The organism is Marinobacterium zhoushanense (assembly GCF_014641945.1).
In the GTDB taxonomy this organism is placed as follows: Bacteria; Pseudomonadota; Gammaproteobacteria; order Pseudomonadales; family Balneatricaceae; genus Marinobacterium_D; species Marinobacterium_D zhoushanense.
Map to the genome: position 1 here is coordinate 1 of NZ_BMIJ01000008.1, position 230,686 is coordinate 230,686.

Below are 230,686 nucleotides of genomic sequence, written 5' to 3' on the forward strand. Positions count from 1 at the left end.
TTCCGGATGATCAAACGTCAGCGGCGCGCCCGAGAGCAGGAAGGTCAGCAGCGGCAGGCCGAGGATCAGGCCGGCCACGACCCAGGGGGTCGGGAAGATCTGGCCGGTGGCGTCCTGGCGCTTATGCGCCCAGCGGGTGACGAACCAGCTGGCGACGATACCCACCGCCAGCGCCGCCCAGATCAGGTGGAAGCCGGGTTCGGCCACCGGGGCCGGCATCGACAGGCCGCGGATGTTGAGGAAACTGCCGAGAAACTCGATGCTCTGGCGCGGTTGCGGCAGCGCGCGCAGCACGGCGAAGTACCAGAAGAAGATCTGCAGCAGCAGCGGGATGTTACGGAAGATCTCGATATACAGCGCCGACAGCTTGGCGATCAGCCAGTTGTCGGACAGCCGGGCGACACCGAGGATGAAACCGAGGATGGTCGCGGCGATGATGCCGAGCACGGAGACCAGTATGGTGTTGAGCAGGCCGACGAAGAAGGTGCGACCGTAGCTGGAGGCCTCGGTGTACTCGATCAGTGACAGCGGAATACCGAAGCCCGCTTCCTGCGACAGGAAGGAGAAACCGGTGGTGATACCGCGCTGTTCCAGGTTGTTCAGGGTGTTGTCGATGATGAACCAGGCGAAGGCGCCGAGGGTCAGCACGAGCAGGATCTGGAACACCAGTGCGCGTTTGGCCGGGTCGTTCCAGGGTTTGACCTCCGTCGACGTCAACTCAGGTGCTGGAACCTGAGCGGGAGGTGCACTCTTGATAATGTCAGTGGACATCCGATCACTCTCCGGGCCCGTGGGGGCCAGTTGTGGACAGCACGGAGCGCTCCGAAGAGCGCTCCGATCTACACAGTTTTAGAGCTGATCAGCGAACCGGCGGGGCGTACATGATGCCGCCGTTGTTCCACAGATTGTTCAGACCGCGGGTGATCTTCTGCGGGGAGTCCTTGCCGACGTTACGGTCGAAGGCTTCGCCGTAGTTGCCCACCTGCTTGACGATCTGGTAACCCCAGTCCTCAGCAATACCCAGGCCCTTGGCCAGCCCCTCTTCACCGCCGAGCAGGCGCTTGATGTTGGGGTTGTCGCTGGATTTCATCTCGTCCACGTTGGCCATGGTGATGCCCAGCTCTTCAGCGTTAATCATCGCGTTCAGCGACCACTTGACGACGTTGAACCACTGGTCGTCGCCCTGGCGTACCACCGGACCGAGCGGCTCCTTGGAGATCACCTCAGGCAGTGCGACGACGGAATCGGGGTCGGCCATGCGGGTGCGCAGGCCAAAGGCCTGGGACAGGTCGGTGGTGAAAGCATCACAGCGGCCAGTATCGAACGCAGTTGCGGCCTCTTCGTTGGTATCGAACACGACCGTTTTGTTCTCCAGGCCGTGGGTACGGAAGTAGTCCGCCATGTTCAGCTCGGTGGTGGTACCGGACTGTACGCAGATGGTGGCACCGTCCAGCTCCTTGACGCTGGTCAGGCCCAGATCCTTCTTCACCAGGAAGCCCTGGCCGTCATAGTAGTTGACGCCGGCAAAGTTGATACCGAGCTGACTGTCGCGGGTCAGGGTCCAGGTGGTGACACGGGAGAGCACGTCGATCTCGCCGGAGGCCAGCGCGGTAAAGCGCTCCTTGGCGTTGAGCGGAATGAATTTGACCTTGCTGGCATCGCCCAGCGCGGCCGCGGCTACGGCACGGCAGACATCCACGTCCAGGCCCTGCCAGTTACCCTTCTCGTCAGGCACGGAGAAGCCGGGAACACCCGAGGTCACACCACATTTGACGAAGTCTTTTGACTTCACGCTATCCAGCGTTTCAGCCGACACTGCACCGGATAGCGCCACGGAAATGACGGCCGCAGCGGTAAGAGCTTTTTTATTCACGTTGTAATTCTCCTTAGTACTGACTTTGCACGCTCACACTCTTCGCCCCTCAGCTTGGAGAGGTCAACGAGACTCAATAGAGCAAGCTCAATGCCAATACTTCAGAAGAATTACACCTTATTGATTTTAAATAGGTTTTTATTAAAGTCGCGAAAAGCCAACCTTCTTGAAGGGGTATAACCTAATGCACACCACCACCCCTAAAAAGACTTTTTTCCTTTTTATTTCAATTAGTTAAACAAAAATCCAGCATGTTATAACCATCCACCAGGTTATAGGGGTTCAAGACAGGATCAGCGTTCAACTCTGCAGGCGCTTGAGCCGCTTGCTCAATGCCGGCTGGGATACGCCCAGCAAGCGCGAGGCGATCGACTGATTACCCTCGGCGCGGCGCATCGCTTCCTGCACCAGCAGATCGGTAACCTCATGCAGATTGGGCAGGGGTTCATCGGCCACGAATACGGCACGCTCTTCTGCGATTGTCTCGCCCCCCTCTTCGAGGTGGCTATCGATGGCGCGCTTGAATACGTCCATCGACAGCATGCGCGAACGGTGCACGCTCATGGCGTCATACACCATGGCCCTCAGTTCACGCACATTGCCGGGAAAGCTGTAATTGGAGAGCAGCACCGGAAGCTCGCGCGGCATCGTCGGTTTGGACTTGCCCAGCTCATCGGCCGCTTCGGCGAGGAAGTGTTCGAGCAGCAGTTGAATATCCTGCTTGCGCTGACGTAACGGCGGAATGCGGACCAGATGGGTACGCAGGCGATAGTAGAGGTCCTTGCGGAACTCACCCGAGGCCTGCTTCCTGGCCAGATCCTGATGGGTCGCCACCAGCACCCGCGCCTGAATCCGTTTCGGACGATCGCTGCCCAGCGGATAGTATTCCCCCTCCTGCAGCAGCCGCAGCAGCTTGACCTGCGACGCCATACTCAGGTCACCGATCTCATCAAGAAACAGGGTGCCGCCGGCAGCCCGTTCGATCATCCCGGCACGCTCCTGATTGGCACCGGTAAACGCCCCCCGCTCATGCCCAAACAGGGTGTCGGCAAACATGTTGTCATCAAGCCCGGCGACGTTGACACAGACCAGCGGTCCCGTGCGATCGCTGAGGGTATGGGCGGCGCGGGCGATCAACTCCTTGCCGGTTCCGCTTTCGCCGCAGATCAGGATCGGCTGGCGACTTACCGCCACCGACTCCAGATACTGGAATACCGAGCGCATCCCCTTGTCACCGGTGACGATATGGGCAAACGCCTCGGGCCGTTCCAGCGTGTCGTACAGAAAGCGCTTGCGCAGCTCCTGATTCTCCCGCCGCAGCTCCTGCAGACGGATGGCACGTCGGACCCCGGCGATCAGCCGATCCGGCTCATCGGTTTTGACGAAGTAATCGAATGCACCAAGCTTGATGCAGTTGACCGCGGTCTCGACCTGGTTCAATCCGCTGATCACGATTACCCCCACCTCGGGATGCTCCTCGACGATCTGTGCCAGCAATTTTTCTCCGGACAGATGCGGCATGGTCAGATCCAGGGTCACCAGACCGATATTCTCACGCTCCAGAATCGACATCACCTCGCGGCTGTCCTGGCAGCGCTGAATATTGGTGATGCCGGCATTGCGCTCCAGCGCGATGCTCAAGCTGCGCAAAAAGGAGGCTTCATCGTCCACCAGTAACAGACCGAAGGAGGGGTATACGCCGTTCACCATCAAATTGTCCTGCACTCTCTTATCGTTTTCACTCTGGCTTGCCGCCTAGCTATCAGCCTTGGAGGAAACTGCACCGTTCCCTGCGTGCGCCTTGCTGTCCACCGGCAGAATCATGCGCACCGTGGTGCCCTCGCCTGGTTTGGAGTCAAACACCAGCCGCCCCCGATGTTCACTGACGATACCCGCCGACACCGAGAGTCCCAGCCCGGTGCCGCCGCTCTCCCGCTTGGTGGTGAAAAACGGGTCGGTCAACTGGTTGATCGCATCCGCCTCAATGCCCTGTCCCTGGTCGCGCACCTCCAGGATCACTCTTTGCGTCCCCGCCTCATCGGCATCGTAATAGGTGCGCAGAAAGATCCCCTCGGTGGGCGAACGCAATGCCTGGCAGGCGTTGAGGATCAGATTGATCACCACCTGTTCGATACGCTGGGTGTTGCCCCGGATTGGCGGAAGACCAACTCCCAGGCTCACCTCGAATTGGCAGGTGGCTTTGCGGATCGAGTTATCCACCAGTCGAATCGCCGTATCGACGACGGTATTCAGATCCACAACCTCGCTCAAGTCGGCACTGCCCTGGCGGGCGAAGTCTTTCAGATCGCCGACAATACGCTTGATCCTGCGCGCACCGTCGAGCATCTCATCCATCATCAGCGGTATCTCGTCACGCATCCGCGAATAGGCCAGCCCACCGAGATTGAAATCACCGTGCTCGCGGTAGTGGTTTTCCAGAATGTCGCGGCTATCCAAATAGGCATCACGCAAAACCGGCAGGTTCAGCAACAGCAGGCTGCTCGGGTTGTTGATCTCATGTGCGACCCCCGACACCAGCACCCCGAGCGAGGTCATCTTGTCCGCCTGAATCAGTTGCCGCTGGTGCCGACGCAGATCCTCCGAGCGGCTCTCCACCTCACGCCTGAGCATCCGGTTCCACATCACAATACCGCCCAGAATCAGCAGCAGCGCAACCGATACGCTGGCGCCTATCTGGCCCACCTTTTTCCACGGAAAGCTACCCATATCCTCCAGCGGACCGAGCCACTTGTCATAGATCTGCTGGTGGCGCCCAGTGTTTTTCAGGATGGCGAGCCCTTCGCTGAAGGTGGCCAGCGTATTGGAGTTACCCTTTTTGACCGCATAGCCGTAACGGTTGGCGAAGGGCTTGGCCACCGGCAGGATATTGGTGAGGCCCAACTGACGGCTGAGATAGAGCGAAGGCAGGTTGGCCACCAGGGCGTAATCACCCTGGCCTGAAGCCAGCAGGCGCAAGGCATCGGCGTGGGTATCGACGGTGATCAGATCAGCCCCGACGTTATGCTCGAGCAGGTAGTCGTGCATGATATCGAGATTCTGGACGATCACCTCCTTGCCCTGCAACTCGTCGAGTTCCACCGCCGGCGCGCCTTTGCGGGCAAAAAACGATTGGTGAACGATGGCGTGGGGCGGCGCAAAATCGAACGCCTTGGCACGCTCCTCGGAGTAGGACATCCCCTGCAGGATATCCACCTCGCCCGACTCCAGCTTGCGCCGCATCTCCGCCCACTCGCCAAACTCGAAGCGCACATCGACCCCCATCACCTCGGCAATGGCACGGGTCAGTTCCACGTTGTAACCGGCCGGCTCGCCGTTATCGTCGAGAAACTCGTAAGGGGGATGGTAGTGATCGCCGCCGACGACGATATATTGCCGGGTAATGCCAGCAGTCTCACCACGCGCGGCGAGCACGGGCATGGAGAACAGGCCAAGACAGAACAGGGCCAGGATCGCCTTACATATCGTATTTAAAGTGCGCACGAACAGCATCGCTAGGTTAGTGACGGCTAGGTTAGTGACAGAAAGTTTACTGGAGCACTTGGCACCCATTGCGCTAATAAACGGCCCATTATCCCCGTTTTTTACTCAATATGCTAAACCGTATGTAAGGTGTTCCGAGGGCCTGACAGCCCGCAACTAACACACTGAACGCAGTCAGTTAACTACATTGACAATAGTTAACATGTTATTTATATTTTAGTTAATATATTAATTATATTCGCGTCCGAGGTCTCGCTTCGAACGCCGGCGGAGATTCCCATGTTACAAGCAAGCTACCCCTACTACCTGGCCAACGAAGCGGAAGCCCCCAACCAGGATCTTGCGGTCTACGACAAGTATTCCGGCGAAGTCGCAACCCGCGTCGCGTTGGCCGATGCCGACGCCATCGACCGCGCCATCGCCGCCGCCGATGCGGCCGCCGAGCCGATGCGCAAACTCCCGGCGCACAAACGCCAGTCGATCCTGAACCACTGTGTCACCCGTTTTCAGGAGCGTTTCGAAGAGCTGGCCCAGGCGCTGTGCATCGAGGCCGGCAAGCCGATCAAGGATGCCCGCGGTGAGGTCACCCGGTTGATCGACACCTTCCGTATTGCCGCCGAGGAAGCGGTGCGTATCGGCGGTGAGGTGATCCCGATGGATATCAGCCCCCGCGCCGAAGGCTACACCGGCATGTGGAAGCGGGTGCCGATCGGCCCCTGCTCCTTCATCTCGCCGTTCAACTTCCCGCTCAACCTGGCCGCGCACAAGGTAGCCCCGGCGATCGCCGCCGGCTGCCCGTTCGTACTGAAACCGGCCAGCCTGACGCCGATCGGCGCGCTGATCATCGGCGAGGTGCTGGCCGAAACCGACCTGCCCAAGGGCGCCTTCTCCATCTTGCCCTGCCGTCGCGACGGCGCCGATCTGTTCACCACCGACGAGCGCCTGAAGCTGCTCAGCTTCACCGGCTCGCCCGAGGTGGGCTGGGATCTGAAGGCCCGCGCCGGCAAGAAACCGGTGGTGCTGGAGCTGGGCGGCAACGCGGCCTGTATCGTCGACGAGGGTAGCGACATCGACGACGCGGTGGCGCGCATCGTGTTCGGCGCCTACTACCAGTCGGGCCAGAGCTGCATCAGCGTGCAGCGGATCATGGTGCATGAGAGCCTGTACGATGCCGTGCGCGACAAGCTGACCGCCGCGGTCAAGAATCTGAAGAGCGGCGATCCGAAAGATGAAGAGACCTTTATCGGCCCGATGATCTCCGAGAAGGAAGCCTCCCGCCTGCACGGCTGGGTTGAGGATGCGGTGGCGAAGGGCGCTAACCTGCTCTGCGGCGGCCAGCGTAACGGCGCCATGCTGCAGGCAACGCTGCTGGAGAACGTACCGGCCGACACCGACGTGAACTGCCAAGAGGCGTTCGGCCCGGTGGCGATCCTGTCCCGGTTCAGCGATTTCAACGCGGCACTGAAGGAGGTCAACAACTCCGACTTCGGCCTGCAGGCCGGTATCTTTACCCGCGACATCTACAAGATCCAGAAGGCCTGGGACGAGCTCGAGGTCGGCGGCGTGGTGATCGGCGATGTGCCCTCCTGGCGCGTGGACCATATGCCCTATGGCGGCGTGAAGGACAGTGGCCTGGGTCGTGAGGGTGTGCGCTACGCCATCGAAGACATGACCGAGCTGCGTCTGCTGGTGATCCGCGACCCGAACTGAAGCCGAGAGCGATAATGGCCGCCAGTCCAAGCGTTCGTACCCCGTCGGTCGCACTGCTCACGTTGATCGCCATGGCCAGTCCCTTGGCGCTCAACCTGTTCGTGCCGGCGATGCCGGATGTGGCGCGCGAGCTGCACACCGATGTCAGCGTGATCCAGCTGAGCTTTACCGCCTATCTGTTCACGCTGGCGTTCGGCCAGCTGCTGTCCGGACCGCTGGCCGATCATTACGGTCGCCGGCCGATACTGCTGATCGGCCTGGCCCTGCATACCGCAGGCAGCCTGTTGGCCGCCTTTGCCGGTGATGTCAGCCATCTGATCGCCGGCCGCGTGCTGCAGGCGCTCGGCGGCAGTGCCGCAATGGTGCTGGCACGCACCATCATCCTGGATATCTACGGCCGCGAAGGTGCTGCCGGCCGGATGGGCTATATCGTCATGGCGATCGCCATCGCCCAATCGATAGCTCCAACCCTGGGCGGCTACCTCAACCTCTGGGTGGGGTGGAGCGCGATCTTCTATGTATCGCTCGCCACCGGCGCCGCTGCCTGGCTGATCGCCCTGCTGCAGATGCCGGAAACCTGCCGGGAAAAGAGCGATAGCCTGCGGCTGAAGCCGGTAATACAACGCTACGCCGGTGTGTTCCAGTCCGCCGGTTACATCGGCTACGCGCTGTCGACGACCTTTATCGCGGCGGCGTTCTACATGTTCGTCGGCACTGCGCCCTACATCGTCGACAGCCTGGGCGGCAACTCCGCGCTGTTCGGTACCTGGTTCCTGGCGGTGTCGTTCGCGTTCATGGCCGGCAGCTTCCTCTCCACCCGGCTGGCAAAACGCGCCAGCGTGGATCAGATGGTACTGGCGGGCAACGCTCTGTCGCTACTCGGTGCGCTGCTGCTGGTCGGTTTCGCCCTGGCGGCGACGCTGAGTTATGCCTCGCTGTTCCTGCCGATGGCGCTGGTGACCCTGGGTCGCGGACTGAGCCAACCCAACGCCCAGTCCGCCGCGATCAGTTGTTCACCGACCTCCGCGGCCACGGCGTCTGGACTGATGGGGTTCATACAGCTGCTGACCGGCGCAACGATCGCCCAGTTGATGCCGCTGCTACTCGGCCAGGGGGTCCTGCCGATCATGGTTTGCATCGCGCTGGCACCGGTCTCGGCTCTGGCCGCGCACTACTACGCAATGAAGAAAAACCGCAGCCTGGCCCTGTCATCCTGAACACAGGAACAGGTATCGGGCAACCAGACTTGTAGAGAATAAGAGGTATAGAACATGGGTAAACTGGCCCTCGTCGCGAAGATCACCCACGTCCCCTCCATGTACCTGTCCGAGCTGGACGGGCCGCGGAAAGGGTTCCGTCAGGCAGCCATCGATGGCCATATCGAGATCGGCAAGCGCTGCCGCGAGCTCGGCGTCGACACCATCGTCGTGTTCGATACCCACTGGCTGGTCAACGCCGGGTACCACATCAACTGCGCGCCGCACTGGGCCGGCAACTACACCAGCAACGAGCTGCCCCACTTCATCTCCAACATGGCGTTCGAGTACGACGGCAACCCGGAGCTGGGCCGCATACTGGCAGCCGAGTGCAACGCACAGGGTGTGGACACCCTGGCCCATGACGCCACCACGCTGGACCCGGAGTACGGCACCCTGGTACCCATGCGCTATATGAACGAAGACCGCCACTTCAAGGTGATCTCGGTGTCGGCCATGTGCACCGTGCACTACCTGAACGATTCCGCCCGCCTGGGCTGGGCCATGCGCGAGGCGATCGAGAAGCACTACGACGGCACCGTAGCGTTCTTCGCCAGCGGCTCCCTGTCCCACCGTTTCGCCCAGAACGGCCTGGCACCGGAGTTCGCCACCAGGGTCTGGAGCCCGTTCTTGGAAACTCTGGACCATGAAGTCGTGGAGATGTGGAAGCGCGGCGACTGGCAAACCTTCTGCGAGATGCTGCCGGAGTATGCGGTCAAGGGCCACGGCGAGGGCTTCATGCACGATACCGCAATGATGCTCGGCGCCCTGGGCTGGTCCGACTACGAGGGCCAGGCGGAGGTGCTGACCCCCTACTTCGGCAGCTCCGGCACAGGCCAGATCAACTGCGTGTTCCCGGTCACGCCGCAGGACGGCAGCGCCGTGCCCGGTCCCCAGGCCTCGGTCGAGAGCGGTTTCGCACCGGGCGCCAGTCGGCTCTGATCCGCGTTAACCCTATTATGGGAGACGCACCTGTACGCGTCTCCTCAACAGTTGCATATGGTGTTTTGGCCCGCTCACGCGGGCCTCTTTTTCAGTACCACACTCTGTCATCAGGATACCCCTATGGCCGTTATTGAACGCCCTCACCGACTGATCGTACTACTTGCCGCACTGCAGGCGTTCGGCCCGCTGTCGATCGATATGTACCTGCCGGGTCTGCCGCAGATCGCACAGGAGATGGGCAGCAGCGAAGCCAGCGTGCAGATGACGATCAGCGCCTTTCTGATCGGTCTGTTCATCGGCATGCTGTTTTACGGCCCACTGTCGGACAAATTCGGCCGCCGCGGCTTGCTGCTGGGTGGGATAAGCCTGTACACCCTTGCCAGCCTGGGCTGCGTCTTCGCCACCAGCATCGAACACCTGGTGGCCCTGCGTTTTGCCCAGGCGCTCGGCGGTGCCGCGGCATCGGTGCTCGGGCGCACCATCGTGCGTGATCTGTTCCCGGTCGAGGAGTCTGCGCGGGTGTTGTCGCTGATGCATCTGGTCACGATGATCGCCACGCTGATGGCACCACTGTTCGGCGGTTATATGCTGCTGCTCTCGGGCTGGCGCGCCCTGTTTATCGTACTGATGATCTTTGCCGCAACGACCCTGCTGTTCGTTGCCTGGAAAATACCGGAAACCCACCGCGGCGAATCCAGGAACTCAAGCGTTCTGGCGGTATTCGCCGCCTACTTCCGTATCGCCCGCCATCACCATGCCATCGGTTATATCCTGTGCATGTCGCTGACCTTTGCCGGCATGTTCGCCTTTATAACCGCGTCGCCGTTCGTCTATATCAACTACTTTGGCATCGAGCCCACCCACTACGCCTGGCTGTTCAGTCTCAATATCGGCGGCGTCATTCTGTTCGTGACCCTCAATGCACGTTTCGTCAAACGCGTGGGTACCCAGCCACTGCTGCTGGCGGGGGCCAGTCTGGCGGCAGGTTCCGGCGTCCTGTTGCTACTCTGCGGGCTGACCTCGGTTGGCGGGCTGGTACCGGTGGTGGTCGGCGTATTTGGCTTCGTCGGCGTCACCGGCCTTCTCGGGGCCAACTGCATGGCCAGCCTGCTCGCGCGCTACCCACAGCAGGCCGGGGCCGCCGCCGGACTGGCGGTCTCGGCCCAGTTTGGACTCGGCGCCCTGGCCAGTTCGCTGGCCGGCAGCCTGCATGACGGTACGCCGCTGCCGATGACACTGATCATGGGAGTCTGTGGCGTCGGTTCCCTGGCAGCACTGATGCTGACCAGGCAACGGAACTAAGCGAATACTTATGGATCTCGGCCAAGATTACGGCAGCACACGGGAAGCGCACTGCGTCTTGGCCGGATCCAAAATTCAAATCACTGCTTCAGGGTGGGTAGTCGCTGTTCCGCCCGACGACGAAGCCCTTCGAGCTGCCCCACCAATGAGCCCTCTTTCAACAACGGATGCGGCTCCCCCGGCTTGCGGTTCTGAATAGACTCGACCTGCTCGGTCAAACCAGACGCAAATGAGTGGGTAGGGATGTGCACTCGAACGGGGTTGTCCGTCGACTCCACCATAGCGTCGATACGATTCCCGCTGGCAATATAACTTTCAAGTTGCTTCGTATCATTAACCCCGTTCAGACCTAAACCACCAATGGTGATGGCACGTACCTCCCGATCCCCATCCTTGACGTTGTACACATAGGATGCAGTGCCCCAGGTGTGTCCGGGCGTCTCGTAGACCCTGAACTCGGTATCGCCTACCGTGAAGATGTCACCATCTTTCGCGACCAGATCGTGCTCATCCAGGACCGCTTTTATCTCCTCCATAAAGGGGCTCTTTTTCGAGTTTTCCAGCGCTTCATCCCAACCGGCCTGTGTCATAACGAACGGCGCGTTGGTCAAGGCCTTCAGTCTGTCTGCCCTACCTACATGATCGAAATGGCCGTGCGTCATCAGTACCAGTTTCAGGTCGGCCGGTTCAACACCGACCTTCTTCATATTGCTGATCAAAAGATCGAAGAAGGGACCATATGTTGTATCAATTAATACCGGCCCGTCGCTGGTCTTGATGATCCAGGTATTGACCCAATAGATTCCCACGTTGTAGACGTTATCGAATACTTTAAAAGGTTCTATCCGCTGCGCCTCAACGCTGTTTAACCACTTACCGAAAGCCGGCGGCATCTTGCCGGTTTTTGCAAACTCTCCAAAATTCTGCAGTATGACCGGCGAGGGACACCCCTCTATTGTGTCGGCTGAAGATGGTATACCCCCAGGCACAACCTCACCGGCAGTGGCGGCATTGCCGACGGCATGAACAAAAACACTAAGAGACAACATCAGCGACGGTAAAAGCAGTTTTTTCTTATACATCATTTACCTCCAATAAACGCAAAAAGACCGCCTCGCATATCGGATACGAGGCAACAATAACTCACTGATCAGGAAATGAAGGGGGCCAAACCTCCCGAAGCACAAGGGCTCATGTGAACGCAAATCAGAACTGGATATGCAAACCAATTGCCAGATTATCCGTAAGCGTCGGATCCCCCCCCACGGGTTAGAATAGAGTGCCGAGTCTGTTCCTGGTTCTCCGGGGAGCAAAATGCGAGATACACAAGTCCTTGAGCGGAAGAGATCAGCGGTAGAGTCTGTTCCTTAAGTGAAAAACTGATCGAGTTTGGGGCCTCTGGCAACGACGAGCCAAGCATCTGCAACCTATCGCCCTGGAGGCCCCAGATCTCGGCCCAAGCACCTAATTCATTGCATACTCCAGTCAGTACCGGACCAGCAATACGGCGTAACGCACGGATGAGTTCCGTGGCACCCGGCGTGCCAAGGATATCTTTTACGAACTGATACGTTCCTTGTTCATCTGACCTGATCACCCAACCGGACTCGACCAGGGTACGCAAGACCCGCAGCAACGTTGCCTTGTTGATCTCTGTAGTGCGATGGAGTTCGGAGAGCGTCACCACGCCCCGTTTATGTATCTCCTCGAGTACCGATACACCCTGAGCAAGCGATTCAATGGATTTGGTCATATCCTGCCTCCTACTGATGTTACAGGTCAGGAATAGAGATCGTTGTATTGGGAAAAATTGAGGGGACGGGTGTACAGGTCATATACACCCGCCAGAATGGTCATTTACTGCCCGGAAACAAGCTCTCTGTACTTATTCAACGCCGCACGAGCATCGATACCACGATCCGCGACGGATTCTATCCACGCCTCATCCATGCCTTTGATCGCGTCATTGAACTGGGCGACAAGAGGATCATCGGCGGTCAGGCGGACGATCGTTTTGCCCGAGTCCTGCGCTTCCTTGTAACCAGCCAAGTCCGCTGCCCCCCAGGCCTGCCCTGCCAGCTGAGACAATTTGGCACCGGATACGCTCATGATCGCGTCCTGATCCTCCTTGCTCAGGCCGTCAAACACATCGGGATTCATGAAGATGGTAAACGCCGTGGTATACATTCCCTTGGGAAACATCGTCACGTGGCTTGTTACTTCGCTCAAGCGCAGGAACTTCTGCTCCTGGATCGGCAGGAATACACCTTCGACGATCCCCTGCTGCATCATCTCGTATACCTTGGTCGCCGGTGCCGCCACCGGCGTCACGTGCAAGCGCTCGGCCAGTTCGTTAACTACCCCGCCGCCGACGCGAATCTTGCGGTCCTTCAGATCGTCCAGGGAGTTGACCGGGAACTGGGTATGCAACTGACCGGGACCATGCACGAACATCCCCAGCACCTTCAGGCCGGCAAACTCATCCGCCGGCTCGAAGTACTCCTTGTAGACCGTCCACAGCGCCACGGAGCCCAGCTCGGCATCGCCGGCTTCACCGGGGATCTCGGCAACACCCGGCAGCTTGAAGCGGCCGGGCAGGTAGCCGTTGACGCTGAAGCTGACGTCGGTCACGCCATCCTCGACCAGATTGAACAGGGTTTTCGGATGGCCCGAGCCCTGCTCGATCTCCACCTTCACCCGCCCTTCGGTCGCCTCTTCGACCCATTTGGCCCAGGTCGGCCAGACGACTTGATTCTGGGGATTGGTCGGCGGCAACCAGGTGGTTACACGCAGTGTCGTTGCCGCCATCGCGGACGTGCACAGCAAGGTACCGGCCAAAGCACAGGCCCACTTCGATGCAGTTTTTATTGTTTTCATATGTCCTCTATTTTCTTATGGCTTGTTCTGTTCGGTTTTTATGTTCGGATTATCTATGTCGGTGTCGCACTACGAGCGAGCAGCCGGATCAAGCCGTAAAGCGTGGAGATATTCGGCACCTCCTGGCCCAGCTTTCCCGCCAGCTCATACACCGTCCCGACCAGGGCTTCATACTCCAGCGCCCGCCCGGCTTCGACATCCTGCAGCATGGAGGTTTTAAACGCGCCCAACTTGCGCGTGGTCGCATTACGCTGCTCCGGCGTCTGATCGACACCACAGCCGATCGCCCTGCCGATCCCGGCGGCCTCCTGCATCACATTGCAGCAAAAGCGGTTGACCAGCGGGTCATCCAGCATGCTGTCGGTGGTCGCCCGGGTCAGCGCGGAGACCGGGTTCATGGTCATATTGCCCCAGAGCTTGTACCAGATATCGCGCTGGATGCCGGCAGACAACTCGACCTCGAAGCCACCTGCCTCAAGCAGTTCGGCAACGGCACGGGTCACCGTGCTGATCTCACCGCAGGGTTCACCGATGATCAGCCGGTTGCCGCTGTTCAATCGCACCATACCCGGCGATTCGATGGCGGCCGACAGGTGCACCACACAACCGAGCACCTGCCGGCTCGGCAGATGGCGCCTGAGATCACCCTGCGGATCGACACACCGGAGCACGGTATCGGACGGTGCATCAGGCAGACCATCGAGGAACCACCAGGGCACACCGTTCATCGCCAGCAGCACCCGGGTGTTGGCATCCATCAACGGCCCGAACTGCTTCAGCACCGCATTCAGTGCCGGTTGCTTGACCGCAACCACGATCAGATCCTGCACGCCGAGCTGATCCGCTCCGGCCACGGCATGCACCGGATGGAAGCCGGTCTTGCCCCCTTCGACGATCCCTACTCCCTGACGCTGCAGCGCCTCAAGCGTATCGCCCCGGGCAACAACCGAAACCGATGCCCCCGTGCGACTGAGCCGTGCGGCGATCAAGCCGCCGATCGCCCCCGCGCCATAGACACATACCCTCATCACCACTGCCGCCTCGTTTCAACGTCTGAACGACGGATCCTGCCGTTCGACGAGCCGCTTCATTGCCGCAAACACGTCTTCCCCGGCGCCAAATTTGGGATCGAAGTTCAACGAGTCTGCGGTACACTTCTTCAATATCGCCTCCGGGATTTCACGCACCGGCCCCATCGCCATCGACGCCACCTGCACCTCGCAGGCCCGCGTGACCAGCCACATCAGCGCCAGCGCCTGGGACAGGTTGGCGCCGATCACTACCGGTCCGTGGTTGCGCAACAGCAGCACCTGTTTATCGCCCGCACTGTCGAGAATCCGCTGCCCCTCATCCATATGCACCGTGATCCCTTCGAACTCGTGGTAAGCAACCTTGTCGTAGAGCTGCGCGGCGTAGAAGTTGCTGTAGGAGAGGCCCTCCTCGAGGCAGCACACCGCCAACGTCGGTGTGCTATGCACGTGCATCACGCAGTGCCCGTTAGGCACCCTGGCATGGATAGCGCTATGGAAAGTAAACCCGGCCGGATTGATCGGCCAGTCTGAGTGGCCGATGATGTTGCCGTCGATGTCGATCTTGACCAGATTGGAGGCGGTAATCTCGCTGTAGTGCAGCCCGAACGGGTTGATCAGGAAATGCCCCGGTTCGCCGGGTACACGCAGGGAGATATGGTTGTAGATCGATTCGTCCCACTTCAGATAGGCGAAAATCCGGTACATCGCCGCCAGATCGACCCGTGCATTCCACTCCGCTTCGCTGAATCTCGACGGACGTTCAAAGTAACGGTCAAAGGTTTCCATCATCTTCCTCGTTTGGTGTCGTTGCAGGTTAGTTAATATATTAACTACATACCGGCACCACAAAAACCAAAATGAATATTGCTCCCTTCAATATATTTCCTATACCCTCAGGGGATGAACACCAAACAGCTGATCTACTTCCTCAAAACCGCTGAACTGTGCAGCATTGCCGCCGCCGCCCGTGAACTCGAGGTGGCGCAGCCGAGCATCAGCCTGCAGTTGGACAATCTGGAGCATGAACTCGGTACCCGCCTGTTCGAGCGCGATTATCGCGGTGTAACGCTGACGGAGAGCGGGCAGCTGTTCCGCACCCATGCCGAGTCCATACTGCGTCAGGTCGAACAGGCCAAGCTGGATATCCGCCAGTCCGAAGAGGAACCCAGCGGCCGCCTGGTTATCGGTATGACGCAACCGATCGGCAATGTGGTCTCGGTACCGCTACTCACACAGGTCGAGCAGCGCTACCCCAAGATCCAGCTCGACCTGTTCGCGGGTCTCTCCTACAGCCTGTCGCAGCAGTTGCTGGCCGGCGAGATCGATCTGGCGATCTCCTCACCGGATGGCAGCGACATGTCGCGCCTGAGGCGAGAGAAGCTGTTCCGCGAGCTGCTCTATCTGGCGATGGGTACGGATCCCAAACCGGCCTCGCAACTGCCGCTGCGATCGCGCAAGCGCCTGCGGTTTGCGGAGCTGGCCGATCATGAGGTGATCGTCACCGGCCGCCAGGATTCCCTCGGCTACCTGCTGCACCAGTACGAGCTGCAGACCGGGGTCAGCATCCGCCACAAACCCGCGTTTGGCCAGTTGATGACCACGCTACGCTACGTTGCCGACGGTTACGGCATGTTGCTCAGCCCCTCCTCCTCGTTCTACCACCTCGAAGAAGCCGGACAGATTCACGCACTGGAGATTACCGATCCGCCGCTCTGGCGTGACGTGTACATCACCACGGCGGCCGAGCGACCGAAAACTGCCTTGATGAGGGCCGTTATCCCACTGATCCACGAGGTGACCCGGCAGGAGTACCTGGCCGGGCATTGGCGTGGACAATTAACAACCGACGAAGCTTAAAGCCGCTGATTGCCCTGGGCCAATGTGCCATGTCAGGCGCTCTTGATTTGATTAATATATTAAGTAAACTATGTTGCACTGTAACCGATCGATACCCGCTGTTACCGCCTGCGTCTTCCGCCCGATTCAACACAACCGCGCCCGGTGCGGCAGCGCTCGTTTAGGGCGCGGATGCGAATAGAGGTGTCTTACACCCGACCACTACGGAACCGACCCATGCAGCTCATACGAACACTTAACGATACGGCCGACCTGACCACCAGACTCTCCGGTGTGCTCATTTTTGCCGCCATGCTGCTGGCACTGGCCGATACCTTTCAACTGATCGAAGCCACCCATCTCGCCACCGTGCTGGCCTGGGGCTTCGTGCTGGTCGAGTTACGCAATCTGACCGGGAAACAGCGGCGACTGATCCTGATGCTCAGCGCTGCCGGCGTGCTGTTTTCCTGCTGGGCCTGGTTCAAGGGTGGTCAGGTCGCCGCCCTGGATATCCTCAGCGAGCATATCAAGCTGGCGATGCTGCTCGCCGCGGTCAACTTCATCCGCCTGGTGTCCCGACTCGAGCCGGCGCCGGATCACAAGGGTGTGCGCAGCTTTCTGACCACCCTAGGCGGCATGCACTTTTTTTCCTCGGTGGCCAACTTCTCATCGGTGCTGATGGTCGGCGAGCAGCTCTACCGCAACGAACGCCTCTCCGCACTGTCACAGGTAATTCTGGCCAGGGGCTTCAGCCTGGCAGTGCTCTGGTCACCCTTCCTGAGCATCCTGCCGATGGTGCTGGACAAGGTGCCGGGCAGCGATATTTACGCGGTGTATCCGTTCACCATTGCGCTGGCGATCGTCGGACTACTGCTGACACTGGTTGAATCCCGCTATCGGCGGCCGGAGGAACTGAATAGTTATGCGGGTTATCCGATCAAACGCTCAACCCTGCTGCTACCGGCGATGCTGATATCCACCGTGTTGCTGACCGCCTGGCTCGCGCCCGACCTACCCACCATCGGCGTGGTCGCGCTACTGGCACTGCTGGTCCCGTTCTCGATCCTGGTGTTGAAGAGCGGCATGACCTCAGCCAGCCGCAGCGCCGCCAAGCATGTGGTGGAGAGACTGCCGGACGCGCGTGTTGAAATCGCCTTGTTTCTGACCGCAGGCCTGCTGGCGGCGGGGGTCAAGGCCTGCATCGCGCTGGGCCTGGTTGACTTGCCATTCCAGGAAACCAATGCCCATATCGCCAGCTTCGTGCTGGTGTCGATCGTACTCTTAGCCTACCTGGGTATTCATCAGTTCGCCCTGGTGGCGATCTTTATGGGCTTTTTTGCCGAAATCACCACCACTCCGACACTGATGGCGATCGCCTACATCCTGGGCACCTCGCTCTCCATGTCCGGTAGTATCTTCAGCGGACTGAACTTCATCCTGCAGGCACGTTTCCGCTGCAGCATCCGTGAGATACTCGCCAACAACAGTCTGTATACGCTGTTGATGCTGACTGCCTCGGTTGCACTGATCTATCTGCTGGCGGCATTCGGCATCCACTGATCCCCGTTAGCGACCGGGTGTGCAGACGCTGTACACCCGGCCCAACGCCTCAGATCGCCTCGCAAGACAGGCGTTTTAGCGCTTTAAAAATCGGCGGAAGAAGGCAAAACAGAAAAGTACAATAACTAACGAGAAACTTACATTTTTTATTTTAGCTTTTACGTCAATACTTCTCCTATCCCACGGGAGTTAATTTGTTCCCTTTCAGCTGACTGGCAGAGCCGGTCCGACAACGATAAGAGAGAATATTGCGATGAAAGCAGCCAACCCGATGTTGGAAAAACTTCAAGCCATTCTGCCCGAGATCCGTGCCAACGCGCGCAAGGCAGAAGAGCTGCGTATGGTGCCTCAGGAAAACATCGACATGCTGCACGGCATCCAGCTGAACCGTGCGTTCCTGCCCAAAGCCTACGGTGGTTTTGAGATCTCCCTGCCCGAATTTACCGACTGTATCGCCGCCTTGGCCGGCGCCTGCTGTTCAACCGCCTGGGCTTACAGCCTGCTCTGCACCCACAACCACCAGATGGCGATGTTCAGTAAGCAGGCACAGGACGAGTTCTGGGGCGACAACCCGGATGCCGTTGCCTCCAGCTCCATCGCACCATTTGGCAAATATGAAGAGACCGAAGGTGGCATCATCTTCACCGGCGACATGAAGTGGAGCTCCGGTGTCGACCACGCCGACTGGATCATCGTCGGTCTGAACCGCCTGGTAAACGACGAGAAGGTTTACAGCTTCGCGGTGATTCCGAAGAGCGAATTCACCATCATCGACGACTGGTTCTCGGTCGCCATGCAGGGCTCCGGCACCAAGACCGCACGTATCGAAGGCGTGTTCGTACCCGAACACCGCATCCAGGCCGCCAAGGATATGATGGAGGGCCGCCATGTAGGCCGTCCGCTCTATCCGGACTCCAAGATCTTCCACACCCCGTATCGCCCCTACTTCGCCTGCGGATTTGCGGCGATGAGCCTGGGCGTGGCTGAGCGCATGATCGAGGTGTATAAGGATCTGACCAAGAACCGCGTCCGCGCCTACACCGGCGCCAAGGTCGAGGGTTCTGTTCCGCCGATGCTGCGTATCGCCGAGTCCTACCAGCAGGTCAGCGCGGCCCGCGCCTACCTGGAGAAAACCTGGCAGGAGCACAAGGAGTACGGTGAGCGTCACGAGTACCCGGACCGCTACACTCTGGCCCACTGGCGTACCAACCAGGCCTATGCGATCAAGATGTGTGTCGAAGCGGTCAACCGTCTGTGGTCCGTGATGGGCGCCTCCAACTGGTATGAGGACCGTGAAGGCCAGCGCTTGTGGCGCGAGTCCAACATGACCGCGGCTCACGCCTACACCGATTACGACGTCTGTGCCCAGATCATCGGTCGCGAACTGCTGGGTCTGGAGCCGGATCCGACCTTGCTCTAAGTCCCCTGTCTGCCGGGGTCACGACGCCCGTCGTGCCCCCTCGGCGACGGGCCTGTCCCATACTTCCGGGGACAGAAGCCGAGTCGTCCCCATGCGAAACTGACCAGCACCAAGCCTATTACAACAGATGTGACGTATCTGCCCGGCCCCGTCACCATCGTACCCAACACTCAGGAGTCGCCATCATGTCTACTCAGGTTACCGAATTCGATGCCAAGGCGTTTCGCCGCGCCCTCGGCAACTTTGCCACCGGCATCACCGTGATCACCGCGACCACGCCGAGCGGCGAAAAGACCGGCGTTACCGCCAACAGCTTCAACTCGGTCTCCCTCGATCCGCCGCTGATCCTGTGGAGCATCGACAAGCGCTCTGGCAGCTGCAAGATCTTCGAGGAAGCGACTCACTTTGCGGTCAATATCCTCGCCGCCGACCAGATCAACGTCTCCAACCACTTTGCCCGTCCGAGCGAGGACAAATTCGCCGGTATCGACTTTACCACCGGACTCGGTGGCGCACCGATCCTGCCGGACTGCTCCGCCGTGTTCCAGTGTGAAAAATACGAGACCGTCGAGGGCGGAGACCACTGGATCCTGATCGGCAAGGTTGTCGGCTTCGACGATATCGGCCGCTCGCCGCTGCTCTACCATCAGGGCACCTACTCGGTGGCACTGCCGCACTCGCGCTTCCCGGAGAAGCAGGGTGAAGACAACAGCACGATCAAGGCGCTGGAAGGCCGCTTGGGCAACAACCTGTACTACCTGATGACCCAGGCGGTGCGCGCCTATCAGAAGGATTACCAACCGCTGCAACTGTCCACCGGCCTGCGCACCAGTGAGGCGCGCATGCTGATGGTGCTGGAACAGGATCGCAAGCTGTCGATCGACGACCTGCTGAAAGAGGTCAACATGCCGCGCAGCGAAATCGAAGCCGCCGCCGAGATCCTGCAGCGCAAGGAGCTGGTCGGCGTAACCGAGGATCGCTACCAGATCACCGCGCGCGGCATCGAACAGGCGGATACGCTGTGGAACATCGCCGCCGAAGAGCAGGAGAAGATGTTCAGCCAGTTCAGCGACGAAGAGCTCGCCGCGTTCCGTAAGGTAGTGACAACCCTGGCCACGCGCTGATTAGCACAAGCCGAACGAGAATAAGAGGTATAGGTAATGGGTAAACTGGCCCTCGTTGCAAAGATCACCCACGTCCCCTCCATGTACCTGTCCGAGCTGGACGGGCCGCGGAAAGGGTTCCGTCAGGCAGCCATCGATGGCCATATCGAGATCGGCAAGCGCTGCCGCGAGCTCGGCGTTGATACCATCGTTGTGTTCGATACCCACTGGCTGGTCAACGCCGGGTACCACATCAACTGCGCGCCGCACTGGGCCGGCAACTACACCAGCAACGAGCTGCCCCACTTCATCTCCAACATGGCGTTCGAGTACGACGGCAACCCGGAGCTGGGCCGCATACTGGCAGCCGAGTGCAACGCACAGGGTGTGGACACCCTGGCCCATGACGCCACCACGCTGGACCCGGAGTACGGCACCCTGGTACCCATGCGCTATATGAACGAAGACCGCCACTTCAAGGTGATCTCGGTGTCGGCCATGTGCACCGTGCACTACCTCAACGATTCCGCCCGCCTGGGCTGGGCCATGCGCGAGGCGATCGAGAAGCACTACGACGGCACCGTAGCGTTCTTCGCCAGCGGCTCCCTGTCCCACCGCTTCGCCCAGAACGGCCTGGCACCGGAGTTCGCCACCAGGGTCTGGAGCCCGTTCTTGGAAACTCTGGACCATGAAGTCGTGGAGATGTGGAAGCGCGGCGACTGGAAAACCTTCTGCGAGATGCTGCCGGAGTACGCGGTCAAGGGCCACGGTGAGGGCTTCATGCACGACACCGCGATGATGCTCGGCGCCCTGGGCTGGTCCGACTACGAGGGCCAGGCGGAGGTGCTGACCCCCTACTTCGGCAGCTCCGGCACCGGCCAGATCAACTGCGTGTTCCCGGTCACGCCGCAGGACGGCAGCGCCGTACCCGGCCCCCAGGCCTCGGTCGAAGCAGGCTTCGCGCCGGGCGCCAGCCGAATCTAATCCCCTGGCTGGATCGCCTTGCATCCAGCCGCCTTCGTTGTGTGTTGTTTGGCTCCTTTGACGGCCCGCTCTGCGGGCCGTTTTTTTACGTCTATCAGCACAGTATGATGGTGCCCAGAGTAAAAAACAGAATTGGGTTAGGACGGGTGACATGAATCTAGCTGAGCCGGGACAGGCGACGATCAGGATCAAGAATCTACGCTTGCGCACCTTCATCGGCATCAACGATGAGGAAAAACAGAAGCAACAGGACGTGATCATCAATGTATTGATGCGCTATCGCGTCGACCCCGCCATAGAGCACAACGATATCGACCACGCCCTGAACTACCGCACCATCAACAAGGCGATCATCAACCACGTCGAGAACGGCCACTTCCTGCTGCTGGAGAAGATGGTCAGCGAGGTGCTCGAGATCGTCATGCGCGATCCCAAGGTGTGTCACGCCCAGGTCGAGATCGACAAGCCGCATGCATTGCGCTTTGCCGACTCGGTGTCCATCACCCTGTGCGACCAGCGCGACTGACACGGAGCCCTCTGGTGTTGGTCGAAACCGAGATCAAACTGCGTATTCCCCCGCAGATGGCCGAGCGGATCACCGCCCATCCGCTGGTCAATGCACGTCTGAATGGCGACTGGACTCGCATCGAACTGTTCAACCAGTATTACGACACCGAAGATCTGGCGCTGGATCGAGCCGCGCTGGCACTGCGCCTGCGTCGCGACGGTGACCAGGTGATCCAGACCCTGAAGGGGCGCGGCGAAAGCATCGCCGGTCTGTCGGTGCGCAACGAATGGGACTGGTATCTGCAGCAGGAAACACTGTCACTGCACCTGCTGCAGACACCCGAGCTGCCAGAGGTCCTGCGACACATCGATCTCGACCGGCTGCAGCCGCTGTTCAGAACCGACTTCACCCGCACCAAGGCGGCCCTGTGCTGGCAATACCAGAGCGAAGAGGTAGAGATAGAGCTGGCGTTGGATCGCGGTGAGGTGGTTGCGGGCAACACGCGCGCACCGTTAGTGGAGCTGGAGCTGGAGCTGCGTCGCGGCCCCCAGCAGGCACTGCTCGATTTCGCCCTGGGGCTGGCGGAAAACCTGCCGCTGCAGCCCTGGGACAGCGCCAAGGCTGAGCGCGGCTACCGGTTGATCGACCCGAGTCGGATACCGAGCCTGCCGCCACTGCGCGGCTGGTCCCTGAGCCAACCGGCCGGGCAGCTGATGCTGGCACTCGCCGAACGTCTGGCAGCCCGCGCGGTGTGCTCAAGCGAGAGGCTCTACCTGGACGACAGCTCGTCGACTCAGGGTCTGCTGCAGACACTGGCACAACTGTCGGCGCTGATCGGGCTGCAGTCCAACCTCGGGTTGTTCTCGAGCAAACAGAAAACCGTTGTAGAAAATCTCAGGCACGAGCTGGAGTCCCTTCAACCAGAGGATGTCAGCGCATTTCGTACGGTGCTGGAGGCCGATCCCAACTGGGGCTGGATGATACTGAGCCTGGCCCGGCTTCAACTGCAGCCAGTAGCGCAGAGCGTTGATGGCCGCACCTGGCTGGCAGCCACCCAACCACGCAATCAGGCGCAATCCGCACTGATAGAGACGATTAGCGAGGGCGCCGATGACTGATACAAACACTGCACCCTGGGTGCTGATCACCGGCGGCGCTCAGCGTCTGGGGCTGCACTGTGCCCAACGCCTGGTCGAGGATGGCCACCGGGTGATCGTCACCTGCCGTTCGCTCAGAGCGGAGTGGAATGACACCCCGCTGGAGGGGATAGAGGTGGTGTTGGCGGACTTCTCCACAGCGGCCGGCGTCCAGGCACTGATCGATCAGCTCAACGCACGCCAGATCAGGCTACGCGCACTTATCCACAACGCCTCGGTGTGGATGGCCGACGATGACAGCGGCGACGCGTTTCAGCAGATGTTCGCCGTGCATATGCAGGCGCCCTATATGCTCAACCAGGCGGCGCGTGCCTGGTTCGAACCGGGCCAGCCGGCGGATATCATCCATATGACCGACTACGTGGCACAGCGCGGCGCGCGCCATATGGCCTATGCTGCGACCAAGTCGGGGCTGGAGAACCTGACCCTCTCCTTCGCCAGCCAACTGGCACCGCAGATCAAGGTCAACAGCATCGCGCCATCGCTGATCATGTTCAACGAGGGTGACGATGAGGCCTACCGCGCCAAGGCGCTGGCCAAATCCGCACTGGCGATAGAGCCAGGACCGGAGGTGGTATACCAGGCGGTGCGCTACCTGCTAGACAACCCCTATGTGACCGGCACCTGCCTGGAGCTGAACGGCGGGCGCAACCTGCGCTGACGCCCGTCCATCCCAAGGTTCAGGCTACCTCTACGTAACCCATCAACCCGGTCTTCATATGGTCGACCACGTGACAGTGGTACATCCAGCGCCCCGGGTTATCGGCCACAAATGCAACCCGCATGCGCTCGTTCTTGCCCAGCAACGCGGTGTCGCTCTGGTAGGGCTGGATCTCCCGCTTGTCGGAATCAAGGATGGTGAAGGTGTGTCCGTGCAGGTGGATCGGGTGGTGGTACTGGGTGGCATTGTCCAGGCTGAAGATATAGGTTTTGCCCCGCTCCAGACGCGCCAGCGGCTCCGGAATATGCCCCTCGCTCATCCCCTGCCAGGCCACCCGGTTGATGGTCCAGAACACCGGGTGCATCTCGCCGTTTTTGTTGACCGGGTTGATCGACGCATCCCACTCGAAGGCGAAATTCAGCGTCTCGGCGTTATCCAGATCCGGCTGTGGAATCGGGTTCATCGGCAGCCGCGGCAAGCTGCTCGCCTGGCGCTTACCCGCTACGCTGCGCACCTGCATCAGCGGTTTATCCCGGTGCATAAAGCGGATCGTCTCGCCCTCTTCCGGCGCCAGAAGCCCCAGATCCAGGCGCATGCCGGGCCCGACCAGATGACCGGACAGCGGGCGTGGTTCGGCCAGCGCGTTGCCATCGATCGCCAGGATCTGCACGGCTGGATCCGAACAGGTCAGCTCGTAGGTCAGGGTGTTATCCACATTGGCAAAGCGCAGCCGCACGGCACCACCGGCTGGCACATCGTAGGTCGGATACTGGCGGCCGTTGATTGTCATCAACCGCCCGGGCGTGCCCATACGGGCCGCTTCGCGGGGCTTGGACAGCGCGGTAAAGGCGCCGTCATCCTTGACGTGCCAGTTCTTCATCGCCAGCGCGAGATCCACATCGAACCCCGGATCCTCCACCTCGTCGACTATCAATACGCCGACCAGCCCCCTGCCCAGCTGCTCGATACTGTTCATGTGCGGGTGGTACCAGAAGGTGCCGGCGTCCGGCGGCGTGAATTCGTAAACAAAGAGCTCTCCAGGTTGAATCGGTTTCTGACAGAGAAATGGCACGCCATCCATGTCGTTGCGGATACGCAGCCCATGCCAGTGGATGGTGGTGGGCTCCTGTAGGCGATTGGTCACGCCGATACGCACGCTTTGGTGCTGGCGAGCGCGGATCACCGGCGCCGGAAAACCGCCGTTAAAGCACCAGGCCGGCGTGGTGGTGCCCTCGATCAGACTGATATCGTTCGGCTCCACGAGCAGGTGGTAGTCCAGGTCCGGCGTCTGGCTGTCAGCCAGTACCAGGCGCGGAAGCTGACCGGCGGCAGCCAGTGTCAGCCCGGTTTGCAGGAAACGTCGTCGAGTCAGGATAGTCATTCGGTACCAGGTTAAGGCAGCTGTTCATTTGCTATCGATAATAATTATTATTTGTATCTTTACAATGGTTAAGGCTTGATCTCAGGCATGGAACCTCGCGGTTAACCGAACAGGTCCATCTTCAATACGTCTGCATGCTTCCACCGATCAATAGACAAAGCGACCATGCAGGGGTATCTGCCAAGAACGGCGAGGAAACTTCAAAACGTGTTAAGCGCTGGCCGCGTGCCGCGATCTGTGTGATGCTGCCCCTCCAGCCGTACCGCAAGCAGTTACAGGTCCGAGAGATGATCGACATTCAAAACGTCCGTGTTTTTCAGCAGCAAACCCAGGTCTTCGATGGCTTTACGCTCAGGATCGAAGCGGGCGAGCGGGTCGCCATACTCGGCCCCAACGGCGCCGGAAAAAGCACCCTGCTCAAGCTGATCAGCCGTGAACTCTACCCGGTGGAGCGTGAGGGCAGCCACGTCAAACTCTACGGTAACGAACGGGTCAATCTGTGGCAGCTGCGCAGCCGCATCGGCTTCGTCTCCCACGACCTGCAGGAGGATTACACCCCCTACACCACCGCGCTGGATGTGATCGTCTCCGGCTTCTTCGGGTCTGTGGGTAGCCACGACCACCTGCAGCCAAGTGCGGAGCAGGTGGAAAAGGCCAGGGCGTTAATGGCACGCCTGGATATGACCAACTACAGCGGCACCATGTTCCAGCGTCTCTCCACCGGGCAGAAACGGCGCCTGCTGCTCGCCCGTGCCCTGGTCCACGAGCCCGAAGCGCTGATTCTGGATGAACCCTCCAACGGCCTGGATATGGGCGCCAGCCTGAAGATGCTGACCCTGCTGCGCGGTTTTTGCGGCCAGGGCCGCTCGATGCTGATTGCCACCCACCATGTGGACGAGATCATTCCCGAGATCGAGCGGGTGGTGTTGATCAAGGAGGGACGAGTGGTCGCGGACGGCCCGAAGGCGGAGATCCTGACCACCGAGCATCTGTGCTCGCTGTACCAGACCGAGCTGAGCCTCAGCACTCAGGACGGCTGGTACCGCTGCTGGCACGGATAGAGCTTTTGCAGATTTCAGCTGGTCAGAGCGGGTCTGTGTGAGAGCCGGAAAGGTAAAACGCGGCGCCCTGATGGATATCTATTTCCGAGTCGGCGCTGCACAGCCGGAATTGTTTGTACCGCTCTCTTCCCACTCCTCTGGGTCGATAGCGCCAGCGTTGTCACAGTCGTTCCACGCGGTTACCACGTAGCAGACCTCTGCGCTGGGCTTCAGCCCGGTGTCGGTATAGTGAGCGAGTAGACTGGTATCGATGAACTGGGTTTTACCGGCCAGATAATAGTAAACACCCTGGCCGTCCGCCGGCGCCGGCTCGAACAGCGTCGTGTCGGTGCCGTTGATCTCATCCCGCAGGCAGCTGACATAGTCACGCAAAGTGCCCTGGTAGTACAGCGAGACCTGGACAAGGGCCGCGTTCTGCACAATGTTCAGCTCCACCTCGTCGTAACCGCCGCTGCACTCATAGTGCCGTATAGAACCAAACTCAACAATTAAACAAAAACGAACGATTCGTTCACCTATGGAAACAAAAAACGGGAGCCGAGGCTCCCGTAACACACTTCTCAGACCCGCCTCTCCCAATCTAAATTTTGAACGCTCCGACCACCGAACCGAGCTCACTGGCTTGTGACTGCAACTGAATGAACTCTTCGCGCATCTCCCGTACCTCCGATGAAGCCCGATCCGATACGTTGCTGATCGAACTCATATGCTGATTGATGTCGTTGGCCACGGCCGACTGCTGTTCAGTGGCAGCCGCCACCTGCTCGGCCATGAGCCGAATATTGGCGATCGATTCGACCACCTGGGACAGCGCGGCTCCCGCAGTATCCGCTTGCTTCACCGCCACCTGTGACTCCTCATAACCCTGCTTGATCGCCACATTGGCAGCAGACGCATTCGCCTGCAGCTTTTCAATGATCTGCTGAATATTGGCGGTCGAATCGTTCGTTTGCTGGGCCAGACTGCGCACCTCATCGGCGACGACGGCGAATCCGCGCCCCGCTTCCCCTGCCCTGGCCGCTTCGATGGCGGCATTCAGTGCCAACAGGTTGGTCTGTTCGGAAATCTGCCGGATCACCTCGAGCACTGCTCCTATCGCCTGGCTATCCTCGTTCAAGCGACCGACAACCTCTGTCACTCCGGCTATATGCTCGGCCAGGGTGCGCATCCTGGCAATCACATTATCCACCTCCCGGCGCCCCGACTGGGCGACGCCATCCACATGGGTAGCGGACTCAGAGGTAGAGGATACGTTGTGCGCGACCTCCTCCAGGCTTTTCGCCATCTCATGAACCGCCGCCACGACGGTATCGATCTCGCGTTTCTGTTCATAGACTTCGCTGGCCATTACCTCGGCTCTCGCTGCGGTCTGTTCCGTAGCGCTGGATACCTGGCGGCTTGCGGTGGAGGTTTTGTGCACCAGCTGCTGAATCAACTGAACGAAGGCGTTGAAGTTTTCCGCCAAGTGCCCGATCTCATCCCGCCGCGCCATCTGGATTCTGGCGGTGAGGTCGCCGTCACCATTGGCGATCTCATTCATTCGATGAGAGATGAAATTAAGCGGGGCGATTATGCGCGCCAGTAACAAGGTTCCAACGGCCAACATCAACGCCGCGAGAATCAGACCACCGACCAGCATCATGTTACGGGCGCCAGCGGCGACCTCTGCCGAAGAGTTGTCTACCTGAACCCGAATCGCCTGCGCCGTTTCCGACAACAGGTCCAGCTGTTGCAGTACACCGCCCATCGCCTGCGCCAGCACACCCTCGAGATCAATCAGTGCCGCCCGGTCGATCAACTGACGGCTCTTGGTTTCATACAGTGCTTGTTCATCGCCCACCAGAGTCGCCAGCGTCAGTTGGTACTGATCGGTCAAGGCTACCGCCTTCTGCTGCAGATCCTCGTCCTCATGCAACAGCGCACCCAGGCGCTCCAGATTACTCGACAGGGATTCGCTCAGCGGTATCAAGCGCTCCGCTTTCAATGCTTCCAGTTCAGTGGGGTCGTTCACCAGCATGATCTGACGCGAGAGTGCCGTCAGCTTGACCATGTCCAAACGTACCAGCTCACTGACGGTCAAGGCTTTTGGCAGATTACCGAACACGATCTCGCGGAAACCGGTGCGCAGGCTGTCCAGCCCCTCGCTACCAGCATCCCGCAACCCTCTGACTTCGCGTTCGAACTGGCGGCTGCGACGGGTCACCAGGAAGCCGAGATCCTTGGCCAGGGCTTCAATCTGTTCGACGCTGGCTCCTGTCTGCATATCGATCTCGCCAATCAGCTCCGGCATACGCCGCTCCAGCTGAAGAATCGCCAGCGACTGCTCATAGAGCAAACCGCCGAGACGGCGAAACCCTTCGAACCTCTCGGCCAGTGTATCCAGGTCACCACTCAGTGCCGCCTTCCGGGCACTGGCCAGATCAAGTTGGCTGATGATCTCCTTGTCGGCGGCCAGCGCCTGTTCGAACAGGGAGACGTCGGCCTCACTGCCGATCTTTTGCAATTGCTCCGCTGAGGACGCCGACAGTATTCGGCTGTTGTGCGCCAGCACACTGCCCACGGACTGGCTGATATTGCGCCCCTGAGTTTCGAATAGCGCACTCAAACTGAGTTCCCGTTGGTTACTGCTCAGTGTGCCGATCGCCTTCAACGCGATAGCACCAAACAGCACCAACGACAGAATGTTGATGATCAGGCCCGCGATCAGGGACTGCTTTATCGTTATATTCAACTTCATCGCCAACACGCACTCCTTTCCATAACGCGCCTCCCCGTGGAGCAGCGCCTCATCTGGTTATAGCCCCAGACTGGTGCACCATCCAGTTCGGGAGGCGAACCACATCGGTGCATAATCTTCTAACATTAAACGATAGGGCAGTAAAATTTATCGAATAAATAGAAAAATTGAGGACATCACAACATAACTCAAGCGATAAGCAGGCACAATTCGGACCAGTTTGCACATCAACAGTCAAAATAGAGGAAGAGGGCCGGGAGGTGGGCCTGTGATCGCCTGGAAGTAAATGGAGGCCGCTCGGCATCAGTCAAAACGGAACTGGCTGGGCCAGTCTCGATGGTTGAACACCTGACCTTCACGACGCACCTTCGCCAGGGTGTCAAGGTCCAGCTCGGCCACGACCCAGCCCGCCACATCGGTACTGCCCTGCGCCAATACGCCATTATCGGGATAGCCGTAATCCACCGGAGTATAGATCGCCGCCCGTCCGGTATTGATATCCACCGCCTCGGACCAGTCAGCGCGGCCGATGGTGGGTGACTGGGCTACGAAGCACTGATTCTCCAGGGCACGTGCGCGACAGCCGATACGTACTCGGTTATAACCGGCCTCAGTGTCGGTACAACTGGGTACCAGAATCAGCTCGGCACCCTGCTCCACCTGGGCGCGGGCGATGATCGGGAATTCGCTGTCATAACAGATACTGACCCCCACCTTACCGAACTCGGTGTCCAGCACCCGAATCTCGTTACCGGCGCTGATCAGCCACTGCTCCGACTCGAAACGGGTCATCTGCAACTTGTCCTGGTAATCGCGCGAGCCATCCGGGCGAAACAGCCAGGCGCGATTCAGGTAACGGCCATCGTCCTGGCGCACCGGAAAGGTGCCAGCCAGGATATGCAGTTGATGGCGGCGTGCCTGTTCGCTGAACAGTTCGATGAATGGCTCATGCAGGCTTTGCAGCGCCTCCAGCTGGTCCGACAGTGAGCGGTACACCTCGGGCTCAAACAGCGATGCCAGCTCCATGCTGAAATACTCGGGAAAGAGCAGGAAATTGGCACCGGCCCCCAGCGCGGCATCAACCATCTCCTGGATCTTGGCACGGTAGTTATCCCAATTGCCGATAAACTCGATCGGGTACTGGGCCGCAGCCAGGGTCAGGGTTCTGCTCATAAAAGCGCCTTCATAAACTCTTCAGATAAAACTGCATGGGTTTGTCGCTTGCCTCAGCCTGGTCGATATCTTTCCAGTTGAAACGGGTGACCAGGTCCGGACGCGGGGAGTAGCCGAAATGGCGCCATACAGGATCGAGCGACTGGTAATCCGCCGGGCGTAACGGATGATCCTCGGGACGCTGTACCGCACAGAAGACGCAGCTGCGCATACCCAGTCCTGACGCGTGGCTCTCGCGTTCACGGAAGAAGCTGCTGTAGACACCGCTGCCGCGGTATTCTGGCAGCAGAACCGACTCGGCACAGTAGAAGATCGCGGCGGTATCGATTCCAGCCTGCTCGAACGGGCGACGGAACTCGGCGGTTTCGGCGCTCAGCGCAAGTCCGGTGGATGCGCCGACCACCCGATCGCCATCGAGCGCAAGCACGCAGACAGCGGTATCGGTCTCGACGTAGGTGCGCAGATAGTTCGCCTCGTATTCGAGAGTACCGTCATATAGATAGGGGAAATCGCGAAACACCCGGATGCGCAGACCGGCCACATGCTCGAGCCAGGGCTCGAGCTCGGCGCCGCGCAGGGTCAGTATGCTGATCTCGTTCATGCGCGAAGTTTAGCCAACCTGCGCAATCCAGTCATTGAGGTTGTAGTAGTTGCTGATGCGGGCGATCTGCCCGTTACGCACCTCAAAAAAAGCCCCCGCTGGCAGGCGGTAGGTCTGCCCTTTGGCTGGCGGCAACCCCTCATCGTCGGCGATATATTCGCCGTGCACGACGAACTCGGCGGCGGCCCGGCTACCGTCGGCACTGCTCATGATGACGATCTCCGCCAACTGCTCACGATAGCAACGGTTCATCTTGTCCATGAACCTGGCAAAGGCCTCAACGCCTACTTGACGCTCGCCCTGGTTGATATCATGCACCACATCCTTGGCCAGCAGGCTCAGGAAGCTCTCCATATCGCCCTGGTTGAAGGTGCGGTAATACTCGAAAATCAGCGCTTCGGTAGCGGCTCTGCTCATGGTCGATCTCCAGCAGGCAGACTTTTGAATGAAACGATGATAGTGCACCAAGTCGAAAGGGCGTACGTACCTGTGTGCGACACACTCTAGCCGGATGACTCCTCAGATAACGCCGCATTAGCTGCCGGTATCTGCCCCTCTTCTGGCCAGAGCAGGCGCTGCGCACGCCCCCCATCCCGGAAACCGAAACAGGTGTTCTGCACCATCGTTTTCTCTTTGTCCGAGCGATTGAAACCCTCGGTATTCTGCAGATGGTAGCCACGGATGGTCTGTATTGCGGCGGTTGCCAGCACCGGCAAGAGTTCGGTCAAGTGAGTACAGCCAGTCACTCTGCCGATCGCCTTTTTGGCCTCCTCCATCCAGCCGGAACGGATCGTCAAGCCGATCAGCGCCGCATACTGCTGGGCTGCCATCGGACAGTCCTGATAGGGTGAATCTGCGATGGCAGCACGCGCATCGACGATTTTCAGCCGGTCATCGACCGTTAGCGTCAGCGTCATGTTATGCAGATATCCACCGACAGGAATTCTGCCCCGGTCGGGCAGGTCGATGTCATAGCCTTTAGTATCGACCAGAGCCCCCTCGACCTCCCACAAGCCATCGTCACGGAGGTAGCCCTGAACCTCGATACTGCGCTTGTGTAGTGGCGTACGTTTCACCGGCGTCACTGCATCGTTCATTCACAACCTCCTCTCAATATGCATACCTTACAACTGTTTAATACCTAACAGTCAAATCAAATACAATGACCTTCAGAACTGACAACAGCGCCAATAGGCCGCGAGATTGCGACCGCAGAGCCTCAGGTTGCGCTCGGCATCGGCCAGCGCCTCCTCCAGCGCCGATACCCCCGGCAGGATCGGGAACACGGCCCGGATCCCCTGCTCGGCAAGCTGGTCCAGCAGCGCCAGTTCGGTCGGCACCGATCCGCCTACGGCTATACAGGGCACTCGGTATTGCATCGCCCGGCGCGCCACCCCCACCGGGGTTTTGCCGCGTGCTGTCTGGCCATCGATCCGCCCCTCGCCGGTGATCAGCAGATCCGCGCCCTGCAGGTGACTTTCGATATCAACCGCATCGAGAATAATCTCAATGCCCGGTTTCAGCTCTGCATTGAGGAAAGCCAGAAAGGCCGAGCCCAAGCCACCGGCGGCACCCGCCCCCGCCGTCTTGTCGACCGACCGGCCCAGGCAGCGCTGGATCTGCTCGTCATAATTGCGCAGGGCCTCGTCCATCCGGCCGACCAGCGCCTCATCGGCGCCCTTCTGCGGCCCGAAGATGGCGGACGCCCCCTCCGGCCCGGTCAGCGGGTTATCCACATCGCAAGCAACCTCGAACCGGACGTCGGCCAGTCGCCCGTCCATGGCGCTGATATCGATCTGCGCCAGTTGCGCCAACCCTGCTGCGCCCGGGTTTATCGGCTCACCTTTGGCGTCGAGCAATTTCACACCCAACGCCTGCAACATACCGGCACCGCCATCGTTGGTCGCACTACCACCGAGACCGACGATGATATGTCGCGCTCCGCTATTCAGCGCGGCCAGAATCAGCTCGCCGGTGCCCCAGGTTGTGGCATGCCAGGGGTCGCGCGCATCGCGGGAAACCAGGTCCAGGCCGGAAGCCGCCGCGCACTCGATCACCGCCCGGGCTCCATCGATACGGCCCCAAAATGCCTCTACCGGCTGTCCCAGCGGGCCCGTGGCCCTGCAGCGCACCATTTCACCGCCGGTAGCCGCCACCAGCGCCTGGGTGGTGCCCTCGCCGCCATCCGCCAGCGGCAGTTCGACCAGCTCGGCATCCGGCATCAGGCTGCGCCAGCCGTCGGCCAGGGCCCGTGCCACCGCCTCTGCGCTGAGACTCTCTTTGAATGAATCCGGCGCGATCACTACTTTCATCGATCTCCCCCTGTGCAACCTGCCTGTGCAACCGACCTCTCCAACAGACCTCACCCGCAGAGGGTTGGCCTATGCAGAAGATGGCCTGCATAATCGGTTCCACCCTACCCTGTATTGATCCGACGAACCATAACAAGAGACCTGACAACTCCATGATCCAGCTAGCCGCCAACCTATCGCTTCTGTTTACCGAGCATCCCTTTCTCGAGCGCTTTGTCGCCGCCGCTGAGGCAGGCTTTCATGCGGTGGAGACCCAGTTCCCCTACGCCTGGCCCGCTGAACATCAGGCACGAGAGTTACAGCGGCTGGGCTTGCAACAGGTGTTGATCAACCTGCCTGCCGGTGACTGGGACAAGGGCGAGCGCGGTATCGCCTGCCACCCGGACCGGGTCGAGGAGTTCAGAGCCGGCGTCGAGCGGGCGATCGAGTACGCCCAGATACTGGGCTGCACGCGGATCAACTGTCTGGCAGGCATTCAACCGCAGAATGTCAGTGACAAGCAGGCGGAAGGGGTCATGATCTCCAACCTGGCCTATGCGGCGGGCCAGCTGGAAACGGCGGGTATCGAGCTGGTCATCGAGGCGATCAACACCCACGACATACCCGGCTTTTTCCTCAACTCTACCGCCCAGGCAGCAGCGCTTATCGACCGGGTTGGCGCCAGCAATTTAGGTATTCAGTACGATATCTACCATATGCAGATGATGGGGGAGGATACCGCTGCTGTGCTGCACAGCCACCGGGATCTGATCAAACATATCCAGATCGCCGATGCGCCCGGCCGGCACGAACCGGGCAGCGGGCAGATCGACTATGCGGGGCTGTTCGCGCTGATCGAGCGGATCGGCTACCAGGGCTGGGTCAGTTGCGAATACCTGCCGGCCCGGGACACGCTCAGTGGTCTGGAGTGGCTGCAGCGGTTCGGCCTGAAACTCTGACCGAACCGCCCTTGCTCAGGCTTGCTTGTTGCGGGCGGACCAGAACTGCTGGGCCAGTTCACCGAAACTGGTCGCAATCGACAGCATGTTGCGGCTGGTCACCGAGCTCTGCTCCACCGCACTCAGGTTCTGCTCCGACATATCACGGATATTGAAAACGCTGCGGTTGATCTCGTCCGCCACCGCACTCTGCTGCTCCACGGCCGCGGCGATCTGCGCGCTCATATCGCTGATCAGCTGAATCGATCCCAGCACCCGGTCCAGCGACGCGACGGTTTCACTGCTCTGCTCGACGCAAAGATCCGCCCGTCGGCGCCCCTCGGCCATCGCATCCACGGCTCGGGCCGAGCCACTCTGCAACCGCTCGATCATGCTGCGGATCTCCTCGGTGGAGGTCTGGGTTCGGGTCGCCAACGAACGCACCTCGTCGGCCACTACCGCAAAGCCTCGCCCGGCTTCGCCGGCTCGGGCCGCTTCGATGGCGGCGTTGAGTGCCAGCAGGTTGGTCTGCTCGGCGATCTCCCGGATCACATCAAGAATGGAGGAGATGCTACGGCTGCTCGCCTCCACATCGTGTATCACCTCAGCCGCACGGGAGATCTCCTCTTTCAAAGCGCCGATCGACAGCACGCTGGCATCGACCACAGCCTTGCCGCTGGACACCTCACGCAGGCTGTTTCCGGCCGCCTCGGAGCTGCTCTGCGCGCTGGCGGAGACCTCCTGAATGCTGGAGCTCATCTGATCCACCGCCGCCGCGACGCGGTCGGTCTCGGAGAACTGCTGGCGCACACCATCCTGAGACTGCTCCACCGCCGCGCTCAGCCCGGATGCCCCCAGCGTCAGAGAACCGGAGGAATCCGAGATACGGCCGATCAGACCGGCGGTTTCCGATTCCAGCATCTTCATCGATAACCGTAACTGGCCCAGTTCATCCATGCGCCCGGTATAGACATACTGCGCCACCGGATCCTGTACCACCCTCTGCGCCTGAGCGACCAAAGCCCGAAACGGCTTGAGCGCCAACAGGGTTGCCGCGGTGGAGGTCAGCGCGATCGCGGCGAAGATGGCCAGCAGTTGTAACTCGGCGCCCATGACAAAGGCAGCAAGGGCTCCAAGCAGCAACGGCAGTAGCATGCACAAGACCAGTCGCGAACCGAAGGAGAGACCCATACCGCGCAGACAGGCCGGTACCTTTCCCGCATTCAGCTTGGTGTAAAGCGTTTCCGCCCTGTTCACCACCTCGCGCTCCGGCTTGCGGCGCACCGACTGGTACTCCTCGATGCGGCCATTGCGTTCGATCGGGGTAACGTAGGCGTCAACCCAGTAGTGGTTGCCGTTCTTGCAACGGTTTTTAACCACTCCCATCCATGAATTCCCACCCTTTACCCGAGTCCAAAGATCCTTGAATGCGGCCGGCGGCATGTCGGGGTGGCGAACCATGTTGTGATTACTGCCGAGCAGCTCTTCCTGAGCAAATCCGCTGATCCTGACAAAGTCTTCGTTGACGTAGGTGATGGATCCCCGGAGATCCGTCGTCGAGAGAATGTTTGAAGACGCGGAGTAATCTTCCTCTATTTGGGTAACGGGTAGATTCGTTTTCACGGTGAAGAACCTGCTACTGCTTCAGATCACTGAGGTTGTCGGAAAGACGACAAAAATCGCCCTACTCTTTACCTGGCAATTGCAACAACAGGGCCAGACTATCGTCTAATTGATTGAAACCCCATCAGTTTCAAAAGGTTGTCTACAAAACATGACACTTATCATGTATTACTTTCATTGTGTCGGGAAAAAATGTGCATCTTTTTCGCTCAGCCTACCCTTCATGTTGCACCAAACAGTCTCAAATCTAATGGGGGATCTTTTCGGATCTGGCTCAGTGAGCAAGATGGGATTGAATAACCTGCCAGTAGTGCAGTTTTTGCTCATAAGCCATCGCAGCATGAGCTGGACTGGTAGAAGGAAGACGCAAGATCTGAATACGCCCGTGTAACACGGAGATCAACTCGGGCCATTGCCGATACAGCAGCTTGTGCGCTGTTGCACCGTTGCAGCCGATCAGGCTCAGCTGTGGCAGGCGCTGGATCAATTCCGCCAGATCGTTCGGTTCGATGGAGTCCGTATCGATGCTGCTATCCAGACTGCCCGGGCGGTGACAGCGTCCGATCACATCCCAAAGTGCCACGCCGGACGCCTTGAGCGCCGTGATACGCGCCGCGTAGGGCAGCTCCACCGAGAAGCCGCACAACTGCGCCATGATCGGCCAGAACGCGTTGCGAGGATGGGCATAATACTGCTGTGCGCTCAACGACGCTGTGCCGGGCATGGAGCCGAGAATCAACACTCGGGCATCTTCCCGCCACTGCGGCATGAATGAAACCGCCTCCGACATCAACAACTCCTAATATTCCGGTGTAGCACGGCGCGCTGTGACGCCGGGCGGGATAGGCTATCATATTGCCCTTTCGATCTGGGTTCAGTGGTATAGCATGGCGACATACGCAGTAGGTGATATTCAGGGTTGTTACGACGAGTTCATCACCCTGCTCGACAAGATCGGCTTCAATGACGACGACCAACTGTGGATCGCCGGTGATCTGGTCAATCGCGGCCCCAAATCTCTGGAGGTCCTGCGCTTCGTCAAACGGCTGGGATCGCGTGCACGCTGCGTCCTTGGCAACCATGATCTGCATCTGCTGGCGATCCACCACGGTACCGCCAGCGGTAAGCGCAAGGACACGCTGACCCCGGTACTGGAAGCAGAGGATCGCGACGAGCTGATGCACTGGCTGCAGCAACAACCCTTGCTGGTGGATGACAAAGAGCTGGGCTACGTCATGACCCATGCCGGCATCCCTCCGCACTGGTCGCTGAAACTGGCCAAAAGCCTGGCCCATGAGGTGGAACAGGTACTGCGCAGTACGCTGGCCAACGAATATTTCCGCCATATGTACGGCAACCAGCCCGATACCTGGCAGGAGAAACTCAAGGGTTGGGATCGACTGCGCCTGATCACCAACTACTTCACCCGGATGCGTTTTCTTACGCCTTCGGGCAAACTGGAGTTCAGTGCCAATGGCGGACTCGACACCCAACCCGAGGGCTACTTCCCCTGGTATGAACTGCCGCGGGCGAGAACGCTCAAGCGCACCCAGCTGTTCGGTCACTGGGCCGCGCTGGGTAGCACCGGCCGGGAGGATGTTATCGCACTGGACACCGGCTGTGTCTGGGGCAACCAGCTGACCGCCGTGCGCCTGGAAGATGGCCAGCTGTTCAGTTGCGACTGCGTCGGTCACCTCGACTTCAATCACTAACGCTAAAACCGATAGGACGCCCAACATGGATCAATACCAATGCATATCTACCCAGGAGGCTGCCGATCTGATCGATCAGGGCGCTGCCATCGTCGACATCCGCGATGCGCAGAGCTTTTTCGGTCTGCACATCAAGGATGCGCTGAACCTCAGCAATGACAACCTGCACGACTTTATGGCCGAGGCCGACATGGACAAGCCACTGATCGTCTGCTGCTACCACGGCATCAGCAGCCAGTCCGCAGCTGGTTTTCTGGTTCAGCAGGGATTCGATAAGGTGTATAGCCTGGATGGCGGTTTCGAAGCCTGGCGGGCAGCCTTCCCCGACCGCTGCGAGCGCTGAGGCCAGGCTGGTGGAGATCTACCTGGTGGGCGGCGCCGTGCGTGACCGGCTGCTCGGCCTCGGCGTCAAAGACCGGGACTGGGTGGTGGTTGGCGCGACACCCGAGCAGATGTTGGACGCCGGTTTCAAGCAGGTGGGCAAGGATTTCCCTGTCTTTCTGCACCCCGACAGCGGCGAGGAGTACGCCCTGGCGCGTACCGAGCGCAAATCGGGCAAGGGCTACACCGGCTTCGACTTCTACGCCAACCCCGAGGTCACGCTGGAAGAGGATCTGTGCCGGCGCGACCTGACCATAAATGCCATCGCCGAAGACAGCGAGGGCAACCTGGTCGACCCTTATGGCGGTCAGCAGGATCTGCAGCAGAGACTCCTGCGCCACGTCTCCCCCGCGTTCAGCGAGGACCCCTTGCGCGTGCTGCGCGTGGCCCGCTTCGCGGCTCGCTTTGCCAGCCTGGGCTTTCATATAGCACCCGAGACCCTGGAGTTGATGCGCGAGTTAAGCGCCGGTGATGAGTTGTCCCACCTGACGGCCGAGCGGGTCTGGCAGGAGTTCGAGCGCGCACTGGCAACCCAATCCCCCATCACTTTCATCGAAGTGCTTAACGCGGTTGGCGCATGTGAGCAACTGCTGGCCGAACTCTGTGAACTGGACACCACCGATGCCAAACAGCGCTCAGCAGCCCTGGCCGCCAGATCCAGCACAGCCGAACAGCAGTTCGCCCTGCTACTGGCGATCGCGACGCAGAATGAAGGCGACAAGCGTGCCATCGACAGCATCGAAGCGCTGTGTCGACGGCTAAAGTCACCCAATCGCTATCGCGACCTGGCGCTGCAATTGCGCCGTTGGCATAACGCCCTCGCCGGTTTCGAGTCTCTAACTGCCATCGACCAGCTGCAGCTGATCAAGCAACTGGACCTGTTACGCCGTCCTGAACGACTGGCACAGCTACGCCCCTGTGTCGAAGCCTTGCACCTGGATTTGGAAATTACGGCGCCTACACTGGAGCCCCTGCTGGAGCGTCTGCGGACACTCTCGCCACAGGAGCTGATGGCGGAAGGGTTCAGCGGCAAGGCGCTGGGCGAGGAGCTGGAAAGACGCCAACTGGCGATCTGCGCTGGGCTGGCAGCTGGGAATCAGTCGCCCGACGCCTGATCAGGGCCGGCGGTGTCCGGCATCGAGATCGGCCGTCCATCCCACTCAAATGCGATCGGCCAGAGCTTCTGCTCTGAGCGGTAGGCCCGCCAAAGCTCGGCAAAACTGACCTGCTCCTCCGGGTGCAACCACTCCGGCACCATCTCGGCCAGCGGTCGTAGCACGAACGCGTTTTTCAGGATCTCGGCGCGGGGGATCTGGATGCCGTTGAAGAAGCCCACACTGTCGCCGAAGCAGAGAATATCGATATCCAGCGGCTGCTCGCAGCGGCGCTGACCGCGCTCACGGCCGACGCTATCCTCCAGCGACTTGAGCCAGGCAGACAGTGCCGCCAATGGCAGCGGGCTGTCCAGTGCGACCACCAGATTGAAATAGTTGTCGGCGCGCACACCCACCGCTTCGCTCTCGAACACCCGAGACACCTGCAACGGCCCAAAGTGCTCCTGCAGCGCGTCCAGCGCGGCGCAGATATTGGCGTAGCGGTTGAGATTGGAGCCCAGGCCCAGCAGTACCGCGGTCATCAGGCGAGCGAACCTCGCTCGATACGCACACCGACGGTACGGGCCGCAGGGACCGCGCCGGGCTTGTTCACTTCAAGACAGAGCCAGGGCACGGAGAACTCGCTCATCACCAGCGCTGCCAGCTGCTCGGCCAGAGTCTCGATCAGCAGGCAGTGGTTTGTCTGCACATGCTCAATCACCCGGTCGGACACGCTTTTGTAGTTCAGCGCCGCATCGATATTCTCGCTGCGCGCCGCTTCCGATATATCCCAGGCCATCTCGAGATCGATCACCAGAAGCTGGGGCGTCACGCGCTCCCAGTCGTAGATACCAATGATCGTTTCCACCTCTAAGCCACGTATGTACACTCTATCCATTGGACTAACCTGGAGATCTGTGAGGAATGCCGGGAACCCTGACATCTATTGGTGCGCTGATGATCGGGCTGGCCTATCTGCTCGGTTCCATCCCGACCGCTGTGTTGGTGTGCAACTCTATGGGCATAGCAGACCCTCGTCAACAAGGCTCCGGCAACCCTGGCGCAACCAACGTGCTGCGCATCGGGAATAGAACCGCGGCAGCGCTTACCCTCGCCGGGGATATCGGCAAGGGTGCCGCAGCCGTCTCCCTCGCCCATTTCGCCGGGCTCGCCGGATCCGCCCTTGGGCTCTGTGCACTGGCCGCAGTACTGGGGCATCTTTACCCGCTTCAGGGCGTGGCCCAGGGCGGCAAAGGGGTATCCACTACGCTTGGCGTCAGTCTGGTGCTGAGTCCGCTACTTGCACTGTGCCAAGCCCTGAGCTGGATCTGCCTGTTCGCGCTGACCCGCATCTCCTCCGTGGCATCCCTGGTCACCGCCCTGCTGACCCCGGTCTATGCCTGGCTGCTGATACCTGAACTGCTCGGCATCCTGACGCTGATCACACTGCTGCTGGTGGCGCGTCATGCACGCAACATCCGTAACCTTCTGCACCACGACGAGCCCAGGCTGTAGAGAGCAGCTCAAATCGCCGGCAGGGTGTCCATCGGCCAGCGCGGACGCGCCAGGATCGTCAGGTCGCTTTGCTGGCCCGCCAACAGCCGCTGACAACCGGCAAAGGCGATCATTGCGCCGTTGTCGGTACAGAACCTGGGCCGGGCATAGAACAGTTTCGCCCGCTCCTTCTGCATCACCGCCGCCAACTTTTCGCGCAGTCGCGCATTGGCACTGACACCGCCGGCGATCACCAGTTGACGATAAGAGGTCTGCTGGATGGCACGACGACACTTGATCGCCAGTGTATCCACCACCGCCTCTTCAAAGGCCGCGGCAATATCTGCCAGCGTCTGCGGATCGATATTGCCCTGCGCGTCGCGCTGGTCGCTGACCGTATTCAGGGTGAAGGTCTTGAGCCCGGAAAAGCTGAAGTCGAGGCCGGGACGGTCGGTCATCGGCCGCGGGAAGGTGAAGCGACTGCGGTCACCCTTCTGTGCCAGCTTGGCGATCAGTGGACCACCGGGGTAATCCAGCCCCAGCATCTTGGCGGCCTTGTCGAACGCCTCGCCGGCGGCATCGTCCAGCGATTCACCGAGCAGACTGTAACGGCCTATGCCTTCCACTTTAACCAGCTGCGTGTGACCGCCGGACACCAACAGTGCAACAAATGGGAAGGCTGGCGGCGTCTCCTCAAGCATCGGCGCCAGCAGGTGTCCCTCCATATGGTGCACCGCGATCGCCGGTATGCCCAGGGACAGCGCCAGCGCCCGCCCGGTGGATGCGCCCACCATCAACGCGCCGATAAGACCGGGTCCCGCGGTATAGGCGATGGCATCGATATCGGATAGCGCCAACCCGGCATCTGCCATCACTTCACGGATCAGCGGGATCAGTTTGCGCACATGGTCGCGTGATGCCAGCTCCGGCACCACGCCGCCATACTCGGCATGCATCTCGACCTGCGAGTAGAGCGCATCGGCCAATAGCCCCTGTTCACTGTCGTACAGCGCTACGCCGGTTTCATCGCAGGAGGTCTCTATACCCAGTACACGCATCTTTTCTGGCCTTTCGTGGTCTCAACTTTACAGAGGTGCGGATTATCCCATCTCTTTACTTCCGCAGCCAGCCTGACTAAAATTTGCGGCCTTATTCTCTAGGCTAAGCTTAACAGGCGAGCTGAAAGGATAAATAACCGAAACCCAAACCCAAGGTGAGAGATCAATGCCTGCAGTTAAAGTTAAAGATAACGAGCCGTTTGACGTAGCTCTGCGTCGCTTCAAGCGTTCCTGCGAAAAAGCCGGTATCCTGGCTGAAGTCCGTCGTCGTGAGTGCTACGAAAAGCCCACTACCCAGCGTAAGCGTGCAGCTGCTGCAGCTGTTAAGCGTCACGCCAAGAAAGTTCAGCGCGAAAACGCTCGCCGCGTACGCCTGTACTGATCATCTGCTTCAGTAATAGCTGAAGCAGATTAGCATTACTTGTAATCGATACCCGACGTTAGAACGGCAGGATAGGCATGTCTGACCTCAAAACGCAGATTACCGAACAGATGAAGGACGCCATGCGCGCCAAAGATAAGGCCCGCCTGGGCACTATCCGTCTGATCCTGGCCGATATCAAACGCATCGAAGTGGATGAGCGTATTGAGCTCGACGATGCACGGGTACTGCAGGTGCTGGACAAGATGGTCAAGCAGCGCCGCGATTCGATTGCCCAGTATCTGGCGGCTGAGCGCCCAGAACTGGCGGACAAGGAGCAGCAGGAGCTGGAGGTGATTAAAACTTTCCTGCCGCAGCCTCTCAGTGATGAAGAGATCAACGCAATTCTCGATGACGCCATCGCCACCACTGGCGCCAGTTCCATGGCCGACATGGGCAAGGTGATGGGCGTAGTCAAACCCAAGATTCAGGGTCGCGCCGATATGGGCGTGGTCTCTAAACTGGTAAAAGCGAAGCTCTGACGCTAAGCTCTCGCTGCCAGTCGACAGCGAGGTTCTATGGCCGGGCGAATCCCACAGCACTTCATCGATGACCTGCTCGCGCGCGTCAATATCGTTGACGTGGTCGACAGCCGCATCAAGCTCAAGCGTGCCGGCAAGAACTACTCCGCGCTCTGCCCTTTCCACAAGGAAAAATCCCCCTCCTTTTCGGTCAGCCCCGACAAGCAGTTCTACTACTGTTTCGGCTGCGGCGCCGGCGGCAACGCACTTGGCTTTGTCATGGAACATGACCGGCTCAGTTTTCCCGAAGCGGTTGATGAGCTGGCCCGATTGGTGGGGATGGAAGTACCGCGCGAAAACGACCGCCCGGCAGACCTGGCGCGCGAAAAGCAGATCAAAAACCAGTTTTCAGTGCTGGAGCAGGCCAACCAGTTCTACCAGCAGCAACTGCGCAGCAACGAACAGCGCCAGCGCGCCGTGGATTACCTGAAGAAGCGCGGCCTGACCGGGCAGATCGCCGCCCGCTTCCAGATCGGGTATGCGCCGCCGGGCTGGGATAATCTGCTCAATCACCTCAACTCACTGGACGAGGCCGAAGTCCAGCTGGAAAGATCGGGCCTGGCGATCCACAACGAAGAGCGCAACCGCTACTACGACCGCTTCCGTGACCGTATCATGTTCCCGATCCTCGACATGCGCGGGCGCACCATTGGCTTCGGCGGCCGCGTGCTCGGCGATGACAAACCCAAATACCTGAACTCCCCGGAGACCGACACCTTCCACAAGGGACGCGAGCTCTACGGCCTGTACGAGGCACGCCAGCACACCCCATCACTGGATCGACTGCTGATCGTCGAGGGCTATATGGATGTGGTCAGCCTGGCCCAGCACGGCATCACCTGGTCGGTGGCCACTCTCGGCACCGCGACCACCGCGTCCCACCTGGAGCGGCTGTTCAAGCTGGTACCGGAGGTGATCTTCTGCTTCGATGGCGACAACGCCGGCCGCAATGCGGCGAAACGCGCGCTGGATACCACGCTACCGGTGATCAAAGACGGGCAACAGGCGCGCTTCCTGTTTCTGCCCGAGGGCGAGGACCCGGACACGCTGGTACGCCAGGAGGGTGAAGCGGCGTTCTCCCAGCGGGTCAAAGAAGCCCTGCCGCTGAGCGAGTTCTTCTTCAAGGCCCTGTCGGAAGGTGCCGACCTGGCGAGCATGGATGGCCGCGCCCGCTTCAGCAACCAGGCGCTGCCGCTGATCCAATCGATGCAGCCCAGCCTTCTGCAGCAGATGATGATGGACCGGATCTGCGAGATCACCGGCCTGTCGCTCGAGCAGCTCAACAGCGTGATCGATCTGCACCGCGCCACCGAACCGCCCCCTCTCACATCGGCCGCACCCAGCCAACGCCCGCGTGCTGCACGTGACGAGATGCCGCCAGCGGAGGAGTATGACTACGGCTACGATTACGAGCCGGCCTACCCAGCCTACGCAGACGAGCAACCCGAGCAGAGTTATCCACAACCACGCCAATCCAAGCCCAAGAGCGGTAAAAAGTTGAAGATCAACCTGGTCAGCAGCGCTATCTCCATACTGCTGCACCGACCGGAGCTGGCCTCGACCCAGCCTGAAGCCACTCTGCTCAAGGGGCTGCGTGAGCCCAATATCGAGCTGCTGACCGACCTGCTGGACTACCTGCAACGCACGCCGGACGCGTCGCTGGGCACACTGGTGGTCGACTGGCAGCAGGATTCTGACCGCCAGGCGCAACTGATGCTGCTTAACGAAATCGCCCACCTGGACCCGGTACTGGGCGACGTGGACGCCGGCAAGCTACTCGGCGAGACCATGCAACGTCTGCTCAGCCGCCACTCGGAAGCCCGCATCGACGAGCTGATGAAGAAAAAGCAACAGTGCCCGCTAACGACAGAAGAGATGCAGCAACTGAATACACTGCTGATCAACTCGGCCAATCGCTAGAGCCGTTCGCGACGACCAAAATCCCGGCGACGACACCAAACAGGAAGAGCAGCTGCAATCTGGTGAAACTGTTCTATTATTCACCTATCAATATGAACAACTTCTACAGATCAACTGGCCACAGTCGGGCAAAAACGCTATAATGTCGCGCTTGATTCTACACTGCCACCAGTCATCTCTCAGCATTCACTCTTCACAGGGGTTCTATGTCGGATAACTCCCAACAGCAGCAGTCACGTTTAAAAGAACTGATCGCCCGCGGCAAGGAGCAGGGATACCTCACCTACGCTGAGGTGAACGATCACCTGCCTGAAGATATCGCCGATCCGGATCAGGTCGAAGACATTATCCGAATGATCAACGACATGGGTATCTCCGTGTCGGAAGAAGCACCTGACGCAGAAACCCTGCTGATGACCGATGGCGACTCCAGCGAAGAGACGGACGACGACGCCGTCGCCGCACTGGCCGCTGTTGAGTCCGATGCCGGCCGCACGACCGACCCGGTGCGCATGTACATGCGCGAAATGGGTACCGTCGAGCTGCTGACGCGCGAAGGCGAGATCGATATTGCCAAGCGGATCGAAGAGGGTATCCGCGAAGTGATGATGGCCCTGGCACAGTTCCCGGGCAGCGTGGACACCATTCTCGATGCGTACGCCACCGTACTGCAGGAGGAGGGTCGCCTCAGCGACATCTTCAGCGGTTATATCGATCCAGACTCCGAAGCGCCGGCAGAGGAGAGCGACGCACCTATCGACCTCGATGAAGACGACGACTCGGATGAAGACGAGGACGAGGATGAAGACGAGGACGAAAATGGCGACAGCAGTGACTCCGATAGCGACGAGAAGGATCGTGGCCCGGACCCGGAAGAAGCCCGTGTTCGCTTCGGCCTGCTGCGTGAGGCATTCGAACAGCTAAGCGCCACGCTTCTTCAGGGCGGTGATCGGAAAGCCGTATCCGACGCTCAGGAGACGCTTGGCCTGGCCTTCTCTCCGATCAAGCTGTCACCGCGCTACTACGAACTGCTGGTCGAGCGCGTACGCGACTACATCGACCGTATTCGCCAGCAGGAGCGCACTATCATGCGCATCTGCACCCAGCGCGCCCACATGCCGCGCAAGGACTTCATCCAGAAGTTCCCCGGCAATGAAACCAACGCCGGCTGGTTCGATGACCTGGTCGCTTCCGGCGCCGGATATGCACCCTACATCGAAGACAACCTCGGCGATCTCAAGCGTGCCCAGCGCCGCCTGATCCAGATCGAAGAGGAAGTGGGCATCTCGCTGTCCGACATCAAAGAGGTCAACCGTCGCATGTCGATCGGTGAGGCCCGTGCACGTCGCGCCAAGAAAGAGATGGTCGAGGCCAACCTGCGTCTGGTTATCTCCATCGCCAAGAAATACACCAACCGCGGCCTGCAGTTCCTGGATCTGATTCAGGAGGGCAACATCGGTCTGATGAAGGCGGTGGACAAGTTTGAATACCGTCGTGGCTACAAGTTCTCAACGTATGCCACCTGGTGGATTCGTCAGGCGATTACCCGCTCCATCGCCGACCAGGCGCGCACCATCCGTATTCCGGTGCATATGATCGAGACGATCAACAAGCTCAACCGTATCTCCCGCCAGATGCTGCAGGAGATGGGCCGCGAACCGCTGCCGGAAGAGCTGGCCGAGCGCATGGATATGCCGGAAGACAAGATCCGCAAAGTATTGAAGATCGCCAAGGAACCGATCTCGATGGAAACCCCGATCGGCGACGACGAAGACTCGAGCCTGGGCGATTTTATCGAGGACACCACCCTCTCCTCGCCGATCGACACCGCTACCGGTGAAGGTCTGCGTGAGGCGACCAAAGAGGTACTGGCCGGCCTTACCGCTCGTGAAGCCAAGGTTCTGCGCATGCGCTTCGGTATCGACATGAACACCGACCACACACTGGAAGAGGTCGGTAAGCAGTTTGACGTGACCCGTGAGCGTATCCGTCAGATCGAAGCCAAGGCCCTGCGCAAGCTGCGTCACCCGAGCCGCTCGGATCATCTGCGCAGCTTCCTCGACGAGTAAGACGAGTAAAAAACAGAATAGGAAGCCGGGTAAAAGCCTTCCAATTCAAACTATTGCGCCAATGTTACCGCCCCGGTATCATTGGCGCTCCTCTTAGGGCCTATAGCTCAGTTGGTCAGAGCAGCGGACTCATAATCCGTTGGTCGCAGGTTCAAGTCCTGCTGGGCCCACCACTCTTTTCAACAAAACCTTTTGCGGCTTCCTGCATCGCTCATAGACCATATCCAATGCCTTCACAACTAAGGCTGCATCGGCCCTAGAGGAAAGCGCTGTTTGTATGCATGGGGACCAGGTTGCCTGCCCGCCACTGCCCGTAGCTATAGAAACAAGAACGATTGATACCGAAAGCTGCGCAGACCAGTTCAAAGAATTAAGAAGAACAGCTCATGTGCGACACGCCACCAAGATTGCAGTACTCCTGCGGCTTCAATCGATAGTATTTATCTTCCACCGCCTTCGACTGCTCAGCGTAAGGCTGGGTCATCACTACCTGTAGCTCTCTTATTGAATCGTAATCCCCCTTGGCCGCACGCTGATAAGCGGGTGCAAGCAACCACTCTCGCAAACAGTATTTAGGATTAACAGATTTCATTTGCTTGGAAACATCGTCGATCAATCGGACCTGATCGTTATTTGCATCGCTTCGGTTGAGCATGAGCGATTTCCATTTAACCAGCCACTCGGACCAACGCTTGTCCATTTCTTCATCCGGATCTCTGTAGAAGCTTTTTTTAAGTGGTTTTATGTCATCAGGAACCGATGAGAGTTCGCGGAAGAAGATCGTGTAGTCGACGGGCGTTTGCACCATGAGTTGCGCGAGTTCACCGAACAACGATGCGTCAAACCGATCAAGTCCAAGCTTTGCGGACCACATCGCTTCCAGTTCCTTTTGCATGACTGCCACAAAACCACTGCGAATGTCGTCCAGCTGTTGCGATGCCTCCTTATCTGAAGCCAAAAGCGGCTGCAACGCCGCACAAAACATTGCGAAATTACGCTCCGCTGCCGCAGGCTGATTCCAGAATGCGAAGTGTCGCCCACCGCCGGTCCATGGTTGGAAATATGGGTCAAATGCGTCACAGAACCCGAACGGACCATAATCCAGCGTGAAGCCGCCGGCAGCGCAATTATCACTGTTGAAATTGCCCTGGCAGTAGCCGACACGGATCCAATTCGCCACCAGCGAAGTCAAGCGACCACGAAACTCACGTGCGAGTAAAACGGCTTTCTCGGCTATGCCGAGTTGGCTGTCGATGGCTTCGGCATACTCACGATCGATTAAATGCAAAACGATCTGTTCGAGTTCCTTCAGCGCCGAGGGGTGTTCCCTTTTACGGGCACGGCGCCCAAAGAGCTCGATCTGGCCAACCCGGAGAAACGACGATGCAACGCGGGTCGAGATCGCAACGGGTTCCTCCACGAGCCTGTCGGGATCTAGTGATGTAGAACCCTCAGAGTACCAGGGACGCTGGACCTTCTCTGTTTTCGATACGTATAAACTCAATGAGCGTGTCGTCGGCACACCCAGTGCGTACATGTACTCCTGAGCCAGGAACTCCCGGACGCTCGACCGCAAAACCGCGCGACCATCCGCGCCGCGGCAATAGGGCGTGCGACCGCCGCCTTTGAGCTGCATTTCCCAGCGTCGGTCATTGATGACGGCCTCAAGAACGGAAATGGCACGACCATCGCCATAGCCGTTACCCGTCTGAAACGGGCACTGCTGATAGTATTCCGTGCCATAGATGGAAAGCGCATAGCCGGTCGCCCAACCCACCTTGCGCAGTGGCGCCGGGACCTGCGAAAGGTCTCCGCTAAACATCCGTACGAAACCCTCTGATTCCGCCATGCTGTCAGCAAGACCTAGTTCGTGGAAGAGATCTTTACTGTGTGCAACGTACTCAGGATCATCGATCGGCGTGGGTTGAACGGGAACATAGTGCCCGCTAAAGACTTGTCGTGGTGCTTGATCAACACCATCGTCTGTCGCCTCAGGATCACAGGTTAGAGTATCCATAAGCGAGTAGCTGGCTCTTGTGGCGAGGTCGTCTAACGTCGAGACAGTTGAGGAGGTTTTATCGACCTGTCTGTTTTTCACCGGATGAGTAGGATCTAGTAACATGTTTTTACAATACCTTAAAAAACATATGACCAGAACAAACTACGCCAGTTCGGGTGGATTACCGGGTAATGAGGCTGCCGAACAACTGTAGTGGTTCAATGATCCCATTCACAGCAGATAGACAGACCTCTAGAGAAATACTCCAGGCGTAAGCTCGATCTCATAGGGGTAGCTCAGAGGGAAGCAGGCGTTAGATAACGCCGTTACACCACTTGCGCTGAGCCAGCAGCGCCGGATCGACAGCGGCGCAAAGCTCGTTGTACAGACCGGCGCGCTTGGCGAGATCCTGCAGCGGGCGGGCACGTGAAAGCGAGTAGCGCAGGGTGCGCTCAAGCGATTCCCAGGTTGCGGCTTTCTGCTCAGAGCTCAGCTGCGGCCAGGCGATCATACCGATCTCGGCCAGTTGTGCCTGCACGTTCATGCGCCAGGGACCGAGCTCGGAAGCTTGCGCCAGCGCCCGGTCGAACTCATCGTCGAATTGAAGCAAGCGCAGCTTAATAAACGCCAGCTGCATCCAGGTATGGGGCCACAGCGGCCGCGCCTTTACCGACGCCCGATATCCCTCCAGCGCCCGCTGGCGACTTGCCTCGGCAGTTTCGGCACCGAACGGCTGTGCGATATATCGCCACTCGTAGACACGTCCCAAGCGATCCCAATAGTCGCCGTTTGTCCCCGGAACCAGGCTCACGGCACGCTCGGCAGCGCTCCTGGCTGCTTGCCAGGCAGGTTCTGAGGGCTGCTCCCGCTTGTCGCTCCAGTGACTCACGAACATCTCGGCCTGAGAGGAGGAAACTCCCGACAGAAACGAGGCCAGCGACAGATAGAGCATCGGCAGGCACAGCAGAAGCAACAGGACGCAGACAGGTTTGCGCCAAGGCAGTTCCACAGCAGAGCGACTCGATGACATCAGCTGAAATGTCCCTGTGCGATGGACCAGGGGTTGCGGGTCACCAGCTCGGCGGCCTTTTTATCGCCAATCAGCGCTGCAGCGGCCTGAACGCCCTCTCGCAATCTTGGTGGACGGTGCTCGGTGTTGTGGGCATCGGTGGCCAGTATGGTAACCCTGCCATCGACCAACAGCTGATACGCCAACTGCTGGGCGGACTCGCCGAAGCCACCGGCAACCGACGCCGCCGTCACCTGCAGCAGACAACCCTGGGCGATAAACGGCTTCAGTTTGGAGGGGGTTTTCATTGCCGCCTTGTTTCGCTCCGGGTGTGCAATCATCGGCAGCACCTTGCGATCGATCAGCCACTGGGTCAGACGCTCGGCACCGAACGGGATCTCGCCATGGGGAAACTCCAGCAGCAATACCTTGCTCCCCTGCCACTCACCGAGGAAAGGTACCGCCTGGCGGGCGATACCCTCCATCAGCTCAAGCCCGAAACGCACTTCGGCGGCGGCGGACACCTTTAGCGCAATCCCCTGCTCCTGCAGCCCCTTGCGGAACTGCTCCAGAGCGGGGTCGATGGTGGCCGGCGAGTTTTCGTAGCGGCCGGGGTGGATGTGGGGTGTGCAGACCAGATGCGTAATGCCGTCGTCGACGGCAATACGCGCCAGTTCAAGCGCCTTGCTCAGGTCTTCCGCGCCGTCGTCGATGCCGGGCAGAAGATGGTTGTGCAGGTCTACCATCCCCATCCTGGTTACGCCTCCTTGGCCGAATCGCTGTAGCCGTAGTAGTCGTAGTAACCGCCGTAGCTGTAGCCGTGCTTCTTGGCTTTTTTGATATCGACCTGGTTCAGCACCACACCGGTCACCGGCGCGTTGTTCTGCAGCAGCTGGCCGACGCCGCGTTTCGCCAGCGGTATGGCAGTCGACTCGGACTTGATCACATAGATCAGTGCGTTGGCATAGGTGGACAATACCAGCGCGTCACTGACCGCCTGGGTCGGCGGCGAGTCGATGATAATGCGGTCGTAGCGGCTCTCCAGCACCTGAAGCGCCTTGGCAAAGCGCTGGGAGGATAGCAACTCAAGCGGGTTGGGCGGCACCGTACCGGCAGAGATGATATCCAGGTTGCCTTCCACCGACTTGATGCACTCTTCGAGCTTGGCGGTACCGGCTACCAGGTTGGCCAGCCCCGGCGTGCCCACCGGGAATTCGAAGTTCTTGGCGACGGTGGGGCGGCGCATATCGGCATCGATCAGCAACACCCTCTCCATCTGCGCCATTGCGAAGGCCAGGTTGGCCGACACTGAGCTCTTGCCCTCGCCCGGAATCGACGAGGTCACCACCAGTACCTTGTGCGGATTGTCCAGACCGGACAGCACGACACCGGTACGGATGGTACGGATCGACTCGGTGAACGCCTTGTCGCCATCGTTCAGCACCATGCGCGCCACATCGTTACGCTGCCTGCCCTTGAGCAGGGGCAGGATACCGAGCACCGGCAGGTTGAGCTTGTTCTCGACATCCTCGGTGCTCTTGAAGGTGTTGTTGAGGAAGTCGAGCAGCAGCGCCATGCCAACACCGGCCATCATCGCCAGCAGCCCGGCGATGGCAACGATCAGCGACTTCTTCGGCTTGACCGGGATCTCAGGCACCACGGCACGATCAACGATACGGGCGTTGACCGACTCGAAGTCGGAGGTGGCCGAGGTCTCCTTCAACCGGGTCATAAAGGTATCGTACAGCGAGCGGTTGGCCTCCACCTCGCGCTGCAGTTCGCGCAGCTTGAACTCCTTGCGCTTGATATCCTGGATCTGCTCCTTGTTCTGGTTGAACGAGCTCTGCAGCGAGCGTTCATTGGCCGTGGCCAGCTGGTATTCACGCTCGATGGACGCCACCACCTGCTCTACCTGCGAGCGCAGGTTCGCACTGGAGGCGTTCAGTTCGGTATTGGCCGAGATCATCTTCGGATGTTTGGGGCCATAGCGGCGGGATAGCTCCTGCACCCTGGAGCGGGCGCGTCCCTCCTCCGCCTTGAACTGCTGCACCAGCGGGTTGCTCAGCACGGCGGGCACGGTCGCCAAACGCTCCCAGCCACCGTTTTTCATTGAGGCGACCTGACGATACTGGCTTTCCGCCTCGGCGCGACTGCGACGGGCGTCGATCAGGCGATCACCGGTCTGCGACAGCTCGCCGCCGGCAACCGTGGTCACCCCTTCAAGATCAACCAGGTTTTCCGCCTCTCGGAACGCCTGCAAATTGCGCTCGGACTCCTGCAGTTTGGTTTTCAGCGACGACAAGCGCTCGTTCATCCAGTTGGTCGCCGTCTGGGTCATGTCCAGCTTGGCTTCCAGCTGGCTTTCAATATAGGCGTTGGCCAGGGCATTGGCTGCCTGTGCGGCCAACCGGGCATCGGCCATCTCGATCTCGACCTTGACCAGCTGGGTCTTTATTACCGGGGAAATCGTGGTGCGCTCGATGAAAGCCAGCACCACCTGGTCGAAGATCTGCGCCTCGGTCAACTCCTCCGAGGCCTCGAAATCCAGCGGCGTGGCGATCGGCAGCCACTTGCGGATATCGAAGGATTTGAGCATCCCCCGAATATCGATCAGCGGTTCTGGCTGCTGACGGGGATCCAGCTCGGGGTGAGTGGTCAGGTTCAACTCGCGCACCACGCGCTCGGCCAACTGACGTGATTTCAACAACTCAAACTGGGTCTGCAAATACTCGTTGCTGCCGCCCTCGAGTCCGTAGATATCCTCGATCGATACCGCCTTGGCCGCCTTCTGCTCGATCAGTAGCGTCGAGACACCCTTGTAGATCGGCGTGATGCTCAGCACCACCAGCGCCGCCAGCATCACCACCACCAGCGTCAGCGTGATGATGCTCCACTTACGGCGCCAGATGGTCTGCCACAGCTGCAGCAGGTCGATCTCATCATCGGCTATACGTTGAGCCAGTGACGCGCGTTCCTGTTGATTGAAACCTGTTTCCATAATCAGAAGAAGCTCTGCTCAATTGTGATGATGTCGCCCGGCAAGACTCGGGTATCCAGATCCGCATTGAAAGTGCGCTTATCACTGCCCTGCTCACGAATGATCGACATCTTGCTTTTCGACGCGCGCTCGGTAAAACCACCGGCCAGGGCCACCGCCTTGCGTAGCGTCAGGCCCGGCTTGAACGGATAACCTCCCGGCTCCTTGACCTCACCGTTAACGAAGAAATCGCGGTATTCCAGGATACTCACCGATACCTTCGGGTCGATCAGGTAGTCACCTTTCAGCCCCTTGATAATGCGCTGCTCAACCTCGGCAGCCGTCAGCCCCAATGCTCGAACCTCACCCAGGAAGGGGTAGGAGAAGGTGCCCGCATCGGTCATGCGGATCTGCTCGAAGCTGAGATCCTCTTCACCGAACACGTTGATGCTGATCACATCGCCGGAGCCCAGACGATACTGGGCATCGCCGGCCGCCCAGCCGGTTACGGAGCAGAGAACAAGAGAGAGAAGGAGTAGAAATCGCGTCACAGCACGCTGAATCATTGTAGCTTTGCCTCAAACATCTTTACGGCAAAAAGGGGGGACATGCCCCCCCCTTTCCATCGGCAACCGATATGGCTGCGATTAGAGTCCCATGGTCAGAGTAACCTGATACTGGTTGCGGTCGTAAGACTCGCCTGACACGTTGGAATCCACATCCTTATACTGGTAGCCAACACCGACGCTCATCCAGCGACGCAGCTCATAGGTCAGCCCAGCACCAATGCGGTTGGTGTCGTCTTCACGATCGTTCTCATAGTCTTCATTGATGAAGGCATAGTTGAGATCGGAGGAGACAAAGGAGGACCACTGATGGTTCCAGTTCACGCTGGTGCTGGTAGTGTCGATATAGTTCTCGGCACCTTCGGAGCCCTCCGCCACATAGCGATTGGTTTCCAGCGTGAAAGCGGAGTAGGTGCGCGGTTCCCAGGTGACACCCACTTCCCACATGGTCTTGTCAGCATCGTCCTTGGAGGCATCATCAAACTCCTTGGTACCCCAACCAAACTTGGCGGTACCACTGGTCTTGGCGGTCGCTTCCCAGGTCACACCCAGAAGGTAGGCCATGGCGTCGCTGTCCAGGGTCGAGCTGTTCAGGACATAGTCGTAGTCGCTGTAGCGCACTTCGGCCAGGGCACGGGTCTTTGGTGCCACACGGTAGTAGGCGGTCGCCGACAGACTGGTGGTATCGCGCTCCTGGTCGTCGTTCACCCCACCTTCGTTGTCATAGCGCTTCCATTCATGGTTGGCGCCGAAATCAAGCTGCATGGTGGCGGACTTGGCGCCGTAACCGTACACACCGCCGATATTGTAGGTGTGGTACTTGTCGTTAACACCCTCTGTTTCAGTATCGGCTGTCTGCTCAACCCGGTCATAGCCTGCATTCAGATCCAGACGGCTGCGGGAGCTGAACTCCATGTGCGCATCCAGATCCAGATGATGGTCAACATTGTCATCATTACGAAAAGAGTGGTAGGTCTCACTGTTCAACGCATAGGTCAGCGAGTACAGGTTCACCCGATCCTTGGCCGCCAGCACGAAGGTCGGGCTGATGCTGGTGATCCAGGAGGAGTCTTCATCGGTACCGACTTCACGGAAGTTGTCGTCGTAACGCTCGGAAACTTCGAGAGTCGGTGTAAACTGAACGCCTCCCAGATCGATCGACGCCGCTTCGATGGCCAGTACATTGCCGCTGGCGGCCAACAGTACGGCGACGCTCAGGGTGTTCAGTGCAAAATTCTTACGCATGGCGGAAAGCCCTTTCTCTACAGTTCCATTCAGGTCGCAGGCGCTCCCCTTTGTCGGGAGCGCAATCGATAACGATGATCAAGTGGCCGGGCTGGCACTGGATCCATTACCACCATTACCCGCAGGCGTATTCGTCGTGGTCACGGTAGTGGTATCGCCATTTGATGAATCGCCGCCGTCATTGGAAACTGTCGCGACGGCAGTATCTACGCTCGAGTTGATGGTCGTCGCCACCTCGGCGGACACAACCTGCGATACTGCGGCCTTTATCGCCGCGGCCTGCTGAGGCGCCTTTTGCGCAGCCGCCACCGCAATGTCGCTAGCCAGTGATGCAGGCGCTACCTTGATCGCAGCGGCCACCAGCTGACCGGCCAGTTCGGGGTTAGCCTCGACAGCCGCTTCAACCAGCGCTACGGCATTCTGAGGATCGGCTTTGATCGCCGCTTCCAGGTCGGTAACGGCTTTAGGGGCTGATGCGCCATTGGTGGACGTAGTAGTGGTTGTTTCATTATCATCGCTAGCAGCCGCGACTGCAGCTCCAACGGCAGCAGCTGCAGCAACGCCTGCCGCGACCGCGCCTACGCCGATCCCTGCACCTGCAGCAGCACCGGCAGCTCCTGCTCCTGCGCCAGCTCCACCCGCTCCTGCACCAGCACCAGCACCGCCTGCTCCTGCACCAGCACCAGCACCGCCTGCTCCTGCACCAGCACCGCCTGCACCTGCACCTGCACCGCCGCCAGTCTGAATTGCGGCGCCGCCTCCGCTAGCGCCTGCGTCTTGCGCCAGCACTGGGCCGGAAGCCATAGCCAATGAGAGTGAGATTGCGGTAATTGTCCTGCGCATTGTTCGTTCCCCTGAAGTTTGATGTCCGGTATACCGGGCCACCTTCAGCCCGATTGTCCCTAATTGTCCTTTTTGCGGTGCAACGCCAGCACCATAAAACGTATAATCCGCTGATTTTATGGGCTTGTTGATTAAATGGCCAGCCAACTAGCCAATTTTTATGCCGCCTGCGCGTCATCTTGTTCTCCGCGAACCAGGCGGGCTAACTATAAAGGTCGGCCCCGGCAGCCAAACGTTTAACCCAGAATAAAAACCAGGGAGCAGTTAATTACATGAGCCAGGCACGCTCTTCACTTGAATCAGCCCTGATCTTTTTCACCCTGGCGCTGCTGGTCTGGCTTCCGTTACCGATCGGCAGCAACAGCGACTGGGCGAAGGCACTGTTCTGCGTCATCATCACCCTGCTCACCGGCCTCTGGGCAGCAATGCAGTTGAACAAATCCACCACACACAACCGCGCGCTGAAGCCTGCAATCCCCCTGTTTGTTCTGCTGCTGGCTACCCAAGCCTGGGTCGCGCTGCAGTGGGGGCTCGGCATTACAACCGACGCCGGCACCACCCTGCAGAACCTGATGCTGGGGCTTGGCTACAGCTTTCTGTTTATCCTGGTGGTCGGCCTGTTCCATACCCGCAAGCGGCTGACCCTGCTGATCAGCGTGCTGGTAGTCAGCGGCACCCTACAGGCGTTCCATGGCACCCTGATGACGCTGTCCGGCCTGGAATGGCTGCTGTTCGAGCCCAAACAGCACTACCACGGCGTGGCCACCGGTACCTACGTGAACCGCAACCACCTGGCCGGCTATCTGGTGATGACACTGGGCCTGGGGATTGGACTGCTGATGGCACTGCGCGACGGCGCGCCCTTGCGTTGGCGCAACCTACTGGAGATGCTGATGGGCCCGAAGGCCCGGCTGCGTCTGGCCCTGGTGATCATGGTTATCGCCCTGGTGATGACACGCTCACGCATGGGCAACACGGCCTTTTTCGCCTCGCTTCTGGTCATCGGCGGCCTGTTCGTGCTGCTGAACAAGGAGCACCGTGTACGCAACAGCCTGATCCTGGCCAGCCTGGTGCTGATCGACGTGCTGGTGATCAGCCAGTTCTTCGGCCTCGACCGCCTGAAGGATCGACTGATCAACACCCGGGTGGAGAACGTGGTCGAAGAGGGTCAAATCGTCGCAGGCAAAAACGAGCTCAGGCTCGACGTGTTCCAATACGCCTGGCAGCAGTTCACCGACCGACCGATCACCGGTTTCGGTGCCGGCAGTTTCGATGCAAGTTTCCAGTCATACCCCGGCCCGGATATCCCGCTGTACTTCGACTACGCCCATAACGACTATCTGCAGTTCGCCATCGAGTACGGCGTGATCGGCTGGCTCATCCTTGGCTTGTTTGTCATCGGCGCGTTACGCCAGGCGCTGAAGGCACTCTGGAATCGGGAGTCCTGGTATCGCAGCGGAGTAGGATTTGGCGCCTCAATGGCCATGCTGGGGATACTGATCCACTCGGCCACCGATTTTAACCTGCAGATTCCGGCCAATGCAGCGACTTTCGTCACGGCAGCAGCCATTGCGGTGCTGGCCGGTCACCACCGCAAGGCCCGCGCTCGCGATAGTTAACGGCGCGTGTATAGCCACCACGCCGCCCCGCCCAGGAGCACACCGCTTAGGTTAGCCAGGGCATCGAGCGCACTGAATGTCCTGTAGGGCTGTACCAGGTGCTGTAATAGCTCCAGGCCGGGAGCGGTTAACAGCAGTACACCCCACAGCAGCCCTGTGGGCAGCACCCGAAAGGCGATATGGGCACAGATCGCCAATACCGCGAACGCCATCAGGTGCAGCCATTTATCGGATTGGTAGAACAGGTCCGGTGGCGACTGCGGCCGCAACAGGCCATACAGTAACGCCGCCAGCGCGGACCAGAAAGGCAGTTGCCGGTAGAGATATGGCTTACCAGCGATCAGTTGCTTCATTCGGCCCTCCCCTTCCCAGCTTTAACAACACAACCACCTCTGGCACGGCCTGTCCCCTTACCATCAAAAAGCCCAAATAAAAGGAATCAATCCTACCGACAGGCTACCAACCACCAGACTCATCGGTATGCCGATCTTAAGGTAATCCCCAAACCGATACCGTCCGGGGCCATACACCATCAGGTTGGTCTGGTAGCCCAGTGGCGAGATAAAGCTGGCGGACGCGGCGAACATCACCGCGATCACAAACGGCATGAAGCTCACACCCAGCTGCTCGGATACGGCGATGGCAATGGGGAACATCAACACCGCCGCCGCGTTATTGGTGATCAGCTCGGTAAAGGTAGCGGTCAGCAGATAGATCATGGCCAACGCCAACCAGGGCGAGAGTGCGTCACTGAACACCAGCGCTCCGGCAATGGATGAGGCCGCACCGGTCAGCGTCATCGCATTCCCGAGGGCAAAGGACGCGGCGATCACCACCAATACCGGCAAATCGATATAACGGCGTGCCTTCCCCGCCGTCACACAGCGACTGCCGATCATGGCACCGGCGGCCAGGAATGCCGACTCCATGATCGGCAATAGCCCGACAGCACTGGCCACAACCATCGCCAGCAATATCGCCAGGGCTAAGGGCGCCTTACCAAAATCGGGGGGAGTCGAGTCGTTCAGCGCACTGACCAACAGGAAGTCGCGGCGGAAGCGGTACTGCTCGACAAACTGATGACTGGCTTCCAGCAACAGCGTATCGCCGACCTTCAACCGTATATCGCCGAGCTTGCCGGGAATCCGGTTTCCCTCACGGGACACCGACAGGATCACCGCGTTGAACCGGGTACGGAAACGCGACTCGCGCACGCTGCTGTTCAGCGCGGGGAACTCCGGCCCCAGTACCACCTCAACGATACAGCGCTGGTGATTGGCCACATCCATCTTATGAATGCTGCCATTGGCAGGCTTCAATCCCTGTATGCGTCGCAACTCGCTAGCACACTCCGGCGCGCCGATAAAATAGAGCTTATCGCCAGCATTCAACGTGCGGTCCGGTTCCGCCGCTGTGATCAATCGCCCCTGACGGTCAATCTCCGCCAGGTAGCCGTAGCTCAGACTGCGCAGCCCTGCCTGGGCAATCGTTTTACCGACAAGAGGACCGGTTGATTCGACCTCAACCTCAACACCATATTCACGCACCTGCTCCAACTGCTCCTCCACACCACCTCTTGCGGGCAACAGGCTGTCGGCAAACAGGAACATAAAGCACAACCCCACCAGCAGCAGCGGTACCCCCAGCCATGCCAACTCAAACAAGCCAAGGTGCACACCGGTTTCGGCTTGCAGCAAGCCATCAACAACCAGGTTGGTACTGGTACCGATCAGCGTGCAGGTACCGCCCAGAATGGTGGCAAAACTGAGTGGAAGCAGCAGTTTCGATGCCGGTATACGCAACCGTTGTGCCCACTCCTGAATAGCGGGGATAAACATCGCCACCACGGTGGTGTTGTTCATAAAGGCGCTGAGAACACCGGTTGGCAGCAGCATTCGCCCGAGCGCACCGCGCACCGACTGTGGCTGGCCCAGCAAGCGAGATGCGACCCACTGCACTGCGCCGGTTTCCTTCAGTCCGGCGGCGACCACATAGAGGGTCGCGATCGTGATCACGCCACTGTTGGAAAAGCCGACCAACGCTTCTGCCGGCGTCAAAATGCCGCTAATGGCCAGAAACGCCAGTGCGGCCATCAGGATCAGGTCAGCCGGTATGCTGGTGAGCGCCAGCGCAATGAGCACTGAACCTACGGTACAGAGGGTCAGGATGGCGTCAATTTCCACAGGCACGAGGCTCCGCGTACTCAGGTCCTGCCATATTTATCTTCAAGGCGCACGATATCATCCTCTCCCAGATAGGAGCCGGATTGCACCTCGATAAGCTCCAGCGGAATGACGCCGGGATTCTCCAGCGCGTGCACCTGACCGACCGGGATATAGGTAGACTGGTTTTCCGTCACCAGGTAGGTTTTATCGCCATTGGTCACCTTGGCGGTACCGCTGACCACGATCCAATGTTCGGCACGGTGGTGATGTTTCTGCACCGACAGCTTCGCGCCGGGTTTTACGGTGATGCGCTTGACCTGGTAGCGCTGCCCGTTGTCGATGGAGTCGTAGACACCCCAAGGACGGTACACCTCACGGTGGTTCAGGTGTTCGCTGCGCCCTTCAGCCTTGAGCCGTTCGACCACCTTCTTCACATCCTGTACCCGGTCCCTGTGCGCGACCAGCACCGCATCCTTGGTCTCAACGATAACCAGGTCATCGACACCCACTGTGGCCACCAGGCGGCTATCGGCATGGATGTAACTGTTGCGTGAGGAGTGGTTCAGAACATCGCCTTTCACCACATTGCCATCCACATCCTTGTCGCTGACATCCCACAGCGCCGACCAGGCGCCGATATCACTCCAGCCAGCATCCAGCGGCACCACCACCGCATCATCCGTCTGCTCCATCACGGCATAATCAATGGAGTCATCCGGGCAGGCGGCGAAGGCTTCGGCATCCACACGGGTAAAGGTCATATCCTGACTGGCATTAACCAGTGATGCGCGACAGGCATCGAGAATGTCAGAGCGGTAGCGGCCCAGCTCCTCTAGGTAACGGCTGGCTTTGAACATGAACATGCCGCTGTTCCACAGGTAGCGACCGCTTTCCAGGTACTCCTGTGCGGTTGTTTCATCCGGTTTTTCGACGAAGCGACTGACCGCAAAACCGCCGTCCGACAGCGCATCACCCTGCTCGATATAGCCGTAGCCGGTTTCCGCATGGGTGGGCACTATGCCAAAGGTGACCAGCTTGCCCGCCCGAGCCTGGGGCAGCGCCACCTCAATACTGCGGTGAAAGGCGTCAACATCGCGGATCAGATGGTCGGCAGCCAGCACCAGCAGTACTGGATCATCCGCGTTCTCCACCGCCTGCAGTGCGGCCAGCGCGATAGCAGGAGCGGTATTACGTCCAACCGGCTCCAGCAGGATATTGGCCTGCTCCATCCCCATCTGCCGTAATTGCTCGGCCGCCAGAAAGCGGTGCTGTTCGTTACAGATAAGGCTAGGTAGCGCAGTTTCCAAACCGGAAAGCCGATCCAGCGTTGCCTGCAGCATGGTGAGAGTTGCATCCGCCAAGGGCAAGAACTGCTTGGGATTCAGTTGGCGCGATAGCGGCCAAAGACGAGAGCCGTTGCCACCAGCCATAATGACGGGGTAAAGCATAAAATTGATTCCTGTAAAGTTTTATCAGAGAGCCGCTAAATAGGCGCGGCTGTTCTCATGTACACGTGTATCTTCATGCATTTCATCTGGATGCCACCAACGATAGGTGCTGTGTTGCTGGTGTGGAGGCTCCAGATCTTTACCGGCATCCAGCTTCAGGTGGTAACCGAGCACCACATAATGGGTCGAAGGTGAGTCCGCATCGTCCCCAAACACGCTGTCTTGATAAAAATGTTCATACACTCCCAACAGGCGGGCCTCTTCTCGCTCAGATGCGAGACCCAATTCGATTTGGGTGAGTCGTCTGAACGCGTCATCCAGCATCTCGCTCTTGAGAATGCGGCCCCCAGGTACGAACCAAAAGCCTTGAGCCGGTCGGTTTGTCCTCTGCCCCAGGAGGATATAACCATCAGCACGCTCGACTATCAAATCGATCGAAACCAAAGGAGTAACGGAGACAACTGTTTTAAAGGTTTCCGTGTCGATCCACATATTCAGTTTGTCCAGAACAGGGTTGTGGACTGAACACTGCAACAAAACGACTGAGCAGTACATCCTTGTCGAGATAATCGCGAGCGTAATCGGCAGCAATTGTGTTTGGCCGGAGCTTGGACAGCGAGTGTTCGATACCAGACACCAAAGCATCAACCGACTCGGGCTCAATACGCTGGGCTATCCCCGGATATTTTTCGCAAAGAATTCCCAAAGTTGTGTCCGGATCTGCCGTGATTACGGCATTGCCCCCAACGGCCAATATGTTGGTCAGTTTGGACGGGAGTACAGCATCCGCCGCACCTCGCTTCTGCACTACCAAGTGGCAATCCGCCGATGCTAGCAAGGATGGCAGGAGTTCGTATGGCTGAAGCGGTGCAAAGGTTAAGTTCTCCAACCCAAAGTCACTCGCCTGGTCCATCAGGCGTCGCTTTGCAGCACCATCGCCCACCATAAGGAAGTGCAGGTCATCCCGTTTATGTAGTCTATGAGCCGCCTCGATGACTGATTCAAGCCCCTGTTTCTCCCCCATGTTTCCCGAATACAACACCACTCGCTTCGTCGGGTCGACACCCAAGTTTCTCAGCAGCGGGGCATCTTTCTCCACACCGCAAAACCGGGACACCTCCGACCAATTGGGGAAGAACAGCAGTTTACTCTCCTCGACCCCTTTCTGGCGGGCGCGCTTGAGCATCCCCTCCGAAATGGTGGAAACCCGATCAAACCGGTTCAGCAGCCAGCGCTCGACAGCGAAGGCGATTCCTTTCAAACGGCCGCCTTTCGCCAGTGCCAATCCGAAGAGCGCATCAACCTCGTAGTCCTGAATATGGACCACGCGTTGTGCTCCGGCGAGCTTCCCTAACAGCAAGGTTGGCAATGAGCAGAACAGCGTCGGTACTACTTGAATCACCAGATCCGGCTTCCACCACCACTGGCCCAATACAGGGAACAGGGAACTGAAAGCAAAACTAGCCAAGTGCAGCACACGTTTAAATGAGGAGGGTCTGGACGGCACGTAGAGTGGGCAACGCGTTACGCGAACGCCCTCTTCCATCAACGTTTGATAATGCCAGGTCGAATATCCAGGGCCAACTTTCCATTCTGGATAATAAGGAGGTGCGGTCACTACCTGCACCTCGTGCCCCTGCTGCACCAGCCAGCGCGCCATCTCACCAGAATATTTCCCAATACCCGTAAGTTCCGGGCTGTAGTTGATGCCGTACAGCAGAATCTTCATCAACCCAACCGCGCATCATCAACATGGGTTTTGAACCACTCGTAAGTACTGCGCAAACCGGACTCCAGGCCAATCGACGCTTTCCAGCCAAGCGAAGCAAGGCGCGACACGTCCATGAGCTTGCGGGGAGTACCATCCGGCTTAGTGGTGTCGAAACGTAGCGTACCTTTAAAGTCCGTCACTTTCGCCAATGTTTCAGCTAACTCACGGATAGTACAATCGACGCCTGTACCCACATTAATATGAGATAGCATCGGTTGGGTATTGGTCTGATAGACAGCGTCATCCAACTCCATCACATGTACGGAGGCTGCCGCCATATCGTCCACATGCAGGAACTCGCGCATCGGGGTGCCTGTACCCCAGATGACAACCTCATCCTGCCCAGCTAATACCGCTTCATGGAAACGACGCATCATGGCGGGGATTACATGACTGTTTTCCCGGTGAAAGTTATCGTTGGGACCATACAGGTTGGTCGGCATCACACTGCGATAATCCCTGCCATATTGGCGGTTATAACTTTCACACAGCTTGATACCGGCGATCTTGGCGATGGCATAGGGTTCATTGGTGGGTTCCAACACTCCCGTCAGTAACGCGTCTTCCCGCATCGGCTGTTCAGCGTGTTTGGGGTAGATACATGAAGACCCCAAAAACAGCAGCTTCTGCACACCACTCATATGAGCGGCGTGTACTATGTTGGCCTCTATCATCAGGTTTTCATAGATGAACTGTGCCGGGTAGACGTTATTCGCTTGAATGCCCCCGACTTTCGCGGCGGCTAGGTAAACTTGATCTATCTCGTTGGCTCGGAAGTAATGCTGGACGGCTTCCTGATCTAACAGATCAAGTTCTTCCCGAGCAGCCGTCAGGATACGGCTATAACCTTTGGCCTCGAGCTGGCGGACAATGGCCGAACCGACCATCCCTCTATGTCCGGCCACAAAAACAGTACGTTGCATGAATGTGCGCCCTGCTTATCTCAATTCTCAACCGAAACCGGTACATCATGCCCATGCTGCTTTAGCAACGCATGACGCTTAGCTATTTTAAGGTCCTCCCGAACCATCTCGGCGCACATCTCCTGCACAGTGATTTCGGGAACCCAGCCCAACTTGTCCTTTGCGTTGGATGGGTCGCCGAGCAGTGTTTCTACCTCGGCTGGTCTGAAATAACGTGGATCAACACGAACGATAACATCGCCATCATTGAGCGCAGGGGCGCGATCCCCTTCTATTGCGTCAACAACCGCGACCTCATCAACACCCTCGCCCTCAAACCTCAAACTGATACCGAGCTCCGCCGCCGACCAGGTTATAAATTCACGCACCGAGTACTGGACGCCAGTCGCGATAACAAAGTCTTCCGGCTGCTCCTGCTGTAACATCAACCACTGCATGCGAACGTAGTCTTTCGCATGTCCCCAGTCGCGCAAGGCATCCATATTGCCCATATAGAGACACGCCTCCAATCCCTGGGCAATATTGGCCAAACCACGTGTTATTTTCCGTGTGACAAATGTCTCTCCACGTCTTGGCGACTCGTGGTTAAAAAGTATGCCGTTGCACGCATACATACCGTAAGCTTCGCGATAGTTTACGGTAATCCAATAGGCATACAGCTTAGCCACTGCGTAAGGTGATCGTGGGTAAAATGGAGTTGTTTCCTTTTGCGGGATCTCCTGTACTAAGCCATAAAGTTCAGAAGTCGATGCCTGATAAAAGCGGGTTTTCTTTTCCAGGCCCAACAACCTGATCGCCTCCAACAAACGCAATGTACCCATAGCATCAACGTCGGCGGTGTACTCAGGCGACTCGAAGCTCACTGCTACATGGGACTGGGCTCCAAGGTTGTAAACCTCATCGGGTTGCACCTCTTGAAGGATACGGGTCAGGTTTGACGAATCGGTTAGATCACCATAGTGAAGTATGAAATGTTGGTTATGAACGTGGGGGTCCTGATAAATATGATCTACACGCTGAGTGTTAAATAATGATGCACGACGCTTGATGCCGTGGACTTCATAGCCTTTTTCCAACAAGAGTTCGGCCAGGTACGATCCGTCTTGCCCCGTGATACCTGTGATGAGGGCGCGCTTTTGCATTTTTGGATTCCTTGGTTCGAAGTGTGGAAGTTTATTTCAAGCTTTATCAAGAGTAGGCATTATATTTAATCTCTGCTCAACAAAGTTGATATACAGCCATAAAAAATCACGATCAATTGTAAAGCCATACAATTTGATAAATATGATGCATCCAGATTAATATTTTTTGCCCATTACAGAGTGTTCAAGTCTTACAGCCCTAAAATAGCTCGCTTCATTTTTCAGTTTCTTCTAAGCAAAGCCCAGTAATCCTCTCAAGCAATTTAATACGCTCTGAGTTGGTTTCAACAGTTGAAAAGGCACTTTCAATCTCCATAATTTTTGCACCAACTAGAAACCGGTACCAGTAGCCTTGAAGGAAGTGATAAATAAGTCCGGATCGACCATCAAGAAAACCCAACTGAAAAACATAGCGCCATATGAAATAGAGTAATGCGCTTATCGTAAAAGGTAACTTATTATATACGTTTTCTTTCAGCCACCGTTTTGCGGCGGCCTGAAATGACGTACTTTCACGGGATAGTGAATTATCACGTATAAAAAGTCTGTAGCGCTGATTAAGAACATCCACTGCTTCGCGCGTTGCGTACTTGTTGTGTTTATTTGTAAAGAAAGTTATATCATTAAGATTACAGTCTGAAAACCCACCTTTTAAAGTGATCGTCTTACCACCCCACACTACCATATGCTCATCCATCCAACGGTCTTCAATACGACCCTGGCCATTACGCCAGATTCGTAATAATACTAGCGGGTAGCGACCTCCATAGCGCACCCAACGCCCCATAAATATATGTTTTCGTCTAAGATTTATACCAACTACGTTACTGGGGAGGCTTGGTAGTTTATTATTAATTTCCTCCTGCAAATCAGGTTCTATTATCTCATCAGCATCTAACCTCATCACCCAGTCAGCTTTGATTTGAGCATTATCCAGCCCCCACTGAAATTGTTTCGCATGATTGATAAAGTTGTTTTGTAGAACTTTAGCCCCTGCAGCTTCGGCAAGTTCAGCGGTTCTATCAGATGAAAATGAATCAATTACAAAAATCTGATCAGCAATACTTTTTACTGACGCTATAGAACGCTGTATATGTATTTCTTCATTATACGTCAGGATTATAACCGCAAGACTCATATCGATATTCCTTTATGTACTTCTCGATTTCCAATCTTCCTTGCAGGGTGTCCAGCATACACTGTCCAGGGCTCAGTGATACTCTTAGTGAGCAGAGATCGAGCGCCAACTACTACACCTTCAGCCACTTCTACACCTAATAGTACAAACGCTTCCGTACAGATCCACGCATGTGCACCAATCACTATTGGTTTGGCGTAAAGTTGAAAATTAGGGCTATTATAGTCATGAGAACCACCGCATAGGTGTGCTCCCTGAGAAATCACGGCGTATTCCCCTACTATGACCATATCCATATTATATATAGTTACGCCATCACCGATGCCGACATAATCCCCAACCTGAAGCATCCACGGCGCCCACACCTTAACCCCTGAGTATATATGAGCTTCTTTACCCACCTTCGCACCGAAAGCCTTCAACAATAGTGATCGCCATAGATGAGCACTCCTGGGACTCGGCCGAAACAGCAAGAACCAGACTATATTCCATATTTGCCGTCGTATTCTATTGCTTAATGAAAAAGAAGGACAAGTTTTAGAATTCTGACCGTGAATTATCATTTATATTCGTTTACTTTATTTACAATCGATTTTACTACAGCATCAATTCTGAAGTTTTTAATAAAGCAAGAATGTGCATTTATTCTCATATCATTTTTCCTATCAGAAGAAGTCGAAAGCCATTCACGGAGTAATTTCTCGGTTCCCTCCACGGTGTCATCTTCCACAAAGCCAGCGCCGCTGCATTCCACCTCGCGCCATATATTGACTTTATTACTTATAAGAACAGGAGTGCCAACTGCAAGCGCTTCAGCCACGACCACACCAAAGTTCTCATGATGTGACGGTATACAGACCACGTCCGCCAAACGAAAAGCGGCCCATTTTTCGTCACCCGAAAGAGTGCCAGAAAACGTTACACACTGACTAATACCTAGTCTTCTAGATAAGCTTTTAAGTTTTTCAACATAATTTTCTTGCCCACCCCCAGCTATAAACAAATGCATTTTACTATTATCAACAAGCTTAGAAAAAGCAACAATTAGATTATCGACTCCTTTTACCGGATGCAGCCTGCCCATAAACAATATGACCTGCTTATTTTCTATAACAGGGAAACGACAACGTAATATCTCACTACCAAACCCATCAATATTTTTTGATAACGAAGTTCCATACCCTGTAACAACCCCATCAAGACCATATGGGAAAAAAGAATTACGGGCAAGTTTCTTTTCTTCTTCACACGTAAAAAAAAGCAATGATGCTTTTCTCAAGTGCCAATATTCAGCAGTTACCCAATACAGAGATTTCTTTAAATGCTTTAACTTATAGTTTATTTTAAACCAAGGACCTAACATTCCATGCACAAATACAAAATAGGGCACATCTTCCTTAACACAAGACAAATATACAGCTCTCAAATGATACTGCCATATTCCTTCCACTATAACAGCGTCGAACCGATTGACGTTATCAGCGAGCCATTTTTTCATTTTTGGGCAGTAACAATAAGATAACACAGACGGCCCCACTGCATGTATTTCAGGTAAACTGTCGTCATCTAACCAAACGCTTTCAGGATGATCACAACATAAAATCTCAACCTCTATAAATATCTTTTTATACTCTGCAACTATTTGCTTCAGACCTTCAACAGGCCCGCCACCGCTTGGATTCAATGAGGATATAACATGCAATAGCCGCATTAACATTCTGTCCTAGCTGTATTTTTTGAGCGAAAAATCATACCAAGTATCAATGTGACCACTAATAGCTGAACACAATACTTAAAATATATGCCAAGATCATTTCTTACTGCCAAAACAAATGCAGAATAGTAGAGTGGTGTACCAGATAAAAGCAACGAAACTTTAATATTGTTCATTACCTTTCCAGTCAACCTCCCATATATACACCCAAAAGAAAACATAAAAAAAGCACCCAACCAACCGAAATTTATATATAATTCACCAAGCATAGAAAAGCCGCCGCCGTATACACCTCCAAATTGAGCAACACTTCTATACAAGTCCAGATTAACATAATCAATCCCGAAGTAATCACGAATAGGAGAGGGTATGATTAAGCTTAAATTTGGTATAAATGTAACTCCCCAAGCGAAGTCTTCAGTACGTAAAAATGATGCTGCCAGTATATTATTAAATATTACTGAATATTCAAAAGAAAAAAGACCAACCATCAGCTCAAAAAAGCTATAGCGCTCTAAATCTAGGCGAGACATCACCATAATATTTGGTATCATCAAAATTATAAATACATAAACAAAATATCTAAATCTAAATCTGTCACCATACCATCTAAAATACGCAAAGGCAAAACAGACGAGTATTTCAAAAATAATTGATCTTGCCTGAATAAACCAAGATGCGGCTAAATAAAGAAGGATAGAAAATATAAAAAAATAATTTTTCTTATATCGTAATAGAACACTAGGTTTAACATTTAGAATGATAAAACAAACCATAACTAAGGGAATCATTCTAAGCTCGTATAGAAAGCTAAAAGATTTTCTTATTTGCGTGATTGATCCATAGCTTCCATCACTAACCAATATAATATAAATAGTCAAAATGGCATGACTCATCAAAAGAGCTGTAGAGATAGCTCTAATCCGTTTTATAACTCCTGCATCATAAGGTTCATAAACAAAGTCATTCCGAATATTATTCCTGCGAAAAAAAATAAATCCTAAGAAAAACGCGAACACACATAAGAGGACATAGACAAGTGACCTCACTGCTATTTCATTTGTAAATGGGTACACGTTGGAGAAGTAAAAAAAATCAACCCTATCAGTTCCCAATATTAGCTTTCTGACTAAGAACTGAATGTGTATCATAAAAAATATAAAAACAACAAAGTAAAGCGGCATAGTATAAACCGTTTATGAACATTTTTTAAATGTGGATCTAGATTATAAAGACAAGCGAAAAACATCAATCCAATATTTTTTTTTCGATATCTAATACTATATCCATTCTAATAGCATTAATTACTTCCCAGACATTAGAGAAGTCGATATCGCACTGTAGTTTCTCTATCACTGGCATAGACGAGTTTTCTCTATCAACTATACGACTTTCTAAACTCAAATCCTTTAAGAGGCTGGATATTCTCACCATCCCGTGAGGTGCCTTAGGTACCAGAAACCTCTTCCGAAAAATCAACGAAAAAGCAACCCCATGGAAAGAGTTCGTGATAACGAATTTAGAATTATAAAATAACTTTAGAAATTCCTCAGGCCCCAAATCATTATACTTTTCACCTTTCAAAAAAGGAATAAATGCTTCCTGCGTTATAACTTTTACATTCATCCCCAATAAAGTCGATGTATTATTTACAACCTTATCAAAGTAATCATCTTTTTGAAGCCTATAAACTAATATATAGTTAGACTCATTAAATTTTAAATCGAATTCATTTTTCCAGAATGATTCACCTACCATCAGGGTCGGATCTAAAACCCTGCTAACAGGAGTATTTAATATTTTTCCTAACTCAGCAGTTCTATCTTTTTCTCTAATACCTATATATTTATAACCAGTTAAAACATTAGCTATGTAAGCAATATCGACAGTGTTAAAACTATAATCACCAAAACTACTAGCAAATGCAATTTTTTTATTAGATTTAACAAAATCTAGAAAGTAATTTTTATCAAAAAATCTTTTATATCCCGCAATTTTGGGATTCCAAATCTGGTCACTACCCGAAATAAAGCAACTTTCTTCCGAGCCACCTTCAGAAATAGCTTCATCAATACTGATCATATTCATATATGTTTTAACAAAACATTCGAACTTGTTAATTAATCTCTTCCTAGGATTATATCTCACGAGATCTTTTATAGAGCTTGCTACACCTTTTACCCCTAGGGGATACCTTATGACTCGCATGGAGTTTTTAGTGAGAAAAGTCTCGTAATTCAACACATAAGCTCGTCCATATGCCTCAAAGAAACGCTGAGTGGCGTAGGCTTGAAATACTGCTCCATAGTTACTTGATCTATGTATCGTAATGATATAAAAATTCAAAACTATCGCTCCACAACTTTCACTATATCATCGATACTTTTTCGATCTGACCGGCAAACACTAACTTCATCCGCTATATAACCAACAGCAATAATCATAATCACTCTATTTGAACTATCGACCTCTATAATTTTTTTAATCTTAAGATCGTTCTTATATTCCTGACTCCAATTTAAACAACATGTCCCTAACCCCTTTGCATGAAGGGCATATATGAGAGACATACAGAACATACCGCCATCTATCCAATATTGGTATCTCTCACATGCTGTAGTATAAGCTGACGAATTCATAGAAATAACTAATATATTAGGAATTTTGTGTCCAAATCCTCGATTGCCAAATTGAATATCAAGTATTTTATTCTTCGTATGTTCATCAGACACCAAATGTACTAGCCATGGTTGACGGTTACACGAGGACGGAGTTTTTATAGCGAGGCTAATTGCTTCTAGTAGTAGATCTTTCGGTACGTGTTGAGGTAAAAAGTCTCGTATGCTAAAACGAGTAAGGAAAAAATCCTCTGGTTTTTCAAACATACCCTGTTGAATATAATCACGTTTTATTTTTTTTATCCCACCCTTTTCATCGTCATATAAAAGCCAATCTAAATCTTGGCTTCTTATAAAATCGGACTCTTTATTTTCCGAGAGCACAAGATATTTTAATAAAACATTACCCCCAATTTTATCCATCACGCCGAGTCCGTATTTAGAATTTTTTAGACACAGCAACTTATATAACTTAAGTGCAACGCCGCCTCCCGCATACTTATCATGCGGAGAAAACGTCATACTTTTTTCTAATGCGTGATACGTTTTTATAATTTCATATGTTATTTTTTCAGATTTGCGAAATATCGAACTAGAATTTTGGCAATAAATTGAATAATCATATAAAAAATTCACGAACCCAGAAATCAAATCTCTCACAGGTCTAATTATATTCTTTGTTAAATCTAACAAATCATACTCCTAAGATAGCCTTTCTCTTAATAATTCTTAGCTCAATGCTTTTTCTATCTAAGTAATCATAAAGAAAGTAAGAAAAGAAGAAAGATACAATTGAAGAAAATACTGCCCCTCTCAATTCATAAAAAGGTATGAGGAAATAATTTAGTATAAAGTTAATTAATAAGCCGATAGCAACTCTATACATCAACCTTTTTTCCATTCCCTCCGCAACAAGATACTTAGTAGTAATAGAGCCTAATGATACGAACAATGCGGAAATAAGTAGCATCAATAATACACTGTGGACCTCGTTAAAATCCTCTCCATACAGAAACAAAATAAATTCATCACCAAAATAAAAGAATATTAATATAGCTATTATCGTCATATAAAAAACTGTTCTTGTCAAAAATACCATATTCATAAAATATGATTCATTTTCGAACTTTTTATAGTTTAGAATAATAGGATAAAAAACTGTAGTTATAATAAAAGGAATCGTTGTCCAAGCTTCGAACAACCTCGAAGCTGCACTGTAAATCCCCAGAGATTCCATACCTAAAAAATTTTTTATCATTAATTGATCTAATCTAATACATCCCATCATTGATATCGCGGTTAATAAAAGAGGTAGTGTCGTTTTCGCAGTATCTTTTATCCACTTACTATCATATTTAGCCTTTACGATCGGAGCTATTAGACACCGACCATTCCATAACAGTATTCCTGCATATATAATAGACTCGAACAGTATTACGAAAAGCAACGCTAAAATTGAGCTGGTTGAGTAGTAAACCACTATCTTAAGAAAAGACCCCACGTAGAAACTAACAATTCTAGCAACAGCACTTTTTTTTCCTTCAATCGCAGATTGAAAATAATAGTCAAATATAAAGAAGGGGCTAAAAAAAACTGGGAGCAATACGATTATGTTATAACTGAAAATATTTGGGTCACTCTCCATTAAATAGAGATAAATTAACGCCAAGAAAAAAACGACAAGTGACATTATCGAAAGATAGCATAACCCACTTTTAAGTATTTCAGTATAAAAGTCTGACTTAGCAATCAACTCCTTTACCATGTAATTTTCAAATCCAGCGCGGCTAATCAAAACAGCAAAACCGCCTATCGCCAAACAATAATTGTATATACCAAAATTCTCTACTCCCATTAGACGGGCCAATGTTACATGAACAACAATACCTAAAATCAAACGAAGAAACTGATCTCCTCCCCCCCATAGAACATGGCTTAATATTTTTTTATTTTTCAGCATATCAGTTTAGGATTATAAAATTTATCCATACATCACAAGAAAAGCATTTTTTGTAGGAATATCAATACAACTCAAATCAAGTAGGCAACCCGAAAACATCCATAACTTTATTTAGTATTTTTTCCACTACCTGCGTAATTGAATTTTCGCCAGCATTAACAATTATCTCAGCCTCTTTCGGACTCTCGTAAGGACTATCTAATCCCGTAAAATTCTTAATTTCACCTCTCCGAGCTTTTTTGTATAGACCTTTCGGATCACGCTGCTCACATACTTCTAACGGCGCTTCGACATAGACCTCAATGAAATCCCCGTCATCGAACAGCGCCCGCGCAGCTTCTCTATCGGCTCTAAACGGCGATATAAAAGCCGTGATAACAATGAGTCCCGCTTCAGTCATCAACTTTGCCAGTTCACCAACCCTGCGGATATTTTCCGTTCTATCCGCTTCCGACATCCCCAGGTCTTTACACAATCCGTGGCGTACGTTGTCACCATCCAGCAGCATGGTGTGGTAACCCTTTTCTACCAATGCTTTTTCCAACGCATTGGCGAGAGTAGATTTCCCAGAACCGGATAGGCCAGTAAACCAGATACAACGGGGATGCTGTTTTTTCTGCTTCGCACGTAGTTCCGGTGTTACCGAGGTGTGGTTCCATACCACCTGGGCCTGGCTATCATTGGCTCGGAATTCGTATTGAGATCCATTAGGCTCATGCTTACGATCCGATGCCCATACTCCAGATACCGTTGCGCATACCATGAACCAGGGGTTCAACAGGGTATCGGAGCGAGTGTTGTAGCGCATGGGCTCGAGGCTGGGGAACGCCAGTACCAAACCGCCAGCAGCTTCTACTACCGCTTGGGCAGCTGCGGTATCCCACTCAGAGGTTGGCCCGAGTCTTGGGTAGAGATCCGCCTCGCCTTCCGCCACCAGGCAGAGCTTGAGTGAACTCCCCATGGAGACGATTTCGGCGTTTGGAAGAGTATCTATGAATTCACGGAACTCATCGCTCTGGTGCGATCGACTTCCAACGACCTGCCAGGTCGCTCCCGCTGAAGGTGGGGTTTTTACCTTGATAGGTTGGGTGAATCCGCCTTCCGTTTTGAAGGCACCTTGGCCAAGCTCGCCGTAATAGGTGACCCCTTTAGCGGGTACATGTACAACGCCGAGTACGGGCTTATGGTTATCGATCAGCGCAATATTGACGGTAAATTCACCGTTCTTTTTGATGAACTCCTTAGTGCCATCCAGAGGATCGATCAGCCAGTAGCAACTCCAGCTCATACGGTCATCAATATCGCTCTTAGATGACTCCTCCGAGAGTATGGGTATTTCGGGGGTGAGCTTTTTTAGCCCTTCTATGATGCAGTGATGCGACGCCAGATCCGCCTCGGTCAAAGGGCTACTGTCGGATTTGTCGTAAACAGCAAAATCCTGCGCGTAGATTGCCATGATTTTTTCACCCGCTTGGCGGGCGATCTCGATGATGGCTTGTAGATCGGGCATTACTTCCAGCACTCCGAACAGGGTATTAAAAATGTGTAAATATTTGCGTTCCGCTATCGCATATTTGTGCTAACGCGGCTTTCAACGATTCTTTGGCGCCAAGGTTACCATGTACAAGGCGTATCTCCTGTGGCCTGTACCTCATCCCTTTGACGAAATTCACCAAGCCCCTCTGATCCGCATGAGCGGAGTAGCCGCCGATAGTCTGGATATCGGCGCGGATGTTGATACGCTCGCCATCCAACCAGACATAACCGCCTTTAGGACCATACTGCTGGATCTCACGCCCCGGCGTGCCCTCTGCCTGATAGCCGACGAACAATACCGCGTGTTTTGGGTCATCGAGCATCGCCTTCAGGTAGTTGACGATGCGCCCTGCATTGCACATGCCGCTGCCCGCTATGACGATGGCGGGACGGCCCGATGTGGCAAGATGACCCACCATCTGCTCATGCTGACTGTGGCTCTCCACGGTCAGCAGACTATCGAAACTGAGCGGTTTATGTCCTTGCGCCAACCGGCAATGCGCTTCCGCATCCCAGTAGAGTTTCAGCTCGCGATAGGCCTGGGTAAAACGGGCGGCCAGCGGTGAGTCGAGCACCACGGGCACCTCGGTCATGCCGAAATCTGACTGCAGCGCTTCCAGCTCGTAGAGAATCTCCTGGGTGCGGCCGATGCTGAACGCCGGTATCAGCAAGGTGCCGCCGTTGCGCTGCGCGCGCTCTATAGCGGCGCGCAGGCGCTGGACCCGCGTGCGTCGATCCTCATGCAAACGGTCACCGTAGGTGCTCTCCAACACGAGGACATCGGCGCGATAGGGCGCGCGTGGCGATGGCAGCAGCGGTGCATAGGACGCCCCGAGGTCGCCTGAGAACACTACCCGCCGGCGCTGCCCGTTGGCTCGGTTAAGCAGATCGCACTCGACATAGGCTGAACCGAGTATATGGCCAGCCCGCTGCAGCTTGATCCTCACCCGGTGCCGTTCATCATCGATCAGTGTGAACCAGGTTTTGTATGGCAGTGCGATCGTGCGCGCGCTCAGCTTCGATATGTAACGTTCTACTACTTGCTTGTTGCGGCTGATACCGAGCTTGAAGGCATCCTCCAGCACCAGCGGCAGCAATTTGGCCGAGGGTTCTGAGCAGATAATTGGCCCCTTGAACCCGGCCGCCAGCAGCCAGGGGATACGCCCAACATGATCGATATGCACATGGGTGGCGATCAACGCGCGGATGCCGTCGGTGCTGAACGGGATCGCCTGGGGATCACCATTTTCATGTTTCGTGCCCGACACCTCAGCGCCCTGGAACAGGCCGCAGTCGATCAGCAGGCTTTGTCGTTCGTCTATATGGAGCTGGTGGCATGAGCCGGTGACGCCATCCTTTGCGCCGTGGTGCTCGATAGATCTGTAAGGCATATCCTTTGCCCTTATTAAGTCGTTGCTTAGATCAGTAAATATCTCTGGATATCAGCGTAAACGGGGTCTTCAACAGAATCTTGATGTCCAGCCACAGCGACCAGGTATTGATGTACTGCAGATCCAGTTCGACGCGCCGCTGCATCTTATCCAGTGTCTCGGTTTCTCCGCGGCAGCCGCTGACCTGCGCCAGGCCGGTAATGCCCGGTTTAATACGATGACGTGCCATGTAAGCGTTAATCTTGTCCGAATAATAATCGTTATGCGCCACGGCGTGCGGGCGCGGGCCAACCAGCGACATCTCGCCCATCAACACATTAAACAGTTGCGGCAGTTCATCAATCGAAGTACGACGGATAAAGCGCCCTACGGCGGTGATACGGGGATCCTGGCGGGTAGCCTGTTTGACCTGCTGATCATCATGCAGACGCATGGAGCGGAACTTGAGGACATGGAACACCTTGCCATAGCCATGCCGCGGCTGCCTGAACAGCACGGGGCCTGGCGAAGAAAGCTTGACCGCCAGGGCCGTCATCACCAGCAGCGGGCTGATCAAAATGATGCCGACAAGTGCCAAGCCTCTATCCATCACACCTTTCAGGAAAGCCCCGGTCGGGTAGGCGGTCAACGGGCTCTCGTTTAGGTGGATGGCCGGTATGCCGTCGAGATCCGATACCGAGTGGTTCAGCATCACCATACTGGCCAGGTCCGGTATCCAGACCACGTCCACATTGGTATCGAGCAGATCGATATACAGCCCCTCGATCTGCTCCATTAGAGCCGCAGGCAGTGCGATATAGAGGCGCCGCAGGTCATGCTCCTCAATCAACTGACGCAGATGCGCCGACTGCCCGATAACGGGATAGAGATTGTCATCGGCTACCGGTTGGTCATCCGCCTCGATCAGACCGATCAGCGGCTCACCACGCTTGATGTTTAACGTCTCGGCCAACTGCAGTGCGAGATCTCCAGTACCCAGAATCGCGGCCCGGCGTCGGGCTCTTAGTTTACTATGGTACTGTCTGGAGGCTCTGTGCAGGGGAAGGAAGGCCGCAGCCTGAACGATGAACCCCAGCGTCAACCACTGCAGCAGCACTTCACGGGAATAGAGTTCGCTGGTTTTGGTGACGAAAGCCAACACCGCGAGCAGGCCCAGTAACAGCAGCCATCCGATCAGCAGGTGACGTAAACCGGCAAGATAACCCAGGCGTTTATCGTAAACCTGGGTGAGGTTATAGACGGGAACAGAACCCAATAGGGTGAGCGCCGCGAGGGTACGATAGTGAGGTGCAACGTCCCCGGTTTTGAGGATTGTCAAAAGGATGAGGAGAGTGATCAGCAACAGGTTTGCTACCGATAACTGAACCCAAAAAGTCAGCCCGCGTACCCGCGTTGACGTACTGTTTCCCAGCTTCATTTGGTTAACTGCATTCCGTTATCTAACCAAGTTGGTTGGCGACTTTGGATAATTACCGACGATCAAACACGCTACCGCCCTGAGGTTACAATTGGCCAATCCTCAACGCCCGAGATTCTCTATGTGCATAACGTAATTGCACGGAGCAAAAACAGCCCATGATGTTACACCATGCTATGCGCAGGAACAGCGCCGTTGGGAGTGAAGAATCTGTTTTTTCGGCCTAGATAGCGGGAGATCAATACTCAGCACCCGTATCCGTTCGGGTTTTGAGATTGCCAACGCCAGGCATCGGCCATCATCTGTTGCAAGCCACGCCGGGCGCTCCAATTGAGTTCGGTACGTGCCTTGGTTGGATCGGCATAGCAGGAGGCAATATCACCCGGCCGCCTGGCAACCAGCTGATAGGGTACTGGTCGTTGGGAGGCGTCTTCAAACGCCTTGACCATCTGCAGCACTGAGTAGCCTTGGCCCGTACCCAGGTTCCAGATATGGGCGCCCGGTCTATCCTGCAGGTACTCAAGAGCCGCCAGATGCCCAACCGCCAGATCTACAACATGGATGTAGTCCCGAACCCCCGTACCGTCGGAAGTCGGGTAGTCATCACCAAAGACCGAGAGCCGTTCGAGTTTGCCTATGGCCACCTGAGCGATATAGGGCAGCAGGTTATTGGGAATATCGTTAGGATCCTCCCCTATGAGCCCGCTTTCGTGTGCGCCAACGGGGTTGAAGTAACGCAGTATCGCTACTTGCCAACGCGGATCGGAGCGGACGGCGTCTTCCAGCATCTGCTCGACCATCAACTTGCTTCGCCCATAGGGGTTGGTGGGCAGACCGAGTGGACACTCTTCACTAATGGGAATCTGCTGCGGATCACCATATACGGTCGCCGAGGAGCTGAAAACCAGGGAGAAAATACCGGCCGCCTGCATTGCCTGTGTCAGCACCAAGGACCCGTATAGGTTGTTGTCGTAATATTTGAGTGGCTGATCGACACTCTCGCCGACGGCCTTCAACCCGGCAAAATGCAGTACCGCGTCGATTGTGTGCGCTTCAAACAGCATATCCAGTAACTGGCGATCGCGGATATCGCCCTGAACGAACTCAAGTGCACGCCCAGTGATGCTCTGGACTCGTGATAGAGACTCCCGACTGGAATTGCACAAATTATCCAGCACCAATACGTCATAACCGGCTTCGAGTAACTCTACGCACGTATGGGAGCCAATATAGCCGGCGCCGCCGGTTACAAGAATTTTCTTATTCATAGGTCATCCGGGAGATCCATGCTCCCACTAATTAAGCTGTCTCAGCGAGCACCAAACCCTGTGAGAATGGTTCGAATCGTTCTGAATATGATCAGGATATCCAGCCATAGGGAGAAGTGTTTGATGTAGTAAAAATCGTGTTCGATCTTCACACGGGTGTCATCGGCGTTAGCGGCATAGCCGTGAACGACTTGCGCCCACCCGGTAATACCGGGTTTAACGACATGTCGATAGGTATAAAAAGGGATCTCTTTCTCGAATCGCTCGACAAAGGTTTTCTGTTCTGGACGGGGACCGATCAGACTCATCTCTCCCTTCAAAACATTGATGAACTGGGGAAGCTCATCGATTCGTGTCTTCCGAATTACGCGCCCTACCCGCGTAACCCGCATATCGTTGGCAGCCGCAAACTGAGCGCCGTCTTTTTCGGAGTCTTTGCACATACTGCGTAACTTATACACCTTGAAGGCTCGGCTACCCTGCCCTATCCGTTCCTGGATGAAAAACATCGGCCCCGGACTCTCCAGCTTGATGATCACCCCTGTGATTAACATGACAGGAAGCCATACCGGCACAGTAAGAAGCACCAAGGCGATATCCATAACCCGCTTGCAAAAGTCATACACAGGAGAGGGCAGAAGCGCGCCAAACTCATTCTCCGATAGATGATTGACCCTCACTCGCCCACTAAGCGACTCCTGGACCTGTCGTGTGTTGTAAACAGGAATCCTCGCTAATACACATCGCGCCAAAAAGCGCTCCCATTCGGGCGGCAAATCATCTGAATGCAGATCGGCCACCACTGCGTCATAACGTCGTCCTTCGAGGGCTGGCGTATCCAAAAGATTAAGTACTGCTTCATCACCTGCCGTTAGATCCAACGTACGGCCAAAAGGAACCAACGCAAGCTTGGGCGTACGATAACGCCGACTGAGATAGAAACCGACAAAGCACCAAAGGTTGGTCAGTGCAAACGAGGCCAGGAGAACAGAGCGAGCGTACCCCTCTCTGGTCATAAAAAGCACTGCGACGACGAGAAGGTAGGATATGGCGACCGAAGGCAGGATGTAAGATAGCGTGTGCGCTCCCGGGTAGTTTTTGAACCTGCGCAGAATCAGAAACACACCGAAGAAAGCAAATCCACAGGCCACAAATGTGTTGAAGTGAACCTCGCTCGTTCTGATGAGCTCATATGAAGCTGTACCCCAACGGATGAACGCGGGCGGTACTGTAGCAACGACTAATCCCGCAACCAGGTAAAACAGTTCGCTAAAGATCAGCCGCTCGTACCAGCGGGAATGACGACGATTAAAAGTATCCTTCACAAAGTCTCCAAAACGCTACATCAACACCAATTACTGCATCCTTGGTTCAGCACCCAACTCAGTGAAGAACACCTAATCGCCGTGCTAAATGGGGAAACTTCTGCCGTAACACTCCCCGTACCGCGTAATGCGAAAAATAGTAAGAGCTCTCAACTAGGTTAAGTTGTTCAACATCACGATAGAGTTTCCACGTGTAACTTGCTGCGCTCGCTTTGTTGGCCGAGATGGAGTCTGTGCGAACACGGTACTGAGCAAGTACTTGGTCTATTCCGTACGCATACTCAGTCCTTTTTAGTAACTGAAGCCATAGGCCGAAATCCTGTCGCTTACTGATCAGTGGGAAGTAGACCTTACCCAATTGCTGTGTATCGTACATAGCAGTGAGACAACCGATCAAACAGGTTTTGAGTAGTTGCCGGTAGTGAACTTTATCGGGCACGCCAACATTGCCTAACATTTGACCTTTTTCGGATACTCTTTCATAAGCGGAAAAGGTGAATGGATAGCCATTATCCACCATAAACGCCACTTGAGTCTCAAGCTTATGAGGCAACCAGATATCATCGCTATCCAGAAAGGCAATGTAGCGCCCAGACGCGAGCTCCACTCCTTTATTACGCGCAACTGCGGCACCCGAGTTCTCTTTTAACTGCACCCCTTTAATACGAGAATCACAAGCCTCTAATGCTTTTACTAGCTCGTAAGTAGAGTCACTTGAACAATCATCTATTACTATGAGCTCAAAATTATTGTAGGATTGATCTAGAACAGATTTGATAGCTTCTTTAATATATTTCTCGACATTAAAGGCAGGCATAATGACAGTAACTAGCTCACTCATGAAACCAGCCCTTCAAGAAACCGATAAAGCCATTTTGTTTTCTATAATCAAATCGTTCAGCGTACTGCACCAAATACTCTTTATCAAATTTCGTATCAAACAATTCTTTCAGTTTTTCGAGAATATGTTGAACACTGCCATCGCAGTGTAGGCCCGTGACCCCATCTACAACTGCTTCGGTAATTCCACCAGTATTTCCAGATAGCACAGGCAATCCAAAATAATTTGCTTCCAAATAAACGATACCGAAACCTTCAATTGACCCAGCCTCTGAATCAAATAGAGACGGCAATATAAAATAGTCTGAACCATTTAATATTGAATTTTTAGTCGTGTCATCGACGAAACCGTGCAAATATACATTCTTATCTAATCCGTTAGACTTGACCAATTTCATAATAGAGTGAAAACAGGGCCCTTCACCTATGATATCGTAAGAGAAATTTACACCGTCCTTCTTCAAAAGTGCTAAAGCTCTAATAACGTTTTCTACATTTTTTCTAGGGACCAATCGAGATACAGTAACCAACTTCAAATCACCTCGATTAATATCTTGATAACCTCGTCCCTCAAACTCACCAAAAGGATATTGAATGAAATCCACTTTATGTCCTGACAAATCCTCAAATATTGCTGCTATCGCCTTACTATTTGCCACAAATTTAAATCTTTTATTCTTGGCGATATACTTAATAATCTTTACAGAAAGCCAGCCAAGATTTAACAGTTCGTTACCATGAAGTACTACCAAAAACTTTGATTTTTTTAATACTACAAATGGAACTACAAAGAACAGCATTTTCCATGTGGCGAGAATATAATATTCCGATAAAAGAAGTCCTTTAAGGCCCCTAATTAGACTCTCCCTGAATGCATAATGGCAAACATCAAACCTGCTCTGACTCAGCGCGACTTCCATATAGTGCATCCAGGCTTGGATACCCCCTTTCTGCTTATTAATTTGAGGAGTAACAATACATATAGTTGACAAAGCCACACCATTTAACCGATATGATTGGGATAATATCTATAGAAAAATAACGGAAAGCATATAGAAAGAGTTAAAAACTATAGCCAAATAAATCAATATCGTCTTTAAATGATTCTTCAACTAACAGCTTAGTTTTTTCATTATAAAAGTCCCTATAGTTTTTCTCACCCGAAGAGTTACGCCAAGGTAAATCAGCAACAATCCCTACCTCAGAACAAATTTTTTTAAAGTCAACTGCCAAATTCTCATACTTCCCAACAAAATTTAATGCGACTCTGCCCGTTCGACTACATATAAAATCTTTTTGGAGCCGGACGTTACCTGAACACCGCCATTGCAGATACTGTTCGAATCCCCCAAGGCCTTTAATAAATTCATGCTGATAGTGATATTTATCTTTCAACATAAATTTGTAAAGCGACACTTGCCAATCCCATGGGTTACGGACAAAAGCGAAAGAGAAATATTTTTTAAATTCGTCTTCCCCAAGCTTATCGATAAGTTCAATAGCGGATATATGGCTATGAAAAGGCTGTGGCACGTCGACAAAAGGCAATGCCACTTTTTTATTGATTCTATTTATAAATTGCATGCACTGCCCTGCCGCATAGGGCATTAGCGCTTCAGTTATACTTGTCCCAGCATTCTTATAAACATGAACAAATAAAAATTTATATTTTTCAGACTTTAGCATGCGAACGACCGATTAAAGATCTAAACAACTTAGATAGGATTTTACGAACCAAAAAAAATGGTAACTTTGAGAAGAAATTTAATTTATAACCAACATTATTATAAAACTTCGTTACAACTTTAAACTCTTCCAATTTGAAAATCGCACTATTTCGGAGTTGACTTGATATACCGTCTGTACGATAGAACACTATAGGCTTATTGTGATATGAGAAATCGTACACCCTTTGCGCTCTAAAGAAAAAATCGAAATCCATGCGAATCTTGTAATTTAAATCATATTTACCAATATTCTGAAAAACATCTGACCTGACAAATGTCGCCTGATGACTTACCCTTGCTTTTTTAATGGCAGAATACACGTCATTGCGTTTTTTAGAAAAATCCTCATAAACAGGTGCGATCTTGCCGGTATCGGTTTTATACTGAAAGCAGACTACTTCTGTGTCAAGATAAGGAATGATACTTTCAATCTCATATCTGGAAAGCAAAATATCTCCACAATTCAACATCTGAATATAATCCCCTGATGCGAGACTTATCCCTTTATTGAATGCATCTGATACACCACCATCTTTTTCACTTATCCATAAATCTATATGGTCTTCATATGACTTTATTATATTTATAGTGTTATCAGTAGAAGCACCGTCCACGACAATATATTCGATATACTCATACGACTGCTCTATTACGCTACTAATAGTTTCAGCAATATTTTTTTCGCCGTTATATACTATTGTAATTATACTAATAACAGGCTTTCCACCACTACACTGTTTTAACTTGCGTGTATCCCCCGTCCTTTCAACCATTCGTTACTATTTCCAAAATAATTAAAATACTACGAATAACACACTGATAAGCCATTAAATATAACCAATATTATAATCTAGTTTAAGCTAAACTTGTCCGCATTAAGAATCGATAATTAAGAATATGATAGATAAAACAACAAACAAAAATTATGAATTAAGCAACGACTGATACAAAGCACAATATTTTTCACCAACAACCGCATAGTCAAATTGATTAACTACTTTTTCACGTGCATTTTTACTTAATTGAGTATGATTGCTGTTATGCAGAACCCATTCAATGCCTTTAGCTAAATCAATAGCCTCAAACGGCTTAGCCAAATAACCATTAATCTTATGATCAACTATATCTTTTAGTCCTGTCGTATCGAACGCAACCACAGGTGTTCCACATGACATGGCCTCTGAAGCAGTCTGTCCAAAGGCCTCTTGAAGACTGGGGACCACCATAGCGTCAGCAGCACTGTATGCGATACACAAGCTTAAATCATCGTATAGTCTTCCAAGATAATGTACTCCTTTTAGATCACCGTCTTGTATACGAGGAGGACTACTGCCAAAAATAACCAACTCAACATCATTTACGTTTAAAGCAGCTAACGCTTCTACTAACTTTGAGTATCCTTTTCTTGCATCGCTTTCAGCACCCATAGCACCAAACAAAACAATTTTTTTGTCTGGCGACAAATCTAACAATCGTCGCGCAACATTTCGGTCGACTGGACGATATATGTTAGTATTAATAGGATTAGGTATTGATATTGCCTGCCTATTGGCGAATAGAAAACTTTCCTTAGCCTCTCTTTCTAGCCACTGACTAACGCCGACTAATGTCAAGGATGGAATCCGTGAGAAACTCTTCTCTTTCCTTCTCATCACCCATGACGAAAGATCTTTCTTATCGCCCTTTTTTAATAAAGGACACCCATTACAGCCATGTTTAAATTTTTCACACCCTTCACTATAATGGCACCCTCCGGTAAATGCCCACATATCATGGAGCGTCCATACAACCGGCACTGATATTTTAGCCAGTTCATCAACCGAAACCATTCCATCACATAACCAATGAAGATGTACTATATCTGGCTTGACCTCATTAATTTTTTTTACAACATCTGAAAAAGGTAGCCAGGCCGGAGAAAACAATACTCGACTTCTGTCCGAGTATCTAACTAAAGGCAACGAATCAAAAGCAGGGCGCAGCTTATTAAATAAACGCACTATTTTTGATTTGCTCACTAAAACTAAATCGTCATCTCCACTTTTACTTTGAACAAGTATCTTTGAGTCTACATTTTCATTTAACAAAGCCTCATGTAGCCGATATGCTGCTCTAGCTGCTCCACCATATATATCGTAAGTACTAACATGTAATACTTTCATTATATAAAATTTTTACCTGTCAAAATTCGACTTATCTTATTAACTATTCGATAAAATATATTTTTACGTCTACTCTTATAGTATTTTTTAACAGCTAGAACGAAGTCTTCATCCTCGCGGAAGCAAAAGTCCCAATTAATTTTATAAGTACTATTCAAAATAGGATTTTTTGCTTTAATTATAGAGTCAGTGCTATTCCCACAATTTACCCCGCTACCGTCACGACCAATGTTATCAACATAGGATATTGCCGGATTTAAACACAGTCCATCTGCTTCGAAGATCGTCGCATACCAAAAAACGGCCCAAGTATTAATCTTTCCTAATTTATTATCAATGATCTGAGGCCAAAAAGCACTCGTACCCTCCAAATCAAAATCGTATTTTTGCTGATCAGACCAATCACTAATAATTCTTTCAGGATCTTTTCTGAAAGCATCCCATCGATTTTTCCACGTAGCCCACCCCCAGCAATTCATAACCCGCCAAAAATAGACATCTTTTTCTTTATTTAGAGCTACAGGATAGTTCCACCCACTTATATGCCAAACCTCTTGACTATATAAATAAGTATCCAACGCAGAATTCATAAATTTCAAAAAGTAAGGGCTTGTTACTATATCGTCCTCTAATACAATCACCTTACCATATTTATCTATAACCTCTGTCACGCCATCGATTATAGATTTTGCCAACCCCAAATTAATTTCTCGTTCAATAATCTTAATACTATTAAATCCATCAATAGACTTTATATAATTACGAACTTCAATTACTTTACCAGTATCCTTTTCATACTTAGCAGCATCACTAAAAATATAAAGATCACTTTGCTGTGCAAGCTCATTATTGGCAAGAGCGCTAATTGTACTTTTTGTGTGATCAATTCGATTGTAAACGAATAGAACAATTGGAGCCAGACTCATCTAAACACTTCAACATATTTGAAAGAATTAACAAGGTTAAATAGCTAGACATAGAATACTGATGTGAATTATTTTTCCACATTTCCTAATATAGTCTGCCACACATTTTTCACGGCACTATCACCAAATAACTCATTAGCTCGATTTCGAATCGCTTCCCTGCTTGCAAGCTGGCTACTAATATTTTTTGAAACTGACTCAACTAACTCACCTATTGTCTTATATGTGGTAAGTCCATCGAAACCTATCTCTGTCGAAAGCCATAATAAGAACGGAGTTTCGATCGCTATAACAGGTACTCCAAGAGATGCAGCATAAAAAAAACTTCCACTTACTATCATCTCTTTATCTACTTGAGCTAATATTAGCCCAGACGATTTCGATACCAATTCCTGAGCTTCAATTTTATCCAAAAAGCGATTTACAATCTCAACATTTTTACCTTTAGCTAAATCTTGGAGCTCATTCAAATAACCTATTTCATCACAACGCCCTGCTATGACCAACTTCTTGCAACTATTCCAATTACGGATTACATCGCTAATATTTTTATATCGAGCAATACTTCCGAACATAACAAAATAGTCAGCCATTCCCTTACTACTTAATATTCCATCTCCTGAAGTTACACTTATTTCATACAAAGGGTGTGGTATATACTTATAGCCTTGTCTTAATAGGTGCCCCGAATGTGTAACCTTTAGGCTCGCTAAATCAGCCAGAAAAGACGTCAATCTGGTTGCAAGTTTTGCTCTCCACCCATACATGTGATGGGGATATATATTGTGACGCACATAAACAACTCGCCGGGCCATTATGCGATACAACAATACATATAAGAAACATTTGGCGAATCCTGTCAACGAAAACTCACCATTATTTCCTCTTAAAGCATTTTCGTGCCAGTTTATTATTATCGAATCGTATTCCTTGCGAAATACATATCGAAATGGGTTTTCCAAAAATTCGCACTTCTTACATATTGGAACAACATCATAAATTTCACTCAACATATTTATATTGAGCTCACAATATTCATTATTATTTAGTTTGTAAGGTATATAGGCTATCTTTTTCATATGAAATCAAAGTAATTACATACTAAAAAAAGAGATATTTTCGCCGACGGCTTTTTATTAAAGCAAAGAATTACTTGTCCCATAAATCATATGGAAACGATTCCAATAACTTTTTACCATCCCAATCAATTGATGGCTCGCCACCCATTTCTAACGCAGAGCCAACAGACCTCGCAGCATTAAATCCGCCACGTCCAGAACCTAAATAATAATCTTCATATTTAAAGTCATCTTCATTTTGACTCTTAATCAATCTGGCAGGTATACCAAAAGCTTCAGCAATAATAATCGCATGCAACGAGGAACCAACAACAAAGTTACTTTGAACTATCCTACTAATTATTTCATCAAATTTACCTGTGGGACTAACGACATTGGCATCTTGCTTATAATAATCCAAATCATTCAGATTGGGCACAACGGTAAAGTCATATTTTTTATGGAATGATTGTGAAACATATTTATGGAAATAAGTAGGGAAAAGTAATCCAGGATCCCCAAAAACAGACGGGCATGAAATTGACTTTTTTTCTAAAAAATCTTGAGTTAACGGCCCTCTAATCGCTCTTATATCAAGAGAATTAAAATCATATTTGTTTAATATTTTCCCATTTCTCCCTGTCCCCCACAAAACATCACCATCTGACGCAAAATGTAGAATTGAACCAACTGTAAGTAAGTTAACATCGCTCTTAGCACAATTAACTTTTTTCTTAGACTCCGAAAGTATTTTATCAACCAACATTGGCCCAATCAGATCTCCAAAATTATTCACCCTTTTATATATTGGCAGGTATGAAAAAGGTTTATTTTTAAAATACTTTTTCCTTGGATTCCAATAAATAATATTAGGCATAATTAAACCCAAGACCAATCTGATCAAGTCCTTTCACATTCTCAAGCATTGCAACTAAATTTGAAAAGCGATAAATGCGCATCCCGCTATAACAATCATTGATTCCATAAGAGATAAATAAACTATGGCTGTCTTTTTGGTAAGCTGCACCACAAGGATAAAAACATGCCTCTACTCTACCGTTCAGCTTATTTTTTGGTTGCATACGGTATTCATCAACAGACAATTTAAATAACGGTTTACACGCTACTTTTACGGGTCTAAATGGCGGCACTGAGGTAAATGAAATCATAGAACCGGTATATATATCGCCTGATAGAGATTTTACATGACTCTGCGTTATGTAATAAAACTCCCCCCCTATCTTAATTGGAGAAGCTCCCCCTCTAAGCTCTCCAAACTTTTCTTCAATGTAATTAGAGTCCCAAATAAATTTTGAATACTCATAAGCGTTCGCGATATTTTTAGATCGATCCATTTCCACTTTAAGCACAACAAATGGAGAGATTGAATACACTGCAAAAAGATCGTTATTATATTCAAAGAAACCCCAGTTTTTTTCTATAGATCTTCGCCCATCTTTTTTTATCAGTTTGATTGGATTTGATTTTGGAACAAGATTCTCATTCACCTCTTGAATATATATTTCATTTGGCACTTCCGAGTGCCCAGTGTTATATGTTAGATATAACCGGCCACGAAATAAAAAGAATCTTGGATCTGCGCACCAATCCAACTTGGCTCCATTCTCGTACAATCCAATTGCTGTTTTTTTTTCAACAATTACTTCAAATTTATCATAACTCAGAAGAGAAAACTTCAACTTCCGTACTTTATCTGAGCCCACATATCTATATACCAATACCATACCCTTACTCCCTAAATATAGAGAAGGGTTGAAACAGTAGCCTTCATCCTGCAGTTTAAATGCTATTTTTTTTTGTAGAAAAGGATGAGGATTTAATGTTTTTTGCAAGTAGCCTTTTTTTACTGCATACTCGATCAAAAACAGCTTAGGGAGAAGTTTGTTTTTGAATATTTGAATTTTTTTAAACAGCTTTCTCAATAAACTTTTAAATAATGAACCAGAAAAGCCCGTCATAAAAGATATCACCCATATCTTCTCAGGATATTAAGTAATTTTTCTATTTCATTATCGTAAAAATAGTCGTCACTTAATCTTATTTGGCTGCCATCAAAACCTTTAAGCTCATTTAACATTGTATGTATACGATTTGAAATATTACTTGCGGCAAAAAATGGGACTTTAACCTTTTTTTGTGGCATTTTAAGCTTTATTTCTGTATTTATCACCGTACCAAAGCCATGACTATCCAAAACTTCTTTTGCTGTTCTACACTCAGCAAATGCAATCGGGTAGCAGCCAGCAGCTATTGCTTCTAACATAATTCTCGAACCGCTAGCTTCTGTCATAGAAGTTAGCAGGAATATTTTCGAATCCCCAAGCAATTCACTTAATTCAGTTCTTGGCAAACCCACAACGTTTTTTACATTAATACCTTTAGCAGTTAACTTTTCATATACCTTATTCAACAATGGCAAATTTCTTGCCGGATGGGTATTAGTTGCTGAAATTATATCAATCCGCCTTTCTTTAAATTCTTTCTTATATATATTAAACTCATTTTGATTTATGCCAAATGGCAGCACATGTGTATCACCTGAAAAACCGATATTCCGCAATTCTTCGGCTTGATTTTCAGTAGGAACTATAGCCACATCACATTCGAGTACTGTCTCTTTAAAGCCTCTCTGCATAGATAAGTAGGAAACATCATGATGTACTCGAATAATGTGGATGGAGTTTGGTAAGCTAGCCTTTAACCTAACCAAAGGTTTAATAGCATCGCTATACCAACACAGATTATATAAAATAACATCTGGAGATAATTTCTCTATCTCCTCGACCCAAGATTCAAACCCTTCTTTGAAAAATCTATAATTAACACCTCTTATTGGACCACTCATCTTATGAGATAAATTACCTTCTCTTAAAAAGGCATGACGTTCAATACAATCCGCCTTTTCAAAAACTCTAAGCCAGCTATAAGGAGTTTCCTGGTCTAGCCACTTCGCTGCATAGTTAGCATGATCATGTATTCCAAGCCACTTTATTTTTTTCTCATTAGAAGTCATAAATACCATTAAATATAAAACTAACTAAATATGGTCGGCCATACGACGGAACATATCGTTCCTACACACCAGTTCGTCATAAGTGCCACTGTCTATCACTCTACCCTCACCCATCAAATAAATATTGTCACATTTCTTTACGGTTGCGAGCCGATGTGCGATCATTATTATCGTTTTTTTGCCTGACAAGTCATGGATAGCGTCCATTAACGATTTTTCAGTAATCCCATCGAGCGCACTAGTGGCTTCATCCATGACTAATACTTCGACACCATCATATAACGCCCTAGCGATTCCAATACGCTGGCGCTGCCCCCCCGACAACTGCAAACCACGCTCTCCAACTCTGCTGTCTAAACCCTCTGGTAACTCTTTTATTAAATCTTCTAAATGAGCAATACGCACAGCATTTCTAACTTTATCTTCATCAATTTTTTCTGGAGATAAGCCAAAGGCAATATTTTCTCGAATACTCGAGTCTGCTAAAAATATTGACTGTGGAACATAGCCAATTTTATTCTGCCAGCCTCGCTTATTTTCACTATCTATCTGCTCTCCGTCGACACATAAGCAACCAATATCAGGTTCAATTAGTCCTAGAATGATGTCAATAGCCGTTGACTTACCAGATCCTGAGGCGCCAACCAAACCGATTACTTTATTTTTTGGAAAGCTAACATTTAACCCTTTAAGAACAGAATCTTTCTTATTTGGATAACGAAACCAAATGTTATCCATGGTTATTTCAGATTGAAAATCAACATCCTTATTAGTTATTATCTCGGTGTTCGTTTCAGAAAACTTGCTTGATTCCAAATCCGCTTTCAAATTATCGAATACTATCATATTCCCACGCAAGCTTGCCAAAGCCACATATATTTGTTGGAAGGCCGGAAGCAGCTTAAAACCAGCTAACGCGTATACAGCCAGCACTGGCAAAACAGTTGCGAGATCACCTTCGTGAACTGATAGTAAGTACATTACCAATACTATGATGGAGCTAAAAGCTAACAATTCCATCGCATAACGAGGAACTTGAGCCAACACCATGTTAGCTCCTAATGCTCGGCCATAACGGCTACTTGTTTCAGCAAACCTCAGATTAAAATTAGACTGACGACCTAATAACATTGTATCTTTAATGCCACCGAATCCTTCCTGCATCAGTTTCAATCTATCGCGGTTAACCTCCGTTATAACACTCCCGTTATTCTGCAAACGTCTCCGTACCGTACGATAAAGCACAAAATAAGCGGTAGTGAAAATTAATAGTCCAGCGATAGCAACGAAAGGGTTATAAATAAATATCGCTGTTGTCATAACCAAAGCCATCACAACACGCGCATTTAGTTGTAGAAAAGGCGTAATTACTTGGTTAGTTAACCGATTACTCTCTGAACCTATCTTACTTATCAAATGCACGCTAGTTCCATTCGCATGAAATAGCCACGTTTGTTGCATATAGTATCTATACAAACGCGAACTCAACTCTGCTCCTAGCTGTTGTGCATAATTTGATAAACGCCATGTAGTAAATATTGAAATACACGCTGAACAAGTTAACACTATTATTACAGAGATTGCCAAGAAAAACAGAAAATCCTCTGGTGTATTTAGTCCACTATGATGATAGAGGTTTGCTACTATCCCTGGTTCCTCTATGCGTTTTGTATTTGCAACAAGCGACATAAACGGACCTATCGAAAAAACACTAGCCATTTCTGCGAATGCCATTAGCACGACAAACAATTGAAGAATCAGTAGGTTTTTACGCTGATCAGAAGATAGTAGTTTGTAAAGAAGCTTCAGTTGTCTAAACATATAAAATCAAGAAATTTATATTTAATCGTTACCAAAAAGATCCCGCGTATAAACCTTTTCAACTACGTCTTCAATCTCCGTGGTCATGCGGTTAGCGATAATGACGTCACTACTGTTTTTAAATTCAGCCAGGTCGTGAATAACACGAGAGTGGAAAAATTCATCCTGTTCCAGCACAGGCTCATACACCACCACTTCAACCCCCTTCGCCTTAATCCGCTTCATCACCCCCTGAATAGCAGACGCACGGAAGTTATCCGAGCCACTTTTCATCACCAGACGGTAGATTCCGACGACCTTCGGATTACGCCGTAGTACGGAATCGGCAATGAAGTCCTTACGGGTGGTGTTGGCGTCAACGATGGCGCGGATCAGGTTACTGGGGACGTCGGCATAATTGGCGAGAAGCTGCTTGGTGTCTTTCGGTAGGCAGTAACCGCCGTAGCCGAAGGAGGGGTTGTTGTAGTGGCTACCGATGCGGGGATCCAGGCCTACACCTTCGATGATATGGCGAGTATCCAGGCCGTGGGTTTCGGCGTAGCTGTCGAGCTCGTTGAAGTAAGCGACACGCATGGCCAGGTAGGTATTGGCGAACAGTTTGATCGCTTCAGCTTCGGTGCTGTCGGTGAACAGGGTCGGTACATCCTGCTTGATCGCCCCCTGCTGCAACAGGGCAGCAAAGCGTTTTGCGCGCTCGGACTGTTCACCGACGATGATACGGGAGGGGTAGAGGTTATCGTGAAGCGCCTTGCCTTCACGCAGGAACTCGGGAGAGAAGATGATCTGCTGGGTATTGAACTGCTCGCGCACGCTGGCGGTGTAACCGACCGGCACGGTCGATTTGATCACCATCACCGCATCCGGGTTTATCGCCAGCACATCACGGATGACAGCTTCCACACTGTTGGTGTTGAAGTAGTTGGTCTCCGGGTCATAATCCGTTGGCGTCGCGATGACAACGAAGTCAGCCCCCTGATACGCACTCTCTTTGTCCAGGGTGGCACGGAAGTTCAGCGTTTTCTCCGCCAGGTACTGCTCGATCTCCACGTCCTCTATCGGGGACTTGCGATCATTGAGCAGTGCGACCTTCTCTTCGACGATATCGAGCGCCACCACTTCGTTATGCTGGGCAAGAAGGATGGCGTTGGAGAGACCTACATAGCCGGTACCGGCAATTGCAATTTTCACTGTTCTGTCTTACCCGTTGATCGAGAAGCACCGAACATAGCGCTGACCACCCGACGTTTTACCGCCCGGCATTGACCTTTCCTGGTCATCAGACACGCTACCGCCCGGAGGTTGCCTGTCGGATACTCCCCAAAACCCTGCTTTGGGCCCCCTCTCACAAGGGCACCCCCACCAATTTGAACAGGGCGATTCTACACGACTTTGGTTGGCAGCCCTACACGCCTATAATCCGTACTGGCTTTTCGATTGATTGGGTACAAGATGTCTGGCTTTCATTGGTATGTCGTGCAATCCAAGCCGGGGCAGGCTGCACGCGCCTGTACCGAGCTTGAGAATCAGGGCTATGACGTTTTTTTCCCTCAAGTCAGCGTCGAAAAGATCAAGCGCGGAAAACGCGTTGAGCAGATCGAGCCACTGTTTCCCGGCTACCTGTTCATCTACCTGTCGGAAGTTGAGAGCAACTGGCGTCCAATTCGTTCCACTCGAGGCGTAGCTCGGATGGTCAGCTTTGGCAACAATCCCGCCATCGTGCCCCACAACGTGGTTGAAGCGTTACGGAGCAAACTGCGCAGGGACAAAGAACCCGTACATCAGCTGCAAGTGGATCAGAAGGTCGAGATCGCGGAGGGCCCCTTCCGTGGCCTCGACGCAGTCTTTCTGCAGTATGACGGTGAGCAGCGTGCCTTCCTGCTACTGGAACTGCTGGGACGCTGGCAGAAGCTGTCCGTCGATCTAAAAGATATCAAGGCGCCCTGAGGCGCCTTACATATCATGCTTTGGATTTCAGATAGGAACGCCAACCACCAAAGGCTGTTATCTCCTCAGCTCCTTCGAGACCATAGGGCTCACAGATAAAGCCGCTAACGGCGCCACCATCGGCCAGACGCACCTTGCCTATACCCAGGGGTGCCGGAATTCCGGTAACGAAGCTGCCAAACTCTGCAGCCGGTATCGACCAGATCTCCACATTGATCGCCTCACCCGCTTTGTCATCCAGCACGAGACCCGGACGATAGGGCGGGCCACCCGCAAGCGCATACATGCGATAGACCGGTGCAGTGGTTGTCGTCTGTTTCAATACCGCCCCGCGTTCGGTCAGCTGCCAGTTCAGCGGCAGCCCCTCCAGATGGGCGCCGCAGACCAGGACGTCGATCCAGTCAGGATTGCTTACAGGGTTAGTATGAAGACCCTCTTCGTCGGCACTTGCTTCAGTGGCTGGTTCGACACCCAGTGGCAGCGCCAGCCCCCGCTGGATTCGGTTGGCGATCGACAGCAACGCACGGTCGCTGAAGTAATTCCCCACTAACGTGATACCAAAAGGCAGGCTTTCATCAGTGAACGCCGTGGGTACCGCCACAGAGGTCATGTCGAGCAGGTTCATAAAGTTGGTGTAGTATCCAAGCTGGGAGTTGTAGAGGATTGGCTCAGACAACATTTCATCGACGGTAAACAACCGCCCCGCCGTAGGGGTCAGCAGGCAATCCAGGCCAGCCATCTGCGCCTGGCATTTCTGCTTCAACGCTTCCAGGCGATACTGTGCCTTGAACAGCTCGGTGGCCAGCGGCTTACCCCCCGGTTCGATGATCGCCCGCACCACCGGGTGGATAGCCCCTGGATTATCGTCGATCAGCGGTTGGCAGGCGATGTAGCGCTCGGACACCCAGGGCCCCTCGTACAGCAGCAGCGCGGCTTCGTTGAACGGTTCGTAATCGATCTCGACAAACTCCAGCCCCAACCCCCGAAGCTTTTCCAAGGTCTCTTTGTACGCACTCTCATAACCCTTATCACCGAAGAACTTCAGTTGTGCCTCTGGCATAATGCCGACCTTCAGGGTGCCATCGCGAAAGCCGTAGTGACGGCTCTGGTTAGCAAAGGGGTTGGCTCGACTATAGCCATCACGCTCATCAAATCCTTCTGCGCACGCCAGCACTTCATTGGCATCATCCGCAGTCAGGGCGAAGATACTGATGCAGTCCAGGCTGCGGCAGGCCGGTACCAGACCGGTGCTGGATAGCAACCCTCGCGTGGGTTTTAGACCGATCAGGTTGTTAAAGCAGGCGGGCACGCGGCCGGAACCGGCGGTATCGGTGCCCAGGCTGAAGCTGGCCAGCCCCAGCGCGACCGAGACGGCGGAACCGGCACTGGAGCCGCCACTGATGTAGTCGGGATCGAAGGCGTTGCGGCCCGGACCATAGGGTGAACGGGTGCCGTTCAAGCCGGTGGCGAACTGGTCCAGGTTGGCCTTGCCTACGGGGATGGCACCGGCATCGAGCAGCTGCTGCACAACCTGAGCGGATTCACTCGGGGTATAGGCAAACTCGGGACAGCCTGCGGTGGTCGGGATACCGGCCAGATCTATATTGTCCTTGATCGCAAAAGGCACGCCCCAGAGCGGATGGCTGTCGATTGCTTTCTGTTCCAGCGCCTCCAGGTAGGGCTGCAGTTCCGCCTCGGTCAGCTGATGAATCCAGATATTACGGTCGGTATACTGCGCCGAACGTTCACGAATATCGTCCATCAGTTGAGTTGGTGTCAGGGTACCTGCTGCATAGGCGGCGCGCAGACGCGCAATGGTCATATTGCTGCTCATATCGATCTCCTTAAACCTGCTCGTCCAGTACAGACTCCTCAATCACCACCAGGGCCTGCCCGGCGTTCACCCTATTGCCCGCATTCAACAACATGTGGCTCACCACACCGGCACTGGGCGCGTGGATCGGGACCTCCATCTTCATCGACTCCAGAATCATCAGCGCCTGTCCCGCTTCCACTGTGTCGCCTACCTTCACCTCGGTCTGCCAGACACTGCCTGAAACTGGGCTATCAACGACCAAACTCTCCTCCGGCCAGCTCTCCTCCTGATCGCTGGTTTCCAGTTCTTCGGTCTCGAAGATGAACTGTCCGTTGGCGTGCCAGCGCGCCAGCTCCTCTTCAAAAGCGGCATTGCGCTTCGCCTTGAAGCTGTCGATCTCCACTGCGTTCTGTTCGATAAACCGCTCGTAATCAGACAGCGAGAAGCTCGACTCCTCGATCTTGAGCGGATAACGGCCCTGCGGAAAATCGCGCCGGATCGTCTGCAGCTCGTCGTGACTGACCTCGTAGAAGCGGATCTGATCGAAGAAGCGCAGCAGCCAGGGGTTTTCGAACTCCCGGGTCTGGCGATAGCGGTTCCACATCTGCAGGGTGCGTCCGACGAACTGGTAGCCGCCTGGCCCCTCCATGCCGTAGACGCAGAGGTAGGAACCGCCGATACCAACGGAATTTTCCGCGGTCCAGGTCCGCGCCGGGTTGTACTTGGTGGTGACCAGACGGTGGCGTGGATCGATCGGTGTCGCCACTGGCGCCCCCAGATAGACATCGCCCAGCCCCATCACCAGGTAAGACGCATCGAAAACGACCTTCTTGACCTCATCGATACTCTCCAGCCCGTTGATACGGCGGATAAACTCCAGGTTGCTCGGACTCCAAGGCGCGTTCTTGCGTACCGACTGGTCATATTTCTCGATCGCCAGACGGCAGGCCACGTCATCCCATGACAGCGGGATATGCACGATGCGCGAGGGTACGGTGAGCTCGGTCAGCTGTTCGGCCAGCGACCGTTCAGCCTTTTCCAGATGCTCAAGCAGATCGGCGTGATTGAGCTGCTGGGAGTCGAAATGGATCTGCAATGAACGGATACCCGGCGTCAGCTCACGCAGACCCGGCAAGCGGTTTTTCTGCAGCCACTGCATCAACGCATGGGCACGAAAACGCAAGCGGACATCCAGTGCCTGCTCACCATACTCCACCAGCAGGAAGTGATCGCCCGCCGCACGGTAGACGATCTCGTCTCCAAACTTTGAGGCATCCAGGGTTTTCAGAATCGGGGAGGTAGGCTCCACCGGTTTCCACTCTAAGGTCTGTTCAGTCAAGGAGGCTATCTGCGCCATCTGCGCCCGTTCCAGCGCGACCGCCTGCTCGATGGAAACCGGCACGAAACGCACCCTGTCTCCTGCCCTGAGCTGGCCCAGCTTCCACAGGTCCGCCGTGATCACCGTGGCGGGACAAACGAAACCGCCCAGAGAGGGACCATCCGGCCCCAGGATCACCGGCATATCGCCGGTAAAGTCCACGGTGCCAAAGGCGTAGGCGTTATCGTGAATGTTGGAGGGATGCAGCCCCGCCTCGCCGCCATCCTTGCGGGCCCAATTCGGTTTCGGGCCGATCAGACGTACGCCGGTGCGGCTCGAGTTGTAGTGGATCCCCCAGTCGGTGGCAAAGAAGGTATCGATATCCTCAGAAGTAAAGAAGTCCGGCGCACCATGGGGGCCGTAGATCACACGCAGTTGCCAGGAGTTGGACAGGGCCGGCTTCAACGCCGCTGGCAGCACAACCGGGGATACCGGCTCGGCGGAGGCATCCAGCTTCAGCACGTCGCCGGCACGCAAGGCGCGGCCGTTATGACCACCGAACTGGCCCAGGGTGAAGGTGGATTTGGAACCGAGATATTCAGGGCACTGAATACCGCCGCGCACCGCCAGATAGGCACGGACCCCCGCCTCCTTGATCCGCCCCAGACTCAGTTGCTGGCCCGCTTTAACCTCAACCACCTGCCAGAGCGGCAACGGCTGATCATCCAGCTTGCCCTCAATCTGAGCGCCGGTCAGTACGATCTGGGTGTCACTGGCAAAACTCAGCACCGGCCCCTGAAGGGTAATCTCCAGTGCCGCAGCATCCTCTGGGTTCTCAAGCAGGCGGTTGGCCAGACGGAAGGCATAGCTGTCGAATGGGCCTGAGGGCGGCACACCCACATCCCAATGCCCCATGCGGCCGGGGAAGTCCTGAATCGTCGTTTGCGTCCCCCCCTGGATCACATCGATCCGTGCCGGCTGATAGACGAAGCGGTTCAGATAGCGAGTGGTCACTTCCCCCTTGGCCAGCACGTTATCTCGGCTCAACGCACGCAGATAGCCCAGATTGGTTTCACTGCCGTAGAGTCGCGTATCGTCCAGCGTCTGCTGCAGCTTGGCCAGCGCAGCATCACGATCCTCGGCATGCACGATTACCTTGGCCAGCATTGGGTCGAAAAACGGCGGCACATCGATGCCGGACTCGATCCAGTGGTCGATGCGCACCCCCTCACCTTCCGGGAACCCCACCTCGGTCAAGAGGCCTGCGCAGGGCTGGAAACCCTTGTAGGGATCTTCGGCGTAGAGGCGTACCTGTATTGCATGACCGCCTGGATTAAGAGCGGCACGTTTGTCATCCAGCGCCAGCGCCTCACCTGCGGCCTGACGCAGCATCCACTCGACCAGATCTACACCGTAGACCTCCTCGGTCACGCCGTGCTCCACCTGCAGTCGGGTATTTACCTCAAGGAAGTAGAAAGCGTCGGTGTCGGCATCGTAGATAAACTCCACGGTACCGGCGTTGCGGTAGCTGACACTGGAGAGCAGTTTTTCGGCGGTGGTGTGCAGCTCGACGCGCACCTCATCGCTCAGATTGGGCGCCGGGCACTCCTCCACCACCTTCTGATTGCGGCGCTGGCTGGAACAGTCGCGCTCGCCCAATGCCAGCGCACTGCCCTGACCATCGCCAAACACCTGCACCTCGATATGGCGAGCCCGCTTGATAAACTTCTCCAGAAACACACCATCGTCGGCAAAGTTGCTGGCTCCCAGGCGTTTGACGCTGTCGAAGGCGCCGACCAGTTCCGCTTCGTCATGGCACAGCTGCATGCCGATACCGCCGCCACCGGCGGTGCTCTTCAGCATCACCGGATAGCCGATCCGTGCCGCCTCGCGCTTAGCTGCGTCAAGATCGGTCAGCAGATCAGAGCCGGGCAGCAGCGGCACACCGGCGTTAAGCGCCAACTCACGCGCCCGGTGCTTAAGGCCAAACGCCTGCATCTGCTCAGGCGTCGGGCCGACAAAGGCGATACCCGCCGCCTCGCAGCGACCCACGAAGCTGGCGTTCTCGCTGAGGAAACCGTAACCGGGATGGATCGCCTGGGCACCACTCTCAGCCACGATCTGCAGCAGGCGCTCCACATTCAGGTAGGTATCGGCGGCACCGCCCTCGCCCAGACAATACGCCTCATCAGCCAGGCGCACGTGCAGGCTGTCGGCATCACAGTCGGCATAGACGGCGACCGAACCGATACCGAGGCGCTTGAGGGTACGAATAATGCGGGTGGCAATGGCACCGCGGTTGGCAATCAGAACTTTGGTAAACATGGTCAAAACCCTGATGCGGGTCGTCCCGCTTTTTGATTTCAACAGTGGTCGTCCACTGAGGGGCTTGCGTCGATATCAGTTATCCCAAACGATCAGCTCGACCGGCGTTGGGTTATAGCCATTGCAGGGGTTGTTCAGCTGCGGACAGTTGGAGATCAGCACCACCACATCCATCAACGCGGTCAGTTCCACGTACTTGCCCGGCGCGGAGATGCCGTCTTCAAAGGTCAGTCCGCCCTCTTCCGTTACCGGCACGTTCATGAAGAAGTTGATGTTGTGGCTGATATCGCGCTTCTCGATGCCGTACTCCGGGTGCTCGGCGATCGCCAGCATCCAGCTGTCGCGGCAGGCGTGCATGCAGCGCTTCTCCAGGTCGTAGCGCACGGTGTTGCTCTCGGTGGCGCAGGCGCCGCCAAGGGTGTCGTGTCGACCACAGGTGTCGGCCACGATCTCCAACATCGGGGTGTTATCGTTGGAGCGCAGCACCGAACCGGTGGTCAGGTAGACGTTACCCTGCTCGCGGATGGTATCCATCGCACTGTAGCGCTCACTCGGGTCTGCCGCGCTGTAGAACAGGGTATCGGCGGCCTGATTCCCCTCCAGATCGAGGATGCGCAGGGTCTGGCCCGCTTTGACGGTGCCGATGTAGTAGTCGCCGGCATCGATCGTGGTGCGGGAAACAGCCTGCTCCGGCTGGCGTGTACTTTCGGTCAGCATGGCGCTCTCCTTATCTGCCCAGGTGGTACAGGGCATTGTTCTGGAATCCGCGTCGATTTTCCGGGCGGAAGTTCAGGCAGTAGTCGTCATCGGCGACCGGTTCCGCCTCGCCCAGCTCGATCCGTACCGGCTTGCGGGGATACTCGGCAGCGGTGCTAAGCGGATGGGGGCAGGTGTGCAGCAGCACCAGGGTGTCCATCTCGAAGCGCAGCGTCACGCTGCTCCCCGCTGCGCTATGCCCCTCGACCAGCGCCATATTGCCCTCGGCATCGGTGCCCACCTTGCTGAACCAGTTGATATTGGCCGCCGTGTCGGCACGGCCCAGCCCGTATTTGGCCAGCTCCACCAGAAAGGCGTCATAGCCGTTCTGGTGCCAGTCGTTGCGGTCGTTCTGGTAGTCACGCTTGCCCCAGCGCGCGGCGACCTGATCGGCATGGCTGTTACCGCAGACCGTTTCATGCCAGCCCAGACTGTCCTCGACGATGGAGGCAAAGATGCGCCCCATATCGGAGTAGAGGCAGTTGCCCCGGGTCAGCTTGAAGGTGTGCTGGCATTTCAGCGTATCGGGAGCGTTGTAGCGCTCGAGCAGGTTTTCCGGGTTGTAGAACAGCATGCCGACGTTTGCGCCACCGACGATATCGGTCAGCCGCATCAGCGTGCCCTTGCGCAGCCGCAGCGACCAGTGGCCGCCCGGTGCGATCTCTGTTGTGTATTGGATCTCGTTCATCTCTTGTTTCCTTCTCAACCTCGGTTCAGACGGTATTTCAACGCTTTGCCTTTATGCCGCTCAGGCGAGCTGAGCAACGGGCCTGAGGTTGTCATCAATCTCTTCGTAGGTTGCACGGTCGAGCTTGCCCACCGGCAGGTCGTAGGTGATGCTGGCGCCGTAGGCGTTTGGGGCCTGGGGGTCCTGTCTGAGCTTGTCGAACACCCAGAGCCGGGTGCCGAGGTAGAACCCCTCTTTCAGATCGTGGGTGACCATGAACACGGTCAGCTTGTGCTCGTGCCAGAGGTTCAGCACCAGCTCATGCATGTCGGCACGGATGCCTGGATCCAATGCACCGAACGGCTCGTCCAGCAGCAGGATGCGCGGCTTGCCGAGCAATGCCTGGGCGATGGCAAGACGCTGCTTCATGCCGCCGGACAACTCGTGAGGATACTTATCCAAGGCTTGGCTGAGCCCCACCTGATCGAGCATCGCTTTCGCTTCATCACGGGCCTGGCGTTTAGCACCACCGAACAGGTAACCGGTGATGCCGTTACGGGCGAACGCCTTGGCGGTCATCACGTTTTCCAGCACGGTCATATGCGGAAACACGGAGTACTGCTGAAACACGATGCCACGATCCGGCCCCGGCTCATCCGGGATCGGCTTGCCATCGAGCAACAGCTCACCACTGGTGGGCGTCTCCGTGCCGAGCAGCATCTTGAGGAAGGTGCTTTTACCACAGCCGGAGGTACCGACCATGGTGACGAATTCACCCTCGGCCACCGACATGTTGATCCGCTCCAGCACCACGTTGTCGCCGTAGCGTTTCCACAGGTTTCTGGCTTCGATCATCAGCGGCCTCCTTGTACGTTCCAGGGGTAGAGCCGGCGGCTCAACAAGGCCAATGCGATGTCGAGCAGGAACGCCAGCAGCGTAATCCAGGCCACATAGGGCAGGATCACATCCATTGACAGGTATCGACGTACCAGGAAGATGCGGTAACCCAGGCCGTCGGTGGAGGCGATCGCTTCCGCCGCAATCAGGAACAGCCAACCGGCACCCAATGACAGTCGTACCGCGTCGATCAGCTTCGGCATCAACTGCGGCAGTACCACGCGGATCAGGATCTGCAGCGTACTGGCGCCCAGCGTTTGTGCCTTTACCAACTGCTCTGAAGGGATCTCTTCGGTGCGGCGTTGGATATCGCGGGCGATAAACGGCGTGATACCGATGGCGATCAGTACCACCTTGGACAGCTCACCCAGGCCGAACACGATGAACAGGATCGGCAGCAGTGCCAGTGGCGGCACCAGCGAGATCACCGTCAGCAGCGGCGAGACTCCGGCACCGATCATCGGCAGGGCGCCGGTCAGCATCCCCAACAGCAAGCCGATCAGCGCGGCGATCACCACACCCAGCCCAAGCCGGTTCAAACTACTGCCGGTATCGGCCCAGAACAGGTACTCGCCGGTGCGCTTACTCGGCTCGAACGCCATGCGGTGGATCGCATCGCCCATCTGCGCAAAGCTGGGTAGCAGCTTGTCGTCCGGGTTCAGCTCCAGACGGGCGTCGGAACCGGCCATGTAGATCAGCAGTAGCAGCACGAAGGGCAACAACCCCAGCGACATTCGCAATACCGATCCCGGCGTCTTGTTGATCATTCGTTTCATGAAAGATCCCTGCGGGGGCACACGCCCCCGTTCCGGTTCTTCAGGAGATTAGAGCTGGCCGTCGGCCGCCATCTGCATATACGTGGGATCGAAGCGCAGCTTGATATTGCTCTCGCTGCCGAATACGCCTGAGGGGGTTTCGATACCGATGAAACCGGCATCCGGGGCACCCTCACCGAGCAGGCCATGATCGAAGGAGAACTCGGCCACATGCTGCATAGTGGTTTTCAGGGTATTGCTGTTGGTCAGCTCAAGCGCGGACTGAGGGGTGTAGAACATCTCGGTACTGGCCAGCTGCGCATCGTACCCAGCCAGATCGGTACCGGACGCCTGTGCCATGTAGGTACGGACCGCTTCCGCCTCCACGCCAGTGCCGCTCATCAGTCCCATGATCTCGTACCAGGCACCGACCAGCGCCTTACCCAGCTTCGGGTTCTCGGCCAGGGTATCGGTGTTGACCACCAGCAGGTCGATGATCTCGCCCGGAATCTGGGAGGAGTCGAACACCTTGTGCGAGTCGGGCATGGCGGTGATTTCGCTGAGCAGCGGGTTCCAGGTCACGACAGAAGTGACATCGTCGGTGCCGTAGACGGCGACCATATCGGCATCGGAGGTGTTGACCACCTGCACGTCCGCCTCGGACATACCGACGGTTTCAAGACCCCGCGCCAGCAGGTAGTGGGATACGCTGAGCTCGACCAGATTCACGTTCTGGCCCTTGATATCGGCCAGAGACTCTTTGCCCTTCAACACAACGCCGTCGTTACCGTTGGAGAAATCGCCGACGATCAGTGCGGTGCTATCCACTCCACCGGCCGCGGGGATGGTCAGCGCATCCATGTTGGTCATGGTACAGGCGTCGAAACCGCCGGCGGTGTACTGGTTGATCGACTCGACGTAGTCGTTGATCTGCACCACATCGATAGTGATGTCGTACTTGTCGGCCCACTTCTTGACGATCCCCTCTTCGGCGCCATAGGCCCAGGGCATCCAGCCGACATAGATCGACCAGCAGATCTTGAAATCATCTTTGGCAAACGCGGAGGGAGACAGCAGTGCAGCAGATAGAGCGAGTGCGGAAAGCTTGGTTGCGAATCGTTTTGTGGCAGAATGTTTCTTCATGTCGAACCTCTTCAGCTTCAGTTCCAGAATGCGTTTCGGTCTGCGTTCAGGGTGTCACGGTCGTTACGGAGTACTCTTGGCCAATACGCCAAACAAGTCTCCCGGGCTTTTATCCCGCCGTGTAACCCATCGCCGAGCCGAATCGCTCTAGCTGAGAGGTCGAGTGCTCTCGGACCAGTCGTCACCTATCATTTGGAGGTGACCGGAACCCTAGCGCTCTATTTTCCAGATTGTATTCGCCGTATCGCCAAGAGTACGGTCCACTGATTTTATACAAGTATCGGGCCAGATAGCCATGAGTGCCGTTTCAACAACCAGAAAACCAGGCACTATTCCAAAAATATTCAAACATTTATAGCCGATACTCTGTTACATCGAAAGCCCTGATTATCACCGGGAGCCTGTCAGGCATACCTGCAACCGCATGCCCCCACACTGAGCACGCGCACCAACACAGGGCATAAAACCCCATCATTCCGGTCTCGCTGCCGGCGAATCCGTGCATTTGCCTGGCCCGGGATTTCTGAGCCGTATCAGCCTGACCATTTTGTTGTTGATCTGCAGCAGCGGTCTGTCTACATTTGTATGCAGCCCACGGACAGGGACGACGAAACAGGATGATCAGCAAGTCACAATCGATCAGTGTCCGCGTATCTGAAGATGATTACGCCTACCTGACGCCTATCACGCGATTCGGCGTGCCTATCTACACCATTTTTGACCCACTGACCAAGAGCGCGACACGTATTCAGTCGCAGGACGGCAGCTCCTCCGCTACCCAATTTAAACCGTCACCATTCCTCGCCGTAGATCAACTCCTTCGCCGCCTGGTACCCGCACTGATACCCGAAGCCAGTGGTGACCTGCTGAATACGGATATGGCCATACAGGTCAAAAATAGGCTGCCAAACGATCTCAATCGCCTCAATATCTCAAATGCCAAGGAGTAGCGTTATGTCTGAAGGATTATTCAAACGCATAGGTCGACTGGTGTCGGCTTCCGCCAATTCACTGGTCGACAGTTTGGAAAATACCGCGCCAACCGCCGTGATGGAGGAAGCGATTCGAGAGATCGACAGCGCCATTGCCGATGTCCGGGCACAGTTGGGCAAGGTCGAAGCGGCACGCTATCTGAGCTCGAAAAGCCTGAACAGCGACAACACCCGCCATGCACAACTGCAGGAGCAGATTGAGCTTGCCGTATCCCAGCGACGCGACGACCTGGCGGAAGTGGCCATATCACGCCAGATGGATATTGAAGCCATGATACCGGTGGTGGAAAAAAGCATTGCTGACAGCGACGCCGAAATTAAGGAGCTGAACGCCTATATTCAGGCCCTGCAGGCCAAAAAGCGCGAAATGCATGAGACCCTGAGCGAGTATACAAAGGTCAGTGGTGCCGCGGTTCAGGCCGAGCATGCAGGCTCCGCTACGGTAGAAACTCAGGTTGAACAGGCAACCGATGCGTTTAACCGAATACTGAGCAAAGCGGGCGCGCCAGGCGTCAGCAGCGGAGATGAGCGAAAACTGGCGGAGCTGGATCAGCTGGCGCGCCAGAATCGGATTCAGGAGCGTCTGGCCCGGGTTAAATCGCAGGCGGACGGTTAATGGCCTTTCTGTTTGCAGATGCTAACTACCCCTTTGCCGTTGCGCTGGTACTGATGCTGATCATCGCTGTGCTCGAAGGGGCACTGGTGGTGATCGGCCTGGGGCTGTCGCAGTTTGTTGACGCTCTGCTGCCGGAGGTCGATCTGAGCATCGATGGTGACGCGCCCAACCTGGGGCTGAGCCGCTTTCTTGCCTGGCTGCGTATCGGTCAGGTACCGGTTCTGATCATTCTGGTACTGCTGTTGATGCTATTTGGCCTTAGCGGCGTAGCACTGCAGTCACTGATGCAGTCCACCCTGGGCTTTACGCTTCCTGCAATTGTTGCCGCAGTGCCGGCATTGGCCGTGGCGCTGCCTCTGACGCGTCTGCTGGCCGGCACGTTGGGCAAGGTACTGCTGAAAGACGAAACCGAGGCGGTCTCCTCCGCATCGTTCATCGGCCAGATCGCCACTATCACCCTGGGCGAAGCCCGCGAGGGCAGCCCGGCGGAAGCGCGCTTGCGCGACCGTTTTGGCACCACTCACTACATGATGGTGGAGCCGGATGATGGTGAATCTTACGGCGCCGGCGAGAGCGTGTTGCTAGTGCAGAAACAGGGCGCGGTGTACCGGTGCATCCGCTCCGACAATCAACATCTGCAATAAAGACCATGGATTGCACTTAACCTTCAAGGAGTTTCAATGGATAACCTGTTTTCGGTGACCCTTTACGCCGGCATCATCTTTGTCGGCCTACTGGTTGTGGGCATGATTTTCGCCCGCTTATATACCCGCGCATCGAAAGAGCGCTCTTTTGTCCGCACCGGCATGGGCGGGCAAAAAGTCATCATGAATGGCGGCGCTGTGGTGCTGCCGGTCCTGCATGAGATCATTCCGGTCAACATGAACACTCTGCGACTGGCTGTATCGCGCAAGGAGCAGGCGGCATTGATCACCAAAGATCGGATGCGCGTCGACGTGCTGGCGGAATTCTATCTGCGGGTGAAACCCGATACCGACGCCATTGCCAATGCGGCGCAGACGCTGGGGGTGCGCACCCTGGATCCGGACGCGCTCAAGGAGATGATCGAAGGCAAGTTCGTCGATGCGTTGCGTTCCGTCGCCGCCGAGATGGAGATGGCCGAACTGCATGAGCAGCGCAGCCAGTTTGTGCAGAAAGTGCAGCAGGTGGTGAGTGAAGATCTGCTGAAAAACGGTCTGGAACTGGAATCGGTATCCCTGACCGGTCTCGACCAAACCCCACGGGAATTCTTCTCGCAGGATAACGTGTTCGATGCCGAAGGTCTGGCACGCATGACCCGCTCCATCGAAGCGCGGCGCAAGGAAGTGAACGAAATCGAGCAGGAAACCCGCGTTCTGATCGAACAGAAAAACCTGGAAGCGGAGCGTCAGCGTCTCGAGATTGAACGGGAAACCCGCTACGCGAAAATGGAACAGGAGCGTGAAATTGCCACCCGCGAGGCGGATCAGCAGGCCGAGATTGCCAAAGAGCGCGCGGACAAGGAGCGTAGTGCGAAGCAGGCTGAGATAGAGGCGCAACGCGAGATCGACCAGTCCAAGATCGCGGCCGACCAGGCTACCCGACTGCTGGAGATCGAGAAAGAGCGTCGTCTGCAGGAGCAGGAGATCGAGCGCGAACGTCAGTTGGCCGAGCGGCAGATTCAGAAACAGAAGGCACTGGAGATTTCCGAGCAGGAGCGGGCCATTGCGGTGGCCGAGAAGTCCAAGGAGCAATCGCTGGCCGATAAACTGGCCAACGAAGCGCGCTCGGATGCGGTACGTGCCGAAGAGAAGGTAACAACTGCCAAGCAGGTGGAGATTGCCGAACGTGAGAAGGCGATTGAGTTGATCGAGGCGCAGAAAGAGGCTGAACGTCAGGCTACCGGAGTGAAAATCTCGGCCGAAGCGGAAAAAATGGCGGCGGAAGACAAAGCGGAAGCGCTGCGTCTCCAGGCTCATGCCGAAGCCGACGCTATTCGTATCAAGGTGGAGGCCGACCGCGAGAAATATGCCGTGGATGCTGAAGGTCAGCGTCTGATGAACGAGGCCCTGAACAGCTTGAGCGATGCGCAGATTGCGCTTAAGCGTGTACTCAGTCTGCACGACGCCTTGCCGGGTATTGTGCGCGAGAGCGTGAAGCCATTGGAAAATATCGAGGGTATGAAAATTATCTCTATCGATGGCCTGAGCCAGATGGGTGGCGAACGCAGTGGCAAGGGTCTGTTCGACAAGGAGGGCGCTGGCAGCGATCACAGCCTTCCGGAAGCGCTGGTAAACAGCGCGCTGAAGCATCGCGCAATGGCACCGCTTGTCGATTCTCTGTTGAAAGAAGCCGGCGTGCAGGACTTTGCCCGCGAACTGAGCAACTGACCGCTATACTCCCCACTTTAATGGAGTAACCGAGCGCAGTCATGCTCCGTTACTCCATCCATACCTCGACGCCCGAAAAAACCGCTGTTCACAACAGCCCCACTCGAATCATCGAAAAAACCGAATATAACAACGGATATTTCGATACTTTCCTCGACGAAAAGTCTATACATATAACGTTTCAAAACAGCATGATACACTGCACGCCACTTGGAACTATTGAACCGCATGACTGACAGGAGTAATCCCCAGCCATGAATCTGATATGGGTACCACTGCTGCCTCTACTCGGCACCCTGGTGCCACTGTTAACCGCACGCACCGGGCGAACCCTGTGTGCCTGGACCACGTCGCTGCTACCGGCCCTCTCACTGCTCATAGTGCTGTTTCACGCGCCGACGGTGCTTTCCGGTGCGACGCTGAAGAGCACATTACCCTGGATACCGGCACTCGACCTGGAGCTGGCCTTTCGTCTTGATGGACTGGGACTGCTGTTTGCGCTGCTGATCCTCGGCATCGGCCTGCTGGTCATTCTCTATGCGCGCTACTACCTGTCACCGAAAGATTCGATGGGGCGCTTTTACAGCTATCTGATCCTGTTCATGACCGCGATGCTCGGCATCGTGCTGTCCAACAACCTGATCCAGCTCTGGGTATTCTGGGAGCTCACCAGCATCAGCTCGTTCCTGCTGATCAGTTTCTGGTCCGACAAGCGCGAAGCCCGCCGCGGCGCGCGTATGGCGCTGACCGTTACCGGCGCCGGCGGCATGGCACTGCTGGCCGGGATTCTGCTGATCGGCAATGTGGTCGGCAGCTACGACCTGGACAGGGTGCTGGCCAGCACCATCCAGATCCGCAACTCCGGCTACTATCCGGCGATTCTGGTGCTGGTGCTGCTCGGTGCGTTTACCAAGTCGGCGCAGTTCCCGTTCCACTTCTGGCTGCCCCACGCCATGGCCGCACCGACGCCGGTCAGCGCGTACCTGCACTCGGCGACGATGGTCAAAGCGGGCATTTTCCTGATGGCCCGCTTCTACCCGGTACTCTCGGGCACTGACATGTGGTTCCTTATCGTCAGTCTGACCGGTCTGGTGACGCTGTTGACCGGAGCCTACTTCGCGCTGTTCAAGCATGACCTCAAGGGGCTGCTGGCGTATTCCACCATCAGCCATCTGGGTCTGATCACACTGCTGCTGGGGATGGATACCAAGCTCGCAGCAGTGGCGGCGGTCTTCCATATCATCAACCACGCCACCTTCAAGGCGTCGCTGTTCATGGCCGCGGGCATCATCGACCATGAGTCGGGCTCCCGTGATATGCGCAAGCTCAACGGCTTGTGGAAATATATGCCCTATACCGCCACGCTGGCGATGGTCGCCGCCTCGGCGATGGCGGGCGTGCCACTGCTGAATGGATTCCTGTCCAAGGAGATGTTTTTCTCCGAAACCCTGCACCAGAGTACTCTGGGGGCGCTCTCCTGGTTGGTGCCGGTACTGGCCACCTGCGGTGGCGTATTCTCGGTCGCCTATTCGCTGCGCTTTATCCATGATGTGTTCTTCAATGGCGAGCCGATCGATCTGCCCCGCACGCCCCATGAGCCGCCGCGTTATATGAAGCTGCCGGTGGAGATTCTGGTCGCGCTCTGTCTGCTGGTGGGCATGCTGCCCGGATATGTAATCGGCGACCTGCTGAATAGCGCCTCGTCCGCAGTGCTGCAGGGGCTGGTGCCCGAATATAGCCTGGCGATCTGGCACGGATTCAACCTGCCGCTGGCGATGAGTACGATCGCTTTCGTCGGCGGATTGGTGATCTACTACAACCGCAAGGTTCTGTTCCAGTTCCAGGCCCAGTTCCCCGAAGCGGACGCCAAGGAGATATTCGAGAAGCTGATCCAGATGCTGATGGCCGGATGCCGCTGGGTCAACGACCGGCTGGAGAACGGCTCACTGCAACGCTACCTGATGCTCATGCTGCTGTTCACTTTCGCGCTGGTGGTAACCCCGATGATGGCGCTGAGTCAGCTTGTGGGGGAGCGGCCACAGTTGCCGATAAGTGGCGTCGAGATAACCGGAGCCGCACTGCTCATCCTCGGCGCATTGGCGACCGTGATATGGCACCGCAAGCGAATGATCGCCCTGATCACGCTCTCCATCGTCGGTCTGATCGTCTCCGTCACCTTTGCCCGCTTCTCTGCGCCAGACCTGGCCCTGACCCAGCTGTCGGTGGAGGTGGTGACCGTCATCCTGCTGATGCTGGCACTGTTCTTCCTGCCCCAGCGCACACCCAAGGAGTCGAGCCCACACCAGATGATGCGGGACCTGGCGATCTCAGCCCTGATCGGCGGCGTAGTCGGCACACTCTGCTATGCACTGATGACTCGCCCGCTGCACTCGATCTCCGACTTTTTCCTCGCCAACAGTAAAACCGGCGGCGGCGGTACCAATGTGGTCAACGTTATTCTGGTCGACTTCCGTGGCTTCGATACGCTAGGCGAAATCACCGTATTGGGGATTGCGGCGCTGGGGATCTTCAAACTGATCAACCGTATGCGTCTGTTTATGCCCGCCGGCGACGAGCGCGGACGCCCCTGGTCTAACGACCGCTACCCGGTGATCCTGGCGACGGTGTCACAGCTGCTGCTGCCACTGGCGCTGCTGGTATCGGTCTATATTTTCCTCCGTGGGCACAATATGCCCGGCGGTGGATTCATTGCCGGACTGATTACTGCCGTGGCGATCATCCAGCAGTATGTGGCCAATGGCGTCGATTTCATCAAGGAACGGTTGAAACTCAACTACCAGTGGCTGATCGGTTCCGGGCTGTTGATTGCGACGCTGACAGGGCTTGGCAGCTGGGCTTTCGGCCGCCCCTTCCTGACCTCCTGGTTCGACCATTTCCATCTCCCCTTGGTGGGCGATTTCGAGCTGGCCAGCGCGATGCTGTTCGACCTGGGCGTTTACCTGACGGTGATCGGTGCCACGCTGCTGATTCTGGCCAACCTCGGCAAGTTGACGACCACGGAGCGGCCTGTACTGACTAAGGAGGAGCTCTGATATGGAGATGGCCTACGCACTCTGCGTCGGAATTCTGACCACCAGCGGCATTTTTCTCACCCTGCGTGGACGCACCTTCCCTGTCGTGGTCGGGCTTACACTGCTCTCCTATGCGGTGAACCTGTTTCTGTTCGCCAGCGGACGCCTCGGCATCGACGATGCTGCCGTGCTGCAGGCGGAAGCGACCAACTACACCGATCCGCTGCCACAGGCGCTGGTACTGACCGCCATCGTGATCGGCTTCGCCATGACCGCCTTTGCCGTTATCCTGGCCATGCGCGCTCGAGCCGACCTGGGCAACGATCATGTGGACGGCCGCCTGCCCACGATCACCGAAGAGTCGACCGCCAAGGAGAAGCCATAAATGGAACACCTGGCGATCTTGCCGATTCTGATACCGCTGCTCTGCGGCGTGTTGATGTTGCTGCCGCCGATCAGCGGCCAGCTCTCGCGCCAGCGCTCACTGTCTTTGGCGGCTTTGGGCGTACTGGTACTGATTACCCTGCGTTTGCTACTGCAGGCGGGCAGTGACGAGATAGAGGTTTACGTGCTCGGCGACTGGCAGCCCCCCTATGGTATTGTGCTGGTTGCCGACCGCCTGTCGACGCTGATGCTGCTGCTCAGTTCGGTCCTGGGCTTCGCCAGTATGCTCTACGCCTGTGCCGGAGACGATCGCCAGGGGGCATACTTCCATCCTCTGTTCATGTTCCAGCTAATGGGCATCAACGGTGCCTTCCTGACCGGCGACATCTTCAACCTGTTCGTGTTCTTCGAGGTGCTGCTGATCGCCTCCTATGCCCTGCTGATCCATGGCGGCGGCAAACAGAAGACCCGGGCCAGCGTACACTATGTGGTGCTGAATCTGGTGGGGTCCTCTATCTTCCTGTTCGCGCTGGGCATCCTCTACGGCACCCTGGGCACACTCAATATCGCCGACCTGGCACAGAAAGTAAGTCAACTGGCCCCCTCGGAGCAGGCGATCGCCAGTGCTGGCGCGCTGATGCTGCTTGTGGTGTTCGGGCTGAAGTCGGCGATCCTGCCGCTGCAATTCTGGCTGCCGCGGACCTATTCCGCCGCCAGTGCACCGGTGGCGGCACTGTTCGCGATTCTGACCAAAGTGGGGATCTACAGCATTCTGCGGGTGTTCACCGTGATCTTCGGTGACGACGCCGGCGCCCTGGCCCAGATCGCCACGCCCTGGCTCTGGCCCCTGGCGATCCTGACGCTGATAGCCGCCACCATCGGCGTGCTTGCGGCCTCCAGCCTGCGCCAACTGATTGCGCAGCTGGTGGTGCTCTCGGTCGGCACTCTGCTGGTGGGACTGGCCATGGCGCGCAGCGAAGCCACCGGCGCCCTGCTCTACTACCTGGTGCACTCGACACTGGTGTGTGCCGGTCTGTTCCTGCTGGCGGATATGATCAGTCAGCAGCGCGGCAAGGCCGAAGACCGTTTTGTTGCCGCACGCCGCATGTGCCAGCCGGTGGCTATCGGCATCGCGTTCTTTATCGGCGCTTTGGCGATTGTCGGCCTGCCCCCCTTCTCCGGTTTCGTCGGTAAGGCACTGCTGCTGAAATCGACCCTGCTGGAGGGGGAGGCGGCCTGGGTGTACCCGGCCATATTGTTTGGAGGCCTGGCAGCACTGATCGCCATGTCCCGGGCCGGTACCACGCTGTTCTGGCATACCAGCCGCGAACCCGACTCCTGTGACCGGGTCTCCAGACTGCAACTGGCAGCCGTATTCCTGTTACTGCTCACCTCCCCGCTGTTGGTCATCTTCGGCGGCCCCGTGTCCGACTTCACCTACGACACGGCTGAGCAGCTGCACGGCATGAGCCGATCACTGCACCTGCTGCTGCCGGGAGGTGGATCATGATCAGATCCTGGACCCGCCGCTGGATCCCGATGCCGGCACAGAGCCTGATCCTGTTCGCGACCTGGCTACTGCTCAACAACACTCTGGCACCGGGACACATCCTGCTCGGCGCCTTTCTGGCCCTGGCTATTCCGTTGCTGGTGGTACCGATGCAGGCACCACAGCCCCGGGTACGCTCCCACCTGCGGGCGGTGCGTTACACGCTGATGGTGCTTTACGACATCCTGGTCGCCAACTTTGAGGTGGCGATGCGGGTTATCGGGCCGATGAGCAAGCTGCAGCCGGCGTTTGTCGCGGTGCCGCTGGATATCGAAGGAACGCTGCCGATCACCATTCTGGCCAGCACCATATCGCTGACGCCGGGTACGGTCAGCGCGGAGGTGTCGGAAGACCGGCAGTGGCTCTATATTCATGTGCTCCACCTGACCGACGAGGCGCAGTTGATCGCGCAGATCAAGTCACGCTACGAGGCACCGCTGAAGGAGATATTTGGATGCTGAGCACCACCATCGTCATTGTCAGCGCCCTGATCTGTATCTCGTTGATCATGAACCTGATCCGCCTGCTCCGCGGCCCGGACCTACCGGACCGGATCCTGGCGCTGGATACCCTGTATATCAACAGCATTGGTCTGATTTTACTGTTCGGACTGTACAAGGGCTCGGCACTCTATTTCGAGAGTGCGCTGCTGATCGCCATGCTCGGCTTTGTCAGCACCGCCGCCCTGTGCAAATACCTGCTGCGTGGCGACATCATCGAGTAGGAGATGACCATGACCCCTGTAATCGAACTGATCATCTGCGCATTTTTGCTCCTCGGCGGTATTTTCGTACTGCTGGGTTCGTTCGGGTTGCTGCGCCTGCCCGACTTTTACACCCGCCTGCATACACCGACCAAGGCCACGACGCTGGGGCTGGCCGGACTGCTTATCGGCTCGATGATCTATTTTTTCGTTGCCGAACAACGACTGGTAGTGCACGAACTGCTGATCACGCTGTTTCTGTTGATCACCGCGCCGGTCAGCGCGCACATGCTCGCGAAAGCGGCCCTGCACCACAAGGTACGTGCGCTAAAGCGCACCCAGGGCCAGAACCTGTTCACTGCCGCTCGCAAGCGTCAGCCGCCACCCGCCGATAACTGATCCAGGCCTAGCACTGACGCCCTCTCCGACAGCACAGGCGATCGCTGAGCGGCGTCATGCGGGCCTCAACCGCTTTATGGTATGGTGTTTGTATTTAAATTACCGAGTAATAAGGGTTCAAGATGCTGACGAAAGTTGTGATCCCCGTCGCGGGGCTGGGCACCCGTGTATTACCTGCAAGCAAAGCGATCCCCAAAGAGATGCTGACCGTGGTCGACAAACCGGTTATTCAGCATGTGGTCGAGGAGGCGATCGAAGCCGGCTTCCGTGAAATCATTCTGGTGACACGTAGCGGCAAGCAGGCGATAGAGGATCACTTCGATCACCATTACGAACTGGAGATGGAGCTGACCCGCAAGGGCAAGCATGAGCTGCGTGCGGCGGTGAATGACACCATCCCAGACGATGTTGAGATCGTCTCGGTACGCCAGCCACAGGCGCTGGGTCTGGGTCACGCGGTGCTTTGTGCCGCCCATATCGTCGGTGACGACGATTTTGCCGTGATTCTGCCCGACATGATCATCGACAACCCGGATGGCAAGCGCGACCTCAGCGCGATGACCGCCCGCTACGCGGAGTCCGGCAGGGGCCAGATCATGGTCGAGTCGGTACCGGAGGATCAGGTACAGCGCTACGGCATCGTCGACTGCGGTGGCGCCAAGGTCGAGTCCGGTCAGACCGCAGAGATTAAAGGCATGATCGAAAAACCCAAGGCGGAAGAGGCCCCGTCCAACCTGGCCATTGTCGGCCGTTACATTCTGCCGGCACGGGTAATGCAGCTATTGAAAGAGACCCAGCCGGGCGCTGGCGGCGAGATCCAGCTCACCGACGCATTGCTGGCGCTGACCCAGGAGTCTCCGCTGGAAGCCTACAATATGCGCGGCAAGATCTACGACTGCGGCAACAAGGCCGGTCTACTGCAGGCCAATATCGCGCTGGGACTGCGCCACCCCGAAACCGGGTCGGCACTGCGCGAGTTCATCAGCGGTCTTACCCTCTGAGCAGAGGATCCCAGGATCCCCTCTAATCCGGGCAAGGAGTTACCGTGACCCCCGATACCTGTTGGAGCGATCTGCGTGACAGTGCGCAGGCGCTCAAACCACGTCACTTGAGCGAGCTGCTCAGCGACACCAGGCGTTTCGACGCACTGACATTCGAACACGATGGCCTGCTGCTCGATCTGAGCCGCCAGCGCCTGTTACCAGAGACGCTGGACCAACTGGTCGCACTGGCAGAGGCCTGCCAGCTGCAACAGAAGATCAATGATCTGATCAGCGGCAAGCCGGTTAACTGTACCGAGGGCCGTGCAGCGCTGCATACCGCGCTGCGCACCCCGGCAGGTAAGAGCCTCAGCCTGAATGGCGAGGATATTGTCGTCGGGGTTCAGAGCACCCTGGCCAAGATGGAGGCCCTGGTCACCACCCTGCATTCGGGACAGTGGCGCGGCTACAGTGGCGAAGCGATCGACACGGTGGTCAATATCGGTGTCGGTGGATCCGATCTCGGTCCGCTGATGACCTGTCGCGCACTGAGCGATTTCAAGCCCAAGGCCGCACAGGGGATAGAGCTGCACTTTGTGTCGTCGATGGATGGCAGCCAGCTCTCGGGACTGCTCAGCCGCCTGAACCCGGCCACGACGCTGTTCGTACTCTCCTCCAAGTCGTTCACCACCATCGACACCCTGGCCAATGCCGCGACCGCCCGTCAGTGGCTGGTCGACGCCAGCAGTCTGGATACCGAGGTGATTCTGCGCCACCACTTCATCGGCATTACCGCACAACCGGAGAAAGCCAGCGAATGGGGCATCCCCAGCCAGAACCAACTACTGTTCTGGGACTGGACCGGGGGACGTTACTCGATGTGGTCAGCGATCGGGCTGCCGATCGCCATCTCCATCGGCATGGAGGGCTTCCGCCAGCTGCTGGACGGCGCACACAGCATCGACAGCCACTTTCACCAGGCACCGTTACGGGAAAATCTGCCCGTTTTGCTGGCGCTGGTCGGTATCTGGAACATCAATCTGCTCGATATTCATGCCCATGCCATCCTGCCCTACGACGGTCGCCTGGCCCACCTGCCGGCCTATCTGGAGCAGCTGGAGATGGAGAGCAACGGCAAGAGCGTGCGCCTGGACGGCAGCGCCACCCAAGGACATACCTGCCCGGTGCTCTGGGGCGAGATCGGCCCCAACGCCCAGCATGCGTTCTACCAGCTGCTGCACCAGGGCACCGAGTCGGTAATGTGCGACTTTATCGTGCCCGCCAAGCGCTACACCGACCGTGGTCAGGAGCTGCAACAGCAGCACCGCCTGGCGCTGGCCAACTGTCTTGCCCAGGCGCGCGTGCTGGCGTTAGGCGACAAGGCGCTGGACGACGACAGCGCCTCCGCTGCCCCGCCCTGGAAGCGCTATCGCGGTAATCAGCCCAGTACGGTCATCCTGCTCGATGAACTGACCCCCTATGCGTTGGGGCAGCTGATAGCAGTTTACGAACACAAGGTGTACACCCAGGCGGTTATCTGGGGCATCAACCCGTTCGACCAGTGGGGTGTGGAGCTGGGCAAGAAGATGGCGACCGCAATGCTGGATGAGCTTGATAACCCCGGCCTCTCCGGATCGCTGGACTGCGCCACCAGTGGCTTGCTCCAGCGCATCAACACCCTGCGCGAGCAAGGCTGAACCGGGAAAAAGGACCTGAGTATGAAGATCTGTGTTTGGGGCGACGAACTCGCCGGCTGGATCGCCGCGGCGCAGCTGGCGGCCTACGGTAACGATATCATCAAGGCCGGATCGGCACTGGCGCCGGCGGAGAGCGCCATCCGCATCGAGCCGGGGCTGATGAACCAGCTTGAGCAGGGCATTATCGGTGGCCAGATCCGCTCCAGCGAAGAGGAGGATCCGTTCTCGGCCGAGATCCACTGGCTGGCGATCGGGCCTGGCGAACTGGAAGCGGCCAGCGAGATCGTGGCTCATCTGGCCGCGGTGCACCAGGACTCGCTGCTGGTGGTCAACCAGAGCAACCTGGGCACCGGCGCCAGCGACCAGTTGCAGGCTCGACTGGACCAGAGCAAGAACCAGCACGTGGTATATCTGCCGGACATGCTGCAGGGTGGTCAGGCGATGCGCCAGTTCGCCCATCCGGAGGTGCTGCTGGTCGGCTGCGAGAACGATTCGGCCGGCACCATGTTTACCGCACTGATGCGCCCGTTTACCCGCGAAGGTACCGAACTGCGATTGATGAGCCGGCGTGAAGCGGAGTTCACCAAGTTCGCCATCACCGGCATGCTCGCCCTGCGTCTGGGCTACATCAACGAGCTGGCGATGCTGGCCGATCATGTCGGCGTCGATATCGAGACCGTGCGCGATGGCATGAGCACCGACCAGCGCGTCGGCCCCTACTATCTGTCGCCCGGCTGCGGCTTCGGTGGCCAGCACTTTACCCAATACATCGAGGGTCTCGCCGGGCTGCTCAGCAAGACCCGCGGGTCGACACTGCTGGAAACCGTGCTCAAGCAGAACGAGCAGCACAAGGAGCTGCCGTTCCGCAAACTCTGGCAGCACTACCACTGCGACCTGCACGACCGCCGCATCGCGGTCTGGGGACTGGCGTTCAAACCCGGAGTGGCCACGGTGGAGAGCGCGCCCAGCCTACGCGTGGTTGACGCGCTGCTGGCCCAGGGCGCAACCATCCAGCTGCACGATCCGGAGGCGCTTGAGGATTTCCGCTTCCATTACGGCGAACATCCGCAACTGGTCTACTGTGCCCACCCCTACGAGGCGGTCAATGACGCCGACGCTCTATTGCTGCTGACCGCCTGGCCGGAATACTGGTCGCCCAACTATACCGAGCTGCACCGACTGATGCGCGAACCGGTGATCGTCGACGGCCGTAACGTCTACGACCCGCAACTGCTGCATGACCTGGGCTTTACCTACTACGGCGTCGGCCGCGCCAGCCACTGAACCGACTTGGATCCAGACCCGATTGAACAGCCGTGATGACAAACTGACGCCAGCGGAGCTTAGCTGGCAGGACAACACCCCGGTATCGGTACTGTTCGACGACATCTACTTCAATAAGGCGGGCGGTCTGGCGGAAACCGAGTACGTGTTCCTCGCCGCCAACCAGTTGGACGCACGCTGGCAAGCGCTGGCCCCGGACTCCCGGTTTACGCTGGCGGAAACCGGCTTCGGTACCGGACTGAATTTTCTTTGTGCCCGTCGTCTCTGGCTGAAGCAGGCTCCCGAATCGGCCAGGCTGCACTATATCTCCTGTGAAAAACACCCGCTGCTACCGGAGGATCTGGCCCAGGCGCTGGCTCAGTGGCCGGAGTTCGAATCCGGTGCCCGTCAGCTGCTTACCAGTTGGCCAGCCCCGCTGCGCGGTTTTTACACCCTGGTATTCGACGACGGGCGTATAACGCTCACCCTGGCCTTTGGCGATGCCGCCGAGATGCTGGCCGAACTCGACGGTCAGGTCGATGCCTGGTTCCTCGATGGCTTCGCACCGGCGCGCAACCCGGGCATGTGGAGCCCCGAACTGTTCACCCAGATCGCCGTCCACTCCCGTAGCGGTACCTCCTTCGCCACCTTCACCGCCGCAGGCCTGGTCCGTCGCGGGTTGGCACAGGTCGGCTTTAATGTCGACAAACTGCCCGGTTTCGGACGCAAGCGAGAGATGCTCAGTGGAATATACGCGTCAGACCCTGAGCCCACGCCGCAACAGGCCCCCTGGCTGGCCCGGCCGGAGCCACTCGCTACCGGCGAGCGCCGCGCCATCGTCATCGGTGCCGGCATCGCCGGCTGCACTACCGCGGCGGTATTGGCGCGGCGCGGATGGCAGGTCGATCTGCTCGAGCGTAACCCGGCACCGGCGCTGGAGGGCTCCGGCAACCCTCAGGGGGCGTTGTTTATCAAACTCGCCACCCGACCCACACGGCAGAGCGAACTGCATATCGCGGGTCTGCACTACTCCGCCGCACTGATCCGCAGACTCGCCGTCGAACAGGCGGAGATCGGCGATATCTGCGGCGTGCTGAGCCTCGCGCTGAGCGAGAAAGAGATCCGCCATCAACAGCAGTTGATCGACTCCGGGATCTATCCGGAACAGCTGACACGTCAGGTCACGCGACAGCAGGCGAGCGAACTGGCTGGACTGGAACTCAGCGCCGGCGGATTGTTTTTCCCCGAGGCAGGCTGGGCTTCGCCACCGCTGCTTTGTCAACGCCTGCTTGCCGACAGTAATATCCGTTGTCACTTTGATACGCCGGTAGAATCGTTAACCCATGATGCCGAATCAGGGCTCTGGGAGATCAACGGCGGGACCCATTCAGCCCCGGTAGTCATCGTCTGCAGTGCGGCCGAAGCGAATCGGCTCAAGCCGCTTGCCGGACTACCGCTCAAACCTATCCGCGGGCAGACCTCCCAAGCCGATCAGCCCCTGCATCTGGCGCCGCTCAAACGGGTGGTATGCGGCGAGGGGTATATCTCCCCGGCGTTGGACAACCGTTACTGTTTTGGTGCCAGCTTCAAATTGCACGACCTGGACCTCGATGTCAGAGCAGAAGAGCACCAAGCCAATCTCGACCTGCTCGAGCGGGCGATACCGGAACTGGCCCAGGCACTCGACATGGCCGCGGCGGACGGCCGCGTGGCATACCGTGCAACAACACCGGATTACCTGCCGATAGTCGGCCCGGTACCGGAATTTGACTGGGTCATGCGACGCTTCGCCCGCCTACGACAGGATTCCAAGTGGCGTTTCGAACCGGGCATGCGCCATCTGCCGGGTCTGTATATCAACGCGGGCCATGGATCTAAAGGGCTGGTCAGCTGTCCAATTAGTGCCGAGTACATCGCATCACTGGTAGACAACACACCTCTGCCACTGCCACGCAGGGTAGCCGACGCGCTGAACCCGGTACGCTTCGTGATCAAGAATCTGATCAGACGGACGATATAATAGGAATAGTCCTAACGCGAGGTTACACCATGGCGTTGGTTGTGTATGACCAGGGGTATCGCATCCAGACCCCCGTATCAGCGCTGTTCAAGCCCAAAGGCGTCGATCAGCTGACCGAGCCCAGTCGCTCCCAATCATTGCCGGGAAGCGACGATATCGCCCGTGACGAAGCCCAGGAGCTCGAAGACGCCCTCGCCAATGCCGGCGGCCGGCCACGTCAGCGCCGCCTACCGGCCGCTGAACAGGGACGAGAAAGTCCGAATACCTATAGCAATTCCGGATATGGCGGCCGGGAGAGACGCAAGAGCGGGCTCACGGCGCGGCAGTTGATGGTGTCGCCGGTATACACCGCCCGTACCGCCGATACTCTGAGCAGCGCCGCGCAGAAGATGCGGGCACACAATATCCACCATCTCGCCATCATCGACGAGGAGGGGCTTCCGGTGGGACTGCTGTCGGAGCGGGATATCGAACCCTTCGGCAACAACTCCGCGCTCCCGGTATCCCAGGCCTACCAGCGCCAAGTGATCGTCGCCGCGTTGGAGACCGAGCTGTCGGTTCTGGCGGCTACCTTTGTCAACTACCCGGTACGCGCGATACCGGTGATCGATGAAGATGAGCGGGTAATCGGCATCATCACCCGCTCGGATCTGCTGCGATTATTGATCAATAATGCCCGCGTCGAAAGCTGGGCTTGAAAAACTAGCTACGTTGCCATCGCAGCGTTAAAAATCGGCTCAACTCGGTCATTTATAAACTATAAACTCCCTCGTCTCGCCGATTTTTGCCTTGCGCGGGCGGCCTCGCTAACGTTTTTCAGCACTCAACAAAGATTAAGGTGAGCCGTTTGAGCCTGGCGGCAGGCGATTATCGCCAGGTGCCGCCGGAGGTGGGTTCGACTGAGGGGCATTACTGCTGTCGCCCGAGAACAGCCGTGCCAGGAAACCGAACACCCGCTTGATCCCCCGCCAGAGTTTGGGCAGTACCCAGATCAGGAACAGCACGAACAGGATGAGCGCGCCGATGAACCACCAGGGGTGGTTGAGCGCCGTCCACAATCCGCCAATTACAATCAGGTCCTCACTGATCGACGCGGTCCAGTTAGTCACCGGCTCCGGCGAGGTATTGATCATGACCCTGGTACCGGCCTTGAGACTGTGACTACCGGCAGCCAGCGAGCCACCGACCAGCGCGGCGGCCAGCCCCACTGCCGGCGACAGGTCACCGACGGCACCGGCTGCCAGCGCGGCACCGGCCGGAATACGGACGAAGGTGTGCAGGGTGTCCCAGCCGGTATCCACGCCCGGTATCTTGTCGGCGAAGAACTCCACGCAGTACATCAAACCGGCGGCCATCAGCACCAGGGGATCGGCGACGATCTCCAGCCCTGGCGGCAGTGTGATATGGCCCAGATTGGCGAGCACGCCGAGCATCAACACCGTCGCATAAAGGTTGATACCGCTGGCCCAGGCAACCCCCATCGACAATGCGATCAGGCTGGTGATCTGATCAAGTTGCTCCACGGCAACCTCCTTCTACGGCTTTACCCTGTCCCTGGCTACTATAGAGCACTCAGCTGTACTTTCACTGAACAGCAATACGGCTTCTCCCGAGCGCAACCGCGCCTGCACCTGCTCGACTCGGCGCTCCAGCGAGACCTCACTTTCACCATAGTCGGTGCCGTCGCGGGTCACAAACTCCTCGATCAGCCCCCGTAGCGCGTCGGGCGACAGCTGTTGCCAGGGGATGATCACGCGCCCTGACCTTCAGCTTCCAGCAGTTTCAGCAGATCGGCCTCGCTTAGCACGCGCACACCCAGCTGTTCCGCCTTGGCCAGCTTGGAGCCCGCTTTCTCTCCGGCGACCACGGCCGTGGTCTTTGCCGATACACTGCCTGCCACCTTCGCCCCCAGTGCCTGCAACCGCTCCTTGGCATCATCACGGGTCAGGCTCTCCAGCGTACCGGTCAGCACCCAGGTTTCACCGGCCAGCGGCAGGCTCTGCAGCGGCTGCTCGACCTTGCACTCCCAGTGCATGCCGAACTCGCGCAGTTGATGCTCCAACGCCCTGGCATTGGTACACCAGCGCGCGTCGTTCAGGCGCTCCAGCAGCCCGGCTCGCGCCCGGCTGCCAAAACGGGGGATCTCGCTCAGCGCCGTTTCGTCGGCCGTTAGCAACGCGTCAAGTGTCAAAAAACGATCCGCCAGCAGCGCCGCGCCGGTCTTGGCGACGCCGGCAATATTCAGCTTGTCGATCAGCTCGGCGAAGCTGATGCTACCCTGCAGCTCCGGCGCCAGAGCGCCCGCTTCGCTGGGCCTGACCTCAAGTGAAAGCAGGTCCCCAATCACCTGACTGTTGTGCTCATCCTGCATGAAGTTGTGAATCTCATGTGCCACCTCCAGGCCGATATCCGGCAGCCAAGTCAGCAGCTCCGGCAACGCCTGCTGTATCCGGTTCAGGGACCCCAGGCTTTTGGCCAATACCCGCGCCGTCTCCTCTCCGACCTCGGGAATACCCAGGGCATAGATGAACTTGTCCAGTGTCACCATCCGGCTGTCATCAATCGCCTTGATCAGGTTGTCACTGGACAGTTCGGCAAACCCCTCAAGGCGCAGCAACTGGCTCTTGCTCAGACGGTACAGGTCGGCGGGTGATGCGACCATCTCACGCTCCACCAGCTGATCGATATTTTTCTCGCCCAGACCATCGATATCCATCGCCTTGCGTGACACAAAATGGATCAGCGCCTGCTTCAACTGCGCCTGACATGCGAGCCGCCCGATGCAGCGGTAGATCGCCCCTTCGCTGACCTGCTGTCCGCTCTTGCCGCGCTTGACCAACTGCGTACGCTCGATCTCCGAGCCGCACACCGGGCAGTGTTCGGGCAGCTGCACCGGACGCTCGTTACCATCACGCTTTTCGGTCACTACGCTGACGATCTGCGGGATCACATCGCCGGCCCGGCGCACCATGACATAGTCGCCGATGCGCACATCAAGGCGTGCGATCTCGTCCATGTTGTGCAGCGTGGCGTTGCTTACGGTGACGCCCCCGACAAACACCGGCTCCAGTCGCGCCACCGGCGTTACCGCGCCGGTACGCCCGACCTGGAACTCCACATCGTTGAGCCTGGTGATCTCCTCCTGGGCCGGAAACTTGTGCGCAATCGCCCAACGCGGTGCCCGGGCGACAAAACCCAGTTGCTGCTGCAGTTCGCGGTCATCCACCTTGAACACCAGCCCATCGATATCGTACGCTAGCGAGGTCCGCATCAGCTCCATTCGGCGGTAATACTCCAGGCATCCCTCGGCCCCCTCGACCACCTGCATCTCCGGGTTGATCCGGATGCCCCACTTGCGCAGCAGTTGCAAGGTTTCGCTGTGACTGGACGGCAATTCGCCGCCCTCGACGATACCGGTGCTGTAGCAGCAGAACTCCAGCGGTCGCTTGGCGGTAATGGCAGGATCGAGCTGACGCAGGCTACCGGCGGCAGCATTGCGCGGGTTGACGAAGGTTTTCTCGTCGCGGGCGCGCGCCTCGGCGTTGAGCGCTTCAAACCCCGCCTTGGGCATGTACACCTCTCCGCGTACCTCGAGCCGCGCCGGCCAACCTTCGCCCATCAGCCGCAACGGAATGTTGGCAATGGTACGCACGTTGAGGGTGATATCCTCCCCGGTATAGCCGTCACCGCGCGTGGCACCGCGCACCAGCACACCCTGTTCATACAGCAGGCTGATCGCCAGCCCATCGAGCTTGGGTTCGCAGGCAAACTTGAGCTTGTCCGTGTCCGTGCCCTTGACCCGGTCACCGATACGACGGACAAAGGCCCGTAACTCGTCGGCACTGAAGGCGTTGTCGAGCGACAACATCGGCAGTTCGTGAGCCACCTCGGCAAAACCGCCGCTGGGTTTGGCACCGACGCGCTGGGTCGGCGAATCGGGCGTGATCAGTTCGGGGTTGGCCTGCTCCAGCTCGCGCAGCTCGCGGAACAGACGATCATATTCGGCATCGGGGATGCTGGGCTCATCGAGTACATAGTAACGGTGGTTATGCAGATCGATCTGTTCGCGTAGCGCCTGAATTCGCGCCGAAACGGAGGTGTTCATCGGTCAAAAGCTTTCTCTGGAGGTGTGCCGGGAAGCGCCTGCCGTTCGCGACCGCAAACGACAGGGCTATATGGGCTATGCGCTTCAGTGAGCGCGCTTCACCCGTTTATGAATCTCGAAGTCGCGGATGCGCTCGCGGTAATGCTCCTTGGTCTGCGGACGCATCACCGAACGGTCGCCATCCAGCAGTTCGGCATCCAGATGACGCGCCAGGGTTTCCGCTGTCGCCAGCATGCACTCGTAGGCTTCCAGCGGGTCGGCCGGGTCATGCATCGACATGAAGAAGGTTACAGCAGGAAGTTCACAGCTTTCCAAGGTATCAAGGTCGAACGTACCGGGCTGCAGCGCATTGGCCATGTTGAACTGCAACGCGCCCTGGGCGTTGGGCCGCTCATAACGGTGGAAAATCCCCATCTCGCCAAATTCCAAACCGCAGGCATCGACAATCTTGTGAATCACCGCACCCGGCAATACCTCTCCACGCTTGGCTACGACAAAGATCACCAGCATATCTTCCGGATCAGGGGTGATCTCCGGTGCAGGACGCTTGGGTACCGCCTCAGCCTGGACCCGGCTCGACTCGATCTGTGCCTGCTTGCTTTGACTGGGCTCCGGCTGTGAGGCAGTCAAAGAGCCCTGCTGTTCCGAAGCTGGCTCTGCCTCGCCTGTCTGCTCAGCGTCTTCAAACGGCAATTGAGGATGCATCTCCCCATTACGGCGCTGTTTCGGGGCTTCGCGCTTAGTGGTGGAGGGCTGCTCTGCAGGGTCTGCGCCAGTCTGCTGCGGTGAAGCCGTGGCTTGCGCTCGCACCCGGTCCATCAACACCGGGATAGGTTGTTCGGGATCGAACTCGAAGCTCATCTCGAAGGGTTCGTCATCCTCTTTATCGGCCCGAGTATCGTCATGCCGGCGTTGTTGCTCCCGCTCCGTCTCGGTCGGTGAAACGCTACCCGCGTCACTCAGCGCCTCGGCATCGGCGATCTCATCATCCCGCCGCTGCACCTCCTCGCGCTGCGCTCGCAGGGGGAGGGGTTCCACGGGCACATCATCGAACAGAGGATCCATCTCATGCAGGGGGTTACGCTCCGGTGGTGCGCTCATCGCGGAGGGTACAGATTCCGACGCTTCATCGTTTCGATGCCGCGAGCGTTTGCTGGAGACTTTTTCTACGCTGTTGGGCTCGAACTCCGGCAAGCGATCGGACTCGTCATCCAGCGCCGGGCCGTCGCCTGCAAAAGTGGGTTCATGGCGCTCATGATCGGCAGCGTGCGTACGACGCCTTGCGCCGCCGTTGGGCAGTTCCGGGTTGGATTGCGCTACCTCCTCCACCGGACCGTCGCCAATCGCAGAACGATCAATATCCATCCGGATACGATTGCGGCTACCCCGAATACGACGCCAACCGTCAAACAGAATCAGCGCAATTACCAGAATTCCGCCAATGATAAGCCATTCGCGCAGACTGATCTCCATGATTAGGTTCTGTTCCTATCCACTATCTGATTCATGTTCGAATTATTGGGTAACAGACTACTCTACTACCCTGTCGATCACCAGTTTAACCGACTGTTCCTCGTCACCAACAGATACGGGGGACTGGCTGCCGATCAGGTCACCGGGGGCCGCGATCGCCTGCCCCGTACTGCTGATACGCGCTCCAATTTCGACTTCGTCGACACTGGAGAGTTCAGCGCCCGGCATCATCGCCAGGCTGTCGTTCAGCTCCACCTCCAGTGGCAGCTCCGATACCTTGCGCCGCACCGCCGCCAACGGCATACGACCGCCCACGGGACGGGCGTAGATGAACACCACTTGATCGGGTTCCACTCTTGCCTTCAGCTCATCGGCGATATCGACCGCCACTCGAATCACCGCCCCGCTGCTCTCCGGCACATCGGGAACCGGCTCCCCGGCCGCCGCCAACTGCTGGCGCGCCTGCTCGATACCTGAGCGCAACGACTGCGCGGCATCGCCGGATGCACCCGGTAACGCTCGACCCCAGTAGTCGATCGCCTCGCGGTACTGGCCCTGCTCATAGGCGTCGATGCCGAGAATGCCCAGCGCGGTGATATCGGCTGGATCCAGCGATAGCGTCAGTTCGATCTGTGCACGTACCTCGTCGGTCATCTTGCCTTCGGCACGGAAGTAGAGCGCCTGGGCGATCTGCCCCTGTACGCCGGCATACTGAACCGCGTCCTCGGGCAGGATTTCCAGGATCTTGCGAAATGCCTGCAAACCTTCATCGAAACGCCCCTGATTGACGTAGGTGTTGGCCAGCAGATACCAGCCCTCGGCGTTATCCGGGTTGCGCGCCAGCTCCTGTTCCAGCTGGCCGATCGCCTCCTCCAGTGTGCTCGGCACCGGCGGGGGATTGAGCGTGATTTCAAGATCGGCGGCGCGCCCCAGGTACTGATAGAGTCCGAGCGCGGCTACCGAAATCATCATCGCCAGCAGCACCACGGTGGTCAGTTGCGCGCCGTTCGGCCGGGGATGCTGCAGCACCACCTCCGGCTGTTCGGCATCGATCAGCAGGTTGCGCTCAAGCTCGAGCTTGAGAATCTCGAAGTTTTCATCATCCAAGGTACCGGCGTCGCGTTCATCGGCCAATTCGGCCAGCCGTTCTCGGTAAATCTCGATATTCTGATGCCGGCGATCATCCCCCTCCTGCACAGCCGCTGCACGGGCACGGCGGGAAGCACGCAGCAGCGGCCAGAACACCACCGCCACGGCGATCAGGGTCAGCAGAGCGATTCCGCCCCAGAGTGCCATCATCGTTTCTTATCCTGTTCCAGCAATTGATTCAGTCGCTCACGCTCAGCTGCGTCCAGTCCCGGCTTGGCATCGGCCGTATCGGAACGGCGACGCCGCCGGCTGATCAACAGCACCACCACGGCACCGATACCCAGCAATACGAACGGGCCATACCAGAGGATCCAGGTCATCTCTGATACGCGCGGTCGATAGAGCACGAACTCGCCGTAGCGCGTAACCATGAAATCAACCACCTCATCGTCGCTGGCACCCTGATTCAGCATCCGGTAAACCTCACGCCGCAGGTCCGAGGCGATCGGTGAGTTGGAGTCGGCGATGTTGTTGTTCTGGCATTTGGGGCAACGCAGCTCTTCGGTCAGTTGCTGAAAACGCTCCTCGGTGGCCTCGTCGTCAAACTCGTAGGCCTCGATGGCCGCCTGAGCCGTCGCGGCCGCCAGGAGCAGTGCACTGCCAAGAAAAAAAGAATGCAGCCAGGGTCTCATCACGCATCCCCTCCCGCCAATTGATCCATGACCTGCTTAAGCTGTTTCCAGACTGTGGCATCGACTGCACCGACATGGCGATAACGGATAACTCCCTGAGCATCGATAACGTAGGTCTCAGGCGCACCGTAGACCCCCAGGTCGATACCCAGCGAGCCCTCCTGATCGAGAACCACCTCCGCGTAGGGGTCGAGATAGCGCTTGAGCCACTCACGCGCTTTCAACGGTTCATCCTTGTAGTTGATGCCATAGATGGTCACCCCCTGCTGTGCCAACTGGTTGAGGAAGGTGTGCTCCTCCTTACAGGTCGGGCACCAGGTGGCCCAGACATTGACCAGTGCTGGCCGCCCCTTTAGGTCAGCTTCGGTCATCATCCGCTCCGGCTCGGTTAGCGAGGCGAGCTGGAACTGGGGAAACGGCTGGTTCAGGCGTGCCGAGGGCAGCTCGGTCGGGTCAATTGACAGTCCGCGCCAGAGGAAATAGCCCAGGCCGATAAAGATCAACAGCGGTACGAAGAGCAAGATGCGACGCATAGTCAGTCTTTCCTATCCAGGTATTCAGGCGCCAGCCAAATCTCGGCGCGCCTGCTTACGGTAACGCGGGTCGGTGGCGGCCAACAGTCCGCCGATGGTCATCATCAGTCCGCCGAGCCAGAGCCAACGCACGAAGGGCTTGTACTGTACCCGCACGGCCCAGGCGTCACCGCCCAGAGACTCACCGAGTGCGACATAGAGATCGCGGAACAGGCCGGGGTCAATAGCAGCCTCGGTCATGACGTTGCCACGCGCCGTGTAAAGACGCTTTTCCGGGTACATCTCGGTGTACGGCTCGCCTTGGTACAACACCCGAATCACACCGGTATCGGAGTGGAAGTTCGGGCCATCGACCTTGCGGATGCCGTCGAATACGAACTCGTAGTCATAGAACTGTTTACGGTCACCCGGTTCCATCCTCAGGTCGCTGTGCTCACTGAAGGTGGAGACCAAGGCGATACCGACCACCAGCACGGCTATACCGCCATGCGCCAGCACCATGCCGTAGTAGGCGCGAGACTGGCCGAGGAGGGCCGACAGGCCGGCACTTTTGTTACGCATCCGATTGGCCAGATCGCGCCCGCCGGTAAACACCACCCACCAGGCCAGCAACAGCCCGGCAGAGACCCAGAAGCCCGGCCAATACGGCAGCAGATACAGCGACAGGGCGCCAGCCAACACCGCCAGCACTCCTGGCAACCAGAGCTGACCAATCAACAGCTGTAGCGATGTCTGCTTCCAACGCAGCAGTACTCCTACCCCCATCGTCAGCACCAACAGGCTCCCCAGAGGCACGAACAGGGCATTGAAATAGGGAGGCCCCACCGAGATTTTACCCAGGTTGAGCGCATCGACCAGCAGCGGATAGAGCGTCCCCAGCAGTACCGTGGCACAGCAAACGGTGAGCAGTACATTGTTGATCAGCATGAAGCTTTCACGCGAAAGCAAGCCGAAGCTCGACTCGCTTTTGACATGCGATGCCTTGATCGCATACAGCAACAGCGAACCGCCGATACTGATCGCCAGCAGCGCAAGGATAAAGAACCCCCGGTCGGGGTCCGAGGCGAAGGCATGCACCGAGGTCAACACGCCCGAACGCACCAGGAAGGTGCCGAGCAGACTCAGCGAAAACGCGAAGATCGCCAGCAGCACCGTCCAGCTTTTGAACACACCACGCTTTTCGGTCACCGCCAGGCTATGTACCAGTGCCGTGCCGATCAGCCAGGGCATCAGCGAGGCGTTTTCCACGGGATCCCAGAACCACCAGCCGCCCCAGCCCAGTTCGTAATAGGCCCACCAGCTGCCCAACGCGATCCCCAAGGTCAGAAACGCCCAGGCAACCACCGTCCAGGGCCTGGACCAACGCGCCCAGGCCGTATCGAGCCGGCCACTGAGCAGGGCCGCGATGGCGAAAGCAAAGGCAACCGAGAAACCAACGTAGCCCATGTACAGCATCGGCGGATGCATGATCAGGCCGATATCCTGCAACAGCGGGTTAAGGTCGGCGCCCTGCTCCGGAATCCTCGGCAGGTAACGCTCAAACGGGCTGGAGGTGAACAGGATAAACAGGGTAAAGCCGATGGTGATCAGGCCCATGACGGAGAGCACGCGCGCCTGAATGTCCTCCGGCAGGTTGCCACTCTTCAACGCCACGGCCAGCGTCCAGCCGGTCAGGATCAGCAGCCACAGCAGCAGCGAGCCCTCATGCCCCCCCCATACCGCACTCAACCGGTAATACCAGGGCAGGGCGGTATTGGAGTTGCTGGCCACGTAGGCGACTGAAAAATCGCTTTGCAGAAACGACCAGCTCAGGCAGAGGAAGCTGAACAGCACGAAGCCGAACATGGCGATCGCCAGTGGGCGGGCGTAGCTGCACCAAAGGGCATTGCCTACCGTCGCCCCAATCATCGGTATCGTACCCAGCAGCACGGCCAGGCAGGCAGTCAGTATCAGCGCGTATTGACCAAGTTCCGGAATCATTTATTGAACTCCTGACCCGCGGGCTTGGGCATCTTGCCTGCCTTTTCCAACGCTTCCGCCACCTCTGGCGGCATGTAGTTCTCGTCATGTTTGGCCAGTACTTCCACCGCCTGCAGTACACCCCGGCTGTCCAGCTCACCCTGGGCCACTATCCCCTGCCCTTCACGGAACAGGTCGGGCAGAATACCGGTGTACTCCACGCGCACGACCTTATCGTAATCGGTGATATCGAAACTGACCGCCAGGCTTTCGGTAGAGCGCTGCACACTGCCATCCACGACCATGCCACCGGCACGGATACGGGTACCCTGCGGAGCCTCGCCCTCAGCGATCTGGCTTGGCGAGTAGAACAGGTTGATATTCTGGTTCAGGGCGAACAGGGTCAACCCCACCGCCACGCCGACACCGACGACGATAAAAAGAACGATCAGCAGGCGCTGTTTGCGTTTCGGATTCATGAGCCATTGCTCTCCCTCAGTAGACGGCGGGTCAACTGCGCGCGCAGACGCTTGCCGGCCTGTAGCGGTGCGATCAGATTTGCCAGAATCACCACCAGGCCAAGCCCATAACTGAGCCAGACATAGAGGCCGTGCCCACCCATCGTCAAAAATTCGGAAATGGAGTTGAAACTCACACCTACCTCGCTCGCACCACTTAATAATTAGACAGCAGAATTAGACAGCAGTATTTCCTTGACCCAACCGGCACGACGCTCACGGCGCAAAATTTCGTTGCGCAGACGCATCATCAGTGTGACGGCAAAGAACAGGTAGAAACCGACCACCATGACCAGCAGCGGCAGCCACATCTCCGCAGGCATGGCCGGTTTTTCGGTCAGTTTGAAGGTTGCCGGCTGGTGCAGCGTATTCCACCACTCTACCGAGTACTTGATGATCGGAATATTGACCAGCCCTACCAGCGCCAGCACCGCACTCGCCTGTGCAGCGGTAGACTCGCTCTCGATGGCGGAGTTCAATGCCATGACGCCAAGATAGAGGAAAAACAGAATCAGCATCGAGGTCAGGCGAGCATCCCAGACCCACCAGGAGCCCCAGGTCGGCTTGCCCCAGATCGCGCCGGTGAGCAGCGCCAGTACCGCCAAGGATGCGCCAACCGGTGCGCAGGACTTGGCCACCATATCGGCCACCTTCATCTTCCAGATCAGCCCTATAGCGCCAGCAATCGCCATCAGCATATAGCAGGACTGGGCCAGGATCGCTGACGGCACATGCAGATAGATGATCCTGAAGCTGTTGCCCTGCTGGTAATCAGCAGGTGCAAACAGCAATGCCCAGACCGTGCCGCCGATCAGCAGCACCAGCGCGGCGATCGTAAAACCGGGCAGCAGCTTGCCACAGATCTGATAGCACCAGCGCGGAGAGGCCAGTTGATAAAACCAGCGTGGCATCCATTTCTTATCCGACATAACTATCCACTCACCGAAATTCGTAACGCGGCACCGATCGCCAGAGGCGCGAGTGCCAGTCCCAGCGCCAGCAAGGCACCAAGCAGAGCCAGGTAACCGCCCAGAGGCAGTCCGGTTACGGCGGCCTGTACCGCACTGGTACCGAAGATCAGCACCGGTATGTAGAGCGGCAGCACCAGCAGCGAAATCAACACACCGCCGCGCTTGAGCCCTACGGTCAATGCGGCACCTATCGCCCCGACCAGGCTCAACGTAGGCGTGCCGATCAACAGGCTCAACATCAGCCCCGGCATCCCCTCGGCGGGAAGAAACAGCATCACCGCGATGACCGGTGCCACCAGGGTCAGTGCCAGTCCACTGAGCATCCAGTGCGCCAACACCTTGGCCAGGACGACGATAAACAGTGGCTGAGGACTGAGCAGCAGCTGTTCAAGTGAGCCGTCGTCGAAATCGGTTCGAAACAGCCCATCCATCGATAACAGGGTGGCCAGTAGTGCCGCCACCCACAACGCCCCCGGTGCCAGTTGAGCCAGGAAACCGGGCTCCGGACTCACACCCAGAGGAAACAGCGTAATCACCATCAAAAAGAAGATCAGCGGATTGACCAGCTCACTCTTGCGGCGCAGCGATAACATCAGGTCACGCCTGAGCGTGGCCATGAACAACCCGCCCGGCCCGATCTGGGCCTGTTCGGCTGCGGCGTTAGTTAGCAGATCCGCCATCAAGTTCCACCCTGCTGGTCCAGATTTATCGAGCGCACGGCGCTGCTCCCCTGCAGATCCTGGTGCGTGGTCAGGATGACGCTGCCACCGCGGGCGATATGGCGACCGATCAGGGCTTCCTTCGCCGCTACGCCGCGCTTGTCGATCGCGGTAAAGGGTTCATCGAGAATCCACAGCGGTGCATCGCTGAGATAGAGGCGCGACAGCGAAACACGCCGGTGCTGGCCTGCGGAGAGCGAATGGCAGGGCACATCCTCGAAACCGCGCAGGCCGACCTGCTCCAGCGCTTCACTGACCCTGGAGGCGTCAAGCGAGGGGTGCAGGGCACAGTACCAGCGCAGGTTCTCCTCCGGCGTCAGCAGCGCCTTGACCCCCGGTTGATGTCCGAAATAGAGCAGCTCGCGGCAAAACTGGTCGCGAACATCATCGATGGGTTCACCACGCCAGTAGATCTCGCCCTCATAATTGCGCGACAGGCCGCTGAGGATACGCAACAGGGTGGTCTTTCCGCTGCCGTTGGCCCCCTCTATCTGGACAATCTCACCGGCATCGACGGAGAACCCCAGACCTTCGAAAAGCACACGGTCATCCCGTTCACAGAACAGGTTTTCCACTTTTAACATCGGCCCGGACAAACAGTGACTCTCCACCCTTGATTATTCGCCGCCTGCAGCGATTAATGCATACTTCAGTTGTGCCGGCGCTGGCCGACATTTTTCAAACGCGCCATTATAAACAGATTCCCCCCCGCCGTCAGGCAGGAAGGGGACAACCCGAGTACGATTCGGTCTAAGGTTGTAGATTGTACAACCCCTGTCTAAATCAGCCTTTTGTGGAGTGAACAGGTTGGCACTCACGCTCAGTGTACAGTCGATGCAGACACTCAGTCGCCCTGGTGACAGCCAGGGCGTCGACCTGCGCGCGCAACTCGATGCCGGCCGCACGCTGAGCGCCAGTGTAAAGGAAGTCGTCGTTGATACGCAGCGCCCCAACCTGTTCCGGATCAAGGTTGAAGCACAAAATATGCTGATGGAGCTGATGACCGCGCGCCCCCTCGCCATCGGCGCCCAAGTGACCCTGAACCGCACTGGCGACGGATCGCTGCTGTTGAACCTTGCAGGCCAGGCCAGGACAACTGGCCGCACTGATTCAGCACCACTAGCTCAACCGCAGCAGACACTACCCACGGCATCACGCGCCGAAAGCGGCACTACCAGCAGTGGTGGCATTAGGCTGCAGGTGCCGATCACGCAGCTGCAAAACGAAGCACTGCAGCGTGCACTGCCCCTGAATCAACCGCAAAACGGCAGAGTACTGCCCAACGCCGCCACGCCTTCGGCGCCGGTCAGTAATGCTGCAGGCGCCAACACCTCGGCGACGGCGGTTTCGACCTCAAGCAACAGCGCCGCTGCGACAGCCGTTAACCCGGCGGCGCCCCAGACATCGCCAGGCATGCGCACACCAGCCACCCCCTCACCGGCAGCGGGCCAGCCCCAGCAGAACTCCGGCAGTACTGGCGCGCAATCGCAGCCGGAACTCCTCAGCCGAGCGGCCAACCCGGCGGGGAATGCCACCGAGACAGCGACCAACACACCACGAACCGACACCCTCCCCTCCTCTTCGACCGCCACCACCACAGGCTCTGCAGCCGGAGCGCCACAGCAGGCGTCCCCTCAGCCGCAAACGCCGATGCCGCCACAGAGCCAGGTCACGCGGCCATCCGCAGAGCAGCCAGGTCGCGGCGAAGCCGTGGCGGTAAGGCAACCTCCCCCTGCGTCGACGGCGTCCTCTTCGAGGTCCTCGCCTGCGGCCAACGGGGAGCCAGCTAATAGCGGTGCGCTGAATAGGACCGGTCCCAACCCGGTGCAGATCTCGGTCAACGGGCAACGGATTGAGCTGCTGACACCACGGCCGTTACAAGCGGGTATAGGGGTACAATTGACGCGGACCGACCAGCGCAACGTGCAACTGGAGATACTCCCCCCGCGCATAGCAGCGGGCGCACAGCAACGCATGCAGGAGGGGCTGCAGCAGATTTTACGCGACAGCCTGCCACAGCAGATCCCCATGGCAGATGCCCTTAACCAGCTGCGCCAGCTCAACCGCGGCAGCGGCGGCACAGGACGCCAGCAGGACGCCATCGGCCAGGTGGTTCGATCGATGCTGAGCATGTTCAGCGTTTCCACCAAACCCGACGCTCAGGCAACTCGGCAGGCGGTGGAGCAGCAACTCCACTCCAGCGGCTTGATCGCGGGCAAAAAGGGCGCACAACAGTCAGCCGACGGCAATCCGGCAACCCTGAAAGATCAGCTCGCCCGCCTGCAACAGCTGGGCGATCGCCTGCCGCCGGAGGCGCGCGAACGCTTCCAATCGCTGTTGCAGGGGATGCAAGCCCGCGCAGCCACGCATCAGGCATCGAGCCTGCAACACTGGCAGGATATGCCCGATGGCAGTATCGAGCGCCAATACCGACTTGACCTGCCAGTACGGGTAAACGAGCAACAACTGGAGAATACGGAGATACGCATCACTCAGCACAAACGGCGGGATGAGCAGGACAGATTCATCTCTGAATGGTCTATCACCCTGCACTTCGACCTGCAGGATCTGGGTGCGATCGACAGCCGAGTCAGCTTGCAGCAGGAGTGGCAACTCAGCGCACGTTTCTGGGCGGAGCGCGGTGCAACCGCTCAACTGATCCGCGACAGACTGGAAGGCTTTGCCAGCCATCTAAGCAGCTGCGGCTTCGAAATCGATACCCTGCATGTACAGCAGGGGCGTCAACCGCGCGAAACTCCGCCAGCGGTCAGTCGTCGACTGGTGGATCTGCATACATGAGCGAACAGGACCCAGACGTACAAGGGCGCAAAGCCATTGCACTACGATACGATCCGGAAACCGGTGCGGCACCGCGGGTAACGGCCAAGGGCAGCGGTCTGATCGCCGAGCAGATTATCAAGCTCGCCCGCGAACACGACGTGCACATCTATGAAAGCCCCGAACTTCTGGAGGTGTTGATACACCTCGAACTGGGCGATGAGATTCCGGAAGCCCTCTATCGCGCGATCGCCGAGGTGATCGCCTTCGCATACGGGCTCAAGCCCCAACAGGGTAACGAGCCGGCGTCATAACCGCCTCAGTGACGGGAGGGTAGTGAATCCCCGGTATGCAACTCCCGATGCAACAACGCCATCAACTCAGCCTCGGGACGACCAATGCCGCAACTGCGAACCAGGTCGTCCACATCCGCGCCCATCTCCATCAGGCGCGCGGCCTGGTTATAGGCCAGCACACCCGGATCACGATTCTCCAACTCCTGCTGCTTCTCGACCGTGATATTGAGCTTGTGTTCGATCGCCAACAGACGATTGCCCATGCCGATCGAGCCGTTGGTCATCGCCCGGATCTCGTTACGTAATACGTTGATCAGTGCCTGATGGCGGCGCTCCTGACGTTGTACGCGTACGAAAAGGTAGGCGCAGAGCGCAGTGGCCAGCAGTGCCAGCGAGGCCACAACCGCCAGCACAAGATTGGAGCCCAGAAGATCGATCACGCCGACATCGCCTCGAACTCTTCGACCATCTGGTCAATATCGAGAATCGCGCAGCGTTCTGTCATATAGGTGCCCAGCAACCAGGAGCGGTGATCCTTGTCCTGATTCAGATTGACCTTATCCATGGGTATCTGAATCGACTTGATCAAGCCATCACAGGCCAACGCCCACTTACGACCATGCAGAATGACAATCTCCTCGTAACTCGAGTGTTCCGGCTGGTAACGCTCAGGGATCATCCACAGCGCGGTATCGACCACCATCGTCTTGCCGTACTCGGGGCCGAAGGCCCCCAACACCCACTCCGGATGCCCTGCAATATCCAGCGACAGGTCATTCATCTGCAATGCCCCCTCGATGCGGTCGAAGTTGATCGCCAGCTTGAGGCCGTGCATATCGATCAAGACGCAGTTCAACACCTGCACTGGAGGCTTTCGCACTGCTGCTGATACTCCGGGTGTTACAACGACTTCGGGCTCTACCACAGATTCAACCACCGGTTCAGGCTCAGGCTCAGGCTCAGGCTCAGGCTCAGGCTCAGGCTCAGGCTCAGGCTCTTCAGTATAAAATGCCTGATCCAATGTCGGGTCAACTTCAATATCGTCAAAGAAACCTATACCCTGCTGAGAAGTCCCCCCCTCAGCACCGGCTGCCATATCGTCGTCAGCCTCAGCGTCCGACACCGACCTGGGCACATACCCCTCTTCCAGCTCAGTATCGGCCAGCAGGGCTTCGATATATTCGAAAACGACTTTTTTCTGATCAGCCATCGGCATTACCCTGTCTGCGTCTCTCCAGCAGATTTCTCAGCAGTTTGGCATAGGCGTGTACTCCACGACTACCGGCATCCAGCGACGAGGGCACAAGCCCCTTGAGGCTGGCATTACGGAACTTGGTATCTACCGGCACTACGGCCGTGGAGATGTTGTCTTCGTAAAGCCTGTGCAACTCGCGCAAACTGCTCACCGATGCCTGCGTACGGCGATCATAGAATGTGGGGACTATCGTGTAATCCAGCTTGTTACGACGGGCCCGGTTAACCATTTCAATGGTTCGGATCATCCTCTGCAACCCCTTGAGGGCGAGAAACTCGGTCTGCACCGGGACCAGCAGGTGATTGCAGGCGGCCAGCGCATTGACCATCAGCACCCCAAGTACCGGCGGACTGTCGATCAGGGCGAAATCATAGCTCTGTTTCTGCGTTGCCAACGCCTTGGCAACCTGCAACCCCATCCCCTCTTTGCCGACGGCGCGACGCTCGAGCGTCGCCAGCGCAGTGGATGCCGGCATCAGGTGCACACCATCCCGGTTGGTATCGACGATCAGACCGCGCGTACGCTCGGAATCGACCTGAAGCTGTTCGAAGAGGTCGTATACGCTGTGCTCGAGCTCATCCGGATCGTAGCGAAAATAGCTGGTCAGAGATCCGTGCGGGTCGAGATCAACCAGCAAGACCTTATATCCAACTTCCGCCAACAGACCCGCCAGCGTAACGACGGTCGTCGTTTTGCCGACCCCCCCTTTCTGGTTAGCAACAGCCCATACCTGCATAGAGTCTCTTCCCGTTATTGTTCCGGCTTCGCCTGTCGAAACAGTATCCCATCTTGCGTTTCTACCTGTTCCAGCGCCCCTGAGGATTCAGGCGGATTGCGCTCCTCAAGCAACATGGTGCTGACCGCGTCCGAGCTGACCTGCTCGCTACCGTAGGAAACTACAGCCCGACGTACCTTCTCGTCGCGCGATACGACGATCACAATACGTCGATTGAGCCTGCGCCCCTCGGCCGTGCGATTACTGTAGGCCGGCTGATACTCGCCATACCCGACCGCCGCCATCCGGGCGGGCACGATACCGTTGGACTCCAGCAGTCGCACCACGGCTGCCGCGCGTGCCGCTGACAGCTCCCAGTTGGAGGGAAACTGCTCGGTCGCGATCGGTTCGTTATCGGTAAATCCCTCGACGTGGATTGGATTATTCAGCCCCTTCAGACGCCGCGCAATCAGCGCCAGTATGCTGTCTGCAGCGATCGAGGGTATGGCGCCACCACTATCAAACAACAGACTGGAGCGCAGCTCGATCGAAAACCAGAGGTCAGAGCCGTCCACCTCAATTTCGCCGGAGGATACCTGCTCACTGAAGTCGGATTCCAGTTGCGCCCTGATCTGGTTCAGCCGCAGTGTCGATCGTTCGTCTGCCGGCCCGATCAGATTCGCCGGCGCCTTGGTCGATGACTCCCCGCCCTCGAGAAAACCACTCCCCCCTTCCAGGGCAGGGTTAACGCCTCTGGGTCCGCCCGGACCGGAAAACACCTGCGATAGCGCTTCCGACATCGACTTGTATTTCTCCTCGTTCACCGACGAGATCGCGTACATAACCACGAAAAAGGCGAACAGCAGGGTGAGGAAATCCGCCCAGGAGAGCACCCAGCGATCAAGCGGCGCATCGGGTTCAGGCGGTCTTCGACGCGGCATTTTCCGCCCCCAAATACCCCTGCAGGCGCTGGCGTATCACCTCCGGGTTCTGCCCCTCAGCGATATATACCAGGCCATCCATCAGCATCTCATGATACTGAGCACGGCCCTGCACCAGACGTTTTATCTTGTTTGCAGTCGGAATCAACAGCAAGTTGGCGACACCAACGCCGTAGATAGTGGAAACAAATGCAGTGGCGATACCGTGTCCCAGGGTTTCCGGCTCTGCCAGGTTGGCCATGACCTGTATCAGGCCGAGCACCGTACCGATAATGCCCAACGTCGGCGCGTAGCCACCCAGGCTCTCGATCACTCTGACCGCCTGCATATCGCGCTGCTCGTTGGCAATCAGCTCCACCTCCAAGACCGAGCGGATAACCTCCGGCGAGCGACCATCGGCAAGCAGCTGCAGACCGTTGGCGACGAACGGGTCCTCGACTTTGCGTCCCTCCGCCTCCAACGCCACCAGACCGCGACGGCGTGCCAACAGACACCAGCTGCGAAGCGATACCAAACCGGCTTGAAAATCGGGACTGGGTGCTGTGTAGGCCCAGCCGAACAGGCGCCAGGCACGACTGAAATCCTCGCGCGGGGCCTGAATCACGGACGCGGCGAAGGTGCCACCGATAACGATCATCGCCGCGGTGGGATTATACAGCTCCGAAAGCTCACCACCACCGAGGTAGTTGCCGCCCACAATTGCCAGAAACGCGAGTACTATCCCTAAGAACCCAAACATCAACCACGCCTGCGCTGCTGGGCCAGAAGAGGCCCGATATCTTCCAGATCCAGCACCTCATCCGCGAGACCGGCATTAACGACCGCTTGCGGCATTCCATAGATGGTGCAGCTTATACGATTCTGTGCCCAGATGGTTGCCCCCTCACGTTTGAGCAGGCGAGCACCGTCACACCCGTCGGCCCCCATACCGGTCAGTATCAACGCCAATACTCGCGCGCCGTACGCCCTTGCCGCCGAGGCATAGGTTACATCCACGCTCGGCTTGTAGGTCAGTTTCACATCCCCTTCGAGAACCCGCACCCGATCAGCCTGCCTGGGATCGATCATCATCTGCAGGCCGCCCGGCGCCAACAGCGCAAGACCAGGTTTCAGCCGGTCGCCGTCTTCCGCCTCTTTAACCGATATCTGGCACTGCTGGTTCAACCGCTCGGCGAACACCTGGGTGAACGTCTTCGGCATATGCTGCACAAGTAGAATCGGATAGGGAAAATTGGCCGGTATCTGCGTCAAAATCCGCTGCAACGCTGCCGGTCCGCCGGTAGAGGTACCGATCACGACGATACGGCAATCGGGAAAGCGCACCTTGGAAGGATGACTGGTGGGCGGATCCTTCTCCTCGCCGGTTGTGCGTGGGCGCAGAGCCGGGGAGGTGGCGGTTCTAACCGGTTCGCGCTCAGCCAGGCCTGCCGTGAGCGGACGGCGACGCGCCGCAGGAGTCGCCTCCCGCGCAGACGCTGTCCGCGAGACCGTTGTCGACTCGGGTCGAAAAACCATGGTCGAACTACCGCTCGCACGCGAACTCGGGTGACGATGGTCAAATACAGATCCCGAACGGAACCGGCGGGAGGCACCCAGTGCCAGAATACGCTCGATGAGCTGCTGGCGGATACCCTGGCTTTTATCCATCCAGGCGCGAATATCCTTGGGCAGATAATCGGCTGCGCCGGCGTCCATCGCTTCGAGGGTAATGCGGGCCCCCTCGTGCGTCAGCGACGAGAGCATCAGCACATTGGTGGGGCATTCGCGCATGATGATGCGTACCGCATCGATGCCGTTGAGTTGCGGCATCTCCACATCCATGGTGATCACATCTGGCTTCAGCGTGCGAGCCTTCTCCACGGCTTCCTTGCCATTGACGGCGCTGCCGACCACCTCAATCCGTTTATCCTCGCGCAGAATCTCTTCGATACGGTGACGGAAGAAACCCGAGTCGTCGACGATCAGCACTTTTATCGCCATCGACACCCTCCGCAACACTTACCCAGCATTGAATCAGGCTTGAGCATAGCGTTTGAGCAGATTCGGTATATCGATAATCAATGCGATACGACCATCGCCGGTAATCGTAGCCCCGGAAAGACCCGGGGTACCGTGCAGAATAGTGCCCAGAGGTTTGATTACAACCTCCTCCTGGCCCACCAACTGATCGACAACAAATCCGACTCTGGTCGTACCTACGGTAACAATCACCACATGTCCCTGCTCCGGCAGGGGGGCGTGAGCCTCGCCATTGACCAGCCAGCGTTTGAGGTGGAACAGGGGCAACGCCTGCTCGCGCACGATAATCGCCTGCTGGCCATCGACAATGTTGGTTTTGGTCAGATCGAGATTGAAGATTTCGTTAACATTGACCAACGGCAGGGCAAACGCCTGACCTTCCAGAATCACCATCAGCGTGGGCATAATCGCCAGCGTCAACGGTACCTGAATCGCGATCCGGGTTCCCTGACCGATGACCGAATCGATGCTAAGCGTGCCGTTGAGCTGGGTGATTTTGGTCTTGACCACGTCCATGCCGACACCACGCCCGGAGACGTCCGATACCTCGGTCTTGGTCGAGAAGCCGGCTTGGAAAATCAGGTTGAAACACTCTTGATCACTGAGACGACGAGCGGCTTCGACATCCAGCATACCGCGTTGAACGGCCAGATTGCGCAATTTCTCCGGGTCCATCCCGGCACCGTCGTCCTGGATGATCAGCAGGATATGGTCACCCTCCTGCTCTGCCGACAGCAGTACATGCCCCTCGCGAGGCTTGCCGGCCTTGGCGCGAACCTCCGGCGACTCGATGCCGTGGTCAACGGCATTACGCACCAGGTGAATTAGCGGGTCGGCCAACGCTTCGACCAGGTTTTTATCGAGATCGGTCTCCTCTCCACGCAACTCCAATGCCACCTCTTTTTTGAGGTTGCGCGACAGATCGCGGATCAATCGGGGGAAACGGCCAAATACTTTTTTAACCGGCTGCATGCGGGTCTTCATCACCGAAGACTGCAGATCGGCGGTCACCATATCAAGGGTGCCGAGCGCCTTGCCCATCTCCTCATCTTCATGGGTCACGCCAAGGCGCACGAGACGGTTACGCACCAGAACCAGCTCACCGACCATATTCATGATCTTATCGAGTAGACGGGTATCGACCCGAACGTTCGTCTCCGGCGCTGGCTTCTGATTACCTCCGGAGCGAGCCGGGCTGGCAGCCGAGGCCGCCGCTGAGCTGTGCACAGGCTCGGCAGCAGGGCGTGCTGCCGGCGCAGGGGCAGGGGCAGGGGCGGGCACAGCTCGCTGCTCCGGCGCCGCGGTGGCTGTGCCGCCATAAGCGAATGCGCCCTTACCTTCCGACTGCAACTGATCAAGCAGATTTTCAAACTCATCGTCGGTGATCAGGTCACCGCTGCCGGTGCTCTCTTCCACTGCGGGCTGCTTGGCCGGCGGTGGCTCGTCCCCCTTTTCACCACCCGGGGCTCCACCGGGCCCGTGCAGCTCATCGAGCAGCGCTTCGAACTCGTCTTCTGTGATCAGGTCTGACCCTGTCTCCACCTCGTCAACCGGCTTGCTACTCGGCCCGGCAACACCTGCAAGATCGCCCAACAGCGATTCGAAATCGTCGTTAGGTGTATTGGGGTTGGCTGCGACCGGTGCCACAGAGGCTGGCGCGGCGGCGGGAGCCGCTGCTTTGGCTGGCGCAGTCGTGTTGACAGGCGCAGGTGCACTTGGGCCACGACCTTCGGCAAAATCGAGCAGCCTTTGCAGAAGCTCCGGTGAGGCATGCTCGGGTTCCACGCCATTGCGCACCGCGTCGAACATGGAGTTAACGGCATCCAGCGCTTGCAGGACGACATCCATCAGCTCCGAGGAAACTGCCAGCTCACCGTTTCTCAATTGGTCGAAGAGGTTCTCGGCTTTGTGGCAGCATTCAACCATCGCTTCCAACTGCAGGAAACCGGCCCCGCCCTTGACGGTGTGAAAGCCACGGAAAATAGCGTTCAGCAGATCCCGGTCATCTGGACGCTGCTCAAGATCCACAAGCTGCTCGGAGAGCTGCTCCAGAATCTCCCCCGCTTCAACAAGAAAATCCTCGAGAATCTCCTGATCGACATCGAAACTCATAGGCCGCTCCTAATCAAAAGCCTAGGCTGGAAAGTAGTTCGTCAACATCGTCCTGATTGCAGGCCACGGTAGTGTCGCCTTTTGGAATCTGAGGACCTTCAGCCTTTATCTCACTGCTTTCATCGCTTTTCTGTTCTTTTTCTTTCGATACTTTGCGAGCCGAAGCTAGCGGTCTCGATGGAGCACTCGCATCCATGCCACTTAGGCGTTCAACTTTGGACGCCATATCCATCAGCTTCACCAGCTGGCTTTCCACCTGGGTCAGCAAGGTAATAACCCGGCGGATCAGCTGTCCGGTAATATCCTGAAAACCTTGGGATACGAGAATATCGGTCAGTGCGGTCCGCAACTCCTCTACGGTTTTTTCGGACTCATCCTTCAACTGGCAGGTTCGATCATAAACGCCGTTCAGCGCCTCGAACTCACCCTCCAGTTGCCCGACCAGCATCAACAGGTCGCGAAAACGGCCGCTGTAGGAATCCAGTCGATCGACAAGGCTCAACGACTGGTCGACCCTATCCATGGTCTTGTGTGCCGTTTCTTCCGTCAGCTCGATTACATAGGCAAGTCGATCCGACGCATCGCTCATCGCGTCGCCGCCCGGCTCCAGTTTGCCACCGACATCACTGCTGAACGATTTAATCGCCTCGTGCAGTCCGCGTGTGAGATGGCCTACTTCGTTGTAGAACACCTCATGACGTGCGGTTTGCAGCTGATTGATCAGCTCGATCGCCCGTGGCAGCTGCCCCTGTTCCAGTGCCGCGACCAGATCCTGGGCTTTCTGTTTCAGAACCTCGCCCAGCCCGTCCAGATCGACCGCTATATCCTGTTCCGCCATCAGCGCTCCTCAGCTTCAATCAGTCCTGCAGGCGCTCAAAGATCTTGTCGATCTTCTCTTTCAAAACGGCGGCCGTGAAAGGCTTCACGACATATCCGTTCACCCCTGCCTGTGCAGCAGCAATGATCTGCTCACGCTTAGCTTCAGCGGTAACCATCAGAACCGGAATATGTGCCAGGTTAGGATCTGCACGCACTTCGCGAATGAGATCGATACCTGTCATACCCGGCATATTCCAGTCGGTAATCAGAAAATCGATTCGCCCCTGCTTCAGAATCGGCAATGCGGTTTTACCGTCATCGGCCTCTTCCACATTTGTGAACCCCAGATCACGCAACAGGTTTTTGATGATGCGTCTCATCGTAGAAAAGTCATCGACGACAAGAATCTTGGTGTCTTTTTTCAAGACAGGTTCCCCCGGTAATTAACACTACTCATTAGCGCCCATGAAGCCAGAGGCTTCTTACTGCCAGTCACGCAGCCTGGAACGAAGCCTTGCTGCAGCCTGACTGTGTATCTGACTGACTCGTGACTCGGTGACCCCGAGCACCTGTCCTATCTCTTTAAGGTTCAGCTCTTCATCGTAATAAAGCGCCAACACCAATTTTTCTCGTTCCGGCAATCCCTCGATCGCCCTGGCCAGCGCGCTTTGAAATGCACCACCCTGAACAGCCTGAGCAGGTCCGGGATCATCGGTTGCGAACTGTTCCCCCGGCGAATCTTCGTCGGACTCACTGAGTTCATCAAAACTGAACAGGCGGCTTTCGGCCGAGTCCTGCAGCAGCGCATGGTAGGCATCGATACTGATCCCCAGTTCGGCGGCCACTTCCGCATCACCGGCATCCCGACCGGTCCGGGCCTCCACTCGCAAGATCGCCTCGCTGACCCGACGACCGTTACGGTGTACCGATCGCGGCGTCCAATCGCCCCGACGCACCTCATCGATGATCGCGCCGCGGATGCGAATCCCGGCATAGGTTTCAAAACTGGCACCTTTGCCCGGATCATACTTGGACGTTGCTTCGAGCAAGCCCACCATGCCAGCCTGAATCAGATCATCCAGCACCACATTGGACGGCAACCGGGCCATCAGGTGCCGGGCAATCCGCTTCACAAGTGGCGCGTACTGCTCCACAAGTTCTTGGCCTGATTTGAAATCCAGCTGGTTATACATGAAGGCTACTGTAACGCCCTTGCCTATACACCTTGAACCAGACGCTCAACAAAGAACTCCAGATGTCCCCTGGATGTCCTGGGAACCGGCCATTCATCTACTTTGTTGGCGAGCTGCCTGTATGCGATTGCCGACTTACTCGTTGAAAACGCTTTTAAAACAGGCGTTTGTCTTTGAACAGCCTTCCGCACTGACTCATCATAAGGGATTGAGCCCAGGTATTGAAGCGTGACATCAAGGAAGCGATCGGTAACGGTAAGCAGTTTGCTGAACATGTTGCGCCCCTCGGCTTCGGTACGCACCATATTGGCCAGCACCCGGAATCGGCTCATACCATAATCCCGGCTGAGTAACTTAATCAAGGCATACGCATCGGTGATCGAGGTCGGCTCATCGCAAACCACTACCAGCACCTCCTGTGCCGCGCGGATAAAACTGACAACCGATTCGGAAATACCTGCGGCAGTATCGACGACCAACACATCCAGATCGTCAGCTATATCGTTGAAGGCATGGATCAGTTCCGCATGCTGATGAACACTCAGCGCCGTCATCTCCTGAGTGCCGGATGATGCCGGTACGATCCAAAAATTTTCGCCTGCACTGACCAGGACCTCTTTCAGTGTGCAGTCGCCGTTAAGCACATCTGAAATATTGCGCTTCGGCCGCAATCCCAACATGACATCGACGTTGGCCAACCCCAGGTCCGCATCCATCAACACGGTACGCCGTCCCATCTCGCCCAATGCCACGGACAGATTCACCGACACATTGGTTTTACCGACACCACCCTTACCTCCGGTAACGGCAACGACCTTGACCGGGTGTGACTGCTTCATATTCATACTCTGCTATCAGCCTGCCCGGTACAGGCTATCCCTGTCCGCCTTGCTGCGCTCTCCGTCACGCTGAGCCGTCACTACTGCCCGGCTGACCAAGTCATGCCTGCGTGCAACCCCGATATCATCCGGAATTTTCTGACCGTCGGCGACATAGGCGATCGGTATCTGCTTCTCCACCGCCAGCGTCAGCGCGTCACCCAGACTGCCCGACTCATCCATTTTACTCAACACACAGCCATTCAGTCCCAGTGACGAGTATGTCTGCCAAGCACTTTCCATCAACTGCCGCTGACTTGAACAGGAGAGTACCAACAGCTTTTTAATTCTCACCGAGACACTTTCCAGCATCTCCAACTGCAGCTGTCCAGCAGGATCCTGAGCGTTCATTCCCGCGGTATCGATCAGCACCAGTCGCTTACCGCTCAACGACTGCAACACCTCTTCCAGGCTGTGGTTTTCATCCACCACGCGCACAGGCACATCCAGTATGCGGCCAAAGGTCTTCAACTGCTCGTGCGCTGCAATACGGAAGCTGTCTGTGGTCACCAGTGCCAGACTCGAACTGCCGTGCTGCAACACATAACGCGCCGCCAGCTTACCGATGGTCGTGGTTTTACCAACACCCGTCGGTCCGACAAACGCCAGCATGCCACCGCGCTCGATCATCTCCTCACCGACGACAGGGATAGAGTCGGCCAAACGCGCCAGCGCGTTGCGCCAGGCCTTATCGATCGCCAGATTCGGCTCGATGGATGCCAACAGAGAACGAGACAGACGCGGCCCCAACCCCAGACGATCAAAACGCCGTTCAAGCTGCCCCTTGAGCCCGGACGGAGATGAGGCGGATGGCGCAAGTTCCGGCTCAGAAACGCGAGTCTGGGCGGGAGCTGAGACCGGCGCACTGGCACGGACAGCAACCTGCTGCTCAAGAAGTGCACGCAGCTGATGTATCTCATCCTGCATATTCCGAATCAGCAGATGATCCTCGGCCTCACTGCCCTCAGCCACACGTGGTTCTTCTCGCGGCTGCGGCACAGGTTTGGAGCGAGGACGCACAGGGGCCGCAGGTTTAGCCGGCTCATCATCCAACCCTGCCGCTGCCCGCTCCCGCTGCCGCGCGCGCAAGGACTCAAGAATGGACTGCAACTCGTCATCCTCGGCCAACTGACGATTGGCGCTACGACTCACCTCCGAACGGGCAATACCCTCCTGAGCCCTGGCGATATCAAGACGTGCGCGCTCCAGCTCGGAATCCAGTCCGCTTTGACGCGGCGCCTGCGTGCCTGCCGAGGTCAGGATCCGCACCTGCTCTTCGCGACGGCGCTCCCGCTCGCGCTTGAGCTCATGCTGCGCCGCCTCATACTCATCCTCGCGAGCGACAACGATCTCCACCCCACCGGCAACTCGATGGTTGGAAACGATCACGGCGTCAGGGCCGATCTCCTCTCGGACTCTTCGCATCGCCTGACGCATGTCTGGTGCAAATATGCGTTTTACTTTCATATTCGTCCCTTATCGGCCGACAAGCGGAAAACTGTTAGCCATTTTGTCCCCCGACTGTCGCCACAATGGTGACATTTTTGTTCTCGGGTATCTCCTGGTAGGAGAGCACATGTACCTGCTGCTCCCCGTAGCGCACGAACTTGGCCAGCAATGGGCGTATCGGTGCCGAAACCAGCAGCACCGATGGCTGCCCTTTCACCTCTTGACTCTGCGCCGCCTGGGCCAGCGACTTCTGCAGCCGCTCCGCCATTCCCGGCTCTAATACAAGCCCCTCTTCCCCCTGCTGACGCTGCTGCATGGAGCTCAGCAACATCTGTTCCAGCGGCGGGTCCAGGGTAATCACCGGCAGGTCCGGGCTCGCGCCGTTTATGGTCTGCACGATCAACCGCGATAACGCAATACGTACCGATGCCGTCAGCGCCAACGGATCTTGGGTACGACTCACCGCTTCCGCCAGGGCTTCCAGAACCGTTCTAAAGTCCTTCAACGGCACCTGTTCCATCAGCAGATTCTGCAGCACCTTGAGCAACACGCTGATCGACAGTTTTTTAGGTACCAGCTCTTCGACCAGCTTCGGCGATTTCTTCGCCGCCATATCCAGCAGCTGCTGCACCTCTTCATGACCAAGCAGTTCATGGGAGTGGCCGTGCAGTACTTTATTGATATGGGTCGCCACCACCGTACTGGCGTCGACTACAGTGTAGCCGAGAGTCTGCGCCCGCTCTTTCTGGGGCTTCTCTATCCATATCGCGTCCAGACCGAACGCGGGATCCTTGACCGCTATACCGTCGATTTTGCCGAACACCTGGCCCGGATTGATCGCCAGTTCGCGGTCGGGATAGATCTCCGCTTCGCCGACAATAACCCCCATCATGGTGATCCTGTAGGCACCCGGCAGCAGATCGAGATTATCGCGGATATGTACCGATGGCACGAGAAAACCCAGCTCCTGTGATAACTTCTTGCGCACGCCCTTGATGCGGTTCAGCAGTTGGCCACCCTGCATCTTATCTACCATCGGAATCAGCCTGTATCCAACCTCCAGACCGATCATGTCCACCGGCATCACATCGTCCCAGCCCAGCTCGCGACTCTCTTCGCCAGCCGCGGCCTCAGAGGGCGTCTGCTCAACCGGTTCCTCTCTGGCCTCCGCCTTACGCCGCCTCTCCTCCTGACCTATGTACCAAGCCGCCCCGGCAGCAGCGGCCGCCAGCGACAGGAACGCAAAGTGCGGCATACCCGGCACGACGCCCATAACTGTCAAAATTACGGCGGAAACATACAGCGCACGCGGTGATGCGAACATCTGCCGAAATACCTGCTTACCCATCTCTTCAGAAGAGTTGGCTCGCGTCACCATTACGGCGGCTGCTGTGGAGAGCAGCAGAGAGGGGATCTGTGCGACCAGACCGTCACCGATAGTCAGCAGTGCATAGTACTGCAGCGCCAGCTCGAAGCTGAGCCCATGCTGCAGCATGCCTATACCCACGCCACCGAACAGGTTGATCACCAGAATCAGTATCCCGGCGACCGCATCACCGCGTACAAATTTCGAGGCACCGTCCATCGCCCCGTAAAAGTCCGCCTCCTGCGTAACCTCACTGCGCCGTTCGCGCGCCTCATCCTGGCTAATGAGACCGGCGTTCAGATCAGCATCAATCGCCATCTGTTTACCGGGCATCGCATCGAGGGTAAAGCGGGCACTCACCTCGGAGATACGTCCAGCACCCTTGGTCACCACCACGAAGTTGATGATCACCAGGATCATAAATACGATAACACCGACAATGTAGTTACCGCCGACGACCACATCACCGAACGCCTGGATCACCTTACCGGCAGCGCCCGTACCCTCATGCCCGTACAGCAGAACCACTCGCGTCGAGGCCACGTTGAGAGCCAGGCGCATCAGCGTTGCGGCAAGCAGAACGGTTGGAAACACCCCAAAATCGAGCGGTCGCAGAGCGTAGATTGCCACCAGCAGGACCACGATCGACAGGGCAATATTGAAGGTAAAGGAGACATCCAGCAGGAACGGCGGCATCGGCAACGTCACCATCGCCAAAATGACCAGCAGCAGAAGCGGAATACCGAGATTCCCCTCTGTCAGGCTGCGAGCATTATTGATGATGGCTGTACGGTCCAAACGCCCCCCATAACGCCAATAAATTGGCACAAAAGCCATATCCGGACGTTTTATGGCGTGAAAAACACCACAGAACAGCCAAGAAGAGCCTTAATCACCAATTTTTTGACGTAAAATAATCGATCAACAATAGATTAAGCAAAATATCCGCCAACTATTCAGGATCGACACGGAAAGCACCGGGTATCTCGATCTCATCCTCCCCGGGCGCTATCGGCTCTTCACTTTCAAGCCGCTGCCGGTAACGTTTCAGCTGGAACACATAGGCCAGCACCTGGGCAACCGATTTGTACAATCCAACCGGCACTTCATCACCCAGCTCAGAGGCATGATAGAGCGCTCGCGCCAATGCCGGTGAAGCGAGTATCGGCACCTCATGCTCTTGTGCTATTTCACGAATCCTCAGGGCAACAAAATCAACCCCCATAGCCACTACAAAGGGCGCCCCTCCTCGCTCTGGATCGTAGCGGATCGCCACCGCATAGTGCGTCGGGTTGGTAATCACCACATCAGCCTCTGGCACCTCCTTCATCATGCGGCGCCGGGACATCTCCAACTGCAACTGCCGGATCTTACCCTTGACCTCCGGCTTACCCTCCGCATTCTTCATCTCATCCTTGACCTCCTGCAGCGTCATTTTCAGCTTTTTCTTATAACTGTAGAGCTGAAACGGCACATCAACCACCGAGATCAGAATCATCGCCGCACTCATCACCAGAAATGACCAGACCACAATCTCAACCGCATGCCCGATAGCAACCTCGGTGGCCTGCTTGGCCAGCGAGGCGATCTCCGGCCTGTCAATCATCAGCACCAATATTGCCACGGTACCGACCACCAAAAACTTGGCCGTCCCCTTGAGCAGCTCGACCAGAGAGTTCAGTGAAAACATACGCTTGAGGCCGGAGAGTGGATTGATACGACTCCCCTTGGGCTGCAGCGCCTGACCACTGAAATTCCAGCCACCCAGTGCAATAGGACTGAGCAGAGCCGCAATAGCCAGCAGCACGAATAACCCCCAAAGACTTAGAAATGCATCCATCAGCGCCTGCACCAGATGCTCGATCATCTGCGATGGATCGCTGATCGCCTTCCTGTCCAGCGCAAAGTTGGCTTTCATCAACGCCATCATGTCCACGGCGATCTGACTACCGAAAATCAACGCGGCAAAGCCCGCCACCATCAACAAGGCGGTGGTCGTCAACTCCTTGGATCGGGGAACATCGCCTTTCTCACGTGCGTCCTGAAGGCGTTTCGATGTAGGGTCTTCTGTCTTTTCCTGACCGCTATCTTCAGCCACTGCGCGCCGCCTCCTGCACCATATCGGAGATCAACTGCAGAATTCTCGAAGCAAAACTCTCGTACTGACCCAGAAAGCCGCTCAACGACGCCCATACGATGACGATGCCCAGCAGCATGGTGAAAGGGAAACCGATTGCGAAGATATTGAGCTGAGGTGCCGCCTTGGTCATCACGCCGAAGGCGAAGTTAACCACCAGCACCGCCGTGACCGCCGGCAATGCCATCAGCAGGCCCGCCGAAAACACCCAGCTCCCCGCGAGCACTATATTCCATAGACTGGACAGATTCGGTGAATGACCGACCGGAAGCACATCAAAACTCTTGACCAGAATCTCGATGACCACCAGGTGGCCGTCCATCGCCAGGAACATCAGCATCACCATCATCAGGTAAAACTGACCCAGCACCACCACCGAGGTACCGTTGGCGGGATCGGTCATCGAGGCGAAGCCAAGCCCCATCTGGTTGGCGATCATCTGCCCGCCCAAGGCGAAGGTTTCCATCAGCAGGTTGAGCGTAAAGCCCAGCACACTGCCAATTAAGATCTGCTCGGCAATCAGCAACCACATCCTTACGGACAGGCCGTCGTAGGCCGGCATCGGCGGCACCACCGGCACCAGCACGACGGTAATCGCCAGCGCCAGCCCCAAGCGTGCTCTCATCGGCACCAACTGAGTACCGATCATCGGCATGGTCATCAACATCGACGCAACCCGAAACAGCGGCAACAACACCATCGCCACCATGCCTTCGATCTGCGTCAGGTCGATCTGCATCGAATTAACCGATCAAGCGCGGGATATTGGTAAACATGAAATTGAACTGCTCCATCAGCTGATTCACGATCCAGGGCCCTGAAGCCATCAGTGCCAGCAGCGTGACGATGAGACGCGGCAGAAAGCTCAGCATCTGCTCGTTGATCTGAGTAGCGGCCTGGAAGATCGACACAATCAAGCCCACCATCAGGCCCGGCATCACGATCACCGTTACGATCAGCACCACCAGCCAGAGCGCCCCACCGAACAGATCCAGTACCATACCGGTTGTCATTGCGATCTCCTACATTCCGAAACTGGCGGCCAGCGTCCCCATCACCATTGCCCAGCCGTCGACCAATACGAACAGCATGATCTTGAATGGCAGGGAGATGATAACCGGCGAGAGCATCATCATACCCATCGCCATCAACACGCTGGCCACTACGATATCGATCACCAGAAACGGGATAAACAGCATGAATCCGATCTGGAACGCAGTCTTCAGCTCGCTGGTAACAAATGCCGGCACCAGAACCCGCAGCGGAATCTCCTCAGGAGACGCCACCGGCGGCGTATTGGATATACGCATGAACAGATCCAGATCATTCTCGCGCGTATTGCCGACCATAAATTGATGGAAAGGCCGACTGGCGGCTTTCACCGCATCCAGTGTACTGAGTTGTTCGTTTAGATAGGGCTGGACAGCCTGCTCGTTCACCCTATCCAACACCGGCGTCATGATAAACAGTGTCAGGAACAGCGCCAGCCCAAGCAAGACCTGATTGGAAGGCGCCTGCTGCAACCCCAGCGCCTGACGCAGAATGGACAGCACAATGATGATGCGGGTAAAAGAGGTCATCATCATCAACACCGCCGGCAGGAATGTCAGCAGTGTCATCAGCGCGAGAATCTGTATCGTCACGCTGTAGTTGGCAGCACCATCCTCGCCGGTGACCACGGTTACAGCCGGGATACCCTGATCCGCGCCCCAGGCAGCAGAACTCAGCACCAGCAGCGGCATCAACAACCAACGCATCAGGCATCTGGCTCCGATCGAGGGGAGGTAATGCTACCGCGTTGGCGCATCACATCTTGCAGACGTTTGGAGAAGACCCCATCCGGCCCCCGTTTCGGTTCGATGACCGGCGTCTCGAAGCGCTCCAGCAGCGTCACCTGAGAGGCCCCAACCCCCAGCAACAACTGCTTCTCGCCCACCTGAACCAGCACCGCCCGCTCTCTCTGCCCCAGCGGCAGCACCGCCACCACCTGCATGCCTGAACGCTGTCCAGGCAACAGATTGACCCGCTTAACGGCCCAGGCCAACAGCAGGATCAAGGCAATAACAGCAACGAGCCCCAGCACCAGTTCGAGGACAGCCCCAGTACCGACCGGATCGGAAAGCTGAACGCCAGTCCCGGTGGACTCGGCAGCACTGGCAGCCAAGGGCCCTGCAGTTAAAAGCACCACGATGACGGCTAACAAGCGCATTACTTCAACCGCCGGATACGTTCCTGTGGACTGATCACGTCGGTCAGGCGAATGCCGTAACGATCGTTGACCACCACCACCTCACCGTGTGCGATCAGCGTGCCGTTAATCTTCACATCCAGGGGTTCGCCTGCGACCCGGTTGAGCTCGATGACCGATCCCTGGCTGAGCTGCAGAAGGTTGCGAATCGGAATTTCCGTGCCGCCGACCTCCATGGTCATACGCACCGGAATGTCGAGGATCACATCCAGTTTGGGATCGTCGATCGGGATCGACTCATCCTGAAGCTCGTCGAGATCAACCGCCTTGGCGCCGGAATCAGATACGCCTTCAGTGGCACTACCGGTCTGCTCCTCCAGCGCCGCCGCCCATTCATCAGCCAGGGCCTGCTGATCCAGATCGTTGTTTTCGTCACTCACGCTATAGTTCTCCGCGGCTAATCGGGCTGCTGCTTATACGGCTCCATTACCTTGATCGCCAGATTACCACGAGACGTACCCAGCTGGCAGTTATACACAGGGACTCCATGCGCATAGAGTGTCAGCTTCTCCTCCAGCTCGACCGGGATGACATCTCCGGCTTCGAACTGCATCACATCACGCAGTGTCATCTCGCGTTCTGCCACGATCAGGTTGATATCCAAGGGCGCCAGCAGCACATCGCGATTCATCGCCGCGCGCCAACGCTCATCTTGCTGATCTTCGGTATTTTGGTAGCCAGACACCAGGGTTTCCCGGATCGGCTCCAGCATGGAATAGGGCAAGGTGATATGTAGCTCGCCAGTGCCCCCCTCGAGATCGACCTGAAAGGTGCTGACCACCACAACTTCGGTTGGACTGACGACGTTTGCCATGGCGGGGTTCACCTCCGAGCCCACATGCTCGAACCTCACCTCTTTGACCGGCCGCCAGGCCTCCTGCAGATCGATAAACAGTTGCTGCAGGGTTTTGTTGACCAGGCGGGTTTCGGTAGGGGTAAATTCACGCCCCTCGATCTTGGCATGACGACCATCGCCGCCGAAGAACTGGTCTACCAGCTTGAACACCAGCTTGGCATCCATAATGAATAGACCGGTACCGCGTAGCGGGCTGACCTTGACCAGATTCATACTGGTGGGAACGTACAGGGTGTGGATATAGTCGCCGTACTTCATCACCTGCACGCCACCAACCGTGACATCGGCGGTTCTGCGCAGCAGGTTGAACAGGCTGATACGGGTATGACGGGCGAAGCGCTCGTTGATCATCTCCAGCGTCGGCATGCGGCCGCGCACGATGCGCTCATGGCTGGCCAGGTCGTAGCTGCGTACCCCGCCCTCCTCTTCCGCAACCTCCTCTTCGGCCGTCTCTACATCGCCATCATCAACGCCATGCAAGAGCGCATCGATCTCATCCTGCGACAGTAGATCTTTAACCGACATACGGCCGCCCCCGCTTACTGCATAACCAGATTGGTAAACAGAATGGACTCAATACCGGGACGACCGATTTTGTCCTGCATAATCGATTGCACCGTCTCGATCGCCTGCTCCCTGAGTGCACGTTTACCCTCGATGGTCATCAGTGTTTCGAATTTCTGGGTGGAAAACAGGGTGTTTAGTCGCGCCACCACCAGTGGCATATGCAGCTCAAGCGCATCGACAACCTCCTGATCGCGACTCTTCGCCTCTACGTAGGCCTGCATATAGTGGCGCTGGCCATCATCTGACTGCAGCGTCACCACAAACATCGGCTTACCCTCCAGCGTGCGCACCTTGGTATAGAGCGCCTCCTGGCGGACCTGCTCCACCTCTTCGACTGCCGTCTCGTCACCGCCGGAGAGCAGGAAAAACGCCGTCGCCCCGCCGCCGCCGAGCACCAACAGTGCCGCGATGGCGATGATAATGATCAACCTCTTCTTGGACCCTTTACCGCTTCCGTCCTCAACCTGGTCCTGAGCACCCTCAGCCATTGCCACCTCGTCACCGTGCCGAATGGGCAAGAAATTTTGCCCGCCCGATCAAATCAGGCGACTAATATAACACACTGATTTTAGGTCTGAAGCATCAGGCGTAGTAGTCGACCAGCCCGACCGCCACCGTCTGTACACCCGCTATCGACTCAGTGCCATCATCCAGACCGGAATATTGACCAGCACCTCCCTGTCCGCGCGCCTGGGACGACTCCCCCCCCCTACCATTCGCCGACTGGTCCGACACCGATGACTGGCTCAGCTCAAGCCCCTGTTCGGCAAACATCTCCCTCAAGCGTGGCATCTGCTGCTCGATCACATCGCGGACCGCCGGGTGCGGCGAGCTGAAACTGACGCTGACCTGATCCTGCCCGGACACACGGATACGTATCTGCATAGCGCCAAGCTCGGGCGGGTCCAGTTTGATTTCGGCGCTTTTCGGGCCGTACTGGGCCATCATCACCGCCCGCTGCCCCATCACTCGCCCCCAGGCCGGATCCTGCAGTCGCTGCAGCGCTGCACCACTCAGCGTATCGGACAAGGCCCTATCCGAAGCAGGAGCCACCGGTGCCGACACAGTGCCGCTCGCGGTCGCAGCCTTGACTCCCCCCGCTTCGGTCCCGCCCCCTACAAACTGGCGGACGCTGGCGGCCAGCAACTCCGAGTCATCCTGCGCACCCGCCGCCTTAATTCCGCTCCCAGCAACTGACAACTGGCGATCAACTGGTTGACCGGGGTCGCGCGACTGCGAATGCTGGCCAGCCTGCTGTTGATCACCGGCACCTCCAGATTCACCCCCGGCCATGGCGCCCGCTCGCTGCGCCCCCGGAGCCGCGATCAGGGCAGCGTCAGATTTTGCTACGGTATCTCGAGCATTCTGCATCCGATCCGGTGCGTCTGTTGGCCTGACGGCAGTTGCGACCGATAATTCATCCTCAGGCTCAACGTCGACAACCGGTTGCCGTTCACCGCCGGCCGATGCTGGTGCTACCGAAACCTCATCCTGTTGCTGCGCACTTCCGCTGGGTGTGGATTGATCAGCCGCCTCGACACCTCTGGCGCCCTTTTCAATACCCGCCACTGCTTCGACAACATCCCCGGCCCCCTGCCGGGATACTGACTCCGCAACTCCGGTCGAACTGGCGTCCTGGGCGACTACCGCCGCATTCCCGCCAGACACCGGCTCGCCATCAGTCTCGGCCGGCACCGGCGTGACCGCAGCCTCAGGCACCTGAGTCTCTCCCCCCCGCCCCTGCTCCCGGGCAATGGCAGAAACCTGCTGGCCATGATTGTCAGCCGATGAAACCGCCCCCTCCCCAGTCTGGCCGCGATTCTGCAGCGCCGCTTCGCGCACATCCGGCCGCGCAGCCTGAGCTGGCATGGAGGATTCGGCATCAGCAGAGTCCGGCCTTGACCCGGCGACGTCCTGCTGCCGTCCGGACTCGGTTTCAGCCAGATCGGCCAGCTCGGCAGGCACCGCCGAACTCTCCGCCGGTCTATCGAACTCGGCACCCAGCTGACCATCCATCGGTGTTTTCAACTCAGCCACCTGGGTTTCATCGGCCGCTCCCTGCAACAGGCCTTCAGCCGCCGCATCCTCGACCTCTGTCGGCTGCGTTCCGTTCGGCGCAGGCGCTTGCTCCTCCCCGTCGTCATTGCCGGCCACCCGCTTGTCCGTCTCGACGGCTTGAGCCTGATCCTTGCTGGCGGTACCCGCCTCAGCTTTGGCTTCGGCCTTTTCATTAAGCCGGGCGCCATCCTGTTGCCGCTGGGCTGGCAGAGTTTTTCCCTCCTCCGGCAATTTTTCACCGTCGGCATGCTGAGCACCGCCATCCGCTGCCTGCATCTCTTGCATCCATTGCCCAAAGCTGTGCTCGGCTCCTGATCCGCCCGACAGTACAGAACTACCGGGTGCCGCAGCCGAACGTGCGGCAGGTGCCACGCTAGTGACGCTGATACTGGAAAGCGAGACGCTCGATGCCGGCATGGGCACTCCTCGAACTATTGCGTTAATTGACCATCAGTCAATCTAGCAATAACAGGGCCAGAGCTAACAGGCGCGCACAAGATGGGTAGAAAGGAGTGATTCAAATGAACGATGCGGGGGTATGCTGAGAGCGCTCGTCGAGCTGCTGCTGGAGGCGCTTTTCATCCAGCAGGCGCTTATCCTTCTGGGCTTTTTCCAACAGTTTCTGCATCGCCCGATAATGCGCCTGAGTCTTGCGCCAGTACGCCTCGACCTGCTCGAGTTGCGCCCGGCTCTGCAGCAACGCCTCTTGCTGTTGCCGCCCTGCGCCGCTGACCTTGCCGATGAACGCCTGATAGGTCTGCAACTGAGCGCAGGTCAGCCCGCCGCGACCGGCGTCGGTAAACTGCTGCTGATATTCCAGCTGATAGGCCTTGAGCTGCTCCAACCCCTTCTCAGCCTGTTCAACCCGCTGCTGGGACTCCCCCAGCAGACGATCCGCCTCTTTGCGCTTGCGCTCAGCCAGTTTAAGCAGCAACTGAAAGCGCTCAATTCGCCGCCTCACTCCATCACCTCCTCAGCTCTAGGCTCCACCACCGACCCGTCGCACACCCGCCACCGGCTGGTTGGGTTTGGGTTGGGCTGGCGGCGTCTGCATGATAACCGCCAACTCCTGGATCGATCTCTGCATCGGCATGGGTTCCTGCATTCCCTGCTGCAGGTAGGCTCTGAGCACCGGCATCAGGTCGATGGCGCGGTCGGTTTCCGCGTCCGAGCCACGGGCATAGGCACCGACCGCGATCAGGTCTTCGTTCTGGTGATAACGCGCCCAGATACGCTTCATCTGCATGGCGAGCTGCAGATGGGCGGGATCCACTATCTGCGGCATGGCTCGGCTGATGGAGGCCTCGATATCGATCGCCGGGTAGTGCCCCCGCTCGGCCAGGTCACGCGACAGCACCACATGCCCATCCAGAATCGCCCGAGCAGAATCCGCCACCGGATCCTGCTGATCATCGCCCTCGGTCAGTACGGTATAAAAGGCGGTAACCGAACCGCCACCGGTTTCACCATTGCCGGCCCGCTCCACTAGCTTGGGCAGCTTGGCAAATACAGAGGGCGGGTATCCTTTGGTCGCCGGTGGTTCGCCCACTGCCAGCGCAATCTCACGCTGTGCCTGGGCATAACGGGTCAGGGAGTCCATCAACAGCAATACGTTTTTGCCCTGGGCACGGAAATATTCCGCGATCCGCGTGGCCAGCTGTGCCGCACGCAGACGCATCAGCGGCGAGTCGTCCGCCGGGGACGCCACGACCACGGATCTTGCCATCCCCTCGCTGCCGAGACTGTGATCGATAAACTCGCGCACCTCTCGTCCACGCTCACCGATCAAGCCGACAACGGTAATCTCGGCTTCGGTATAGCGGGTCATCATGCCCAGCAGCACGGACTTGCCGACACCACTGCCGGCAAACAGCCCCAGACGCTGTCCGCGCCCGACCGTCAGTAAGCCATTGATCGCACGCACACCGACATCCAGCGTCTTTTCGATCGGGTGGCGCTTAAGCGGATTGATCGTCTCGCCGGCGAGGGGCACCATATCTTCGGCATCCAGCGCCCCTTTGCCATCCAGCGGCCGCCCGATTCCGTCGATCACCCGCCCCAGCAATCCAGGGCCCACCGGCACCAGACTTGCCCCCACCTTCGGCGTTACGCGTGCACCGGGGCTGAGACCATCGATACTGTGCAGCGGCATCAGGTAGATCCTGTCCCCGGCAAACCCCACCACCTCGGCTTCTGCCTGCTGACCGCCCCCCACCTCAACCAGGCAATAGTCCCCCAGCGCCACGCGCAGCCCCACCGCCTCCAGTGTCAGTCCGATCAGGCGGGTGATCTGTCCCTCGGTACTGGGTCTTGGCGATTGATAGGGGATATCGAGATAACGGGAGATCCGACCGGCCAGCCTAGTCATGATGCTGCTCCGTCGTCTCCACCTTCTGCGGTCGCCGGCAACAGGTGCTCCAGCAACTGCTTGGCCACCTGATCGAAACGCGTTTCCACACTGGCGTCGACACGGCAGGCTCCGGCGCGCAATACGCAGCCGCCGGGCGTTAGCGACCCATCCGCGACCAGCTCCCAGCCCTGCTGCTCAGCCTCAGGTTGTACCAGGGGCAGATCATCCGGGTGCAAGGCGAGAACAGGCGTCCCCGCATGCGGCGGTATGCAGGCCAGTGCGCTGCTGATGGTTGTCTGCAGCACTTCCGGTCGACTGCGCAGTTCCGCCTGCACCACCGCTTCGGAAAGCTGCGTCACCAGACGAATCAGCAGCGTCTCCAGCTCCGCCCCTTGCTGTTCGAGCGGGCGCTGCAGCTGGTCGATAATCCCACTCAGGCGGGCAACCTGCTCGTCGATCCGGGCCCTACCTTCGTCCAGACCCAGCTGCACGCCCTGCGCGTGCCCCTCCTGCCGCCCCAACTCCATGCCCTCGACATGTCCCTGCTCCAGCCCTTCGGCACGGGCGGCATCGCAGATCTCTTGCCACTGCGCCAGCGTCAATTTTTCGGCGTAGACCTCTTCCTCGACGACCTGCACTACGGGTTGAGGTTTCGCCGGGCGCTTCTGTGCCAGCGCGATCAAGCGCTCATGCTCGGTTTCGCTCATATCCGGCAATTGCCAGGTGCTGACCTCGCGCACCTCGCTCGCACGGATACGGATGGGTTTTCGAGACTCGGGTTTCATATCCTTAGATCATATCTTCACCGCCGCCACCGAGTATAATCTCACCCTCGTCGGCCAGGCGGCGCGCCACGGACAGAATCTCTTTCTGTGCCGCCTCAACTTCGCTGACACGTACCGGCCCCTTCGCTTCGAGGTCGTCACGCAGCAGCTCGGCAGCACGTTTGGACATGTTTTTGAAGATCTTCTCCTGCAGCGCCGTATCGGCGCCCTTCAGCGCCACCACCAGAATATCGGTGGAGATTTCGCGCAGGATCACCTGAATACTCATATCGTCCACGTCGAGCAGGTTGTCGAACACGAACATCAGATCCTGGATCTCCTGCGCCAGGCCCTCGTCGGTGTCCTTGATCGCATCCATCAATTCGGCTTCGATGGTTGAATCCAGGTAGTTCATGATATCCGCGGTATGGCGTACGCCACCCAGCCGCGTGGTCTGACTGGTACGCGTACCGCTGAACTGGGACTCGAGCATGTCATTGAGTTCCTGCAGCGCCTGAGGCTGGATGCGATCGAGCGCGGCGATGCGCATCACCATATCGGTGCGCACCTTGTCATCGAAAAAGCTGAGCACACTGGCCGCCTGATCCGGGTCCAGATAGGCCACCACCACCGCCTGGATCTGCGGATGCTCATAACGGAGCAGCTCGGCGACCTGACGCGGATCCATCCAGCGCAGCGTATCGAGTCCCGAAGTATTAGTTGTCATCAGGATGCGATCGATCAGCGTCTTGGCCTTCTCTTCGCCCAGCGCCTGGTTCAACATCGCCTTGATATAGCGGTCGTTGTTGATGCCGATACCGGTCTGATCGCTGACCACACCAAGAAAATCGGTCACCACCGCCTCGACACGTGACTGAGGAACATTGTCCAGCTGGGTCATCGCCTCACCGATGCGCTGCACCTCCTTGGGCCCAAGGTGTTTAAGCACCTCCGCCGCATCGGACTCACCCAAGCTGATCAACAGAATGGCGGCCTTTTCGATATCGGTCAATTCACTCACGCTCAACCACCCACTGGCGCACCGCCTGCGCTACCTTTGCGGGATCCTCTGCCACCATGCTGCGTATGGCATTAAGCTGATACTCGAAACTTTCGTTGGGTGTCGCCATCATGCTCTTGTCGATACCGCCAAAGGTCACCTTATCATCGGCGATCCCGGCACCCTCAAGCCCCTCGAGCTCGGCCGACACATCCCCGGCTGGCCCCAGTTTGAGCTCCTCCTTGCCCGAGCCGGAACTGGCCAGGCTTTTCAAAATCGGCCGCAGCACGCCAAGCACCAGAATCAGCACGAATAGCGCGGCCATGAGTTGCTTGCCGAGATCCCAGAACCACTCCTGCTGCCAGAACGAGAGTTCCTCCTCCTGCACCTGCTCGGGTGGCACAAAGGGCGAATTCACCACGGTCACACTATCACCGCGCACTGCAGAGTAACCAACCGCATTCTGCACCAGCAGACGCAGGCGTTCCAGCTCACCCTGCTGCCACTGAGTCCGGATCTGACTACCGTCTTCCGGATTAACGCTCACCAGGTCATCGACCACGACTGCGACACTCAGCCGCTGCACCCGCCCCTGCTGATGTTTGGTATAGCTAACGGTGCGATCCAGCTCGTAGTTGCGCACCGCCTGCTCCCGACTCGAACCGCTGGCGGTCCCACCGGTTGCCAGCGCACCACCATTTGCCCCAACCTGCTCCGGCACACTGCTCGGACCTGGCGGCTGATTGGACAGTGCTCCCGGCACGCCACCGACATCGGCACCCGCGGCACGATTCTCCTCCAGTGTTTTCTCACTGCGCAGGGCGGGCAGATCCGGATTGTACATCTCGTCTGCCTGCTCGATCTGGGTGAAATCGATCTCCGCCGACACCTCGGCCCTGAAATTACCCAGTCCGAGCACCGGCTGCAGTATGCTGTTTACACGATTGAGCAGGGTATCTTCGATACTGCGGGTGTATTCGAGTTGCTTGGCCGCCAGCACCACATCGACATCGGCATCGCGCGTATTCAGTAACCGCCCCTTTTGATCGACAACGGTGACATCATTGACGTCCAACTCGGGAATACTGGAAGCCACCAGATTGGCGATTGCCGCAACCTGGTTGCGCTCCAGCGAGCGACCTGAGAACAACTCAACAAATACGGACGCGCGGGGCTTGCGTGAGTCGCGGATAAATACCGAATCTTTCGGGATCGCCAGGTGTACGCGCGCACTTCGTATCGCCAGCATGCTCGATATCGTTCTCGCCAGCTCACCCTCCAACCCGCGACGATAGCGCGCCGTTTCCATGAACTGACTGGTACCCAGCCCCTGATCCTGGTCAAGCAGCTCGAAACCTACCGTTTTATCATCAGTGAAACCATCGGCAGCCAAGCGCAGACGGGCCTGATGGACCTGATCCTGCGGCACCAGTATCGCGCGCCCGGCCGCGTCGAATTCATAGGGGATCTGCAGCTGCTCCAGCTGCCCGATGACATCATTGGCATCGGCAAAGGTCAGATTGGAGAAGAGGACGCGGTAATCGGGCTCCTGAGACCAGAGCACCACAGCGAAGCCAATGGCGATACTGGCGGCCAGCCCCACCATCAAACCGAGCTGGCGCAGGATCCCCAGGCCGTTAAAGCCCGACATCCAGCTCCCCTTCGCTCCGATTTGTCCCGCCGTATTATCCATGCAGCCTCAAAAAGCTATTAGAACGATATTCAGATCGACATACTCATTACATCTTCATAGGCCTTGACCAGACGGTTGCGCACCTGGGTCATGGCCTGAAAGGAGACCGAGGCTTTCTGCGCCTGAATCATCACCTGAGGCAGATCGACACTAGGATCACCCAGCTCATAGGCCGTCGCCAATTTTTTGGCTTCCGCCTGTTGGGAATTGACCTCATCGATCGCCATCTTCAGCAGGTCACCGAAGCCCCCCTTCTGGACCTCTTCAGCCTTCTGCCCGGCCACGACCTGCGGCATCTCAATCTGACGTGCTCCTTGCTGAGCTTGCGCCTTCAGCGCACGCATCTGCTCGAGAACCCCGTTGATATCGGCACGTTCGATCATGCAACACCCCTAAACTGCGCGGCAATATTTTGACATTATAGATTTCAACCGCTCGGCTTCAACCTTTTACGACCCGAAAGGCGACAATTTTCCGTCATACGCCAGCTTTCATGTCGCTTAAGCATGAATCAAGCAAAAAACGGGCCATGAGCCCGTTTGTTTTTTGACACTCGAAAAAGTGCAGCAGATTGCAACAGATTAATGAGTATGGGACGGTGACTGTCCGTGTTTCAGTCGCACATACATTAATGCCACAGTGATCGCATCACCCAAGGCGGTGTGACGCTGAATAATCGGTATGTCTAGCTTGCTGGCAATGGTATCGAAGCGCAGATCCACATCGCCACCAACATGCTTCCATTTGATGATGTCATGATAGACATGGGACAGTTCGATTGCCTTGTTTGGCAGACCAAAGCCGTACAGCGGGCGCAAGAACTTGTCGATAACGCGAATATCATAGTTGACGTAATAACCGAGGATCGGCCGGTTGCCGATGAAATTCAGCAACTGTTCCAGTGCGTCCTCCAGTTCGATGCCGTCAACGAGGTCACTGGCTCTGATCTTATGCACCTTGATCGATTCACCAGAAAGGCTGGCTGGTGGCTTGAGCCGTATATCCAAGCGGTCGCTGGTCTTCACCTTTTTTCCCTGGATACGAACAGCGCCGATGGACAGTATCTCAGCCTGCCCGACCTCCAAACTTGTCGTTTCGCAGTCCAGAGACACCACCTCGTCACCATCATAGGACTCGAACAGATTCGCCCAGGGCCCACTCTTGTGCGTGCGCCTATCCTGTAAGCGCCGTATCGTTCTAGGAATTATCATGTTTAGCCCCCCAGGTGATAACGCAGCGTCAAATGCTTCTTGAAGCTCTTCACCACCTGCAATGCATCACGTAAAAGATCACGTTCCATCTTATTCAGGCGCTGCAGTTCAATCAGGTTAGGCGTCGGATCGAAACCGTCGTCACTCTCCTCCACCCGACGCATCTGCTGGCGAAGTCGAAGCTGAACGAAAAGCGATAACGCCTCGGAGATCTCCTTGCCCTCTTTTTCCTGTAGCTGCCCCGATTCGATTAGTGCCTCTATACGCTTATAAGTGTTAGTCGCCAGAATCCGGTGTTCAAGCGCGAGCGTGCGCACGCCGTGCACAATCGGGAAGATCCCCCCCTTTTTTATATCAAGCTCCGCCTTGTCCTTGAGATTACCGAAAAAGGTCAGCGGGGTATCGAACTCGATCGCCGCTCGAGCAAAGTGGGAAAAGAAAACATCATTATTGCGCAGATGGCGCAAGAACCAGTTGCGCGCGACCTTAAATAGCGCCTGATTACCCGCCACCGGCTTGGCATCCACGGCGATTGCCAGCTTCATCTGCGCCTCCCCTTCACAGGTTTCAGCCCAGTCACTCAGTTTCTGCGTCCAGTCACCGACCGAATTGACCCACTCAGGGTTGGACACCATGATATTGCCCGGACAGGGCGGAAATCCGAACGAAATAAGCTGCTCGCTGAAGCTGTTCATAACCTGCTGCATCGCGGCCCAGGAGAGCCCATCGCGAAACAGCAGTGCATTATCCTGGTCGGTTTTCATGATCTGCTCGCCGCGCCCCTCTGAGCCCATGACGATCAGGCAGACATGCGGCTGCATGTCGACCGGTATCACCAGATCGAACAGTTTGGCAATGATACGGCCATTCATGGCCGCCAGCAGATCCATGGTGAACCGGATCTTGACCCCGGTTGAGATCAGCGCCTTGATCAGATCGTTCAGCCCCTGGGCGGCTTCGCGTAGATCATCGATCGACGAGGCGCGCTCGATACGAATACCGATCACATGGGAATGGCTGGAGAAGTAACTGAGCACATCGGTCAGCTCCACCACACCGACCAGCGTCTGGCCACTCATCACCACCACACGCTCGATCTGCTGCCGGGTCATCATGACCAATGCGTTAAACAGATAGTCATCGGGATCGGCGGTCACCAGCCGATAGGAGGCAAGGTCGGACACGTCGCTATCCAGCGCCAACCCTTTCAGCACCACGGCATCGAGCAGGTCGGTGCCCGTTACCATACCGAAGCGCCCCCCCTTTCGCGCCAACAGACAATCAGCCTTGGACTCCCGCATCAACTGCGTCGCTGCGCGGATGCTGGTACCCTCGTCGACGATCAGTGGCTCGCGTATGGTAGCGCTGGTGATTTTCGACAGCATGAACTCGGCCATATCCTGACCCTTGCCATGCTGAGCGGCGATCTCGGTTTTAACTGCAAAATCCTGCTGAAAGTAATCCGCAAACAGCGCATTACTCTGCATCAGCTCAAGCAGAATGCGGGTGGGCAGGATATGACAGATCGTCTCCTCTTCAGCGATAAAATCGTGAATCGCCCGCCCCCGTAGAGCTGACCAGCCGCCGAAATAGTCTTCGTTCTCGTAGTGGACATACACATGCTGCTGATCCTCACCGGCTTCGCTCTCCCTCACCCGCCCCTTGAGGATAACGTGCACCCCTTCCGGCACATCCCCGGCGGCGATGATTTTCTCACCCTGCTGAAAGTAAGCCAGGTCGAGGTTAGTGTTGACCAGAGCCTGCTCCTGCTGATCCAGCAAGCTGAATGGGATGTTGTCCATCTTGAACGAATCGGTCATTCGATCCTCCTCGTATGCGATATCCCTGACTTAGCAACGCATGCCAAGCCGGCCCTGCCATACGGGCTTATCATTGAGTAAAGCAGAAGGGGCACACCAACCTGCGCCGGTGTGCCCCTCCTTGTTATCGCGACTGATTCAGCGATCAGTGCGCATGAGCTGCACCGGCACCACGCGGGATACGGATATCCTCAACGATGTGCTGGATCTCTTCCGGCGGCGGCGGGGTCATAGCGGACACCGCATAAGCCACGACGAAGTTCAGGATCATGCCAACGGTACCGAAGCCCTCTGGAGAGATGCCGAGGAACAGCTGATCAGCGGAACCACCCATGAACTTGAAGTAGATGATGTAGGACATGGTCGAAACCAGACCCACCAGCATACCTGCAACTGCCCCCTGGGTATTCATGCGGGTGCTGAAGATACCCATGATGATGGCCGGGAAGACCGAAGAGGCTGCCAGACCGAAGGCCAAGGCTACCACCTGAGCCACGAAGCCCGGCGGGTTGATACCGAAGTAACCGGCGATCAGGATCGCAACGATTGCAGCAAGACGCGCATACATCAGCTCCTGCTTGTCGGTGATATCCGGTTTCAGCGTCTTCTTCATCAGGTCATGCGAGATCGAGGTCGAGATAACCAGCAACAGACCGGCTGCCGTAGACAGCGCCGCTGCCACCGCGCCCGCGGCAACCAGAGCGATAACCCAGTTCGGCAGCTGCGCGATCTCCGGGTTGGCCAGTACCATGATGTCGCGATCGACATAGACTTCGTTTGCACCTTCGGACGGGTTGGTGGTGATGCGCTGCATATCGGCATTACCGTCTACACGACCATCGCCGAAGGCAGGCTTGCCGCTACCCGCAAAGGCGTTGCCGGCAGAGTAGTGCACCTTGCCGTCGCCATTCTTGTCGGTCCACGCGATCAGACCGGCATTTTCCCAGTTCTTGAACCAGGACGGCATCTCAGCATAGGCAACACCAGCGTTATCCTGACCATTGATGGTCTGGATCAGGTTCACGCGACCGAAGCCTGCAACCGCAGGTACGGTGGTGTACAGGATAGCGATAAAGATCAGCGCCCAACCGGCGGACAGACGGGCATCCTTCACGCGCGGAACGGTGAAGAAGCGCACGATAACGTGCGGCAGACCAGCAGTACCGCACATCAGTGCAGCGGTCAGGAAGAAGATGTCGATAGTGGTCTTTTTACCGGCAGTATATTCGGCGAAGCCCAGCTCCACGGACAGTTCATTCAGCGTGGTCAGAACGGATTTGCCGCTTTCCAGGGTAGCCCCGAGACCGGTCTGAGGCAGGAAGTGCCCGGTTACCTGCATGGACAGGAAGATCGCCGGCACCATGAACGCCAGGATCAGTACGCAGTACTGAGCCACCTGGGTGTAGGTGATCCCTTTCATGCCGCCGAGCACAGCATAGAAGAATACGATGGCCATACCGATGATAACGCCGGTATTGATATCCACGTGCAGGTAGCGGGAGAACACGATACCTACACCGCGCATCTGACCCGCCACATAGGTGAAGGAGATGACGATGGTGCAGATAACCGCGATGGTGCGCGCGGTGCTGGAGTAGTAGCGGTCACCAACGAAGTCAGGCACGGTGAACTTGCCGAACTTACGCAGGTAGGGCGCCAGCAGCATCGCCAGCAGCACGTAACCGCCGGTCCAGCCCATCAGATAGGCGGTACCGTCACGGCCGATAAAGGAAACGATACCGGCCAGGGAGATGAACGATGCAGCGGACATCCAGTCAGCCGCAGTCGCCATACCGTTGGCAACCGGCGGCACACCGCCACCTGCCACGTAGAACTCTTTGGTAGAACCCGCGCGCGCCCATATCGCGATCCCGATATAGAGCGCGAACGACCCCCCGATAAACAGGTATGTGAGCAGATCAAGACTCATAGTGAGCGTCCTTCGTACTTATAGTTATTCGTGAACGTCATACTTCTCGTCGAGCTTGTTCATGCTGAACACGTATGCCCAGATAAGCCCGAGGAAGACGTAGATTGAACCCTGTTGTGCGAACCAGAACCCGAGCGGGAAGCCGAAGAACTGGATCTGATCCAGGGCATCAACGAACAGGATGCCGCACCCGTAGGAGACGACAAACCAGATCGCGAGGTAGGTCATGATGATACGCAGGTTTTCTTTCCAGTAGGCCTGCGCACTGCTGTTGCTAGACATGGCACCATCCTTACTATTGTTTTTATACAAGACATGGAAGCAGACAGGCTGAATCTAACAAAGGCGCCGGGAGATAAAATCCCCGACTTTAGTCTGACTCATACTGTCTACAATCCGGCCCTCAGCGCTGCATCGCCCGCGCCAGTAGCGTCAGCCTCACAATAGTGTGCCGGCCAGGGAAAAAACAACCTAGACCAAGGTCTTAGGGTTCTTATTCCAATAATTCCGGGCATCGCCGACCTGCTCTCCCTTGAGTCGCGCAGGCAGGTTACACTGGCAGTATGAATTTTCTTTGATAAGCGGAAAGTGTCGACATGTTATCAGGCTGGACCATCATACTGATCTCACTTGCCTACCTCTGTCTGCTCTTCGCCCTGGCCTATTACGGCGATAAAAGCAGCGCGGGTAAACAGTGGGCGGCCAACCCCTGGGTCTATTCGCTGTCGCTGGCGGTGTACTGCTCCTCCTGGACCTTTTACGGCGCCGTGGGCCGCGCTGCATCGACCGGTTGGGAGTTCATGGCCACCTACCTGGGTCCGGCGCTGGTATTCCTGTTCGCCTGGCGGGTAATCGAGAAAATCATCCTGATCAGCAAACAGCAGAACATCACCTCGATCTCCGACTTCATCTCATCGCGTTATGGCAAGAGCCAGAGCCTGGCCGTGCTGGTCACCGTCATCGCCGTACTGGGCACCATCCCCTATATCGCACTGCAGCTAAAGGCCGTGGCGATCAGCTACAACGCACTTGCCCCCGGCGCCACCGAGGCGCTGAGCAAGGGTAGCGATACCGCCCTGTTCGTCGCCCTGGCGATGGCGGTGTTCGGCATCCTGTTCGGCACTCGCCATATCGATGCCACCGAGCACCACGAGGGCCTGGTGTTGGCGGTCGCCTTCGAGTCGATCGTCAAGCTGGCAGCGTTCATTGCCGTCGGCCTGTTCGTCACTTTCGGCCTGTTCGGCGGTATCGATGGGCTGGTCAGCAATATTCAGCTGCAACTGCGAGAGAATACGAACTTCGGCTCCCTGTTTAGCGGCAGTTTTTTGACGGAAGTACTCCTCGCCTGTGGCGCGGCGATCTGCCTACCCCGCCAATTTCATGTCACCATCGTTGAGAATACCGACAGCCGCAATCTGCGCACCGCCCGCTGGGTCTTTCCGCTATACCTTTTGCTGCTCTCGCTATTTGTACTGCCAATCGCAACAGGCGGGCTGAACTATTTCGGCCAGAGCGGCGTGGATGCAGACACCTTCGTGCTGATGCTGCCACTGGCCGAAGGCCGCGAGTACCTCGCAACCTTCGCCTTTATCGGCGGCCTTTCCGCCGCTACCAGCATGGTGATTGTCGCCAGCATCACCCTGGCCACCATGGTCTGTAACGACATCGTGATTCCGGTACTGCTGCGCATCCCACAGCTACACCTCTCTGAGTCCGCGGACTTAGGCGCGCTGCTGCTGAGGGTACGTCGAGTCACCATCATCACCCTGCTGCTGCTCGGATACTTTTACTACCGAATCCTTGGCGAGCAGGGCTCACTGGCCTCCTTCGGCTTGCTCGCCTTTGTCGCCGCCATCCAGTTTCTGCCGGCTATTCTCGGCGGTATCTACTGGAAACGCGGCAACCGTCACGGGGTGCTGGCTGGGCTGTCGGCCGGCTTTCTGCTTTGGCTCTACACATTGGTGCTGCCCTCCATGCAGTCAGCACATCTGGTACCAACCTACCTGCTCGAGGGCAGTTGGATCACGCCGCAGTGGCTGGCACCGACCGGCCTGCTGGGCATCGACTTCCTCGATCCGCTCAGTCATGGGGTGCTCTGGAGCCTGAGCCTGAATACTCTGCTCTATATCCTGATCTCGGCACTGACCAACCAGCGACTGGTCGACCGCATCCAGGCCAGCGCGTTTACCAACGTACACGCCAAGGGCTTTTCCGAGCCTGGACGTCTTACCAGCCAGGTGACGGTCGGTGACCTGCAGATGCTCACCGAGCGCTTTCTCGGCATCAGTCGTACCCAGCACGCGTTTACCGGCTTCGCCCTGCAGCGTGGAGAGGAGCCTCCGCTGCCCGGCAGCAAGGCAGCACCTGAGCTGATCCAGTACACCGAACGCCTGCTGGCCGGCGCCATCGGGGCATCATCGGCCCGCATCGTCATGGACTCGACCCTGCGCGGCAAGGAGATGGAGATCGGCGACGTGGTGGCCATCGTCGACGAGGCTTCCCAAGCTCTGCGTTTCAACCGCTCACTACTGCAGTCCACGATCGAGAATATCAGCTTAGGGATAAGCGTGGTCGATCAGCGCATGCGTCTGGTGGCGTGGAACCAGCGCTATATCGATATGTTCAACTACCCGGAGGGGCTGGTCTGCGTTGGCCGCCCGGTCGAGGAGGTGTTCCGCTACAACGCTGTGCGCGGCGAGTATGGCATGAGCAGCGGCAGTATCGATGAGCAGGTGGAGGAGCGGCTGGCCCTGATCAGCTCCGGTCAGCCGCACGCTTTCGAACGCTATCGCCCGGATGGCACCGTGCTCGAGGTACGCGGCAACCCGATGCCGAACGGCGGCTACGTCAATACCTACATGGACATCACCCAGCACAAGCGCACCGAAGAGGCGCTGCGCGAGAGTGAGCAGAACGTCCGCATCTACACCGATAACGTGCCGGTATTGATCGCCTATCTGGATCCCGATCGCAACTTCCTGTTCGTCAACAAGGCGTACGCCGATGCGTTCGGCATCGATCGGCACACCATTGCCGGCACGCCGTCGCACAAGATCCTGCCGAAGGAGGAGCACGAGCAGCGCCAACACTATATCCGCAAGGTGCTCTCCGGCGAGCGCCAGCGCTTCGAGACCCGGATGCCGACCCGGGATAACTCGGTACGCTATGCCGAAGTCACCTACATCCCCCATATCGGGGAATATGGCGATGTTCTGGGGTACTTCACGCTATATCAGGATATTACCGAGCGCCGAAACGCCGAAATCGCGCTGCAGGAGACCAACGAGAACCTGGAGCAGCGCGTCCGCGAGCGCACCCACGCACTTTCGGTGGTCAACAAGGAGCTACGCAAGGAGAACACCGTTCGCGCCTTGATGGAGGACGAGCTGCGCCAGGCCAAGTCCGACGCCGAAGCGGCCAACCTGGGCAAGACGCGCTTCCTCGCCGCGGCAAGCCACGACCTGCTGCAGCCGCTGAACGCCGCCCGCCTGTTTACCTCGGCCCTGGCCCAGCAGACCCACCAGCCGGAAACCAACCAGCTGGTGGAGAATCTGGATAACGCGCTGCGCGCAGCGGAGGAGCTGATTACCGCGATTCTCGATATTTCAAAACTGGATGCCGGCGCCCTGGAGCCCAACTTCAGCCACTTCGCGCTGGACGCCCTGTTCCAGCACCTGGCGGCCGAATTCACTGCTGTCGCCAAAGAGAAAGGGCTGAACTTCCATCATGTTAGCTGCAAGCGAGTGGTCCACTCGGATCAGGCTCTGCTACGGCGGATACTGCAGAACTTCCTCTCCAATGCCATCCGCTATACCGCCAAGGGCAAGGTACTGCTCGGCGCGCGTCATCAGGGCGAGAGCCTGAGGCTTGAGGTGTGGGATACCGGCGTCGGTATACCCGAGAGTAAATTGGGCGAGGTGTTCGAGGAGTTCCGCCGTATCGATAACCCCAAACACAGCGAAGTTAAAGGGCTCGGGTTGGGGTTGGCGATCACCGAGCGTATCGCCCGCATGCTCGGCCACCACCTCAGCGTGCGCTCCTGGCCGGGCCAGGGTACGGTATTCAGCATCACCGTGCCCCTGGGCGATCCAGCTCGCGCCGAGCGACCCAAGCCGGAACAGCGCGGCTGGATTCGCAGCAAGGGGCTTAACGGCGTCCGTGTACTGGTGATCGATAACGAACCGAAGATCCTGGAGGGGATGTCGGCGCTGCTACAGGGCTGGTCCTGCGAAGTACGCACCGCGCTGTCAGGCACACAAGCGCAGGAAAAAACGGCGGGCGACTCCTGGGTTCCGGACATCGTCCTGGCCGACTACCATCTCGGGGAAACGGAAACCGGGTTGATGGCCCTCTCCCAACTTGCTCCGAGCTGGGATAAGCCGGTACCCGCCATTGTAATCACTGCGGACAGGACCGATGAGGTCACCAACGAGATACGTGAGTCGGGCGCCCAGCTGCTGAATAAGCCAATCAAGCCGGCCGCCCTGCGCGCATTGATCAACAAAATGATCGCCACCGCGCGCGGCTGACGCCGACAGATGCGATAAAAAAGGCGCTTCGAAAGCTTCGGAGCGCCTTGATCTGGGCAGCTGCCGATGGGGCGTTACATGGCAGGCTTGGGCAGCTCCACGCCTAAACGCTGCGCAGCGATCACGGCCTGAGTGCGACTATGGACGCCAAGCTTGCGCAGAATGGCGGTAACGTGAGCCTTGATCGTGGCCTCAGACACGCTTAACTCGTAGGCGATCTGCTTGTTCAGCAGTCCCTCGGTCAACATCGTCAGGACGCGGAACTGCTGCGGTGTCAGCGATGCGAGCGCGGCTGCGAACTGCTGATCCTCCTCAGTCACCAAGTCATCGAGACTTTCGGAGATCTCCTGCGGCAACCACTCCTCACCCTGAAGGACGGCGACGATCGCCTCCGAAATAACCTCCAGCGGTGCCGACTTGGGTATGAAGCCTGAAGCGCCGTAGTCTATCGCCCGCTTCATCACCTGCGGCTCCTCACTTCCCGACACCACCACAACCGGAATGCCAGGGTACTGTCCACGCAGGAATACCAGGCCAGAGAAGCCCTGGGCGCCTGGCATATGAATATCGAGAAGTACCAGGTCGGCATCGTCGTGCGACTCGACCCTCTCCTGAACCGCCGCCAGCGTGTCCGCCTCAAGAATGGTGACACCGGGAACGGCCTGTGTAACCGCCTGCTTTAACGCAGCACGAAACAGCGGATGATCATCGGCAATAACGATCTTCTGGGCCAGTTGCATGCATTACTCCCCCACTTGCTACCCGCAATCCTTTGACAGTTTTTATTTCCCGATAGGCCGGCATCATAGCAGGAATAGCGACTTTAAGGACACTTATTACCGTGTTTGCCATACGAAAATTCCGGGATTGGAAACCTCCCGCCGAACCCCGCGCCGGCGTATCCAAGTTCCGACAAAGAAACGTCCCGCAAGCTGCCATACGGCCTTTGCAAATAAAAACGCCCTGCCGGTCACGGCAGGGCGTTTCCCTCAGCTACAACAGTGTATAGCCGAATTAACCCTTGCGGTTCATGCGGTGCTCGATCAGATCGTCCACCACGCTCGGGTCGGCCAGGGTCGAGGTATCACCCAGAGCGCCGAAATCATCCTCGGCAATCTTGCGCAGGATACGGCGCATGATCTTGCCGGAGCGGGTTTTCGGCATCCCCGGCGCGAACTGGATCAGGTCCGGAGACGCGATTGGGCCGATCTCAGAGCGAACCCAGTTACGCAGCTCTTTCATCAACTCATCGCTCTGCTCGAACCCCGACTGCAGCGTGACATAAACGTAGATGCCCTGACCCTTGAGGTCATGCGGGTAACCTACTACGGCCGCCTCAGCAACCGCCGGGTGAGCCACCAGCGCCGACTCGACCTCGGCGGTGCCCATGCGGTGACCGGAGACATTTATCACGTCATCGACACGGCCGGTGATCCAGTAGTAGCCATCGGCGTCGCGACGGGCACCGTCACCGGTGGTGTAGTAGCCCTTGAAGCTGGTGAAGTAGGTATTGGTGAAGCGCTCGTGATCACCCCAGATCGAGCGACTCTGCCCAGGCCAGGAGTCCTTGATCACCAGGTTACCTTCGGTGGCGCCTTCCAGCTCGTTACCTTCGTTGTCCACCAGCGCCGGCTGTACACCGAAGAACGGGCGGGTTGCAGAGCCCGGCTTGGTCGGTGTGGCACCCGGCAGCGGCACGATCATGATGCCGCCGGTTTCGGTCTGCCACCAGGTATCGACGATCGGGCACTTGCCCTTGCCGACCACGCGGTTGTACCACTCCCAAGCCTCCGGGTTGATCGGCTCACCGACAGAGCCCAGCAGTTTCAGGCTGGAGAGGTCGGAATCGCCCAGCACATCCTCGCCCTGCTGCATAAGCGCACGGATCGCGGTGGGTGCGGTGTAGAACTGGTTGACCTTGTGTTTCTCGATGACGCGGCCGAAACGGCTGTTGTCGGGATAGCTCGGCACCCCTTCGAACATGACCGTGGTGGCGCCGTTGGCCAGCGGCCCATAAACGATATAACTGTGACCGGTGACCCAACCCACATCGGCGGTACACCAGTAGATATCACCCTCGTGGTAGTCGAACACGTACTGGTGGGTCATGGAGGCGTAGACCATGTAGCCGCCGGTGGTGTGCTCGAGCCCCTTAGGTGCGCCGGTGGAGCCGGAGGTGTAAAGGATGAACAGCGGCGCTTCCGCTTCCATCTCTTCGGCCGGGCAGTCGGCTGACGCGGCGGCAACCGCTTCTTCGTACCAGAGGTCGCGGCTGGCATCCCAGGCCACGTCCTTGTCGACGCGCTTGACGACCACCACTTTCTTGGCGCAAGCCGCGGCGCCCGGCTGCTTCAGCGCCTTGTCAACGTTCTCTTTCAGCGGCACAACCTTGCCACCACGCAGTGAGTAGTTGGAGGTGATCACCAGCTTGGAGTTGGCGCCTTCAATACGGGCGGCCAGCGCTTCCGGCGAGAAACCACCGAATACGATGGAGTGCACGGCACCGATACGGGCACAGGCCAGCATGGCCACCGCCGCTTCCGGAATCATCGGCAAATACAGCGTGACCACATCGCCCTTCTCGACGCCCTGTGCCTTGAGCACATTAGCGAAACGGCACACTCGCTCATGCAGGTCGCGGTAGGTGATCTTTTCATCTTCGCTGGGGTCGTCGCCTTCCCAGATGATCGCCACCTGGTCACCCCGGGTTTCCAGGTGACGGTCGAGACAGTTGTAGGACGCGTTCAGCGTGCCGTCTTCATACCATTTGATCGATACATTGTGCGGATCGAAAGAGGTGTGCTTGACCTTGGTGTACGGCTTGAACCAGTCCAGGCGCTTGCCCTGCTCGCCCCAGAAGGTATCCGGATCATTGATCGACTGTTCATACATCGCTGCATATTTATCACCGTCGATATGTGCATTGGCAACGAACGCCGGATCTGCCGGATAGACTTTCTCTTCACTCATTGTGGTGCCCCTAGCCTTGGAAACTTGTTGTTATACGGATTGCGGTGCGGCCTGTTGTAATTGCTCTTGATTGCCACCGCTTGGGTAATCCAGCTCTTATTAAAGTTATACTTGAGCGGTGCTTCGTCCCTGAATTAGACATTGGTCTATCGACAGTTAGACTAAAGAACAAAGGCGCTCGGAGTTTGTGAATACTCACAAACAATCCAAGCCAAACTCGCAACCTACCGCAGTATAGTCAGGGTTAGCGTCTTGGGAGTTACAGCTCGATCCCCTCTTCCCGCATTCGCGCCAGCTTGTAGCGCAGGGTACGGGGGCTGATACCCAACTTCTCCGCCGCGTCCTTGCGACTGCCGCCGCAGGCGTTCAGGGCATCGAGTATCAACTGGTATTCACGCTGGCGCAGGTCCTGGCCCAGGACTCCGCCGAACTCCTCCGGCTCGGACCGATCCGTATCACCCCCAGGCAGGGACCCAACTGCCGCTCCGAACGCAATGCCACCGAGGGGTATCGCCCCACCAGTCAGATGGAGATCAGGGGTATCGATCAGGTTGGTAGGCTGCAGGATCAACGCGCGCTGAATTGCATTATCAAGCTCGCGCACATTGCCTGGCCAATCGTGCTCACGCAGTGCCGCCTGCGCCGGCACCGACAGCTGCGCAGGAGGCCGTTTCATCTTGCCGCAATGGCGCTGCAGGATACGCTGGGCCAGCGGAACGATATCCTCCCGTCGCTCACGCAGAGGCTGCCACTGCAACGGGAAGACGTTGAGCCGATAGTAGAGGTCCTCGCGAAAGCGCCCTTCGGCGACATGCGCCTCCAGCTTACGGTTGCTGGTCGCCAGGACGCGCACATCCAGGGCGATGGTCTTGCGCCCGCCGATCCGTTCCACCTCCTGCTCCTGCAGCACACGCAGCAACTTGGCTTGCAGCCCCAGATCCATCTCACTGATCTCGTCCAGTAGCAGGGTGCCGCCGTTAGCCTGCTCGAACTTGCCGGGCGCGCTGGTATAGGCGCCGGTAAACGCCCCTTTCTCATGGCCGAACAGGGTCGCTTCGAGCATGTTTTCCGGTATTGCGGCGCAGTTGATAGCAACGAACGCCTGCTGTGCGCGACCGGAATGATCATGGATATAGCGTGCCAGCACCTCTTTACCGGTACCCGACTCCCCGGTAATCAGCACCGTAGAGTCGGTTTGCGCTACCCTTTGTGCCAGTTGCAACAGCTGGCGGCTGCCCGCCGATTCAGCCACCGGCGCCTCACGCTGAGTCGCGACGGTCGCCCCCCCGGCATGGCTGCGGATCAGCTCGATCAACTGCTCCGGCTCGAAGGGTTTCATCAGATAATCAACAGCGCCGTTGCGGATCGCATCGACCGCTTTCCCCACCTGACCGAAGGCGGTGATCAACGCCACCGGAAGCCCGGGATAGCTCTGACGCAGCTGCTTTAACAACGCATGCCCATCCATGCCGGGCATATTCACATCGGACACCACCATGTCCGCGTTCTGCCGTTTTAGCACCTCCAGCGCCTCCTCGCCGCTGCCAGCCAGGAGATAACCAACGCCGGCCAACTCCAGGGTATCGGCGAGCGCTTCGCGCAGATCCAGGTCATCTTCAACGATCAGTACACAGGGGCTCATAGGGGTTATCCATCGTTTTCAACAGAGGGTAGCAGAAAGGTGGCGCAGGTACCGACGCTGGGGACCGATGTCAGGCGAAACTCACCATGGTGTGCTCGGGCAACGACCTGCGCCACCGCCAACCCAAGCCCAGTGCCATGGGATTTGGTGGTGTAGAAAGGCTCCAGCGCCCGCTTGATCTGCTCAGGCGCCATACCCGGCCCCTTGTCGATCACATCCAGACGCAACCAGGGCGACTGTTGGCTGAGCTTGATCTGCAATTCCGCTCCCTGGCCACAGGCCTGGAGTGCATTAGTCACCAGATTCAGGATCGCGCCAAGCAGGGCCTCCAGATTGCACTGAATGGTCAACTCAGGGGCATTGTTGACAAAACTGCAGTCGGCATTGGCATTGGCCAGTGGCATATCGAGCAGGTCGTCGATGCGGGCCACCAGTTGGCTGGCCGTGACCCGGTTATCCAGCTTGGTTTCGCCGCGGGCGAAGATCAGCATATCCCGCACCTGCTGCTCCAGGTGGGTCAGCCGCGATTTGACCTTGCCGGCAAAGCGGATCCGCTGTTCATCGGTCAGCTCCGGCGCAGCCAGATGACTGGCGTAGAGTAGCGCGGCGCTTAACGGGGTGCGTACCTGATGCGCCAGTGAGGCCATCATCCGGCCCATCTCGGACAGCCGCTGGTAGTGGGACAGCTTGTGTTGCAATAATCGGGTGTCGGTCTGATCGGAGACAAACACCAGTTGTCCCGGCTCACCTTCGAGTGCCCGTGTCGCCAGACTGACCCGCTTGCCATTTTTCAGCGACACTTCGTGGCCATCATCAGGCCGGGGAGCGAAGCAGGCCGCAATGACGTCTACCCAGCGCTTGCCAAACAGCTCAACGCCCAGCAGCGCCTGCGCCGCCGGGTTGCACTCGGCTATCTCGCCCTTGTTATCGATCACCAGCACACCGCTGGGCATCTGATCGATCAGTCGCCGGAGTCGTTGCGCCGCGTCTCGCTCGCTGCGCAGCTGCTCAAGCTCACGCTCCAGTTCGGCGATTCTCGCCGTATCGCTCATTGGCGTGCGATTCCATATTTGCGCATCTTTTCCACCAGGGTCGTACGCCTGATCCCCAACTCATCCGCCGCCCGCGCCACCACGTTGCCGCAGCGCGTCAGGGCCTGATTGATCAGCGATTGCTCAAGCTTTTCCAGAAAGGGCTTCAGTTCTATCCCCTTCTCAGGCAGGACGACAGCAGAGTTCTCCAGGCGCGCGCCTGGCTTGGTGGTCGACGCTATCACATACAGATCAGTAACACTTGGACTGTCATAGCGAGATGGATCGGGCTCATCCAGATGTCGGAATTTTGGCGGTAACTCCGATACCCCGACCACCTCACCGGGGTAAATAATGGCTAGGCGTTCCATAAGGTTTGCCAGCTCCCTCACATTGCCGGACCATGTGTGGCGCTTGAGAGACTCCACGGCAGATGCGTGTAGCTGAAACGGCGTCAGCCCTTGTTCAGTTAAACGCTCAGCCAGGTTATTAATTAGTAACGGCAGATCCTCCAGGCGATCCCGCAACGCCGGCATCTCGATGGGGAAAACATTCAGCCGGTAATAAAGATCCTCTCGAAAATCGCCTTCGTCGATCATCTGTTCCAGGTCTTTGTGTGTCGCGGTGATAATCCGCACATCCGCATCGAGCGTCTTGCTGCCCCCAACACGCTCGAACTGCCGCTCCTGCAACACCCTCAGCAGCTTGACCTGCATCGGCAGGGGCATATCGCCGATTTCATCAAGAAACAGCGTGCCGCCCTGGGCCAGCTCAAAACGCCCGGCCCGACTTGAGATCGCGCCGGTAAACGCCCCTTTTTCGTGGCCGAACAGTTCGCTCTCAAGCAGTTCTGACGGAATCGCACCGCAGTTCACCGGAACAAAGGGGCCTGCTGCTCGTGGCGAGTTTTCATGCAGGATACGAGCAACCACCTCTTTGCCGGTGCCCGACTCGCCGGTGATCAGTACACTGACATCCCGTGACGCGACCTGCGAGATCAGTCTTTTTACCGAGTTAATTGCCTCGCTTTGACCGACGAACCCGTCGAACTCAGGGGCGACAGCGTTCAACCCCAAGCGCTTGAACAGGTTACAGCGGTGGATAAGATCGAGTACATCGTCGTAACGGTAGGGGGGAATCAACTCCCCTACCACCCCCATCGACTGGGCATCGTAGCTGGACTCTTCATCTCCCCAATGCTCCAGCATCACTTTGGGCAATACGCGGCCTTTGCTGTTGAAATCGACCAACAGTTTTTCCAGCGAGATCGGCAAACTGCTGCGTCCAATCAGGATCAGACCGAACCGCTCGAGATCGACCGAGTTGCCGCGCTGCAGCCAACTGACATAGTCGAACCGATGGGCCGCAACGTCGATAAAGGCGAGAAGCTCCGCAAGGCGTGACGAGCGATCAGAGTCATCGTCAAGAATCAAAGCGTCAATTTTTTCACTATCCATGGCTTATGCGTACGCTAGATTTGCTGTTAAAGTGCCCTGCAGACGGGCGGAAGTCAATCATTTGACGCTTATTTTACCGCGACTCCGGTCGATACAGGTCAGAGGAGCGTCAATAACAACTCTATTTGCTCAAATACGCAGGTGAACAATCCCTGATCAGGTTCTTCACGAAGAATAGTGTGTTATAAAGGCTTTACGGCCCTTTGGTTTCAAATAGATAACGACTAGACAACTACGCCGACAGGAAGCTCTGGTAAATGTTCAATGATAAAGTCATTCTGATTACCGGTGGGACAGGCTCTTTTGGGCGACTCTATACCCAGACGCTGCTGACCCGCTACAAACCCAGAAAGCTGATCATCTACTCCAGAGACGAACTCAAGCAGTATGAGATGCAGCAGGAGTTCAACGCCCCCTGCATGCGCTATTTTATCGGCGATGTGCGCGATCAGACCCGTTTGATTCAGGCCACCCGGGGTGTTGACTACATCATTCACGCAGCAGCGCTTAAGCAGGTGCCGGCGGCGGAGTACAACCCGACAGAGTGCATCAAGACCAATATCCACGGTGCAGAAAATGTCATCCATGCGGCACTGACCAACAACGTCAAGAAGGTCATTGCACTCTCCACGGACAAGGCGGCGAATCCGATCAATCTTTATGGCGCGACTAAACTCGCATCGGACAAACTGTTCGTCGCTGCTAACAATATGGCAGGAGGGTTAGATACCGAGTTTTCTGTCGTTCGCTATGGGAATGTTGTTGGCTCACGTGGTTCAGTCGTCCCGCTGTTTAAAAAGCTGATCGCGAGTGGTTCAGATCACCTACCGATTACCGACAAGGAGATGACCCGCTTCTGGATCAGTCTTCAACAGGGTGTCGACTTTGTTCTGAAGAACTTCGAACGGATGCATGGCGGCGAGATCTTTGTTCCCAAGATTCCCTCCGTGCGGATTGTAGACCTGGCCACCGCTATGGCCCCCGACCTTGAACAGCGTGAAGTCGGCATTCGTCCAGGTGAAAAGCTGCATGAAGTCATGTGTCCAATGGATGATTGTCATCTAACCTTGGAGTTTGACGATCACTATGTGATACGTCCCTCCATCATCTTCAACAGCAGAAGCAATAACTTTGAGATTAATGAACTGGGAGAGTCTGGCCACCCAGTAAATAGAGGATTTGAATACTCCTCAGGCGGCAATGCCCGCTTTCTGACTATCAACGAGATCAAAGAATTCAATCAGAAAGCAATATCCGGCTAGTCAATACCAGGATCGCAAACAGATAGACTTTAATACAAGCATGAATGTCAAAACGAAACCCTCTCGACTCTTATATGTAGTGCCGGACTTTTTCCCGTCGGCCAGTGGCTACGCTCATGCTTGCGAAAACTTCATATACGCTGTTGCTAACCTTGGATATGAAGTTCTTATTCTGAGTTTTAAGCCCGCAGAACTGCCTACTCCTCACGACAACATCGCAATAAAGTCAATTCTGCGATCGAACCGGGATGAAATGAAAACTATTTTTAAAGAGCAGCTTGGTTCAAATTGGGATGCTCTCATTATTGAAACGTTCGAAAACAGTGATGTCTGCAACTGGCTGATCGACACCCTCAATATTCCTCTCGTTTCAACTGCCGTCAGAATTCACGCCGCCACAGAAACTGAAATCTATGCGTCGACACCAAATGAGTACTACAGCAGAATGTTTGACGAGGCAAAATGCCTTGCATCGAAGGTTCCTAACATCTGGTCTACCACAAATTACTACATAGATTTTTTCAAGGATCAATACGGACTTACACAGGTTGAAGGCTATTTAAAAAGATACTCGATCATACCCAACATTCCAGGCAAGCGTAAAAAAGAGCTATTGCCTGAGCCATCAGCACATCTAATAGACATATTAAGCAAAAACAATAAAAACAAAACTCTATTTGCTCTGGGTAGGATGTCCGAACAAGGGGTAAGCCAGAAGAACTTCAGAACCTTACTCGATGCTATCGCCATAGCACAGGACGAATTAAAAAAACTAGGTAGTAAAGTATTAATCATTGGTGATGGCGAGCTTCGAAGGAGTCTTGAAATACAAGCTAGGTCGATAAATATATCCGATCTCGTTTCATTTGTATCTGAACTTTCACATGAGGATATCCTGCACCTTACCCGTATCTCTCATGCTGGCATATTAATATCCACGTACGAAGGGCACTCCATGTTCTCCGTGGAGTGTCTAAGCAATGGCTTACCACTGCTTTTCTCAGAAAAAACGGGTATTGCAGAATATATAGAACATGGCAAAACCGGAGTATCTGTAGACCCTAACGATCCATTTTCAGTCGCCGAAGGGCTTATCGAAATAACCCGCGGCGAACATAATAAAGATAGTATTAAATCACAATATTTGCAAAAGTTCGGGCAAGAAATCACGATTAGTAAATGTAAATTCATAATAGATCAGCTTGCGTCAAGATCAAAATACCCTAAAGCAATTGTATTTGGCACTGGCGGCTACTTAAATAAGGTGATTGAAAAGATCAACAGAAACTTCAATATTGTTGCTTTTGCAGATAACAGCATAGAAAAACAAGGAAATTCATTATTCGGCGCTCCGATTATTGCCCCATCTCACATCCATTCTATAGATCATGACCTTGTCATATTAGCAAGTTCAGCGACAGAAAGTATAAAGGCACAACTTATAGAACTAAAAATCCAGAAAGAAAACATAATAAAACTTGATATGTAATAAGCAGAAACACTGGATATAAACAATTCAAAACCAGCACTTTATATTGGCAAAACATGAAAAAATTAAACAAGATCTCTATAGAAAATATGTCAGACTGGTTTACTTCAAAAACAGATCCTGACTATCAACTAAAAGACTACCTCAGCAGCAAGGGCAAAGGTAAAAAATTTTATCCTACGTATCAGCAGATCAGCCGGGATCTTTTCCGTTGCGATAGCATGTACGAAAATTTGAGTGAGGACTATGGTACAACTGATAACGTCCTGGGAGATCCAAACCTTGCCCATATTGACGAAAAAGACTTTACAGATATCGTAAACATGGTATCTAACCAAAAATTGAAAATATTCGTAGAAGTTGGGTCTTTTTGTGGTTCTTCCGCACTATTTTTCTCCAATTATTTTCAACAGCATAATATAAACGCAATTATTATCTGTATCGACACTTGGTGTGGAGATATTAACATGTGGCTAAGGCCAGAGTTTGATATCTACATGAACAAGTCGGATGGAAACCCTGATCTATTCAAGCATTTCATCAACTCTGTCATTAAGTTTGGGAAAGAAGAGAGCATTATACCATTGCGCAGCAGCTCGGTTGTAGCAGCCAGAATGCTGGAGGTCCTCGCATATAAAATAGATGCTGTTTACCTAGATTCAGCACATGAGTCTGGCGAGACATTTATGGAACTAAACCTATATTTTGACCTACTCAGAGATGGCGGCGTTATATTCGGCGACGATTACAACATTTTTCCCGCAGTAAAAAAGGATGTAGATCTATTTTCTGAAGTAATAAATCAGAAAGTAACATTCTTCAACAATAAAAACAGCAAAAACCCGATTTGGATGTTTAAGAAATAAATGTTTAGTGTCATCCGCCGGCAAGCGTGGCGGCGAATGACCCTTTTAGATATTAGATAAATTTTCGAACATCCAGTGATAATCAGAATTACTGAAATAAGATACAACCTCCTTAGAATTTGATATTTTTTTCATTATATCGACGGGGGTTTTTACCAACGGAGTTTCTACTTTAGTCATCCATTCAGAATCTGGTATCACAGATGACAACTTTTCTTTAGCATAATTTGTGACGCAATTATTCAAAAAACACTCATCGTAGTGCAACTCGACACTTTGATTATATCCTTTCAGAAATTCTTTAAATAAGTTGACATTTTTAGATAACGCCCCAATAAAATAATTACACTCCTCCACATCAACATATAAGCCAATATCAGTTTTACTATCTGAATACTCTCCTTTCCTGTAATGAGATTCGCCTACAGCATTAGCATATTTAATTGACAAATACTGTTCGAATAAATTATCTCGAATCAGATGAACTATTGGGTAGCCTCTATTGATAAAGTACGACAAAAGCACAGGCGGATAAAATATATTATTCGATTCTCCAACCACATATGACCACTGATCATACTTAATATCCACAAGAAAATAATCTGTGCCTGAAAGCTTAGATAGATAATCAAAGTACTCTCCAATATATCGTGTAACTTCTCCCCTTCTATAGAATCCAATATTTTTCTTGCGATACTTAGACATCCAATAAAAATAATTGGAAGGGATTTCCGTTACATGATACTCAGAAGTCATGAAGATCTCAGCAAAGCTGGTTACCCGCTTTTGACTTTCCAAGGCCTGTCCAAGAGCCGTAGTGCCCGATCGCTGATTAGCACACAATATTATAGGCTGAGAGGACATCATTCATTTTCACCGTTTCGAAGTTAAAGATACTATAGTGCTTTATCAGTTAAATTTTTTACGACCAAGCCCGGCATCAATATAACGCCTGGCAAGCTCCTGTACACTTCTGCTCACAATAATGGCCGCCCGAGCTTTTTTTGCTATATCTTTGGCGCCTGATTTAAGGAGCAATAAATTCAGTGCAACTTTTTCCATTGTCATCCAATCATCTTTAGACACCAGTCCCACCTTCATCGCTGACATCAGAGCTTCAGAGACGCCTCCAACATTTGTTGCGACGACCGGACACGCCATTAACTGGGCCTCGAGAATCACATTCGGCATCCCTTCCATTCTTGATGTACTGAGCAACAAATCGGCTTCTGCAAGATACGGCAGTGACGACTCCTGCGCCCCGGCCATAATCAGAGATGACTGTAGCGCACTACTATCTATAGCCTGCCGTACATCTTCATAAAGCGGCCCATCTCCCAACAGAATGGCCTGCAGCTCTGGCAATTTAGTTTTAAGCCTTGTGATCATTTCTACGAAGCGTAGCGGTTGCTTCTCATCCGCCAACCTCATCACACCCAGAACAAGCGGTACCCCTGCCGCGATCCCATATTGTTCTCGAATACTGCTAGCCATTTGGCCGGTCGGCGCTTGAACCGCGTTCGGGATCGCTTCTATAGCATCATACGGAAGCCCCAACCATTGACTGTATGACTCCGCACCCGCTTGGCTGTTATTAACTAGCGCCACGCCGTCCAGACTCAATAACGCCTGATAACAACTCTTGAGTTGACTCTTGGCGACTGGAAAATACTGCAAATCGGTGAAGTGGTGGGGCTCAGCGTTACGCCCCGACATCAGAATATTCGGGACGCCTGCGAATACGGACGCGACGCCCGCTGCAATATTACCGTCATCCAAAAAGCTGATAACCAACTCAGGCCGTCGCTCTAGTAAAATATCTACCGTCTGCAAGATGTCATGCAGCCCTCTTGTCGTGAAGTAAGGCGCGAGAGTTGGAACTTGCTCCGGTACACCCGACTCAGATTCCAACCAATCCCAGGATTCCCGCATATCAGGTAGATATATACGATTCACACCCGCGTCGCGTAGCTCATCTGCCCACAAAGTGGTTTGGCTACTGTCCTTCGCAGTACAGATAAGATCTACATCCCAGCCTAACTCTCTCAAGCCACACGCCAACAATACCATTTGCCTTTCGGCACCACCTTTAACCAATCCGTGCAGCCAGAGCGCCACGCGTTTTGGAACAGCGGTGTAACGTGTATCATGACGTTTTTCGATCAGCATTTCCCCTAGTCTCTGAGTGCGCGCTTGCAACGCAGCCGGGACATCATGTAACGCGGGTATATGTGGGGCGACAAGATCAAACGGCCCGTATCGACGGGCTTGATCAAAAATGGCGCTGCCATGGAGCTTGAGATCCGCGAATACTACGATAAGTGTATCTGCCGGGTTTAAATCCTTCAGTTTGTCCGGTCCATACACAGGTAAGCCCGCCACTGTGGAAAGCGCGTTTCGTCCACTCGACTGACCATCAATTACACCTTCAAAACGATAGGGTGATTGCAGCAGCAAATACGGCAAGTTGCCTGATAATCCCCAAGCCCATGCCTTGCGCCTTCCGGATATGACCTCTTCATGCCTATCGGCATTATGCATCACCACGCCTTTAAGCCTCCGCACGCCAGGGGTGGCTTCGCAGCCAGAGCTCCAATACAAGAAGTGACCACGCGTGATAGAAACCCAATTGCCGTAAAGGTCCTGAGACAAAATCTGATAGAGCCTGAGGAGGAAGCAGATCTTTTAGACAACACTCAGGCTCCTCTAACAACGCGGCAAGACGATCGATTACAGAGGTCCTGGCAATATCGTTCATCGGATCTACACCAAAACCCTTTTTTTTCCTGTCTATCCATTCTGCAGGCAAGTACCGCTTAGCCAAATTTCTTAGCAGGAATTTGGCTTTGCCTTGTTGAGTCAGCCGATCAGGCGCCAAGCCTGCGGCGAATTGTGCCAACTCCGGTGAAAGATAGGGTGTTCGACACTCCAGAGAGTGCTGCATACTCATGCGATCTACCTTCGCGAGGACAAGCGGCAGATAATTGGCGACATCCATCTCCCTTAGACGGTTAAGTACCGGACGACTGTCCAAGTCGATACGCCGCCGCCACTGCATAAAGTAGTCTACGGTAGCACTCGGTACCTCACCAAACAGACCCGCAAGCTGTGCATCGTTATATACAAGCACTCTGTAGGTATAATCACGTCCTATATGCCAACGGCGCGCCAGAATATCATTGGCATGATCCGTAGCAGCCTCAATACAATCGTAATATCGTTGATAACCACCAAACATCTCATCACCACCATCTCCCGTTAATGCTACGGTGACATAACGCCTGGCAAGTCCAGATATGGCATGGGTTGGAACACACGAGCTGTCCGCATTAGGTTCATCCATCGCAGCAGCCAGATCCGCATATGCACCATACTCTGCCGGATCGATCATCTCATCGTAATGCTCCGTGCCCAGTCGTTCGGCCATGAATCGAGCCTCCAGATGCTCACTTTCCGGCACACCTTTGAATCCGACCGAGAACGTTTTGAGGTTTCTACCCATTTTTTGAGTGACCAACGCGACCGCGGTTGACGAGTCAACCCCTCCTGACAAAAACGCCCCCAGGGGCACATCGGAGATCAAGCGCCGTTGCAGCGAATCAACCATCAACTCCTCAAGCTGATCGGTCTGCTCATCCAACGACAGGCCGGATGGAGTCGAGTCCGTTAGAAACTGAAAATAGCCACACGCTTCACCTATCCCTTGTCTGTTCACCCGAAGGTAAGTACCGGGCAAGAGCTTGGAGCAATTTTTGTAGATTGTGTAAGGGGCCGGCGGATGCTGGAAAGCAAGATAGGTTGCAATATTTGCCTTACTGATTGTGGCGTCGAAACCGGGTAACAGAGTTAACGCCTGAAGTTCCGATGCGAAGGCGAATAAACCATTTTGCATGCAGTAGTAGAGTGGCTTTTCACCGAAGGGGTCACGTGCCAGTGTCAACTCGGATCGAGTAATATCGTACCATCCGAATGCGAACATGCCGTCAAGCCGCGTAATGAAATGATGCCCTTCATAGCCCAAACCATCGAGTAGAACTTCTGTATCACTATGACCGTTAAAACGGCGCCCCTGTGACGTTGCGCAGGCACCCAATGTCTGAAAATTGTATATTTCACCGTTGAATACCAATGCGTGATCACCGTTTAGCATCGGCTGATGTCCAGCATTTGATGTATCGATAACACTGAGACGCCGATGAGCTAACGCACAGAAGCCATCATCGGAAACCCAAACACCATGATCGTCAGGCCCCCTGTGCCCCATTGATGCAGCCATGGCCGAAGTCAGGTCACGCAACTGATCTACTCTGAGTCGACTATCTATATTTAAAACACCGGCGATGCCGCACATATCTTTACCTGTTACTTGCGACTAATCTCTTCGAGCGCTGCCACTCTTCGATAATGCTTGAATAGTGAAGGAGATGCTCTTCCAGCATAAGCTCCTGTCGATGATTAGCCACGACCCATTGGTGAGCCCTCTTACCGACTTCCGCCAGCCGAGGATCTGAGAGTGCTGTGAGCAGCTGTTCGCCCAACCGTTGTTTATTCCCCTTCTCAACCAGCCAACCCCGATCTTGCTGGACAATTTCGGGTATGCCGCCTGTAGCGTAAGCAACGGCAGGCACTGCACAGGCCATTGCTTCCAGCAGTTGTAAGGGTTGATTCTCCGCTAGACTCGGAAACAGCAGCAGATTCGCCTGGTTATATTGCTCAGCCAACAGCCTTTGGTCACTGATAAGTCCGGTGAAATGTACTGGTAGCCCTTCAAAGGCGCACTTGAGTCGTTCATCCACATCGCCTACAACCAACAATCTGAAAGGTTTTCGCTTAACTACCCAACGAAGTGCATCGATTGCATCCTCAACACCCTTGTAAGGATTGGATAATGATGCCGCAGCCAAGATGATGGTTGGCAACCCGGTTACCGGTTTGACTCCTGGCCTAAAAACATTAGTGTCCACACCGTTTCGCAACACCCTCGGGGCGGTAAACACATGTCCACTATCCAGTGCCCACTGTTGCAGCCATTGGGACGGCGTCGCCAGAGCTAATGACGCCGTAGACAGAGCCTTCTGGTTAGCTTTTCGTTTTAAACGACTGTAGTCGAACCGACTATCTAATGGCCAACGGCCATGTTGTGGACAATCGCCACACCCTTGTCGGTAACGCTGGCACCCAAGTGGGTAGATACAGCCACCAGTAAATGCGGAGCAATCGTGCTGGGTCCATAATACCGGCATATCTCCAGCGAGCCTTCGGAGGCTCCATGCTGACATGGCGGAGGAAATATCGTGAACGTGAAGCAGATCGAAATTGGCCGGAAGGTTTTGCAAATACAGGTTGGGCCACTCAAAAGGGATAATATCTGGCGCAAACCAACGCTTGACCTTTCTGCTGTAACGATAAAACTGCCGCTGCCATCGCTCTCCATACAGGCGTCTCCTTCGGGCGTCATATCCGGATTTGCTCCAGGACACCCAATGGACCGTTTCATGCCCCAAAGCCTGCAAACCTTCAGCAAGATCTTGAGCGATACGGCTTGCACCACCTCCTGCCGCATCCGCCTTGGAGATGAAGGCGATTCTCAATGTTTTCTCCTGTGGATGGCGTAGATTGGAGGAGGTGGCAAGCCACGGCTATCGTAGTAGTCAAGAATACCCTGCTCGATTGGCTGCGCAAAAGCAGCAGATGCTACCAGAAATATACCGCACCCCTTCTCTACTGCCTGCCGCAGCGACACAATCTCCCGATCCATCAGACTAAGACCGTGCAAAGTCGCATTACTGTCGACCACCCAGTCTACATGGATCCCCCTATTTCCAGCCTCCTGCAACATCTCGTAACCCAGCTTGCCGCCACCATAAAGGGTGGCCCGAGTATGGCTGTCAGACTTGACCTGCTCTAGCAACGTCACGCAGAGAAGTCGGTGCTCAACATCATTGAATAGCGCTCGATACTGAGCACAAAGGAAATCTGGATACACTCTGCTGACCACTGCTTGCGGCCACCGAATGTTATGCGTCTTATACCCCCAAAGCTGCCGCGACTGCCGCATAAACTCCTCGGGCCCCCACTGCACAAGTCGGAGATGGTCTTCATCCGAGCAAATACGGCTGTACGATAAAGACCCCGCATTATCGTCAAACTGCAGATCACCCAACCGCTCTGCCTCCAAAGGCGTCGGCAGCTCAAGTAAGCGCTGGATCTGCTTGAGTACCGAGTACCGACTCTCCCGCCCTGTTAGCCTTTCGTTCTCCACTAACGGGAAAAGGTGAGCCAGGTGCCGCCAGGCCAACACAACCCCTTCGGCAAACGCTCCAAGCAGCGACTCCTGTTCAGAAGCCTTGAACACCTCACCTAAAAGAGGAGCTACGTTGCCTTCCGTATCTCGCCCATATCCCAAAGTGGTCTGATACCGCCCGGTCAACAGGACTTCGATAGGTTCTGGGCTCCGGTTAAACAGCCGCAAGACGGGTAACGACTCTGGAGTATTAGGCAGAAAAACGGCATAACGATGCCCGCGGCGACGGTGTTTTGATAGTTCCGGAATACCATAAAACAGATAATTGATGCTGATGCGATCAGCCAGGTCTCCAATGCTATCAGCCAGCCAAGCGAGGGAGTTCCCGCCCGGGCCAAGATCCATCAGAGCGACTGGACCATGCTCATGCCACAGGGTGTCGACGTACTCCCTGAGTAACTGTCTACTTGCCAGACTGCTGTTTCTTGCCGCCGCCTTGACCTCATCCGACTGTAAATACTGACGCCACTCTTCCCGGCTCAAAACCTCATTGAGTGTTAAACCCAGCTGAGCCCTCATCCCCTCGGGCACGTCCGGCAAGTTCAGCTCGGTGATCAGATCAGACAACGTAAAGTGTCGGCGTTCAGCGAACTGCTTCAATGCAGTTTCATCCAGTTCGCCCATTGCTGGCAGAAACGCAGCTCGACGGGACGTAAACAGGGGGCGAACGTCCATTTTGGCGTCGACCAGTTTGCAGGCGCTTCGCAGCAGAGGCGCCAGCAAACCGCCCTCGCGCATAATTGGACAGATCAGCCTGATACCGCGCGCCTGGGCATCCAATACAGTCCAAAGTGCAAAGACGGCGAGCCCAGGGCCCAGAACACTGGCGCCTAAATAACGGAAAAAAGCGGCCGATTCATTACGTTCGGGCGAAACAAAATGCCCCAGCCGACGAAGGGAGCGCAGAGGATCCTGCACATGATCCAATCCCAATAACATGTCGCCCTGATAGAGGGATGCCGGCAGATGAATATCTCCAACATAGCATACGGCCAGACCAGCCTTTTGACCCTGAAGATAGTCTGCAGTGAGATCATCCCCGATGTGCAAAATCCGATTGGCCGGTACCGGCTTCAACTCCAACAACCGCTTAAATAATGCACCCGAAGACTTGTTCGCATCCTGTTCACAGGAGAGCAATATATTCACCCCGTCAGGATCTAGTCCCGCTTTACGCAATAAGCGTTCAATGAACCATCGCGGAAAATAAGTATCGCTTGTCAGGTAAACCTGTATACCTTGTTTCAGTAAATAGCACAGAAGGTCACGGGTATATGGGTTAACGAACGAATGGCTATATTCAAGATCTAACTCCAGCGAGAGGATTTCTTCAGTTGGCAGCTCGCTTGGAGCCTGTTGCCAGATCTGGTCTAGGGTGACTTCCGAGCTTTCTCCTGTACTTTCTTTCCGAGCCTGCAACTCGATATCAACCCGTAATTGGGCAAACTCGGCCGGTGAAAGAGTTCCATCAACCAACCCACGCGCTGCCGCCAGCTGCCCCAACTCAATGAACAAACTCTTGGGTGTGGCCAGAGAGCGATGCAACAAAGTGTCGAAGATATCGAATGACACCAAGCTGTAGCACTGCCAATCGATATTCGACCAGTTCGGTACCTGTCTCCAGGACAGCTCGGTCTCCATTCTGTCTCCGTTATTGAAGTTGCGCCAATGCGTATGGAAATGCATTGTAGAACTTGCATATTCCGTGATTTGCCAGTGCGATAGAGATGCTGTCGAAGTAGCTGCTAGTGATCACGATCTGAGCTTCACGGTTATCCGAACGGATAAACTCTTCCAAACTCATTAAGTGCGCACCTTCTGCTGATCCTCCGCCATCAGTGGTAATAAATCCGGCAATATTGAGGCCGCGCCTCGCCAGCGCCTGACGAACAAGATCACCTGCCTTGCCGGCTCCATAGAGGTAGATCGGCTTAGCGGAGTCAAGCACCGAAAAATCGTCGTTAAGGCGCAGGGTATCCACCTGCCATCGCAAAGGTTCCGGCAAAGTTACCGGCTTCCAACGGCTCGCATCAGGGGGCAAAGCCTTGCCCGCGAACAGGTATTCAGTATTGGCTTCCCCAACCTTGGTTTTCAGTAAATTGTTCCCACGCCCCAGAACCAACGGCAACACTTCGTAGATGCGGGTGTACTCCATAGGCCAGCCACCGAGCCAGTCTCGAATATCGTGATACAGGGACATACCTCTATGCTTTTGATATTCATGAGCACGTTTTAACAGACGCCCAAAGCGCATCGGGTTATAACCGAGCATGAATCTCAAAATATACCAAAGCTCATACCCAAGACGTCGAAACGACCCGGCCGCGGTATAACGCTGCTTGATATCCAACCAAAACTCGGGTGTTTCAGCTGACCAGTCGGAATCATACAACGCGATGTAAAAAAGGCTATCGGCCCGTAGACAGCGCATTGCGTTTTCCAGTGCCTGCCACACCGATCCGGTGTGGTGAAGAACTCCCCAGGAGTAGACCAAATCGAATGTACCCAGAGAGCCCATGAACTCTGTATCCAGCACAGACCCCTGACATACGGTCCAATTATCGGGTGTGCCACGAAATTCCCTCAAGCTTTTCGTTGCCGCCACCGAATTCGGGTCGTAGTCAAAACTGAAAACCTCTGCCGCACCGGCATCGTAAGCAGCCAAACTGTGGATACCGCTGCCTGAGCCTATATCGAGAACTCTCATCCCTTTGAGGTCATCCTTGCCGAGGAATGCCAGCAGATCATGACGGGCCTTATCCATCCTCTCCTGGGAAAGTTTATCCTTCAGGTAACTTTGCCAGTTCTTGCCGAACTCAAAGCGCAGTTCGCCTTGCTCACTCATCTGGTTTCCTCTGAATTGAAACTTTCTTTTTTATCGGCGCTGATACATAAACCGTATAAAAAGGTGGTTCTATCCTGTTAAGGCTGCGCACGTAGACCAGTCACAGCTCGTTACATAAGGTTTCAAAACTCGACAGAGCATTTGATACCGCATCGTCCATGTCGAAATAGCGGTACTGTGCCAAACGCCCTACACACATGAGTCCCGGCATCTCTTCGACACGATTCATGTAGCGTTCGTACGCTAAACGAGCCTCTTCCGTGAAAACAGGGTAATAGGGCTCATCCCCCTTATCGGCTTCGAATGGTTTTGGGTACTCGTAAACAACAACAGTGTTTGACGACCGACTCCCATCGAACATCAAGTGCTTGAACTCCGTGATTCTCGTATAGGCATGCTCGTTGGGGTAGTTCACCGTCGTCACTGGTTGAAGATAGGGCTGAGCAATTGTTTTAAAGTCAAATCTAAGAGAACGGTAGGTCAGCGCACCAGCATCACACGCAAACAATTGGTCAATCATTCCGGTATAGATAACTTTTCCGTGAAACGGAATCGTATCGCCCTCATGCTTCAGAAAGAGACGCTGAGCTTCCCAATCTAAACTGAGCCTAGTTTCCATCGATATTCCGAGTTCTATGTCGATCAGTGGATGATCAAGCATACGCCTGACAACTTCGGTATATCCCTCGCTCGGAAGAGCCTGCCACGGATCGACAAAGTAACGGTCATCTCGACTAACCACGACCGGGACTCTCGCGGTTACCTCTGGCGATATCTCCTCTGGCGGCACCCCCCACTGTTTGCTTGTATAGTTAACGAAGGCTTTGTCATAGACGAACTCAGCCAACTCCCGCAACAATGGGGACTGTTCTTGCCGAAGATTGAGTATTGGTATTCGCGCTCCCTCGCCAAAACGATCAACCAGAGCTTCGATAATACGGATCGCCTTGGCCGGTTCGAAGCATCGTTCAATGCTGGTGAGATTAAACGGTATAGGGACAAGTTGCCCGTCAATGTGCGACAGTACACGATGCTCGTATTCAACCCACTGCGTAAATTGGGACAGATACTCCCACACAACGTTGTTGTCAGTATGGAAAAGATGCGGTCCGTATCGGTGAATTCGGATCCCGTTTTCATCGATTTCGTCATAACAGTTGCCGCCAATATGCGGCCTCTGATCAAGGACCAAAACTTTCCACCCTAATTGGGAGGCCATCCGCTCTGCCATAACGGCACCTGAGATACCGGCACCCACTACTATCGCCTGGTAACTCACTTACATCCTCCGAACAACGTTTCGTATACTCTTTCGGGATCGTTCCGGTTTTCCCATGCAAGCTGATGCCTATCGTCAAAAAACCAGCAACCAGCCTCCCCTGGTGGTCGAACCGAGTCTTCGACCAGCCTAGCGAACCGTTTAAAATCGAGTTCCCGAAGGAAGTAGAGTGCAGCAGAGTAGAGATGATGCGACTTACCTCGCGCAACAATCTCTTGATCAACATCGAATGCAAGTGCGTTATCACAGGCGCGGAGCATATCCTGAAGGGATTGCTCTCTGCGCGTTGCTGACGCGCGAGTCATGCCGCCGAAGCTCTGGCTATGCATGCGATAGCGCCCGAGCACTTGCGGTAAAAAATCAAGCGTTCCTGGATGCAAGAGCAGATTGAGTATGTGCCATGGATAATCGAGGATGATCTTGCAGCCCTCGTCGATAGCAGACAACATGCGCTCGTGACGACGGAACATGACCGAGCTTGCGTTGACGAAATTCCCGTAAAGAATCAGATCTTCAACATTTCCCGAGGGCTTAAGTGAACTGAAATTATAGTAGCCTTGAGTGTATAACTTGATTGTCTTTCCGCTTTCATGGTCAAACATATCAGCTTCGTGGTAGCACAGCTGACAACCCGGATGAGCATCGAGATGGTTACTCAGCGCTTGCAGCTTTCCCGGCAGAGCAAGGTCGTCACCATCGACATACGCTATATAGTCACCCCGCGCTTCCCGAAGTAGCCTCCGCTGCGTTTTGGCCAACCCCATATTGTGCGGATTTTGCAGTGCTTTCAAATGGGGGAATTTTCTCGCCAAGGCCTGCATAATCTGCCACGAGTCATCTGTCGAACCATCATCGACAGCGATCACCTCATAAGCAAAATCGGTTTCCTGTTCGAGTAAACTCAGAAGACAGGATTCGACGAAGTACTGCAGATTGTAAACTGGGACAATAACGCTAACTTTCATTATTTACGCAATACTCCTGCGTATATCACTCGGACCAACGCCTCAGCGAAGCTGCCGTCCCAGCTGTTGTAACAGATTTAGCCCATCCCAAATGGGATGAAATATGAGCGCTTGCCCAACCGACTCGATCCGATCCAGACCCAATACAGCTTGATGCGTGGCCCATTCCGTCAACTCTGAACGATCCCAGCCGAAGTAGCTTAGCGTTTGATGCCAAGGCTTTAGCTGAGCGGCCAGTTCAGACAGGTCGTTGATAGCCCACTCGTACACGACACCATGCGCTGGGTGCCCGAGCTCCTGCCTTTGACTCAGCTCTTCAACCGGCAAACGAACTAGGCAGCCGACTCTTTGCCAAGGATCATGGACACAACCATCAAGTGCCAGTTGCTGAAGTCCCGACAGACGTTCCAGAGCCGAAGCATCATCCAGTTGGTAGCGGCCGGTGGCGATGAAATCTTTAGCCACCTCTTCTACCGCGGGCCAAAAAACCTCCTGCGCAGCAGCAACACAACTTGCCGAGCCAAACCAAATCAACGTCCGAGGCGAAGCACATCCTTGCTGTGCGAATTCTAACGTGTCGCGTAAAAATAGTGCCGCAAGCTGTCCATCTTTATTATCAAGCACTTTCTTTGCATGAAGCAGACATAGCGAATGCTTGTGTCCCATTCCAAGGTCAATACAGTGTGAAGGCTTAGGAACGGTGGATAAACGTCGGATCGTGTTATCACTGCCCCAGAAGATCCTCATATCAGCGCTGCTCATCTGAGCAGTCCAATCGGGGTCATCATATTCGCAACGCACAAGCACTAGGCGTTGGAGCTCCTCGCTCCAGCACTGGGTCTCGGCAAGCGCATGCAGGATATCCAGCAGCCTTGCTTCATCCTCCCCCTGTCGGGATGAAAGCCTGACAACGACAACATTTCCCAGCCACAGCGCCAACAGCGCAACATAGATAAATAACGTATCCACATTGCCTGGAGCCACCTGCAAAACCTTACCCCTGGGGCGCATGCGGGTGCCATCAACCAGCAGCGCCATCTGTTTAAGATGTGCCGGTCTCAGCCAAAATCCGAGTGCCTTCAATGTTGCACTTGGCTCGGACATAAGCTTCTCCGACAGCTTCCCCAGCAGCCCTCGCACTTCACCTCGCCAGGCAGGGGCGGGGGAAATTGCTTCCAATCTGTCCATTGTCAACGAGCGTGGAAAGAGAACCTTCATCAGTATTCCTCTGCCTTGGAGGGTTCAACCGTATCGCTGCACCCCCTTACTTCGGCACGTGGTACCCGCCCGAGCACCTCGAAATACTTACCCATCCGGCCACAAGCACAGTCATCCTCCCCCAAAATCCGTCCACGGTCCTCGGTCAACAGGACATGCCCCGGATAGCTGCGAGGCAATACTGACAGGACTTCGATAATTCCTGTCTCGCCATTGGGTTTTAAATTGCCGGTTTGCGCATCACGTATCAAAAGGTCTGCGAACAGCGGTGTATGCAGATGCCCTCGCTCACATTCAACAAATACCGACCCGACCTGCTCAACCATACCGTAAAAGTTATGTACTCGGTCCACGCCAAACAGGTGTTGACTCCTAGCCTTGAACGTCGCGTTATCTACCGCTTGATCCTGCAACTTTTTCCAACCGCCACTGTGTACGAGAACACCATCATGCAGAGCTAGTGACCGCCCTTCTTCGTTCAACGCCTGTAATAGCTGCCAAACCATGAAAGTGAATCCGAAAAGCAGTATTGGCTGTCCCCGATGTGACTCCACAAATTCATCAATAGCTCCCCAATTCGGAGAAAGGTCGGCGTTCAAGGCATAGACCGGCCGCCGCCCGAATACCATCATCCCTTGTATGCCGGCACCACGAGCCGAGAAGCTGCTCCGCTCAGTGATGACTCCGGGGTGATCTATTATAAGCATCGGCAGTCGCTGGCGACCCAGCCAGGGTTGCATGATCTTGACCAAGGCCTTCGACTGCAGTGCGGCGGTTTCTCTATCCAGATAAATTCGGGAAACCTGCTGCGACGTGGTACCCGAGGATGTCAAAACCCTGAATACCTCGTCATCATCTATGCTTAGAAGCCTGTTTTGTTTGAATAGTCGCACTGAAAGGGGGTACAGGTCAGCCAAGGTCTGCGCATGCCTGCCCCCCTCTACACTATCCATTAAACGCCGGTAGTCAGTGCAGCGCTCCAGATGATTACGCGTAAGCTGATTGAGTTGCTCCAGTAGCCAAGGCCGCTTGCGTCCAGCACTCCAACCATATACCGGCTCATCGATAAAACTTACCGGACTCATAAACATTCCTGTACGGAAAGTTTATCGCAATGATCTGCTAACAACCTGTAATCGATTTTTCCCGAATCAGTCAGCGGCAAAGCCTCCAGGGAGATCACCCGAATAACGCCAGGATGGAAGCCGTACCTTTCCATCAACCGCTTCTTGATCTGCCCCTCAAGCTCCTCTTGCCCCACATAGGCTACTGTTAGGCTCTGATCCCGACCAACACATGCCACCGTGCCAAAGTCCATGCGCAGTGATTGCTCAACCTCGTCGAGATTGATCCTTAAGCCAAAGAGCTTAATGAAACGCCTCAACCGACCCACGATGTAATAAATACCCTTACCATTAACGCAGGCGAGATCTCCCGTATGCAGCCTTGAAACTTCTGCCCCCCTCTTCAAATCAGCGCGCGATCTGGCATAGCCCAGCATCACATTCGGGCCTTCATAAACAAGTTCACCTGCAGTATCGGGAACCGTCACCGTTTCACCCTGCTCATCGATCAAGCTGAGCTGCCCACCGGGGATTGCAACGCCTATTCCTTCCGGGTACTCCAAGATCAATTCCGCCGGCATATAACTGATTCGCGCCGTAGCTTCCGTCTGACCGTACATGGACAGAAATTTTTTGCCCTGCTGCCGACTCCAGGTAGCCCAATGCAACACCTTGTCCTTGGGCATTCTGCCACCTGCCTGAGTCAAGGTTCGCAGAGCCGGAAGATCCATGCGCTGAAAGCGAAGTCGTTCCATCATATCGTAGTGATAAGGCACGCCAGCCAAACTAGTTGCCCCCTGCTCCTTACAAAATTGCCAAAAACGGCGCTCCATCATCGAGTCACGCGTTAGTAGAAGCGTCGCTCCAACCAGCAAGTGAGAGTTCACCACCGAGAGACCATAGGAGTATGAAAGTGGCAAATGCGCTAAAGGCCTGTCCGCTGCTCCGAGAGTCAAATACTCAGCTATGGCGGCGGCGTTTGAATAGATATTTCCGCAACTTAAGCGCACATGTTTAGGGGAGCCAGTACTACCGGAAGTAGACAGTAAAACTGCCAGTTCCGAATACAGCGCCTGTGACTGTGTCGATAGTCTGTCAAGGACACCCAAGTTTCGGGGATCATACAGCCACTCAGGCTGGTAGATCTCTACTAGTGCCTGTAGCTGCTGAGCGGATATCGAAGCGGGCTGCAACATCACCGCCCGGCCCGTACGTAACGCGGCTATGTATGCTATGAGGGATTGCAGAGAGTTATCGGCCACCAACAGCAGAAGCTCTTTGTTGGCTGCAACCTGAGGAAAAAAGCTGTCAGCACACTCGGCCAGCTGGCTGTACGTCAGCGACTCGCCCTCTGACGTCAGCACGGCCAGACGCTCGGACCAACATTGCCACCGGTCAAACAGCGTCAAACCAGCATCCCCCCATCTACACCTAAAACCTGCCCCGTTACGTAACTGGATAGATCGCTGGCAAGAAACAGCGCGGCTTTCGCGACCTCATCCGGATCTCCGATGCGCTCCATTGCGATACTCCCCAGACGCTGCCGAAAAAGATCCCCGTCTATCGACGAGGCCATATCTGTCGCTATGAGCCCTGGAGCAAGAGCGTTAACGCGAATATGGCTTGACGCCAACTCTTTCGCCAATGAGCGCGTTATACCAATAACTGCAGCTTTGCTTGCGCTGTATACGGCAAGTCCCGCATTTCCGACCTGCCCCATGACCGAACTCAGGTTAATAATGCTGCCGCCGCCACCACGTTTCATCATGCGCACTGCATACTGGGTGCAGTACAAGTTACCGAAGGTATTGGTGGAAAAACACGCTTCAATCTGTGCCTGTGTGACCATTCCGATTAGAGCATCGCTCATGACTCCAGCATTGTTTACCAGAACATCCAGAGTCCTGGTCTGCTCGAACATGCTTCGATAACCATTTTTGACCTGCGCGGGATCGGATACATCGAACGCAAGCGGGTAACACTCCACGCCAAACTCTCGACTGAGCGTCCGAACCAATGCATCCACATCATCCGGAGAGCGGCCATTCAACCAGAGTCTCGCCCCCTCTGAGGCGAAACGCCTGGCCACAGCCAATCCAATCCCGCGTGTGGCTCCGGTAATCAGTATCGTTTTCCCTCGAAGCAAAGAACCAAAAGGCTGGGGGCTATCGAATGATATGCGCTGTTCAGCCTCTTGCTGCTGCTCTTTCATCCCGCCTCATATCCTCGCCAAGTGACTTATTCAGTAACGAATAAAGCGCGCAATCTTATCACGTGCTGCCAAATACGCTTCGTGCTCAAGCCGGAAACGGCTGACCCCTTTGATATCAGAGGAGCAACGTTGATAGCCCATAGTTTCGTTGAACCGCAGTGCAGCGTCGTTTCCATCCAGCACATTGGCATAAAGTCTGTTCATTCCAAATACTTCAAACGCCAGATCGTTGAGCGCGAATGCCATGCAAAACGGCACAATGTTATTGCGATACTTGTCGACATAAACATAAAGACCCGGCTCACAACTCCCGGCTTCAGGATCTATCGCAATGAGGGAGGCAGCACCTATAGGTTCCCCCTTGAAGTAGGCGAGCATATAGCATTGATCCTCTGCGCGCCGGATACGCTCGAACCACAGCTGCTGCATCTCCGAAGAGATGTACTCCTGGTTCAACATGAGACTGGAAATTTTAGGATCGTTACGCCACTGCCTCACCATCTCGATGTCATTTTTATCCAGCGACTCGAGGCGGATACCATAACGCTCAAACTTTATCGGGCGCACTACAACTCCTCTGACAGGTTATCGGCCGTTATCGCGACTGCTGAAGGTACTCGGCCACGCGCTCGGCTCCATGACCGTCAATGAGGCTACAGGCCTGCGTTGCACGCTTATACAGCTCATCCTCATCGTTCCACCAGTTGATTATCTCTGTCACTGCGCGCCTTAACCCCCCAGCATCCCGACCATCGTACCAATTGCACCAGCCACGGGCCTGATGGCAGCGCGCTGAGCGCAATTGGTTGTCAGACACGACCAAAAACACCGCTGGCACACCCATGAAGGCCAATTCGTGCAGCGTGGAACCAGCTGCAGTCAGCGCCAATCGACTCTGCGCCAATACATTACTAAGGTCTGGGAGATCATGTAAGTGGGTATAGCCGTATCGACGACAGAGCGAAGATACGTCAAGGTGTTGCTTCATAGCCGGCCCAGTGACGACACAAACATCTCTCCTGAAGCCAAGCTCATTCAATATTTTCAATGCTGAAAGCGTCAATCCTGCCGCATCTGTGGCCCCAAAATTGACAAACAAATATCGGCGCTGTGCCATACCAGATACCGAAACTCGGTAGTAAGCCTGCGGCAACAAGACATACTTAGGCCCCAGAAGAAGATCACAAGGTGAATCAAACGCGTTGCCACTGACCGAGTAAGACAGCTCTTCGGCATAGATCGTACTGTTAAGCACGGCATCTGCGTACAGAGGACCGGAATCATTCAAATCATCGATGAGCAGTAAACGTACTCCACTCGAAAGCGACAACACTTGTCGATAGCTAGAATCGAAATGATAGCCATCAAGGATCAGCCAATCGGCAGATTCGCGGCGGACCAACTCCCCGGTGAGACGGGCATCCAGCTCGGTTGCCCGCGATGCGCTGAGTTCAAACAAGGCAATCGGCCGTTGTTCAACGCGTTTTAAAAGTGCAGGGATCGACTCTGCGTAGACAAAGGACACTTGATGCCCCTTCGCCAGCAGAGTATCGGCCAGCGCAAGGCAGCGCAGCCAGTGTCCGCCCCCCATCTTGATGCTGGCATCCACACGAAAAACGAACTTCATGATCGCTACTCCAGCAGCGACCAAGCCAGAGGCGTTCCCTTGCAGACATCGTCCCGCACACAGCGACCAATCACCTGATCCCAATGTTTCGGAGCCAACCCCAGCCCCGGCCGTATGCACTTGATATCTTCTGAACTCAAACGCTGCCCTGCTTTAATATCTCGGGCAATATAGAGAGAGCGGCGATATTTCTTCGAAGGCTGCTCGCTGGCACTGCCTCCGTAACAGATATCTCCGAGTGCATCAAATGCCTGTCCGGCCTGCTCGACCAACTGCCGTAACTCGTCAGGCTCTAAGGAAAAGGCAGCATCGACACCGCCCTCGTTTCGGTCCAGCACAAAATGTTTTTCTATTACGCAAGCGCCCAATGCCACCGCTGTAATCGGTACTGCAAGCCCAAGCGTATGATCGGACAGTCCAACTGCGCAACCGAAAAGCGCCTGCATATGTGGAAGCGTCAGCAGATTAGCTTCATGAACAGGTGCCGGGTAGGCACTTGTACACTTAAGTAATATCAAATCTTTGCAACCGGCCTCTCGTGCGCAATTTACCGCTTCCTCAAGCTCACCGACCGAAGCCATTCCCGTGGACAAAATGATCGGCTTGCCGGTCTTCGCCACCTTGCGAATTAGTGGCAGGTCATTGTTCTCGAAAGACGCAATTTTGTAACAGGGGACATCGAGAGTCTCGAGAAACTCCACTGCCGTAGCATCAAAAGGAGTACTGAACGCAATCAAGCCCTTTTGCCTTGCTCGCTCGAATATTGGCGCATGCCACTCCCAGGGAGTGTTAGCCTTGGCATAAAGCTGGTGCAACGTCTGCCCTTGCCAAAGGTTGTCTGTATCGCGGATAAAGAACTCGCCGCTGTCTACGTCCAACGTCATCGTATCAGCGGTATAGGTCTGCAGTTTAACCGCCTGAACACCACTCTGTGCGGCGGCATCGACCAAAGCCAATGCTTTATCTAGCGACTGATCATGGTTACCTGACAACTCCGCGATAACGAACGGCCGTTGTCCCCGCCCTACCAGATACTTACCCAAACGAATACTCATTATGACCGTTCTGCCTGTATTACTTTGTAGAGTATTTCGGCATGACACCAATCTTCTTCAGTATCGATATCCTTTACCTGCCAGTCGGGAAGCAAGATTGGGATCGATAATGGCCCGAACATAGGAACGTTTTGTTTCTGACCCAAACGGGACCAATAGAACTGCCCCGCATCATGCAACACTTCGGGCAGGTCCTGAGACCTTGTCATCAGGTGTTCGGGGTATAGCATTCGAACTCCGTCACCATCTCGCAGGAGCCCTCGATGTACCGGATAACTGAAGCGCCCCACACTAAACGCATGCAGCATATCAGGCTGCGCCTCCAACAGTTTAAACGCGGCTGAAAGCCGCTCTGCGCTAATCAACGGCGCAGTTGCGTAGATACAACATACGAATTCGGGATCTGCGCCGCGTTCCGTAAGCCAACGCACTGCATGCTCAACGACAGCACCCGTGCCGGTAAGATCGTCCGCCAAGCTCGGCGGGCGAATAAAGGGGATTTCAGCACCGAAAGATCTCGCTACATCTGCAATCTCATCGTCATCCGTAGAAACGATTACTCGATCGCAAACACCGCTTTCCTGCGCCGCCTTGATCGAGTACGCAATCAGTGGCTGACCTGCAAAATCTCGAATATTTTTTCTTGGAATGCGCTTGCTCCCCCCGCGCGCAGGAATGATTGCCACCGTGCGACTCATGGGGAGTCACTCCGAGCCACCGTCTTGAAAAAGTGCGTTATTCGCTCCACTACATACATCTGCTCAGCATCGGTAAGATCCGGATAGAGCGGCAACGTCAGACACCTTTCGTAGTAATCTTCAGATTGAGGAAACTGGCCATATTCGAATCCCAACTGCCGATAGTCAGGTTGAAAATGGATCGGAATATAGTGAACTTGAACTCCGATATCATGTTTATGCAGATATTGATACAAGGCCAATCTCAGCTCCGGCTCCTCAAGACGAATCAGATATAAGTGCCAACAGCTGGATGTTTCGGGCTCATTACCCCGAGGCGGCAGCACAAGAGGCAGTCCCTGCAAACTATGATCGTACTGTGTAGCCAATTGCCTTCGTCGGGCAACCATCTTGTCCAGGCGTTGCAACTGAGACAGCCCAAGCGCCGCCTGCATATCGCTCAAACGAAAGTTAAAGCCAAGCTCCACTTGCTCATAGTACCAAGGCGGCTGTTCCTTGTTCTCTATTTTGAGCATATCCCGCTCGATACCATGACTGCGAAGACGACGAACTCTTGTGTGCAGCGTCTCGTTACGGGTTACCACCGCCCCACCCTCGGCGGTCGTAATCATTTTCACCGGGTGGAAGCTGAAAACCACCGCATCCGAGTAGCGGCCCGCACCCACCTTTTCACCCTCATAGTCGGCTCCCAGCGCATGGGAGGCATCCTCAACCAGCGCTATATCGTATTCGGCGGTCAATAGACGCAACCGGCGCATATCAACAGTCAGGCCGGCAAAATGCACACACACTATAACCTTTGGCAATCTGCCTTTACTTCTAGCCTGAAGAAGCTTCTCCTGCAGCCCATCGAGGGAAAGGTTCAATGTCTTGGGATCTATATCCACAAAATCAACATCGGCACCGCAATAACGCGCACAGTTTGCACTTGCAACAAAGGATACAGGAGAGGTCCAAACAAGATCGCCCGACGCAACCCCTAACGCCTTGCATGCCAGATGCAGTGCAGAGGTGGCCGAGTTAACCAGCGTCACGTAGGGTGCGTTGACATACTCACTTAACGCACGCTCGAGGACCGGTACTCGATCTCCCTGCGTTAGATTGCCGTGCTTCATCACTTCGACGACAGCTGCAATGTCATCGTCAGAAATACTATGGCGCCCGTATGGAATAAGCTTAGTGGTCATTACCTCTCCAACTACGAGGAATCACTGAAAATCGATGCCGTATCTGCTTAAAATCTCAACCGCCTTGCTGACTGAATTCATATCGATAATGTCATCGGTATCGAGCATGACATCGAATCGGTCCTCCAGTGCCGCAATCAGCGTCATGTGGGCGACCGAATCCCACTGAGGGATAGAATTGTATTTTAGATCTTCGTGCACCTCTTCAAGCGGGATGTTGAGAGCTGTGGAAAAAACTTCATAAAGTGCGATATTGCTAGTCATCTGTACTCTATACCTTAATCAGAAGCAGGCAAGTGTGCGGCAAAGTGGACCCTGAGCCTAGGATGCTAGTCGGACTGAATGCGTAAGGGAAGGCTCCCCAACAGCAACTTGCTTCAAGCCTAGAACGCCTTCCGCATTCTGTACCGCGCCAGCAGTTATAGATATAGGGCCACTTGTGGCACACTAAGAGATCAAGCCACAAATCTATCGCAGAGCAGACGAATGTCAGTTTCATTAGACGTAACGATCAACGCCTTCAACGACCGCTACCTAACAGAACTTCATCAAAGCCAGTTCAGCCGGCAGCCCGCTGTAGAAGTCCTGCAACAGCGATTCTCAAGAGTGCTCTTCGATAGCAAAGTGCTATACCTAATCATCGGCACCGACTCAGGCTTGCTGAGCCAATACGTATCAGAAAGTGACAAACCCGATAACACCCGCTACGTCTTTATCGAACTACCCGAAATCATCGAGAGACTTGGACTAGAGACGCAACCTCATCCTCAAGTACGCATCGAGACGCCCGACTCATGGGAACGCGCTCTCGAGGATTTTCATTTTAATGAATACGCTTTTCTCGACCGTGTCAGGGTATACCGCTCCCTTGCTGCTCAATCCGATTACACAAAATGTTACGGCCCGCTGATCTGGGATACGGAACAAAAGAGCATCAATCTGTGCTGGAGCCAGGCATACTCCCTCGGGCTAAAAGCCTTTTTACAAACCCAGCTGTTGAATGTTGCTGACTACCAAATACCATCGGGCGTGCTTGAAGGGCAATACAAGGAGCAAACAGCACTCATTCTGGCAGCTGGGCCATCTTTAAACGATCATTTCGAGTGGATTCGGCAAAACCGTGAGCGGATTTACATTTTAGCGGTCTCCAGAATCGCTAAAATTTTGATCAGGGAAAAAATCACACCTGACTTCTTTGTACACGTCGACCCGCAAGACATTGCATTTAACGTATCGAAGGAAGCACTTCAGCTATCGGAGCAAGTGCCGCTGATAGCAGCAAACCACGCCCAACCCCTTCTCGTCTCGCAATGGCAGTCCAATGTTTACTTTTCAGGCACTCGGCTTCCATGGGAGAGTAATCTAAATGAGCCAACCCTGGATCTGCATGGCCCTACCGTAACCAACGTAGCGCTGTCATCAGCAATCGCTATGGGTTTCACACGTATTCTGTTCGCAGGACTGGATCTCTGTTTCGACAAACAAGGATTCAGCCACGCCAAAGGCAGTAATGAAGCCTCAAGCGGCCCATCTTTACGTTCAGATACACGTCGGGTAAAAACAAATTTGGGTGAAGAAGCGGATACATCACCTGACTACTTCGCCGCTATCGAGGCACTTGAAGCTCAGGCTGCCTCAGCCCATGAGCATGACATCCAGTTAATCAACCTCTCAGGAAATGCCGCACGCATTAACGGTATCGACTACATATCAACAAACCAGCTTACCTTCCCACCCACGCAAAGGGTTTCGGTCAAGGTTTCCAGTCCTACGCCTGAACAACGGCATCTCTATTTATTGGCATTACGAGAACAGCTTGGTAGCGTACAGCAGAGTTTTATGAAAGCACAGGCTGCTGCTGATAAGGCTAAAGAGTTGAGCCCTCTATTGCTAACCCAAAACGGTAGCATCAATCCGGAGATACAGCAGAAACTCAATGCCTATGAAGCTGAAATAGAGTCACTTTCACCGCCGATGATGCGCTTTTGTAAAGTGTATGGTCTGGGAGAATTTCTGGCCGACACCAACCATAAAGACGCCGATCAATGGACACATATCGATATTCTCGATTTTGGAAAGCGTTATTTTGGTACATTTAGCCACATTCTCAAAGAAGTTATCCAACTCCTTGAATTTGTCGGCGACAAAATTTCTCTGCGTTTGGAGGAACTGAGTATCTCTCCAAACATCGATGCACTCTGCAAAGGCTGGATAAAAGAGAGCGCCTTCCTGCGAGCAGACAGCTGGCTAAAAAACCATAAGGTTAATTTTGATCTCAATACTATCGAAGAGCTGCGGAGCAAAATGAAGGGCGAATTCGAAAGCCTGACACTCAAAGCAGAGTCCGCAGACCAGGCACGCTGCAACGGAGGCGCGACCCCCTACCAACTGGTTGATAAAGCCACTCGCATGCTGCAGCGAAATCGAATAGAGGAGCTAAAAAGCATTCTCTCCTTCCTTGAATCAAACGACCGACCCGAGTTTCACTCGGGGTACACCTCACTGATCAAAGCGTACATTGCAGAGCTTGAAGGCCACAATCAGGATGCGATTAGAGAGCATCAAAGCATAATCGAAGCTCAGCATATGGATATCATGGAAGCATCTTTACAACGCGTGCTCGCCATCAGTAGTGCCGAGAAAAACCATGCGCAGACACTTCAGGCAATCGAGTGCCTATCCCTCATTTCGCCGCACTATCTGAAGCATTATGGAAAGTTCCAGAGAACCGCGGGCGATTTGGCCGGTGCAATAGAGAGCATGACCCGCCACTACGAATTTTTCCCGAACGACACTTACAACCTTCTCAACTTGGCTGATATTTATATCTCTATCTCAGAGTTCAAAGCAGCGCGAATCGTTCTGGAGGAAGCGCTTCATCATCAGCCAGACAATTTGGCTGCTAAGCGGCTTTTATCGGAGCTCCCCCTCCTCGATAACGACTAAGCCACTTAGGACCCATGTAATAAGCTCTTTGAAAAAATGCACTCGAAATGCTTTTATCTCGGGTGCAGCTCATTTAGAGCTGGAATCAATAAATATGCTATTAAATCAGCTAGCCATACGACATTCTTCTCCTCTTGAGCCTTCAACATCTCCTGCAATAGAGGTTGAAAGGATAGTATCTCACTATCAGTCAATGTATTGATAAACGCATCAATAAAATCTGGATAAAGTTCAAACCCTTTTGCAATCTGCCCGGAAACCAAGCTTTCAAATATGGCATCAGCCTGTTCAATTAGGTTTCGCATATGCTGTTCCAGTCAAATATTTTTGCACCCGCAATGGCAGCTCCGAGATTCGACATCTGCACGAAACGTACGTCAGGATTAAGTTCGATATAGGCCTCGAGATCCCGCAAGTAACCGACTAACGCCGGAGTGGAATCAATAAGCACCCCTGCGCCTGACATGACTTGAGTCTCCCCAACCTGCTGCTGGCGATGATCGGTCTGCTCGGCGTGGGAAAAACCTCCTGGGAAGCCAAAATCAGCTCCGACCAAGCGCACCTCCTCAGCTCCCATCTTGACAGCCAAATCAACGGCACAATGAGTCACTGTGCCTGAGCAAAATAGCACCGAACGGAGAACCTGTTTTCGGATCTCCGAAAACAGCGTGTTTTCCAAGTAGAATGCACAGCGGAAGCCTGGCCATGAATCAACAATAAAAGGCTGAATAATAGGCGCGTAAGCCAAAATAGTTTTATCCAATTGCTTGCAATAAGGACCAACCGTGTCGAAATGCCTGAGTAGCTCTTTATGCCCATCGATTGCGACAACCACATCAGGTTTCAACCCTCTATTTAAAACGCCTTTTAATGCTGTGGAAACAACAATGAGGAAGTCTGATTCGACCATGTTATCGAGAAAGTAGTCGGCGGAGGGTCCTCCGGCAACAACCGTAACACAGCCTCCGGAGGCCACTCCAAACAAGGAAGCGACATCAGGATCCGATATCGCATTTTTTCGATTAGCAATCAGGTTAGGTCGCTCAAATTCGGCATAGTGCCTAGCAAGACCTGCACGCCTGAATTCCTCATTCAATTCAGTCAACACACGATCACGTAGAGGCAGAACATCGGGTTCAGCCGACATCAACTCTGCATATACGGCTGCGAATGGTAACTGGGGATATTTTACGCTTCCGCCAAATTGCAGTTCGACCCGAGGATCTTCTATCCAGCGATGGGGATAGGTTGCCATTGATTCAGCCAATAGCTGGTAACTGAAGAATACGAGATTTAGCTTCCTCACCTGCGGCCGCTCAAGTAACGTCTGCACGAGGTAGCCTGAGCCAACGCCATATACCGACACAGTTGAGTTCTCAACAGGAACCCGCGCTGCCTGAAGATTAGCTTCCCTCTCAGGATCAAAAGCACTGGATATATGGAGTCCTGAATGCACCAAAACGGTTTCAGGTGTATCACCCAGCACCGTGCGAGCTTCGGTAGAGTTAATATCCAGCCTTGCGGCCACCTCCGGCCAACGCTCACTTAAGATCCTATATTTTGCCTCTAGACTATGCATCCCCCCCCCCAAACCTGAGCCTATTCGCCCGTACAAACGAAAACGGCACGCCAAGGCGTGCCGTTTTTTATTTTTAACTATCAGATTAACGCAGCAGACTCAGAACAGCCTGCGGAGCCTGGTTAGCCTGAGACAGGATCGCGATACCGGACTGCTGCAGCACCTGAGCCTTGGTCAACGCTGCAGTTTCCATTGCGAAGTCGGCATCCATGATACGGCTGCGGGAAGCCGCCTGGTTTTCTGATGCGTTACGCAGGTTCTGGATAGTGGTTTCGAAGCGGTTCTGCGCCGCACCGTATTTGGCACGCTCGGTAGTAATAGTGTCGATGGCAGTATCAATAAGGGCGATAGCCGCCTGAGCACCTGCCGCAGACTTGATATTAGTGCCAGTAACACCGGTCACGTTAGAGTTGGTAGACAGGTTAGTTGTGGTAACAGTGATACGGTTATCTGTCGCGTTGTTAGCACCCACCTGGAAGGTCTGAGCTCCAGCGCTGGCACCCAGTACCTTCTGACCGTTGAATTCGGTAGCAGAGATGATACGACCCACTTCTGCAGCCAGCTGAGAGAATTCAGCATCCAGGTTGGCGCGGTCAGAAGAGGAGTTGGTGGCGTTCGAGGACTGTACAGACAGTTCACGCATACGCTGCAGAGTATCGGATACCTGCTGCAGAGCACCTTCGGCGGTCTGAGACAGAGAGATACCGTCAGCCGCGTTGCGGATCGCCACGTTCATACCCTTGACCTGGGCATTCATACGCTCGGCGATTGCAAGGCCGGCGGAGTCATCTTTCGCGCTGTTTACACGCAGACCTGAAGACAGACGCTCCATCGCCGTTGCCATACCGGTTTCGGTTTTGGCCAGGTTACGCTGGGCGGACAGAGAGAAGAGGTTTGTTGCTACTACGTTTGCCATGTGTGTATCTCCTAGCTGATAGAGCCTGTCCACTGCCAGGCTGCGCTCATATGCTGTGTATTCAGGTTAACGGCATCGGCGAGAGAAGCTTGAGAAAAAAATTTTGGTTTTTTTGCACTCAATCGCCACTGAGTTCAGACCATAAAAAAACCGCTGCGATTGGCAGCGGCTCTCTTATTAACTATTAGCGCATTGCGCATCGCTAAAGAGACGAAGCTAAGCACCTTTGGTGGGCGCGATCTGGTCCCAGCCCTCTTTAAGTTCAATCAACAGCAATGCGATCTGATCAAGGCGGCTCTCGCTTTTCTCCGCCTGCGCCAGCACCAGGGAGTCCTGAATATGCTGGTAGAGCCGCTCAAGATTATCCGCCAGCTCGCTACCGGCTTCTTTATCCAGAGCCTCCTCGAGACCGCCCACGATTTTCACAGCTCTCGATATATGCTGAGCAACACCCACCGGGGTACCCGACTGCAGCTCACCCTTTGCAGACGCGATACTTTTCAACGCGCCTTCAAACAACATCTGGATCAGCCGATGTGGCGATGCGTTGTGCAGATCCGTTTCTACATCTATCTGACGATACTGATTGATACCTTTATTCATTCGTCATCTCTTAGTCGGTCTTTAGGAGGAGCTGAGTGCTGACAGCTGCGCCAGCAAGTATGAACCGGTGGAGTTTAGCTGCGCCACCAAAGAATCCATCGCGTTGTATTGCTTGGTCAGGCTTGCCAGCATCGATTCTTCTCGTCGATCCAGGCGCTCTTGCGCACTGGTCAAGGACTCCAGCCGCGAATTCAGCCCTTTGGTCCGATCATCGAGCAACCCGGCGTACTGGGTATAACTCTCAAGCAGAGTATCCAGTGTCGGCGCGATGCCGTCATCATTGGTAAAGAGCTTCGAAACGGCGGAGAAATCATCGTTGAGCGCGTTTCCTAGCGCCTCTCTGTCCAGCGACATCACACCATACTGATCGATGCTGACACCCACCAGGCTAAGCGAATTGGCGCTACCAGGTGCAGACGCTACCTGCGACGACAACACCGAGCGCACTTTGTTGTACAGCGTACGCACTGTTGAATCCCCCATCAGGGCACTGGAGCCCTCATTTTCGGAGGTGGATTTAACGATGGAACGAACATTGTTGTAGGCATCGACCAGAGACTGGATATTGTTGGCGATCGTATCGTTATCGACAGCGACATCCAGGCTGAACTTCGTTCCCGGCGCAGAGCTCTTGAGATCGAGCGTGACCCCGTCGATCGCATCAGAAACGGAGTTGCTAGAACGACTGACCGCAAGTCCGTCGATGTAAAACAGCGCATCGTCGGCAGCCTGATGCTGGGTCATATTGCCGGTCGCACTGGTCGAGTCATAAATCAGCTGCGACAACCCCGATGCATCCGTGGAATTGCCATCGTCGTCAACGGCCGTGATGTTGATCTTGTTATCCAGACCACCAGCAATGGAGGTCAGCATCAACCGTGCTTCAGTACCGCCAAGACCGTCATCGACGTTCACAATGGTAGCTGAAACGCTACTGTTGCCAGTCGCGGAGTTGATAGCATCACGAATGCCGGAAAGCGAAGAGCTCGACGAGTCGATCGGAACCTCGAAACTTTCCGTACCGACCGTAAAGTTGAGCTTACCGGTGCCAACCGTATCACCCGAAGTAGCAAATGAACCCGCGGCGGTTATCAGTTTTTGCTGCTTTGCCAAGTGATCGATCTCGATCTGGTAGCTTCCCGGTACAGCGGAGCCTGTAGCACTGGCGGACAGCAGATCGGAGTTACCGACCGATACCGACCGTGCCTGAAACTTGCTTGCCATTTTCAGGTTGTCGAGCACGGACTGGAACTGCTCCAGCGCACTCTTGAGTTTGCCTATCGCCGAAAGCTGACTGTTGTAGGTCGTCTTTCTCGCAGACAGAAGCTCTCGCTGCGGTTCAATCTCTGCCGCTACAATCGCGTCGACAATTGCCGCGGTATCGATACTCGACCCGATACCTGAAAACGTAATGCTAGCCATTTACATACCGTCCGGAGCACGCTGTGCTCAACTATGCCTCATCGCGCAGCAGGATTCCGCTGGATTCGGCCGTATACTGCTCTGAGATCTCCGACAAACGTTTCATCAGAGACAGAATCTCTTCCGAGGGGATCTGACGGATCACCTCCTTATTATCGGCGTTAACGACTTTGACCACAGTTTCACCCAAATCATCGTCTACCGATATATTGAGATTGCTGCTGACGAGCTTCAGCACTTCACCAAGCTGAGCCGCAGCCTCCTTTACCACCGACGACTCCGGCTGTTTGTATTCCGATTTTTTCTGCGTAGCCGCCGACTCTTCTACCGCACGAGTGCCAACTTCGCTGCCCTTCACGGGGCGTAGATCATTCTGAATAGTCGCCGCGTCCCTGACCAGCTGACCGCGGTCACTGCCAACGCCTGTGAGTGAATCAATCGCCATGTTGATGCCTCTTTCAATCCCAAGCCCGGACGATCTTCTTCCGGGTATCTAGCCTCTTAATCGGCTGATTGAATCGGATCTTTAGTACTCAATGATCATTTATTCATCGATTATCCAGATAACTGTTCAAGGCTTTCTGTTGTTTTCTGACCTCTGACAACTGCCTGAACAGATCCTCTCGAACCAGAGCGCATTGATGCTCGAACGCCTGCTGCTTGGCCAGCAACTCCTTCGCCAACTCTATCTGCTCGCCGCAACTCTCCAGCTCGTTCCACTCAACCTGCCTGAGCAACTGATCTTTCTCCTGCTCCAGCTCGATGATGCTCTCTATCTCGCCCTGCTGCAGCAGCGAGATCTGTTCGTTCAGGATAGCATCACAGCGCTCATAAGCCGCTTGGAACTTCACCCTTACCTCACATAATCAAACAACGAGAGCTGTTGTATCTGGCCAAAGCTGGCATAGGCCGCCTCAAGCGCTGTCTGCTGCTGCATCAGCTTGCTGGTGGCCTCGTAGTAATCGGTGTCCTGCACGACTGACAGAGAGTTGGTGGTAAACAACTTGATATCGGCCAAGGCCTCCCCCTGTGCTTCCAATACGTTGAGCCGCGCCCCCAATTTGGATCGCTGGGTCACTATCCCTTCGAAGAACTGATCCAGTTCTCCCTGCAACGCGGAGATGTCATCCGAAAACGATGTTGTTGGCGTCGTACCATCAAGCAGTTCAATCATATCCTTGATCGTATTCAGGATATTATCCTCTCCATCCCCGAAGATGGCACTGCCGGGATCGGTCGACGCAACGGTGTTGTTCTCGCCGATATCTAGAAAGCGCTGACCGTGATCGCCCTGATATTCATACCGGTCAGAGGCATTCAGGGTGTAGGCCGGCGCCCCCCCTTTGAAACCGGAGAACAGGTATTCGCCCTGAGCATCCTGAGTATTGGCGGCCGACGCCAGCTGCTCCAGTATCTGGCGCATCTCCTCCGCCACAATCTCCCGGTCGGTATCGTTGAGGGTGGCATTGTTCGCCTGGATCGCCAGATCCTTTATACGCAAGATACTGTCCGACACCAGAGCCAAAGTGCTCTCTTCCAGATTCAGTCTGCGCTCGGCTACCTCGACGTTACCGGCGAACACCTCGCTACGCGCAATCACATGCTCATATTTGTTTATCTGGGTAGCGGCCAGCGGATCGTCCGATGCCTGAGAGATCTTCTTGCCGGATGCAAGCTGCTGCTGGTATTTGAACAGCTCGGCGTTACCGTTGCGCACGGTGTCCAGGTTCTGAGAGAAGAACTGCTGTGTTGAAAGTCTCATGCCGAACCTCCGTTACACGGCCTGAATCAGCGCATCGAAGATACGCTGAGAGGCACTGATGATTTGGGCCGCCGCCTGGTAGGCCTGCTGGAACTGGATCAGCTTGACCGCCTCTTCATCGAGGTTGACGCCGCTGATCTCCTCGCGCTGCGCGACAGTGTTTTTAAGCACGGCTTCGGATGCTTTAAGGTCCGTTTGGGCGATTTTCGTCTCGATTCCGACCCGCTCGATAATTCTGCCATAGGTTTCCTGGTAGTTGCCTTCCAGGGAGGTGGCAGCCTTGGTCAGGTCTGACATCAGCAGGCCATTACGGTTATCCGACACCCCGACGTTCGTGATGCTGTCGGTACCGTCAACGTCGAAGTTAAAGTCGATGACGAAACTATCACCATCCTGCGGAACTCCTTCCACCCGCATCACGATCTCCCCGTTCAGCGACGGATCCGCGTTACGAATGAGCAAGTTTTTGCTGTCATTTGGATCCAAGGATATCGAGAGTGCCAAACCGTCCGAACTGACTACTGTGTAGCCTTCCGGCACCACAGTCGAGTCGGCCGTTATCGTCAGCCTGGAGCTCGAATTCGGCATCAGCGCAGCTATCGAATCGCGTGGATCGTTCGACAGGGGGGTCGATACCTCGGTCAATTGCACGGTGGCAACACCGGTTCCGTTATTGGCTGCGTCTGGCGCAACGACCACCGGCGCTGCCAGCGCCAATTGGCGACCGTCCTTGATATTGACCGCAATATCGTCTGCCGCCGTGCGCACGGGTTGAACCAATACCCGCTCATTGGTGGCAAAGCCTCCGGAGCGGGACAGATCGAGCCTGAAGCCGTCGATCTGCAGCGTCAGCTCCCCGCTGGTCGAGTCGAAAAACGCTTCACCATCCGTGTCCACATCGGTATTGGTCGCCGCCGCACTGAAGGAGCTGTCGGTCCAACTCTCGCCGTCGGAAAGACGCGTCAGCCTAAAGCTATCGCTAGAGGTGAAGACGAGCTCGTAGTCCGATGCGTACAGCTTGCTGGTATCGACAATCTGCACACTGCCCTCGGCGAATTCAGCCCGCACACGAGTAGACAGCAGGTTGCCACTGTTGATATCGGCAAACAGGTTCTGCCCCATGTTGCCGTCGAGATCCATGCCCAGCTGATGCTGCTGATTCATGCTATCGGCAAACACGACGGCCAGCCTTCCCATTTCATTGAGGGTTGGATCCAGCACCTCATCGCGATAGGCGAGCAGCCCGCCCAGCTCTCCGCCACCCACCATACCGGTTAGATCATTGACCCGTCCGGCAAGCGTTATACCGATCTCCTGTCGGGTCGGATCCAGCTCGTTTGGCGTTGACACCAAAGGGTTAAAACTCTGTCCGACGACCAGTGGCTGACCGTTGCCGATAAAGATCGAGAACTCATCGCCCTGCTCGATCACGTTGATGTCGATGAGTTGGGACAGCTCCTGTACCGCCTGGTCACGCTGATCGAGCAGTTCAAACGCGTCCTTGTTGGCGGCCTTGGCGATACGGATCCGATCGTTCAGGTCGGCGATATTCAGCGCGGCACTATTGATCTCTTCCGCCAGCTCGCGAATCCGGGTATTGACCGTCTCGGTCTGTTGCGAGACCTGGTCATACAGGTCGTTGAACCGGGTTGCCGTTGCCTGCGCCTCAGCAATAAACAGCTCTCGATTGGTGATCGACGTCGGATCATCATTGGCGGCTTGCAGGGCGGCAAAGTAATCGTCCAGCTTTGCTGAAAGACTGACACTGTCACTGGCCAAGGTATTGTCGAGCTGGCTCGCCATCGCCTCGAACGCTTTGGCAGCTTCAAAGCGGGAGTTGTCGGCCCAGAGCCGTTCCGTTATGAACTTATCGACAATGCGCTGGGTACTGTCCTGGAGTACGCCACCCTCCTCCAGGCTGTTGAACTGGGCAACCTGACGGGTATAGCCCGGGGTATTGACGTTGGTGATGTTGTTACCAACGACAGACAGGCCGGACTGACTCGCCCTGACACCCTGAACACCCAATGACAACAGACCGTACGACATTTTCTACTCTCCCGATAATGGCTCCGGACTGTGGGCGCCATTGATCAACTTATCGGCAAAAACTCAGCCTTCTTGAGGCAGTTCACCTATACCCGCAAGCAGTGCACCATTCACTATCCGGCCGATCTTGTCGGCATATTCAGGATCGGTTGCATACCCCGCCCGCTGCAGTGCCTGCAGGTAGCTGACCGGGTCCCCGACTTGCTTCAACGCTTCGCCGTAGCGTGGATTGTTCTGAATGAAATCGACGTAATCGTCCAGGCTCTGCTCGACCGAGTCATAGACCCGGAAATCCGCCCGTTCCGGACGCGGCAAGCCGTCGCGATACTCCAGCGTGCTGACCCCTACCCGCTCGCCATCCCAGCGGCTATCGGCCTTAATATTGAACAGATTATTGCTGCTACTGCCGTCATCGCGGCGAATAACCGCACGCCCCCAGCCGGTCTCGAGCGCCGCCTGTGCTACCAACACGCGGGGATCCACCCCCAGTGCCTGGGCGGCTTTCGCGGCGGCAGGCAGCAGCTGTTCGACAAACTGCTCTGGGGTGTCGAAGCTCCACTCGGCAGGTTCGCTACCAACTGCAGCGGACGGCGCTGCTGCATCGTCTGCCGGCTCCTCAGCCCCCGTCTCTGCTCTGCGCTGCGCCAGGCGATCGCTGATCTGATCGACTGCGCTGAGCGAATGGTTGGCCACCCGCCGTGCCGCCAGATTCAGCAACGTCTCATTCAATGACTGACCCTGCGCCAGCTTGTCATCTATACGCTCCTCATCACTGGGCAACTGCAGGGCCTGACGTAGCGTATCCGCCGTCATCTCCTTGCCGCCCAGTTGCCGAACGATGATATCGGCAAGTCCAAGGCCCTTGCTCTGCGATAGCTGCAGGGTCAGCTGTTGATCAAGCATGCCCTGGAAAAACTGCACATCGCTGGAGTTGAACGGGTTGTCTTCGGCAAAACTCTCGGTGGCCTGGCGCATCGACTTGAGCATCATGTTCATGAACACCTGCTCGAACTGCTCGGCGGCGTTGCGCAGCGCGGCATCACGATCATCGTTGGCCTGCGACTTAATCTTGCTCAGCCCGGTCAGATCGGTATAGAACGAGGAGTCGATCTGCCCCGGAAATTTGCTATCCATATCAGATCACCACCAGCTCGGCTTTCAGTGCGCCAGCCTGTTTCAGCGCTTCCAGAATCGCCATCAGGTCTCCCGGCGCAACACCAACCTGATTGACCGCCTCTACCAGATCACGCAGTGAGGTGCCGGTATTGAACTCGAACATATGCCCCGACCCCTCATCAACCTGAATGCCGGTCCGCGGCGTCACCACGGTCTGACCACCGGCCAATGGGGTATCCGGTTGGGAGACCTCAGGCGCCTCGCTTATGGCAACCGTCAGCCCGCCATGGGTAATGGCGACCGGCGACACGCGTACATTTTCACCGATGATGATGGTGCCGGTACGCGAGTTAATTATTACCTTCGCCACCTCTTTGCCCGGATCTACGCTCAGGTTCTCCAGCACCGACAGATAGGACACGCGCTGGGACGGATCCCGCGGCGCACTGACGCGAATCGACGTGGCATCGAGCGCGCGCGCCACATCGGGTCCGAGCAAACCGTTGATCTGCTCGGCAACGCGACGGGCCGTGGTGAAATCCGGATTATTCAGGTTCAACACCAGCGAGTCGCCCTGAGAGAAGGCGTTGGGTACCGCCCGCTCGACGCTGGCCCCGTTGGGGATGCGGCCGACACTGGGAATATTCAGTGACAGACGCGAACCGTCATCACCGCTGACGCCAAATCCGGAGACCACGAGGTTACCCTGGGCGATGGCATATACCTGACCGTCCGCCCCCTTGAGGGGCGCCATCAAAAGGCTGCCACCACGCAGACTCTTGGCATCGCCGATCGCGGAGACGGTCACATCGATACTTTGCCCCGGCTTGGCAAAGGGCGGCAGTTCGGCATGGATCGCCACTGCTGCAATGTTATCCGACTCTGGGGACACATTGGCCGGTATCGCCACGCCAAAGTTGTTCAGCATGTTACGGAAGGTCTGGGAGGTGAAGTCGGTACCATCACCGGTGCCATCCAAGCCTACAACCAGGCCGTAGCCGACCAGCTGGTTACTGCGCACCCCCGATACCGACGTAATATCCTTAAGCCTTTCGGCCCGCACCGGAGTGATGACAAGTGTGCAGAGCATTAAAAGCGCGATGACCTTTTTCATGTTGCTCACCATCAGAAGGGGAATAGCGGACTGATAAAGAAACGTGCCAGCCAACCCATGACATTGGAGTCATTCACTGCGCCGGTACCGCTGTAGGTAATACGTGCGTCGGCCAGCTTGGTCGACAACACCGTATTGGACTGGTCGATATCCTGGGGCCGGATAAGCCCGCTGATACGGATGTACTCATCGCCTTGATTCAGGGTCAGCCACTTCTCACCGCGCACGAGCAGGTTGCCGTTCGGCCGTACCTCATGCACCGTCACGGTAATACTGCCGGTCAGGCTGTTGCTCATATCGGAGCTGCCATCTCCCTCAAAGGAGTGATCGCTGCCAAGCGAGGCCGACAGCGGGTTGCCCAGCACAGATAGATTTTGTCCCATAACGGAGCCGACACCGACATTGGTATTGCTGGATTTATCCACCGAGGTGGTACTCGACTTGGAGGATTGGGTGCTCTCCTCCAGCTCCACGGTGATGATATCGCCTACCCGGTAGGCACGCCCGTCACCATAGAGATTCATTGAGGTCGCCGCGTTATAGATCGAGCCGGTTGACGGCTGCGTATTGGGCACAGGTGTTACCGGCACAGGAGCATAGTAGGGGTTATCCGGCTTGGGCGGCGAATTAACGCACCCCGTCAACGTCATTGCACAGGCAACAGCAACGACCCAGCCCTTAATGCTCATCGACCATCCCCTCACTTACCGTTACAGCTGCTGAGTGACGAACGACAACATCTGGTCTGCCGTCGAGATCACTTTCGAATTTATCTCATATGCACGCTGAGTGGTGATCATATTGACCAACTCCTCGACCGCATTCACGTTTGAACTTTCCAGCATCCCCTGGAGCAGAAATCCGGTCCCCTCCTCCCCGGGAGTTACCTGCTGAGGCGCACCGCTGGCCGCCGTTTCCAGAAAGAGGTTCTGTCCAATCGCCTGCAGCCCCTGGGGGTTGACGAAGTTGGCCAGCTCCAACTGCCCTACCTCCTGCGGCTCGGGATCGCCAGCCACAACAACCTCGACCGTGCCATCATTGGAGATGGACATGGACAACACTCCGTCGGGCAGCGTAATTTCCGGCTCGAGCGAGAAACCTTCGGCGGTGACCAAACGCCCTTCGCCGTCCAGGTGCAACTGTCCGTTGCGGGTATAGGCAATATCGCCATTCGGTTGCTGTATCTGCAAGAAGCCCTTGCCGTTGATGGCAACATCGAACGACTCGCCGGTAACCTGAAACTCCCCCTCTTCGAAAAGCTTCTGGGTGCCGACGGTGCGTACACCATTACCCAGCTGCAGACCCGAGGGGAGTTGAGAATCGGCCGCGGTGTCGGCGCCTGGCTGGCGGCGAACCTGATACAGCAGATCCTCGAAAACGGCGCGGTCTTTCTTGAAACCGACCGTGCTGACGTTAGCCAGGTTATTCGAGATAACCTTAAGCTGAGTATCCTGGGCGCTAAGCCCTGTTTTGGCGACGTGCAGTGCACCTTGCATACTGGTCTATCCCCCTTATCAGCTCTGCTGCAAGATACGCGCAGCTGCTGTTGAATTCTCTTCCGCGGTTTTCATCATCTTCACCTGCACCTCAAACTGACGCGCCAGGCTGATGATCGATGTCATCTCGGCAACCGCATTGACATTGCTCGACTCCAGATAACCCGAACGCACCTGCACATCCAGATCCACCGGCAGTACCCGGTTATTATCCACGTGCATTAGGCCATCTTCCCCTTTGAACAACTGCCCGGGTTCAGCGCGGACCAGCTTGATCCTGTCGATCTGCGCCAGCTCCGCCGCCTGACCGCCCAGCGGACGAATGGTCACTGTGCCATCGGACGAAACTTCCACCTTTTCGGCCGGAGGTATGACAATCGGGATGCCGCCATTTCCCATGACCGGCAATCCGCTGCCAGTTACCAGTTGATCAGCGGCATTGATCTGCAGCTCGCCGCCACGCGTATACGCCTCCCGGCCGTCCGGACCGATAACCGCTATCCAGCCCTCACCGTCGATCGCGACATCCAGATCTCGCCCTGTAGAGATAAGGGTACCGGCGGTGGTATCGGTTGCCGGGCGCTCACTCATGGCGTAGACGCGGGATTCGTAGCCCTCGCCCAGCACGCGCATGGCGCGGGCCTGCTCCAGATCGCTCTTGAACCCGGTCGTCGTCACATTGGCAAGGTTGTTGGCATGCACGCGCTGCGCGACCATGTTCTCGCGAGCACCCGTCATCGACACGTACAACAACTTATCCATAACAGCTCCATCAGGAAAAAGATTGCCGCTTTAAGCGAGCCATACCCGATAAAAGCAAGCGCCGTGCCATAGAACGCAAAAAGGCGATGACCCTATGGAGGCCATCGCCTTTATAACCGAAGCCGAAGCGGAATCGACTGTTAGATCTGCAGTATCGCCTGAGTTACTGTGTTCAGGGTTTCCAGGGTCTTGGAGTTCGCCTGGAAGTTACGCTGACCTTCGATCAACTTGACCAGCTCGGCGGACAGGTCAACGTTGGACGCTTCCAGCGCGGCCGAGCGCAGGGTGCCGTTCAAACCGGTCCCCGGCGGGTTCAGGATAGCATCACCGGAGGTCAGCGTGGCCGCCCACTCGGTATCACCATTAGGCTGCAAACCGGCCTGGTTTTCAAAGGTAGCCACCGCGACCACCCCCAGCGACTGGTTCTGGCCGTTACTGAACGATGCAACCATTTCACCGGTGCTGGCGAAGGTCACACCGATCAGGTCACCCTTGGTATAGCCGTCCTGCAACTGGCTCTTGACGATCGATGCCGAGGCAAACTGAGTACTGTTGGTCAGGTCCAGATCGATGGTAGTCAACGGGTTAGCAGGATCGGCACCGGAGATGGTAATTGACGGCACTTGGCCGCCGGCGGAGAAACTCAACCCGTTGATGCCGCTCAGCAAACCGTTGGTCGGGTTGAACTCGACAAGAATCGGCCCCTCTTCGGTTTCTCCACCGCCGCCGCTGACGGCGGGGCCACCACCGGCCTCACCCCAATCTTTCAGCTTGCCAATATCCAGCTGCTCTTCACCGTTGAGGTAGGCATACATCCGATACACGCCGAGATAGGAGTTGTCACCCTCAGCCGTGCTCTCCAAAGCCAAAGTGCCCGCCACAGAGGTCGGCTGATAGTCCGCATCATCGACATTGCCTTCGTCTGCCTTGAAGGTGATCTGCAACTTGTACTCACCACCCACCAGAACCGCCTGAACCGACTCGATGGCGGGATTGCGGTCTATGATCTCCGCTTCACGCCCCTCGATGGTTTCCGCGATATCCTTCTTCGTTGACAAGCCCGCGACATTGATCGTTACACCACCGATTTCGACTGTGCTATCGCCAGCCGTCTCGTCAATGGTGTAGGTTCTGACTTCGTTGGCTGCGCGTGTCGGCGTAGAAGCATTTTGACGGTCATAGCTAACGGCCGTGGTCAGCAGTGGATCTACATCCGTTACCACCATATCGCCAGAATCGGTGTACTGCGCAAAAGTTTCGAAACTCAGCGTGCCACCGGATAACGTAAACGACTCCTTATCAATTCGAGCATCCCTAGCCGCGATGTCATCGAGCTGGGCCGATAGCGCCGGATTGGCCGCAGCGAAGGTGGAGTAGTCGGAATAACTGGCGACACTGAAGTCCGCCGATGTATCCAGGGGAAGCCCGGAAATATAGACCGTATCGTCGGCATCGCCGGACACATCGTATTCGAACACCTCCCTTACCGGGCGCTGCTCGGCAAAGTTGAACTTGATCGTGTGTTCGTTACCCAAACTGTCGAAGGTGCGCACCGTGGTCGTGTAGGTAAATGAACCCGGCTCGTCCTTGTCATAGGTCGGCAGCAGCTCGGCCGCTTCCTTACGTGAATCGATATTGAACGACAGGTCGATACTCTCGGTCGCTTTCGGTGGGCTCTCTTTCTGCGTCACCGCCAGGTTGCCGATGGGCAGACGGTTGCCGTCCTCATCCAGCCCGTAGCCCTGCAGGTATTTGCCGGTCTTGGAGACGATAAAGCCCTCTTTATCCAGCTCGAAGGCACCTGCGCGGGTATAGGTTACGCCGCCCTGACCATCATCCAACTGAAAGAAACCCGATCCGTTGATCGCAAGATCCAGGTTGTTGTTGGTGAACTCGATGGTACCCGCCTTGAAATCCTGAGCGATATCGGTGACCGTGACACCGGAACCGGCCACGTTGGCCGAACCCGCTCCGACCACCGCCGTTGCATATATATCACCGAACTCGGTACGGGAGGCTTTAAAGCCAATAGTACTTGAGTTTGCGATGTTGTTACCGGCCACATCCAGCATGGTAGTGGATGCCTTCAGGCCCGTAACCGCAGTACTGAAACCTGCCATATCTCCCCCTGATTAACCGAGCTGTTTCACATCACTCATGTCGATCGATCCGATATTGGTGTTCACCTTCATACCAATACCGTTCTGCCCGAGTGTGACGCTGTTGATATTGAAGCCCATGTAGGTTCCGACCTCTTCATATTCGCCATCGGTTCCACTGGGCACTTCTGCCACTATGCGGTAATTGCCCGCAGGCACACCTTCACCCGCCTGCCAGACAAAGTTGTGATCACCTGCCGGCATCGCCCCCATATTCACGCGGTCAACGAGATTGTCGCTGCCATCGTAAATAGAGATACGGATATTGCTGGCGCTGACCTCAGTGGACACCACGCCATCCACATAGCCACCCTCTTGATTCAACTGGGCAATGTTGGTGTTGACGTAAGCGCGCTGACCGACCATGGATGAGGCCTGCAGCGCCGTCTGACTGCTGAGCAGAGACGCGCTCATGTCCTCCACCGTGCCGACAAGCTGATTGATGCTCTCGACCTGACTCATGGTCGCGATCTGCTGCATGAAGTCCGCCGTATCCGCAGGGCTTGTCGGATCCTGGTTTTGCAGCTGCGCGATCATCAGTTTCATGAACATCTGGCTGTCTTCAGCCGCCTGGCTGGATTCGGTTGTCGAATTCGCCTGGTTCTTCTGATTGATCTGCTCGTATATATTTGAACTACTGCCAGTACCGTTTATCGTACTCATGACCCTTACCTCTCAGGGACCTCGCGCCTTAGCCTACTGCCCCAGCGACAGCGTACGCTGCAGCATCTGCTTGGCAGTATTCATGATCTCCGCATTGATCTGAAAAGAGCGGGAGGCGGAGATCATATCGGCCATCTCTTCAACCACGTTTACATTCGGATAGTAGACATAGCCATTCTCATCAGCCATTGGATGACTGGGTTCGTACGCCATACGCAAAGGCGCATCACTCTCGACGATGTCGCTGACCGTGACCCCCTGGCCCGGCACCTGGCCCGAACCTAACGCGCTATAATCCACCTCGCCTGGCATCTGCACGGTAAATACCGGCTTGCGGGCCCGGTAGGTTTCCCCTTCGCTCGAGCTGACACTATCGGCATTGGCGAGGTTACTGGCGGTTGTGTTCAGGCGAATGCTCTGGGCATTCATTGCCGAACCGGCTATTCCAAAAACATTAGACAGCGACATCCTTACTCACCCTTAATTGCGCTAACCAGCCCTTTGAACTTGCTATTCAGCATCGTGAAAGAGCTCTGATACCGGATGGCGTTGTCACTGTAACGCGCCATCTCCTCTTGTACCTCAACAGTGTTGCCGTCCACCGAGGGCTGGGACGGCGTGCGGAACATCAGTTCCGCGGCGAAATCAGGTTCGATGAACTCCCCGGCATGCCCCGCCTGGGTCTGAGCCAGCTCGGTGGAGAGAGGGTCCTGCTCACCGCCCAGCTCTCCGTGCAATATGGACGCGAAGTCGATATCCCGCGCCTTGAATCCCGGTGTATCGGCGTTCGCGATATTGTTGGCCAACACTTCGGCACGACGGGCGCGCAACAGCAATGCGTCGTCATGGATACCCAATGCGGATTCAAAACTGATGGCCATTCAATCGCTCCTGTCCGTCCTTCTTGTTATGAAGCAAAGCTTGTGCCACTACCTCAAACCAGCCTAATTACAGGCGTGCTGAGAGGCACCAAGCAGTGAAGAAAGGCGAAAGCGGCAAACTGATTCCGCCCGTGGCGGCAAGGAGCGACGCTCTTGCCGCCACGGGCGTACTGCGGCACATGGCTATTTTTGGCTGGCTATACCGCTTGATAGATGATGCCGGGGCGGCAGTGGATCATCTTGTAGATATCGGACAGCCCCGACAGCGATTCGGAGGCACCGAGAAGAAGGTAGCCGCCGGGCTTGAGCTGGCGGCGCATCTTGCGCAGGATCTCGAGTTTTACGTCGGAAGAGAAGTAGATCAGAACGTTGCGACAGAAAATGATGTCAAACTGGCCAAGCGACGTATACGGCCCCAGCAGATTGAGGTTCTGAAAGCGGACCCGCGCCTTGATCTCCGGACGGATCTGCCAACTGCCCTCGCCAGAGGTAACGAAGTATTTTTTCAACCGTTCCTGAGACAACCCCCGTCCGAGCGCGAGCATTTCGTACTCGCCTCTCTGCGCCTGCTGCAGGATACTGGTGGAGATGTCGGTGGCCTGAATCTCTTCGCCGGACAGCAAGGTGCCTGGATTCATGCGTTTGAACTCATCGATCACCATACTGATCGAGTAGGGTTCTTGTCCGCTGGAGCAGGCAGCGGACCAGATCCTGAGCTTTTGCCCACGCCGCTCCGCCGTCAACTCGGGCAGCAGCCGCTTGGCCAGGATCTCGTAGGGATGGATATCGCGAAACCACAGGGTTTCGTTGGTGGTCATCGCATCGATAACACGCTCTTTGAGAGCGTTTGCGCCAGGCCGTTTCAGTCGGTCAACCAAGATACTGAGCGAGTCGCACGACTGCTCCTTCATGATCTTGCCCAACCGGCTCTGCACGAGATACTGCTTATGCTCGGCCAGCAGGATACCGCAGCTCTGCTCAAGAAACTCGCTGAATTGACGGAAATCGTCCGCCGTGATTCGAAAGCGTTGATTCACCGATCGATCCGTCATCAACTCTCGCGAACCTGGCCGATTCGATTAACCACCACCGTCGCCAGATCGTTGGGATTGAATTTAGCCAGGAAACCATCGGCTCCGACCTTCTTGACCATCGACACGTTGAAGCCACCGCTCAGGGAGGTATGCAGCACCACATGCATACGCTGCATCCGAGTATCTTCGCGAATCATGGCCGTTAGGGTGTAGCCATCCATCTCCGGCATCTCGATATCGGAGATCACCATCAGGAAGGATTTCTCAACGTCGATGCCCTTGTCAGCCATACCACGCAGCAAGTCCCAAGCCTGCTTGCCGTTGTTGGCCGAGGTCACTTTCAAGCCCAGGCTTTCCAGCGAACGCTGCATCTGATTGCGTGCCACTGCCGAGTCATCGACGATCAGCACATGATGCTGCTGTGCCTGCTCACGCACACTCTTATCGGCGACATCCTCGCTCACATCGGTCGCCATCGGGTAGAGGTCGGCCAGAATCTGCTCTACGTCGAGAATCTCGACCAACTTGCCATCAAGTTCGAATACGGCGGTCAAGTAGTTTTCGGAGCCGATCTCTGCCGGGGGCGGCATGATCTGGTCCCACTGGGTGTTGAAGATCCGGTCCACCTTGCGCACCAGAAATGCCAGCGTGCGACGGTTATACTCCGCCACGATCAGAAAACACTTACGCTGTTCATCGGCTGGAATCGCACGACGTCCGATAGCCTCGGATAGGTCCAGCACAGGTATCGTTTCGCCACGAATGTGCGCCATCCCCTTGACCGAGGTGGTCAACCTGGGCACCTCCGTCAACTCCGGACACTGCAGCACTTCACGCACTTTAAAAACGTTGATGCCATAGCGTTGCGAGGTCTCCAGACCAAACAACAGCAGCTCCAGCCGGTTCTGCCCCACCATCTGGGTGCGTAGGTTTACACTATCCAAGATACCTGACATGATCGCTTCAAACCCCGAGGTCAGAGTAGTAATGTCGTACCGCAAAGCCCTGCTGTTTCAGGACTCAAGCGTGAACTTCCTCAAATTTATATCTTCATGCGCACTGCTGGCCATTACACTGGCCGCTCCCGCCCGCACACTCTCGGCCAACGAACTGCCTAACTCTGACATAGAGAGCCAAGTCGCGTCGACTATTCGTCAGCATTTCGAGACTAGAGTACCAGAGAGTCGCGTAAACGTAACAGTAAACCCTATAAACCGCACACTTTCTTTAACCCCCTGCCAATCAGCCCTGCAAATTGAGCTGCCTTTCAGTGGCGGGGAGCGGGTCACGGCCAAGGTCAGCTGTGCAAGCCCTCGCCCCTGGAGCATTTTCGTTACCGCAAGAGTACAGCAGTTTATCGCGGTGGTGACAGCCAGACGACCGATAACCCGGGACAGTCGCATCGGCGGCGACGCGCTTGCTCTGAGTGAACAGAATATCACCCGATTGAGCGGTGGATATTACACCCGACTGCAGGATGTCCTGGGCAAAACAGCACGGGTTCCAATCGACAATGGCGAGATCATCACCGCACGGGTGCTGGAACCCTCACTGGCCGTTCGCCGCGGTGATCGGATTACGCTCGAAGTCCGCAAAGGGGCCTTGCTGATTCGTACGGACGCGATTGCACTCGAGGACGGCCGCCTGAACGAACAGATCGATGTGCAAAACCGCAACTCGGGTCGTCAAGTACGCGGCACGGTCACAGCTCCCGGAATAGTGACCTTATACTGAACACCACTTGATCCGACACGCCTTGGCCAGGCCAGGCAGGAAACATTATACTTGTCGTTAAGTTGAATACTGGGATGCAAAAAAAATTACCAGTTTCGCTAAAGTTTTCTGAAAGCAGACCGATACCCTTACCCGTAACAGCTAAGAGGTATATGTGATGGCTATTGATCTTCCGGGTGTTGGCTCTACCCAAGCGGGTACGGCGCGTAACAACCGGGTTAACAATGAGCAGCAAAACAACACCGCCGCTACCGGCAGTGGTGGCAGCGCTCAGCCATCGGTCGGTCCTAGTAACAGCGATACCGTCAAGATCAGCGAAACGGCGTTGGCGATCCACAACGCCATCCAGAACGGCGACGACGAACCCGAAGTCAACAGCGATCGTGTAGCTGCACTGAAAAGTGCCATCGAAAGCGGCGAGTATAAGGTTGATGCGGAGCGCGTCGCCAAGGGCATGCTTGCTATCGAGTCTCTGTTTAGCTGATCTCTGTTGAAGTACGACTAGCCGATGTCGAACCTGCCAAATCCTGACCAACTCCACCCCCTGATCGAACAGGGCGTGGAGTTGCTTCGTGAGTTGGAAAAACTGCTGCAGGAAGAGCGTAGCGCGCTCGAGCAGCGAGACCTGGAAGCCATACAGCGCGCAACCTCGTCCAAGGAATCACTGCTCGCTGCCATCCACGAAAACTTCACCGCGCGTCACACCCTGCTGTCCAATCTGGGCGTCGAACTATCAGCCGAGGGCTGGGAGCGGTATCTGAAGACACTACCGGGTGAGAATGCACTCAAGCTGGGGGAGCTTTGGCAGACGCTGGCGGACGCGCTGGCACAGGTGCAACAGGAAAGTACCGTCAATCAGCAGATTATTCTTCGCGGACAGGAGAGCACCGAACGCCTTCTCAACCTGCTACAGGGTAAAAACCAGAAGAGCCAGCTCTATGGCAGTTCGGGGAAAAGCAACAACTTCAGCACGCAGAGCAGAATCGGCAAAGCCTGACATCCCGCTCACCACGCCTGGCAGTACTCCCTTTTTATCGCTACAATGCGCGCCGTCTCCCCATAGTTCAATGGATAGAATAAACCCCTCCTAAGGGTTAGATCCAGGTTCGAATCCTGGTGGGGAGGCCACTCAGCCGGCAAGAGTCTCTCAAGACCCTCACCCACTACCGAAGCAAAGGACCGAGCGACCCATCCGTCAGAAAGTCCACCGACCTGGTCCGCAGTCCCTTGAACTGCAACAACTTCTCCCGCTCGAGGTCGGCCAACTGCAGACGCTCAGCCAATCGCAGATAACGATCAACCATTTTCAACCGCTCCTCACGCTTTTCCACGCCATCACGAGCACTCTCGAGATAGAGCTGCGCCAGATTCAGCAGCGCCGCGGCATAGCCGGGATCATATTCGATCGCCATACCGAAATAGCGCATAGCCTGCGCGTACTTGCCCGCCATATAGTGTTTGATGCCAAGGCGGTTGACCTTGCTCGCCATCGCCTGGTCACGCTTGGATTTGCGCGCTTCCGAAAACTGCCTGAGTTCGCTCTCGGGCTCAAGCATCGGCACCTTATCGCCGCTGAGCACCAACTCCTCGCGCGAAAGATCCAAGGGTGACTCCAACTGTTGATTTAACGTGCGCGCCTCCCCCTTCAGCCTGTTGGCCTCTTCAGGCTCCGCCAAATCATGAGCAACCTGACTTCGCAGCAACGCAGTACGCACCTTCAACGCCTGATCACGGGGAAATCTGAACTCCGCCGTATTCAGCAAGGTGTCCACCTCGTTTCTGAGATCCATCACCTGGCGAGTTTGAGCCCCTTTCATCTCCAAACGACGCACGTTCGCCAGGCGAAGAAAGGGTTCAGGCGAGCGGTAGCAGCTTTGCCGCCCCAAGACGATGGAGCGTTTAAAAGCCCCGTCTGCCAGCTCCAGAGCATCGGTTTGCATCGCCACACGCCCCAGCTCCATCTGCCTGGGGATACCCAAGGGCGCCTTCTCGGTTGCCTCCTTGAGGGTATCCCTGGCATTGTGTAGCTGCCCATCCCGCTCCTGTACTCGCGCCAACAGATCATAGGCCGCAATCAACAGGGGGTGTGTTTCGATCAACTTGTTTAGCAGCTCCGCGGCCTCCTTCAGCCGATCGAGAAGATATAGCGCTTTCGCCATGATCAACCCGGTATCCTTATCCCCCCCTTGCCAGTACTGCCGTTCGAGAAACTCGTAAGCCTCCTGTACCCGTCCGAGATCGATCAAACACTGGGCTTTCAAGCGCCTGGCCTGATCGTAACAGGGGTGGGCGCGTGGGATATCGTCACAGGCATCGATGGCAGCGTCCAGGTCACCGATCTCGATCGCCTGCTCGACCGGATACAGCATGCGCTTGCGCGCCACCAGCTGGTCAAGCCGTTGCTTAAGCTCATCAACAGAAAAGGGCTTGGTCAGTAGCGCGTCGGGCCGACTGTCGATGGCATGCAAGACCACCTCCTGAGACGCATCCGAGGTCATGAACACCCAAACAGCCGTGGGTCGGACATAACCTCGAAAACGCGCTTCCTCCAGCAGCTGCAAACCACTTACCGCATCGCTACTGTTGTGTCCCAGCAAAATAATATCGAACGACTCTTCGCGTATGGCTTCCAACACCCGGTCGTTCACCGTCATCGCCGCCAGATTCTGAACGCCGAGCTCACGCAGCATATAAAAAATGGTCGCACGCATGTTCCCACTGCTTTCAACCAGTAGAACCTTTTTGTCGGCATAATTGATTTTTGATGGAGCCACGGATCCCTGCTCACCCTACAAAACCGGTCAAGATTACCGATGCGCACTAAGAGAAGATGACGGTGTATTGAGTATACAGAGGGTTACAGCCAGTGCGGAAGCAAGCATGCCTAAAAACGTGGCAAAGAAAAAGGCACCGGTGTCGGGTGAAAACACGCGGTGCCAAAGACAGTTCTATGCTGTACGAGAAGAGTACTTAAGTTTCGCATTCCACATCATGATCTGAGTCAACTCCATGACTATCGGGCACCCTCTTTCAGATCATCATTACTAGAGTTGCCCGTTAGGGCAGGATATAACGGGAAATAGATGTTAAGACCTATGCCTAAGGGGAGGCGGTACGCTTTTCACTTACAATAGGCGGCAGATGGAAAGAATGGAAAGATAATGACAACAGCATTCGTCAGCCACCAGGATTGCAGCCTGCACAACATGGGTCCGGAACACCCGGAAAGCCCGGTCAGACTGCACGCAATCCGCCGCGTACTGGAGCGTACAGGCCTGCTCGACAGGCTCACGCAACTTGAAGCCGTACCGGTTACCGCAGAGCAGATCCGCCTTGCCCATGCCGATCTTCACCAGACAAGACTGGAGATGAAAGTGCCTGAGCAAGGGGTCGTGTATACCGACGAGGACACGGCCCTGTGCCCCGATTCATTGCATGCGGCCAACCTGGCGGCCGGGGGAGCAGTCCTGGCAACGGATGCGGTGCTCAGCGGCAGCGTGCGCAATGCCTTCGTCGCGGCCCGCCCACCCGGACACCATGCCGAATACAGAGCCGCCATGGGCTTCTGTTTTTACAACAATGTCGCCATCGCCGCATGTCACGCACTCCAGCATGCCCAGATCAAACGTGTCGCCATACTCGACTTCGACGTCCACCACTGCAATGGCACCGTCGACATATTCCAAAACCGGCCGGAGGTACTGGTGTGCTCCACCTTTCAACACCCCTACTACCCGGAACGCTACGCCGAGATCGAGCGGCCCAACATCGTCAATTGCCCCTTGGCCGCCTTCAGTCCTGCGAGCGACTGGCGCGACGCGATTGCACAGCGCTGGCTACCGGCCCTGCACGAGCACCAGCCTGACATGATCTTCATCTCGGCCGGGTTCGACGCGCACAAGGAGGATCCCATGGCTGACCTGAATCTGGAGGAGGAGGACTACCGCTGGGTGACCGAGCAGATCATGGAGGCGGCCGACGTACTATGTGGCGGACGTCTGGTATCGGTACTCGAGGGCGGCTACAACCCGGTCGCGCTGGCCTTCAGCGTGCTCGCCCATCTCGAAGCGCTTAGCACCGAATAACAGCGCCTCTGAAAATAAAAAGGGCTGCCTAAGGCAGCCCTTTTTAGTAGATGCGGAGTTAGCCGACAAACTTGATCATGACACCGGCCGCAACCGCCGAGCCGATAACACCCGCCACGTTCGGTCCCATGGCATGCATCAGCAGGAAGTTCTGCGGATTCGCTTCCAGACCGAGCTTGTTGGATACGCGGGCGGCCATCGGTACCGCCGATACGCCGGCCGAACCGATCAGCGGGTTGATGGCATTGCCACCTTCCAGCTTATTCATCAGCTTGGCCATCAACACGCCACAGGCTGTCCCGATACCGAAGGCGACAACCCCCAGCACCAGAATACCCAGCGTTTCCAGGTCCAGGAACTTGTCGGCACTGAGCTTGGAGCCAACCGACAGACCAAGGAAGATGGTCACGATGTTGATCAGCGCATTCTGAGCAGTGTCGCTCAAGCGATCGACCACGCCGCATTCACGCATCAGGTTACCGAAGCAGAACATACCCAGCAGCGGTGCGGCATCCGGCAGCAGCAGCGCAACCAGAATCAACAGCACCAGCGGGAACAGGACCTTTTCCGTCTTCGACACGTGACGCAGCTGAGTCATCTTGATCTTGCGCTCAGACTCCGTAGTCAGCAGACGCATAATCGGTGGCTGAATCAGCGGCACCAGCGCCATATAGGAGTACGCAGCGACAGCGATCGCACCGAGCAGATGCGGCGCCAGCAAGCTCGCCACATAGATCGCGGTAGGACCGTCGGCACCACCGATGATGCCGATTGCGGCAGCATCCTGAATGCTGAAATCCATAACACCGAGCATCGTCAGCGCAACAGCGCCCATGATGGTGGCGAAGATACCGAACTGCGCCGCCGCACCCAGGAACAGCGTCTTGGGATTAGCCAGCAGTGGACCGAAATCGGTCATCGCACCGACACCCATGAAGATGACCAGCGGCGCGGCACCCGAGGCGATGGCGACCAGGTAGAAGTTGTACAGCATGCCGTTGTTATAACCGGCATCGAGTGCAACGTCGGTTGCCGCGGTATGCGCGGTGTGCGAGGCCGCTTTGTACGCATGCAGCAGCGCCTGCGGGTCAGCACTGTCCACACCCAGCGCGGCAGCCAGCCCTGTCAGCACTTCCGGCTTGGCAAAGTGGAGCGCATTCTCCACCGCCGAAAACGCAAGTCCGGCTTCCGGAATGTTGGCCAGAATGCCGCCAAAGCCGATCGGCACCAGCAACAAAGGTTCGAAATTCTTGCGAATCGCAAGAAACAGCAGCAACAGACCGATAACAATCATGAACGCCTGGCCGGCGCTGATGTTATAGATCCCCGATGCCGTAAACAGACTGAGTAGTTTATCCATTACTCACACCTTTTGCGGATCAGGCCAGGGTGACGAGTGAATCGCCGACCTGAACGGCATCACCCTCTTTGACATCGACGGAGACGATGTGGCCGGCACGCGCTGCACGCACTTCGGTTTCCATCTTCATCGCTTCCAGTATCACCAGCACATCACCTTCCTGAACCGATTCACCGGCACTGACCAGCACTTTCCAGATGTTACCAGCCAGCGGTGCCGGAACCTCTTCACCGCTACCAGCGGCCGGAGCAGGAGCAGCAGCCGCGGCAGGTGCCGGTGCGACATTGGTAATATCGCCACCTTCAGCCACCTGTACGACGTAGTTCTGACCATTAACGGTGATGGTGTAGACTTCCGGTCCTGATTTCTTCGGTGCTGACATGGCTTTAGCGTCCTCAAGCGTCGGTGCGGGTTCAAAGGCGTCGGGGTTACCGCGGTTTTCCAGGAATTTGAGACCAATCTGCGGGAACAGCGCATAGGTCAGGACATCGTCGATCTCGCGCTCGCCCTGCTCCAGCTTGATCCCTTTCTCGCCGGACAGCTCTTTCAGCTCACCGACCAACTTTTCCATCTCGGGTTGCAACAGATCTGCCGGACGGCAGGTGATCGCTTCACCACCAGCCAGCACGCGAGCCTGAAGCTCAGCATTAAACGGAGCCGGGGCCGCACCGTATTCACCCTTGAGTACGCCCTGCACCTCTTTGGAGATGGTCTTGTAGCGCTCGCCCATCAACACGTTGATCACCGCTTGAGTACCGACGATCTGGGAGGTTGGCGTCACAAGCGGAATGAAGCCGAGGTCTTCGCGAACACGCGGGATCTCGTGCAGTACTTCATCGAACTTGTCAGAGGCACCCTGCTCGCGCAACTGACTTTCCATATTGGTCAGCATGCCACCCGGGACCTGAGCCACCAGGATGCGAGAGTCGGTACCGCGCAGGGAACCCTCGAATTTTGCGTACTTCTTGCGTACATCGCGGAAGTAGTGCGCGATCTCTTCGAGCAGCAGCAGGTCAAGACCGGTATCCCGATCGGTGCCGGCCAGAGCAGCGACAACGGATTCGGTTGCCGTATGGCCATAGGTCATCGACATGGAGGAGATCGCCGTATCGACACGGTCGATACCCGCTTCGACAGCCTTGAGGATGGTCATATCGGACAGACCCGCAGTCGCATGAGCGTGCAGCTGCACCTCAAGACCGGTCTGAGCCTTCAAACGTGACACGAGATCGAAAGCACCGTAAGGGGTCAGGATGCCCGACATATCCTTGATCGCGATGGAGTCCGCACCCATGTCTTCAAGCGTCTTGGCGTACTCGACCCACATCTCGATGGTATGCACCGGGCTGGTGGTGTAGGAGATAGTCCCCTGCGCATGCTTGCCGGTTGCCTTCACCGCCTTGATCGCGGTTTCCAGGTTGCGCGGATCGTTCATCGCATCGAAGATACGGAACACATCGATACCGCTGACGGCGGCGCGCTCAACGAACTTTTCCACCACGTCATCGGCATAATGGCGGTAGCCCAGCAGGTTCTGGCCACGCAGCAACATCTGCTGACGGGTGTTCGGCATGACGGCTTTCAACTCGCGGATGCGAGTCCAGGGATCCTCACCCAGATAACGGATGCAGGAATCGAAGGTCGCGCCCCCCCAGCTTTCGAGGGACCAGTAACCGACCTTGTCGAGTTTCTCGGCGATCGGCAACATATCGTCGAGTCGCAGACGAGTCGCAAACAGGGACTGATGCGCATCTCGTAGCACGACGTCGGTAATACCTAGTGCTTTCTTAGCGTCGGACATGGGATTGGCCTTATCTCAATCTCGTTTATGGTTATGTGTGCTGCTTACGAGCGGTACTTGTGCACGGCTGCGGTCATAACGGCGATCAATTCGTCGTTGTTCGCCCCGGCATTAGCACTTTGCACTTTCGCACTTGAGCGAGAACGCTGGGGTTTGGGTGCAGGTGCCGGCACGTACTTGTTGACCAGCTTCGACATGACACCGGTACTGATAACCAGCAGCGTCAGAAAGACAAAGACGAAACCCATACCGAAGACCAGCAAATTAAGGCCTTCTGATAACAGATTATCCATCTATGGGTGCTCCTGTTCGTTACGTAGCCCTTTCGCCCACCAGCGGCTTTTGGTCGCGCGGACTGCACAATTGTGGGCAGTCTCATGATGGACAGATGAACCGGTTTGCCGGGAACTTGTAACGCAGACAAGTAAACCAACGAAACCGAGCGAGCTATTCTGCCCATAGAGGTAGTGCAAAAGCAACATCGTCGACCTTATGTAATTTTTTTACAAAAATCGCCGATAATCAGAGCACTAGGATGATACTTCCGACCGCCGAAATGTCGGAACAGGATATAAAAAAGCCGCTCATTTATGAGCGGCTGGTCGAAACACACCGATATTGGCATACCCTTTTTCAGTCAGATGCTGTGCATGCATCTGACTCATAACCCCTTTTTCGCAATACAGCAGGTATGTCCGCTGCGTATCGAGCAGTCCGACCTCCTGCTCGAGCTTGTAAAACGGGATCTTCAATATCTCGCACCCCGGCATGTTCAGTGGCTTTCTCTCCTCTTCCTGAGGCGCACGGATATCGACGATAACATGATCGGCGCCCACCCGGGTCAACGCTTCGATCTCGGTGTTGATATTCTGATTTTCCACTATCTCATCGATGCTGATCACCTCGACCTCGTCCAGCGCCTTGTCCAGCACCTCGAAGTTGAACGCATGCTCCTCCCGTTCGACGCGCTCGCGCTTCGCCGCCGTGGTCGGCTTGTCCGATATAACCCCGCAGAACTCTGGCATCGCGCTGGCAAACTCAAAGGCTCCGAGCGCACGGCACTGATCGATGATATCGGGTTTATCCATGGTGATCAGCGGACGCAGCACCAAGTGCTCGGCCACATTATCGATCAGACTCAGGTTGGGCAGCGTCTGGCTCGACACCTGGGCGATACTCTCGCCGGTAACCAGTGCCGGGATATTCATACGATCGGCGACACGATCGGCCGCGCGCATCATCATCCGCTTGAGGACAACCCCCATATGCGAGCGATCAATGCTCTGCAGGATCTCACCGACCACCTCTTCGAACGGCACGGTGATGAACTTGACCCGTGCGGATGAGCCATAGCGACGCCAGAGATAGAGCGACACCTGTTTGACACCGATCTCGTGCGCATAGCCGCCCAGATTGAAGAACAGGAAATGGGTTTTGCAGCCGCGGCGCATGGTCATCCAGGACGCCACGATGGAGTCGAAACCGCCGGAGATCAGCGACAGCACAGGCTCCTGCGTACCCAGC

210 protein-coding genes, 2 tRNA genes and 1 riboswitch (1 of these 213 cut by a window edge) are annotated in these 230,686 nt (G+C 55.6%); of the genes, 53 read left to right on the forward strand and 159 right to left on the reverse strand.

Translation table 11 applies throughout. The annotated features are described in order from the left end of the window. From IEX40_RS17985 to IEX40_RS18000, 4 genes are all read right to left on the reverse strand, one after another. A partial coding sequence (locus IEX40_RS17985) for an ABC transporter permease subunit (protein ID WP_188750827.1) occupies window positions 1–771 on the reverse strand: 771 nt, incomplete at its 3' end. Between the two features lie 88 nt (window positions 772–859). After that, a complete protein-coding gene (locus IEX40_RS17990; protein WP_188750829.1) occupies window positions 860–1,873 on the reverse strand; it encodes an amino acid ABC transporter substrate-binding protein in 1,014 nt (337 codons plus the stop codon). A 300-nt stretch (window positions 1,874–2,173) separates the two neighbouring features. Continuing rightward, window positions 2,174–3,583, reverse strand: coding sequence for a sigma-54-dependent transcriptional regulator (locus IEX40_RS17995; protein ID WP_188750831.1), 1,410 nt, complete (start codon window positions 3,581–3,583; stop codon window positions 2,174–2,176). Window positions 3,584–3,628: 45 nt separating this feature from the next. Next, window positions 3,629–5,383 carry a transporter substrate-binding domain-containing protein gene (locus IEX40_RS18000; protein WP_188750833.1) on the reverse strand — a complete coding sequence of 585 codons (1,755 nt, stop codon included), beginning with the start codon at window positions 5,381–5,383 and terminating at the stop codon, window positions 3,629–3,631. Between the two features lie 270 nt (window positions 5,384–5,653). On the opposite strand from IEX40_RS18000, the gene IEX40_RS18005 reads away from it, so the two are divergent. From IEX40_RS18005 to IEX40_RS18020, 4 genes are all read left to right on the forward strand, one after another. Further along, a complete protein-coding gene (locus IEX40_RS18005; protein WP_188750835.1) occupies window positions 5,654–7,084 on the forward strand; it encodes an aldehyde dehydrogenase family protein in 1,431 nt (476 codons plus the stop codon). A gap of 14 nt (window positions 7,085–7,098) precedes the next feature. Beyond that, window positions 7,099–8,301 carry a multidrug effflux MFS transporter gene (locus tag IEX40_RS18010; protein ID WP_188750837.1) on the forward strand — a complete coding sequence of 401 codons (1,203 nt, stop codon included), beginning with the start codon at window positions 7,099–7,101 and terminating at the stop codon, window positions 8,299–8,301. Between the two features lie 54 nt (window positions 8,302–8,355). After that, window positions 8,356–9,282 carry a 3,4-dihydroxyphenylacetate 2,3-dioxygenase gene (hpaD, locus tag IEX40_RS18015; RefSeq protein ID WP_188750840.1) on the forward strand — a complete coding sequence of 309 codons (927 nt, stop codon included), beginning with the start codon at window positions 8,356–8,358 and terminating at the stop codon, window positions 9,280–9,282. 123 nt (window positions 9,283–9,405) lie between these two features. Next, window positions 9,406–10,587: a Bcr/CflA family multidrug efflux MFS transporter gene (locus IEX40_RS18020; RefSeq protein WP_188750842.1), complete on the forward strand. Its 1,182-nt coding sequence runs from the start codon at window positions 9,406–9,408 to the stop codon at window positions 10,585–10,587. An 80-nt stretch (window positions 10,588–10,667) separates the two neighbouring features. Here IEX40_RS18020 and IEX40_RS18025 read toward each other — a convergent pair whose 3' ends face one another. The 5 genes from IEX40_RS18025 to IEX40_RS18045 form a co-directional block, all read right to left on the reverse strand. Then, window positions 10,668–11,672, reverse strand: a complete 1,005-nt coding sequence (locus IEX40_RS18025; RefSeq protein WP_229680827.1) for an MBL fold metallo-hydrolase — start codon at window positions 11,670–11,672, stop codon at window positions 10,668–10,670. Window positions 11,673–11,824: 152 nt separating this feature from the next. Next, window positions 11,825–12,340: a MarR family transcriptional regulator gene (locus tag IEX40_RS18030; protein WP_188750843.1), complete on the reverse strand. Its 516-nt coding sequence runs from the start codon at window positions 12,338–12,340 to the stop codon at window positions 11,825–11,827. A 104-nt stretch (window positions 12,341–12,444) separates the two neighbouring features. Further along, a complete protein-coding gene (locus IEX40_RS18035) occupies window positions 12,445–13,464 on the reverse strand; it encodes a TRAP transporter substrate-binding protein (RefSeq protein WP_188750845.1) in 1,020 nt (339 codons plus the stop codon). A gap of 53 nt (window positions 13,465–13,517) precedes the next feature. Beyond that, on the reverse strand, window positions 13,518–14,492 hold the full coding sequence (locus tag IEX40_RS18040; protein WP_188751380.1) for a 2-dehydropantoate 2-reductase: 975 nt from the start codon (window positions 14,490–14,492) through the stop codon (window positions 13,518–13,520). 18 nt (window positions 14,493–14,510) lie between these two features. Next, entirely contained in the window at window positions 14,511–15,284 is a 774-nt protein-coding gene (locus tag IEX40_RS18045) for a class II aldolase/adducin family protein (protein ID WP_229680828.1), read from the reverse strand. 111 nt (window positions 15,285–15,395) lie between these two features. On the opposite strand from IEX40_RS18045, the gene IEX40_RS18050 reads away from it, so the two are divergent. From IEX40_RS18050 to folM, 8 genes are all read left to right on the forward strand, one after another. Next, the gene (locus IEX40_RS18050; RefSeq protein ID WP_188750847.1) at window positions 15,396–16,352 is read left to right on the forward strand and encodes a LysR family transcriptional regulator; all 957 of its coding nucleotides are present in this window, start codon (window positions 15,396–15,398) and stop codon (window positions 16,350–16,352) included. 216 nt (window positions 16,353–16,568) lie between these two features. Beyond that, window positions 16,569–17,891 (forward strand): hypothetical protein, encoded by a 1,323-nt coding sequence (locus IEX40_RS18055; RefSeq protein ID WP_188750849.1) that lies wholly within the window; start codon window positions 16,569–16,571, stop codon window positions 17,889–17,891. A 253-nt stretch (window positions 17,892–18,144) separates the two neighbouring features. Then, entirely contained in the window at window positions 18,145–19,311 is a 1,167-nt protein-coding gene (locus IEX40_RS18060) for a p-hydroxyphenylacetate 3-hydroxylase oxygenase component (protein ID WP_188750851.1), read from the forward strand. A gap of 185 nt (window positions 19,312–19,496) precedes the next feature. Continuing rightward, entirely contained in the window at window positions 19,497–20,435 is a 939-nt protein-coding gene (locus IEX40_RS18065; RefSeq protein WP_188750853.1) for a p-hydroxyphenylacetate 3-hydroxylase reductase component, read from the forward strand. 36 nt (window positions 20,436–20,471) lie between these two features. Then, window positions 20,472–21,398 carry a 3,4-dihydroxyphenylacetate 2,3-dioxygenase gene (hpaD, locus tag IEX40_RS18070; protein WP_188750855.1) on the forward strand — a complete coding sequence of 309 codons (927 nt, stop codon included), beginning with the start codon at window positions 20,472–20,474 and terminating at the stop codon, window positions 21,396–21,398. A gap of 151 nt (window positions 21,399–21,549) precedes the next feature. Further along, window positions 21,550–21,924 carry a dihydroneopterin triphosphate 2'-epimerase gene (gene folX / locus IEX40_RS18075; RefSeq protein WP_188750858.1) on the forward strand — a complete coding sequence of 125 codons (375 nt, stop codon included), beginning with the start codon at window positions 21,550–21,552 and terminating at the stop codon, window positions 21,922–21,924. A 14-nt stretch (window positions 21,925–21,938) separates the two neighbouring features. Continuing rightward, window positions 21,939–23,024: a CYTH domain-containing protein gene (locus IEX40_RS18080; protein WP_188750859.1), complete on the forward strand. Its 1,086-nt coding sequence runs from the start codon at window positions 21,939–21,941 to the stop codon at window positions 23,022–23,024. After that, the gene (gene folM, locus IEX40_RS18085) at window positions 23,017–23,724 is read left to right on the forward strand and encodes a dihydromonapterin reductase (RefSeq protein WP_188750861.1); all 708 of its coding nucleotides are present in this window, start codon (window positions 23,017–23,019) and stop codon (window positions 23,722–23,724) included. Before IEX40_RS18080 ends, folM begins: the two co-directional genes overlap by 8 nt. Window positions 23,725–23,743: 19 nt before the next feature. Here folM and IEX40_RS18090 read toward each other — a convergent pair whose 3' ends face one another. Further along, on the reverse strand, window positions 23,744–25,105 hold the full coding sequence (locus IEX40_RS18090) for a multicopper oxidase family protein (protein ID WP_188750863.1): 1,362 nt from the start codon (window positions 25,103–25,105) through the stop codon (window positions 23,744–23,746). Between the two features lie 287 nt (window positions 25,106–25,392). On the opposite strand from IEX40_RS18090, the gene IEX40_RS18095 reads away from it, so the two are divergent. Then, window positions 25,393–26,166, forward strand: coding sequence for an ABC transporter ATP-binding protein (locus IEX40_RS18095; RefSeq protein ID WP_188750866.1), 774 nt, complete (start codon window positions 25,393–25,395; stop codon window positions 26,164–26,166). A gap of 78 nt (window positions 26,167–26,244) precedes the next feature. Here the strand turns inward: IEX40_RS18095 and IEX40_RS18100 are convergent, their stop codons facing one another. The 7 genes from IEX40_RS18100 to IEX40_RS18130 all read right to left on the reverse strand — a co-directional run bounded on the left by IEX40_RS18100 (window position 26,245) and on the right by IEX40_RS18130 (window position 32,989). Beyond that, window positions 26,245–26,601: a hypothetical protein gene (locus IEX40_RS18100; protein WP_188750867.1), complete on the reverse strand. Its 357-nt coding sequence runs from the start codon at window positions 26,599–26,601 to the stop codon at window positions 26,245–26,247. A 145-nt stretch (window positions 26,602–26,746) separates the two neighbouring features. Then, window positions 26,747–28,903 carry a methyl-accepting chemotaxis protein gene (locus IEX40_RS18105; protein WP_188750869.1) on the reverse strand — a complete coding sequence of 719 codons (2,157 nt, stop codon included), beginning with the start codon at window positions 28,901–28,903 and terminating at the stop codon, window positions 26,747–26,749. Window positions 28,904–29,206: 303 nt separating this feature from the next. After that, window positions 29,207–30,076 (reverse strand): carbon-nitrogen hydrolase family protein, encoded by an 870-nt coding sequence (locus IEX40_RS18110; RefSeq protein ID WP_188750871.1) that lies wholly within the window; start codon window positions 30,074–30,076, stop codon window positions 29,207–29,209. Between the two features lie 10 nt (window positions 30,077–30,086). Beyond that, complete coding sequence (locus tag IEX40_RS18115) at window positions 30,087–30,677, reverse strand: GNAT family N-acetyltransferase (RefSeq protein ID WP_188750872.1); 591 nt, start codon at window positions 30,675–30,677, stop codon at window positions 30,087–30,089. Between the two features lie 9 nt (window positions 30,678–30,686). Then, window positions 30,687–31,094, reverse strand: coding sequence for a ketosteroid isomerase-related protein (locus IEX40_RS18120; RefSeq protein ID WP_188750874.1), 408 nt, complete (start codon window positions 31,092–31,094; stop codon window positions 30,687–30,689). Between the two features lie 86 nt (window positions 31,095–31,180). Continuing rightward, the gene (locus IEX40_RS18125) at window positions 31,181–31,774 is read right to left on the reverse strand and encodes a DUF2889 domain-containing protein (protein ID WP_188750876.1); all 594 of its coding nucleotides are present in this window, start codon (window positions 31,772–31,774) and stop codon (window positions 31,181–31,183) included. A 72-nt stretch (window positions 31,775–31,846) separates the two neighbouring features. Continuing rightward, window positions 31,847–32,989 (reverse strand): glycerate kinase, encoded by a 1,143-nt coding sequence (locus IEX40_RS18130; protein ID WP_188750878.1) that lies wholly within the window; start codon window positions 32,987–32,989, stop codon window positions 31,847–31,849. Window positions 32,990–33,141: 152 nt separating this feature from the next. Between IEX40_RS18130 and hyi the strand changes: the two genes are divergently transcribed. Beyond that, a complete protein-coding gene (gene hyi, locus IEX40_RS18135; RefSeq protein ID WP_188750880.1) occupies window positions 33,142–33,927 on the forward strand; it encodes a hydroxypyruvate isomerase in 786 nt (261 codons plus the stop codon). Between the two features lie 15 nt (window positions 33,928–33,942). Here the strand turns inward: hyi and IEX40_RS18140 are convergent, their stop codons facing one another. Together IEX40_RS18140 and IEX40_RS18145 are read right to left on the reverse strand one after the other, a co-directional pair. Then, window positions 33,943–35,529, reverse strand: a complete 1,587-nt coding sequence (locus tag IEX40_RS18140) for a methyl-accepting chemotaxis protein (RefSeq protein WP_188750881.1) — start codon at window positions 35,527–35,529, stop codon at window positions 33,943–33,945. Between the two features lie 274 nt (window positions 35,530–35,803). Continuing rightward, window positions 35,804–36,319, reverse strand: coding sequence for a DNA-deoxyinosine glycosylase (locus IEX40_RS18145; protein ID WP_188750884.1), 516 nt, complete (start codon window positions 36,317–36,319; stop codon window positions 35,804–35,806). A gap of 97 nt (window positions 36,320–36,416) precedes the next feature. Between IEX40_RS18145 and IEX40_RS18150 the strand changes: the two genes are divergently transcribed. From IEX40_RS18150 to IEX40_RS18160, 3 genes are read left to right on the forward strand one after another with little or no spacing between them, the layout of a single operon-like run. Beyond that, window positions 36,417–37,241 carry a symmetrical bis(5'-nucleosyl)-tetraphosphatase gene (locus IEX40_RS18150; protein WP_188750885.1) on the forward strand — a complete coding sequence of 275 codons (825 nt, stop codon included), beginning with the start codon at window positions 36,417–36,419 and terminating at the stop codon, window positions 37,239–37,241. Between the two features lie 25 nt (window positions 37,242–37,266). Continuing rightward, on the forward strand, window positions 37,267–37,584 hold the full coding sequence (gene glpE, locus IEX40_RS18155) for a thiosulfate sulfurtransferase GlpE (RefSeq protein ID WP_188750888.1): 318 nt from the start codon (window positions 37,267–37,269) through the stop codon (window positions 37,582–37,584). Further along, window positions 37,532–38,737 carry a tRNA nucleotidyltransferase/poly(A) polymerase-related protein gene (locus IEX40_RS18160; protein ID WP_308421612.1) on the forward strand — a complete coding sequence of 402 codons (1,206 nt, stop codon included), beginning with the start codon at window positions 37,532–37,534 and terminating at the stop codon, window positions 38,735–38,737. Before glpE ends, IEX40_RS18160 begins: the two co-directional genes overlap by 53 nt. Here the strand turns inward: IEX40_RS18160 and folK are convergent. Both folK and folB read right to left on the reverse strand, forming a co-directional pair. Continuing rightward, the gene (folK, locus tag IEX40_RS18165) at window positions 38,719–39,258 is read right to left on the reverse strand and encodes a 2-amino-4-hydroxy-6-hydroxymethyldihydropteridine diphosphokinase (RefSeq protein WP_188750890.1); all 540 of its coding nucleotides are present in this window, start codon (window positions 39,256–39,258) and stop codon (window positions 38,719–38,721) included. The two genes, IEX40_RS18160 and folK, sit on opposite strands and share 19 nt — an antisense overlap. After that, a complete protein-coding gene (folB, locus tag IEX40_RS18170) occupies window positions 39,258–39,614 on the reverse strand; it encodes a dihydroneopterin aldolase (RefSeq protein ID WP_188750892.1) in 357 nt (118 codons plus the stop codon). Before folB ends, folK begins: the two co-directional genes overlap by 1 nt. Before the next feature lie 26 nt (window positions 39,615–39,640). Here folB and plsY point away from each other — a divergent pair, with 26 nt between their 5' ends. Further along, window positions 39,641–40,231: a glycerol-3-phosphate 1-O-acyltransferase PlsY gene (plsY, locus tag IEX40_RS18175; protein WP_188750894.1), complete on the forward strand. Its 591-nt coding sequence runs from the start codon at window positions 39,641–39,643 to the stop codon at window positions 40,229–40,231. An 8-nt stretch (window positions 40,232–40,239) separates the two neighbouring features. Here the strand turns inward: plsY and tsaD are convergent, their stop codons facing one another. Next, window positions 40,240–41,268: a tRNA (adenosine(37)-N6)-threonylcarbamoyltransferase complex transferase subunit TsaD gene (gene tsaD / locus IEX40_RS18180; RefSeq protein ID WP_188750896.1), complete on the reverse strand. Its 1,029-nt coding sequence runs from the start codon at window positions 41,266–41,268 to the stop codon at window positions 40,240–40,242. 166 nt (window positions 41,269–41,434) lie between these two features. Here tsaD and rpsU point away from each other — a divergent pair, with 166 nt between their 5' ends. The 5 genes from rpsU to IEX40_RS18205 all read left to right on the forward strand — a co-directional run bounded on the left by rpsU (window position 41,435) and on the right by IEX40_RS18205 (window position 46,372). Next, complete coding sequence (gene rpsU / locus IEX40_RS18185; protein ID WP_036185649.1) at window positions 41,435–41,650, forward strand: 30S ribosomal protein S21; 216 nt, start codon at window positions 41,435–41,437, stop codon at window positions 41,648–41,650. 77 nt (window positions 41,651–41,727) lie between these two features. Continuing rightward, window positions 41,728–42,171, forward strand: a complete 444-nt coding sequence (locus IEX40_RS18190) for a GatB/YqeY domain-containing protein (RefSeq protein WP_188750898.1) — start codon at window positions 41,728–41,730, stop codon at window positions 42,169–42,171. A gap of 36 nt (window positions 42,172–42,207) precedes the next feature. Continuing rightward, window positions 42,208–44,130, forward strand: coding sequence for a DNA primase (gene dnaG / locus IEX40_RS18195; protein WP_188750900.1), 1,923 nt, complete (start codon window positions 42,208–42,210; stop codon window positions 44,128–44,130). Between the two features lie 206 nt (window positions 44,131–44,336). Next, the gene (gene rpoD, locus IEX40_RS18200; RefSeq protein WP_188750902.1) at window positions 44,337–46,199 is read left to right on the forward strand and encodes an RNA polymerase sigma factor RpoD; all 1,863 of its coding nucleotides are present in this window, start codon (window positions 44,337–44,339) and stop codon (window positions 46,197–46,199) included. Window positions 46,200–46,295: 96 nt separating this feature from the next. Next, window positions 46,296–46,372: transfer RNA gene (locus IEX40_RS18205), tRNA-Ile, on the forward strand. A gap of 197 nt (window positions 46,373–46,569) precedes the next feature. Here IEX40_RS18205 and IEX40_RS18210 read toward each other — a convergent pair. The 6 genes from IEX40_RS18210 to IEX40_RS18235 all read right to left on the reverse strand — a co-directional run bounded on the left by IEX40_RS18210 (window position 46,570) and on the right by IEX40_RS18235 (window position 53,995). Next, window positions 46,570–48,321: a protein adenylyltransferase SelO gene (locus tag IEX40_RS18210; protein WP_188750904.1), complete on the reverse strand. Its 1,752-nt coding sequence runs from the start codon at window positions 48,319–48,321 to the stop codon at window positions 46,570–46,572. 190 nt (window positions 48,322–48,511) lie between these two features. After that, window positions 48,512–49,228, reverse strand: a complete 717-nt coding sequence (locus IEX40_RS18215) for a VpsP family polysaccharide biosynthesis protein (RefSeq protein WP_188750906.1) — start codon at window positions 49,226–49,228, stop codon at window positions 48,512–48,514. Beyond that, window positions 49,228–49,959 carry a tyrosine-protein phosphatase gene (locus IEX40_RS18220; protein WP_229680829.1) on the reverse strand — a complete coding sequence of 244 codons (732 nt, stop codon included), beginning with the start codon at window positions 49,957–49,959 and terminating at the stop codon, window positions 49,228–49,230. The genes IEX40_RS18215 and IEX40_RS18220 overlap by 1 nt, the downstream gene beginning before the upstream one ends. Before the next feature lie 5 nt (window positions 49,960–49,964). Further along, on the reverse strand, window positions 49,965–52,205 hold the full coding sequence (locus IEX40_RS18225; RefSeq protein ID WP_188750908.1) for a GumC family protein: 2,241 nt from the start codon (window positions 52,203–52,205) through the stop codon (window positions 49,965–49,967). A gap of 2 nt (window positions 52,206–52,207) precedes the next feature. Beyond that, the gene (locus IEX40_RS18230) at window positions 52,208–52,750 is read right to left on the reverse strand and encodes a polysaccharide biosynthesis/export family protein (RefSeq protein ID WP_188750910.1); all 543 of its coding nucleotides are present in this window, start codon (window positions 52,748–52,750) and stop codon (window positions 52,208–52,210) included. Window positions 52,751–52,831: 81 nt separating this feature from the next. Continuing rightward, a complete protein-coding gene (locus IEX40_RS18235; RefSeq protein WP_229680830.1) occupies window positions 52,832–53,995 on the reverse strand; it encodes an outer membrane beta-barrel protein in 1,164 nt (387 codons plus the stop codon). Window positions 53,996–54,131: 136 nt separating this feature from the next. Here IEX40_RS18235 and IEX40_RS18240 point away from each other — a divergent pair, with 136 nt between their 5' ends. Next, window positions 54,132–54,281, forward strand: a complete 150-nt coding sequence (locus IEX40_RS18240; protein WP_188750912.1) for a hypothetical protein — start codon at window positions 54,132–54,134, stop codon at window positions 54,279–54,281. 292 nt (window positions 54,282–54,573) lie between these two features. Here IEX40_RS18240 and IEX40_RS18245 read toward each other — a convergent pair whose 3' ends face one another. Next, window positions 54,574–54,720 carry a hypothetical protein gene (locus tag IEX40_RS18245; RefSeq protein ID WP_188750914.1) on the reverse strand — a complete coding sequence of 49 codons (147 nt, stop codon included), beginning with the start codon at window positions 54,718–54,720 and terminating at the stop codon, window positions 54,574–54,576. A gap of 390 nt (window positions 54,721–55,110) precedes the next feature. Between IEX40_RS18245 and IEX40_RS18250 the strand changes: the two genes are divergently transcribed. Continuing rightward, window positions 55,111–56,457, forward strand: a complete 1,347-nt coding sequence (locus IEX40_RS18250; protein ID WP_188750916.1) for an O-antigen ligase family protein — start codon at window positions 55,111–55,113, stop codon at window positions 56,455–56,457. Here the strand turns inward: IEX40_RS18250 and IEX40_RS18255 are convergent. The 30 genes from IEX40_RS18255 to IEX40_RS18400 form a co-directional block, all read right to left on the reverse strand. Beyond that, the gene (locus IEX40_RS18255) at window positions 56,454–56,810 is read right to left on the reverse strand and encodes a VanZ family protein (protein ID WP_188750918.1); all 357 of its coding nucleotides are present in this window, start codon (window positions 56,808–56,810) and stop codon (window positions 56,454–56,456) included. The genes IEX40_RS18250 and IEX40_RS18255 overlap by 4 nt on opposite strands. Before the next feature lie 63 nt (window positions 56,811–56,873). Then, entirely contained in the window at window positions 56,874–58,640 is a 1,767-nt protein-coding gene (locus tag IEX40_RS18260) for an SLC13 family permease (RefSeq protein ID WP_188750920.1), read from the reverse strand. Between the two features lie 20 nt (window positions 58,641–58,660). Then, entirely contained in the window at window positions 58,661–60,070 is a 1,410-nt protein-coding gene (locus IEX40_RS18265; RefSeq protein WP_188750922.1) for a mannose-1-phosphate guanylyltransferase/mannose-6-phosphate isomerase, read from the reverse strand. Window positions 60,071–60,094: 24 nt separating this feature from the next. Next, a complete protein-coding gene (locus IEX40_RS18270) occupies window positions 60,095–60,562 on the reverse strand; it encodes a GDP-mannose mannosyl hydrolase (protein ID WP_188750924.1) in 468 nt (155 codons plus the stop codon). Next, complete coding sequence (locus IEX40_RS18275) at window positions 60,537–61,799, reverse strand: glycosyltransferase WbuB (RefSeq protein ID WP_188750926.1); 1,263 nt, start codon at window positions 61,797–61,799, stop codon at window positions 60,537–60,539. Before IEX40_RS18275 ends, IEX40_RS18270 begins: the two co-directional genes overlap by 26 nt. Next, on the reverse strand, window positions 61,799–62,764 hold the full coding sequence (gene fcl / locus IEX40_RS18280; protein WP_188750927.1) for a GDP-L-fucose synthase: 966 nt from the start codon (window positions 62,762–62,764) through the stop codon (window positions 61,799–61,801). The genes IEX40_RS18275 and fcl overlap by 1 nt, the downstream gene beginning before the upstream one ends. A 20-nt stretch (window positions 62,765–62,784) precedes the next feature. Then, a complete protein-coding gene (gmd, locus tag IEX40_RS18285) occupies window positions 62,785–63,906 on the reverse strand; it encodes a GDP-mannose 4,6-dehydratase (RefSeq protein ID WP_188750929.1) in 1,122 nt (373 codons plus the stop codon). 214 nt (window positions 63,907–64,120) lie between these two features. After that, a complete protein-coding gene (locus tag IEX40_RS18290) occupies window positions 64,121–65,044 on the reverse strand; it encodes a glycosyltransferase family 2 protein (protein ID WP_188750931.1) in 924 nt (307 codons plus the stop codon). Between the two features lie 559 nt (window positions 65,045–65,603). Further along, window positions 65,604–66,755 carry a glycosyltransferase gene (locus tag IEX40_RS18295; RefSeq protein ID WP_188750933.1) on the reverse strand — a complete coding sequence of 384 codons (1,152 nt, stop codon included), beginning with the start codon at window positions 66,753–66,755 and terminating at the stop codon, window positions 65,604–65,606. Beyond that, the gene (locus IEX40_RS18300) at window positions 66,755–67,942 is read right to left on the reverse strand and encodes an O-antigen polymerase (RefSeq protein WP_188750935.1); all 1,188 of its coding nucleotides are present in this window, start codon (window positions 67,940–67,942) and stop codon (window positions 66,755–66,757) included. The genes IEX40_RS18295 and IEX40_RS18300 overlap by 1 nt, the downstream gene beginning before the upstream one ends. 64 nt (window positions 67,943–68,006) lie before the next feature. Then, complete coding sequence (locus IEX40_RS18305; protein ID WP_188750938.1) at window positions 68,007–69,104, reverse strand: polysaccharide pyruvyl transferase family protein; 1,098 nt, start codon at window positions 69,102–69,104, stop codon at window positions 68,007–68,009. 2 nt (window positions 69,105–69,106) lie between these two features. Continuing rightward, entirely contained in the window at window positions 69,107–70,069 is a 963-nt protein-coding gene (locus IEX40_RS18310) for a nitroreductase family protein (protein WP_188750940.1), read from the reverse strand. Window position 70,070: 1 nt separating this feature from the next. Beyond that, entirely contained in the window at window positions 70,071–71,336 is a 1,266-nt protein-coding gene (locus IEX40_RS18315; protein WP_188750942.1) for a flippase, read from the reverse strand. 76 nt (window positions 71,337–71,412) lie between these two features. Further along, on the reverse strand, window positions 71,413–72,846 hold the full coding sequence (cysQ, locus tag IEX40_RS22220) for a 3'(2'),5'-bisphosphate nucleotidase CysQ (protein ID WP_188750943.1): 1,434 nt from the start codon (window positions 72,844–72,846) through the stop codon (window positions 71,413–71,415). A gap of 25 nt (window positions 72,847–72,871) precedes the next feature. Beyond that, the gene (locus tag IEX40_RS18325) at window positions 72,872–74,263 is read right to left on the reverse strand and encodes an MBL fold metallo-hydrolase RNA specificity domain-containing protein (protein ID WP_188750945.1); all 1,392 of its coding nucleotides are present in this window, start codon (window positions 74,261–74,263) and stop codon (window positions 72,872–72,874) included. 31 nt (window positions 74,264–74,294) lie between these two features. After that, window positions 74,295–75,605: an undecaprenyl-phosphate glucose phosphotransferase gene (locus IEX40_RS18330; protein WP_229680831.1), complete on the reverse strand. Its 1,311-nt coding sequence runs from the start codon at window positions 75,603–75,605 to the stop codon at window positions 74,295–74,297. Between the two features lie 320 nt (window positions 75,606–75,925). Then, a complete protein-coding gene (gene galE, locus IEX40_RS18335) occupies window positions 75,926–76,948 on the reverse strand; it encodes a UDP-glucose 4-epimerase GalE (RefSeq protein ID WP_188750949.1) in 1,023 nt (340 codons plus the stop codon). Window positions 76,949–76,989: 41 nt separating this feature from the next. Next, on the reverse strand, window positions 76,990–78,273 hold the full coding sequence (locus IEX40_RS18340) for a sugar transferase (RefSeq protein WP_229680832.1): 1,284 nt from the start codon (window positions 78,271–78,273) through the stop codon (window positions 76,990–76,992). Between the two features lie 58 nt (window positions 78,274–78,331). Then, entirely contained in the window at window positions 78,332–79,114 is a 783-nt protein-coding gene (locus IEX40_RS18345) for a glycosyltransferase family 2 protein (protein WP_188750951.1), read from the reverse strand. Then, window positions 79,107–80,033, reverse strand: coding sequence for a glycosyltransferase (locus IEX40_RS18350; RefSeq protein ID WP_188750953.1), 927 nt, complete (start codon window positions 80,031–80,033; stop codon window positions 79,107–79,109). Before IEX40_RS18350 ends, IEX40_RS18345 begins: the two co-directional genes overlap by 8 nt. A gap of 142 nt (window positions 80,034–80,175) precedes the next feature. Continuing rightward, window positions 80,176–80,799: a sulfotransferase family 2 domain-containing protein gene (locus IEX40_RS18355; protein ID WP_188750955.1), complete on the reverse strand. Its 624-nt coding sequence runs from the start codon at window positions 80,797–80,799 to the stop codon at window positions 80,176–80,178. Beyond that, window positions 80,786–81,613 (reverse strand): glycosyltransferase family 2 protein, encoded by an 828-nt coding sequence (locus IEX40_RS18360; RefSeq protein WP_188750957.1) that lies wholly within the window; start codon window positions 81,611–81,613, stop codon window positions 80,786–80,788. The genes IEX40_RS18355 and IEX40_RS18360 overlap by 14 nt, the downstream gene beginning before the upstream one ends. A 150-nt stretch (window positions 81,614–81,763) precedes the next feature. Beyond that, window positions 81,764–83,002 carry a glycosyltransferase family 4 protein gene (locus tag IEX40_RS18365; RefSeq protein WP_188750959.1) on the reverse strand — a complete coding sequence of 413 codons (1,239 nt, stop codon included), beginning with the start codon at window positions 83,000–83,002 and terminating at the stop codon, window positions 81,764–81,766. Continuing rightward, window positions 83,002–83,928 (reverse strand): glycosyltransferase family protein, encoded by a 927-nt coding sequence (locus tag IEX40_RS18370; RefSeq protein WP_188750961.1) that lies wholly within the window; start codon window positions 83,926–83,928, stop codon window positions 83,002–83,004. The genes IEX40_RS18365 and IEX40_RS18370 overlap by 1 nt, the downstream gene beginning before the upstream one ends. A 68-nt stretch (window positions 83,929–83,996) precedes the next feature. Continuing rightward, entirely contained in the window at window positions 83,997–85,007 is a 1,011-nt protein-coding gene (locus tag IEX40_RS18375) for a glycosyltransferase family protein (protein WP_188750963.1), read from the reverse strand. A 70-nt stretch (window positions 85,008–85,077) separates the two neighbouring features. Next, window positions 85,078–85,863 carry a polysaccharide pyruvyl transferase family protein gene (locus IEX40_RS18380; RefSeq protein WP_188750964.1) on the reverse strand — a complete coding sequence of 262 codons (786 nt, stop codon included), beginning with the start codon at window positions 85,861–85,863 and terminating at the stop codon, window positions 85,078–85,080. Next, window positions 85,856–86,965: a hypothetical protein gene (locus tag IEX40_RS18385; RefSeq protein ID WP_188750966.1), complete on the reverse strand. Its 1,110-nt coding sequence runs from the start codon at window positions 86,963–86,965 to the stop codon at window positions 85,856–85,858. The genes IEX40_RS18380 and IEX40_RS18385 overlap by 8 nt, the downstream gene beginning before the upstream one ends. Window positions 86,966–86,973: 8 nt before the next feature. Further along, a complete protein-coding gene (locus IEX40_RS18390) occupies window positions 86,974–88,020 on the reverse strand; it encodes a glycosyltransferase (protein ID WP_188750968.1) in 1,047 nt (348 codons plus the stop codon). A 24-nt stretch (window positions 88,021–88,044) separates the two neighbouring features. Next, window positions 88,045–89,841: an ABC transporter ATP-binding protein gene (locus IEX40_RS18395; RefSeq protein ID WP_188750971.1), complete on the reverse strand. Its 1,797-nt coding sequence runs from the start codon at window positions 89,839–89,841 to the stop codon at window positions 88,045–88,047. Between the two features lie 21 nt (window positions 89,842–89,862). Further along, window positions 89,863–91,029, reverse strand: a complete 1,167-nt coding sequence (locus tag IEX40_RS18400; RefSeq protein WP_188750972.1) for a nucleotide sugar dehydrogenase — start codon at window positions 91,027–91,029, stop codon at window positions 89,863–89,865. A gap of 261 nt (window positions 91,030–91,290) precedes the next feature. Between IEX40_RS18400 and rfaH the strand changes: the two genes are divergently transcribed. Next, window positions 91,291–91,785 (forward strand): transcription/translation regulatory transformer protein RfaH, encoded by a 495-nt coding sequence (gene rfaH, locus IEX40_RS18405; RefSeq protein ID WP_188750974.1) that lies wholly within the window; start codon window positions 91,291–91,293, stop codon window positions 91,783–91,785. A 13-nt stretch (window positions 91,786–91,798) separates the two neighbouring features. Here rfaH and atzF read toward each other — a convergent pair whose 3' ends face one another. From atzF to IEX40_RS18440, 7 genes are all read right to left on the reverse strand, one after another. Continuing rightward, window positions 91,799–93,619 (reverse strand): allophanate hydrolase, encoded by a 1,821-nt coding sequence (gene atzF, locus IEX40_RS18410; protein ID WP_188750976.1) that lies wholly within the window; start codon window positions 93,617–93,619, stop codon window positions 91,799–91,801. 10 nt (window positions 93,620–93,629) lie between these two features. Beyond that, window positions 93,630–97,244: an urea carboxylase gene (uca, locus tag IEX40_RS18415; RefSeq protein WP_188750978.1), complete on the reverse strand. Its 3,615-nt coding sequence runs from the start codon at window positions 97,242–97,244 to the stop codon at window positions 93,630–93,632. A 75-nt stretch (window positions 97,245–97,319) separates the two neighbouring features. Continuing rightward, window positions 97,320–97,961: an urea amidolyase associated protein UAAP2 gene (locus IEX40_RS18420; RefSeq protein ID WP_188750980.1), complete on the reverse strand. Its 642-nt coding sequence runs from the start codon at window positions 97,959–97,961 to the stop codon at window positions 97,320–97,322. Between the two features lie 10 nt (window positions 97,962–97,971). Beyond that, on the reverse strand, window positions 97,972–98,688 hold the full coding sequence (locus tag IEX40_RS18425; protein ID WP_036185739.1) for an urea amidolyase associated protein UAAP1: 717 nt from the start codon (window positions 98,686–98,688) through the stop codon (window positions 97,972–97,974). A gap of 60 nt (window positions 98,689–98,748) precedes the next feature. Beyond that, the gene (locus IEX40_RS18430; protein ID WP_188750982.1) at window positions 98,749–99,522 is read right to left on the reverse strand and encodes an ABC transporter ATP-binding protein; all 774 of its coding nucleotides are present in this window, start codon (window positions 99,520–99,522) and stop codon (window positions 98,749–98,751) included. Continuing rightward, window positions 99,522–100,340: an ABC transporter permease gene (locus IEX40_RS18435; RefSeq protein ID WP_188750984.1), complete on the reverse strand. Its 819-nt coding sequence runs from the start codon at window positions 100,338–100,340 to the stop codon at window positions 99,522–99,524. The genes IEX40_RS18430 and IEX40_RS18435 overlap by 1 nt, the downstream gene beginning before the upstream one ends. 48 nt (window positions 100,341–100,388) lie before the next feature. After that, window positions 100,389–101,462 (reverse strand): putative urea ABC transporter substrate-binding protein, encoded by a 1,074-nt coding sequence (locus IEX40_RS18440; RefSeq protein ID WP_188750985.1) that lies wholly within the window; start codon window positions 101,460–101,462, stop codon window positions 100,389–100,391. 96 nt (window positions 101,463–101,558) lie between these two features. Further along, a riboswitch (guanidine-I (ykkC/yxkD leader) is annotated at window positions 101,559–101,687 on the reverse strand. Window positions 101,688–102,079: 392 nt separating this feature from the next. On the opposite strand from IEX40_RS18440, the gene IEX40_RS18445 reads away from it, so the two are divergent. The 15 genes from IEX40_RS18445 to IEX40_RS18515 all read left to right on the forward strand — a co-directional run bounded on the left by IEX40_RS18445 (window position 102,080) and on the right by IEX40_RS18515 (window position 118,164). Next, a complete protein-coding gene (locus IEX40_RS18445; protein ID WP_188750987.1) occupies window positions 102,080–102,412 on the forward strand; it encodes a hypothetical protein in 333 nt (110 codons plus the stop codon). A gap of 4 nt (window positions 102,413–102,416) precedes the next feature. Next, entirely contained in the window at window positions 102,417–103,070 is a 654-nt protein-coding gene (locus IEX40_RS18450) for a PspA/IM30 family protein (protein WP_188750990.1), read from the forward strand. Next, the gene (locus IEX40_RS18455; RefSeq protein ID WP_188750992.1) at window positions 103,070–103,714 is read left to right on the forward strand and encodes a YqiJ family protein; all 645 of its coding nucleotides are present in this window, start codon (window positions 103,070–103,072) and stop codon (window positions 103,712–103,714) included. Before IEX40_RS18450 ends, IEX40_RS18455 begins: the two co-directional genes overlap by 1 nt. 36 nt (window positions 103,715–103,750) lie before the next feature. After that, window positions 103,751–105,439, forward strand: coding sequence for a flotillin domain-containing protein (locus tag IEX40_RS18460; RefSeq protein WP_188750994.1), 1,689 nt, complete (start codon window positions 103,751–103,753; stop codon window positions 105,437–105,439). A 254-nt stretch (window positions 105,440–105,693) separates the two neighbouring features. Continuing rightward, a complete protein-coding gene (locus IEX40_RS18465) occupies window positions 105,694–108,492 on the forward strand; it encodes a monovalent cation/H+ antiporter subunit A (RefSeq protein ID WP_188750995.1) in 2,799 nt (932 codons plus the stop codon). A 1-nt stretch (window position 108,493) separates the two neighbouring features. Further along, entirely contained in the window at window positions 108,494–108,856 is a 363-nt protein-coding gene (locus IEX40_RS18470) for a Na+/H+ antiporter subunit C (RefSeq protein ID WP_188750997.1), read from the forward strand. After that, the gene (locus IEX40_RS18475; protein ID WP_188750999.1) at window positions 108,857–110,365 is read left to right on the forward strand and encodes a monovalent cation/H+ antiporter subunit D; all 1,509 of its coding nucleotides are present in this window, start codon (window positions 108,857–108,859) and stop codon (window positions 110,363–110,365) included. It begins immediately after the preceding gene. Next, the gene (locus tag IEX40_RS18480) at window positions 110,362–110,865 is read left to right on the forward strand and encodes a Na+/H+ antiporter subunit E (protein ID WP_188751001.1); all 504 of its coding nucleotides are present in this window, start codon (window positions 110,362–110,364) and stop codon (window positions 110,863–110,865) included. Before IEX40_RS18475 ends, IEX40_RS18480 begins: the two co-directional genes overlap by 4 nt. Next, window positions 110,859–111,128 (forward strand): K+/H+ antiporter subunit F, encoded by a 270-nt coding sequence (locus tag IEX40_RS18485; RefSeq protein ID WP_188751003.1) that lies wholly within the window; start codon window positions 110,859–110,861, stop codon window positions 111,126–111,128. The genes IEX40_RS18480 and IEX40_RS18485 overlap by 7 nt, the downstream gene beginning before the upstream one ends. 9 nt (window positions 111,129–111,137) lie before the next feature. Beyond that, entirely contained in the window at window positions 111,138–111,506 is a 369-nt protein-coding gene (locus tag IEX40_RS18490; protein ID WP_188751005.1) for a Na+/H+ antiporter subunit G, read from the forward strand. 122 nt (window positions 111,507–111,628) lie between these two features. Then, window positions 111,629–112,507, forward strand: coding sequence for a UTP--glucose-1-phosphate uridylyltransferase GalU (gene galU, locus IEX40_RS18495; RefSeq protein WP_188751007.1), 879 nt, complete (start codon window positions 111,629–111,631; stop codon window positions 112,505–112,507). Window positions 112,508–112,551: 44 nt separating this feature from the next. Next, a complete protein-coding gene (pgi, locus tag IEX40_RS18500) occupies window positions 112,552–114,183 on the forward strand; it encodes a glucose-6-phosphate isomerase (RefSeq protein WP_188751009.1) in 1,632 nt (543 codons plus the stop codon). Window positions 114,184–114,204: 21 nt separating this feature from the next. Further along, window positions 114,205–115,467: a nucleotide sugar dehydrogenase gene (locus IEX40_RS18505; protein WP_188751011.1), complete on the forward strand. Its 1,263-nt coding sequence runs from the start codon at window positions 114,205–114,207 to the stop codon at window positions 115,465–115,467. A 22-nt stretch (window positions 115,468–115,489) separates the two neighbouring features. Then, a complete protein-coding gene (gene mnmC / locus IEX40_RS18510; protein ID WP_188751013.1) occupies window positions 115,490–117,466 on the forward strand; it encodes a bifunctional tRNA (5-methylaminomethyl-2-thiouridine)(34)-methyltransferase MnmC2/FAD-dependent 5-carboxymethylaminomethyl-2-thiouridine(34) oxidoreductase MnmC1 in 1,977 nt (658 codons plus the stop codon). A 29-nt stretch (window positions 117,467–117,495) separates the two neighbouring features. Next, a complete protein-coding gene (locus IEX40_RS18515) occupies window positions 117,496–118,164 on the forward strand; it encodes a CBS domain-containing protein (RefSeq protein WP_188751014.1) in 669 nt (222 codons plus the stop codon). 135 nt (window positions 118,165–118,299) lie between these two features. On the opposite strand, the gene IEX40_RS18520 is transcribed toward IEX40_RS18515, so the two are convergent. The 13 genes from IEX40_RS18520 to ccmA all read right to left on the reverse strand — a co-directional run bounded on the left by IEX40_RS18520 (window position 118,300) and on the right by ccmA (window position 130,121). Further along, window positions 118,300–118,989 (reverse strand): DUF4126 domain-containing protein, encoded by a 690-nt coding sequence (locus tag IEX40_RS18520; RefSeq protein WP_188751016.1) that lies wholly within the window; start codon window positions 118,987–118,989, stop codon window positions 118,300–118,302. Window positions 118,990–119,001: 12 nt separating this feature from the next. Further along, window positions 119,002–119,220 carry a YheU family protein gene (locus IEX40_RS18525; protein WP_188751017.1) on the reverse strand — a complete coding sequence of 73 codons (219 nt, stop codon included), beginning with the start codon at window positions 119,218–119,220 and terminating at the stop codon, window positions 119,002–119,004. After that, on the reverse strand, window positions 119,217–121,571 hold the full coding sequence (gene ligA, locus IEX40_RS18530) for an NAD-dependent DNA ligase LigA (RefSeq protein ID WP_188751018.1): 2,355 nt from the start codon (window positions 121,569–121,571) through the stop codon (window positions 119,217–119,219). The genes IEX40_RS18525 and ligA overlap by 4 nt, the downstream gene beginning before the upstream one ends. Window positions 121,572–121,655: 84 nt before the next feature. Continuing rightward, window positions 121,656–123,044: a cell division protein ZipA gene (gene zipA, locus IEX40_RS18535; RefSeq protein ID WP_188751021.1), complete on the reverse strand. Its 1,389-nt coding sequence runs from the start codon at window positions 123,042–123,044 to the stop codon at window positions 121,656–121,658. 57 nt (window positions 123,045–123,101) lie between these two features. Beyond that, on the reverse strand, window positions 123,102–124,343 hold the full coding sequence (gene ccmI, locus IEX40_RS18540; protein WP_188751023.1) for a c-type cytochrome biogenesis protein CcmI: 1,242 nt from the start codon (window positions 124,341–124,343) through the stop codon (window positions 123,102–123,104). Beyond that, window positions 124,340–124,825 (reverse strand): cytochrome c-type biogenesis protein, encoded by a 486-nt coding sequence (locus IEX40_RS18545; RefSeq protein WP_188751392.1) that lies wholly within the window; start codon window positions 124,823–124,825, stop codon window positions 124,340–124,342. Before IEX40_RS18545 ends, ccmI begins: the two co-directional genes overlap by 4 nt. Continuing rightward, window positions 124,825–125,358: a DsbE family thiol:disulfide interchange protein gene (locus IEX40_RS18550; RefSeq protein ID WP_188751025.1), complete on the reverse strand. Its 534-nt coding sequence runs from the start codon at window positions 125,356–125,358 to the stop codon at window positions 124,825–124,827. Before IEX40_RS18550 ends, IEX40_RS18545 begins: the two co-directional genes overlap by 1 nt. Window positions 125,359–125,382: 24 nt before the next feature. Further along, window positions 125,383–127,338, reverse strand: coding sequence for a heme lyase CcmF/NrfE family subunit (locus tag IEX40_RS18555; RefSeq protein ID WP_188751026.1), 1,956 nt, complete (start codon window positions 127,336–127,338; stop codon window positions 125,383–125,385). Next, window positions 127,335–127,796 carry a cytochrome c maturation protein CcmE gene (gene ccmE, locus IEX40_RS18560; protein WP_188751028.1) on the reverse strand — a complete coding sequence of 154 codons (462 nt, stop codon included), beginning with the start codon at window positions 127,794–127,796 and terminating at the stop codon, window positions 127,335–127,337. Before ccmE ends, IEX40_RS18555 begins: the two co-directional genes overlap by 4 nt. Beyond that, window positions 127,793–127,972, reverse strand: a complete 180-nt coding sequence (ccmD, locus tag IEX40_RS18565; RefSeq protein WP_188751030.1) for a heme exporter protein CcmD — start codon at window positions 127,970–127,972, stop codon at window positions 127,793–127,795. Before ccmD ends, ccmE begins: the two co-directional genes overlap by 4 nt. A 27-nt stretch (window positions 127,973–127,999) precedes the next feature. Beyond that, window positions 128,000–128,764: a heme ABC transporter permease gene (locus tag IEX40_RS18570; RefSeq protein ID WP_308421613.1), complete on the reverse strand. Its 765-nt coding sequence runs from the start codon at window positions 128,762–128,764 to the stop codon at window positions 128,000–128,002. A gap of 2 nt (window positions 128,765–128,766) precedes the next feature. Continuing rightward, entirely contained in the window at window positions 128,767–129,486 is a 720-nt protein-coding gene (ccmB, locus tag IEX40_RS18575; protein WP_188751032.1) for a heme exporter protein CcmB, read from the reverse strand. Next, window positions 129,486–130,121 (reverse strand): cytochrome c biogenesis heme-transporting ATPase CcmA, encoded by a 636-nt coding sequence (gene ccmA / locus IEX40_RS18580; protein ID WP_229680833.1) that lies wholly within the window; start codon window positions 130,119–130,121, stop codon window positions 129,486–129,488. The genes ccmB and ccmA overlap by 1 nt, the downstream gene beginning before the upstream one ends. 211 nt (window positions 130,122–130,332) lie before the next feature. On the opposite strand from ccmA, the gene fliK reads away from it, so the two are divergent. Then, window positions 130,333–132,324 (forward strand): flagellar hook-length control protein FliK, encoded by a 1,992-nt coding sequence (fliK, locus tag IEX40_RS18585; protein ID WP_188751036.1) that lies wholly within the window; start codon window positions 130,333–130,335, stop codon window positions 132,322–132,324. Continuing rightward, the gene (locus IEX40_RS18590; RefSeq protein WP_188751038.1) at window positions 132,321–132,617 is read left to right on the forward strand and encodes an EscU/YscU/HrcU family type III secretion system export apparatus switch protein; all 297 of its coding nucleotides are present in this window, start codon (window positions 132,321–132,323) and stop codon (window positions 132,615–132,617) included. The genes fliK and IEX40_RS18590 overlap by 4 nt, the downstream gene beginning before the upstream one ends. A 5-nt stretch (window positions 132,618–132,622) precedes the next feature. Here IEX40_RS18590 and IEX40_RS18595 read toward each other — a convergent pair whose 3' ends face one another. From IEX40_RS18595 to IEX40_RS18750, 32 genes are all read right to left on the reverse strand, one after another. Further along, a complete protein-coding gene (locus IEX40_RS18595; protein WP_229680834.1) occupies window positions 132,623–133,039 on the reverse strand; it encodes a DUF2802 domain-containing protein in 417 nt (138 codons plus the stop codon). Beyond that, window positions 133,036–133,809 (reverse strand): chemotaxis protein CheW, encoded by a 774-nt coding sequence (locus IEX40_RS18600; RefSeq protein ID WP_188751040.1) that lies wholly within the window; start codon window positions 133,807–133,809, stop codon window positions 133,036–133,038. Before IEX40_RS18600 ends, IEX40_RS18595 begins: the two co-directional genes overlap by 4 nt. Then, a complete protein-coding gene (locus IEX40_RS18605) occupies window positions 133,802–134,590 on the reverse strand; it encodes a ParA family protein (protein WP_188751041.1) in 789 nt (262 codons plus the stop codon). Before IEX40_RS18605 ends, IEX40_RS18600 begins: the two co-directional genes overlap by 8 nt. Window positions 134,591–134,604: 14 nt before the next feature. Beyond that, complete coding sequence (locus tag IEX40_RS18610; protein WP_188751043.1) at window positions 134,605–135,510, reverse strand: flagellar motor protein MotB; 906 nt, start codon at window positions 135,508–135,510, stop codon at window positions 134,605–134,607. Continuing rightward, window positions 135,488–136,249: a flagellar motor protein gene (locus IEX40_RS18615; protein WP_188751045.1), complete on the reverse strand. Its 762-nt coding sequence runs from the start codon at window positions 136,247–136,249 to the stop codon at window positions 135,488–135,490. Before IEX40_RS18615 ends, IEX40_RS18610 begins: the two co-directional genes overlap by 23 nt. Further along, on the reverse strand, window positions 136,249–137,490 hold the full coding sequence (locus IEX40_RS18620) for a protein-glutamate methylesterase/protein-glutamine glutaminase (protein WP_188751046.1): 1,242 nt from the start codon (window positions 137,488–137,490) through the stop codon (window positions 136,249–136,251). The genes IEX40_RS18615 and IEX40_RS18620 overlap by 1 nt, the downstream gene beginning before the upstream one ends. A gap of 33 nt (window positions 137,491–137,523) precedes the next feature. After that, window positions 137,524–139,641: a chemotaxis protein CheA gene (locus tag IEX40_RS18625; RefSeq protein ID WP_188751048.1), complete on the reverse strand. Its 2,118-nt coding sequence runs from the start codon at window positions 139,639–139,641 to the stop codon at window positions 137,524–137,526. A gap of 13 nt (window positions 139,642–139,654) precedes the next feature. Continuing rightward, entirely contained in the window at window positions 139,655–140,479 is an 825-nt protein-coding gene (locus IEX40_RS18630; RefSeq protein WP_188751050.1) for a protein phosphatase CheZ, read from the reverse strand. A 19-nt stretch (window positions 140,480–140,498) separates the two neighbouring features. Next, window positions 140,499–140,885 (reverse strand): chemotaxis response regulator CheY, encoded by a 387-nt coding sequence (cheY, locus tag IEX40_RS18635; RefSeq protein ID WP_188751052.1) that lies wholly within the window; start codon window positions 140,883–140,885, stop codon window positions 140,499–140,501. A 57-nt stretch (window positions 140,886–140,942) separates the two neighbouring features. Further along, window positions 140,943–141,653, reverse strand: a complete 711-nt coding sequence (locus IEX40_RS18640; protein ID WP_188751054.1) for an RNA polymerase sigma factor FliA — start codon at window positions 141,651–141,653, stop codon at window positions 140,943–140,945. A 23-nt stretch (window positions 141,654–141,676) separates the two neighbouring features. Continuing rightward, on the reverse strand, window positions 141,677–142,492 hold the full coding sequence (locus IEX40_RS18645; RefSeq protein WP_188751056.1) for a MinD/ParA family protein: 816 nt from the start codon (window positions 142,490–142,492) through the stop codon (window positions 141,677–141,679). 15 nt (window positions 142,493–142,507) lie between these two features. Next, window positions 142,508–143,998, reverse strand: coding sequence for a flagellar biosynthesis GTPase FlhF (flhF, locus tag IEX40_RS18650; protein ID WP_188751058.1), 1,491 nt, complete (start codon window positions 143,996–143,998; stop codon window positions 142,508–142,510). Window positions 143,999–144,032: 34 nt separating this feature from the next. Then, on the reverse strand, window positions 144,033–146,144 hold the full coding sequence (gene flhA / locus IEX40_RS18655) for a flagellar biosynthesis protein FlhA (RefSeq protein ID WP_229680835.1): 2,112 nt from the start codon (window positions 146,142–146,144) through the stop codon (window positions 144,033–144,035). Between the two features lie 154 nt (window positions 146,145–146,298). Beyond that, on the reverse strand, window positions 146,299–147,444 hold the full coding sequence (flhB, locus tag IEX40_RS18660) for a flagellar biosynthesis protein FlhB (RefSeq protein WP_188751062.1): 1,146 nt from the start codon (window positions 147,442–147,444) through the stop codon (window positions 146,299–146,301). Next, complete coding sequence (gene fliR, locus IEX40_RS18665; RefSeq protein ID WP_188751065.1) at window positions 147,437–148,222, reverse strand: flagellar biosynthetic protein FliR; 786 nt, start codon at window positions 148,220–148,222, stop codon at window positions 147,437–147,439. The genes flhB and fliR overlap by 8 nt, the downstream gene beginning before the upstream one ends. Window positions 148,223–148,226: 4 nt before the next feature. Beyond that, window positions 148,227–148,496 (reverse strand): flagellar biosynthesis protein FliQ, encoded by a 270-nt coding sequence (gene fliQ, locus IEX40_RS18670; protein ID WP_188751066.1) that lies wholly within the window; start codon window positions 148,494–148,496, stop codon window positions 148,227–148,229. A gap of 9 nt (window positions 148,497–148,505) precedes the next feature. Further along, window positions 148,506–149,240: a flagellar type III secretion system pore protein FliP gene (fliP, locus tag IEX40_RS18675; protein ID WP_229680836.1), complete on the reverse strand. Its 735-nt coding sequence runs from the start codon at window positions 149,238–149,240 to the stop codon at window positions 148,506–148,508. Beyond that, entirely contained in the window at window positions 149,240–149,692 is a 453-nt protein-coding gene (gene fliO, locus IEX40_RS18680; protein ID WP_188751068.1) for a flagellar biosynthetic protein FliO, read from the reverse strand. The genes fliP and fliO overlap by 1 nt, the downstream gene beginning before the upstream one ends. Then, window positions 149,692–150,111: a flagellar motor switch protein FliN gene (gene fliN, locus IEX40_RS18685; RefSeq protein ID WP_188751070.1), complete on the reverse strand. Its 420-nt coding sequence runs from the start codon at window positions 150,109–150,111 to the stop codon at window positions 149,692–149,694. Before fliN ends, fliO begins: the two co-directional genes overlap by 1 nt. A 17-nt stretch (window positions 150,112–150,128) precedes the next feature. Then, on the reverse strand, window positions 150,129–151,112 hold the full coding sequence (gene fliM, locus IEX40_RS18690; protein ID WP_188751071.1) for a flagellar motor switch protein FliM: 984 nt from the start codon (window positions 151,110–151,112) through the stop codon (window positions 150,129–150,131). A gap of 14 nt (window positions 151,113–151,126) precedes the next feature. Beyond that, complete coding sequence (locus IEX40_RS18695; protein WP_188751073.1) at window positions 151,127–151,642, reverse strand: flagellar basal body-associated FliL family protein; 516 nt, start codon at window positions 151,640–151,642, stop codon at window positions 151,127–151,129. A gap of 94 nt (window positions 151,643–151,736) precedes the next feature. After that, window positions 151,737–153,629 carry a flagellar hook-length control protein FliK gene (locus tag IEX40_RS18700; RefSeq protein ID WP_188751075.1) on the reverse strand — a complete coding sequence of 631 codons (1,893 nt, stop codon included), beginning with the start codon at window positions 153,627–153,629 and terminating at the stop codon, window positions 151,737–151,739. Window positions 153,630–153,729: 100 nt separating this feature from the next. Further along, entirely contained in the window at window positions 153,730–154,173 is a 444-nt protein-coding gene (fliJ, locus tag IEX40_RS18705; protein ID WP_188751077.1) for a flagellar export protein FliJ, read from the reverse strand. 18 nt (window positions 154,174–154,191) lie between these two features. Next, complete coding sequence (gene fliI / locus IEX40_RS18710) at window positions 154,192–155,580, reverse strand: flagellar protein export ATPase FliI (protein WP_188751079.1); 1,389 nt, start codon at window positions 155,578–155,580, stop codon at window positions 154,192–154,194. Further along, on the reverse strand, window positions 155,577–156,347 hold the full coding sequence (locus IEX40_RS18715; RefSeq protein WP_188751081.1) for a flagellar assembly protein FliH: 771 nt from the start codon (window positions 156,345–156,347) through the stop codon (window positions 155,577–155,579). Before IEX40_RS18715 ends, fliI begins: the two co-directional genes overlap by 4 nt. Before the next feature lie 4 nt (window positions 156,348–156,351). Continuing rightward, the gene (gene fliG, locus IEX40_RS18720) at window positions 156,352–157,347 is read right to left on the reverse strand and encodes a flagellar motor switch protein FliG (protein WP_229680837.1); all 996 of its coding nucleotides are present in this window, start codon (window positions 157,345–157,347) and stop codon (window positions 156,352–156,354) included. After that, the gene (fliF, locus tag IEX40_RS18725) at window positions 157,340–159,019 is read right to left on the reverse strand and encodes a flagellar basal-body MS-ring/collar protein FliF (RefSeq protein ID WP_188751085.1); all 1,680 of its coding nucleotides are present in this window, start codon (window positions 159,017–159,019) and stop codon (window positions 157,340–157,342) included. The genes fliG and fliF overlap by 8 nt, the downstream gene beginning before the upstream one ends. Window positions 159,020–159,048: 29 nt before the next feature. Continuing rightward, the gene (fliE, locus tag IEX40_RS18730) at window positions 159,049–159,402 is read right to left on the reverse strand and encodes a flagellar hook-basal body complex protein FliE (protein WP_188751087.1); all 354 of its coding nucleotides are present in this window, start codon (window positions 159,400–159,402) and stop codon (window positions 159,049–159,051) included. 198 nt (window positions 159,403–159,600) lie between these two features. Then, a complete protein-coding gene (locus tag IEX40_RS18735) occupies window positions 159,601–160,230 on the reverse strand; it encodes a 3'-5' exonuclease (RefSeq protein ID WP_188751089.1) in 630 nt (209 codons plus the stop codon). Window positions 160,231–160,232: 2 nt separating this feature from the next. Further along, window positions 160,233–162,050: a putative nucleotidyltransferase substrate binding domain-containing protein gene (locus IEX40_RS18740; protein WP_188751091.1), complete on the reverse strand. Its 1,818-nt coding sequence runs from the start codon at window positions 162,048–162,050 to the stop codon at window positions 160,233–160,235. Between the two features lie 145 nt (window positions 162,051–162,195). Next, complete coding sequence (locus tag IEX40_RS18745; RefSeq protein ID WP_188751093.1) at window positions 162,196–163,980, reverse strand: sodium:solute symporter family protein; 1,785 nt, start codon at window positions 163,978–163,980, stop codon at window positions 162,196–162,198. Window positions 163,981–164,004: 24 nt separating this feature from the next. Then, window positions 164,005–164,262, reverse strand: a complete 258-nt coding sequence (locus IEX40_RS18750) for a DUF4212 domain-containing protein (RefSeq protein WP_188751095.1) — start codon at window positions 164,260–164,262, stop codon at window positions 164,005–164,007. Window positions 164,263–164,576: 314 nt separating this feature from the next. Here IEX40_RS18750 and IEX40_RS18755 point away from each other — a divergent pair, with 314 nt between their 5' ends. Continuing rightward, a complete protein-coding gene (locus tag IEX40_RS18755) occupies window positions 164,577–168,509 on the forward strand; it encodes a hybrid sensor histidine kinase/response regulator (protein WP_188751098.1) in 3,933 nt (1,310 codons plus the stop codon). A gap of 74 nt (window positions 168,510–168,583) precedes the next feature. Here the strand turns inward: IEX40_RS18755 and IEX40_RS18760 are convergent, their stop codons facing one another. The 5 genes from IEX40_RS18760 to IEX40_RS18780 form a co-directional block, all read right to left on the reverse strand. Further along, window positions 168,584–169,249 (reverse strand): response regulator transcription factor, encoded by a 666-nt coding sequence (locus IEX40_RS18760; protein WP_188751100.1) that lies wholly within the window; start codon window positions 169,247–169,249, stop codon window positions 168,584–168,586. Window positions 169,250–169,523: 274 nt separating this feature from the next. Beyond that, window positions 169,524–171,479, reverse strand: coding sequence for an acetate--CoA ligase (acs, locus tag IEX40_RS18765; RefSeq protein WP_188751102.1), 1,956 nt, complete (start codon window positions 171,477–171,479; stop codon window positions 169,524–169,526). 259 nt (window positions 171,480–171,738) lie between these two features. Continuing rightward, the gene (locus IEX40_RS18770; protein ID WP_188751104.1) at window positions 171,739–173,121 is read right to left on the reverse strand and encodes a sigma-54-dependent transcriptional regulator; all 1,383 of its coding nucleotides are present in this window, start codon (window positions 173,119–173,121) and stop codon (window positions 171,739–171,741) included. Between the two features lie 5 nt (window positions 173,122–173,126). Further along, window positions 173,127–174,173: a sensor histidine kinase gene (locus IEX40_RS18775; RefSeq protein ID WP_188751106.1), complete on the reverse strand. Its 1,047-nt coding sequence runs from the start codon at window positions 174,171–174,173 to the stop codon at window positions 173,127–173,129. Next, window positions 174,170–175,609 carry a sigma-54 dependent transcriptional regulator gene (locus IEX40_RS18780; protein WP_188751107.1) on the reverse strand — a complete coding sequence of 480 codons (1,440 nt, stop codon included), beginning with the start codon at window positions 175,607–175,609 and terminating at the stop codon, window positions 174,170–174,172. The genes IEX40_RS18775 and IEX40_RS18780 overlap by 4 nt, the downstream gene beginning before the upstream one ends. A gap of 257 nt (window positions 175,610–175,866) precedes the next feature. On the opposite strand from IEX40_RS18780, the gene pseB reads away from it, so the two are divergent. From pseB to IEX40_RS18795, 3 genes are read left to right on the forward strand one after another with little or no spacing between them, the layout of a single operon-like run. Then, the gene (pseB, locus tag IEX40_RS18785) at window positions 175,867–176,871 is read left to right on the forward strand and encodes a UDP-N-acetylglucosamine 4,6-dehydratase (inverting) (RefSeq protein ID WP_188751109.1); all 1,005 of its coding nucleotides are present in this window, start codon (window positions 175,867–175,869) and stop codon (window positions 176,869–176,871) included. Window positions 176,872–176,911: 40 nt separating this feature from the next. After that, a complete protein-coding gene (locus IEX40_RS18790) occupies window positions 176,912–178,360 on the forward strand; it encodes a glycosyltransferase family 4 protein (RefSeq protein WP_188751111.1) in 1,449 nt (482 codons plus the stop codon). A gap of 56 nt (window positions 178,361–178,416) precedes the next feature. Next, the gene (locus tag IEX40_RS18795) at window positions 178,417–179,226 is read left to right on the forward strand and encodes a class I SAM-dependent methyltransferase (RefSeq protein ID WP_188751113.1); all 810 of its coding nucleotides are present in this window, start codon (window positions 178,417–178,419) and stop codon (window positions 179,224–179,226) included. 45 nt (window positions 179,227–179,271) lie between these two features. Here IEX40_RS18795 and IEX40_RS18800 read toward each other — a convergent pair whose 3' ends face one another. From IEX40_RS18800 to IEX40_RS18885, 18 genes are all read right to left on the reverse strand, one after another. Then, window positions 179,272–180,093, reverse strand: a complete 822-nt coding sequence (locus IEX40_RS18800) for a hypothetical protein (protein WP_188751115.1) — start codon at window positions 180,091–180,093, stop codon at window positions 179,272–179,274. A 42-nt stretch (window positions 180,094–180,135) separates the two neighbouring features. Continuing rightward, complete coding sequence (locus IEX40_RS18805) at window positions 180,136–181,767, reverse strand: glycosyltransferase (protein WP_188751117.1); 1,632 nt, start codon at window positions 181,765–181,767, stop codon at window positions 180,136–180,138. Between the two features lie 10 nt (window positions 181,768–181,777). Then, the gene (gene asnB / locus IEX40_RS18810; protein ID WP_188751119.1) at window positions 181,778–183,577 is read right to left on the reverse strand and encodes an asparagine synthase (glutamine-hydrolyzing); all 1,800 of its coding nucleotides are present in this window, start codon (window positions 183,575–183,577) and stop codon (window positions 181,778–181,780) included. A gap of 4 nt (window positions 183,578–183,581) precedes the next feature. Beyond that, a complete protein-coding gene (locus tag IEX40_RS18815) occupies window positions 183,582–184,817 on the reverse strand; it encodes a glycosyltransferase (protein ID WP_188751121.1) in 1,236 nt (411 codons plus the stop codon). Continuing rightward, complete coding sequence (locus IEX40_RS18820) at window positions 184,814–187,171, reverse strand: HAD family hydrolase (protein ID WP_188751123.1); 2,358 nt, start codon at window positions 187,169–187,171, stop codon at window positions 184,814–184,816. The genes IEX40_RS18815 and IEX40_RS18820 overlap by 4 nt, the downstream gene beginning before the upstream one ends. Before the next feature lie 10 nt (window positions 187,172–187,181). Then, on the reverse strand, window positions 187,182–188,375 hold the full coding sequence (locus tag IEX40_RS18825; RefSeq protein WP_188751125.1) for a class I SAM-dependent methyltransferase: 1,194 nt from the start codon (window positions 188,373–188,375) through the stop codon (window positions 187,182–187,184). Window positions 188,376–188,475: 100 nt separating this feature from the next. Then, window positions 188,476–189,654, reverse strand: coding sequence for a UDP-galactopyranose mutase (glf, locus tag IEX40_RS18830; RefSeq protein ID WP_188751126.1), 1,179 nt, complete (start codon window positions 189,652–189,654; stop codon window positions 188,476–188,478). Beyond that, entirely contained in the window at window positions 189,651–190,619 is a 969-nt protein-coding gene (locus IEX40_RS18835) for a glycosyltransferase family 2 protein (RefSeq protein WP_188751128.1), read from the reverse strand. The genes glf and IEX40_RS18835 overlap by 4 nt, the downstream gene beginning before the upstream one ends. A 42-nt stretch (window positions 190,620–190,661) precedes the next feature. Continuing rightward, window positions 190,662–191,837 carry an acyl-CoA reductase gene (locus IEX40_RS18840; RefSeq protein WP_188751130.1) on the reverse strand — a complete coding sequence of 392 codons (1,176 nt, stop codon included), beginning with the start codon at window positions 191,835–191,837 and terminating at the stop codon, window positions 190,662–190,664. After that, complete coding sequence (locus IEX40_RS18845; protein WP_188751131.1) at window positions 191,837–192,922, reverse strand: LuxE/PaaK family acyltransferase; 1,086 nt, start codon at window positions 192,920–192,922, stop codon at window positions 191,837–191,839. The genes IEX40_RS18840 and IEX40_RS18845 overlap by 1 nt, the downstream gene beginning before the upstream one ends. Further along, window positions 192,919–194,310, reverse strand: coding sequence for an AMP-binding protein (locus IEX40_RS18850; RefSeq protein ID WP_188751133.1), 1,392 nt, complete (start codon window positions 194,308–194,310; stop codon window positions 192,919–192,921). The genes IEX40_RS18845 and IEX40_RS18850 overlap by 4 nt, the downstream gene beginning before the upstream one ends. Then, window positions 194,307–195,113: an SDR family NAD(P)-dependent oxidoreductase gene (locus IEX40_RS18855; RefSeq protein WP_188751135.1), complete on the reverse strand. Its 807-nt coding sequence runs from the start codon at window positions 195,111–195,113 to the stop codon at window positions 194,307–194,309. Before IEX40_RS18855 ends, IEX40_RS18850 begins: the two co-directional genes overlap by 4 nt. 30 nt (window positions 195,114–195,143) lie before the next feature. Beyond that, window positions 195,144–195,680 carry a GNAT family N-acetyltransferase gene (locus IEX40_RS18860; protein ID WP_188751136.1) on the reverse strand — a complete coding sequence of 179 codons (537 nt, stop codon included), beginning with the start codon at window positions 195,678–195,680 and terminating at the stop codon, window positions 195,144–195,146. Window positions 195,681–195,708: 28 nt separating this feature from the next. Then, the gene (gene pseG / locus IEX40_RS18865) at window positions 195,709–196,740 is read right to left on the reverse strand and encodes a UDP-2,4-diacetamido-2,4,6-trideoxy-beta-L-altropyranose hydrolase (RefSeq protein WP_188751139.1); all 1,032 of its coding nucleotides are present in this window, start codon (window positions 196,738–196,740) and stop codon (window positions 195,709–195,711) included. Window positions 196,741–196,745: 5 nt separating this feature from the next. After that, on the reverse strand, window positions 196,746–197,795 hold the full coding sequence (gene pseI / locus IEX40_RS18870; RefSeq protein ID WP_188751141.1) for a pseudaminic acid synthase: 1,050 nt from the start codon (window positions 197,793–197,795) through the stop codon (window positions 196,746–196,748). Beyond that, complete coding sequence (gene pseF / locus IEX40_RS18875) at window positions 197,795–198,493, reverse strand: pseudaminic acid cytidylyltransferase (RefSeq protein WP_188751143.1); 699 nt, start codon at window positions 198,491–198,493, stop codon at window positions 197,795–197,797. Before pseF ends, pseI begins: the two co-directional genes overlap by 1 nt. Continuing rightward, window positions 198,490–199,680 (reverse strand): UDP-4-amino-4,6-dideoxy-N-acetyl-beta-L-altrosamine transaminase, encoded by a 1,191-nt coding sequence (pseC, locus tag IEX40_RS18880; protein WP_188751145.1) that lies wholly within the window; start codon window positions 199,678–199,680, stop codon window positions 198,490–198,492. Before pseC ends, pseF begins: the two co-directional genes overlap by 4 nt. A 21-nt stretch (window positions 199,681–199,701) precedes the next feature. Then, window positions 199,702–199,944, reverse strand: a complete 243-nt coding sequence (locus tag IEX40_RS18885; RefSeq protein WP_188751147.1) for an acyl carrier protein — start codon at window positions 199,942–199,944, stop codon at window positions 199,702–199,704. A gap of 222 nt (window positions 199,945–200,166) precedes the next feature. On the opposite strand from IEX40_RS18885, the gene IEX40_RS18890 reads away from it, so the two are divergent. Continuing rightward, a complete protein-coding gene (locus tag IEX40_RS18890) occupies window positions 200,167–202,626 on the forward strand; it encodes a motility associated factor glycosyltransferase family protein (protein ID WP_188751148.1) in 2,460 nt (819 codons plus the stop codon). A gap of 53 nt (window positions 202,627–202,679) precedes the next feature. Here IEX40_RS18890 and IEX40_RS18895 read toward each other — a convergent pair whose 3' ends face one another. The 20 genes from IEX40_RS18895 to IEX40_RS18990 form a co-directional block, all read right to left on the reverse strand. After that, a complete protein-coding gene (locus IEX40_RS18895; protein ID WP_188751151.1) occupies window positions 202,680–202,931 on the reverse strand; it encodes a DUF8042 domain-containing protein in 252 nt (83 codons plus the stop codon). Then, window positions 202,919–204,205, reverse strand: a complete 1,287-nt coding sequence (locus IEX40_RS18900) for a motility associated factor glycosyltransferase family protein (RefSeq protein WP_188751152.1) — start codon at window positions 204,203–204,205, stop codon at window positions 202,919–202,921. Before IEX40_RS18900 ends, IEX40_RS18895 begins: the two co-directional genes overlap by 13 nt. An 85-nt stretch (window positions 204,206–204,290) precedes the next feature. Next, window positions 204,291–205,121, reverse strand: a complete 831-nt coding sequence (locus IEX40_RS18905; protein ID WP_188751154.1) for a flagellin N-terminal helical domain-containing protein — start codon at window positions 205,119–205,121, stop codon at window positions 204,291–204,293. 216 nt (window positions 205,122–205,337) lie between these two features. Further along, window positions 205,338–205,724 carry a flagellar export chaperone FliS gene (gene fliS, locus IEX40_RS18910; RefSeq protein WP_188751156.1) on the reverse strand — a complete coding sequence of 129 codons (387 nt, stop codon included), beginning with the start codon at window positions 205,722–205,724 and terminating at the stop codon, window positions 205,338–205,340. Window positions 205,725–205,745: 21 nt separating this feature from the next. Next, the gene (gene fliD / locus IEX40_RS18915) at window positions 205,746–207,146 is read right to left on the reverse strand and encodes a flagellar filament capping protein FliD (RefSeq protein WP_188751158.1); all 1,401 of its coding nucleotides are present in this window, start codon (window positions 207,144–207,146) and stop codon (window positions 205,746–205,748) included. Between the two features lie 31 nt (window positions 207,147–207,177). Then, window positions 207,178–207,591 carry a flagellar protein FlaG gene (locus IEX40_RS18920; protein ID WP_188751161.1) on the reverse strand — a complete coding sequence of 138 codons (414 nt, stop codon included), beginning with the start codon at window positions 207,589–207,591 and terminating at the stop codon, window positions 207,178–207,180. 103 nt (window positions 207,592–207,694) lie between these two features. Continuing rightward, window positions 207,695–207,997, reverse strand: a complete 303-nt coding sequence (fliT, locus tag IEX40_RS18925) for a flagellar protein FliT (protein ID WP_188751162.1) — start codon at window positions 207,995–207,997, stop codon at window positions 207,695–207,697. Window positions 207,998–207,999: 2 nt separating this feature from the next. Next, complete coding sequence (flgL, locus tag IEX40_RS18930; RefSeq protein WP_188751164.1) at window positions 208,000–208,908, reverse strand: flagellar hook-associated protein FlgL; 909 nt, start codon at window positions 208,906–208,908, stop codon at window positions 208,000–208,002. 12 nt (window positions 208,909–208,920) lie between these two features. Beyond that, complete coding sequence (gene flgK / locus IEX40_RS18935; RefSeq protein WP_188751166.1) at window positions 208,921–210,957, reverse strand: flagellar hook-associated protein FlgK; 2,037 nt, start codon at window positions 210,955–210,957, stop codon at window positions 208,921–208,923. A 63-nt stretch (window positions 210,958–211,020) separates the two neighbouring features. Beyond that, window positions 211,021–212,091: a flagellar assembly peptidoglycan hydrolase FlgJ gene (gene flgJ, locus IEX40_RS18940; protein ID WP_188751168.1), complete on the reverse strand. Its 1,071-nt coding sequence runs from the start codon at window positions 212,089–212,091 to the stop codon at window positions 211,021–211,023. Window position 212,092: 1 nt separating this feature from the next. Then, window positions 212,093–213,187, reverse strand: a complete 1,095-nt coding sequence (locus tag IEX40_RS18945; protein WP_188751170.1) for a flagellar basal body P-ring protein FlgI — start codon at window positions 213,185–213,187, stop codon at window positions 212,093–212,095. A gap of 11 nt (window positions 213,188–213,198) precedes the next feature. Further along, window positions 213,199–213,876: a flagellar basal body L-ring protein FlgH gene (gene flgH / locus IEX40_RS18950; RefSeq protein ID WP_188751172.1), complete on the reverse strand. Its 678-nt coding sequence runs from the start codon at window positions 213,874–213,876 to the stop codon at window positions 213,199–213,201. Window positions 213,877–213,897: 21 nt separating this feature from the next. Beyond that, window positions 213,898–214,683 carry a flagellar basal-body rod protein FlgG gene (gene flgG, locus IEX40_RS18955; protein WP_188751174.1) on the reverse strand — a complete coding sequence of 262 codons (786 nt, stop codon included), beginning with the start codon at window positions 214,681–214,683 and terminating at the stop codon, window positions 213,898–213,900. Between the two features lie 18 nt (window positions 214,684–214,701). Continuing rightward, window positions 214,702–215,445 carry a flagellar basal-body rod protein FlgF gene (flgF, locus tag IEX40_RS18960; protein ID WP_188751176.1) on the reverse strand — a complete coding sequence of 248 codons (744 nt, stop codon included), beginning with the start codon at window positions 215,443–215,445 and terminating at the stop codon, window positions 214,702–214,704. A 140-nt stretch (window positions 215,446–215,585) separates the two neighbouring features. Beyond that, entirely contained in the window at window positions 215,586–217,565 is a 1,980-nt protein-coding gene (locus tag IEX40_RS18965) for a flagellar hook protein FlgE (RefSeq protein WP_188751178.1), read from the reverse strand. A 12-nt stretch (window positions 217,566–217,577) separates the two neighbouring features. Next, complete coding sequence (locus IEX40_RS18970; protein ID WP_188751181.1) at window positions 217,578–218,267, reverse strand: flagellar hook capping FlgD N-terminal domain-containing protein; 690 nt, start codon at window positions 218,265–218,267, stop codon at window positions 217,578–217,580. 33 nt (window positions 218,268–218,300) lie between these two features. Next, window positions 218,301–218,735 (reverse strand): flagellar basal body rod protein FlgC, encoded by a 435-nt coding sequence (gene flgC / locus IEX40_RS18975; protein ID WP_188751182.1) that lies wholly within the window; start codon window positions 218,733–218,735, stop codon window positions 218,301–218,303. Window positions 218,736–218,737: 2 nt separating this feature from the next. Then, window positions 218,738–219,148, reverse strand: coding sequence for a flagellar basal body rod protein FlgB (flgB, locus tag IEX40_RS18980; RefSeq protein ID WP_188751183.1), 411 nt, complete (start codon window positions 219,146–219,148; stop codon window positions 218,738–218,740). A 197-nt stretch (window positions 219,149–219,345) separates the two neighbouring features. Continuing rightward, on the reverse strand, window positions 219,346–220,185 hold the full coding sequence (locus IEX40_RS18985) for a CheR family methyltransferase (RefSeq protein ID WP_229680840.1): 840 nt from the start codon (window positions 220,183–220,185) through the stop codon (window positions 219,346–219,348). A gap of 14 nt (window positions 220,186–220,199) precedes the next feature. Further along, complete coding sequence (locus tag IEX40_RS18990; protein ID WP_188751185.1) at window positions 220,200–221,138, reverse strand: chemotaxis protein CheV; 939 nt, start codon at window positions 221,136–221,138, stop codon at window positions 220,200–220,202. Window positions 221,139–221,169: 31 nt separating this feature from the next. Between IEX40_RS18990 and flgA the strand changes: the two genes are divergently transcribed. The 4 genes from flgA (at window position 221,170) to IEX40_RS19010 (ending at window position 223,044) form a co-directional block, all read left to right on the forward strand. Continuing rightward, window positions 221,170–221,916, forward strand: coding sequence for a flagellar basal body P-ring formation chaperone FlgA (gene flgA, locus IEX40_RS18995; RefSeq protein ID WP_188751186.1), 747 nt, complete (start codon window positions 221,170–221,172; stop codon window positions 221,914–221,916). A 157-nt stretch (window positions 221,917–222,073) separates the two neighbouring features. Further along, window positions 222,074–222,400: a flagellar biosynthesis anti-sigma factor FlgM gene (gene flgM, locus IEX40_RS19000; RefSeq protein ID WP_188751187.1), complete on the forward strand. Its 327-nt coding sequence runs from the start codon at window positions 222,074–222,076 to the stop codon at window positions 222,398–222,400. Between the two features lie 24 nt (window positions 222,401–222,424). Beyond that, window positions 222,425–222,913, forward strand: coding sequence for a flagella synthesis protein FlgN (locus IEX40_RS19005; protein ID WP_188751188.1), 489 nt, complete (start codon window positions 222,425–222,427; stop codon window positions 222,911–222,913). Between the two features lie 56 nt (window positions 222,914–222,969). After that, window positions 222,970–223,044, forward strand: a tRNA-Arg gene (locus IEX40_RS19010). A 35-nt stretch (window positions 223,045–223,079) separates the two neighbouring features. Here the strand turns inward: IEX40_RS19010 and IEX40_RS19015 are convergent. Beyond that, window positions 223,080–224,690, reverse strand: a complete 1,611-nt coding sequence (locus tag IEX40_RS19015) for a tetratricopeptide repeat protein (RefSeq protein WP_188751189.1) — start codon at window positions 224,688–224,690, stop codon at window positions 223,080–223,082. A 387-nt stretch (window positions 224,691–225,077) separates the two neighbouring features. On the opposite strand from IEX40_RS19015, the gene IEX40_RS19020 reads away from it, so the two are divergent. After that, window positions 225,078–226,001 (forward strand): histone deacetylase family protein, encoded by a 924-nt coding sequence (locus tag IEX40_RS19020; RefSeq protein ID WP_188751191.1) that lies wholly within the window; start codon window positions 225,078–225,080, stop codon window positions 225,999–226,001. Between the two features lie 58 nt (window positions 226,002–226,059). On the opposite strand, the gene IEX40_RS19025 is transcribed toward IEX40_RS19020, so the two are convergent. The 4 genes from IEX40_RS19025 to thiI all read right to left on the reverse strand — a co-directional run. Then, on the reverse strand, window positions 226,060–227,361 hold the full coding sequence (locus IEX40_RS19025) for a sodium ion-translocating decarboxylase subunit beta (protein WP_188751193.1): 1,302 nt from the start codon (window positions 227,359–227,361) through the stop codon (window positions 226,060–226,062). A gap of 19 nt (window positions 227,362–227,380) precedes the next feature. After that, window positions 227,381–229,162 carry a sodium-extruding oxaloacetate decarboxylase subunit alpha gene (oadA, locus tag IEX40_RS19030; RefSeq protein WP_188751196.1) on the reverse strand — a complete coding sequence of 594 codons (1,782 nt, stop codon included), beginning with the start codon at window positions 229,160–229,162 and terminating at the stop codon, window positions 227,381–227,383. Window positions 229,163–229,206: 44 nt separating this feature from the next. Then, window positions 229,207–229,455, reverse strand: coding sequence for an OadG family protein (locus IEX40_RS19035; RefSeq protein ID WP_188751198.1), 249 nt, complete (start codon window positions 229,453–229,455; stop codon window positions 229,207–229,209). 291 nt (window positions 229,456–229,746) lie between these two features. Further along, a protein-coding gene (gene thiI / locus IEX40_RS19040; protein ID WP_188751200.1) for a tRNA uracil 4-sulfurtransferase ThiI crosses the window boundary here: on the reverse strand, window positions 229,747–230,686 show its 3' portion. Its footprint extends 536 nt past the window's final position; 940 of the gene's 1,476 nt are visible here — the last part of the coding sequence; its start codon lies off the right edge, out of view — the gene reads right to left on this strand; the stop codon is at window positions 229,747–229,749.

What these genes read in the sequence shown, in the direction of transcription:
- IEX40_RS17995 (WP_188750831.1), bottom strand. Translation starts at nt 3,583, where the DNA reads ATGGTGAACGGCGTATACCCCTCCTTCGGTCTGTTACTGGTGGACGAT.
- IEX40_RS18000 (WP_188750833.1), bottom strand. Translation starts at nt 5,383, where the DNA reads ATGCTGTTCGTGCGCACTTTAAATACGATATGTAAGGCGATCCTGGCC.
- IEX40_RS18005 (WP_188750835.1), top strand. Translation starts at nt 5,654, where the DNA reads ATGTTACAAGCAAGCTACCCCTACTACCTGGCCAACGAAGCGGAAGCC.
- IEX40_RS18010 (WP_188750837.1), top strand. Translation starts at nt 7,099, where the DNA reads ATGGCCGCCAGTCCAAGCGTTCGTACCCCGTCGGTCGCACTGCTCACG.
- hpaD (WP_188750840.1), top strand. Translation starts at nt 8,356, where the DNA reads ATGGGTAAACTGGCCCTCGTCGCGAAGATCACCCACGTCCCCTCCATG.
- IEX40_RS18020 (WP_188750842.1), top strand. Translation starts at nt 9,406, where the DNA reads ATGGCCGTTATTGAACGCCCTCACCGACTGATCGTACTACTTGCCGCA.
- IEX40_RS18025 (WP_229680827.1), bottom strand. Translation starts at nt 11,672, where the DNA reads ATGATGTATAAGAAAAAACTGCTTTTACCGTCGCTGATGTTGTCTCTT.
- IEX40_RS18030 (WP_188750843.1), bottom strand. Translation starts at nt 12,340, where the DNA reads ATGACCAAATCCATTGAATCGCTTGCTCAGGGTGTATCGGTACTCGAG.
- IEX40_RS18035 (WP_188750845.1), bottom strand. Translation starts at nt 13,464, where the DNA reads ATGAAAACAATAAAAACTGCATCGAAGTGGGCCTGTGCTTTGGCCGGT.
- IEX40_RS18040 (WP_188751380.1), bottom strand. Translation starts at nt 14,492, where the DNA reads ATGAGGGTATGTGTCTATGGCGCGGGGGCGATCGGCGGCTTGATCGCC.
- IEX40_RS18045 (WP_229680828.1), bottom strand. Translation starts at nt 15,284, where the DNA reads ATGATGGAAACCTTTGACCGTTACTTTGAACGTCCGTCGAGATTCAGC.
- IEX40_RS18050 (WP_188750847.1), top strand. Translation starts at nt 15,396, where the DNA reads ATGAACACCAAACAGCTGATCTACTTCCTCAAAACCGCTGAACTGTGC.
- IEX40_RS18055 (WP_188750849.1), top strand. Translation starts at nt 16,569, where the DNA reads ATGCAGCTCATACGAACACTTAACGATACGGCCGACCTGACCACCAGA.
- IEX40_RS18060 (WP_188750851.1), top strand. Translation starts at nt 18,145, where the DNA reads ATGAAAGCAGCCAACCCGATGTTGGAAAAACTTCAAGCCATTCTGCCC.
- IEX40_RS18065 (WP_188750853.1), top strand. Translation starts at nt 19,497, where the DNA reads ATGTCTACTCAGGTTACCGAATTCGATGCCAAGGCGTTTCGCCGCGCC.
- hpaD (WP_188750855.1), top strand. Translation starts at nt 20,472, where the DNA reads ATGGGTAAACTGGCCCTCGTTGCAAAGATCACCCACGTCCCCTCCATG.
- folX (WP_188750858.1), top strand. Translation starts at nt 21,550, where the DNA reads ATGAATCTAGCTGAGCCGGGACAGGCGACGATCAGGATCAAGAATCTA.
- folM (WP_188750861.1), top strand. Translation starts at nt 23,017, where the DNA reads ATGACTGATACAAACACTGCACCCTGGGTGCTGATCACCGGCGGCGCT.
- IEX40_RS18090 (WP_188750863.1), bottom strand. Translation starts at nt 25,105, where the DNA reads ATGACTATCCTGACTCGACGACGTTTCCTGCAAACCGGGCTGACACTG.
- IEX40_RS18095 (WP_188750866.1), top strand. Translation starts at nt 25,393, where the DNA reads ATGATCGACATTCAAAACGTCCGTGTTTTTCAGCAGCAAACCCAGGTC.
- IEX40_RS18105 (WP_188750869.1), bottom strand. Translation starts at nt 28,903, where the DNA reads ATGAAGTTGAATATAACGATAAAGCAGTCCCTGATCGCGGGCCTGATC.
- IEX40_RS18110 (WP_188750871.1), bottom strand. Translation starts at nt 30,076, where the DNA reads ATGAGCAGAACCCTGACCCTGGCTGCGGCCCAGTACCCGATCGAGTTT.
- IEX40_RS18115 (WP_188750872.1), bottom strand. Translation starts at nt 30,677, where the DNA reads ATGAACGAGATCAGCATACTGACCCTGCGCGGCGCCGAGCTCGAGCCC.
- IEX40_RS18120 (WP_188750874.1), bottom strand. Translation starts at nt 31,094, where the DNA reads ATGAGCAGAGCCGCTACCGAAGCGCTGATTTTCGAGTATTACCGCACC.
- IEX40_RS18125 (WP_188750876.1), bottom strand. Translation starts at nt 31,774, where the DNA reads ATGAACGATGCAGTGACGCCGGTGAAACGTACGCCACTACACAAGCGC.
- IEX40_RS18130 (WP_188750878.1), bottom strand. Translation starts at nt 32,989, where the DNA reads ATGAAAGTAGTGATCGCGCCGGATTCATTCAAAGAGAGTCTCAGCGCA.
- hyi (WP_188750880.1), top strand. Translation starts at nt 33,142, where the DNA reads ATGATCCAGCTAGCCGCCAACCTATCGCTTCTGTTTACCGAGCATCCC.
- IEX40_RS18145 (WP_188750884.1), bottom strand. Translation starts at nt 36,319, where the DNA reads ATGTCGGAGGCGGTTTCATTCATGCCGCAGTGGCGGGAAGATGCCCGA.
- IEX40_RS18150 (WP_188750885.1), top strand. Translation starts at nt 36,417, where the DNA reads ATGGCGACATACGCAGTAGGTGATATTCAGGGTTGTTACGACGAGTTC.
- glpE (WP_188750888.1), top strand. Translation starts at nt 37,267, where the DNA reads ATGGATCAATACCAATGCATATCTACCCAGGAGGCTGCCGATCTGATC.
- IEX40_RS18160 (WP_308421612.1), top strand. Translation starts at nt 37,532, where the DNA reads ATGGCGGTTTCGAAGCCTGGCGGGCAGCCTTCCCCGACCGCTGCGAGC.
- folK (WP_188750890.1), bottom strand. Translation starts at nt 39,258, where the DNA reads ATGACCGCGGTACTGCTGGGCCTGGGCTCCAATCTCAACCGCTACGCC.
- folB (WP_188750892.1), bottom strand. Translation starts at nt 39,614, where the DNA reads ATGGATAGAGTGTACATACGTGGCTTAGAGGTGGAAACGATCATTGGT.
- plsY (WP_188750894.1), top strand. Translation starts at nt 39,641, where the DNA reads ATGCCGGGAACCCTGACATCTATTGGTGCGCTGATGATCGGGCTGGCC.
- tsaD (WP_188750896.1), bottom strand. Translation starts at nt 41,268, where the DNA reads ATGCGTGTACTGGGTATAGAGACCTCCTGCGATGAAACCGGCGTAGCG.
- rpsU (WP_036185649.1), top strand. Translation starts at nt 41,435, where the DNA reads ATGCCTGCAGTTAAAGTTAAAGATAACGAGCCGTTTGACGTAGCTCTG.
- IEX40_RS18190 (WP_188750898.1), top strand. Translation starts at nt 41,728, where the DNA reads ATGTCTGACCTCAAAACGCAGATTACCGAACAGATGAAGGACGCCATG.
- dnaG (WP_188750900.1), top strand. Translation starts at nt 42,208, where the DNA reads ATGGCCGGGCGAATCCCACAGCACTTCATCGATGACCTGCTCGCGCGC.
- rpoD (WP_188750902.1), top strand. Translation starts at nt 44,337, where the DNA reads ATGTCGGATAACTCCCAACAGCAGCAGTCACGTTTAAAAGAACTGATC.
- IEX40_RS18210 (WP_188750904.1), bottom strand. Translation starts at nt 48,321, where the DNA reads ATGTTACTAGATCCTACTCATCCGGTGAAAAACAGACAGGTCGATAAA.
- IEX40_RS18215 (WP_188750906.1), bottom strand. Translation starts at nt 49,228, where the DNA reads ATGTCATCGAGTCGCTCTGCTGTGGAACTGCCTTGGCGCAAACCTGTC.
- IEX40_RS18220 (WP_229680829.1), bottom strand. Translation starts at nt 49,959, where the DNA reads ATGGGGATGGTAGACCTGCACAACCATCTTCTGCCCGGCATCGACGAC.
- IEX40_RS18225 (WP_188750908.1), bottom strand. Translation starts at nt 52,205, where the DNA reads ATGGAAACAGGTTTCAATCAACAGGAACGCGCGTCACTGGCTCAACGT.
- IEX40_RS18230 (WP_188750910.1), bottom strand. Translation starts at nt 52,750, where the DNA reads ATGATTCAGCGTGCTGTGACGCGATTTCTACTCCTTCTCTCTCTTGTT.
- IEX40_RS18235 (WP_229680830.1), bottom strand. Translation starts at nt 53,995, where the DNA reads ATGCGTAAGAATTTTGCACTGAACACCCTGAGCGTCGCCGTACTGTTG.
- IEX40_RS18250 (WP_188750916.1), top strand. Translation starts at nt 55,111, where the DNA reads ATGAGCCAGGCACGCTCTTCACTTGAATCAGCCCTGATCTTTTTCACC.
- IEX40_RS18255 (WP_188750918.1), bottom strand. Translation starts at nt 56,810, where the DNA reads ATGAAGCAACTGATCGCTGGTAAGCCATATCTCTACCGGCAACTGCCT.
- IEX40_RS18265 (WP_188750922.1), bottom strand. Translation starts at nt 60,070, where the DNA reads ATGCTTTACCCCGTCATTATGGCTGGTGGCAACGGCTCTCGTCTTTGG.
- IEX40_RS18270 (WP_188750924.1), bottom strand. Translation starts at nt 60,562, where the DNA reads ATGTGGATCGACACGGAAACCTTTAAAACAGTTGTCTCCGTTACTCCT.
- IEX40_RS18275 (WP_188750926.1), bottom strand. Translation starts at nt 61,799, where the DNA reads ATGAAGATTCTGCTGTACGGCATCAACTACAGCCCGGAACTTACGGGT.
- fcl (WP_188750927.1), bottom strand. Translation starts at nt 62,764, where the DNA reads ATGCAACGTACTGTTTTTGTGGCCGGACATAGAGGGATGGTCGGTTCG.
- gmd (WP_188750929.1), bottom strand. Translation starts at nt 63,906, where the DNA reads ATGCAAAAGCGCGCCCTCATCACAGGTATCACGGGGCAAGACGGATCG.
- IEX40_RS18290 (WP_188750931.1), bottom strand. Translation starts at nt 65,044, where the DNA reads ATGAGTCTTGCGGTTATAATCCTGACGTATAATGAAGAAATACATATA.
- IEX40_RS18295 (WP_188750933.1), bottom strand. Translation starts at nt 66,755, where the DNA reads ATGCGGCTATTGCATGTTATATCCTCATTGAATCCAAGCGGTGGCGGG.
- IEX40_RS18300 (WP_188750935.1), bottom strand. Translation starts at nt 67,942, where the DNA reads ATGCCGCTTTACTTTGTTGTTTTTATATTTTTTATGATACACATTCAG.
- IEX40_RS18315 (WP_188750942.1), bottom strand. Translation starts at nt 71,336, where the DNA reads ATGCTGAAAAATAAAAAAATATTAAGCCATGTTCTATGGGGGGGAGGA.
- cysQ (WP_188750943.1), bottom strand. Translation starts at nt 72,846, where the DNA reads ATGCCCGATCTACAAGCCATCATCGAGATCGCCCGCCAAGCGGGTGAA.
- IEX40_RS18325 (WP_188750945.1), bottom strand. Translation starts at nt 74,263, where the DNA reads ATGCCTTACAGATCTATCGAGCACCACGGCGCAAAGGATGGCGTCACC.
- galE (WP_188750949.1), bottom strand. Translation starts at nt 76,948, where the DNA reads ATGAATAAGAAAATTCTTGTAACCGGCGGCGCCGGCTATATTGGCTCC.
- IEX40_RS18345 (WP_188750951.1), bottom strand. Translation starts at nt 79,114, where the DNA reads ATGAGTGAGCTAGTTACTGTCATTATGCCTGCCTTTAATGTCGAGAAA.
- IEX40_RS18350 (WP_188750953.1), bottom strand. Translation starts at nt 80,033, where the DNA reads ATGGAAGTCGCGCTGAGTCAGAGCAGGTTTGATGTTTGCCATTATGCA.
- IEX40_RS18355 (WP_188750955.1), bottom strand. Translation starts at nt 80,799, where the DNA reads ATGCTAAAGTCTGAAAAATATAAATTTTTATTTGTTCATGTTTATAAG.
- IEX40_RS18360 (WP_188750957.1), bottom strand. Translation starts at nt 81,613, where the DNA reads ATGGTTGAAAGGACGGGGGATACACGCAAGTTAAAACAGTGTAGTGGT.
- IEX40_RS18365 (WP_188750959.1), bottom strand. Translation starts at nt 83,002, where the DNA reads ATGAAAGTATTACATGTTAGTACTTACGATATATATGGTGGAGCAGCT.
- IEX40_RS18370 (WP_188750961.1), bottom strand. Translation starts at nt 83,928, where the DNA reads ATGAGTCTGGCTCCAATTGTTCTATTCGTTTACAATCGAATTGATCAC.
- IEX40_RS18375 (WP_188750963.1), bottom strand. Translation starts at nt 85,007, where the DNA reads ATGAAAAAGATAGCCTATATACCTTACAAACTAAATAATAATGAATAT.
- IEX40_RS18380 (WP_188750964.1), bottom strand. Translation starts at nt 85,863, where the DNA reads ATGCCTAATATTATTTATTGGAATCCAAGGAAAAAGTATTTTAAAAAT.
- IEX40_RS18385 (WP_188750966.1), bottom strand. Translation starts at nt 86,965, where the DNA reads ATGACGGGCTTTTCTGGTTCATTATTTAAAAGTTTATTGAGAAAGCTG.
- IEX40_RS18390 (WP_188750968.1), bottom strand. Translation starts at nt 88,020, where the DNA reads ATGACTTCTAATGAGAAAAAAATAAAGTGGCTTGGAATACATGATCAT.
- IEX40_RS18395 (WP_188750971.1), bottom strand. Translation starts at nt 89,841, where the DNA reads ATGTTTAGACAACTGAAGCTTCTTTACAAACTACTATCTTCTGATCAG.
- rfaH (WP_188750974.1), top strand. Translation starts at nt 91,291, where the DNA reads ATGTCTGGCTTTCATTGGTATGTCGTGCAATCCAAGCCGGGGCAGGCT.
- atzF (WP_188750976.1), bottom strand. Translation starts at nt 93,619, where the DNA reads ATGAGCAGCAATATGACCATTGCGCGTCTGCGCGCCGCCTATGCAGCA.
- uca (WP_188750978.1), bottom strand. Translation starts at nt 97,244, where the DNA reads ATGTTTACCAAAGTTCTGATTGCCAACCGCGGTGCCATTGCCACCCGC.
- IEX40_RS18420 (WP_188750980.1), bottom strand. Translation starts at nt 97,961, where the DNA reads ATGCTGACCGAAAGTACACGCCAGCCGGAGCAGGCTGTTTCCCGCACC.
- IEX40_RS18425 (WP_036185739.1), bottom strand. Translation starts at nt 98,688, where the DNA reads ATGAACGAGATCCAATACACAACAGAGATCGCACCGGGCGGCCACTGG.
- IEX40_RS18430 (WP_188750982.1), bottom strand. Translation starts at nt 99,522, where the DNA reads ATGATCGAAGCCAGAAACCTGTGGAAACGCTACGGCGACAACGTGGTG.
- IEX40_RS18435 (WP_188750984.1), bottom strand. Translation starts at nt 100,340, where the DNA reads ATGAAACGAATGATCAACAAGACGCCGGGATCGGTATTGCGAATGTCG.
- IEX40_RS18440 (WP_188750985.1), bottom strand. Translation starts at nt 101,462, where the DNA reads ATGAAGAAACATTCTGCCACAAAACGATTCGCAACCAAGCTTTCCGCA.
- IEX40_RS18445 (WP_188750987.1), top strand. Translation starts at nt 102,080, where the DNA reads ATGATCAGCAAGTCACAATCGATCAGTGTCCGCGTATCTGAAGATGAT.
- IEX40_RS18450 (WP_188750990.1), top strand. Translation starts at nt 102,417, where the DNA reads ATGTCTGAAGGATTATTCAAACGCATAGGTCGACTGGTGTCGGCTTCC.
- IEX40_RS18455 (WP_188750992.1), top strand. Translation starts at nt 103,070, where the DNA reads ATGGCCTTTCTGTTTGCAGATGCTAACTACCCCTTTGCCGTTGCGCTG.
- IEX40_RS18460 (WP_188750994.1), top strand. Translation starts at nt 103,751, where the DNA reads ATGGATAACCTGTTTTCGGTGACCCTTTACGCCGGCATCATCTTTGTC.
- IEX40_RS18465 (WP_188750995.1), top strand. Translation starts at nt 105,694, where the DNA reads ATGAATCTGATATGGGTACCACTGCTGCCTCTACTCGGCACCCTGGTG.
- IEX40_RS18470 (WP_188750997.1), top strand. Translation starts at nt 108,494, where the DNA reads ATGGAGATGGCCTACGCACTCTGCGTCGGAATTCTGACCACCAGCGGC.
- IEX40_RS18475 (WP_188750999.1), top strand. Translation starts at nt 108,857, where the DNA reads ATGGAACACCTGGCGATCTTGCCGATTCTGATACCGCTGCTCTGCGGC.
- IEX40_RS18480 (WP_188751001.1), top strand. Translation starts at nt 110,362, where the DNA reads ATGATCAGATCCTGGACCCGCCGCTGGATCCCGATGCCGGCACAGAGC.
- IEX40_RS18485 (WP_188751003.1), top strand. Translation starts at nt 110,859, where the DNA reads ATGCTGAGCACCACCATCGTCATTGTCAGCGCCCTGATCTGTATCTCG.
- IEX40_RS18490 (WP_188751005.1), top strand. Translation starts at nt 111,138, where the DNA reads ATGACCCCTGTAATCGAACTGATCATCTGCGCATTTTTGCTCCTCGGC.
- galU (WP_188751007.1), top strand. Translation starts at nt 111,629, where the DNA reads ATGCTGACGAAAGTTGTGATCCCCGTCGCGGGGCTGGGCACCCGTGTA.
- IEX40_RS18505 (WP_188751011.1), top strand. Translation starts at nt 114,205, where the DNA reads ATGAAGATCTGTGTTTGGGGCGACGAACTCGCCGGCTGGATCGCCGCG.
- IEX40_RS18515 (WP_188751014.1), top strand. Translation starts at nt 117,496, where the DNA reads ATGGCGTTGGTTGTGTATGACCAGGGGTATCGCATCCAGACCCCCGTA.
- ligA (WP_188751018.1), bottom strand. Translation starts at nt 121,571, where the DNA reads ATGAACACCTCCGTTTCGGCGCGAATTCAGGCGCTACGCGAACAGATC.
- zipA (WP_188751021.1), bottom strand. Translation starts at nt 123,044, where the DNA reads ATGGAGATCAGTCTGCGCGAATGGCTTATCATTGGCGGAATTCTGGTA.
- ccmI (WP_188751023.1), bottom strand. Translation starts at nt 124,343, where the DNA reads ATGATGGCACTCTGGGGCGGAATCGCTCTGCTGACCCTGATCGCCGTG.
- IEX40_RS18545 (WP_188751392.1), bottom strand. Translation starts at nt 124,825, where the DNA reads ATGAGACCCTGGCTGCATTCTTTTTTTCTTGGCAGTGCACTGCTCCTG.
- IEX40_RS18550 (WP_188751025.1), bottom strand. Translation starts at nt 125,358, where the DNA reads ATGCGTCGCATCTTGCTCTTCGTACCGCTGTTGATCTTTATCGGCCTG.
- IEX40_RS18555 (WP_188751026.1), bottom strand. Translation starts at nt 127,338, where the DNA reads ATGATTCCGGAACTTGGTCAATACGCGCTGATACTGACTGCCTGCCTG.
- ccmE (WP_188751028.1), bottom strand. Translation starts at nt 127,796, where the DNA reads ATGAATCCGAAACGCAAACAGCGCCTGCTGATCGTTCTTTTTATCGTC.
- IEX40_RS18570 (WP_308421613.1), bottom strand. Translation starts at nt 128,764, where the DNA reads ATGTCGGATAAGAAATGGATGCCACGCTGGTTTTATCAACTGGCCTCT.
- ccmB (WP_188751032.1), bottom strand. Translation starts at nt 129,486, where the DNA reads ATGGCGGATCTGCTAACTAACGCCGCAGCCGAACAGGCCCAGATCGGG.
- IEX40_RS18590 (WP_188751038.1), top strand. Translation starts at nt 132,321, where the DNA reads ATGAGCGAACAGGACCCAGACGTACAAGGGCGCAAAGCCATTGCACTA.
- IEX40_RS18600 (WP_188751040.1), bottom strand. Translation starts at nt 133,809, where the DNA reads ATGGCTGATCAGAAAAAAGTCGTTTTCGAATATATCGAAGCCCTGCTG.
- IEX40_RS18605 (WP_188751041.1), bottom strand. Translation starts at nt 134,590, where the DNA reads ATGCAGGTATGGGCTGTTGCTAACCAGAAAGGGGGGGTCGGCAAAACG.
- IEX40_RS18610 (WP_188751043.1), bottom strand. Translation starts at nt 135,510, where the DNA reads ATGCCGCGTCGAAGACCGCCTGAACCCGATGCGCCGCTTGATCGCTGG.
- IEX40_RS18615 (WP_188751045.1), bottom strand. Translation starts at nt 136,249, where the DNA reads ATGTTTGGGTTCTTAGGGATAGTACTCGCGTTTCTGGCAATTGTGGGC.
- IEX40_RS18620 (WP_188751046.1), bottom strand. Translation starts at nt 137,490, where the DNA reads ATGGCGATAAAAGTGCTGATCGTCGACGACTCGGGTTTCTTCCGTCAC.
- IEX40_RS18625 (WP_188751048.1), bottom strand. Translation starts at nt 139,641, where the DNA reads ATGAGTTTCGATGTCGATCAGGAGATTCTCGAGGATTTTCTTGTTGAA.
- IEX40_RS18630 (WP_188751050.1), bottom strand. Translation starts at nt 140,479, where the DNA reads ATGGCGGAACAGGATATAGCGGTCGATCTGGACGGGCTGGGCGAGGTT.
- IEX40_RS18640 (WP_188751054.1), bottom strand. Translation starts at nt 141,653, where the DNA reads ATGTATAACCAGCTGGATTTCAAATCAGGCCAAGAACTTGTGGAGCAG.
- IEX40_RS18645 (WP_188751056.1), bottom strand. Translation starts at nt 142,492, where the DNA reads ATGAAGCAGTCACACCCGGTCAAGGTCGTTGCCGTTACCGGAGGTAAG.
- flhF (WP_188751058.1), bottom strand. Translation starts at nt 143,998, where the DNA reads ATGAAAGTAAAACGCATATTTGCACCAGACATGCGTCAGGCGATGCGA.
- fliR (WP_188751065.1), bottom strand. Translation starts at nt 148,222, where the DNA reads ATGCAGATCGACCTGACGCAGATCGAAGGCATGGTGGCGATGGTGTTG.
- fliQ (WP_188751066.1), bottom strand. Translation starts at nt 148,496, where the DNA reads ATGACAACCGGTATGGTACTGGATCTGTTCGGTGGGGCGCTCTGGCTG.
- fliP (WP_229680836.1), bottom strand. Translation starts at nt 149,240, where the DNA reads ATGCGTTGGTTGTTGATGCCGCTGCTGGTGCTGAGTTCTGCTGCCTGG.
- fliO (WP_188751068.1), bottom strand. Translation starts at nt 149,692, where the DNA reads ATGCGCTTGTTAGCCGTCATCGTGGTGCTTTTAACTGCAGGGCCCTTG.
- fliM (WP_188751071.1), bottom strand. Translation starts at nt 151,112, where the DNA reads ATGTCGGTTAAAGATCTACTGTCGCAGGATGAGATCGATGCGCTCTTG.
- IEX40_RS18695 (WP_188751073.1), bottom strand. Translation starts at nt 151,642, where the DNA reads ATGGCTGAGGGTGCTCAGGACCAGGTTGAGGACGGAAGCGGTAAAGGG.
- IEX40_RS18700 (WP_188751075.1), bottom strand. Translation starts at nt 153,629, where the DNA reads ATGCCGGCATCGAGCGTCTCGCTTTCCAGTATCAGCGTCACTAGCGTG.
- fliI (WP_188751079.1), bottom strand. Translation starts at nt 155,580, where the DNA reads ATGACTAGGCTGGCCGGTCGGATCTCCCGTTATCTCGATATCCCCTAT.
- IEX40_RS18715 (WP_188751081.1), bottom strand. Translation starts at nt 156,347, where the DNA reads ATGAAACCCGAGTCTCGAAAACCCATCCGTATCCGTGCGAGCGAGGTG.
- fliF (WP_188751085.1), bottom strand. Translation starts at nt 159,019, where the DNA reads ATGGATAATACGGCGGGACAAATCGGAGCGAAGGGGAGCTGGATGTCG.
- fliE (WP_188751087.1), bottom strand. Translation starts at nt 159,402, where the DNA reads ATGATCGAACGTGCCGATATCAACGGGGTTCTCGAGCAGATGCGTGCG.
- IEX40_RS18735 (WP_188751089.1), bottom strand. Translation starts at nt 160,230, where the DNA reads ATGATAATTCCTAGAACGATACGGCGCTTACAGGATAGGCGCACGCAC.
- IEX40_RS18740 (WP_188751091.1), bottom strand. Translation starts at nt 162,050, where the DNA reads ATGACCGATTCGTTCAAGATGGACAACATCCCATTCAGCTTGCTGGAT.
- IEX40_RS18745 (WP_188751093.1), bottom strand. Translation starts at nt 163,980, where the DNA reads ATGAGTCTTGATCTGCTCACATACCTGTTTATCGGGGGGTCGTTCGCG.
- IEX40_RS18750 (WP_188751095.1), bottom strand. Translation starts at nt 164,262, where the DNA reads ATGTCTAGCAACAGCAGTGCGCAGGCCTACTGGAAAGAAAACCTGCGT.
- IEX40_RS18755 (WP_188751098.1), top strand. Translation starts at nt 164,577, where the DNA reads ATGTTATCAGGCTGGACCATCATACTGATCTCACTTGCCTACCTCTGT.
- IEX40_RS18760 (WP_188751100.1), bottom strand. Translation starts at nt 169,249, where the DNA reads ATGCAACTGGCCCAGAAGATCGTTATTGCCGATGATCATCCGCTGTTT.
- acs (WP_188751102.1), bottom strand. Translation starts at nt 171,479, where the DNA reads ATGAGTGAAGAGAAAGTCTATCCGGCAGATCCGGCGTTCGTTGCCAAT.
- IEX40_RS18770 (WP_188751104.1), bottom strand. Translation starts at nt 173,121, where the DNA reads ATGAGCCCCTGTGTACTGATCGTTGAAGATGACCTGGATCTGCGCGAA.
- IEX40_RS18775 (WP_188751106.1), bottom strand. Translation starts at nt 174,173, where the DNA reads ATGAGCGATACGGCGAGAATCGCCGAACTGGAGCGTGAGCTTGAGCAG.
- IEX40_RS18780 (WP_188751107.1), bottom strand. Translation starts at nt 175,609, where the DNA reads ATGGATAGTGAAAAAATTGACGCTTTGATTCTTGACGATGACTCTGAT.
- pseB (WP_188751109.1), top strand. Translation starts at nt 175,867, where the DNA reads ATGTTCAATGATAAAGTCATTCTGATTACCGGTGGGACAGGCTCTTTT.
- IEX40_RS18790 (WP_188751111.1), top strand. Translation starts at nt 176,912, where the DNA reads ATGAATGTCAAAACGAAACCCTCTCGACTCTTATATGTAGTGCCGGAC.
- IEX40_RS18795 (WP_188751113.1), top strand. Translation starts at nt 178,417, where the DNA reads ATGAAAAAATTAAACAAGATCTCTATAGAAAATATGTCAGACTGGTTT.
- IEX40_RS18800 (WP_188751115.1), bottom strand. Translation starts at nt 180,093, where the DNA reads ATGATGTCCTCTCAGCCTATAATATTGTGTGCTAATCAGCGATCGGGC.
- IEX40_RS18805 (WP_188751117.1), bottom strand. Translation starts at nt 181,767, where the DNA reads ATGCATAATGCCGATAGGCATGAAGAGGTCATATCCGGAAGGCGCAAG.
- asnB (WP_188751119.1), bottom strand. Translation starts at nt 183,577, where the DNA reads ATGTGCGGCATCGCCGGTGTTTTAAATATAGATAGTCGACTCAGAGTA.
- IEX40_RS18820 (WP_188751123.1), bottom strand. Translation starts at nt 187,171, where the DNA reads ATGGAGACCGAGCTGTCCTGGAGACAGGTACCGAACTGGTCGAATATC.
- IEX40_RS18825 (WP_188751125.1), bottom strand. Translation starts at nt 188,375, where the DNA reads ATGAGTGAGCAAGGCGAACTGCGCTTTGAGTTCGGCAAGAACTGGCAA.
- IEX40_RS18835 (WP_188751128.1), bottom strand. Translation starts at nt 190,619, where the DNA reads ATGAAAGTTAGCGTTATTGTCCCAGTTTACAATCTGCAGTACTTCGTC.
- IEX40_RS18840 (WP_188751130.1), bottom strand. Translation starts at nt 191,837, where the DNA reads ATGAAGGTTCTCTTTCCACGCTCGTTGACAATGGACAGATTGGAAGCA.
- IEX40_RS18845 (WP_188751131.1), bottom strand. Translation starts at nt 192,922, where the DNA reads ATGAGTCCGGTAAGTTTTATCGATGAGCCGGTATATGGTTGGAGTGCT.
- IEX40_RS18855 (WP_188751135.1), bottom strand. Translation starts at nt 195,113, where the DNA reads ATGAAAGAGCAGCAGCAAGAGGCTGAACAGCGCATATCATTCGATAGC.
- pseG (WP_188751139.1), bottom strand. Translation starts at nt 196,740, where the DNA reads ATGAAGTTCGTTTTTCGTGTGGATGCCAGCATCAAGATGGGGGGCGGA.
- pseI (WP_188751141.1), bottom strand. Translation starts at nt 197,795, where the DNA reads ATGAGTATTCGTTTGGGTAAGTATCTGGTAGGGCGGGGACAACGGCCG.
- pseF (WP_188751143.1), bottom strand. Translation starts at nt 198,493, where the DNA reads ATGAGTCGCACGGTGGCAATCATTCCTGCGCGCGGGGGGAGCAAGCGC.
- pseC (WP_188751145.1), bottom strand. Translation starts at nt 199,680, where the DNA reads ATGACCACTAAGCTTATTCCATACGGGCGCCATAGTATTTCTGACGAT.
- IEX40_RS18885 (WP_188751147.1), bottom strand. Translation starts at nt 199,944, where the DNA reads ATGACTAGCAATATCGCACTTTATGAAGTTTTTTCCACAGCTCTCAAC.
- IEX40_RS18890 (WP_188751148.1), top strand. Translation starts at nt 200,167, where the DNA reads ATGTCAGTTTCATTAGACGTAACGATCAACGCCTTCAACGACCGCTAC.
- IEX40_RS18895 (WP_188751151.1), bottom strand. Translation starts at nt 202,931, where the DNA reads ATGCGAAACCTAATTGAACAGGCTGATGCCATATTTGAAAGCTTGGTT.
- IEX40_RS18900 (WP_188751152.1), bottom strand. Translation starts at nt 204,205, where the DNA reads ATGCATAGTCTAGAGGCAAAATATAGGATCTTAAGTGAGCGTTGGCCG.
- IEX40_RS18905 (WP_188751154.1), bottom strand. Translation starts at nt 205,121, where the DNA reads ATGGCAAACGTAGTAGCAACAAACCTCTTCTCTCTGTCCGCCCAGCGT.
- fliS (WP_188751156.1), bottom strand. Translation starts at nt 205,724, where the DNA reads ATGAATAAAGGTATCAATCAGTATCGTCAGATAGATGTAGAAACGGAT.
- fliD (WP_188751158.1), bottom strand. Translation starts at nt 207,146, where the DNA reads ATGGCTAGCATTACGTTTTCAGGTATCGGGTCGAGTATCGATACCGCG.
- IEX40_RS18920 (WP_188751161.1), bottom strand. Translation starts at nt 207,591, where the DNA reads ATGGCGATTGATTCACTCACAGGCGTTGGCAGTGACCGCGGTCAGCTG.
- flgL (WP_188751164.1), bottom strand. Translation starts at nt 208,908, where the DNA reads ATGAGACTTTCAACACAGCAGTTCTTCTCTCAGAACCTGGACACCGTG.
- flgK (WP_188751166.1), bottom strand. Translation starts at nt 210,957, where the DNA reads ATGTCGTACGGTCTGTTGTCATTGGGTGTTCAGGGTGTCAGGGCGAGT.
- flgJ (WP_188751168.1), bottom strand. Translation starts at nt 212,091, where the DNA reads ATGGATAGCAAATTTCCGGGGCAGATCGACTCCTCGTTCTATACCGAT.
- IEX40_RS18945 (WP_188751170.1), bottom strand. Translation starts at nt 213,187, where the DNA reads ATGAAAAAGGTCATCGCGCTTTTAATGCTCTGCACACTTGTCATCACT.
- flgH (WP_188751172.1), bottom strand. Translation starts at nt 213,876, where the DNA reads ATGAGCATTAAGGGCTGGGTCGTTGCTGTTGCCTGTGCAATGACGTTG.
- flgG (WP_188751174.1), bottom strand. Translation starts at nt 214,683, where the DNA reads ATGCAAGGTGCACTGCACGTCGCCAAAACAGGGCTTAGCGCCCAGGAT.
- flgF (WP_188751176.1), bottom strand. Translation starts at nt 215,445, where the DNA reads ATGGATAAGTTGTTGTACGTGTCGATGACGGGTGCTCGCGAGAACATG.
- IEX40_RS18965 (WP_188751178.1), bottom strand. Translation starts at nt 217,565, where the DNA reads ATGGCAGGTTTCAGTACTGCGGTTACGGGCCTGAAGGCATCCACTACC.
- IEX40_RS18970 (WP_188751181.1), bottom strand. Translation starts at nt 218,267, where the DNA reads ATGAGTACGATAAACGGTACTGGCAGTAGTTCAAATATATACGAGCAG.
- flgC (WP_188751182.1), bottom strand. Translation starts at nt 218,735, where the DNA reads ATGTCGCTGTCTAATGTTTTTGGAATAGCCGGTTCGGCAATGAATGCC.
- flgB (WP_188751183.1), bottom strand. Translation starts at nt 219,148, where the DNA reads ATGGCCATCAGTTTTGAATCCGCATTGGGTATCCATGACGACGCATTG.
- IEX40_RS18990 (WP_188751185.1), bottom strand. Translation starts at nt 221,138, where the DNA reads ATGTCAGGTATCTTGGATAGTGTAAACCTACGCACCCAGATGGTGGGG.
- flgA (WP_188751186.1), top strand. Translation starts at nt 221,170, where the DNA reads ATGTCGTACCGCAAAGCCCTGCTGTTTCAGGACTCAAGCGTGAACTTC.
- flgM (WP_188751187.1), top strand. Translation starts at nt 222,074, where the DNA reads ATGGCTATTGATCTTCCGGGTGTTGGCTCTACCCAAGCGGGTACGGCG.
- IEX40_RS19005 (WP_188751188.1), top strand. Translation starts at nt 222,425, where the DNA reads ATGTCGAACCTGCCAAATCCTGACCAACTCCACCCCCTGATCGAACAG.
- IEX40_RS19020 (WP_188751191.1), top strand. Translation starts at nt 225,078, where the DNA reads ATGACAACAGCATTCGTCAGCCACCAGGATTGCAGCCTGCACAACATG.
- IEX40_RS19025 (WP_188751193.1), bottom strand. Translation starts at nt 227,361, where the DNA reads ATGGATAAACTACTCAGTCTGTTTACGGCATCGGGGATCTATAACATC.
- oadA (WP_188751196.1), bottom strand. Translation starts at nt 229,162, where the DNA reads ATGTCCGACGCTAAGAAAGCACTAGGTATTACCGACGTCGTGCTACGA.
- IEX40_RS19035 (WP_188751198.1), bottom strand. Translation starts at nt 229,455, where the DNA reads ATGGATAATCTGTTATCAGAAGGCCTTAATTTGCTGGTCTTCGGTATG.